Source organism: Stenotrophomonas sp. 704A1, assembly GCF_030549525.1.
Classification (GTDB): domain Bacteria; phylum Pseudomonadota; class Gammaproteobacteria; order Xanthomonadales; family Xanthomonadaceae; genus Stenotrophomonas; species Stenotrophomonas tuberculopleuritidis.
Genome location: NZ_CP130831.1, coordinates 1,407,250 through 1,632,511, shown reverse-complemented (window position 1 = coordinate 1,632,511; position 225,262 = coordinate 1,407,250). Strand labels below are relative to the sequence as shown.

207 protein-coding genes and 9 tRNA genes (2 of these 216 running past the window's edge) are annotated in these 225,262 nt (G+C 67.7%); 113 read left to right on the top strand and 103 right to left on the bottom strand.

Annotation, left to right across the window (positions count from 1 at the left end; genetic code table 11):
• The 6 genes from Q5Z10_RS07595 to lpdA form a co-directional block, all read left to right on the top strand.
• Positions 1-1,159, top strand: the 3' portion of a protein-coding gene (locus tag Q5Z10_RS07595; RefSeq protein WP_223656232.1) for a TolC family protein. 53 nt of this gene lie to the left of the window's left edge; 1,159 of the gene's 1,212 nt are visible here — the last part of the coding sequence; its start codon lies off the left edge, out of view; it ends in the stop codon at positions 1,157-1,159.
• A 34-nt stretch (positions 1,160-1,193) separates the two neighbouring features.
• Positions 1,194-1,745, top strand: coding sequence for a hypothetical protein (locus Q5Z10_RS07590; RefSeq protein ID WP_015912829.1), 552 nt, complete (start codon positions 1,194-1,196; stop codon positions 1,743-1,745).
• Positions 1,742-2,857, top strand: coding sequence for an efflux RND transporter periplasmic adaptor subunit (locus tag Q5Z10_RS07585; RefSeq protein WP_003821159.1), 1,116 nt, complete (start codon positions 1,742-1,744; stop codon positions 2,855-2,857). The genes Q5Z10_RS07590 and Q5Z10_RS07585 overlap by 4 nt, the downstream gene beginning before the upstream one ends.
• Positions 2,858-2,870: 13 nt before the next feature.
• Positions 2,871-6,017: an efflux RND transporter permease subunit gene (locus Q5Z10_RS07580; RefSeq protein ID WP_012614056.1), complete on the top strand. Its 3,147-nt coding sequence runs from the start codon at positions 2,871-2,873 to the stop codon at positions 6,015-6,017.
• A gap of 53 nt (positions 6,018-6,070) precedes the next feature.
• Entirely contained in the window at positions 6,071-6,469 is a 399-nt protein-coding gene (locus Q5Z10_RS07575; protein WP_015912828.1) for a hypothetical protein, read from the top strand.
• Between the two features lie 105 nt (positions 6,470-6,574).
• Positions 6,575-8,002 (top strand): dihydrolipoyl dehydrogenase, encoded by a 1,428-nt coding sequence (gene lpdA / locus Q5Z10_RS07570; protein ID WP_015912827.1) that lies wholly within the window; start codon positions 6,575-6,577, stop codon positions 8,000-8,002.
• Between the two features lie 109 nt (positions 8,003-8,111).
• On the opposite strand, the gene Q5Z10_RS21395 is transcribed toward lpdA, so the two are convergent.
• Positions 8,112-8,324, bottom strand: a complete 213-nt coding sequence (locus Q5Z10_RS21395) for an ArsR/SmtB family transcription factor (RefSeq protein ID WP_425355277.1) — start codon at positions 8,322-8,324, stop codon at positions 8,112-8,114.
• Positions 8,325-8,703: 379 nt separating this feature from the next.
• Here Q5Z10_RS21395 and Q5Z10_RS07560 point away from each other — a divergent pair, with 379 nt between their 5' ends.
• The 5 genes from Q5Z10_RS07560 to Q5Z10_RS07540 all read left to right on the top strand — a co-directional run bounded on the left by Q5Z10_RS07560 (position 8,704) and on the right by Q5Z10_RS07540 (position 13,008).
• Positions 8,704-11,199: a heavy metal translocating P-type ATPase gene (locus Q5Z10_RS07560; RefSeq protein WP_017511447.1), complete on the top strand. Its 2,496-nt coding sequence runs from the start codon at positions 8,704-8,706 to the stop codon at positions 11,197-11,199.
• Between the two features lie 15 nt (positions 11,200-11,214).
• Positions 11,215-11,694: a Cu(I)-responsive transcriptional regulator gene (gene cueR / locus Q5Z10_RS07555; protein ID WP_012614052.1), complete on the top strand. Its 480-nt coding sequence runs from the start codon at positions 11,215-11,217 to the stop codon at positions 11,692-11,694.
• Between the two features lie 15 nt (positions 11,695-11,709).
• Positions 11,710-12,048: an ISC system 2Fe-2S type ferredoxin gene (gene fdx, locus Q5Z10_RS07550; RefSeq protein WP_012614051.1), complete on the top strand. Its 339-nt coding sequence runs from the start codon at positions 11,710-11,712 to the stop codon at positions 12,046-12,048.
• A 223-nt stretch (positions 12,049-12,271) separates the two neighbouring features.
• Entirely contained in the window at positions 12,272-12,544 is a 273-nt protein-coding gene (locus tag Q5Z10_RS07545) for a glutaredoxin domain-containing protein (protein ID WP_012614050.1), read from the top strand.
• Positions 12,545-12,639: 95 nt separating this feature from the next.
• The gene (locus Q5Z10_RS07540; RefSeq protein WP_223656233.1) at positions 12,640-13,008 is read left to right on the top strand and encodes a MauE/DoxX family redox-associated membrane protein; all 369 of its coding nucleotides are present in this window, start codon (positions 12,640-12,642) and stop codon (positions 13,006-13,008) included.
• A 74-nt stretch (positions 13,009-13,082) separates the two neighbouring features.
• Here the strand turns inward: Q5Z10_RS07540 and Q5Z10_RS07535 are convergent, their stop codons facing one another.
• Together Q5Z10_RS07535 and Q5Z10_RS07530 are read right to left on the bottom strand one after the other, a co-directional pair.
• Positions 13,083-13,277 (bottom strand): heavy-metal-associated domain-containing protein, encoded by a 195-nt coding sequence (locus Q5Z10_RS07535; RefSeq protein ID WP_012614049.1) that lies wholly within the window; start codon positions 13,275-13,277, stop codon positions 13,083-13,085.
• Between the two features lie 100 nt (positions 13,278-13,377).
• Positions 13,378-13,596 carry an Lrp/AsnC ligand binding domain-containing protein gene (locus tag Q5Z10_RS07530; RefSeq protein ID WP_017511446.1) on the bottom strand — a complete coding sequence of 73 codons (219 nt, stop codon included), beginning with the start codon at positions 13,594-13,596 and terminating at the stop codon, positions 13,378-13,380.
• Between Q5Z10_RS07530 and Q5Z10_RS07525 the strand changes: the two genes are divergently transcribed.
• Complete coding sequence (locus Q5Z10_RS07525; protein WP_017511445.1) at positions 13,595-14,191, top strand: VOC family protein; 597 nt, start codon at positions 13,595-13,597, stop codon at positions 14,189-14,191. The two genes, Q5Z10_RS07530 and Q5Z10_RS07525, sit on opposite strands and share 2 nt — an antisense overlap.
• Before the next feature lie 320 nt (positions 14,192-14,511).
• Positions 14,512-15,405: a LysR family transcriptional regulator gene (locus Q5Z10_RS07520; protein ID WP_012614048.1), complete on the top strand. Its 894-nt coding sequence runs from the start codon at positions 14,512-14,514 to the stop codon at positions 15,403-15,405.
• Between the two features lie 26 nt (positions 15,406-15,431).
• Here Q5Z10_RS07520 and Q5Z10_RS07515 read toward each other — a convergent pair whose 3' ends face one another.
• Positions 15,432-15,725: a helix-turn-helix domain-containing protein gene (locus Q5Z10_RS07515; RefSeq protein ID WP_024082527.1), complete on the bottom strand. Its 294-nt coding sequence runs from the start codon at positions 15,723-15,725 to the stop codon at positions 15,432-15,434.
• Positions 15,726-15,829: 104 nt separating this feature from the next.
• Here Q5Z10_RS07515 and Q5Z10_RS07510 point away from each other — a divergent pair, with 104 nt between their 5' ends.
• A complete protein-coding gene (locus tag Q5Z10_RS07510) occupies positions 15,830-16,471 on the top strand; it encodes a substrate-binding domain-containing protein (RefSeq protein WP_012614047.1) in 642 nt (213 codons plus the stop codon).
• A gap of 66 nt (positions 16,472-16,537) precedes the next feature.
• Here Q5Z10_RS07510 and Q5Z10_RS07505 read toward each other — a convergent pair whose 3' ends face one another.
• A complete protein-coding gene (locus Q5Z10_RS07505) occupies positions 16,538-18,481 on the bottom strand; it encodes a tyrosine-type recombinase/integrase (protein ID WP_012614046.1) in 1,944 nt (647 codons plus the stop codon).
• Between the two features lie 226 nt (positions 18,482-18,707).
• Positions 18,708-18,783: transfer RNA gene (locus Q5Z10_RS07500), tRNA-Gly, on the bottom strand.
• 173 nt (positions 18,784-18,956) lie between these two features.
• On the opposite strand from Q5Z10_RS07500, the gene Q5Z10_RS07495 reads away from it, so the two are divergent.
• The gene (locus Q5Z10_RS07495; RefSeq protein WP_303638615.1) at positions 18,957-19,424 is read left to right on the top strand and encodes a hypothetical protein; all 468 of its coding nucleotides are present in this window, start codon (positions 18,957-18,959) and stop codon (positions 19,422-19,424) included.
• A gap of 2 nt (positions 19,425-19,426) precedes the next feature.
• Here the strand turns inward: Q5Z10_RS07495 and Q5Z10_RS07490 are convergent.
• The 3 genes from Q5Z10_RS07490 to Q5Z10_RS07480 form a co-directional block, all read right to left on the bottom strand.
• Positions 19,427-19,502 (bottom strand) — tRNA-Gly (locus Q5Z10_RS07490).
• 115 nt (positions 19,503-19,617) lie between these two features.
• Positions 19,618-20,724, bottom strand: a complete 1,107-nt coding sequence (locus Q5Z10_RS07485; protein ID WP_303638614.1) for an NAD(P)/FAD-dependent oxidoreductase — start codon at positions 20,722-20,724, stop codon at positions 19,618-19,620.
• A gap of 170 nt (positions 20,725-20,894) precedes the next feature.
• Entirely contained in the window at positions 20,895-22,106 is a 1,212-nt protein-coding gene (locus Q5Z10_RS07480; protein ID WP_303638613.1) for an NAD(P)/FAD-dependent oxidoreductase, read from the bottom strand.
• A 102-nt stretch (positions 22,107-22,208) separates the two neighbouring features.
• On the opposite strand from Q5Z10_RS07480, the gene Q5Z10_RS07475 reads away from it, so the two are divergent.
• A complete protein-coding gene (locus Q5Z10_RS07475) occupies positions 22,209-22,346 on the top strand; it encodes a hypothetical protein (protein WP_303638612.1) in 138 nt (45 codons plus the stop codon).
• Positions 22,347-22,390: 44 nt separating this feature from the next.
• Positions 22,391-22,951: an RrF2 family transcriptional regulator gene (locus Q5Z10_RS07470; protein ID WP_303638611.1), complete on the top strand. Its 561-nt coding sequence runs from the start codon at positions 22,391-22,393 to the stop codon at positions 22,949-22,951.
• Between the two features lie 62 nt (positions 22,952-23,013).
• Here Q5Z10_RS07470 and Q5Z10_RS07465 read toward each other — a convergent pair.
• The 13 genes from Q5Z10_RS07465 to Q5Z10_RS07405 form a co-directional block, all read right to left on the bottom strand.
• Positions 23,014-23,089 (bottom strand) — tRNA-Gly (locus tag Q5Z10_RS07465).
• A gap of 67 nt (positions 23,090-23,156) precedes the next feature.
• Positions 23,157-23,783 (bottom strand): CDP-diacylglycerol--glycerol-3-phosphate 3-phosphatidyltransferase, encoded by a 627-nt coding sequence (gene pgsA / locus Q5Z10_RS07460; RefSeq protein WP_303638610.1) that lies wholly within the window; start codon positions 23,781-23,783, stop codon positions 23,157-23,159.
• A 17-nt stretch (positions 23,784-23,800) separates the two neighbouring features.
• Positions 23,801-25,645 carry an excinuclease ABC subunit UvrC gene (uvrC, locus tag Q5Z10_RS07455; protein ID WP_303638609.1) on the bottom strand — a complete coding sequence of 615 codons (1,845 nt, stop codon included), beginning with the start codon at positions 25,643-25,645 and terminating at the stop codon, positions 23,801-23,803.
• Positions 25,642-27,054, bottom strand: a complete 1,413-nt coding sequence (locus Q5Z10_RS07450) for a hypothetical protein (protein ID WP_303638608.1) — start codon at positions 27,052-27,054, stop codon at positions 25,642-25,644. The genes uvrC and Q5Z10_RS07450 overlap by 4 nt, the downstream gene beginning before the upstream one ends.
• Positions 27,051-27,539 carry a low molecular weight protein-tyrosine-phosphatase gene (locus Q5Z10_RS07445; protein WP_303638607.1) on the bottom strand — a complete coding sequence of 163 codons (489 nt, stop codon included), beginning with the start codon at positions 27,537-27,539 and terminating at the stop codon, positions 27,051-27,053. The genes Q5Z10_RS07450 and Q5Z10_RS07445 overlap by 4 nt, the downstream gene beginning before the upstream one ends.
• Positions 27,536-28,309 carry a 3-deoxy-manno-octulosonate cytidylyltransferase gene (gene kdsB, locus Q5Z10_RS07440; RefSeq protein ID WP_303638606.1) on the bottom strand — a complete coding sequence of 258 codons (774 nt, stop codon included), beginning with the start codon at positions 28,307-28,309 and terminating at the stop codon, positions 27,536-27,538. The genes Q5Z10_RS07445 and kdsB overlap by 4 nt, the downstream gene beginning before the upstream one ends.
• A 74-nt stretch (positions 28,310-28,383) precedes the next feature.
• Entirely contained in the window at positions 28,384-29,403 is a 1,020-nt protein-coding gene (gene lpxK, locus Q5Z10_RS07435; RefSeq protein ID WP_303638605.1) for a tetraacyldisaccharide 4'-kinase, read from the bottom strand.
• A complete protein-coding gene (gene msbA / locus Q5Z10_RS07430; RefSeq protein ID WP_303638604.1) occupies positions 29,403-31,151 on the bottom strand; it encodes a lipid A export permease/ATP-binding protein MsbA in 1,749 nt (582 codons plus the stop codon). Before msbA ends, lpxK begins: the two co-directional genes overlap by 1 nt.
• Complete coding sequence (locus Q5Z10_RS07425; RefSeq protein ID WP_303638603.1) at positions 31,148-31,570, bottom strand: ExbD/TolR family protein; 423 nt, start codon at positions 31,568-31,570, stop codon at positions 31,148-31,150. Before Q5Z10_RS07425 ends, msbA begins: the two co-directional genes overlap by 4 nt.
• A gap of 3 nt (positions 31,571-31,573) precedes the next feature.
• On the bottom strand, positions 31,574-32,236 hold the full coding sequence (locus Q5Z10_RS07420) for a MotA/TolQ/ExbB proton channel family protein (RefSeq protein ID WP_303638602.1): 663 nt from the start codon (positions 32,234-32,236) through the stop codon (positions 31,574-31,576).
• A 3-nt stretch (positions 32,237-32,239) separates the two neighbouring features.
• Complete coding sequence (locus Q5Z10_RS07415) at positions 32,240-34,639, bottom strand: DNA internalization-related competence protein ComEC/Rec2 (protein ID WP_303638601.1); 2,400 nt, start codon at positions 34,637-34,639, stop codon at positions 32,240-32,242.
• A gap of 59 nt (positions 34,640-34,698) precedes the next feature.
• Positions 34,699-36,051 carry a sensor histidine kinase gene (locus tag Q5Z10_RS07410; protein ID WP_303638600.1) on the bottom strand — a complete coding sequence of 451 codons (1,353 nt, stop codon included), beginning with the start codon at positions 36,049-36,051 and terminating at the stop codon, positions 34,699-34,701.
• A 1-nt stretch (position 36,052) separates the two neighbouring features.
• A complete protein-coding gene (locus tag Q5Z10_RS07405) occupies positions 36,053-36,724 on the bottom strand; it encodes a response regulator (RefSeq protein ID WP_303638599.1) in 672 nt (223 codons plus the stop codon).
• A 146-nt stretch (positions 36,725-36,870) separates the two neighbouring features.
• Between Q5Z10_RS07405 and Q5Z10_RS07400 the strand changes: the two genes are divergently transcribed.
• A complete protein-coding gene (locus Q5Z10_RS07400; protein WP_303638598.1) occupies positions 36,871-37,638 on the top strand; it encodes a MipA/OmpV family protein in 768 nt (255 codons plus the stop codon).
• Positions 37,639-37,688: 50 nt separating this feature from the next.
• Positions 37,689-37,976, top strand: a complete 288-nt coding sequence (locus Q5Z10_RS07395; RefSeq protein ID WP_303638597.1) for a hypothetical protein — start codon at positions 37,689-37,691, stop codon at positions 37,974-37,976.
• Positions 37,977-37,982: 6 nt separating this feature from the next.
• On the opposite strand, the gene Q5Z10_RS07390 is transcribed toward Q5Z10_RS07395, so the two are convergent.
• Positions 37,983-38,123: a hypothetical protein gene (locus Q5Z10_RS07390; RefSeq protein WP_303638596.1), complete on the bottom strand. Its 141-nt coding sequence runs from the start codon at positions 38,121-38,123 to the stop codon at positions 37,983-37,985.
• Positions 38,124-38,271: 148 nt separating this feature from the next.
• Here Q5Z10_RS07390 and Q5Z10_RS07385 point away from each other — a divergent pair, with 148 nt between their 5' ends.
• The 5 genes from Q5Z10_RS07385 to Q5Z10_RS07365 all read left to right on the top strand — a co-directional run bounded on the left by Q5Z10_RS07385 (position 38,272) and on the right by Q5Z10_RS07365 (position 40,395).
• Positions 38,272-38,841 carry a TlpA family protein disulfide reductase gene (locus tag Q5Z10_RS07385; RefSeq protein WP_303638595.1) on the top strand — a complete coding sequence of 190 codons (570 nt, stop codon included), beginning with the start codon at positions 38,272-38,274 and terminating at the stop codon, positions 38,839-38,841.
• An 11-nt stretch (positions 38,842-38,852) separates the two neighbouring features.
• The gene (locus Q5Z10_RS07380; RefSeq protein ID WP_303638594.1) at positions 38,853-39,047 is read left to right on the top strand and encodes a hypothetical protein; all 195 of its coding nucleotides are present in this window, start codon (positions 38,853-38,855) and stop codon (positions 39,045-39,047) included.
• A 66-nt stretch (positions 39,048-39,113) separates the two neighbouring features.
• Positions 39,114-39,305 (top strand): hypothetical protein, encoded by a 192-nt coding sequence (locus Q5Z10_RS07375; RefSeq protein WP_303638593.1) that lies wholly within the window; start codon positions 39,114-39,116, stop codon positions 39,303-39,305.
• A 262-nt stretch (positions 39,306-39,567) separates the two neighbouring features.
• Positions 39,568-39,846 (top strand): hypothetical protein, encoded by a 279-nt coding sequence (locus Q5Z10_RS07370; RefSeq protein ID WP_303638592.1) that lies wholly within the window; start codon positions 39,568-39,570, stop codon positions 39,844-39,846.
• A 69-nt stretch (positions 39,847-39,915) separates the two neighbouring features.
• Positions 39,916-40,395: a hypothetical protein gene (locus Q5Z10_RS07365; RefSeq protein WP_303638591.1), complete on the top strand. Its 480-nt coding sequence runs from the start codon at positions 39,916-39,918 to the stop codon at positions 40,393-40,395.
• An 85-nt stretch (positions 40,396-40,480) separates the two neighbouring features.
• On the opposite strand, the gene Q5Z10_RS07360 is transcribed toward Q5Z10_RS07365, so the two are convergent.
• The 3 genes from Q5Z10_RS07360 to uvrB all read right to left on the bottom strand — a co-directional run bounded on the left by Q5Z10_RS07360 (position 40,481) and on the right by uvrB (position 42,860).
• A tRNA-Val gene (locus tag Q5Z10_RS07360) sits at positions 40,481-40,555 on the bottom strand.
• 96 nt (positions 40,556-40,651) lie between these two features.
• Positions 40,652-40,726 (bottom strand) — tRNA-Val (locus tag Q5Z10_RS07355).
• 106 nt (positions 40,727-40,832) lie between these two features.
• Positions 40,833-42,860: an excinuclease ABC subunit UvrB gene (uvrB, locus tag Q5Z10_RS07350; protein WP_303638590.1), complete on the bottom strand. Its 2,028-nt coding sequence runs from the start codon at positions 42,858-42,860 to the stop codon at positions 40,833-40,835.
• A gap of 128 nt (positions 42,861-42,988) precedes the next feature.
• Between uvrB and Q5Z10_RS07345 the strand changes: the two genes are divergently transcribed.
• Positions 42,989-43,522 carry a GspH/FimT family protein gene (locus tag Q5Z10_RS07345; protein ID WP_303638589.1) on the top strand — a complete coding sequence of 178 codons (534 nt, stop codon included), beginning with the start codon at positions 42,989-42,991 and terminating at the stop codon, positions 43,520-43,522.
• Between the two features lie 55 nt (positions 43,523-43,577).
• Here the strand turns inward: Q5Z10_RS07345 and Q5Z10_RS07340 are convergent.
• From Q5Z10_RS07340 to grxD, 11 genes are all read right to left on the bottom strand, one after another.
• Positions 43,578-43,654 (bottom strand) — tRNA-Asn (locus tag Q5Z10_RS07340).
• Positions 43,655-43,734: 80 nt separating this feature from the next.
• Positions 43,735-44,157: a type IV pilin protein gene (locus tag Q5Z10_RS07335; protein WP_303638588.1), complete on the bottom strand. Its 423-nt coding sequence runs from the start codon at positions 44,155-44,157 to the stop codon at positions 43,735-43,737.
• A gap of 38 nt (positions 44,158-44,195) precedes the next feature.
• Positions 44,196-48,014, bottom strand: a complete 3,819-nt coding sequence (locus Q5Z10_RS07330; RefSeq protein WP_303638587.1) for a pilus assembly protein — start codon at positions 48,012-48,014, stop codon at positions 44,196-44,198.
• Between the two features lie 11 nt (positions 48,015-48,025).
• Positions 48,026-48,544: a pilus assembly PilX family protein gene (locus tag Q5Z10_RS07325; protein ID WP_303638586.1), complete on the bottom strand. Its 519-nt coding sequence runs from the start codon at positions 48,542-48,544 to the stop codon at positions 48,026-48,028.
• Position 48,545: 1 nt separating this feature from the next.
• Positions 48,546-49,706, bottom strand: a complete 1,161-nt coding sequence (locus Q5Z10_RS07320; protein ID WP_303638585.1) for a PilW family protein — start codon at positions 49,704-49,706, stop codon at positions 48,546-48,548.
• 2 nt (positions 49,707-49,708) lie between these two features.
• Positions 49,709-50,179: a type IV pilus modification protein PilV gene (pilV, locus tag Q5Z10_RS07315; protein WP_303638584.1), complete on the bottom strand. Its 471-nt coding sequence runs from the start codon at positions 50,177-50,179 to the stop codon at positions 49,709-49,711.
• A complete protein-coding gene (locus Q5Z10_RS07310; RefSeq protein ID WP_303638583.1) occupies positions 50,176-50,691 on the bottom strand; it encodes a GspH/FimT family pseudopilin in 516 nt (171 codons plus the stop codon). The genes pilV and Q5Z10_RS07310 overlap by 4 nt, the downstream gene beginning before the upstream one ends.
• 160 nt (positions 50,692-50,851) lie before the next feature.
• Positions 50,852-52,240, bottom strand: coding sequence for a nucleotide 5'-monophosphate nucleosidase PpnN (gene ppnN / locus Q5Z10_RS07305; RefSeq protein ID WP_303638582.1), 1,389 nt, complete (start codon positions 52,238-52,240; stop codon positions 50,852-50,854).
• Between the two features lie 251 nt (positions 52,241-52,491).
• Positions 52,492-55,686, bottom strand: a complete 3,195-nt coding sequence (locus Q5Z10_RS07300) for a TonB-dependent receptor (RefSeq protein WP_303638581.1) — start codon at positions 55,684-55,686, stop codon at positions 52,492-52,494.
• A gap of 227 nt (positions 55,687-55,913) precedes the next feature.
• Positions 55,914-56,711, bottom strand: coding sequence for an SDR family NAD(P)-dependent oxidoreductase (locus tag Q5Z10_RS07295; RefSeq protein WP_303638580.1), 798 nt, complete (start codon positions 56,709-56,711; stop codon positions 55,914-55,916).
• Positions 56,708-57,028 carry a Grx4 family monothiol glutaredoxin gene (gene grxD / locus Q5Z10_RS07290; RefSeq protein ID WP_303638579.1) on the bottom strand — a complete coding sequence of 107 codons (321 nt, stop codon included), beginning with the start codon at positions 57,026-57,028 and terminating at the stop codon, positions 56,708-56,710. Before grxD ends, Q5Z10_RS07295 begins: the two co-directional genes overlap by 4 nt.
• Positions 57,029-57,147: 119 nt before the next feature.
• Here grxD and Q5Z10_RS07285 point away from each other — a divergent pair, with 119 nt between their 5' ends.
• The gene (locus tag Q5Z10_RS07285; RefSeq protein ID WP_303638578.1) at positions 57,148-57,726 is read left to right on the top strand and encodes a superoxide dismutase; all 579 of its coding nucleotides are present in this window, start codon (positions 57,148-57,150) and stop codon (positions 57,724-57,726) included.
• Positions 57,727-57,839: 113 nt separating this feature from the next.
• Here the strand turns inward: Q5Z10_RS07285 and Q5Z10_RS07280 are convergent, their stop codons facing one another.
• From Q5Z10_RS07280 to purE, 3 genes are all read right to left on the bottom strand, one after another.
• On the bottom strand, positions 57,840-58,181 hold the full coding sequence (locus Q5Z10_RS07280; protein WP_303638577.1) for a carboxymuconolactone decarboxylase family protein: 342 nt from the start codon (positions 58,179-58,181) through the stop codon (positions 57,840-57,842).
• 119 nt (positions 58,182-58,300) lie between these two features.
• Positions 58,301-59,449: a 5-(carboxyamino)imidazole ribonucleotide synthase gene (locus Q5Z10_RS07275; RefSeq protein ID WP_303638576.1), complete on the bottom strand. Its 1,149-nt coding sequence runs from the start codon at positions 59,447-59,449 to the stop codon at positions 58,301-58,303.
• Positions 59,446-59,949, bottom strand: a complete 504-nt coding sequence (purE, locus tag Q5Z10_RS07270) for a 5-(carboxyamino)imidazole ribonucleotide mutase (RefSeq protein WP_303638575.1) — start codon at positions 59,947-59,949, stop codon at positions 59,446-59,448. The genes Q5Z10_RS07275 and purE overlap by 4 nt, the downstream gene beginning before the upstream one ends.
• A gap of 58 nt (positions 59,950-60,007) precedes the next feature.
• Here purE and Q5Z10_RS07265 point away from each other — a divergent pair, with 58 nt between their 5' ends.
• From Q5Z10_RS07265 to Q5Z10_RS07250, 4 genes are all read left to right on the top strand, one after another.
• The gene (locus Q5Z10_RS07265) at positions 60,008-60,277 is read left to right on the top strand and encodes a Trm112 family protein (RefSeq protein ID WP_303638574.1); all 270 of its coding nucleotides are present in this window, start codon (positions 60,008-60,010) and stop codon (positions 60,275-60,277) included.
• The gene (gene nadC / locus Q5Z10_RS07260) at positions 60,274-61,155 is read left to right on the top strand and encodes a carboxylating nicotinate-nucleotide diphosphorylase (protein WP_303638573.1); all 882 of its coding nucleotides are present in this window, start codon (positions 60,274-60,276) and stop codon (positions 61,153-61,155) included. The genes Q5Z10_RS07265 and nadC overlap by 4 nt, the downstream gene beginning before the upstream one ends.
• Positions 61,156-61,268: 113 nt before the next feature.
• Positions 61,269-62,225 carry a DUF2272 domain-containing protein gene (locus Q5Z10_RS07255; RefSeq protein ID WP_303638572.1) on the top strand — a complete coding sequence of 319 codons (957 nt, stop codon included), beginning with the start codon at positions 61,269-61,271 and terminating at the stop codon, positions 62,223-62,225.
• A gap of 68 nt (positions 62,226-62,293) precedes the next feature.
• Positions 62,294-62,644, top strand: a complete 351-nt coding sequence (locus Q5Z10_RS07250; protein ID WP_303638571.1) for a DUF3301 domain-containing protein — start codon at positions 62,294-62,296, stop codon at positions 62,642-62,644.
• Between the two features lie 96 nt (positions 62,645-62,740).
• On the opposite strand, the gene Q5Z10_RS07245 is transcribed toward Q5Z10_RS07250, so the two are convergent.
• The 7 genes from Q5Z10_RS07245 to Q5Z10_RS07215 form a co-directional block, all read right to left on the bottom strand.
• Positions 62,741-63,196 (bottom strand): ClpXP protease specificity-enhancing factor, encoded by a 456-nt coding sequence (locus Q5Z10_RS07245; protein ID WP_303638570.1) that lies wholly within the window; start codon positions 63,194-63,196, stop codon positions 62,741-62,743.
• Between the two features lie 85 nt (positions 63,197-63,281).
• Positions 63,282-63,917, bottom strand: coding sequence for a glutathione S-transferase N-terminal domain-containing protein (locus tag Q5Z10_RS07240; protein ID WP_303638569.1), 636 nt, complete (start codon positions 63,915-63,917; stop codon positions 63,282-63,284).
• A gap of 134 nt (positions 63,918-64,051) precedes the next feature.
• Entirely contained in the window at positions 64,052-64,801 is a 750-nt protein-coding gene (locus Q5Z10_RS07235) for a cytochrome c1 (protein ID WP_303638568.1), read from the bottom strand.
• Entirely contained in the window at positions 64,794-66,053 is a 1,260-nt protein-coding gene (locus Q5Z10_RS07230; protein ID WP_303638567.1) for a cytochrome b, read from the bottom strand. The genes Q5Z10_RS07235 and Q5Z10_RS07230 overlap by 8 nt, the downstream gene beginning before the upstream one ends.
• Positions 66,053-66,673 (bottom strand): ubiquinol-cytochrome c reductase iron-sulfur subunit, encoded by a 621-nt coding sequence (gene petA / locus Q5Z10_RS07225; RefSeq protein WP_303638566.1) that lies wholly within the window; start codon positions 66,671-66,673, stop codon positions 66,053-66,055. Before petA ends, Q5Z10_RS07230 begins: the two co-directional genes overlap by 1 nt.
• A 330-nt stretch (positions 66,674-67,003) precedes the next feature.
• Positions 67,004-67,918: a lytic transglycosylase domain-containing protein gene (locus Q5Z10_RS07220; RefSeq protein WP_303638565.1), complete on the bottom strand. Its 915-nt coding sequence runs from the start codon at positions 67,916-67,918 to the stop codon at positions 67,004-67,006.
• Positions 67,919-67,964: 46 nt separating this feature from the next.
• On the bottom strand, positions 67,965-68,933 hold the full coding sequence (locus tag Q5Z10_RS07215; protein ID WP_303638564.1) for a helix-turn-helix transcriptional regulator: 969 nt from the start codon (positions 68,931-68,933) through the stop codon (positions 67,965-67,967).
• Between the two features lie 69 nt (positions 68,934-69,002).
• Between Q5Z10_RS07215 and Q5Z10_RS07210 the strand changes: the two genes are divergently transcribed.
• Entirely contained in the window at positions 69,003-69,623 is a 621-nt protein-coding gene (locus Q5Z10_RS07210) for a glutathione S-transferase family protein (protein WP_303638563.1), read from the top strand.
• A gap of 737 nt (positions 69,624-70,360) precedes the next feature.
• On the top strand, positions 70,361-71,779 hold the full coding sequence (gene miaB / locus Q5Z10_RS07205; RefSeq protein WP_303638562.1) for a tRNA (N6-isopentenyl adenosine(37)-C2)-methylthiotransferase MiaB: 1,419 nt from the start codon (positions 70,361-70,363) through the stop codon (positions 71,777-71,779).
• 27 nt (positions 71,780-71,806) lie between these two features.
• Here the strand turns inward: miaB and Q5Z10_RS07200 are convergent, their stop codons facing one another.
• Genes Q5Z10_RS07200 through Q5Z10_RS07190 form a run of 3 tightly spaced genes read right to left on the bottom strand, consistent with a single transcriptional unit; the run spans position 71,807 to position 74,816 of the window.
• Complete coding sequence (locus Q5Z10_RS07200; RefSeq protein ID WP_303638561.1) at positions 71,807-72,919, bottom strand: ABC transporter permease; 1,113 nt, start codon at positions 72,917-72,919, stop codon at positions 71,807-71,809.
• Positions 72,916-73,839, bottom strand: coding sequence for an ABC transporter ATP-binding protein (locus tag Q5Z10_RS07195; protein ID WP_303638560.1), 924 nt, complete (start codon positions 73,837-73,839; stop codon positions 72,916-72,918). Before Q5Z10_RS07195 ends, Q5Z10_RS07200 begins: the two co-directional genes overlap by 4 nt.
• A gap of 20 nt (positions 73,840-73,859) precedes the next feature.
• Positions 73,860-74,816, bottom strand: coding sequence for an HlyD family secretion protein (locus tag Q5Z10_RS07190; RefSeq protein WP_303638559.1), 957 nt, complete (start codon positions 74,814-74,816; stop codon positions 73,860-73,862).
• A gap of 465 nt (positions 74,817-75,281) precedes the next feature.
• Here Q5Z10_RS07190 and Q5Z10_RS07185 point away from each other — a divergent pair, with 465 nt between their 5' ends.
• The 7 genes from Q5Z10_RS07185 (at position 75,282) to Q5Z10_RS07155 (ending at position 81,244) form a co-directional block, all read left to right on the top strand.
• Positions 75,282-76,268, top strand: a complete 987-nt coding sequence (locus Q5Z10_RS07185; RefSeq protein WP_303638558.1) for a PhoH family protein — start codon at positions 75,282-75,284, stop codon at positions 76,266-76,268.
• On the top strand, positions 76,265-76,750 hold the full coding sequence (gene ybeY / locus Q5Z10_RS07180) for an rRNA maturation RNase YbeY (RefSeq protein ID WP_303638557.1): 486 nt from the start codon (positions 76,265-76,267) through the stop codon (positions 76,748-76,750). Before Q5Z10_RS07185 ends, ybeY begins: the two co-directional genes overlap by 4 nt.
• 51 nt (positions 76,751-76,801) lie before the next feature.
• Positions 76,802-77,395 (top strand): hypothetical protein, encoded by a 594-nt coding sequence (locus tag Q5Z10_RS07175; RefSeq protein ID WP_303638556.1) that lies wholly within the window; start codon positions 76,802-76,804, stop codon positions 77,393-77,395.
• A gap of 78 nt (positions 77,396-77,473) precedes the next feature.
• Positions 77,474-78,031, top strand: coding sequence for a hypothetical protein (locus Q5Z10_RS07170; RefSeq protein WP_303638555.1), 558 nt, complete (start codon positions 77,474-77,476; stop codon positions 78,029-78,031).
• 64 nt (positions 78,032-78,095) lie between these two features.
• A complete protein-coding gene (locus Q5Z10_RS07165) occupies positions 78,096-78,977 on the top strand; it encodes a CorC family transporter (protein ID WP_303638554.1) in 882 nt (293 codons plus the stop codon).
• Complete coding sequence (locus tag Q5Z10_RS07160; protein WP_303638553.1) at positions 78,974-80,215, top strand: lipoprotein N-acyltransferase Lnb domain-containing protein; 1,242 nt, start codon at positions 78,974-78,976, stop codon at positions 80,213-80,215. The genes Q5Z10_RS07165 and Q5Z10_RS07160 overlap by 4 nt, the downstream gene beginning before the upstream one ends.
• Positions 80,216-80,221: 6 nt before the next feature.
• Complete coding sequence (locus Q5Z10_RS07155) at positions 80,222-81,244, top strand: magnesium and cobalt transport protein CorA (protein WP_303638552.1); 1,023 nt, start codon at positions 80,222-80,224, stop codon at positions 81,242-81,244.
• Between the two features lie 81 nt (positions 81,245-81,325).
• On the opposite strand, the gene Q5Z10_RS07150 is transcribed toward Q5Z10_RS07155, so the two are convergent.
• From Q5Z10_RS07150 to Q5Z10_RS07115, 8 genes are all read right to left on the bottom strand, one after another.
• On the bottom strand, positions 81,326-82,690 hold the full coding sequence (locus Q5Z10_RS07150) for an NAD-dependent succinate-semialdehyde dehydrogenase (RefSeq protein WP_303638551.1): 1,365 nt from the start codon (positions 82,688-82,690) through the stop codon (positions 81,326-81,328).
• Positions 82,691-82,796: 106 nt separating this feature from the next.
• Positions 82,797-83,639, bottom strand: coding sequence for an ABC transporter permease subunit (locus Q5Z10_RS07145; protein WP_106550353.1), 843 nt, complete (start codon positions 83,637-83,639; stop codon positions 82,797-82,799).
• A complete protein-coding gene (locus tag Q5Z10_RS07140; RefSeq protein ID WP_303638550.1) occupies positions 83,636-84,568 on the bottom strand; it encodes an ABC transporter permease subunit in 933 nt (310 codons plus the stop codon). Before Q5Z10_RS07140 ends, Q5Z10_RS07145 begins: the two co-directional genes overlap by 4 nt.
• Positions 84,565-85,701, bottom strand: a complete 1,137-nt coding sequence (locus tag Q5Z10_RS07135; RefSeq protein ID WP_303638549.1) for an ABC transporter ATP-binding protein — start codon at positions 85,699-85,701, stop codon at positions 84,565-84,567. Before Q5Z10_RS07135 ends, Q5Z10_RS07140 begins: the two co-directional genes overlap by 4 nt.
• A 182-nt stretch (positions 85,702-85,883) precedes the next feature.
• Entirely contained in the window at positions 85,884-87,023 is a 1,140-nt protein-coding gene (locus tag Q5Z10_RS07130) for a M35 family metallo-endopeptidase (protein WP_303638548.1), read from the bottom strand.
• A 289-nt stretch (positions 87,024-87,312) separates the two neighbouring features.
• Positions 87,313-88,422: a polyamine ABC transporter substrate-binding protein gene (locus Q5Z10_RS07125; RefSeq protein WP_303638547.1), complete on the bottom strand. Its 1,110-nt coding sequence runs from the start codon at positions 88,420-88,422 to the stop codon at positions 87,313-87,315.
• Positions 88,423-88,513: 91 nt separating this feature from the next.
• Complete coding sequence (locus Q5Z10_RS07120; RefSeq protein WP_303638546.1) at positions 88,514-89,908, bottom strand: glutamine synthetase family protein; 1,395 nt, start codon at positions 89,906-89,908, stop codon at positions 88,514-88,516.
• A 2-nt stretch (positions 89,909-89,910) separates the two neighbouring features.
• Positions 89,911-90,666 (bottom strand): gamma-glutamyl-gamma-aminobutyrate hydrolase family protein, encoded by a 756-nt coding sequence (locus Q5Z10_RS07115; protein ID WP_303638545.1) that lies wholly within the window; start codon positions 90,664-90,666, stop codon positions 89,911-89,913.
• 160 nt (positions 90,667-90,826) lie between these two features.
• Between Q5Z10_RS07115 and Q5Z10_RS07110 the strand changes: the two genes are divergently transcribed.
• Together Q5Z10_RS07110 and Q5Z10_RS07105 are read left to right on the top strand one after the other, a co-directional pair.
• Positions 90,827-92,104: an NAD(P)/FAD-dependent oxidoreductase gene (locus Q5Z10_RS07110; protein ID WP_303638544.1), complete on the top strand. Its 1,278-nt coding sequence runs from the start codon at positions 90,827-90,829 to the stop codon at positions 92,102-92,104.
• A gap of 212 nt (positions 92,105-92,316) precedes the next feature.
• Complete coding sequence (locus Q5Z10_RS07105; protein ID WP_303638543.1) at positions 92,317-93,927, top strand: MASE1 domain-containing protein; 1,611 nt, start codon at positions 92,317-92,319, stop codon at positions 93,925-93,927.
• Positions 93,928-94,030: 103 nt separating this feature from the next.
• Here Q5Z10_RS07105 and Q5Z10_RS07100 read toward each other — a convergent pair whose 3' ends face one another.
• Positions 94,031-94,456 carry a hypothetical protein gene (locus Q5Z10_RS07100; RefSeq protein ID WP_303638542.1) on the bottom strand — a complete coding sequence of 142 codons (426 nt, stop codon included), beginning with the start codon at positions 94,454-94,456 and terminating at the stop codon, positions 94,031-94,033.
• A gap of 160 nt (positions 94,457-94,616) precedes the next feature.
• Here Q5Z10_RS07100 and Q5Z10_RS07095 point away from each other — a divergent pair, with 160 nt between their 5' ends.
• Both Q5Z10_RS07095 and Q5Z10_RS07090 read left to right on the top strand, forming a co-directional pair.
• Positions 94,617-95,960, top strand: coding sequence for a diguanylate cyclase (locus Q5Z10_RS07095; RefSeq protein ID WP_303639153.1), 1,344 nt, complete (start codon positions 94,617-94,619; stop codon positions 95,958-95,960).
• Between the two features lie 85 nt (positions 95,961-96,045).
• Positions 96,046-96,507 (top strand): bacteriohemerythrin, encoded by a 462-nt coding sequence (locus Q5Z10_RS07090; RefSeq protein ID WP_303638541.1) that lies wholly within the window; start codon positions 96,046-96,048, stop codon positions 96,505-96,507.
• Here Q5Z10_RS07090 and Q5Z10_RS07085 read toward each other — a convergent pair whose 3' ends face one another.
• Entirely contained in the window at positions 96,508-97,788 is a 1,281-nt protein-coding gene (locus Q5Z10_RS07085; protein ID WP_303638540.1) for an MFS transporter, read from the bottom strand.
• Between the two features lie 147 nt (positions 97,789-97,935).
• Here Q5Z10_RS07085 and Q5Z10_RS07080 point away from each other — a divergent pair, with 147 nt between their 5' ends.
• Positions 97,936-98,577 carry a hypothetical protein gene (locus Q5Z10_RS07080; protein WP_303638539.1) on the top strand — a complete coding sequence of 214 codons (642 nt, stop codon included), beginning with the start codon at positions 97,936-97,938 and terminating at the stop codon, positions 98,575-98,577.
• Positions 98,578-98,730: 153 nt separating this feature from the next.
• Here the strand turns inward: Q5Z10_RS07080 and Q5Z10_RS07075 are convergent, their stop codons facing one another.
• On the bottom strand, positions 98,731-100,227 hold the full coding sequence (locus Q5Z10_RS07075; RefSeq protein ID WP_303638538.1) for an aldehyde dehydrogenase: 1,497 nt from the start codon (positions 100,225-100,227) through the stop codon (positions 98,731-98,733).
• A gap of 203 nt (positions 100,228-100,430) precedes the next feature.
• On the opposite strand from Q5Z10_RS07075, the gene aptA reads away from it, so the two are divergent.
• From aptA to Q5Z10_RS07035, 8 genes are all read left to right on the top strand, one after another.
• On the top strand, positions 100,431-101,783 hold the full coding sequence (aptA, locus tag Q5Z10_RS07070) for an omega-aminotransferase AptA (protein ID WP_303638537.1): 1,353 nt from the start codon (positions 100,431-100,433) through the stop codon (positions 101,781-101,783).
• A 63-nt stretch (positions 101,784-101,846) separates the two neighbouring features.
• Positions 101,847-102,731, top strand: coding sequence for a ParB N-terminal domain-containing protein (locus Q5Z10_RS07065; protein ID WP_303638536.1), 885 nt, complete (start codon positions 101,847-101,849; stop codon positions 102,729-102,731).
• A 223-nt stretch (positions 102,732-102,954) separates the two neighbouring features.
• A complete protein-coding gene (locus tag Q5Z10_RS07060; protein ID WP_303638535.1) occupies positions 102,955-104,241 on the top strand; it encodes a DUF445 domain-containing protein in 1,287 nt (428 codons plus the stop codon).
• Between the two features lie 291 nt (positions 104,242-104,532).
• Positions 104,533-106,758 (top strand): TonB-dependent siderophore receptor, encoded by a 2,226-nt coding sequence (locus Q5Z10_RS07055; RefSeq protein WP_303638534.1) that lies wholly within the window; start codon positions 104,533-104,535, stop codon positions 106,756-106,758.
• Between the two features lie 107 nt (positions 106,759-106,865).
• Complete coding sequence (locus Q5Z10_RS07050) at positions 106,866-107,186, top strand: DUF3649 domain-containing protein (protein ID WP_303638533.1); 321 nt, start codon at positions 106,866-106,868, stop codon at positions 107,184-107,186.
• On the top strand, positions 107,183-108,802 hold the full coding sequence (locus tag Q5Z10_RS07045) for a PepSY-associated TM helix domain-containing protein (RefSeq protein WP_303638532.1): 1,620 nt from the start codon (positions 107,183-107,185) through the stop codon (positions 108,800-108,802). Before Q5Z10_RS07050 ends, Q5Z10_RS07045 begins: the two co-directional genes overlap by 4 nt.
• Positions 108,799-109,128, top strand: a complete 330-nt coding sequence (locus Q5Z10_RS07040; RefSeq protein ID WP_303638531.1) for a DUF3325 domain-containing protein — start codon at positions 108,799-108,801, stop codon at positions 109,126-109,128. Before Q5Z10_RS07045 ends, Q5Z10_RS07040 begins: the two co-directional genes overlap by 4 nt.
• A gap of 32 nt (positions 109,129-109,160) precedes the next feature.
• On the top strand, positions 109,161-109,634 hold the full coding sequence (locus tag Q5Z10_RS07035; protein ID WP_303638530.1) for a hypothetical protein: 474 nt from the start codon (positions 109,161-109,163) through the stop codon (positions 109,632-109,634).
• A gap of 108 nt (positions 109,635-109,742) precedes the next feature.
• Here the strand turns inward: Q5Z10_RS07035 and rlmKL are convergent, their stop codons facing one another.
• Entirely contained in the window at positions 109,743-111,881 is a 2,139-nt protein-coding gene (gene rlmKL, locus Q5Z10_RS07030; RefSeq protein ID WP_303638529.1) for a bifunctional 23S rRNA (guanine(2069)-N(7))-methyltransferase RlmK/23S rRNA (guanine(2445)-N(2))-methyltransferase RlmL, read from the bottom strand.
• Positions 111,882-112,025: 144 nt separating this feature from the next.
• Positions 112,026-112,553: an alpha/beta hydrolase gene (locus Q5Z10_RS07025; protein ID WP_303638528.1), complete on the bottom strand. Its 528-nt coding sequence runs from the start codon at positions 112,551-112,553 to the stop codon at positions 112,026-112,028.
• 72 nt (positions 112,554-112,625) lie between these two features.
• Here Q5Z10_RS07025 and Q5Z10_RS07020 point away from each other — a divergent pair, with 72 nt between their 5' ends.
• Positions 112,626-113,192 carry an N-acetylmuramoyl-L-alanine amidase gene (locus Q5Z10_RS07020; RefSeq protein WP_303638527.1) on the top strand — a complete coding sequence of 189 codons (567 nt, stop codon included), beginning with the start codon at positions 112,626-112,628 and terminating at the stop codon, positions 113,190-113,192.
• A gap of 145 nt (positions 113,193-113,337) precedes the next feature.
• Here the strand turns inward: Q5Z10_RS07020 and Q5Z10_RS07015 are convergent, their stop codons facing one another.
• The 3 genes from Q5Z10_RS07015 to Q5Z10_RS07005 all read right to left on the bottom strand — a co-directional run bounded on the left by Q5Z10_RS07015 (position 113,338) and on the right by Q5Z10_RS07005 (position 115,932).
• The gene (locus Q5Z10_RS07015) at positions 113,338-114,240 is read right to left on the bottom strand and encodes a sulfurtransferase (protein ID WP_303638526.1); all 903 of its coding nucleotides are present in this window, start codon (positions 114,238-114,240) and stop codon (positions 113,338-113,340) included.
• A complete protein-coding gene (locus Q5Z10_RS07010; protein ID WP_303638525.1) occupies positions 114,237-115,049 on the bottom strand; it encodes a CoA pyrophosphatase in 813 nt (270 codons plus the stop codon). The genes Q5Z10_RS07015 and Q5Z10_RS07010 overlap by 4 nt, the downstream gene beginning before the upstream one ends.
• A gap of 181 nt (positions 115,050-115,230) precedes the next feature.
• On the bottom strand, positions 115,231-115,932 hold the full coding sequence (locus Q5Z10_RS07005; protein WP_303638524.1) for an FKBP-type peptidyl-prolyl cis-trans isomerase: 702 nt from the start codon (positions 115,930-115,932) through the stop codon (positions 115,231-115,233).
• A gap of 166 nt (positions 115,933-116,098) precedes the next feature.
• Between Q5Z10_RS07005 and Q5Z10_RS07000 the strand changes: the two genes are divergently transcribed.
• The 16 genes from Q5Z10_RS07000 (at position 116,099) to rnt (ending at position 129,528) form a co-directional block, all read left to right on the top strand.
• On the top strand, positions 116,099-116,893 hold the full coding sequence (locus tag Q5Z10_RS07000) for an enoyl-CoA hydratase/isomerase family protein (protein ID WP_303638523.1): 795 nt from the start codon (positions 116,099-116,101) through the stop codon (positions 116,891-116,893).
• 5 nt (positions 116,894-116,898) lie between these two features.
• Positions 116,899-117,252 carry a hypothetical protein gene (locus Q5Z10_RS06995; protein ID WP_303638522.1) on the top strand — a complete coding sequence of 118 codons (354 nt, stop codon included), beginning with the start codon at positions 116,899-116,901 and terminating at the stop codon, positions 117,250-117,252.
• On the top strand, positions 117,252-117,938 hold the full coding sequence (nth, locus tag Q5Z10_RS06990; RefSeq protein ID WP_303638521.1) for an endonuclease III: 687 nt from the start codon (positions 117,252-117,254) through the stop codon (positions 117,936-117,938). Before Q5Z10_RS06995 ends, nth begins: the two co-directional genes overlap by 1 nt.
• A 213-nt stretch (positions 117,939-118,151) precedes the next feature.
• On the top strand, positions 118,152-119,363 hold the full coding sequence (locus Q5Z10_RS06985; protein WP_303638520.1) for an OprO/OprP family phosphate-selective porin: 1,212 nt from the start codon (positions 118,152-118,154) through the stop codon (positions 119,361-119,363).
• A 109-nt stretch (positions 119,364-119,472) separates the two neighbouring features.
• Complete coding sequence (locus tag Q5Z10_RS06980) at positions 119,473-119,616, top strand: hypothetical protein (RefSeq protein ID WP_303638519.1); 144 nt, start codon at positions 119,473-119,475, stop codon at positions 119,614-119,616.
• Positions 119,617-120,016: 400 nt separating this feature from the next.
• Positions 120,017-121,036: a phosphate ABC transporter substrate-binding protein PstS gene (gene pstS / locus Q5Z10_RS06975; protein ID WP_303639152.1), complete on the top strand. Its 1,020-nt coding sequence runs from the start codon at positions 120,017-120,019 to the stop codon at positions 121,034-121,036.
• Positions 121,037-121,423: 387 nt separating this feature from the next.
• Positions 121,424-122,512 (top strand): phosphate ABC transporter substrate-binding protein PstS, encoded by a 1,089-nt coding sequence (pstS, locus tag Q5Z10_RS06970; RefSeq protein WP_303638518.1) that lies wholly within the window; start codon positions 121,424-121,426, stop codon positions 122,510-122,512.
• 82 nt (positions 122,513-122,594) lie between these two features.
• On the top strand, positions 122,595-123,563 hold the full coding sequence (gene pstC, locus Q5Z10_RS06965) for a phosphate ABC transporter permease subunit PstC (protein ID WP_303638517.1): 969 nt from the start codon (positions 122,595-122,597) through the stop codon (positions 123,561-123,563).
• On the top strand, positions 123,563-124,426 hold the full coding sequence (pstA, locus tag Q5Z10_RS06960) for a phosphate ABC transporter permease PstA (RefSeq protein WP_303638516.1): 864 nt from the start codon (positions 123,563-123,565) through the stop codon (positions 124,424-124,426). Before pstC ends, pstA begins: the two co-directional genes overlap by 1 nt.
• 19 nt (positions 124,427-124,445) lie before the next feature.
• Positions 124,446-125,276, top strand: a complete 831-nt coding sequence (gene pstB / locus Q5Z10_RS06955) for a phosphate ABC transporter ATP-binding protein PstB (protein ID WP_303639151.1) — start codon at positions 124,446-124,448, stop codon at positions 125,274-125,276.
• A 97-nt stretch (positions 125,277-125,373) separates the two neighbouring features.
• A complete protein-coding gene (phoU, locus tag Q5Z10_RS06950) occupies positions 125,374-126,081 on the top strand; it encodes a phosphate signaling complex protein PhoU (protein ID WP_440138084.1) in 708 nt (235 codons plus the stop codon).
• A 191-nt stretch (positions 126,082-126,272) separates the two neighbouring features.
• On the top strand, positions 126,273-126,650 hold the full coding sequence (locus tag Q5Z10_RS06945) for an HvfA family oxazolone/thioamide-modified RiPP metallophore (RefSeq protein ID WP_303638514.1): 378 nt from the start codon (positions 126,273-126,275) through the stop codon (positions 126,648-126,650).
• Entirely contained in the window at positions 126,637-127,512 is an 876-nt protein-coding gene (locus Q5Z10_RS06940) for an HvfB family MNIO-type RiPP peptide maturase (protein ID WP_303638513.1), read from the top strand. Before Q5Z10_RS06945 ends, Q5Z10_RS06940 begins: the two co-directional genes overlap by 14 nt.
• Positions 127,505-128,260, top strand: coding sequence for an HvfC family RiPP maturation protein (locus Q5Z10_RS06935; RefSeq protein WP_303638512.1), 756 nt, complete (start codon positions 127,505-127,507; stop codon positions 128,258-128,260). Before Q5Z10_RS06940 ends, Q5Z10_RS06935 begins: the two co-directional genes overlap by 8 nt.
• 24 nt (positions 128,261-128,284) lie before the next feature.
• Complete coding sequence (locus Q5Z10_RS06930) at positions 128,285-128,797, top strand: HvfX family Cu-binding RiPP maturation protein (protein ID WP_303638511.1); 513 nt, start codon at positions 128,285-128,287, stop codon at positions 128,795-128,797.
• 80 nt (positions 128,798-128,877) lie between these two features.
• Positions 128,878-129,528: a ribonuclease T gene (rnt, locus tag Q5Z10_RS06925; RefSeq protein WP_442758943.1), complete on the top strand. Its 651-nt coding sequence runs from the start codon at positions 128,878-128,880 to the stop codon at positions 129,526-129,528.
• Positions 129,529-129,653: 125 nt separating this feature from the next.
• On the opposite strand, the gene Q5Z10_RS06920 is transcribed toward rnt, so the two are convergent.
• From Q5Z10_RS06920 to Q5Z10_RS06910, 3 genes are all read right to left on the bottom strand, one after another.
• The gene (locus Q5Z10_RS06920; protein WP_442758942.1) at positions 129,654-132,677 is read right to left on the bottom strand and encodes a two-component regulator propeller domain-containing protein; all 3,024 of its coding nucleotides are present in this window, start codon (positions 132,675-132,677) and stop codon (positions 129,654-129,656) included.
• Positions 132,678-132,872: 195 nt separating this feature from the next.
• On the bottom strand, positions 132,873-134,282 hold the full coding sequence (locus Q5Z10_RS06915) for an ATP-binding protein (RefSeq protein WP_303638510.1): 1,410 nt from the start codon (positions 134,280-134,282) through the stop codon (positions 132,873-132,875).
• Between the two features lie 6 nt (positions 134,283-134,288).
• Entirely contained in the window at positions 134,289-135,017 is a 729-nt protein-coding gene (locus Q5Z10_RS06910; protein ID WP_303638509.1) for a response regulator, read from the bottom strand.
• A 204-nt stretch (positions 135,018-135,221) separates the two neighbouring features.
• On the opposite strand from Q5Z10_RS06910, the gene Q5Z10_RS06905 reads away from it, so the two are divergent.
• Genes Q5Z10_RS06905 through Q5Z10_RS06895 form a run of 3 tightly spaced genes read left to right on the top strand, consistent with a single transcriptional unit; the run spans position 135,222 to position 139,851 of the window.
• Positions 135,222-136,460, top strand: coding sequence for an efflux RND transporter periplasmic adaptor subunit (locus tag Q5Z10_RS06905; protein WP_303638508.1), 1,239 nt, complete (start codon positions 135,222-135,224; stop codon positions 136,458-136,460).
• Positions 136,457-138,415 carry a MacB family efflux pump subunit gene (locus Q5Z10_RS06900; RefSeq protein ID WP_303638507.1) on the top strand — a complete coding sequence of 653 codons (1,959 nt, stop codon included), beginning with the start codon at positions 136,457-136,459 and terminating at the stop codon, positions 138,413-138,415. Before Q5Z10_RS06905 ends, Q5Z10_RS06900 begins: the two co-directional genes overlap by 4 nt.
• Positions 138,412-139,851 (top strand): efflux transporter outer membrane subunit, encoded by a 1,440-nt coding sequence (locus Q5Z10_RS06895; RefSeq protein ID WP_442758941.1) that lies wholly within the window; start codon positions 138,412-138,414, stop codon positions 139,849-139,851. Before Q5Z10_RS06900 ends, Q5Z10_RS06895 begins: the two co-directional genes overlap by 4 nt.
• A 124-nt stretch (positions 139,852-139,975) precedes the next feature.
• On the opposite strand, the gene rlmB is transcribed toward Q5Z10_RS06895, so the two are convergent.
• From rlmB to rnr, 3 genes are all read right to left on the bottom strand, one after another.
• Positions 139,976-140,719 (bottom strand): 23S rRNA (guanosine(2251)-2'-O)-methyltransferase RlmB, encoded by a 744-nt coding sequence (gene rlmB, locus Q5Z10_RS06890; protein WP_303638505.1) that lies wholly within the window; start codon positions 140,717-140,719, stop codon positions 139,976-139,978.
• Positions 140,720-141,128: 409 nt separating this feature from the next.
• Positions 141,129-141,614, bottom strand: a complete 486-nt coding sequence (locus tag Q5Z10_RS06885) for a GFA family protein (RefSeq protein ID WP_303638504.1) — start codon at positions 141,612-141,614, stop codon at positions 141,129-141,131.
• 90 nt (positions 141,615-141,704) lie between these two features.
• The gene (rnr, locus tag Q5Z10_RS06880) at positions 141,705-144,164 is read right to left on the bottom strand and encodes a ribonuclease R (protein WP_303638503.1); all 2,460 of its coding nucleotides are present in this window, start codon (positions 144,162-144,164) and stop codon (positions 141,705-141,707) included.
• Between the two features lie 128 nt (positions 144,165-144,292).
• Here rnr and Q5Z10_RS06875 point away from each other — a divergent pair.
• Together Q5Z10_RS06875 and Q5Z10_RS06870 are read left to right on the top strand one after the other, a co-directional pair.
• Positions 144,293-144,377 (top strand) — tRNA-Leu (locus tag Q5Z10_RS06875).
• Positions 144,378-144,525: 148 nt separating this feature from the next.
• Positions 144,526-144,612 (top strand) — tRNA-Leu (locus Q5Z10_RS06870).
• A 138-nt stretch (positions 144,613-144,750) separates the two neighbouring features.
• Here Q5Z10_RS06870 and Q5Z10_RS06865 read toward each other — a convergent pair.
• Positions 144,751-145,497, bottom strand: a complete 747-nt coding sequence (locus Q5Z10_RS06865; protein WP_303638502.1) for a sulfite exporter TauE/SafE family protein — start codon at positions 145,495-145,497, stop codon at positions 144,751-144,753.
• A gap of 97 nt (positions 145,498-145,594) precedes the next feature.
• Between Q5Z10_RS06865 and Q5Z10_RS06860 the strand changes: the two genes are divergently transcribed.
• Positions 145,595-146,494 (top strand): LysR family transcriptional regulator, encoded by a 900-nt coding sequence (locus Q5Z10_RS06860; protein ID WP_303638501.1) that lies wholly within the window; start codon positions 145,595-145,597, stop codon positions 146,492-146,494.
• A 50-nt stretch (positions 146,495-146,544) separates the two neighbouring features.
• A tRNA-Leu gene (locus Q5Z10_RS06855) sits at positions 146,545-146,631 on the top strand.
• 142 nt (positions 146,632-146,773) lie between these two features.
• Here the strand turns inward: Q5Z10_RS06855 and emrB are convergent.
• Genes emrB through emrR form a run of 4 tightly spaced genes read right to left on the bottom strand, consistent with a single transcriptional unit; the run spans position 146,774 to position 151,488 of the window.
• Positions 146,774-148,360, bottom strand: a complete 1,587-nt coding sequence (emrB, locus tag Q5Z10_RS06850; RefSeq protein WP_303638500.1) for a multidrug efflux MFS transporter permease subunit EmrB — start codon at positions 148,358-148,360, stop codon at positions 146,774-146,776.
• Positions 148,361-148,367: 7 nt separating this feature from the next.
• Complete coding sequence (gene emrA, locus Q5Z10_RS06845; RefSeq protein ID WP_303638499.1) at positions 148,368-149,546, bottom strand: multidrug efflux MFS transporter periplasmic adaptor subunit EmrA; 1,179 nt, start codon at positions 149,544-149,546, stop codon at positions 148,368-148,370.
• Between the two features lie 11 nt (positions 149,547-149,557).
• A complete protein-coding gene (gene emrC / locus Q5Z10_RS06840) occupies positions 149,558-151,048 on the bottom strand; it encodes a multidrug efflux transporter outer membrane subunit EmrC (RefSeq protein WP_303638498.1) in 1,491 nt (496 codons plus the stop codon).
• Positions 151,045-151,488 (bottom strand): multidrug efflux system transcriptional regulator EmrR, encoded by a 444-nt coding sequence (gene emrR, locus Q5Z10_RS06835; RefSeq protein ID WP_303638497.1) that lies wholly within the window; start codon positions 151,486-151,488, stop codon positions 151,045-151,047. Before emrR ends, emrC begins: the two co-directional genes overlap by 4 nt.
• Positions 151,489-151,633: 145 nt before the next feature.
• On the opposite strand from emrR, the gene Q5Z10_RS06830 reads away from it, so the two are divergent.
• Both Q5Z10_RS06830 and parC read left to right on the top strand, forming a co-directional pair.
• Positions 151,634-152,542 (top strand): helix-turn-helix domain-containing protein, encoded by a 909-nt coding sequence (locus tag Q5Z10_RS06830; protein WP_303638496.1) that lies wholly within the window; start codon positions 151,634-151,636, stop codon positions 152,540-152,542.
• A 59-nt stretch (positions 152,543-152,601) separates the two neighbouring features.
• Positions 152,602-154,845, top strand: coding sequence for a DNA topoisomerase IV subunit A (gene parC / locus Q5Z10_RS06825; protein ID WP_303638495.1), 2,244 nt, complete (start codon positions 152,602-152,604; stop codon positions 154,843-154,845).
• 220 nt (positions 154,846-155,065) lie between these two features.
• Here parC and bfr read toward each other — a convergent pair whose 3' ends face one another.
• Positions 155,066-155,554 (bottom strand): bacterioferritin, encoded by a 489-nt coding sequence (gene bfr / locus Q5Z10_RS06820; RefSeq protein ID WP_107230348.1) that lies wholly within the window; start codon positions 155,552-155,554, stop codon positions 155,066-155,068.
• Positions 155,555-155,705: 151 nt separating this feature from the next.
• Between bfr and Q5Z10_RS06815 the strand changes: the two genes are divergently transcribed.
• On the top strand, positions 155,706-158,039 hold the full coding sequence (locus tag Q5Z10_RS06815; protein WP_303638494.1) for a penicillin acylase family protein: 2,334 nt from the start codon (positions 155,706-155,708) through the stop codon (positions 158,037-158,039).
• A gap of 25 nt (positions 158,040-158,064) precedes the next feature.
• On the opposite strand, the gene Q5Z10_RS06810 is transcribed toward Q5Z10_RS06815, so the two are convergent.
• The 8 genes from Q5Z10_RS06810 to map all read right to left on the bottom strand — a co-directional run bounded on the left by Q5Z10_RS06810 (position 158,065) and on the right by map (position 168,521).
• Positions 158,065-159,453 carry a cation:proton antiporter gene (locus Q5Z10_RS06810; RefSeq protein ID WP_303638493.1) on the bottom strand — a complete coding sequence of 463 codons (1,389 nt, stop codon included), beginning with the start codon at positions 159,451-159,453 and terminating at the stop codon, positions 158,065-158,067.
• A gap of 106 nt (positions 159,454-159,559) precedes the next feature.
• On the bottom strand, positions 159,560-161,251 hold the full coding sequence (asnB, locus tag Q5Z10_RS06805) for an asparagine synthase B (protein ID WP_303638492.1): 1,692 nt from the start codon (positions 161,249-161,251) through the stop codon (positions 159,560-159,562).
• A 370-nt stretch (positions 161,252-161,621) separates the two neighbouring features.
• On the bottom strand, positions 161,622-162,749 hold the full coding sequence (dapE, locus tag Q5Z10_RS06800; RefSeq protein ID WP_303638491.1) for a succinyl-diaminopimelate desuccinylase: 1,128 nt from the start codon (positions 162,747-162,749) through the stop codon (positions 161,622-161,624).
• Positions 162,746-163,117, bottom strand: coding sequence for an arsenate reductase (locus Q5Z10_RS06795; RefSeq protein WP_303638490.1), 372 nt, complete (start codon positions 163,115-163,117; stop codon positions 162,746-162,748). The genes dapE and Q5Z10_RS06795 overlap by 4 nt, the downstream gene beginning before the upstream one ends.
• A gap of 31 nt (positions 163,118-163,148) precedes the next feature.
• Positions 163,149-164,015 carry a hypothetical protein gene (locus Q5Z10_RS06790; protein ID WP_303638489.1) on the bottom strand — a complete coding sequence of 289 codons (867 nt, stop codon included), beginning with the start codon at positions 164,013-164,015 and terminating at the stop codon, positions 163,149-163,151.
• Between the two features lie 2 nt (positions 164,016-164,017).
• Positions 164,018-165,106, bottom strand: coding sequence for a 2,3,4,5-tetrahydropyridine-2,6-dicarboxylate N-succinyltransferase (dapD, locus tag Q5Z10_RS06785; RefSeq protein ID WP_303638488.1), 1,089 nt, complete (start codon positions 165,104-165,106; stop codon positions 164,018-164,020).
• A complete protein-coding gene (locus Q5Z10_RS06780) occupies positions 165,106-167,733 on the bottom strand; it encodes a [protein-PII] uridylyltransferase (protein ID WP_303638487.1) in 2,628 nt (875 codons plus the stop codon). The genes dapD and Q5Z10_RS06780 overlap by 1 nt, the downstream gene beginning before the upstream one ends.
• Positions 167,734-167,735: 2 nt before the next feature.
• Positions 167,736-168,521 carry a type I methionyl aminopeptidase gene (gene map, locus Q5Z10_RS06775; RefSeq protein WP_303638486.1) on the bottom strand — a complete coding sequence of 262 codons (786 nt, stop codon included), beginning with the start codon at positions 168,519-168,521 and terminating at the stop codon, positions 167,736-167,738.
• Between the two features lie 230 nt (positions 168,522-168,751).
• Here map and Q5Z10_RS06770 point away from each other — a divergent pair, with 230 nt between their 5' ends.
• The 24 genes from Q5Z10_RS06770 to Q5Z10_RS06655 all read left to right on the top strand — a co-directional run bounded on the left by Q5Z10_RS06770 (position 168,752) and on the right by Q5Z10_RS06655 (position 196,944).
• Entirely contained in the window at positions 168,752-169,279 is a 528-nt protein-coding gene (locus Q5Z10_RS06770) for a Csu type fimbrial protein (RefSeq protein ID WP_303638485.1), read from the top strand.
• Between the two features lie 10 nt (positions 169,280-169,289).
• Complete coding sequence (locus Q5Z10_RS06765) at positions 169,290-170,024, top strand: fimbrial biogenesis chaperone (protein ID WP_303638484.1); 735 nt, start codon at positions 169,290-169,292, stop codon at positions 170,022-170,024.
• A complete protein-coding gene (locus Q5Z10_RS06760; protein WP_303638483.1) occupies positions 169,975-172,407 on the top strand; it encodes a fimbria/pilus outer membrane usher protein in 2,433 nt (810 codons plus the stop codon). Before Q5Z10_RS06765 ends, Q5Z10_RS06760 begins: the two co-directional genes overlap by 50 nt.
• Entirely contained in the window at positions 172,404-173,423 is a 1,020-nt protein-coding gene (locus tag Q5Z10_RS06755; protein WP_303638482.1) for a Csu type fimbrial protein, read from the top strand. Before Q5Z10_RS06760 ends, Q5Z10_RS06755 begins: the two co-directional genes overlap by 4 nt.
• A gap of 93 nt (positions 173,424-173,516) precedes the next feature.
• Positions 173,517-173,762, top strand: coding sequence for a hypothetical protein (locus tag Q5Z10_RS06750; protein WP_303638481.1), 246 nt, complete (start codon positions 173,517-173,519; stop codon positions 173,760-173,762).
• Positions 173,762-174,478 (top strand): fimbrial biogenesis chaperone, encoded by a 717-nt coding sequence (locus tag Q5Z10_RS06745; protein WP_303638480.1) that lies wholly within the window; start codon positions 173,762-173,764, stop codon positions 174,476-174,478. Before Q5Z10_RS06750 ends, Q5Z10_RS06745 begins: the two co-directional genes overlap by 1 nt.
• Positions 174,479-174,698: 220 nt before the next feature.
• On the top strand, positions 174,699-175,502 hold the full coding sequence (rpsB, locus tag Q5Z10_RS06740) for a 30S ribosomal protein S2 (protein ID WP_303638479.1): 804 nt from the start codon (positions 174,699-174,701) through the stop codon (positions 175,500-175,502).
• 125 nt (positions 175,503-175,627) lie between these two features.
• Positions 175,628-176,506: a translation elongation factor Ts gene (tsf, locus tag Q5Z10_RS06735; protein ID WP_303638478.1), complete on the top strand. Its 879-nt coding sequence runs from the start codon at positions 175,628-175,630 to the stop codon at positions 176,504-176,506.
• Positions 176,507-176,767: 261 nt separating this feature from the next.
• A complete protein-coding gene (locus Q5Z10_RS06730) occupies positions 176,768-178,306 on the top strand; it encodes a sensor domain-containing diguanylate cyclase (protein WP_303638477.1) in 1,539 nt (512 codons plus the stop codon).
• A 118-nt stretch (positions 178,307-178,424) separates the two neighbouring features.
• Entirely contained in the window at positions 178,425-179,153 is a 729-nt protein-coding gene (gene pyrH, locus Q5Z10_RS06725; RefSeq protein ID WP_303638476.1) for a UMP kinase, read from the top strand.
• Positions 179,154-179,250: 97 nt separating this feature from the next.
• Positions 179,251-179,805, top strand: coding sequence for a ribosome recycling factor (gene frr / locus Q5Z10_RS06720; RefSeq protein ID WP_303638475.1), 555 nt, complete (start codon positions 179,251-179,253; stop codon positions 179,803-179,805).
• A 5-nt stretch (positions 179,806-179,810) separates the two neighbouring features.
• On the top strand, positions 179,811-180,578 hold the full coding sequence (uppS, locus tag Q5Z10_RS06715; protein ID WP_303638474.1) for a polyprenyl diphosphate synthase: 768 nt from the start codon (positions 179,811-179,813) through the stop codon (positions 180,576-180,578).
• Positions 180,575-181,411, top strand: coding sequence for a phosphatidate cytidylyltransferase (locus Q5Z10_RS06710; RefSeq protein ID WP_303638473.1), 837 nt, complete (start codon positions 180,575-180,577; stop codon positions 181,409-181,411). The genes uppS and Q5Z10_RS06710 overlap by 4 nt, the downstream gene beginning before the upstream one ends.
• 2 nt (positions 181,412-181,413) lie before the next feature.
• The gene (locus Q5Z10_RS06705; protein ID WP_303638472.1) at positions 181,414-182,604 is read left to right on the top strand and encodes a 1-deoxy-D-xylulose-5-phosphate reductoisomerase; all 1,191 of its coding nucleotides are present in this window, start codon (positions 181,414-181,416) and stop codon (positions 182,602-182,604) included.
• 55 nt (positions 182,605-182,659) lie between these two features.
• Positions 182,660-184,018 (top strand): RIP metalloprotease RseP, encoded by a 1,359-nt coding sequence (rseP, locus tag Q5Z10_RS06700; protein ID WP_303638471.1) that lies wholly within the window; start codon positions 182,660-182,662, stop codon positions 184,016-184,018.
• Positions 184,019-184,092: 74 nt separating this feature from the next.
• The gene (bamA, locus tag Q5Z10_RS06695) at positions 184,093-186,456 is read left to right on the top strand and encodes an outer membrane protein assembly factor BamA (RefSeq protein ID WP_303638470.1); all 2,364 of its coding nucleotides are present in this window, start codon (positions 184,093-184,095) and stop codon (positions 186,454-186,456) included.
• 400 nt (positions 186,457-186,856) lie between these two features.
• Positions 186,857-187,879 (top strand): UDP-3-O-(3-hydroxymyristoyl)glucosamine N-acyltransferase, encoded by a 1,023-nt coding sequence (gene lpxD / locus Q5Z10_RS06690; RefSeq protein WP_303638469.1) that lies wholly within the window; start codon positions 186,857-186,859, stop codon positions 187,877-187,879.
• Entirely contained in the window at positions 187,876-188,331 is a 456-nt protein-coding gene (fabZ, locus tag Q5Z10_RS06685; protein WP_303638468.1) for a 3-hydroxyacyl-ACP dehydratase FabZ, read from the top strand. Before lpxD ends, fabZ begins: the two co-directional genes overlap by 4 nt.
• A gap of 19 nt (positions 188,332-188,350) precedes the next feature.
• A complete protein-coding gene (gene lpxA / locus Q5Z10_RS06680) occupies positions 188,351-189,142 on the top strand; it encodes an acyl-ACP--UDP-N-acetylglucosamine O-acyltransferase (RefSeq protein WP_303638467.1) in 792 nt (263 codons plus the stop codon).
• A gap of 53 nt (positions 189,143-189,195) precedes the next feature.
• Positions 189,196-190,398, top strand: a complete 1,203-nt coding sequence (gene lpxB / locus Q5Z10_RS06675; RefSeq protein ID WP_303639149.1) for a lipid-A-disaccharide synthase — start codon at positions 189,196-189,198, stop codon at positions 190,396-190,398.
• On the top strand, positions 190,395-191,066 hold the full coding sequence (gene rnhB / locus Q5Z10_RS06670) for a ribonuclease HII (RefSeq protein WP_303638466.1): 672 nt from the start codon (positions 190,395-190,397) through the stop codon (positions 191,064-191,066). Before lpxB ends, rnhB begins: the two co-directional genes overlap by 4 nt.
• A gap of 276 nt (positions 191,067-191,342) precedes the next feature.
• The gene (gene dnaE / locus Q5Z10_RS06665; protein WP_303638465.1) at positions 191,343-194,921 is read left to right on the top strand and encodes a DNA polymerase III subunit alpha; all 3,579 of its coding nucleotides are present in this window, start codon (positions 191,343-191,345) and stop codon (positions 194,919-194,921) included.
• Between the two features lie 70 nt (positions 194,922-194,991).
• Positions 194,992-195,855: a hypothetical protein gene (locus tag Q5Z10_RS06660; RefSeq protein ID WP_303638464.1), complete on the top strand. Its 864-nt coding sequence runs from the start codon at positions 194,992-194,994 to the stop codon at positions 195,853-195,855.
• Between the two features lie 129 nt (positions 195,856-195,984).
• Positions 195,985-196,944, top strand: a complete 960-nt coding sequence (locus Q5Z10_RS06655) for an acetyl-CoA carboxylase carboxyltransferase subunit alpha (RefSeq protein ID WP_303638463.1) — start codon at positions 195,985-195,987, stop codon at positions 196,942-196,944.
• Between the two features lie 55 nt (positions 196,945-196,999).
• Here the strand turns inward: Q5Z10_RS06655 and Q5Z10_RS06650 are convergent, their stop codons facing one another.
• On the bottom strand, positions 197,000-197,455 hold the full coding sequence (locus Q5Z10_RS06650) for a CopD family protein (protein WP_303638462.1): 456 nt from the start codon (positions 197,453-197,455) through the stop codon (positions 197,000-197,002).
• A 149-nt stretch (positions 197,456-197,604) separates the two neighbouring features.
• Between Q5Z10_RS06650 and Q5Z10_RS06645 the strand changes: the two genes are divergently transcribed.
• Positions 197,605-198,201, top strand: a complete 597-nt coding sequence (locus tag Q5Z10_RS06645) for a class I SAM-dependent DNA methyltransferase (RefSeq protein WP_303638461.1) — start codon at positions 197,605-197,607, stop codon at positions 198,199-198,201.
• Positions 198,202-198,287: 86 nt separating this feature from the next.
• A complete protein-coding gene (locus tag Q5Z10_RS06640) occupies positions 198,288-199,595 on the top strand; it encodes a polyhydroxyalkanoate depolymerase (protein ID WP_303638460.1) in 1,308 nt (435 codons plus the stop codon).
• 73 nt (positions 199,596-199,668) lie between these two features.
• Here Q5Z10_RS06640 and Q5Z10_RS06635 read toward each other — a convergent pair whose 3' ends face one another.
• On the bottom strand, positions 199,669-200,658 hold the full coding sequence (locus Q5Z10_RS06635) for a sensor domain-containing protein (RefSeq protein WP_303638459.1): 990 nt from the start codon (positions 200,656-200,658) through the stop codon (positions 199,669-199,671).
• The gene (locus tag Q5Z10_RS06630) at positions 200,655-201,020 is read right to left on the bottom strand and encodes a PadR family transcriptional regulator (protein WP_004150914.1); all 366 of its coding nucleotides are present in this window, start codon (positions 201,018-201,020) and stop codon (positions 200,655-200,657) included. The genes Q5Z10_RS06635 and Q5Z10_RS06630 overlap by 4 nt, the downstream gene beginning before the upstream one ends.
• Before the next feature lie 154 nt (positions 201,021-201,174).
• On the opposite strand from Q5Z10_RS06630, the gene Q5Z10_RS06625 reads away from it, so the two are divergent.
• Positions 201,175-201,630 carry a hypothetical protein gene (locus Q5Z10_RS06625; protein WP_303638458.1) on the top strand — a complete coding sequence of 152 codons (456 nt, stop codon included), beginning with the start codon at positions 201,175-201,177 and terminating at the stop codon, positions 201,628-201,630.
• Positions 201,631-201,711: 81 nt separating this feature from the next.
• A complete protein-coding gene (locus Q5Z10_RS06620) occupies positions 201,712-202,614 on the top strand; it encodes a peptidylprolyl isomerase (RefSeq protein WP_303638457.1) in 903 nt (300 codons plus the stop codon).
• A gap of 584 nt (positions 202,615-203,198) precedes the next feature.
• Here Q5Z10_RS06620 and Q5Z10_RS06615 read toward each other — a convergent pair.
• Positions 203,199-204,071 carry a DMT family transporter gene (locus Q5Z10_RS06615; RefSeq protein WP_303638456.1) on the bottom strand — a complete coding sequence of 291 codons (873 nt, stop codon included), beginning with the start codon at positions 204,069-204,071 and terminating at the stop codon, positions 203,199-203,201.
• A 116-nt stretch (positions 204,072-204,187) separates the two neighbouring features.
• On the opposite strand from Q5Z10_RS06615, the gene Q5Z10_RS06610 reads away from it, so the two are divergent.
• A complete protein-coding gene (locus Q5Z10_RS06610) occupies positions 204,188-205,132 on the top strand; it encodes a LysR substrate-binding domain-containing protein (RefSeq protein ID WP_303638455.1) in 945 nt (314 codons plus the stop codon).
• 70 nt (positions 205,133-205,202) lie between these two features.
• Positions 205,203-205,496, top strand: a complete 294-nt coding sequence (locus Q5Z10_RS06605) for a hypothetical protein (RefSeq protein ID WP_303638454.1) — start codon at positions 205,203-205,205, stop codon at positions 205,494-205,496.
• Between the two features lie 91 nt (positions 205,497-205,587).
• Here Q5Z10_RS06605 and Q5Z10_RS06600 read toward each other — a convergent pair whose 3' ends face one another.
• Together Q5Z10_RS06600 and Q5Z10_RS06595 are read right to left on the bottom strand one after the other, a co-directional pair.
• Positions 205,588-206,388 (bottom strand): DUF4349 domain-containing protein, encoded by an 801-nt coding sequence (locus Q5Z10_RS06600; protein WP_303638453.1) that lies wholly within the window; start codon positions 206,386-206,388, stop codon positions 205,588-205,590.
• The gene (locus tag Q5Z10_RS06595; RefSeq protein ID WP_303638452.1) at positions 206,385-206,741 is read right to left on the bottom strand and encodes a GFA family protein; all 357 of its coding nucleotides are present in this window, start codon (positions 206,739-206,741) and stop codon (positions 206,385-206,387) included. The genes Q5Z10_RS06600 and Q5Z10_RS06595 overlap by 4 nt, the downstream gene beginning before the upstream one ends.
• 113 nt (positions 206,742-206,854) lie before the next feature.
• Here Q5Z10_RS06595 and Q5Z10_RS06590 point away from each other — a divergent pair, with 113 nt between their 5' ends.
• On the top strand, positions 206,855-208,663 hold the full coding sequence (locus Q5Z10_RS06590; protein WP_303638451.1) for a DUF885 domain-containing protein: 1,809 nt from the start codon (positions 206,855-206,857) through the stop codon (positions 208,661-208,663).
• A 62-nt stretch (positions 208,664-208,725) separates the two neighbouring features.
• On the opposite strand, the gene Q5Z10_RS06585 is transcribed toward Q5Z10_RS06590, so the two are convergent.
• From Q5Z10_RS06585 to Q5Z10_RS06570, 4 genes are all read right to left on the bottom strand, one after another.
• The gene (locus Q5Z10_RS06585; protein ID WP_303638450.1) at positions 208,726-210,189 is read right to left on the bottom strand and encodes an FAD-dependent oxidoreductase; all 1,464 of its coding nucleotides are present in this window, start codon (positions 210,187-210,189) and stop codon (positions 208,726-208,728) included.
• Positions 210,186-210,608 carry a hypothetical protein gene (locus Q5Z10_RS06580; RefSeq protein ID WP_303638449.1) on the bottom strand — a complete coding sequence of 141 codons (423 nt, stop codon included), beginning with the start codon at positions 210,606-210,608 and terminating at the stop codon, positions 210,186-210,188. The genes Q5Z10_RS06585 and Q5Z10_RS06580 overlap by 4 nt, the downstream gene beginning before the upstream one ends.
• Positions 210,609-210,744: 136 nt before the next feature.
• Positions 210,745-212,577, bottom strand: a complete 1,833-nt coding sequence (smrA, locus tag Q5Z10_RS06575) for a multidrug efflux ABC transporter SmrA (protein ID WP_303638448.1) — start codon at positions 212,575-212,577, stop codon at positions 210,745-210,747.
• 91 nt (positions 212,578-212,668) lie between these two features.
• Complete coding sequence (locus Q5Z10_RS06570; RefSeq protein WP_303638447.1) at positions 212,669-214,231, bottom strand: serine hydrolase; 1,563 nt, start codon at positions 214,229-214,231, stop codon at positions 212,669-212,671.
• A gap of 110 nt (positions 214,232-214,341) precedes the next feature.
• Between Q5Z10_RS06570 and Q5Z10_RS06565 the strand changes: the two genes are divergently transcribed.
• From Q5Z10_RS06565 to Q5Z10_RS06555, 3 genes are read left to right on the top strand one after another with little or no spacing between them, the layout of a single operon-like run.
• On the top strand, positions 214,342-214,785 hold the full coding sequence (locus Q5Z10_RS06565; protein WP_303638446.1) for a VOC family protein: 444 nt from the start codon (positions 214,342-214,344) through the stop codon (positions 214,783-214,785).
• Positions 214,782-215,612 carry a DUF72 domain-containing protein gene (locus tag Q5Z10_RS06560; RefSeq protein WP_303638445.1) on the top strand — a complete coding sequence of 277 codons (831 nt, stop codon included), beginning with the start codon at positions 214,782-214,784 and terminating at the stop codon, positions 215,610-215,612. The genes Q5Z10_RS06565 and Q5Z10_RS06560 overlap by 4 nt, the downstream gene beginning before the upstream one ends.
• 59 nt (positions 215,613-215,671) lie before the next feature.
• Positions 215,672-216,619 carry a DMT family transporter gene (locus tag Q5Z10_RS06555; RefSeq protein ID WP_303638444.1) on the top strand — a complete coding sequence of 316 codons (948 nt, stop codon included), beginning with the start codon at positions 215,672-215,674 and terminating at the stop codon, positions 216,617-216,619.
• Between the two features lie 37 nt (positions 216,620-216,656).
• Here the strand turns inward: Q5Z10_RS06555 and Q5Z10_RS06550 are convergent, their stop codons facing one another.
• The 7 genes from Q5Z10_RS06550 to Q5Z10_RS06520 all read right to left on the bottom strand — a co-directional run.
• Complete coding sequence (locus Q5Z10_RS06550; RefSeq protein ID WP_303639148.1) at positions 216,657-217,817, bottom strand: AAA family ATPase; 1,161 nt, start codon at positions 217,815-217,817, stop codon at positions 216,657-216,659.
• Positions 217,818-217,895: 78 nt separating this feature from the next.
• On the bottom strand, positions 217,896-218,966 hold the full coding sequence (locus tag Q5Z10_RS06545) for a sensor domain-containing diguanylate cyclase (protein WP_303638443.1): 1,071 nt from the start codon (positions 218,964-218,966) through the stop codon (positions 217,896-217,898).
• Between the two features lie 68 nt (positions 218,967-219,034).
• Positions 219,035-219,757, bottom strand: coding sequence for a pseudouridine synthase (locus tag Q5Z10_RS06540; RefSeq protein ID WP_303638442.1), 723 nt, complete (start codon positions 219,755-219,757; stop codon positions 219,035-219,037).
• A gap of 33 nt (positions 219,758-219,790) precedes the next feature.
• Positions 219,791-221,455, bottom strand: coding sequence for a sensor domain-containing diguanylate cyclase (locus tag Q5Z10_RS06535; protein ID WP_303638441.1), 1,665 nt, complete (start codon positions 221,453-221,455; stop codon positions 219,791-219,793).
• Between the two features lie 140 nt (positions 221,456-221,595).
• Positions 221,596-223,011, bottom strand: a complete 1,416-nt coding sequence (locus Q5Z10_RS06530; RefSeq protein ID WP_303638440.1) for a putative bifunctional diguanylate cyclase/phosphodiesterase — start codon at positions 223,009-223,011, stop codon at positions 221,596-221,598.
• On the bottom strand, positions 222,935-223,936 hold the full coding sequence (locus Q5Z10_RS06525) for a PAS domain S-box protein (protein ID WP_303638439.1): 1,002 nt from the start codon (positions 223,934-223,936) through the stop codon (positions 222,935-222,937). Before Q5Z10_RS06525 ends, Q5Z10_RS06530 begins: the two co-directional genes overlap by 77 nt.
• A 270-nt stretch (positions 223,937-224,206) precedes the next feature.
• Positions 224,207-225,262, bottom strand: the 3' portion of a protein-coding gene (locus Q5Z10_RS06520; RefSeq protein WP_303638438.1) for a DEAD/DEAH box helicase. Its footprint extends 873 nt past the window's final position; the window shows 1,056 of its 1,929 coding nt (coding positions 874-1,929); its start codon lies off the right edge, out of view; it ends in the stop codon at positions 224,207-224,209.

Here is a 225,262-nt window from a genome sequence, read left to right as displayed (position 1 = left end):
AGAAGGCGCCTGGCAGCAGGCCGCCCAAGCACGCCAAGAGACGGCCGGCAGTTGGGTGGCAGGTCCGATGGCGCTGGAAGCCTCCACCAAAACTGATCGGTTCAACAACCGCAACGGACAGCGCGAATATGAAGTCGGGGTGGCTATTCCCCTTTGGATGCCTGGTGAGCGCGCCTCGTCGGCACGCTGGGCGGACGCGGAAAGCCTCGCGCTATCCAGCCGGATGCTGGCCGCCAAGCTACGCACGGCCGGACAGGTTCGCCAGGCATGGTGGGCATGGCAGCGTGCCCAGGCCGAATTGGTGGCGGCGCAGGATCGCACCCGCAGCGCGGACGAGTTGGCGCAAGATGTGGCTCGCCGGGTTCGCGCGGGCGACCTGGCGCAAGCCGACAGAAACCAGGCCGATGGCGCCTTGGCGTCGGCTCGTAGTGCCCTGGCCATTGCTCAGGCCGAAGAAATCACGCAGCGCGAGGCGTTGTTGGCACTGACCGGCATCGAGAGTATCCCGTCGCAGGCCGATTCCGCGCAGCCGGAGCAGTCAGGTGTCCGAGTTCAACCGGCATCGGCACAGCCGTCCGGCGCGTTGTTGGGTAACCACCCTGCGCTGCTGGAACTGCAGCACAAGGCGCTGGCGGCCCGCCGCTCTGCGGAACTGGTGTCCCATCAGAAGTACGCCAACCCCGAACTGACCCTGGCGACCACGCGGGATCGGGGCGGCTACGGCGAACGCTACAACCAGACGATCACGGTGGGTGTGCGCATTCCCTTCGGTACGGGTAGCCGTCATACCGAGCAATTGTCCAGCGCCAATGCGCAGGCACTGGAGGCTGAGTCGGCACTCGCGGCCCAGCGCACCCGGCTACTCTCGGAAATTCGAACTGCCCAATCGCGCGAACTGGCAACCAGCACCCAGATGCAGGCCGCTTCGGAGCGCCAGCGACTAGCCCAACAAACGCGCACCTTCTACCAAAAGTCGTTCGCGATGGGCGAGACGGACATGCCGACACGCCTTCGCATCGAGCAGGAGGCCACCGAGGCCGAGCGCGCGGCGCTGCTCGCCAAGGTGGAGCATGCCGCGGCCATCTCGTCCCTGTTGCAGGCACAAGGCACGCTGCCGCAGCCGACCGAGACTTTCACTGACATCTCCGGCACGCGCTGATCGGCGCGCGCTCAACCATCCTGGAACCTTAGAAATGTCGCAATCCTCTTTCTGGCGTGCAGCTGCCTTGTCCAGCCTCCTGCTTGGCAGTAGCGCAACGTGGGCCGGCGACGGCCATGACCATGGCGAAGCCGCTCCTGCCCCCGCAGCGGCCGCGCTTCCGCGCTTTGCCGCAGTTTCCGATGACTTCGAACTGGTGGGTGTGCTGAACGGCCAGCGTCTCACACTCTACCTCGACCATGCTGCCGACAACCGGCCGGTGACCGATGGCGAGCTGACCCTCGAGCTGGGTGGTCAACAGGTAAAGGTCAGCTCACACGGGGTTGGAGAGTTCGAGGCCGATCTGACTGAGCCGCTATCCGATGGCGAGACCTCAATCATGGCCACTATTACTGCGCAGGGCCAATCGGACCTGTTGACGGGCGTTCTCGATGTTCATAGCGAAGACGCCGAACACGAGCATGCCGTCGCATCCGGCCGTGTGGTCGTACTAGGTGGCGGTGCCGCAGTCCTCGGCGTCGGTGTCCTAGCGTGGGCGCTGCGCAGACGTACACGCACCAACGGTGCACTGCGAGGTGCAGCATGAAGCGCAACTTCCGTTTCCTAATGACGACGGCCATGGCGGCTGCATTGGCTCTGGCTGCTCCCGCGTTCGCTCACGACGGCCATGACCACGGCGACGAAGCGCCGGCTGCGTCTTCCAATGGCCCCCAGCGCCAGCCTGATGGCAGCGTGTTTCTTCCGAAACCGTCGCAACGTCAGATCGGTGTACGCACCCAGCTGATCAAGCAGGAGCCCTTGGCCCGCAGCCATGAACTGGCTGGCAAAGTAATCATGGACCCGACGACAGGCGGCAAGGTCCAGGCAATGGTAATGGGCCGGCTGGTGCCCGGGCCGGATGGTCTGCCGCAGATCGGCCAATCCGTGCGCAAGGGCCAGGTGCTGGCTTACATCGAACCGGCCAGCGGTGTGCTGGAGCGCTCAGGCCAGATGGCCCAGGTTGCCGAGCTGCGTGCGGGCCAAGCGCTCGCGCAGAAGCGCTTGGCCCGGCTGCGCGAGCTGTCGGAGACCGTGCCCCGCAAGGAGATCGAAGCAGCCGAAAGCGAAGTGAACAGCCTGACCGAACGCGCCCGCGCCTTGAGCGGGGGCCTCGCCGGCAGGGACGTACTGAAGGCCCCAGTCAGCGGCGTCATCGCATCCAGCCCCGCAGTTGCCGGGCAGGTCGTGGATGCGCGCGAACTGGTGTTTGAGGTGGTCGATCCGACCCAACTGCGCATCGAGGCGCTTGCCTACGATCCGGCAATGGCACAGAACCTGGCCGGTGCTGCACTCGCAGTAGGCGGTCAGAAGGTGCCGCTGAGCTTCGTCGGTGCCGCCAGCAGCCTGCGCGAGCAGGCCCTGCCCATGCTGTTCAAGGGCACCAGCGAAAGCCTCTCGCGCTTGGCGGTCGGTATGCCGGTGGTGGTCTTCGTGCAAGAGGCGACGACGGTACCTGGCTACCGCGTGCCTTCCGGTGCGCTGATGAAGAACCCTGCCAACCAGAACATCGTCTGGGTCAAAGACCAGGCCGAGCGCTTCGAGCCGCGTGTCGTGAACATCACTCCTTTGGATGGTGCATCCATCGCTGTCACTTCGGGCCTGGCGGACGGCGACCGCGTGGTTGTCGAGGGCGCGTCCCTGATCAATCAAGTTCGTTGAGGGGCACCATTCCATGTTCAAGTGGCTTCTCGAAAATAGCTTACGAAACCGGCTCCTGGTCATCATCGGGGCGCTGGTGCTGATGGCGTATGGCGCGTTCACCCTGACGCGCACGCCGGTAGATGTCTTTCCCGATCTCAACAAGCCGACCGTCACTCTCATGACGGAGGCTGGCGGCATGGCTGCCGAAGAAGTCGAGCAACTCATCACGTTCCCGCTCGAAACGGCCATGAACGGCCTGCCCAGCGTCGAAAGCGTGCGCTCGGTCTCCAGCGCCGGGCTTTCCTTCATCTACGTGACATTTGACTGGAAGACCGACATCTTCCGGGCGCGCCAGATGGTCTCCGAACGCCTGACGTCCATGGAGGAAGGGCTAGCCCCGGGCGTGACGCCCACTATGGGGCCAATCAGCTCAGTGATGGGCGAGATCATGCAGATTGCAATCCCCATCGGTGCCAAGCCCTCAGGGCAGAAGAACGCAGCCCCGCCGCTGTCGGCCATGGACACTCGCGAGTACGCGGACTGGGTGCTACGCCCCCGGCTGATGGCCATACCTGGTGTTGCCCAAGTCATCCCGATCGGAGGCGAGGTCCGTCAGTTCCAGGTCCAGCCCAACACCACGCGAATGTCAGAGCTGGGCGTGACTGCGTCCGATCTGGATGCGGCTCTCAAGGGCTTCTCCGCGAACACTTCCGGCGGCTTCCTGGAGATCAATGGCCGCGAGTACCTGATCCGCAACCTGGGCCGCACGTCCCGACTCGACGACCTGCGTAACCTGCCTCTCGCGGTGCGTGCGGGCCAACCCATCCTGCTCCACCAGGTCGCCGATGTTCAGTTTGCGCCAGCCATCAAGCGCGGCGATGCGGGCTTCGAGGGCCTGCCAGCCGTGATCCTGGGCATCCAAAAGCAGCCCACGGCCGATACGATTGCACTGACCCGCTCGATCGAGTCAGCGTTGGCGGACATGAAGGGCTCACTGCCGGCTGGCATGGCCGAGCCACAGGTGACCTTCCGACAAGCCAACTTCATCGAGGCGTCCATCAGCACGCTGCAAGGCAAGCTCATCGGCGCATCGGTCTTCGTGGCGGTGATCCTGTTCTTCTTCCTGGGCACTTTGCGCCCCCTGGTGATCGCGTTGACCGCGATTCCTGCCTCGATCTTCGTGACCGGGCTGGTGTTCCACTATTTCGGCCTATCAATCAACACCATGACGCTCGGTGGGCTGGCGATCGCCATCGGCGGTCTCGTGGACGATGCTGTGGTCGATGTGGAGAACATCATGCGGCGGCTCAAGGAGGACCGCACCCGCCACCCTGAGAACCGGCTGACGCCCCTGGTCATCGTTGCCAGGGCCTCGATGGAGGTTCGCTCGGCGATTCTCTACGCCACGATGATCATTGTGCTGGTGTTCCTGCCCCTGTTCGCGCTGCCGGGGATGGAGGGGCGCTTGTTCGTGCCGCTGGGCATCGCCTTCATCGTCTCCACGCTGGCCTCGCTGCTGGTCTCTGTGACGGTCACTCCGGTGCTTTCGTACTACCTGCTGCCCAAGATGAGGACGCTGGACCATGGCGACACTCGGCTTCTAGCCTGGTTGAAGACGCGCTATCAGGGCGGCCTGCAGCGGGTCTTGCAGCGGCCGCGTGCCGCCCTTGGCATGGCCGCTGTGGCTGTCACACTGGCTGTCGCCGCGGTGCCATTCTTCCCGACCACGTTCCTGCCCCCGTTCAATGAAGGAACGTTGCTGGTGGGCCTGCGCCTGAATCCCGGTGTGACGCTGGCCGAATCTTCGGCGCTTGCCCAGCAAGCCGAGCTGCTGGTCGCGCAGGTGCCAGAGGTGCAGCACGTGGGCCGGCGCAGCGGACGGGCCGAGCTGGACGAGCATGCCGAAGGCGTGCATGTCAGCGAGCTGGACGTGGGCCTGCTGCCCGCCTCGGAGCTAAAGCGCTCCATGGAGGAGATCACCGCCGACATCCGTTCGCGTCTGGCTCACTTGCCCGGCTCCATCGGCATTGGCCAGCCGATCTCGCACCGCATCGACCACATGTTGTCGGGGGTGCGCTCGCAGATCGCCATCAAGGTGTTCGGCGAGGACCTGGACGTCCTGCGCGGGCAGGCGGATCTGCTGCGCGCCAAGCTGGCCGGAATTCCGGGGCTTGCTGACCTGGAGATCGAAAAGCAGGTCCTAGCGCCGCAGATCAAAATCCGCGTGGATTATGCGGCGGCGGGACGCTACGGCGTGGCCGCACCGCAAATTCTGTCCACGCTGCAAAGCCTGGTCGAAGGCGAAAAGATCACCGAGGTCATCGAGGGCAACCGCCGCTTCGCGCTGGTGGTTCGCCTGCCCGAGCAGGCGCGGTCGATTGAGGGCTTGAGCCGCATCCTCATCGACACGCCCATGGGTCGGGTCCCGTTGTCGCGCCTTGCCACCATCGAAGACAGCGACGGCCCCAACCAGGTCAGCCGCGACGATGGCCGTCGACGCATAGTTTTGTCGGCCAACGCTCAGGGACGGCCGCTGTCCGAAGTAGTGGCCGACATACGCAGCGTCGTCCAAGAAGTGCGCTTGCCCGAAGGCTACTTCATCACGCTGGGCGGCCAGTTCCAGGCACAAGAGGAAGCCTCGCGACTGGTGGGCCTGCTGTCCATCGTCTCCCTGACGCTCATGTTCGTGGTGTTGTACACGCGCTACAAGTCGGTCGTCCTATCAGCGCTCATCATGGTGAACATTCCATTGGCCCTGGTCGGCGCCGTGTTGGGGCTGTGGCTGTCTGGCCAGCCGTTGTCCGTGGCCGCCCTGGTCGGCTTCATCACGCTCGCGGGTATTTCTGTGCGCAACGGCATCCTGAAGGTGAGCCACTACCTCAACCTCATGCGCATGGAGGGCGAGGACTTCGACCAGAAGATGATCGTGCGTGGCTCGCTCGAACGGCTTTCCCCGGTTCTGATGACCGCGCTGGTCACGGCCTTCGCGCTGGCCCCGCTGCTGTTCGAGGCGTCCCGACCCGGTACTGAGATCCTGCACCCCGTCGCGGTGGTGATCTTCTCGGGGCTGGTCAGCTCCACGCTGCTAGACACCTTCCTTACACCCGCCATGTTCTGGCTGTTCGGCCGCAAGCCTGCCGAACGCCTGCTGGACGACCGCGACGCGGAGGCATTCTGATGCAACGCCTTCTGTCACCCGATTTCAACCACCGTAACCCTATAGGAGCTTTCATGTCTGTTCGATTTCGTTCCCTCACGGCCGGCACCGCCCTCGCCCTGGCATCCGTCACCGCCTTCGCCGCAGGCGACCATGACCACGCGCATGACCACAAGCCGCTGCATGGTGGCGTCGTGACCGAAGTCCGGGACGTGGACTACGAGTTGGTCGTTCAGCCCGCAGCAGCGCAACTCTACCTGCGCGACCACGGCAAGCAGGTCAATGTAAGCAACACCAAAGCCAAGCTCACACTGTTGACCGGCTCACAAAAGCAGGAGGTGCAACTCACGCCTGCCGCGGACGGAAGCCGCCTCGAAGGCAGCGGGACCTTCGCCGCAGCCAAGGGCACGAAGGCCGTCGTCCAAGTCGAACGTGGGGGCAATACCGCGAGCGCCCGGTTCGTTCTGCCGTAGTGTTCAACGTGATCGTCAGGGAACGAGCTGTAATCTGGCGACCACCTGACAAAAGGCGCGACATAGGCGCTCACTATTTCCTCAAAAACTTTGGAGATGTAAATCATGGAAATGCATTTCGACGTCATTGTTATCGGTGCCGGCCCAGGCGGATACATCGCGGCCATTCGCGCTGCCCAATTAGGCATGAAGGTCGCTTGTGTAGATGCCTGGAAGAACAAGGACGGAAAGCCAGCACCTGGCGGCACCTGCAACAACATCGGTTGTATCCCTTCGAAAGCGCTACTGCAGTCGTCAGAGAACTTTGAACAAGCCAAGCACCACTTTGGCACGCACGGCATCTCCACGGGTGATCTGCGCATGGATGTGACCACGATGTTGGAACGTAAGAATCAGGTCGTGAAGTCCAGCAACGAAGGCATCCTTTATCTGTTCCGCAAAAACAAGGTCCAGTTTTTCAACGGCCTGGCGTCTTTCACCAGGACTGTCGATGGTGGCTTCGAGGTGAGCGTCGCCGCCGATGAGGCTGTTACCTTGGTGGGCAAGCAGATCATCGTTGCCACAGGCTCCAACGTGCGGCCACTCCCCAACCTACCGTTCGATGAGCGGGTCGTGCTCTCCAACGACGGCGCGCTGGACATCGCGGCCGTGCCCGATCGGTTGGCCGTCATCGGTGCCGGCGTGATCGGCCTGGAGCTGGGCTCCGTTTGGCGCCGCCTGGGGGCGGATGTCACGATCCTCGAAGGCTTGCCCAGCTTCCTGCCAATCGTCGACCAAGCCATCGCCAAGGAGGCGAAGAAGGCGTTCGACAAGCAAGGCCTGAAGATCGAACTAGGTGCGAAGGTTCGCGAAGTCAATGCAACCGAGGCTGGCGTGACTATTCACTACACCGACAGCCAGGGCCAGACGCAGTCCTTGCAGGCAGACAAAGTGATCGTGGCTATCGGCCGTGTGCCCAACACCGAAGGCCTGAATCCGGCCGCCGTGGGACTCCAACTGGATGAGCGCGGCGCCGTGCTGGTGGACGATGAATGCCGCACCAGTGTGCCCGGCATCTGGGCCATCGGTGACGTGGTGCGTGGCCCGATGTTGGCGCACAAGGCGGAAGAGGAAGGTGTCGCAGTGGCCGAGCGCATTGCCGGCCAGCACGGTCACGTCGATTTCAATACGATCCCCAACGTCATCTACACCAGCCCAGAGATTGCCTGGGTAGGCCGCACCGAGCAGCAGCTCAAAGAGCAGGGCACCGCCTATCGAATCGGTTCCTTCCCGTTCATGGCCAATGGCCGCGCGCGTGCGCTGGGCGACACGCCGGGCCTCGTCAAGGTGATCGCCGATCCTGCCACTGATGAGATACTCGGCGTGCATGTGGTCGGCCCGCAGGCCAGTGAACTGGTGGCCGAGGCCGTGATCGCCATGGCGTTCAAGGCCAGCAGCGAAGACATCGCCCGCATCTGCTTTGCCCATCCGACCCTCTCCGAGACGTTCAAAGAGGCCTCGCTGGCCGTGGACAAGCGCGCGCTCAACTTCTGATTGATCGGAAGCGGCATCCAAACCACCTCACCGAACGCAGCTGCGGGCGGTGGGGCGCATATCGCCATGGAACGTAGGCCACGCCGCAACGGCATGCTATGCCCAACAGTTACTCGTCGTTGTGGTCTTCCGCGATGTGGGTGGCCATATCCAGCAGCACCTGGTTCACGTGCTTGTCCGCCACCTCATAGAAGATCTGTTTGGCTTGGCGCACGCCCTTGACCAGGCGAGCACCGCGCAGCAGCCGCAGGTGGTGGCTCACCAGCGACTGCGAGAGTTCGAGGGTTTCAGCGATGTCCCCGACCGAGGAAGAGCCTTTCATGCAGCACAGCATGATTCTCAGCCGGGACGGGTCACCCAGGAGGCGGAATGTCTCAGCCAAGATGGTCACGTCATTCTGTGACAGCGATTCCAAATCGGCGCTGGGACCCTTCGGTGGGGTACTGAATGGCTTACTTGTATTCATTTTTAAAATATTTCCTAACCTCGAATGGCTGTTTTCGCCCTTCAGAATTAACAAGGCAGCGGCCGCTTAGGCGCGCGCAGCAAAGAACCAGTGCGAGCCTGGCAGGCAAGGCCTCCGTTCCCCGTGCACCGGGTCATTTCTGAAACCTGACAGCATCCGAAAAAGCGCTTGACCTTCCCACGATGGTAAACCCTAAGCTCCCTCCATGTCGAATTTCAACTATGGGAAGCACACCATGAGCATGGCAACAACGAGTAGTGCTGGCGCCCAAGCAGCGGCAATCAGCCTGCCCATCGAGGGCATGACCTGCGCAAGCTGTGTCGGCCGAGTCGAGGCCGCCCTTGCCAAGGTCGAGGGCGTGGCAAGCGTGTCTGTCAATCTCGCCACCGAGCGAGCGGACATTCGCCTGAACCGTCCTGTCGATCGCATGGCGCTGATCCAGGCGATCGAGAAGGTAGGGTACGACGTGCCTCAGGGCACCATCGAGCTGGCGATCGGAGGCATGACCTGCGCTTCGTGCGTGGGCCGCGTCGAGAAGGCGCTCAAGGCGGTGCCGGGCGTCACTGAGGCTGTGGTCAATCTGGCGACCGAGCGCGCTACCGTGCGTGGCGTAGCATCCGTGCAGGATCTGATTGCTGCTGTCGATAAGGTCGGCTACGAGGCCAGCCCGGTCGATACAGGCATGCAGGCCGACGAGGAAGCTGCCGAGAAAAAGGACGCCGAGCGCGCCGAACTCAAGCGCGACCTGACCCTGGCCGCCGTGCTGGCGCTGCCTGTGTTCGTGCTCGAAATGGGCTCGCACATGATTCCCGGCATGCACGAGTGGGTGGCTTCCACCATTGGCATCCAGCAGAGCTGGTATCTGCAGTTCGTGCTGACCCTGCTGGTGCTCGCCATTCCGGGCTGGCGCTTCTATGAGAAGGGCTTCCCGGCGCTGTTCCGCCTGGGTCCCGACATGAACTCGCTGGTCGCGGTCGGCACGGCCGCGGCCTTCGGTTATTCGATGGTCGCCACGTTCGCGCCCAGTCTGCTGCCGGCCGGCACGGTGAACGTGTACTACGAGGCGGCAGCCGTCATCGTGGCGCTGATCCTGCTGGGCCGCTTTCTTGAGGCACGGGCCAAGGGCCGCACCTCCGAGGCCATCAAGCGCCTGATCGGCCTGCAGGCCAAGGAGGCGCACGTGCTGCGCGACGGCCGCATCGTGGACATCCCGATCAACGACGTGGCGCAGGGCGACATCGTGGAAGTGCGCCCCGGCGAGCGCGTGCCGGTCGATGGTGAAGTGACCGAGGGCCGCAGCTTCGTGGACGAGTCGATGATCACCGGCGAGCCGATTCCCGTCGAAAAGGCGGAAGGCAGCACCGTGGTCGGCGGCACCGTCAACCAGAAGGGTGCGCTGACGCTGCGTGCCACCGCCGTGGGCGGTCAGACCATGCTGGCGCAGATCATCCGCATGGTCGAGCAGGCGCAAGGTTCCAAGCTGCCGATCCAGGCCGTGGTGGACAAGGTGACGCTGTGGTTCGTGCCCGCCGTCATGCTGGCCGCGGTGCTGACCTTCCTGGTCTGGCTGGTGTTCGGCCCGTCGCCCGCGCTGTCCTTCGCGCTGGTCAATGCCGTGGCGGTGCTGATCATTGCCTGCCCTTGCGCCATGGGTTTGGCGACGCCGACCTCCATCATGGTCGGCACGGGCCGGGGCGCCGAGATGGGCGTGCTGTTCCGCAAGGGTGAAGCCCTGCAACTGCTCAAGGACGCCAAGGTGGTGGCCGTGGACAAGACCGGCACGCTGACCGAGGGCCGCCCGGTCCTGACCGACCTGGAGATTGCCGACGGCTTTGACCGCAACCAGGTGCTGGCGAAGGTCGCCGCTGTCGAATCGCGCTCGGAGCATCCGATCGCACGCGCCATCGTCGAGTCGGCCGTGGAAGGTGGCATCGCGCTGCCGACGATGACAGACTTCGATTCGGTCACGGGCATGGGCGTGCGCGCCACCGTGGACGGCGCGCGTGTCGAGGTCGGTGCCGATCGCTTCATGCGTGAGCTGGGGTTGGACGTGGGCAGCTTCGCTCGCACGGCCGAGCGCCTGGGCAACGAGGGCAAGTCACCGCTGTACGCCGCGATCGACGGCCGGCTGGCCGCCATCATCGCGGTGGCCGATCCGATCAAGTCCAGCACGCCCGCGGCCATTGCCGCGTTGCACCAGCTCGGCCTGAAGGTGGCGATGATCACCGGCGACAACGCGCGTACCGCGCAGGCCATCGCCAAGCAACTGGGCATCGACGAGGTGGTGGCCGAAGTGCTGCCCGAGGGCAAGGTCGAAGCCGTGCGCCGGCTGAAAGCCAGCCACGGCCAGATCGCCTACGTGGGCGACGGCATCAACGACGCCCCGGCGCTGGCCGAGGCCGACGTGGGCCTGGCCATCGGCACCGGCACCGACGTGGCGGTGGAGTCGGCCGACGTAGTGCTGATGTCGGGCAACCTGCAGGGCGTGCCCAACGCCATCGCGCTGTCCAAGGCGACCATCGGCAACATCCGCCAGAACCTGTTCTGGGCGTTTGGCTACAACACGGCCCTGATCCCGGTGGCCGCTGGCGTCCTGTACCCCGCATACGGTGTGCTGTTGTCGCCGATCTTCGCGGCTGGCGCGATGGCGCTGTCCAGCGTGTTCGTGCTCGGCAACGCGCTGCGCCTGCGCCGCTTCCAGCCGCCGCTGGCGGCGGATACCGCTCATTGAGAAAGGAGGAACACCATGAACATCGGTGAAGCATCCAAGGCCTCGAAGGTCTCGGCCAAAATGATCCGCTACTACGAGCAAATCGGTCTGATCCCTCCGGCTGACCGCACCGATTCGGGCTACCGCGCCTATACCCAGGACGACGTTCACCGGTTGCATTTCATCCGGCGTTCGCGCGACCTCGGCTTCTCGGTGGCCGAGATCACGGACTTGCTGGGACTGTGGAATGACAAGTCGCGCCAGAGTGCTGATGTAAAGCGTCTGGCCCAGCAACACATCGACGAGTTGGACCGGCGCATCGAGAGCATGCTGGAGATGGCCGCGACGCTCAAGGCGCTGATCCGGTGTTGCGCCGGCGACGAACGGCCCGACTGCCCGATCCTGCACACGCTGGAGCAGCCCGATATCAGTGACAACAAGCCCGAAGCGCGCACTGGCGCAGTGCCGCGCCGCGCGCGAGCCAACGCAGCAGGAAAAAAGCCGTGTGCGCACTGAGCAGCCAGGAGAGATATGCCCAAAATCACCGTCTTGCCCCATCCTGAACTGGCGCCTGAGGGAGCCGAACTGAACGTGCCAGCAGGCACTTCGATCTGCGAGGCCCTGCTGGACAACGGCATCGAGATCGAGCATGCCTGCGACATGAGCTGTGCCTGCACGACCTGTCACTGCATCGTGCGCAAGGGGTTCGATTCTCTAAACGAAGTCGAGGAATGCGAGGACGATCTGCTCGACCGGGCCTGGGGACTGGAGGCGCAGTCGCGGCTGAGCTGCCAGGCCATCGTTGCGACCGAAGACCTGACCGTCGAGATCCCCAAGTACACGATCAACCATGCCAAGGAGAACCACTAGGAGCCTGCGTGCTGCCTCAGGCGCACCGGCCTGCGGCAGGGTTGCTCTGGCAGATGGAGGACTGACGGCATTGCCGCCAGATAACCAACCCGTGGGCCAGACCAACCCGCGAGCCAGGTGTCTACACTCCCTTTGCACGGTCGTCGGTTAGGCTGGAAAGGTCATCAACGTCCTTAAATCCGTGACGGCCGGCCCATGGAAAGTCCCACAGGAGAAGTCCTGCATGTCTGCGCCCAAGCTAGCCACGCTCTACCGAATGGTCATGCCCGGCCATACCTGCCCCTACGGGCTGAAGTCGCTCGATCTGCTCAACCGCAAGGGCTACGAGGTCGAGGACAAACACTTGGCAAGCCGCGAGCAGACGGATGCGTTCAAGAAGGAGCATGGCATCGAGACCACGCCCCAGGTCTTCATAAACGGGCGGCGCGTGGGCGGCTACGACGACCTACGCAAATTCTTCGGCATGTCCGTGAAGGACAAGAACGCCGTGACCTAGACCCCTGTGATCGCGCTGTTCGCCACGGCGGCCGCAATGGCGCTGGCGGCGAGCTGGGCGGCCTTCGGCCAAGTCTAGAGCATTCAGGCGGCAGAGTGGTTCGTGGCCTTTGCCATGTGCCTCCTGGCGCTGCAGAAGCTCAAGGACGTGGACGGCTTCGCGACGACCTGCTGGCCAAGCGCTGGGTTCGGTATGCCTATTTCTACCCGTTCGCGGAGGCCATCGCAGGCGTCCAGATGGTCGCGGGCGTGGGGATGTGGGTGTCGATTCCGTTGGCGCTGTTCATCGGGACCGTCGGGGCCGTGTCGGTTTTCAAGGCGGTCTATGTCGATCGCCGGGAACTCAAGTGCGCCTGCGTGGGCGGGGACAGCAACGTGCCGCTGGGCTTCGTGTCCCTGACCGAGAACCTGATGATGGTGGCGATGGCCCTGTGGCCAAGGTCGGCCTACCTTGGGATGCACTGAGCGCCGCGCCAGGTACGGCGCAGCGCACGTGCTCGCATCGGCCGTCCTGTGTGCATGCCGGCCACGATGCGGTGTTACTGCGCGCGCGGCGGGAAGCCAGCTTCGCTCAGGGCCGCGGCGATCTGCTCTTGCGAGGCCGAGGTCTGGACCTCGACACGGCGGGTCGGCGGGTCCGTGACGATCTTGGCGTTGGGGTCGATCATTTGGATCGTTTTCGTCACAGTGCGGGCGCAGCCGCCGCAGGTCATGTCTTCGAGATGGAATTGCATGGAAAACTCCTTTCGGGTTGGGGTGTTTGAAGTGTGCTCCTTGCCACCGTTGGAAGGTCAATCGCTATTTGCATCCCCGCCACACCAACCGGCCGAATGCTCATAGGGGCAAGGCCGTGGTGCTCTTTACGCGATCCAGCACGAAGCTGGTCTTGCAGTCCTGCACGCTGGGGTGCTTGAGCAGCGTGTCGAGCACGAAGCGGGAGTAGTGAGCCATGTCCATGACGACCACCCGCAGCAGATAGTCCATGTCGCCGGTCAGCGCATGGCACTCCACAACCTCTGGCCAGTTCTGGACAGACGCGCGGAACACGTCCATGGGATTGCGCTTGTGCGAGTCGGAGTACTGGGCCGACTTCTACACGAAGTTCTTCAACTTCCAAGAGATCCGCTACTTCGACATCAACGGCGAGTACACCGGCCTAGCCTCCAAGGCGATGAGCGCGCCGGACGGCCTGATCCGCATCCCGCTGAACGAGGAAGCACGCCAGGGCGGCGGCCAGATTGAGGAATTCTTGATGCAGTTCAGCGGCGAGGGCATCCAGCACATCGCCCTGCTGTGCGACAACCTACTCGATGCGCTCGACCGCGTGCAGATGGCCGGTATCCCGCTGCTGACCGCCCCCAACGACATCTATTACGCAAACTTGGAAAAGCGCCTGCCCGGCCATGGCCAGCCCGTACCCGAGTTGCAGGCGCGCGGCATTCTGCTCGACGGCACGACCGAAGGCGGCCAGCCCCGCCTGCTGCTGCAGATATTCTCCGAGCCGCTGCTTGGCCCGGTGTTCTTCGAGTTCATCGAGCGCAAGGGCAACTACCGCGAGGGCTTCGGCGAAGGAAACTTCGGTGCCTTGTTCGAGTCGATGGAACGCGACCAGATCAACCGTGGCTCGTTGGAAATCAACCCGGCCTGATTTGGGCCTTTCCATGAAGGCAGAGCGCCTTCAGTCCTACATCTCGCGAGCCCCTCTGTGGGCTCGCGCTACTTTGGCGTCAGTACTGCCTTAGCCGCTCAAGCATTGAGCGGGTTGGCTTCGGCGTCACGTTCCGAAACAGTTGCTACCGCCCTTGACTTGAGTTAATACATGAACATATGTATTCTTATTCAGATACACCGATGGCCTTTTTCCTCGCCCTGAAGAGGGACCCAGCACTACGTCGCCCCCTCTAAGCGCACTTCGGCAGCAATGCGCCGTGGCCAACCCAATGACCAGGATTGCTGAAGGACGTGCCCATGGAACTTCGTCATTTGCGCTGCTTCGTGGCTCTCGCCGAAGAGCTGCATTTCACCCGTGCTGCGGAGCGCTTGCACATCGAGCAGCCGCCGCTGTCCCGCACGATCAAGGAATTGGAAGACGAACTGGGGGTGCTGCTCTTTGACCGCGATCGGCGGGGAACGCGGTTGACGCCAGCGGGCACCACCTTCCTTCAGGACATTCGCAGGCTGTTCACCAACCTGGAGCAGGCACGAGAAAACGTCAGGGCGATCGCCGCAGGCCTAAGAGGCAGCGTGCGCATCGCCATCTCCGATGGCGCCATCGACCCGCGGCTGTCTGCACTTCTTGCCCTGTGCCGCCAGGAGGAGCCGGAGATCGAAATACGGCTCTCCGAGGTCACCCTGGCGGAACAGTTGCGGGGACTGCGATCCGGCGACTTCGCGATCGGTTTCGCACACACCGCGGACGTCGGCGACGGACTGGTGACGGAGCCCATCTGGCAGGACCCGCTGGTGGTGACCGTGCCGATCCGGCACCCGTTGCTGGCCCACAAGGAAGTGTCGCTACGTGAACTCGTGAGTTACCCGCTGGTGATGTGCGATCCGCAGCTTTGCGAGGGCTACTGCCGCGAATTGACCCGGCTGCTACATCCCCTGGAGCGCGAGTCCACCATCGTTGAGCATGTCTCGTCGCTGGACATGATGCTCACATTGGTCGGAGCTGGTTACGGCATCGGCTTCGCAACGGCGACCCGAATCGCGGCGTGTCAACGTCCCGACGTGGTGATCCGGCCGTTGGCGCTCGATTCGGCCGTCATCATCACCTACCTGCTTCGGCCCGAAGGCGGTAGCGGACTATCCGCACCCGTAGAGCGCTTCATCGAGCGTTTGCGTTCGCCAAAGAGCGATTAGCTACGACGCCTGCGCCACATCCGGCGTCACGCATCGCCCTGAAGGTAGAGGTTGCGCTCCGTGGCCGTCATCAGTTCGGCCGAGCTGATCTTGAGAGCCAGGGAAATTTTTAGAATGAGAGCGAGTGTCGGCATGTGCTCGCCGCGCTCAATCTTGCCCATGTGCGAGCGCGCGATCCCCGCCAAGCCCGCGAACTCATCCTGAGCAATCCCCTGAGCCAGGCGAGCGGCTCGCACCGCTTGCCCGAACGCCAACGCCGGTGCGGACTCATAGGTGGTTACTCCGGCGGGCCGTCCAGGCCGAATAGTGCGCTTCTGCATTCGCAGAAGCGTCATGGAATCACTGATCTTTAACCACGTTAAAGATATCTCTTGAGTATGATGTCGGCTGCTCTTTTCGATCCCGTTGCCTCTTGGGGGCATCCATGCACAACGCCATCAGACCGTCCCCGAATTTCACACTCGCCATAGCGCCAGGTGTGCCGTCTTCACGGCTGTCGGCGCTGCTTGCACTGCAGCGAGCGCACGAGCCGGGTGTCGCGATCGCCGTGCGTGAAGTTTCGGATCAAGAGCTGGTAACGGGCCTGCATGAGGGCCGCTACGACGCGGGGCTATCTCTTAGCAGTGCGGGGGATCACCTGACGAGTAGCCGGAGGCTGTGGTGCGAAAGCATGGCCGTCGCGATACCACCGCGGTTCCGTTTGGTTGATCAGGCGAAGCTCACCATCTCCGATCTTCAGGACTATCCAATCTATCGCTGGCAGGCGGAGGCTTGTCCCTTGCTGGACGAGAGGTTGGCCTCCCTGATGCCAGTGGACCAAGAGAACATCCTGCCTGCAACTTCATTCGAGATGATGGCGCTGTGGGTTTCAGCCGGCTACGGCATCGGCGTATGCGCGCAATCGCGCATCGAGCGTGCCCATCAATGGGGGGTAAGCATGCGACCGCTCGCCGATGGCCCCTATGAGATCGTGACGTACCTCCAACGGCCCCACGCGCAAGCAGATTCTGCTGCCAAGCGTTTCGAGCGCAGGGCGCTGCAGATCGCCGAGGCAGGCGCCCTGTAGCAGGCACTCCTATAGGCCGGAGCCGTCTCATCCCGGCCATAGGTTGCAGCATGGGACTAGACCGGACTAGACCCCTTCAAGCACCGCTGCGCTGTCCACCAGTCGGCGGACGCTCTGCCGCACGTCCTCGGGGATGGGCCGCGGGGCAACGGCCTCGGGCACATCCGCATGGTGCTGGTAGTCGCCCATGAGAACCCGGATGATTGCGGGCACGTTCGTTGGCGTGACCGCATCAATGGCCGCACGATCACCCAGGTCGGGGTGAGGCTGGGTCAGCATGCGGTACAGGTCCCACGAATCGGCGTGCGGGCATTGGTTCATGAGCACTTGGGCCAGCTTGTGCTTGAGCGGCACCAGTTGCCAGTCGGGAACCCGCTGCCCCCGGTTGCCCAGGCTGATCGACAGCAGCTTGCCCGCCTTCAGCTCGCGGTTGATCTGGTCCTTGGACTTCCCGGCCAGCTTGCCGAACAGCGGGACCGGCAGATTGTTCGGCGACTCGTAGATGGCCAGCATTTCCTCGCGCTCGCGCTGGATCGCGGAGACTTCCGGCTCCGGGGCATGCACCGGAGGCGGCGGCACCTGCGACAGCCGCTGGAACATGATTCCGCCGCTGTTGGGGGTCACGACGATAGGCGTGGCCACCACGGGCGGCACGCCGGGGACAACAGGCTCAGCAGTCGTGGAGACCGCGCCCACCACTTCCTCCACTTCCGCCATTGCCGGCACCCCGTCGATACGGATGGTCAGATGCGCGCTCGCGGCTTCGACTTCACCCTGTTCGAGCAGGTCAAGACGGTCTGCCCAGTCCTGCATCATGCGACGCCGAGGCTCCACGTACTTGGCGTGGTTGTAGGCCGAACTCACCTTGTTGGGGTCGGAGTGCGAAAGCTGAGCGTCCACCCAAATCTTCGGGTATCCGATCTCGTTGAGCGCGGTCGAGATGGTGCCGCGGATGCCGTGGCCGGTCAGGCGCCCCTCGTAGCCCATGAGCTGCACGGCCTTGTTGAGGGTGTTCTCGCTGATGCGCTTCTTGAGTTCGCTGCGATGCGACAGCAGGTACTTCTGCGCTGGACGCATCACGCCCAGGAGATAGCGCACGATCTCGATGGCCTGCAGGGACAGGGGCACGATGTAGGGCGGCACGTCCTGCGGCCGCTTGCCGGCCTTGCGCATTTCGTCCTGGAGTTGCTTGACGACCTGCGGCGGGATGATCCACAAGCCGCGGTCGAGGTCGAATTGCTCAGGCTCGGCCAGGCGCAACTCGCCCGTGCGCACCCCCGTCAGGAACAGCAGCCGGACGCCAAGCTGGGTCTGCCAGCCCCGGGGGTTGTAGCGCCGGAGCTTCTGAAGGAACTCGGGCAGCTCGGGCAGGTGCAGATAGGGGTTGTGGGCCACCGGGGGCTTGGGCTCGGCCACCACGTCCAGGTCCGCGGCCGGATTGACTTCCAGCCCTTCGGCGATGACCAGGGCATAGCGGAACATCTGGTTGAACCAGGTGCGGACCTTCTCGGCGGTGGTGAACGCCTTGCGTTTCTCGATCGCCGCCACGACGCCCACGAGCTGGGGCCGTCGAATGTCGTAGATCGACATCTTCCCCAGGGTAGGCAGCACGTCCTTGTTGAAGATGCGCAGGATCTGCGAAAGCGTGCTCTGACGGCCTTCCTTGAGTTCCTTGCGGCGATGCTCGACCCAAGCATCGAAGACGTTCTTGAAGGTGTATTCGCCCGCCAGCTTGGCCGCGTGCCGGCGCTGGTCGCGTTCGATTTGGGGATCAATGCCCTTGGCGAGCAGAACCTGAGCCTTGTCCCGCTCGGCGCGGGCCTCGCGCAGACTGAGGGCGGGATAGCCACCCAGGGACATGCGCTTTTGCTTGCCCAGCCAGTAGTATCGGAAGATCCACGACTTGCCGCCTGCGGCAGAGACCATCAGGCCCAGGCAGTCGTTATCGGAGAGGGTGTAGCGCTTGCCGGTGGTTCTTGCCTGCCGGACTGTCAGATCAGAGAGTGCCATTTCGAGGCTCCTAAGTTATGACTTAGGCCTAATGCTCGTCATGGTTCCCGCTCAGCCCCAGCAACTATCCGGTAGCCGTCCCAACCGTATTCTTGTGCCTCAATTGGTCACTCAAAAACGGTAGCTGTGGGTGGATTTCCGTGGCGCTCGCTGGAATGAAAAAAGGGGCCAAAGCCCCTCTTTTCAACGACTTACAGACGTCAGTAGAAGTCTGTAGATCACTATCTGGAGCGGGAAACGAGACTCGAACTCGCGACCTCAACCTTGGCAAGGTTGCGCTCTACCAACTGAGCTATTCCCGCAGATTCCCCGACCTGCGTCGAAGGAGCGCTATTGTGTCCAAATTCCTTCACGCCGTCAACAGTCTTCACGCAGCGCGATCCGGGCCCTGAGCGCTCGGTACCCTGCCCCGATCACCGCCAGCATGCGCTTCGCCACGCACACCACCGCCCGCAGCACGCAAGGAGCCCGACGCATGAGTGATCGCAGCATCCGCGGGTACTGCCTGGCGGCAGCCGTGATCTGGCTGGCGGTGATGGCCGCGCTGATTCATGCCGGCACGCAGACCGACTACTGGATGCAGCGCTGGCGCGAACCCGGCGACGTGCAGCCCTATCCCATCGGCGCGGTTGCGGTCTTTGCCCTTGTGAGCACGGTCGAAATCGCTGCTGTCACCTGGATCGTGCGCCCCTGGCGATGGCGCCGGCTCTGGCTGCGCCTGTTGATTGCTTTCGGGCTGCTGATGGCGTGGTCGCTACCGATGGCGATGGGCGCGATGCATCAATCGCCGGTCTACGGCACGCACCTGCTGTGGTTGCTGCTGCTGGATCTGAGCCTGTTCCTGGCCCTGTGGACGGTGTCGTCGATCACCCTCTGGCAGGCGCTTCGCAGCCGTGCGGAAACGCAAACGAAAAACGCCCCCTTGCGGGAGCGTTCTTCCTGATCTGGAGCGGGAAACGAGACTCGAACTCGCGACCTCAACCTTGGCAAGGTTGCGCTCTACCAACTGAGCTATTCCCGCAGATTCCGTCCGACCTGCGTCGAAGGAGCGCCATTGTGTCGATATTGCTGCACGGCGTCAACCGGATTTTTCACCCGCCCGGCGGGGCAGCGTTCAGCTGCCCGACCCGGCGCTCTCACGCGCGCACGCCGCGGCGGTGGAAGTAGATCTGCTCGGCGATGCGCCGCGTGGCGGCCGTGTGCACCAGCGCATTGAGCGGCCAATCGGCCTGCAGTTGATCCATCGCCCAGCGCAGCAGGCGCTTGCCGTGGAAGGCCGGGGCGGCCTGCCGCGCCACCCGTTCGGTGTCCGGTCCTCGGCCGCGCAGATGGCGGGCAATCGCCTCGCCGACCGCCCAGCCATGCCGCCACGAGGAATGGATGCCTCCGGCGGACAGTGGTGAGACGATGCCGGCCGCATCCCCTGTCAGGACCAGGCGGTGGCCGGTGATCGGGCCATCCGGCAGGCCGCAGGGCACCAGCCCGGCGCGGGTGGACGACGGCTGCAAGGACGGTGCGATGCCGACGACGTCGCGCACATGCGCGATGAAGCCATCGATGTCCGGCACCCGCGCCTGCATCGGATCATGGCGCAGGGCGAGCCCGACCTGCACACCCGTAGGATTCTGCGCGACCCACCCGATGTAGCCCGGTGCATAACGCTTGCTGACGAAGCAGTGCAGCGCATCCCCCTGTGGCAACTGCAGGCCATTGAACTCGCGCTCGACGCCATAAAGGGTGTCGCGCACCTGGCCCAGGCCGGTGCGCTGCGCCACGCGCGAACGCGCACCGTCGGCCCCGACCAGATAGGCGCATCGCCCTGTTCCTTCCACCTGCCAGCCATCACCCCTGCGATGGGCATCGGTGAACGACTGCTGCAGGCGAAGGTCGACACCGTTCGCGCGCAGTTCGCTGGCCAGCCAGCGCATCAGGTTCGGCGTATCGGTGGTGAGGAAGTAATAGCCAGGGGCGGCCAGCAGCACGCTGCGCAGGTTCGGCGCATACAGGCGCACGTTCGCGACGCGTTGCACGAGATGTTCAGGCATGCGCCCCAGCCAGGTCTGCTCCATCGCCTCCTTCACCACGATGCCGGTGGTGTGCAGGCGCTCGCCGGGGTCGGCCTTGCGTTCGAGCACGCAGACGCGCAGGCCGTACTGGGCGGCCGCCAGCGCGCAGGCGGCACCGGCGAAGCTGGCGCCGACGATGACCACGTCGTGCTCGTAGGCGGAGGGTGGATGAGGCATCGCGGCACACCTTGGCGGATCGGTAATGCAGCTTCAAACCCTCGCGTGGCGGGTCGATGGGGTGGCGGTGAAGTGGGGATGAAGCCGTCGGTGCCGGGGACCGGCACCGCATTGAGTGGGCTCCAGCAACAGCGCCGTTCCGGCACTGCTGCGGGTTTCGCCGCGTGCTGTCAGGCAACCACAATCCGAAGGGGATCAGCCGAGGCCAGGATCTCCGCGCGCTCACCGGTGGGCGGATAGATCCATTCGGTGTTGATGCGGGTCTTGAGCGCCTTGGCCTCGGCACCGGACAGCACCACCTGGCGATCCCAGCCTTCGGTGTAGACGGCGCCCCACGGCCCCAGATCCAGGCATGTCACGTACTTGGGCTGCGCGTACGGAATCATCGATTCCCCGATCAGGTCAGCGGCAGCGTTATGCCCGGCGGAGCGTCCCAGGTTCATCGCGTGCTGGCAGGACATCATCGCCACGTTGCCCTCGTCATCGGTCGCGGCATGTGCGCAGTCACCGGTGGCGAACACCGCGTCCACCCCCTTCGCCTTGAGGGTACGGTCCACATACAGCCGACCGACGGCATCGTGCTGGCCGGGAATCTGTGCAGCCAAGGCACTGGCGCGCGCGCCTGCAGTCCAGACGACGGTAGCCGCTTCGATGCGTTCGCCGTTGTCCAGCGTCACACCGTCGGCGTCCACGCGGGCTACGCCGGAGCCCAGGCGCCAGGACACACCGAGTTCGGTCAGGGCCTGGGTGATGAGCGGGCGCGGCCCCTCTCCCAGGTCCGGGCCCAGCGCATCGGCACGCTCGACCATGATGACGTTCACCGCCGCATCGGCACCGAGCACCTCGCGCAGGCGCGCCGGCATCTCCGCTGCGGTTTCGATGCCGGTGAAGCCTGCGCCTGCGATCACCACCGTATTGCGGGCAGCACTCTGCGGGCGGGCGGCAAGCGCTTCCACATGCGCCTGCAGGCGCGCTGCATCGGCGATCTGGTCGACATTGAACGCGTGCTGCTGCAGGCCGGGAATCGGCGGGCAGTTCAGGCGGCTGCCGGCCGCCAGCACCAGGCGATCGTAGTGCAGCGTCTGCACTGCGGCATCGGCGCCGGTGCCGGCCACCTGTACCTGCCGGCTGGCGACGTCGATGTGTTCGACGCGCCCGGCGAGATAGCGCACGCCGACCGCATCGAAGATGGCCTGCAGCGGCGCTTTCATGCGCTCCGGCCCCTTTTCGTACAGGCGTGGGCGGACATGCAGCTCCGGCGCCGGCGCGACCAGCACGATCTCCACGTCACGGCGCGCGGCCTGGTCGAGAAGACGGGCGGCGGCGAGCGCGCTCCACATGCCGGCAAAGCCGGCGCCGATGACAAGAATGCGTTGGGACACGGAAGAAATCCTTATGGGAATCGGGGGGCTCAGGCGCCCTGGTGCGCGGGCGCCATGGGCGGGGTGATGTGCTGCGCCTGCGCAGCACATAACGCGGATCATATGAGTCCGCGTTATACGGTGCAAGCGCAACAGGGCGCCGGCGTGCAGGCCAGCAGCCCTGCCCCGCAGCCGCATGACCACCACAACGCCAATGAAATCAAGGCCCTGCGCGACGCGCAGGCGGCTTGCGGCCGGTAACTCAGGCCCCTATAGTCCGCGTTATATTTTTCTGGACCGGTCCCATGGCCCACATCGGAACGGGCGTCGAGTACGCCCTGCACTGCCTGCTCTGGTTGCTCCCGCCGCTGGAGCAGCGACCCAGCAGTCGAGACCTGGCCGAACTGCAGGGGGTGCCGGCCGCCTTCATGGCGAAGATTTTTCCGAAACTGGAGAAGGCGGGAATCGTCGAGTCCACCGGCGGCATCCGCGGCGGTTACCAGTTGGCGCGTGCGCCCGAGGACATCAGCGTGTTGGATGTGGTCGATGCCGTGGAGGGGCAGAAGGCGCTGTTCGATTGCCAGGAAATCCGCGGGCGCTGTGCGCTGTTCGACGGCAGTCCGCCGCGATGGGCCAACCGTGGCGTGTGCGGTATCCACGCGGTGATGCTCAATGCGCAGAAGGCCATGCGCGAAGAACTGGCGCGTTCCAGCCTGGCGTCGATCGCCGAGGGCGTGCAGGGCAAAGGGCGCCCGGCGAGCTTCGAAGGCGATGTGCAGGACTGGTTTGCCGATCGTCAGGTGGCGCGCGAGGAAGCGCGCATCACCGGCATGCGCTCGCGGTCGTCGGCGCAGGACGATGATTGATCGTCGTGGAAACGTCCACGCATACGAAAAACGCTCCCTTGCGGGAGCGTTTTTCTTGAATCTGGAGCGGGAAACGAGACTCGAACTCGCGACCTCAACCTTGGCAAGGTTGCGCTCTACCAACTGAGCTATTCCCGCTTGGGAGGCGAAATTCTACCTGTTCCAGGAATGACGTCAAGCGGTTTTTTCAGGCCGCCCCCGGTTCTCAGTTGCCCAGCTTCTTCTGCCGCGAACGCTCGCGTGCGGCACGCTCGTCTGCGCGCAGGCTCGGCCAGGCGGCATGCAGATACTGCAGGCCCGACCACAGGGTCAGCACCGCGGCGATGGCCAGGGTCCAGTCGCCGATATGGAACACCGGCGGGCCCATCCAGATGTCCTCCACCGGCACGTTCGGCGCCACCGAATACAGCAGGCACAACAACGCGACCATCTGCGCGGTGGTTTTCACCTTGCCGATCATCGCCACCCGCACCTTGGCGCGCTGGCCCAGCTCGGCCATCCACTCGCGCAGCGCCGACACCGCGATCTCGCGGCCGACGATCACCGCCGCCCAGAACGCCATCCACGGCGTGGGGTGGCCCTGCACGATCAGGAACAATGCCACTGCCACCATCAGCTTGTCCGCAACCGGATCGAGGAAAGCGCCAAAGGCCGATTCCAGCTGGTAACGGCGGGCGATCCAGCCGTCGAGCCAGTCGGTGATCGCGGCCAGGCCGAAGATCGCCGCCGACGCGAAATTGGTCCAGGTGTAGGGCAGGTAGAACACCAGCACCAGCACCGGGATCATCACGATCCGCAACAAGGTCAGCCAGGTGGGCAGGGTCAACGTCATGCTGCTGGTTTCTCTCTCTACTCGGCCGGATCGGGCGTGGCCAACCCGTGCAGGTTAGCGTAGATGCGTGCCGCGAGGGCGTCATTGATGCCTTCCACCTTGGCAATTTCCGCTTCACCGGCGGCTTTCAGCCCGACCAGGCCGCCGAAATGCTTGAGCAGGCTGGCACGCCGGCGCGGGCCGATGCCTGGAATGTCTTCCAGCTTGCTGGTCATCCGTGCCTTCTGCCGGCGCCCGCGGTGGCCGGTGATGGCGAACCGGTGCGCCTCGTCGCGCACCTGCTGGATGAACTGCAGTGCCGGGTCGGCCGCGCCCGGGCGCAGCTCGCGACCATCGGGCATCACCAGCGCTTCGTGGCCGGCACGCCGCTCCACGCCCTTGGCCACGCCCACCAGCAGCACGCCCTCGACGCCGAGGTCGGCCAGCGCGGCCTGGGCCTGCGCCAGCTGGCCGGCGCCACCGTCGATCAGCAGCACATCCGGCAGCACACCCTGCTCTTCCACCGCACGACGGAAGCGGCGGTCGATCGCCTGGCGCATGGCGGCGTAGTCATCGCCCGGTTCGATGCCGCTGATGTTGAAGCGGCGGTACTGCGCACGCACCGGGCCGGCAGCATCGAACACCACGCACGAGGCCACCGTGGCCTCGCCCATCGTGTGGCTGATATCGAAGCATTCCACCCGCTTGACCGGCTCGGCCAGCCCGAGCATCGCGCGCAGGGCTTCGCTGCGCGCGTGCTGTGCGTTGCGGCTGTTGAGTTCGGTGGCCAGGGTCAACTGGGCATTGCGGCTGGCCAGCTCGACGTACCCTGCGCGTTCGCCGCGCACGTTCCATTTCAGCAGTACCTTGCGCTCGGCCGAGGCGGACAGCGCCGAGCCGATCAGGTCGGCGTCGGGAATCTCGCGGTCCAGCAGGATCTCGCGCGGCGGCTCGAATTCGATGTAGTACTGCGAGACGAATGCCGCCAGCACTTCATCCGCACTCTCCTCGCCATTGGTGCGCGGATAGAACGGGCGCGTGCCCAGGTTGCGGCCATCGCGGAACGCCAGCAGCATCACGCAGGCCTGCGAACCCTGCATGGCCACCGCCAGCACATCCAGGTCGGCGGCACGCCCATCCACGTACTGGCGGGTCTGCATGCTGCGCAGCGAGGTGATCAGGTCGCGCAGGCGCGCCGCCTGCTCGAATTCCAGTGCCTCGCTGGCAGCCTGCATCTGCTCGCCCAGCTCGCGGGTCAGCTCGTCGCTCTTGCCTTCCAGGAACAGCGCGGCACGGCGCACCGATTCGGCATACTCCGCCGGCGGCACCAGCTCGACGCAGGGCGCACTGCAGCGACCGATCTGGTACTGCAGGCAGGGCCGCGAACGGTTGCGGAACACGCTGTCTTCGCAGCTGCGCAGCTTGAACAGCTTGTGCATCAGGTTCAGCGTCTCGCGTACCGCAGTGACGCCTGGATACGGCCCGAAGTAGCGGCCAGGAATCGCACGCGGCCCACGGTGCAGCGCGATCCGCGGCCATTCTTCGCGGGTCAGCAGCACATGCGGATAGGTCTTGTCGTCGCGCAGGGACACGTTGTAGCGCGGCGACAGCGATTTGATCAGCTGGTTTTCCAGCAGCAGCGCTTCGGCTTCGGAGCGGGTGACCGTCACGTCCATGCGCACGATCTGCGACAGCATCGACATGATGCGCGCGTTCTTCGGGCTGCCATTGAAGTAGCTGCCCACCCGGTTGCGCAGCGCGCGCGCCTTGCCCACATACAGCAGGGTGTCATCGGCGGCGTACATGCGGTACACCCCGGGCGCGGTACTCAACTGGGCCGCGAAGGCCTTGCCATCGAAGGCCGGGACGGGAACTGCGGTCATTCGCTGATCGGCACTTCGCTGAGTACGCCGCTGTCCGGGTCGAAACGCAGTACGGCGTGGGCATCGGTCTCGGCGATCCAGACCGCGCTGGCACCGACGGCCAGCCCGGCCGGACCGTGCAACCGCCGCGGCAGTGGCTGGGTGGTCAGCTCGCCCCCGCCCAGACGCAGCGTGCGCAGGCGACCGTTGCCGGCATCGGCAATCCACAGCAACGGCGCATCCGGGCTCAGCGCGATGGCCTGCGGGAACTGCAGGCTGGCCTGCGCGCGCGGGCCATCGGCATCGCCGAAGCGCCACGGCCCCTGCCCGACCAGGGTCTGCACCAGATCGCCGCGCAGCTGCAGCGCGCGGATCGATGAGCCCAGCGCATCGGCCACGTACAGCACCTGCTGTACCACGGCCAGCGAGGTGGGCTGCGCGAACGCCGCCAGGTGGCCGCTGCCGTCGCGCTCATCCAGTGCACCGCTGCCGGCGCGCCACTGCAGGCTGCGCTGGCCGAGGTGATAGCTCCAGATACGGTTGTCACCGGCCATGGCGATATGCAGCTGGTTGTCGGCGATGGCCAGGCCGACCGGATGGTCCAGCGATACCTGCCGGGGCTGGGCCAGCGGCCCTTCGACCGGTGCACCGGGCCGGCCATTGCCGCACAGGGTATCGACCTGGCCGGTCAGCAGATTGACCCGGCGCACGGCATGGTTGCCGGTGTCGGCGACGTACAGCGCCTCGCGCTCCAGCGCCAGCGCCTGCGGCCGGTGGAACGCGGCTTCGGCGAGGGTGCCATCCATGAAGTCGGCGGTGCCCAGGCCGAACTGGCGCAGCACGCGGCCGCCGTGACTGCATTCCAGGATGCGGTGGTGGCCACTGTCGGCGATGTACAGGCGCTCCTGGCTCACCGCCAGCCCCAGAGGGAAGCGCAGCGCCTGCCGCGGCTCCGGGTGCAGTTCGTTGCCACCGCGCGCCGGGGCCGACGGCGTGCCTTCGCAGAGCGCGTTCAACGCCCGTTCCAGCTCCCCGGCAGCGCCCAGGCCGACCAGCCGCTGCTGCTCGCGCCCCTGCGCATCCAGCAGCACCAGGGTCGGCCAGGCGGTCACGCCGAAGCGGCGCCACCCGTCCCAGTCCGCATCCAGCAGCAGCGGCATGCTCAAGCCCTGCCGGCGCAACAGTTTCAGCGCGGCAGCGGCCTCACGCTCGAAGTCGAAACGCGGCACCTGCAGCACCAGGGGCTGCAGCTTGCCGGGGTGACGCGACAGCCATTGGCCGAACTCGGCCAGGCGTTGCGCGCTCCAGGCCGAGGCGGCATTGACGAACAGCAATGCCACCGGCCGACCGCGCAGTTCGGTCAGGGTGGAGGGCGTGGCGTTGAGCCACGTGGCGAACTCGGGCAGGTCCGGGACGGGCTGGACGTTCATGACCCGATTATGCCGGAGTCGGCGTCATGCAACAGGCGTGCCACCGCACGTTCTGCCGCTGCGTCGACCAGCGACCAGACCTGCTCGAAATGGTCCCGGCCGCCGGTATAGGGATCGGGGATGGCCTGACCGCCCTGCCCGCCCGACCACGGCAGGTACAGGGCCAGGCGTCCGCGCTGGGTCGCCGTGGCCAGACGGCCGGCATCACGCAGGTTGGCCTCGTCGGCGCACAGGATCCAGTCGAACCGTTCGAAATCGGCCGCCTGCAGCTGCCGCGCGCGCAGGCCGGCGATGTCCACGCCATGCCCGGCCGCGCAGGCGACGGCGCGCCGGTCCGGCGGCTGCCCCACGTGCCAGTCCCCGGTGCCAGCCGAGTCGATCTGCACGCGTCCGGCCAAGGCAGAGGCCTCCAGGCGCGCACGCAGCGCACCTTCGGCCATCGGCGAGCGGCAGATGTTGCCCAGGCAGACCAGCAGCAGCTTCATCGCGCGGCCATCGCCCGCAGCAGGGTCTCGGCGCGCTGCAGATCCTCCGGCGTATCGATGCCCGGCGGGAAGGCTTCGGGCGTGATCGCCACGCTGATCGGGAACCCGGCTTCAAGCACGCGCAGCTGCTCCAGCGATTCCACCCGCTCCAGCTGGCCCGGCGGCATTGCGGCGAACTGCTGCAGGAAGCCGGCGCGGTAGCCATAGATGCCGATGTGGCGCAGCCACTGGTGGCCGTCGGGCAGGTGATCGCGGCCCTGCGCGAAGCCATCGCGATGCCAGGCGATGGGGGCCCGGCTGAAGTACATGGCCTCGTTGCGCACGTTGCGCACCAGCTTGACCACGTTGGGGTCGAACAGCGTACGCGCATCCTCGACCGGCGTGGCCAGGGTCGACATCGGCGCCGTGCCGGCCAGCAGCGCCTCGGCCACCGCGCGGATGCCGGCGGCCGGTGCGAACGGTTCGTCGCCCTGCAGGTTGACCACCACGGTGTCGTCGGCCCAGCCGGCGCTGCGCGCGCATTCGGCCAGCCGATCGGTGCCCGATGCGTGGGACGCGGCCGTCATGGCCACGTTCACTTCGGCCAGGCCTGCCAGCGCATCGGCAATGCGCGGATCATCGGTGGCGACCCAGACCTCACGGGCACCGGCCTGCAGCGCGCGGCGCGCCACGTGCAGCACCAGCGGCTCCCCGCCCAGCAGGCGCAGCGGCTTGCCCGGCAGCCGCGATGCGGCATAGCGGGCCGGGATGGCAACAACGAATTCGGTCATGCGGGCGTACTCGGCAGGCGCGATACAGCAGGAATGCGGCCGGCGGCGTGGTTTTGCAAGCGCCGCGCGGCCGCTCAGTTCGGTCGCAGCTTGTCCAGGCGGTCGGTCAGCGCGACCCAGAACGCAGCAGGCATCTCTGCGCGCAGCGGCACCGCGTAATGCCAGTCGTTGCCGAACGCGCGGCACTTCACCGCGTCCTTCTCGGTCATCAGCACCGGCAGCTGGCTGCCGAACGCCAGGTCCTGCGGCTGGTAGGCCTGGTGGTCGGCGAACGCATGCGGCACCACGCCGATGCCGCGCGCGCGCAGCATGTCGAAGAAGCGCTGCGGGTGGGCGATGCCGGCCACGGCGTGCACGCGCTGGCCCTTGAAGTACGCCAGCGGGCGCGCACGGCCGCCGGCCAGTGGCTGCGCACTGTCGATGTGCAGGGCCATCGGCCACTGCCCGAATCCGCAGGCCTGGGCTGCACTGTCTTCGTCGGCCTGGCCGAGATTGACCACGCGGAAATCACATTCAGCGGCACGGCTGACCGGCTCGCGCAGCGGGCCGGCCGGAATCATCAGGCCGTTGCCGTAGCGACGCTGGGCATCGACCACTTCGATCTCGATATCGCGTGCCAGCCGGTAGTGCTGCAGGCCATCGTCGCAGACGATCACATCGCAGCCGGCCTCGATCAGCGCCTTGCCGGCCGCCACCCGATCGCGGTCCACCCTGACCGGCACGCCGGTCTTCCAGGCAATCAGCACCGGCTCGTCACCGCCCTTGGCGGTGGGCGTATCGGCCTTCACCCACAGCGGCGTGTCGGCATCCTCGCGGCCATAGCCCCGGCTGGCCACACCCGGTTTCCAGCCGGCAGCCCGCAGGCGCTCGACCAGGGCGATGGTGAGCGGGGTCTTGCCGGTGCCCCCGGCGGTGATGTTGCCGACCACGATGACCGGTACCGGCAGCGCATGGCGCTTGCGCCAGCCACGGCGGTACAGGCGCCGGCGCAGCGCGGTAACCCCGGCATACAGTGGCGCCAGCAGCCGCATCGGCCACGGAACCGGGCTGCCGTCATACCAGTACGGCGGTGTCTGGGTACCCTTGCCCGCCATCAGTCCTGCCTTTCGCGGAACTGCATGTTGTGCAGGTGCTGGTACAGGCCGCCCATCGCCAGAAGTTCCTGGTGGGTGCCACGTTCAACGATGCGGCCATGGTCCATCACCAGCACCTGGTCGGCATGTTCGATGGTGGACAGGCGGTGCGCGATCACCAGCGTGGTGCGCTCGGGCATCAGGCGCTGCAGGGCATCCTGCACCAGCCGTTCGGATTCGTTGTCCAGCGCGGCGGTGGCTTCGTCCAGGATCAGGATGGGGGCGTCGCGCAGGATCGCCCGCGCGATCGCCAGGCGCTGGCGCTGGCCACCGGACAGCAGCGCACCGTTCTCGCCCACCGGCGTCTGCAGCTGCTGCGGCATGCGCGCGATGAACTCCCAGGCATTGGCCGCTTCGGCCGCCGCGCGGATCTGTTCGTCGGTGGCGTCCATGCCATAGGCGATGTTGGCGGCAATGGTGTCATCGAACAGCATCACCTTCTGGCCGACGATGGCCACCTGCCGGCGCAGGTCGGCCAGCGGGTAGTCGTCCAGGGCGACGCCATCGAGCAGGATGCGGCCACCGTTGGGCTCGTAGAAGCGCGGCACCAGCCGGATCAGGCTGGTCTTGCCGCTGCCGGAACGGCCGACGATGGCGGTCACCGTGCCGGGCCGGGCCACGAAGCTGATGTCGTCCAGGGCGATGCCGCTGTCTTCGCGGTAACGCAGCATGACGTGCTCGAAGGCCAGCTCGCCGCGCACGCGCTGTACGCTGTGCCGGCCTTCGTCACGCTCGACCGGCATGTCGATGATGCCGAACAGGCGCTCGGCGGCGGCCACACCGCGCGAGATGGAGGTCTGCACGCTGGTCAGGCGGCGCAGCGAGGGAATGATGGCCATCATCGAGGTCATCAGCCCCATGAACTGGCCTGCGTTGAGCTTGCCGGCAAGGGCTTCGCGGGTCGATACCCATACGATCACCGCCAGCGCGAGCGCGGCCAGGAACTGCACCACGCTGGAGGCGGCGGCACGGGTGACTTCCACCTTCATGTTCAGCGCCAGCATGCGGTTGGCCAGGCGCGAGTAGCGCGAGATCTCGTGCTGCTGGGTGCCGTGAACCTTCACTTCCTGCTGCGCGGCCAGCGACTGCTCGGCGGTCTGCGCCATGGTGCCCATGCCGTCCTGGATACCGCGGCTGATGCGCCGGTAGCGCTTGCCCACGTAGGACACGATGCCGCCGATCAGCGGCACCACCAGCAGCATCGCGAGGGTGACCTTGACGCTCATCTGCAGCATCACCACCAGCATCGCAATGATGGTCAGGGTGTCGGCCACGATGGTCTTGAGCGCATCGGCGCTGGCCTGGGTGACCTGCTCGGTATCGAAGTTCAGGCGGCTGACCATCACCGGGGTGGCTTCGCTGTCGAAATGCGAGGACGGCAGGTGCAGGTACTTCTGCAGCACCTGCTCGCGCAGATCGCGCACCACGCTGCGGCCGGTGCGGGCCAGCGTGTAGTCACTGACCCAGGTCGCCAGGCTGCGCATCAGGAACAGGCCAAGAATGGTCAGCGGCAGCACCACCGCCGCACGCGGCTGCGGGTCGACGAAGCCCTCGTTGACCAGCGGCTCCATCAGCTTGGTGAAGTGGTAGCCGGCCAGCGCTTCGACCACCATGGCGATCACCGCGGCCACCATGAACACCCAATAGGCCCGGGTGTAGCCCAGCAGTCGTTTGTAGATCGGCCACACCGGCGCGTGATGGGAACTCATGGACGCACCTCTGGCGCTGTTGCAATGGCGATACGACGGAAGCCGAGCTGGCCCAGCGCATCCTGCGCGGTGACCACGGCCTGGTAGGGAGTGCGTGCGTCGGCGCGCAGCAGCACGGTCTGTTCGCGATCACTGCCGGCAACGGCGGCGATCGTCTGCTTGACCGATTCGACATCACTGCGCAGCACTTCCTGGTCATTGACGAAGTAGCGACCGTCCGCGTTGATCAGCACGCTCAGCGAGCGCGGCGGTTCATGGGTCTGCTGCTCGCTGGCGGTCGGCAGCTGCACCTGCAGGGTCGAGCGCGCGTCGAACGTGGTGGTGACCACGAAGAAGATGATCAGCACCAGGATGACGTCGATCAGCGGCACCAGGTCGATATGCGGTTCATCCTGGGACCGGTCGTTGCCGATACGCATCGATCAGGCCTTTGCCGTGGCGGCGGAGGCGGCGCGCGCGGCCGGTGCCGGGTTCATCACCCCCGGGCGACCATCCAGCGTGTCCAGCAGCGCACTGGCCTCCTGCTCCATCTCCACGACGTAGCCGTGGATGCGGCCCTTGAAGTAGCGATGGAACATCAGCGCCGGAATCGCCACGATCATGCCGGTGGCGGTGCACACCAGCGCCTTGCCGATGCCGCCGGCCAGCTGGTTCACGTCGCCCACGCCATGGTCGAGGATGCCGAGGAACATCTGGATCATGCCGACCACGGTACCGAGCAGGCCCAGCAGCGGGCCGGCCGAAGCGATCGTGCCCAGCGCATTGAGGAAGCGCTCCATGCGGTGCACCAGATGGCGACCGGTGTCTTCGATGCGCTCACGGATCTGGTCGCGCGGACGATTGCGCGCTTCCAGTGCGGCAGCCAGCAGTGCGCCCAGCGGCGAGTTGGAACGCAGGGTCTGCAGGTGCGCCGGGTCGAGCTTGCCGCGTGCGGCCCAGTTGCGCACTTCCTGGCCCAGCCCGGGCGGCAGCACCTCGTTACGCCGCAGGGACCAGAAACGCTCCAGGACGATCGCCAAAGCCAGTACGCCCAACAGCAGCAGCGGCACCATCGGCCAGCCACCGGCCTTGACCAGTTCCCACACGTTTCAACCCTCCGGCCCAGCGGCCGCTTGTTCGATCGGCGATAGGATAGCAGCCGACCGCGCCCGCCCAGCGGCATCCCACCATCCAGCCGCATGGATGCGCTGTTCACGCACCTGCAGCCCTTGCGCGCCAAGCCATACGCGGATCGCCCCGGCATCGGCGGTGGACAGCACTTCGGCCCCGACCGCGCGCCAGCGCTGGACCACGTCACGTTTCGGGTGGCCGAACCGGTTCTGGTGCCCGGCCGAGACCAGCGCCAGCCGCGGCGCCACCGCGCGCACCCAATCCGCCGTGGAGCTGCCGCCACTGCCGTGGTGCGGCACCAGCACCACGTCCGCGCGCAGCGCGGCGGCGCCCTGCTGCAGCAGCGCCTGCTCACCGTGCCGGCCGATGTCGCCGGGCAGCAGCGCCACCCCGTTGGCCGCGGCGATCCGCAGCACGCAGCTGGACTCGTTGCCATCGACGCGGTCATCCGGCGCAGGGTGCAGCACCTGGAAATCGACCCCGTCCCACTGCCAGCGCAGCCCGCGATGGCAGTGGCCGGCCCCGGCGATCATGGCGCCCGGCGGCGCCAGCACCTCCAGGCCCGGCAACCGGCGCTGCAACGCAGCCAGGTTGCCGCTGTGGTCCAGATGATCGTGGCTGATCAGCACCCGCCCGGGCGCCGCCTGTCCCAGCGCGCGCAGGGCCGGCACCAGCACCCGTTCGTCGCCCTGCCCGGCCATCGGCGGGCCGACGTCGTACCACAGCGCATGGCGGGCGGTCCGCACCAGCACGGCCGCGCCCTGGCCGACGTCATGCACCAGCAGTTCCACCTCCCCCTGCGCAGGCGCCGGGCGCGCCGGCCACAGCAGCGGCAGGCACAACAGTGTCCCCTCCAGCACACCGCCCGCGCCGCGCGGCAGCAGCCACCAGAACACCCCCAGCAGCGCCGCCGGCAACGCCCAGAGCGGGGCCTGCGCCAGCCACCACATCGCCTGCGGATGCTCGGCCAGCGGCTGCAGCAGCCGCCAGCTGAGGTCGAACAGCCACGCCGCCGCCCGCCAGGGGCCCTGCCCGGCACCGTCGCGCAGCGCCTGCAGCGCGGTGCCCAGCAGGGCCAGCGGCACCACCAGCAGGCTCCACCACGGAATGACCGGCAGGTTCAGCAACGGCCCCAGGCGGGCCGTGCCACCGAACAGGACCACGGCCAGCGGCAGCAGGGCGACGCTGGCCACGCCCTGCGACGCCACCGCGCCCCGCAGCAGCGCCACCGCGCCCCGCGGCCGCCCCTGCGGCAGGCACCAGAGCAGCCACAGCACGCCGCCGAAGCTGAGCCAGAACCCCGCCGACATGACCGACAGCGGCGCCGGCAGCAGCATCGCCAAGGCCGCCAGCGACAATCCCTGGGCCACCGTCACCGGTCGCCGCGCCGCCCGCGCCAGCGCCACCACGCCGATCATCAACGCGGTGCGCACGGTCGGCAGCTCGCTGCCGGCGATGACGGCGTAGCCGGCCGCGGCCAGCGCAGCCGCGCACGCTGCCGCCTGCGGGCGTGGCCAGTACCTGGCCAGGCCCGGCCACAGCCGCCAGAGTCCGGCGCACAGCAGCGCGGCAGCGCCGGCGACCAGGCCGACATGGAAGCCGGAAATGGCAATCAGGTGGGTCAGGCCCAGCGCACGCAGCTGCGCCCAGTCGGCATCCGACAGGGCGCGCGTATCCCCCAGCGCCAGCGCCTGGATGAAGCGCGCCGACGGGCGTGCGACCTGTGCGGCAATCGCCGCGCTGGTGCGCTGCCGCCACGCCGGAAGCCCGTGTGCACCGCGCAGTTCGCGTGCGCCGGCCGCCGCCCGTACGCGGCCGCTGCCGGCCAGTCCACGCAGCAGCGCATGCCGTTCGCCATCGGAGCCGCCCGGGTTGATGCGCGAGCGCGGTGGTCGCACCTGCAGCGCAAGCTGCCACTGGGCACCTGCCTGCACGCGGTGGCGCAGATCAGCGGCGCCATCGCCCGCAGCGGCGCGCCACGGGTCGTGCCAGCCGACCTGCAGCAACCGCCCCTGCAGCGCCGGCATTGCATCGCAACGCTGCACGTCCAGCAGGAACCGGGTATGGTCCGGTCCGGTTTCGGGCAGGTCGACCACCCGGCCGCGCACCACCACCTCCTGTGCCGCGGCGCCAGCCGGCAGCTGTGCCCGCAGCGCCCAGTGGCCGTGGCAGGCGGTCCAGGCCAGGCCGAACAGCAGCGCAGCGGGTCCGCGCCCGCGCCAGCGCAGCAACCATCCCGACGCCGCCAGGCCGGCCGCCGCGACGCAGGGCCATAGCGGCGGCAGCGCCGGCAACAGCACGCATGCCAGTGCGCCCGTGACCAGGCCGGCGGCACACGCCGGGCCCAGCATCGGCGGCGGTGTGCGCTCGGCAGGCATGGGCACAGACTGCCGCGCCGCCGCAGCCTGCCGCCATCAGGCAAGCGCGCACGCGACGGTCAGCCGCTGGAGCGACGCACGCTGCCGCGATGGAAGTTGACCCGGAAGCTGGCGCCGCCGCCGACCGCTTCACCGACGCTGACGGTACCGCCGTGGTGCTGCACGATTTCCTTTACCAGGTGCAGGCCGAGGCCGCTGCCGCTGCCGGCCGCACGCAGGCGGTGGAACGGTTCGAAGATCGCTTCGCGGTCGCCCACCGGCACGCCGGCGCCCTGGTCGCTGACTTCCAGCAGGCCGAAGGCATCCAGCCGCACGCAGATGGTGCCGCGTCCGCCACCGTGCACGATCGCGTTGTGCACCAGGTTGGCGATCACCCGGCCCAGCGCCAGCCCGTCGCCCTGGATCCACACCGGCGTTTCCGGTGCATCCACTTCGAAGCCGTAGCCGGCACCCACCACCAGCGGCGCCAGGTCGGCGGCGGCTTCACGCACGACGTGCGCCAGGTCCACGCGCTGCAGGGCGGCGATGTTGCGGTCCAGCCGCTGCAGGTCGAGCAGGTGCTCGGCGACGTTGCCCAGCCGCGCCACATCGGTGAGCAGCTGAGACTTCAGCTCGCCCTGCGGCAGCTGCGACAGCCGCGCCTGTACCACTGCGATCGGCACCCGCAGCTCGTGGGCGGCGTCGGCCAGGAACTTGTCGCGCGCCGCGTATCCCTGCTGCACCTTGTCGATGGCATCGTTGAATGCCTCGACCAGCGGCGCTACTTCAGTGGACACCAGCTGCGCATCCAGGCGTGCGCCGGGCTGGCCGATGTCCAGCTCCTTCGCCTGCTGCGCCGACCGGCGCACACCGCGCATGGCGCGATGGATCACCGTTGGCATCACCAGCAGGGTGACCACGATCAGCGGCAGGAAGAACCACAGGCCGATCAGGCGCAGCACCATCAACGCGCCATCGAGCAGGCCACCCTTGGGTGCGCCACCGACCATCACGGTGATGCGCCGGCCTTCCTCGTTGCGGATCATCACCCGCGCCACGTCCAGGTAGGGCGGCAGCAGCGAACCCAGTTCGGAGGCGCCGAGGGTGGGCAGCCGTGCCAGCAGGGGCGCATGGATGGCCGGCAGCGTCCCGCGCTGCAGCCAGGCGCCGCGATCGTCCACGGCGGCAAACCACAGGTTGCCGCCTGCACGGGCATCGAGCTTCTGCCAGCGCGCTTCGTCCAGCACCAGCGTTCCCTCCCGGCTGTGCACGGCATTGGCGACGTCCTCGGCCATGAACATGTCCATGCCCCAGGTGTCCTTGTCACCCCAGGTCAGGATCAGTGCGACGACGGCAAACAGCACCGTGAACGCCTGCGCCAAGAACAGGCGCCAGGCCAGGCCGAGGGTGATCGAACGGATCGGTCGTGCCATCTCAGGCCTCCGCCAGCAGGTAACCGACGCCGCGGATCACGTGGATCTCGACGCCCGCATCGGCCTGCTGCAAGGCCTTGCGCAGCTTGGAGATGTGCGCGTCCAGCGCATTGGACTGGATCTCATCGTCGAAGCCGTACACCGCCGCTTCCAGTGCCGAGCGCGTGACCGTGCGCCCCTGGCGCATCGCCAGCGCCTGCAGCACCAGCACCTGGCGTCGCGGCAGCGCGACCGGCTGCCCGTCCACCTGCGCCTGCAGCGATTCGAAATCGAACTCCAGCCGGCCCAGCCGCAGACGCGGTGTGACCATCGCCGACGGCCGCCGCGACACGGCACGGATGCGCGCCATCAGTTCCTCGATGGCCACCGGCTTGACCAGGTAGTCGTCCGCGCCGACATCCAGGCCCTCCACCTTGTCGCTCAGCGTGCCCTTGGCGGTGAGCATGATGACCGCCAGGTTCGGCCGCAGCGCACGCGCCGTGGCCACGAACCGGGCACCATCGCCGTCGGGCAGCTGGCGATCGAGCAGCAGCAGCTGGTGCACCGGCTCGCGCAGCGCCAGCGCTGCCTCGGCCAGCGTACCGACCGCGTCGGCAACCACGCCCTGGCGCTCGAGCCCGGATTGCAGGGCCCGCGAAAGATCGGGGTCATCTTCGACCAGGAGGATGCGCATCGGGGACTCGGCTGCCGGAAACGGAGCCGATCATAGTGCCTGCGGCGTGCACGTGGCGGCATCCGGGCGGATCCGCGCCGGCGCAATGTTCCGACAATGTTGTGGCGGCAGCATGCAGCGTCATCTCCTGCAATGCTGCTCCCCCGATGCCCTCACTGCCCCCTGTCCTGCTGCGCCCCCTGCTGTGCACCGTCGTTCTCTCCACGCCGTTGCTGGCCAGAGCGCAGGAACAGGCACCGGGCATCCAGGCCGGCATCACCTTCGGTGCGACCACCGGTGCCTATGCGCATTACGACGACAAGCCGTTGCTGCTGCCGGCGCTGGCCTGGCAGGGCAAGCGCTTCTTCGCCAGCCCCGGCTCGCTGGGCATGCATCTCTACAAGGCCGACGGCCTGCGCCTGTCGGCAGTGGTCACGCCCTACACCCTGCGTTTCAAGACCGACGATGTGAACGACCCGCAGCTGCGGCGCCTGCACAGCCGGCAGATGTCGGCGATGGCCGGCGTCACCGCCGAATACAGCGCCGACTGGGGCGCGCTTGCCGCCAGCGTCAAGCGCGAAGTGAGCGGACACGGCGGCGGTGTCGAATCGAGCCTGCACTACAGCTACCCGATCCAGGCCGGCCGCTTCACCTGGGTCCCGCGGGTGGGCGTGGTGCATTCCAGCGCGCGCCTGCTCGACTACTACTACGGCATCAGCGGCGAAGAAGCCCTGCGCTCCGGGCTGGCCGCCTACGCGCCCGGCAGTGCGACCTCGCCCAGCCTGCAGATCGCCGTCAGCACACCGCTGGGGCCCAAGTGGCGCGCCACCGGCGTGGTCGCCAACCAGTGGTTCGGTGACGCGGTCGAGGACAGCCCGATGGCACGCCGCAGCGGCCAGACATCCGCCTTCATCTCGCTGATGCGCGCGTTCTGATCGAACGCCGCACCGGCACCTGCCTCCGCCCCCACGGACAAGGATCCTGCATGGCCGCCGCCTCCCCTTCCGCCGATGCCCACGCGATCCTGCGCGCGCCCGACCTGGACAGCGCCGAACGCGCCTACCTGGGCCTGCTGCCCGACATGGACCATGTCGATGCACTGACACGGCGCGCACTGGGCCTGTCGCGCGCCGCCGACGCCGCACGCGGCTATGCCCTGTCGATGACCCTGGTCGGCCTGCGCCTGCAGGAGCTGGAGATGGGGGAGGCCTGCGCGGCCGAGCATCGGCAGGCGACGCTGCGCAGCCTGCGCCAGGCGTTCACTGCCGCCTGAGCAGGCTCAGCGGTAGGTCGCCCAGGCCAGCACCGCCGACAGCAGCGCTACCCACAGCACCGCCTTGAAGGTGCCCTCCAGCATGTTGCCGCCGAACAGCAGTTCGAGCAGCGGGTTGGGACGGGAAACGGGGGCATGGTCACTCATGTCGGCATCCTGGAGGTGGGTAGGCATCGCTGCGGACGGCCACGCCCAGCGTGCGGCGTGCGCGACCACGGCGCGATGATACAAAAGCTTAACAACCCTGCCGCCAATTCCGGTATGTTCGGTTCAACGCTGCGTTCAAGGATGATCGATGCTCAAGCGCGTGCTGTTTCCGGCAATCGTCCTGCTGATGACTGCCCTGGTCGTTGTCCTCGCCCTGCAGAACCGCCAGCTGCGCCAGATCAACGGCCAGATGGCCGCGCAGCTGCAGCAGACCCAGCTGGATGCCCATGGCCTGGCCGAGGGCGCCCGTCCCGACCCGCTGGCCCTGCGGACGACCCAGCAGACCCACGTCGATATCGGTGGCCCGCGCGCGGTTCCGCAGATCCTGTATTTCTTCTCCACCGCCTGCCGCTATTGCCTGGCCTCGCTGCCGCAGCTGCAGGAGATCGCTACCGCGCGTGGCAGCGCCGAACTGGTGGGCGTAGGCCTGCCACCGTATGACGCGCTTGCCGACTATGCCGGCAGGCATGCACTGCAGTTTCCCATTGCCATCGACCAGCAGGGCGAGGTTGCCAAACGCTACCGCGCCACCCTGACGCCGATGCTGATGGTGCTCGCTGCCGATGGCAGCATCCGCTACAAGCATGTCGGCCAGCTCGACGCAGAGACCGTGCAGGCCGTCGCCCATGCCATGAATCCGGGAAGCCACACCAACTGAAGGAGTTACGCATGATCGGGAAGAAAACGCTGCTCTCGTCTGTCGCCGGTGTCATCGTCGTTGCTGCCATGTCATTCGGTGTTGCGCAGGCCTTCGCGGCCCCGGTGAAGACCGGCTTCGCGCCCGGCTGTGTCGATACGCCCGGGTGCATGTACGGCGGCAATGGCCGCGCCGGTGGCACGCGCATCTGCTGCGTTGCCAACTGATTTCCGCTTCAACACCGCCCCGCATGCGGTGACCTCATGTTCCATCGCCACTCCAAGGAGATACACATGATCGGAAAGAAGAAGCTGTTCTCGTCCATCGCCGGCATCGTTGTCGTTGCCGCCATGTCCTTCGGCGTCGCCCAGGCCTTTGCCGCGCCGGCCAAGACCGGTTTTGCGCCCGGCTGCGTGGATACGCCCGGGTGCATGTTCGGCGGCCACGGCAGCAGCGGCACCCGCATCTGCTGCGATCCACTCTGAGCCACTGAAGACACTGCCTGCGCAGTGACCTGAGCCCCGGCTTCCCGGCCAACAGGGTCACTGCGGACGCAGCCGGGCCGGACCGTCTCGCGCAGGCGGTCCGGCCTTTTTTGTCGGACAGGACACGGACCGGCCCGCTGCCCGCCCCGATTCATCCTGGCTGGGCGGCCTTGGCACGCGCTTTTCCGCATTTCGTCGCATGCCGGTTTCGTTGCACCGGCCGCAGTGCAACGCTGGGCTCCCCTCTCCGGAGCACCGCGCCATGCCGATGCTTGCCCTGCTGCTGTTGCATGCCGTCCTGTCCAGCATCGGCAGCGGTGGCGTGGATGCGGGCCCGACGGTGCAGGCAGGACTGGCCACTGCCAGCAGCAATCGCCCCTGCCTGCAGCTGCGCCTGCGCCAGGACAGCGTGCTGCAATGGGAGTGTGGTGTGGATCCACGCAAGGGCGCCCCCACCCAAGCCCTGGGGATATCACACCGGGTGGAGGGCCGTTGGCAGCTGCGGCGGCGCATCAGTTTCAGCGCGTCGGGCGCGCACTGAGCAGCAGCCGCGATTCATCCGCAGCTGCGCGGTTGCTGACAGCATGGGGCACTGCCGAAAGGAAGCGCCATGAAGATCCGGATCATCACCGCCGCACTGCTGCTGCCTGCCATTGCGCTGCTGGCGGCCTGCTGTCCGTTCGGCAGCGAGATCCGGACCCGCCCGGTTCTTGTGCACCCGCAGATGTCAGTCGCCGCATCGCGCTCCCTGGTTGACGCCTGTGACCGCCAGGGCGCGCAGCTGCGCCGGCAGCTCGATGCAGCGTTCGTGTCGCGGACCCGGCAGGAATGCGCGCTGCCGCAGCCGTTCGCCGATTACCGCTTCGTCACTGCAACGGGCCGCACGGTGTCGCCAGAACGCGCCAGCGAGGCACGTGCCGCCCACGTGCAGCGGGTCTGCACGGCCGCGAAGGGAAAGGACAGCATGTTGGCCGCGCTGTGCCCTGACTGCCGCAGCCAGGCGGAGGACCGGGTGCGGCAGTGCCGGACGGACAAGGGCCTGGTCCGCAGCGAGCGGCCGGTGCGGATGTGCAGCATGATCCGCTTCTGAGCGCCGGGACCGCAAACAAAAAAGCCGACCCCACCGGGCCGGCCATTCTGTTTCCACCGCTGCACCGGCAATGCCGGGAGACCGGTGGTGGGCGGTACAGGGTTCGAACCTGTGACCCCTACCATGTCAAGGTAGTGCTCTACCGCTGAGCTAACCGCCCGGAATTCCATGCAGCCCGAAGGCTGGTGCTTCTACGTAAAAACCCGGCGCCAGGGCCGGGCTTTCTGTTCACGAACGCCCCGCTGAAGGGACTTCGTGGTGGGCGGTACAGGGTTCGAACCTGTGACCCCTACCATGTCAAGGTAGTGCTCTACCGCTGAGCTAACCGCCCGATTGTGCGTCTGCCGGTCCGCGATTGCGTCGGTGCAGGCCGCGTATATTACGGACGCTGACCGGGAAGCGCAATACTTTTGTGAAGAAAAGCCGCGCTGTCCCGTTCAGCCCAGGCTGGCTTCCTTCAGCTGCCGGATCTGGTCGCGGACACGGGCGGCATCCTCGAATTCCAGGTCCTTGGCGTGCTGGTACATCTGCTGCTCCAGCGCCTTGAGCCGGGCCGCCAGCTGCGCCGGACTGAGCGCGCGGTAGTCGGCGGCGTCTTCCGCCACGCCCCGGCCTTTGCCTTTGCCCTTGCCCTTGCGTGCTTCCTTCTCGGCGGCATCGGAGCGCGCACCCTCCAGCACATCGACGATCGGACGCGCCACCGAGCGCGGCACGATGCCGTGCTCCTGGTTGTACTCGACCTGCTTGGACCGACGGCGGTCGGTCTCGTCGATCGCCGCCTGCATCGAACGGGTGATCTTGTCGGCATAGAGGATCGCCTTGCCGCGGACGTTGCGGGCGGCACGGCCAATGGTCTGGATCAGCGAACCGGTCGATCGCAGGAAGCCTTCCTTGTCTGCGTCCAGGATCGCCACCAGCGATACCTCGGGCATGTCCAGGCCTTCGCGCAGCAGGTTGATGCCGACCAGCACATCGAACTTGCCCAGGCGCAGGTCACGGATGATCTCCACGCGCTCGACCGTATCCACATCCGAGTGCAGGTAGCGCACGCGGATGCCGTGCTCGGTGAGGTACTCGGTGAGGTTCTCGGCCATGCGCTTGGTCAGCGTGGTGACCAGCACGCGGTCACCGGCCTTGATCCGTTCATTGGCCTCGCTCATCAGGTCATCGACCTGGGTACCGACCGGGCGGATCTCCACCACCGGATCGATCAGGCCGGTCGGGCGCACCACCAGCTCGGTGATTTCTTCGCCCGCCTCGCGGTACTCGTATGGGCCCGGCGTCGCCGACACATAGATGCTGCGCGGGCAGCGTGCCTCCCACTCTTCGAAACGCAGCGGCCGGTTGTCCAGCGCCGACGGCAGGCGGAAACCGAATTCGACCAGGGTTTCCTTGCGCGACCGGTCGCCCTTGAACATGGCGCCGATCTGCGGAATGGTCACGTGCGATTCGTCGATCACCAGCAGCGCGTCCGGCGGCAGGTAGTCGAACAGGGTCGGTGGCGGCTCGCCGGCGTTCTTGCCGGTAAGGTGGCGCGAGTAGTTCTCGATGCCGTTGCAGAAGCCGACCTCGGCCATCATCTCGATGTCGAACTGGGTGCGCTGGGCCAGCCGCTGTGCTTCGACCAGCTTGTTCTGCGCGTACAGCTGCTCCAACCGTTCCTTCAGCTCGACCTTGATCGTCTCCACCGCGGCCAGCACCCGCTCGCGGGTGGTCGCATAGTGGGTCTTGGGATAGACCGTGAAGCGCATCAGGTTGCGCATCGTCTCGCCGGTGAGCGGATCGAACAGGGTGATCTTTTCCACCTCCCCATCGAACAGCTCGATGCGCAGGGCTTCGCTGTCCGATTCGGCGGGAAACACGTCGATCACCTCGCCGCGCACGCGGAACGTGCCGCGCTGCAGTTCGTACTCGTTGCGGGTGTACTGCAGCTGGGTCAGGTGGTTGATCAGGTCACGCTGGTCGATGCGCTCGCCCTTGGACAGGATCAGGCGCAGCGACAGGTAGTCCTCCGGTGCACCCAGGCCGTAGATGGCCGACACGGTCGCCACCACGATCGCATCCGGGCGCGACAGCAGGGTCTTGGTTGCCGCCAGCCGCATCTGCTCGATGTGCTCGTTGATCGAACTGTCCTTCTCGATGAAGGTGTCCGACGACGGCACGTACGCTTCGGGCTGGTAGTAATCGTAGTAGCTGACGAAGTACTCCACCGCGTTGTGCGGGAAGAACGCCTTGAACTCACCATACAGCTGCGCGGCCAGCGTCTTGTTCGGCGCCATGATCAGCGTCGGCTTCTGCACGTTCTGGATCACGTTGGCGATGGTGTAGGTCTTGCCCGAGCCGGTCACGCCCAGCAGGGTCTGCTTGGCGATGCCGGCCTCGAAGTTGCTGGTCAGCTTGGCAATGGCGCTGGGCTGGTCGCCCGCCGGCGAATACGGCGAGACGAGTTGAAAACTGTCGCTCATGGTGTTGCCAGGTCCCGGGGAGGTTGAGTATAGCGGCCGCTTTGGTGACGGCCTGTTGATGGAGGCGCCGGTCGATCAGCGGGCGTTGTACCGATGGCCATGGCGACGCTGCCGCGGGAGGCTGGGCCATGACCGTCCCACCCCGCCCCATCCGACTGCAACGCGGCCTGAATGTGCTGGAGATGCTGCTGATCCTGGCCATCCTGGCCATCCTGTCGGCGCTGGCACTGCCCGCGCTTCAGCCCCTGCTGCTGCAGCATCGGGCCGATGCACTGCGGCTGACCCTGCACGCCACCCTGGCCACCGCCCGCAGCCAGGCGCTGCATCGGCGCGAGCTGATCGGCCTGTGTGCCAGCGACGACGGCATGCACTGCGCACGGGACTGGAGCCGCGGCTGGATCCTCTACCGCAGCGGAAAGCGCCGCGGCCCGCCGTCTGGGCCGCAGAGCATCCTGCTGCACCACCGCGGACGAACCGACATCGCCGTGCGCGCCGAATCCAGCCAGGGCCGGCCGCAGCTGTATTACCAGCCGGACGGTCGCAGCCCCGGCGCCAATCTGACCCTGCGCATCTGTGCGGGGCCATGGCTGCACGCGAAACTGGTGGTGAGCAACAGTGGCCGGGCGCGCAGCCAGCGCATCCACACGCAGACACCGTGTTGAACCGCACGCAACGCAAAAAGCAGAAGCCGCGATTTCTCGCGGCTTCTGCAGTATCTGGCGCCCGAAGTTGGACTCGAACCAACGACCCCCTGATTAACAGTCAAGTGCTCTAACCGGCTGAGCTATTCGGGCGGGGAGGCGCATTGTACTGACCTCGAATGAGGAGTGCAACACTCTCCGGCGCCCTGCCCCCCATCACCGCAACGCCGGTCTTACCAGCACTCCGACAGTTCGCCACCGGCCGTCTTCACGTTGGCCTGGTTGATCGACAGGTCGCCGCACTTGTCCTTGACCTGGGCATTGGCGGCGGTCGCGGTCAGCGTGAACGTGGACTGCGTGGTCTCCATGCCCAGCGTGTAACCGACGGTCCCGCCTTCGCGCGGCGAATTGATCGTGTCTCCCCCGCCCGGGAAGGTGAAGCCCTCGTAGGTGTTGTTCACCGTGTGGAACCGCTCGGCCAGCTGTGCGTATTCGACCAGGTCCGCCTTGGCCTGGGCACGGCGCGACTTGCGCACGTGATCGGCATAGTTCGGGTAGGCGATGGTCGCCAGGATCGCAACCACCGCCACCACGATCATCAGCTCCACCAGGGTGAAGCCCTGCATCAGGCGCGGGCGAAGGACGGCGGACGGCATGGGGGCAGCTCCGGAGGAGGAAGGACGTCGGACAGCACTCACTGGATCTGCCTCCACGACTGGCGGCCGCAGGGATACGGCAGGTACATCGGATCCGCACCTGCCACGCTGACCTGCATCATGCAGGCATGCGCCGGCGGGTCCGGCGGCCCCGTGCTCGGATCGCTGTTTTCAGGCGGCGCCAGCCGGGGCACGACCGCCGCAGTCACGTCGCGTACCGGCGCATTGCCACCCGTGTCCAGTGCCACCGACGCGGTGCCGGCGCCGGCCGGCTCTCCGTCAGGCGAACCGAAGCGCACCTGCGACAGCGCCGATATGCCGCTGTTGGCCTGCAGGCCGAACAGCCAGTTGGAACCATCCACCGAACAGCCTTCGGTTTCACTGGGCACGTAGGTCGGCATGAAGACGATGCCCGACGTCACCAGCGGATTGCCCACCGCGCGCTCGCCGGCCGGCAACGTCACCGTCCAGCCACGGCTGTTGTTCGGCCGGGTACCGGCGGCCAGCGTGCGCCCGCCGGCCCCGGTCTCCACCGTGTACGGCTGCAGATCGGCTGCGGTCAGCGTGGTGGCCGGTTGATCGCTTCCGGTGTCGTTGACGCCGTACAGGGCCTGGGTCACGGTGCTCTGCTCGTCGCCATAGTAGGCGAAGCTGCCGGTACCGAAGATCAGCATCACGCCGCCCGACGCGCCTGCGGTGGCGGTCAGGCCGCCGGTGATCGGCTGCCGGTAGGTCAGGCCATCGGCAGCATCCTGGTGGGTGCTGGTGGTGAACAGCGGACGCGCCGGCGCGGTATCGCTGCGCAGGTCGAACTTCCAGACCGCGCCCTTCTTGTCGGCGCCGTACACGGTGTCGGCGAAGCCGTCGCGGACGCGCTGGTCCTGGTCGTCGCCACCCCAGCGGTCCACCACCACGATGTTGCCCAGGCCGTTGTTGCCGGCCGGCAGATTGGTGCCCGATTCGGTCGCTTCGATCATGCGGATGGTCGGCGAGGTACCCGCCACCAGGTCGACCACGAACAGCACGGCGCGGCCGTTGCGGCTCTCGAAGCCGTTGCCGAAGATCGCCTTGAAGCTGATCGAACCATCCGCCGCCCGGGTCGGCACGATCACCGGCTTGCCCAGCACGAAGCCGATGTTGTCGCGAACCGTCTCATCCAGGCCTTCGTTCAGGTCGCTGATCTCCCACAACAGGGTGCCGCTGGCGCCGAAGTTGGTGGGATCGGAGACATCGAGGGCGAACACACTGCGGCCGCCGGCCCCGGACGTCCCCACCAGCGTGGTGGTCCAGCCGTCACTGCCATAGGTGTCACCGACCACGGTCGGTCCATCGACGAAGTAACGGTGCTGGAAGCGCTGGGTGTTCTCGTTGTTGGGATCATACGGCAGCAGCAGGTCGCCCATGTGGCCGAGCGAGGTCGACGGGATATAGGCGAAGACTTCCTTGCCACCCTCGCTGTCCATGCTGCCGGCGGCCCCCATGCCACCATCGAAGGCATGCAGCATGCCGTCATTGGCGCCGGCGTACACCATGTAACGGCGGTCGTTACGCTTGGTCGCCAGGTAATCAGCGTAGCTGGTGCCCACAGCGCCCGGCAGGCGGCGGTAGCCGTAGTCATCGATCGGCGAGCTCAGCACCGGGCTGGAATTGATGATGTCGCCCAGCGCGGTGGTGCGGTCGCGCAGCTTGCCCTGGTTGCGCTTTTCCGCGCTGGCATTGCCGCGCAGATACGCCACCGCGCCCGCTGGCGTTTCCGCCAGATTGGTGATTTCGCTCTCCGAGCAGATCTTGATCGCCGGATACTTCGACGATGACAGGCTGCACAGCGCGGCCAGGCTGACGTTGTTGCCGGTGAACTCGGACAGTGCGCCGTTGTTCCAGAAGTGGATGTTGCGTGCCGCCGGCGCCGGCAGCTTGTTCGATGCCTCCCATGCCTCGGTGGAGACGACCTTGCGGGTGGTCGGGTCGACACTGAGCGCGTAGGCCCGCAGCAGGCTGTACCAGTCGGTGCCGTTGTTGGTGGCCTCGTAGAACGGCTCCACCGACAGCGAACCGGTACCGATGCGCGCGCCGGTCAGCGAGCGCGAACCGGAGGGCGTGTTGCCCTGGGCCACGTTGCTGATGATGCGGCGCATGGCCGCGGTGATCTCGGCAGGACGGGTCGCGTTGACCATCTCGCCCTTGGTGTACAGCACCGCATCCCACAGTTCATCGACCGCGGCCGGCTGCAGGTCCTTGGTGCTGGTCGGGAACGTCGGCGGAGTCGTGTACGGGTTGGGCTTGACCACCCAGGGGCGATCGGCCTCGGGCAGGTACTTGACGCCGAACTCCTCACCCAGCGTGCCCAGGGTCACGCCGTAGAAATTCATGTGCAGGTTCTTCTTGCAGTCCAGCGACGGGTCCGGGTTGGCACCATCGCACTCGGACGGCACCGGCACCGCGTTGGTCTCCAGCGTCGGCACCAGCGAGGAGTCGTAGAACGGCGCCACCAGCTCGCGCATCAGCGTCCTGTTGCCCGACTCGTTGATGTAGCCGTCGGTGAACAGCATGCCGGCATTCTTCTGGCACGACAGCAGCACCGGCGCATCGGCACCGGTGCGCTGGAATTCCTGGCCGAGGTACTGCGCAGCCGATCGGTTGGGCGTGCTGCCACTGGCCCGCATGTCCCGCATGATGTCCGTCAACAGCGCGCTCTTCTGCGCCTCGTCGGTCATGTCGAACATGGTGACGTTGCGACGGTTGTTGATGCGGAACCAGCCCACGCGCAGGTTGGTGGTGTCGTGCAGCGCGTTGGTGGCAGCACCGATCAGCGATTCGCGGCGGGTCCGGTAGAAGCTGAACCAGTTGGCGAAATTCTGCATCGCCGCGTTGTACTGCGCGGTCGAAGCGAAGTTGCCTTCGCGGATCTCGTACTTGTACAGCGTGCCGGGACGACCGTGGGTGGGGTTGTCGATCTTGACCCGGGCACTGTCCCTGTAGCCGTAGTCGGCTGGCAGCGTGGTCGGGTCGGCCAGATAGAAGGTGGCCGGATAGTAGCCGACGCCCGCCAGGCAGCGGTCTGGCGTCTGATTTCGGCCATTGGGATAGTTGTAGCTGGACGACGGCACGGTGATCGCGCGGGTCACACGACGGAAACCGGTCGGCGTGTCGGTCCTGTTGTCAGCAAGCTTGCCGGAGGTATTGCTGTCGGTGGCACCGCAACGACCGCTTTCGATCAGCGTCTCGATCGGAATGATCATGCTGCTGCGGAAGGCGAACCGCCATCCGTCGTTGTCACGACGCGTCGACTGCACGGTCAGGTTCTGGGTCGCGGTGGTGCGGGTGTTGTCGGTGCCCTCGGGACGCGGATCCAGCCTGGCTGCCCTCGGGTTGATTGCCATGTAGCTGGGACGATCGGCGATGCCGGTCTTCCAGTCCGGATATGTGTCGCGCGGATCGAAATAGGCGGTATTGACGTCCGGTGAGCGCGCGAAGCCATAGGCGTCCAGCGGCGGCAATGCCGGCACGTCACTGCGCCCGTACGAGGGCGTCAGGTAGTAGTAATTGAGGCCGGTTCCTTCATCGAAGCCATACGGCTTGCCGCCGCTGTTGTAGAAACCGACGATGCGGCCGCTGCTGGTGGAGGTGTTCCAGCGATAGACGCCGTCGCGGGTGTTGTTGAGCACCTCCCACAGCATCGAGCCGGAGTCGTCCAGCGCCATCAGGAACGCCGGCGGGGTCTGGGTCTGGATGTTCAGCGGGGCCTGGGCCAGCGTGCCATGCCCGGGCGCGGCCAGCAGGCTGTAGGCCAGCCAGCCACCGGCGGCGAGCAGGCCGACACTGCCGGCGGCCATCCAACGTGTTCTGCGCGAAGCCATGGCCTGCGTCCTCAAAGTTTGAATACGGTGTCGATCACCACGGCGGACGACTTGGCGTCCACGTCGTCGGTGGCGAACCCGGTGATCTGGTAGATGGGAGAGGTTTCGTCGAGGGGGGCGCCCATGGCCAGCGACGATTCGCCGACCACGCAGCTGTCGATCTGGCGCACGTTGACCGCCGGCGAGGCCTCGTCCTCGCGCCCTTCGGCCCAGTCGGCCGGATCGTAGCCATCGTCGCAGGCACGCGAGATGGTGTCGGACTGGACCAGGCTGTCTTCGCCCACTGACGTGCGGTTGGCGATCGCCTCGACCGAGCGCTCGGCGGCGCGCACGACGCCTTCACTGTTCTGGAAGGCACGGTTGGCGGCGCGGTAGTTGGACGCCATTTTCTCCTGCATGCCAGCGACCTGCATGCCGGCGATGCCGAGCAGCGCCAGCAGGATCAGCATGATCAGGGCGACATACAGCACCGCACCACGCTGCTGACGAGGCGCTGGGGCAGGACGGAAGGAGCGTGGGAAGGCGTTCATGTCAGTTCCCGAACAGTCGGTTGCGCAGTGCGATGGTGACTTCGTAACTGGTGCGATAGCGCCCGTCGTTGCTGTCCCCCGGCTGGAACGTCACGCCCAGCGCCGCAGGGCCATTGCTGGCCTTGACCGAAGAAGACGGATTGGGACTGCGCATCAGCAGGCCCACCTGCACCTGGCCGACGCGCAGCCATTGCGCCGCGCCGCTGGCGCTGGCATCGGTACTGACCTGGCTGGCGGTGCCCTGCTCGGTGAGGTTGCCGGCCGGCGGTGTGACCAGCCCGATATCGTCGGTGGTATCCAGCCCATACATCAGCTGCAGGCTCTCGACCCCTTCCACCAGTTCCTCGTTGATGGAGTAGTCGCCTGAATCGTCGGCCCGTGCACGACGCAGCCCCGGCTCGTTGGTATCGGGGTTGAGCCCGATGTAATAGACCATCGACTCGGCCCGGTACAGCATGGTCTGACCGGTCGGCTGCGCGGTGTAGCGCGACAGGTCCACGCCGGTGGCGGTGACCCGTGCGCCACTCAGGCCGCCGGCGAACACATCGGCATGCCCGCAGTCGGCCAGGCCGAACAGGGTCGGATCGCCCACGCCACCGCTGGTCAGGCGTGCAACGCTGTCGCTGTCCATGTCCAGCACCGAGTTGCCGCTGGAGGCATCGATCGCCGTCACCGGCACGCCCTCCGGGGCGAGGTAGCGCAGCACCAGCACGTCGCTGCCACCGGCCGGCGCCGGAACCAGTCCGGAGATCGAGGCCGGCAGGCCCTCGGGCACGGCCCAGTCGCCGCCCAGGGTCAACGTATCGGTGGGCGCGGTTCCCGGCGCCTCATAGCCCTGGATGGAAACGCCGAAATCCAACGGCGAGCCGTCACCCAGGGTGGCGCCCAGGTGGGAGACCGGATCGCCCTGGTTCTTGATCAGGTGGGCCTGGTCGTTGACGCAGCCCATGTGCCCGGCCATGCGGATGTCGCGCTGCAGGAAATCCAGCGCGAAGCGGCCGTTCTCCTGCACGCGGGAGGCGCCTTCGGACAGCCGCGACGCAGCCTGCGAGGCGGAAAACACCTGCACCACGCCCAGCAGCAGGATCAGGCTGATGGCCATGGCCACCATCAGCTCCACCAGGGACAGACCGGCCATGCCGGCGCGACGTGCGATGGGCATGGTCACAGCTCCGTAGCCAGGGCGAAGGTGGTGGCCTTGTCCGGGTCATCCGGATCCCAGCGCTGGTCGCCCCAGGTAATGGCGACGTTGACCACGCCTGCGACATAGGTGACCTCCGCGCCGGCATCATCACCCAGCGCCTTGACCACCCCGCACTGCCAACGGCTGATCTTCTGGGCGATGGTGACCGCACCGGTATCGCGGCTGCACACCGCCTCGGCGGTCATGCTGCCGGGCGCGAAGCTGGCCGAGGTGTACCAGCCGGCCTGGTAGCGGTTGCTGCGCATCTGCTCGGTCAGGTCGTAGGCCAGGGTGGTGGCCTGGGTGCGATAGTTCGCGCTCTGCACGAACCGCACGTTCATGGTCTGCAGCAGGGCGAAGCCCAGCAGGCCGAACGCCAGCACGATCATCGCGATCAGCACTTCCAGCAGGGTGAAGCCGCCAGCCTGGCGTGCACGGAGGGGACGCTTCATTCGCACGCTTCCTTGATGCTGCGGATCTGCCCGGAGGCGTTGACGGTGAGCGTGCGCCGGTTCATCGCGCCCTTGCTGCAGGTGTCCGGCTGCAGTTCGATCTGCTGGTCGGCGACGGCCACGCGGCGGCCGCGGCCGTCGAAGGCGATCTCGGCCGACGGGCCGCTGATCTGGAGTTTCGGATTGCCACCGACATAACGCAGTACGGTCTCGCCGGAGGACAGCTGGCCATCACGGTCGGCATCGGCGAAGGCCAGCATGCCCCCGGACCAGGTGCCATCGCAGGTGCTGCCATCGCTGCTGCCGCAGATGCCGCCACCGCGATTGCTGCGGACCGCCTCGCTGCGCGCGAGGTTGACCAGGCCGATGATCTCGTTGTTGATCGTGGTGACCCGGTTGGAACGGATCGTGCTCTGGAAGCTCGGATAGGCAAGCGTCGAGAGGATCGCGACCACGGCAATCGTGACCATCAACTCGACCAGCGTGAAGCCGTTGGACCGGCGCAGTGACATTGGACGCTCCCCAGCGTGTTGGTGGCCACGATGGCGCACCGGCCTGCCGCCGGCAAGCGGCGGCAGGATGAACGGTCAGACTGGGGCGACAGGCGTCAAAGGCTTGACGACCCACCCTGCCCCGGCCGGCCCGGCGCGGCCCCCGCCGCGCCGGCAGGCGTCAGGCCAGCACCTGGTAGCAGGGCTGGTACTCGCCGGAGATCTTCATCCGGCGCTGCTCGACGAAGGCGCGCAGCAGCGCATCCAGCGCCTGCATCATGTCCGGGTCGCCATGGATCTGGAACGGACCGGATTCCTCGATGCGGCGCATGCCCTCTTCCTTCACGTTGCCGGCGACGATGCCGGAGAAGGCGCGCCGCAGATCCGCCGCCAGCGCATGCGGGGCACGTCCGTGGTGCAGGTCCAGCGCGGCCATCGCCTCGTGGGTGGGCACGAACGGCTGCTGGTACTCCCACGGAATCTCGATGGACCAGTTGAAGAAGAACGAATCCTTCTGCGCCAGGCGGTGCTCGCGCACGCGCTTGATGCCGGCGGACATCTTCTTGGCCACCGCCACCGGGTCGCCGATGACGATCTCGTAGCGCTCGGCGGCCGCATCGCCCAGCGTCAGGCGGATGAAGCGGTCGATCTGCTCGAAGTACGGCGCGGCCACGGTCGGGCCGGTCAGGATCAGCGGGAACGGCAGGTCCTTGTTTTCCTCGCGCAGCAGGATGCCGAGCAGGTACAGGATCTCCTCGGCGGTACCGACGCCACCGGCGAACACGATGATGCCGTGACCGATGCGGACGAAGGCCTCCAGGCGCTTCTCGATGTCCGGCATGATCACCAGGTGGTTGACGATCGGGTTCGGCGACTCGGCGGCGATGATGCCCGGCTCGGTCAGGCCGATGTAGCGCGTCACGCTGCGGCGCTGCTTGGCGTGGGCAATGGTGGCCCCCTTCATCGGGCCCTTCATCGCGCCCGGGCCGCAGCCGGTGCAGATGTCCAGGCCGCGCAGGCCCAGCTCGTAGCCGACCTGCTTGGTGTACAGGTACTCGTCGCGCGAGATCGAGTGGCCGCCCCAGCACACCACCAGGTTCGGGTCGCCCGGGTTGAGGATGCGCGCATTGCGCAGCAGGCCGAACACTGCGTTGGTGATGCCCTCGGACGACTCCAGCTCGGCCGCGTAGGCCGGGCCCATCTCGATGGCCATGTAGGCCAGGTCACGCACCACCGCGAACAGCAGCTCGGCGACGCCGCGGATGATCTCGCCGTCGACGAAGGCCATCGCCGGGGCATTGACCAGGTCGATGCGCACGCCGCGATCCTGCTGCGCCACCTGGATGTCGAAATCGGGGTAGAGATCGCGCGCCGCGCGCGGATCGTCGGACGCGCTGCCGCTGGTCAGCACCGCCAGCGCGCAGCGGCGCAGCAGCTCGTGCATGCCACCGCCGGAGGCGTCGCGCAGGCGCGCCACTTCGGCCCGCGACAGCACATCCAGGCCACCGCGGGGGTAGATCCGCGCGTCCTGCACCGGCAGCGTCCGCGCTGCCTTTTCGTTCGTTGTCATATCCACTTTTCTGCTTCCTTTAAGGTGTCCGACTGTACTGCCGCCCCCTTAAAAAGCAAAACGGCCGGGAAGCCCGACCGTTGGATAGGTGCGTCCCGCGTTCACCGCTCCGGGACCGCATCGGCGGCATCTGCGCCGCGCACGTGTCCGGATGCTACGCCGATGCCCTGCCCCCTGCAAGGACTTTCGCCTGAACGAAAAACGGCCGGGTTTCCCCGGCCGTTTCCGTATGCAGCAACTACGTCAGTTCATCAGAACTGGTAGCGGAAGCCCAGCTGCAGCGACCACTGCGACACGCCCACGTCGAAGCCATCGGCGTCGGCGTTGGCGACGGTCGGGGTATCCGCACCGCGGTAGTTGTACACGTACTTGCCCTGGTACATGCCCTGCAGGGTGGCCACACGGCTGTCGGCGAAGAAGCCGTAGTCGTAGATGTTGCCCCACTTCTTGTTCAGCATGTTGCCAACGTTCTGGATATCCAGCCAGATCTCCGACTTGTGCCCCTTCATGAAGCCCGGCAGCTGCTGGCTGATGCGGATGTCGAAGGTGTTGATCCAGCCGGTACGGAACTGGTTGGCACCCGGCGTGCTGCCGGCGTACTTGGCCAGATCCGGGTTGGCGGCCAGCCAGGCGAAGAAGTCCTTTTCCATCTGCGCGTTGGCGGTGAACTGGCCATTGGCAGCCAGGGTACCGAACAGCACGTCGCCCGGGCCCTTCGGCACGTAGAACAGGTCGTTGGCCGAGCGGCCGTCGCCGTTGGCGTCGTTGACGTAGACGTAGCTGTACGGACGGCCGCTGCGGCCTTCGTACACCAGGCCGATCTTGGTTTCGTAGTCACCGAAGAACTTGTGCTTCCAGTTCAGCGAGCCCGACAGGCGGTCGCGGATCTGGTAGCGCGAGGTGTTCTCGACCGGGGTGTTGGCGTCGAACGCGTACTGGTAGTTCCAACCCGAGCTGGCGGTGGAGCTGGTCAGCGAGCCGACTTCGGTGGCATCGGTGTAGGTGTAACCGATGTTCCAGGACCAGTCGCTGGTATCGCTCCACGGCTTGGACAGCGACGCGGTGAACTGCGAAGTGCGGCCCTTGTCGGTGTTGTTGATCAGGTAGACGTTGTTGTAGGCGGTGTTGCGTGCCACGCGCGCGTCACCGTTGGCCCACGCACCGACCTTGTTCTGGGCGTAGTACATGTCACGGCCATCCGGACCCTGGTACTGCACCGGACCCAGGTTCAGGTTCTGGTAGAACAGGCCGTCCTTGACCTTGGTGACCAGCAGTTCGGCCGAAGCCACGATGCCGTACCACGGCGTTTCGTGGTCGAAGGCCAGATTGGCCTTGTAGATCGACGGCAGCTTGAAGTCGTTGCCGACGAAGTTGACGTTCTGCTGGTTTGAACCGGCACCCGGCGGAATCGGCTGGTTGTCCTTGTTGCCATTGAAGGCCAGGCCCGGGGTGTAGGCGTTGGAGCGCAGGCTGTAGACGCTGGTGTTGAAGCCGGTGGCCGAATAGCTGTTGCTGATCCACACCTGCGGCGAGTCACCCTGGAACAGGCCCACGCCACCACGCAGCTGGGTCGGACGCTCGGTGTCGAAGGTGTAGTTGAAGCCGAAGCGCGGCTGGATCAGGAACTTGCTTTCGAAGACCTTGCTGTTGTTGTAGCCGAAGAAGTTCGACGCAGCAGCGTTGTAGGCCGGCGACGGGCTGGTATCCGGACGGTCGGCACGCAGGCCCAGGGTCAGGGTCAGGTTGCTGTTGACGTACCAGGTGTCCTGCACGAACAGCGCAAGGTTGCTGTACTTGTAGTCAGCCGGAATCGAACCCGGGGTACGCTCCGGCGCGTAGTCGTAGGTGCTCCAGCGGCCGGCGGCGAAGTTGTCCAGGCCGTAGAAGGTGTAGGCGCCCCACGAGTTGGCACCGTAGTAGTTGTAGATGTCGTTGGTGTCGTACGAGGCACCGAACTTGACGTCGTGGTCACCCAGGGTCAGGGTGCCGGCGCCGTAGTAGTTCCACGCCTTGGTCTCGAGGATGTTGTCCTGCGAGTTGACTTCGGTACCCAGGTACAGCGAGTCACCCGACGGCGCAGCGGTGGTGCCGTCGAAGTAGATGCGCACGCTCGGTGCATTGGTGCTGACCGCACGGATCGCCGAGAACTCGCGGTACGAGGCCTTGAACTCGGTGGAGAAGTTGTCGGTCCAGTCGCTGAACAGCTGGGCGACGTAGCTCTCGTTGGTCTTGTCGTGCTGGTACCAGTACGAGTTGAGCGAGGCAGAGCTGGTGGTCATGCCGTTGATGCGCAGCTTGCTCTGGTCGATCTTGCTGTAGCGGATGTTGGCACGGTGGTTGTCGCTGATGTTCCAGTCCAGCTTCAGCGCGTACTCTTCCATCGAAGTGTCGCCGTTGCTTTCGATGCCACCGGCGTCGATGCCGTAGCCCTGCGCGATCTGCTGCGCACGGGTCACGTCAGCCAGGGTGAACTGGCCATTGGCCTTGCCCAGCGGGGTGGTCGCCAGGTCGGCACCCGGTGCGGACTGCTCGAACTTCTCGTAGTTGGCGAAGAAGAACAGCTTGTCCTTGACGATCGGACCACCGACGGTCATGCCGTAGGTCTTTTCCTTGGTGAAGCCATTGAACGGCTGGCCTTCCGGGTTGTCGCCGAACCAGTCGCCGTCACGGTAGGTGCCGTACACCGAGCCGTGGAATTCATTGGTACCGGACTTGGTCACCGCGTTGACGGTGGCACCGGCGGCGGCAGCGATGCTGACGTCGTAGTTGGACAGGTTGATGTCCAGCGCTTCGATGGCTTCCATCGCGACCGGCTGGCGGCGGGTCGGCATGTTGTTGCCTTCCAGGCCGAAGGTGTCGCTGGCCGACACGCCGTCGATGCTGATCGAGTTGAAGCGCGGGTTCTGGCCGCCGGCCGAGATCGAACCCGAGGCGCGATCGATGAAGGTCACGCGCGGATCCAGGCGCATCAGATCCTGGATGTTGCCGCCGATGGACGGCGCAACTTCGATCTGCTGCTGGCTGATGTTGGTGCCCGAGCCCATCTTGGTGGCGCTGAACACTTCCGAGCCGCCGCCGACAGCGGTGACCTGCACGGTGTCCAGGTTGGTCGCGGCGAGGTCGCCGGCCAGGGTGGCATTGATGGTGCCGGTCTGGTTCACGCCCAGGTAGACGCCATCTTCGGTCTTGGTGCCTTCACCGGGCTTGGTGATGGTGATCGAGTACGGACCACCCACGCGCAGGCCGCGCGCGTTGTAGCGGCCGGCCGCATCGGTGGTGGCACGCGAAACGGTGCCCGACTCGGTGTGGGTGATGGTGACTTCAGCACCGGCGACGGGCTGGCCTGCGCGGGACACGACCTGGCCGCCGACACCGGCGGAGGTGCTCTGGGCGAAGGCGGGAGCGGCGGCGAGCGCAGCCACGAGACCAAGGGTAAGCTTGGACATCCGGAGTGGGTGGGTCATTTTTCGGTAGCCTCGATGCGAGTTGGGCGATGGCGGAAAAAAAGCGCATCCAACCAGCCTTGCGGGCGGCTGACTGGACATTTATCTGGGGTTCCCTACCGTGAACGGCAGCTGCCGCAACGGTTAACACTAGATTAACACGCTACGCCTTCAATGTGACGGTTGTGCGACAAACGGCACCGGATCGCAACGCTATCGTGACGGAATCTTCATTCCGCTTTACGAGCGGCCTCACCCATCGATGGCGGATTGCCCGCATCGAGTATCTGCCCGCGCCATGCCTGTCCCGCGCTGGACAGCAGCGTCACCGCGGCGGCAGCGGCGGCTTCCGGACCGCGCGCGGCCGGGTCCTGGTCGATCGAATAGGCCCGCGCCCGCAGGGCGGTGCGCAGCGGCCCGGGGTACAGCCCGCTGACCCGGACCGGACTGCGGCCCAGTTCGTCGTGCAGGCTGGCGATCAATCCGCGCAGCCCGTGCTGGGCAACGCCATAGCCCCCCCAGTAGGCCTGCCCTACCCGCTCCGGGGCATCGACGGCGAATACCAGGGCGGCGTCTTCACGCTGCCGCAGCAGCGGCAGGCAGGCCTGTGCCAGCCACGCCGGGGCGGTCAGGGTCACGTGCAGGGCACGGGCGAAGCTGGCCGGGTCGGCCAGCTCGAAAGGCGTCAGGCCGGGGAAGTGCGCTGCACAGACCAGCAGGCCGTCCAGGCGGCCCAGTTCGCGGTCCAGCGCCTGCGCCAGCTCGGCATAGTCATCGGGGCCGGCGCCTTCCAGATCCAGCGGATACAGCAGCGGTTCGGGACCGACCGCCTGGACCTGTGCATAGACCCGGTCCAGGCGCCGCGGCTTGCGCCCCAGCAGGACCACGGTGGCCCCCGCCTCGGCGGCGGCAACGGCGGCCGCACTGCCCAGCCCACCGCCGGCGCCGGCGACGAGCACCACGCGGTCCCGCAACGGACGGCCATCCTGCGCCCCGTCTGACGGTGACGCCGATGGCCAGGCACTCATTGCTGGGTCGCCTCTTCGACGATGCGCTTGAGCTCGCCGGCTTCGAACAGTTCCATGACGATGTCGCAGCCACCGATCAGTTCGCCGTTGATGAACAGCTGCGGGAAGGTGGGCAGGTTGGAGAAGCGTGGCAGGTTGGCGCGGATTTCCGGTTCCTCCAGCACGTTGACGGTGCGCAGCGCGACGGCGCCGGCAGCCATCAGCGCCTGCACGGCGCGGCTGGAATAGCCGCACATCGGGTATTGCGGGGTGCCCTTCATGAACAGCACGAGCGGGTAACGATCCACCTCGGCCTGGATTTGCTGCATTACCGCCACACCTCACTCCTTGCTTCGCCGGACAAACCGACCGCGACGGTCGGCTAGACTGCCCACGGTAGCCGCCATTGTAAGCCGATGGTACCGGCTGCCGCCGCCCCCTGGCCACGAACCTGTCCATGCCCGTCGAACTGCCCGCCCTGCCCTACCTGCCCGCCTCCCTGCAGCCGCACCTGTCCACGCAGACCGTGGAACTGCACCACGGTCGCCACCATCGCGCCTACGTCGATGCGGTCAATGCCGCCATCGTCGGCACTGAATGGGAAGAAGCGTCACTGGAAGAGATCGTCCGCCATGCCCAGGGCACGGTGTTCGACGCCGCCGCCCAGGCCTGGAACCACGCCTTCTACTGGCAGTGCCTGCGTCCGCGCGGGGGCGGCGAGCCGCAGGGACGTCTCGGCGAACTGGTCAAGCGCCAGTTCGGCGACGGGCAGCGCCTGCGTGAGGAGTTCAACCGCGCCGCGCTGGGCCTGTTCGGCTCCGGCTGGGTGTGGCTGGTACAGCACCCGGGGGGCCAGCTGGGCGTGCAGACCACCCGCAACGCCGGGACGCCACTGACCGGCGACAGTACGCCGCTGCTGTGCTGCGACCTGTGGGAACACGCGTACTACACCGACTACCAGAACGACCGCGCGCGTTACCTGGAGGCGTTCTGGCAGCTGGTGAACTGGGAGTTCGCCGACAGCCAGCTGCGCTGAGGAGCCGCCGGGCATGGCCCGGCGCTACCCAACCCCGCATCGCTGCACCGCGCCGCGCCGGGCGGATCACCCAGCCCGGTAGCGCCGGGCCATGCCCGGCGACGCCATGGGCCTCACGCGTTCTCGTGCGCCGCCACTGCGTCCATCACCCGTGCCGAGTACACCAGCGCGGCGCCAGCATTGAGCGACACCGCCACGCCCAACGCTTCGGCGATTTCCTCGCGGCTGGCGCCGTGCTTCAGCGCGGCATCCACATGCACGGTGATGCAGCCATCGCAGCGCGTGGTGACCGCCACTGCCAGCGCGATCAGCTCGCGGGTACGGGCATCGAGGTGGTTGGTCTGCGCACCGGCATTGGCCAGGGTGGCGTAGCCCTTGAGGGTATCGGGTGAGAGCTTGCCGATCTCGCCGATGCGGCCCTTCAGTTCCGTGCGGTAATGGTTCCAGTCGAGCATGGCGGTGACTCCGTAGAAGGAAGCGCCACGCTACCATCGCCACGGGTGCGCCACTGCACGCATCGGCGCGCCACATCGTTGCACCCGCTCGTGCCGGCCACTGGCCGGCACGTTCCTGCTCAGCGGTTGCGCAGCGCGTGCACGGCCGGAGCCACCTGGGCCTGGCGGTCCAGCTCCAGACCGACCTGCTCCAGTGCGTCGGCCAGTGCGGCAGCCTCGTCGTCGCGCAGGGTGGCATGGCCGACCTTGCGGCCCTCACGCGGTTCCTTGCCGTAGTCGTGCCAGTGGCCGCTGGACTGCTGCAGCACCGGCGCCGGATCGGGCATCGCGCCCAGCCAGTTAAGCATGCACGCATGACCCAGCATGCGCGTGCTGCCCAGCGGCAACCCCAGCACCGCACGCAGATGGTTCTCGAACTGCGAGGTCTCGCTGCCTTCGATGGTCCAGTGCCCGGAGTTGTGCACCCGCGGCGCCATTTCATTGGCCAGCAGTTCGCCATCCCGGCAGAACAGTTCCAGCGCGAACACGCCGACGTACTGCAGGTGTTCGGCAACCCGGCGGGCATAGCCGATCGCGGCCTCGTGCTCGGCCACCGACAGCACCGCCGGGGCTACGCTGGCCGACAGCACGCCATCGACATGCCAGTTGCCGGTGACCGGCCAGGCCTGGAAGCTGCCGTCGCGCCCGCGCACCGCGACCACGCTGACCTCCCGCTGGAAGGCGACGAAGCCTTCCAGGATCAGCCCCGTGCGCTCGACCTGGGCGCCCAGTGCATCCCACGCGGCATCGATGTCGGCCTCGCTGCGCAGGCGGAACTGGCCCTTGCCGTCATAGCCGAGGCGGCGCGTCTTGAGGATGCACGGCAGGCCGAACGCGGCGGCCTTCGCCGCCAGCTCATCACGGCTGCGGATGTCGGCGAAGGCCGGCAGCGGGATGCCCAGCTGCTGGAACAGGGTCTTCTCGCTCAACCGGTCCTGCGCCACCGCCAGTGCCGACGGCGGCGGGTACACCGGTACGCGTTCGGCCAGCCACTGGGCGCTGTCGGCCGGCACGTTCTCGAAGTCGAAGGTGATCACGTCGACCCGGGCAGCGAAGTCCGCCAGCGCCTGGCGGTCATCGAAGGCGCCCACCGTCAGCGGCGCGAGCGGGCCACTGCAGGCATCGGCCGCCGGATCGTAGAGTTCGAAACGCAGCCCCAGCGGTGCCCCCGCCAGGACCATCATGCGGGCGAGCTGGCCGCCGCCGAGGATGCCGACGGTCAGGCTCATTGGCGCGGATCGTCGTGGGCCATCACCTCTTCGGTCTGGCGTGCACGGAAGCCGTCCAGCGCCTGGCCGATGGCCGGCTGGTCGCTGGCCAGCATCGCGGCCGCGAACAGCGCGGCGTTGGAAGCGCCGGCGTTGCCGATGGCGAAGGTGGCGACCGGGATGCCGGCCGGCATCTGCACGATCGACAGCAGCGAATCCATGCCGTTGAGGGCCTTGGACTGCACCGGCACACCGAGCACCGGCACCGCGGTCTTGGCCGCGATCATGCCCGGCAGGTGCGCGGCACCGCCGGCGCCGGCGATGATCGCGCGCAGGCCGCGCGGCCCCGCCTGCTCGGCATAGCTGAACAACACATCCGGCGTCCGATGCGCGGACACCACCTTCACTTCGAACGGAACACCCAGGGCTTCAAGCTTCTGGGCGGCGTGCTGCATGGTTTCCCAGTCGGAACGGGAACCCATGACGATGCCGACAAGCGGCGCGATCGGGTTGGGGGTCATTGGCCGTCACCTGCCTTAAAGACGTATTCTAGCCGTCTTCCACGCAAGACGAAGACCCATGGATCGCAAGCTGCTTGACCTGCTGGTATCGCCGGACACCCGCCAGCCCCTGTCCCTGCTGGATGGCAAGGGCCTGGAAGCCCTCAACAAGGCCATCGTCGCCGGCTCGGTGAGCAAGGCCGACGGCAACCCGCTGGCGCAGCCGCTGCGCGAGGCGCTGGTCACCCGCGACCGCAGGCAGGTGTTCCGGGTCGACGACGGCATTCCGGTGCTGCTGGCCGAGGAAGCCATCCCGACCGCGCAGATCGCCGACTTCCCGTCTTCATGAGCCGGCGGCCCACGGACGCGCTGCCGTCGGACAGGCTGCCGACGCCGGATCCGGCCGTTGTCGCCGCCGATGTCGCCCGCGCGCTGGCCGAGGATCTCGGCAGCGGCGATGTCACCGCCGCCCTGCTACCTGACCAGGCCGACAGCGCCTACCTGCTGTGCAAGCAGGATGCGGTGATCGCCGGCCGGCCGTGGTTCGATGCCACCCACCGCGCGCTCGACCCCGATGTGCGCATCGAGTGGCGCGTGGCTGAAGGCGATGCCGTCACTGCCGGCACCGTGCTGGCGTTGCTGCACGGGCGCAGCCGCAGCCTGGTCAGTGCCGAGCGCACCTCGCTGAATTTCCTGCAGACGCTGTCCGGCACCGCCACCACCACCGCGCGCTACGTGGCGGCAGTGGAAGGCACCGGCACGCGCATTCTCGATACCCGCAAGACCCTGCCCGGGCTGCGCCTGGCGCAGAAGTACGCGGTGCGCTGTGGCGGCGGCGACAACCACCGCTTCGGCCTGTACGACACCGTGATGCTGAAGGAAAACCACATCCGCGCCGCCGGCTCGCTGCCGGCCGCGGTGGCCGCGGCACGCCGGCAGTGGCCGCAGCTGCCGCTGGTGGTGGAAGTCGAAGACCTGGCACAGCTGCGGCAGGCACTGGACGCCGGCTGCGAGCGCATCCTGCTGGATGACTTCAGCGCGGAACTGCGCCGCGAGGCGGTGCGCATCGCCGCCGGCCGCATCCCGCTGGAAGTCTCCGGCAGCGTCGGCCTCGGTGGCCTGCGCGCGATCGCCGACGACGGGGTGGACTGCATCTCCATCGGCGGGCTGACCAAGCATGTGCAGGCGATCGACCTGTCGCTGAAGCTGGGGCCGCCGCCCGGCTGAGGCCCGGCGCTGGCGCAGGCATCGTCCCCATCGATTGCACCGCGCATGGCCGGATCCACCCGGCGTTCACGACAGCGCTGCGACGCTGCGCGCATCCCCCACAGGAGCCGCGCATGCGTCGGATGCTCTTGCCCGTCTGCCTGCTGCTGGCAGCGACGCCGTTGTCGGCCGCTGCCGCCGAAGCCTGCGATGTGCCACCCCGGTTCGGACTGAGCCCGTTGGCGGTAGCCATCCGCAATACCGCCTGCAACGAGCACCGCCTCTGGTACCGGCCTTTCATCGACCGTGATGGCCGCGCGGCAAGCCTCAGTGTCACCGAGGCCGAGGCCGACCACCTGGCCGACAACGGCCTGATCGCCTGGCAGCGCGTGACCACCTACTGGCGCGACAGCGGCACCCTGAACGCGCTGGGCAGCCAGCCCGGCGCCAGCAGCTGCCTGGCACCGCTGGGAACCCGTTACACCGACAGTGACTGCCGCGCCTTCCTGATCGACAACCCGTGGTCGGCAGCCTTCATTTCCTGGGTGATGACACGCGCCGGCGTACCCGGGTTCAACAGTTCGCCGCGCCATATCGACTACATCCGGGCCGCCTACCAGGCCGGCCCGGCCGGCGTGCCGTATCGCCTGGTCGATCCGGGCACGGCCAAGCCCGCCCCCGGCGACCTGCTGTGCTTCCTGCGTGACCGCAGCACCACGCTCAGCTACAGCGGGCTGGTGCAGGCGCTGGGCAATGGTTCGGTGGGCCACTGGAAGTCGCACTGCGAGGTCGTGGTGTCCGCCAACCTGGGCGGCGACCAGACGTTGTACCTGGTGGGCGGCAACGTGATGAACACCGTGGCGATGCGGATGCTGCCACTGGACCGCACCGGCCGGATCCAGCTGCCGTCGCGGCGCGAGCGTGACAGCACCGGCATCGACCCGACCTGCACGCCGGGCCGCGAGGACGAGTGCAGCTTCAACCGCCAGGACTGGGCCGCGCTGCTGCAGTTGAATGCCAGCGCGCCGGCGCTGGCGCCGCCCACGCCGGTGCCTGCGCCGCTGCCGGTGCAGCCGATGGGCAGTCGCTGAGCACTGCCGCTTGATCCGGGCGCCCATCGCCGCCATCTTTGCTGGATCGACCGCTGACGCCTGGAACCATGCCTACCTTGTTGCTTCTGCTGATTGCCGGCGGCATCGTCTACTTCTTCTGGAACGCGGCGCGCTCCGCAGCCGAACGGGCGGTCGAACTGGGCCGCAATGCCTGCCGCGCCGCCGATGTGCAATGGCTGGACCAGGCCGTGCACGCAACCGGCCTGCGCCTGAGCCGTGGCGAGGATGGGCGGCTCGGCTTCGAGCGCACCTTCAAGTTCGAATATTCCTACGACGGCATCGATCGCCATGTCGGCCGCATGGTGCTGCGCGGCGACCAGCTGGTCTCGTTCACGGGGCCGGGCGCAGCGCGGATCAGCCAGATCCGGGCCGATGTGGACGATGCCGAGGATGTCTAGGCCGCGGTGATCCGGCGTGCCGGGCGACGGCCGTCGCCCTGCAGGAGTGGATCGCCGGCCTGAAAAAAGCCGCCCCGGGGGGCGGCGTCGAAAACGTTACTTGACCACGCGCAGATTCGGGCGCCCCTTCGGCGGCGGGCCTGCAGGCGGGGTGTCTTCCGGCGGCGGCGCATCCTCATCGTGCAGCAGCTCGTCGCTGGTCGGCGCCGGTTCGCCACCGGGGATGTCATCCGGCAGCGCCATGCCCTGCCCGGTCTCGCGCGCATACACGGCCAGCACCGCACTGATCGGCACCTGGACCGGATAGCTGGCGCCGGAGAACCGGGCCGAGAAGCTCACTGACTCGTTGTCGATCACCAGGCGCACCACCGCGCGCTCGGCGATGTTGAGCACCACCCGGCCATCCTTGACCGCCGAAGGCGGGACCTGCACGCCGGGTACACCGGCGTCGACCAGGATGTGCGGAGTCAGCTGGTTGTCATTGATCCATTCCACCAGTGCGCGCAGCAGGTACGGGCGGTGGCTGGTCATGTGGAAGAAGTCTTCGGTCATGCGTGAAGTGTACGCGCCCGACGCCCCTGCCGGGGCGGATCGCCTGCACGCCGGTCGGCGTGCAGACGGGAAAGCGGCCGCCGGATCAGACCGGCAGGTCGCGCAGCTTCTTTTCCTGCTCGGTCAGGCTGCGGGCGAATCCGGGGTGGCGGAAGATCCGGTTGCCGTAGTCTTCGATCGCCTTGCTGTCCTTCGGCAGCGGCACGTCCAGCGACTGCAGCCGCCAGATGATCGGCGCCATCGCGCAGTCGGCCAGGCTCATTTCCGGGTTGAGGAAGAACTTGCTGGCCTTGAACAGCGGCAGCGAGGCGGTCAACAGCTCCTTCAGCCGCTTGCGCCCGGCCTCGGCCTGGGTCTTGTTGCCCAGCTGGATGGCCTGCACCTGCGGCACCCAGTCGTGCTCGATGCGCAGCATGGCCAGGCGGATGCGCGCGCGCGACAACGGATCGACCGGCATCAGCGGCGGGTGCGGATAGCGCTCGTCGAGGTACTCGCTGACCACCGAGGCGGCATACAGCACCAGCTCGCGTTCGACCAGGGTCGGCACCGAGTGGTACGGGTTGAGATCGATCAGGTCCTCGGGCGGATTCTGTGGGTCGACCGGGACGAAATCAAAGGTCACACCCTTGGCCGCCAGGACCAGGCGCACACGGTGGCACAGTACATCGTCGTTCGAGGAAAACAGCGTCAGTGTATTGCGCATGCGTACGCTCGCCGCCATCAAAGGCTCTCCTACGACAGGAGACCGCCTGCCGCATCGGCGCCGCCAGCACCGTGCCGGCGGTCGACTCCTCCCCGAGTGTGCAACCGACCATCACAAAAGCCAATAGGCCCGAAGCAATGGCCGGCCCTGGATCAGTGCACGTCCTTCCAGTATTCCTTCTTCAACAGGTAGAGCAGGAAGGTCAGCAGGGCCAGGAACAGGATCACCCACACGCCCAGCTGCTGCCGCTTGAGCGCCGCCGGCTCGCCGGCGTATTCGAGGAAGTTGGTGATGTCACGCACCGCCTGGTCGTACTGCGCTGCGTCCACCGAGCCCGGGCTGTCGATGCGCAGGCCAGTCACCGGCGGGTCCATGCCCGGCGCTTCGGCCTTGCCGTGCACCGCATGCTGCAGGCCCTGCATCTCCCACAGCGGGTTGGGCATCGAGGCGTTGGCGAACAGGGCGTTGTTCCAGCCCAGCGGCCGGCTGCTGTCCAGGTAGAACGACTTCAGGTAGGTGTAGATCCAGTCGCTGCCACGCACGCGCGAGATCAGGCTGAGATCCGGCGGCATCTTGCCGAACCATTTTTCCGCCTGTTCCTTCGGCATCGCCACCGGAACCGGATCACCGATCGCCGAGCCGGTGAAGTTGAGGTTGTTCATCACCTCTTCCTCGCTCAGGCCCAGGTCCTGGGCCATGCGCGAGTACCGCAGGTACTTCAGCGCATGGCAGCCGGAACAGTAGTTCATGTACAGCTGCGCGCCCCGCTGCAGCGACGCGCGGTCGCCAAGGTCGTTGCCAGCCTGCAGCAGCGTGGTGCCGCCCTCGGCGGCAGAGGCCAGCGCACTGCCGAGCATCAGCGCGGCCGCGCAGGCCAGCCGGACAATCCAGTGGTCAGTCATGCGTGGTCACCCGATCCGGTACCGGTTTGGTCCTGTCCAGCCTGGTCCATATCGGCATGGTGATGAAGAAGGCGAAATACAGGAAGGTCAGCACACGCCCGACATAGGTTTCATGTGCATCGGTGCCCGGGCCCGAGCCGATCACCCCCAGCCAGACGAAGCACACCGCGAACACGCCAAGCAGCACCCGCGACAGGATGCCGCGGTAGCGGTAGGACTTGACCCGCGCACGGTCCAGCCACGGCACCAGGAACAGGATCGCGATCGCCGAGAACATCACGATCACGCCGCCGAGCTTGTTCGGCACCACCCGCAGCATCGCGTAGTACGGCGTGTAGTACCACACCGGCTTGATGTGCTCGGGCGTGACCAGGCGGTTGGCCTCGGTGAAGTTGTCGTGTTCCAGGAACAGGCCGCCGAAGGCCGGCGCGAAGAAGATGATGAAGGCCGCGATGATCAGCAGGAAGCCGGCGCCGACCCCGTCCTTGAGCGTGAAGTACGGATGGAACGGGACGCCGTCGGCCGGTGCGTTCGGCGACCAGCGGTTGCCCTTTGGCCCCTTCTTGATCTCCACGCCATCGGGATTGTTGGAGCCCACTTCGTGCAGGGCCCCCAGGTGCAGTACCACCAGCAGCAGCAGCACCAGCGGCAGCGCGATCACATGCAGGGCGAAGAACCGGTTGAGCGTGGCATCGCTGGGCAGGTAGTCGCCCATGATCCACTCGGTCAGCCCGTTGCCGATCACCGGAATGGCACCAAACAGCGAGATGATCACCTTGGCCCCCCAGAACGACATCTGGCCCCACGGCAGCACGTAGCCCATGAAGGCTTCGGCCATCAGCACCAGGTAGATCAGCATGCCCAGGATCCACACCAGCTCGCGCGGTTTCTGGTAGCTGCCATACAGCAGCCCGCGGAACATGTGCAGGTAGACCACGATGAAGAACAGCGAGGCGCCGGTGGAGTGCATGTAGCGGATCAGCCAGCCCCACTCCACGTCCCGCATGATGTATTCGATGGAGGCGAATGCTTCGGCGGCATTCGTCTTGTAATGCATGGTGAGGAAGATGCCGGTGACGATCTGGTTGACCAGCACCAGCAGCGCCAGCGAACCGAAGTAGTACCAGATGTTGAAGTTCTTCGGCGCGTAGTACTCGCTGACGTGCTTGCGGTAGATCGGCATCAGCCCCGGTGCGCGGGCGTTGACCCAGTCGGCGACGCCGGTGGCGGTACGGCTGAGGATATTGGCCATCAGGCAGCCCCCTGCGGATCAACACCGATGATGACGGTGTTGTCGTCCTGGTAGTGGTGCGGTGGCACCAGCAGGTTGATCGGCGCCGGCACGTCCTTGAAGACGCGGCCGGACATGTCGAAGCGCGATTTGTGGCAGGGGCAGAAGTAGCCACCCTTCCATTGCGGATCGTAGGGCTCGGGACGGATCTCGGCGACCATTTCCGGCGAGCAGCCCAGATGCGTGCACAGCCCGACCAGCACCGAGATGTCCGGCTTGATCGAACGCAGCTCCGGGTTCTGCTTGAGCACGTATTCGGGCTGCTGGTCCTTCTCGCCGGACTCGGGGTCCTTGAGACGATCGTCCAGCCCGTGCAGCGCGTCGAGGATGGCCTTGGACCGCTTGACGATCCAGATCGGCTGGCCACGCCATTCCACGATCAGGCGCTGGCCTTCCTGCAGGGCGCTGATGTCGGCCACCACGGGTGCACCGGCAAGCTTGGCCCGCGCACTGGGATTCCAGGATTTGATGAAAGGAACTGCGGTGAATCCGACGCCGACGGCGCCCACCACGGCTGTGGTGGCAGAAAGAAAACGCCGACGTCCGGTGTTGACTGGATCGTGTACCCCATCGTTGGCCATCCGGCACTCCGATATTGATTAGGTAGCTTTAAGGCTGCCAGCGGATCCGGTGGGGGCCAGAGCCGCATTGAATCACGGTCGAGTGTAGCGGAACCGTCGCGCGCCACACAACGCATTGCAACAACTCTTTGTTTGTACCGCTTCGCTCGCCGGGCATGGCCCGGCGCTGCTGGTGGTGCCGCTTCGTTCGCCGGGCATGGCCCGGCGCTACTGGTGGTGCCGCTTCGCTCGCCGGGCATGGCCCGGCGCTACCGGTGGTGCCGCTTCGTTCGCCGGGCATGGCCCGCTGCTGCTGGTGGTGCCGCTTCGCTCGCCGGGCATGGCCCGGCGCTACTGGTGGCTGAGGGCGGTGCGGTAACGCTCGGCCAGCTGGCCGACCCGGCGCACGTAGTACTGGGTCTCACTATAGGGCGGTACGCCGCGATGGCGGTCGACCGCGCCTTCGCCGGCGTTGTATCCGGCAGCGGCCAGGGTCAGGTCGCCATTGAAACGTTTCAGCAGCCACGCAAGATACTGCACACCGCCGCGGATGTTCTGCCCGGCATCGTAGGCGTCGCTGACCCCGAAGCGTGCGGCGGTCGGCGGCATCAGCTGCATCAGTCCCTGGGCGCCGGCGCGGCTCAGCGCCGTCGGGTTGTAGGCCGACTCGGCGTGGATGATCGCGCGCACGATCGCCTCTTCCACGCCGAACTCGCGGGCGGCCGAGGCGATCTCGGTCTGGAAGGAGGTGGTGTTCAGGCGCACGCTGCCGAAATCGACGCGCGGATTGACGCCGCAGGCGTAACAGCGCTCCATGAAGCTGTAACGGATGGTCCGTACCGGGCCGAGGTTGGCGACCTGTGTGGGGCGGGCGCTGGTGTAGTGGCGAACCCCGTCCTGCATGTACGAATAGACCTGGCCGCTGACCATGCGTCCGCCGCGCGGTGTGGCCGGCGCGGGCACCGGCGTCGGTGCGACGGCAGGACTGGCCGCAGCGGCGGTCACCGCGACCGGATTGCGCTCGGCACGGGCCACGGCAGCGGCAGGCGTGGGCGTTGCCGGCAGCGGCGCGGCGGCTGCCGGCCGTGATGGCCGGCCGGCGCTGCGCGAATAGCTGATGGTGCTGCACTGGGCACCGGCCACCCGCTTGCTGACATAGCTGGTGACCCCGTCGGTGCCCAGGCACTTGTACAGGGTGCCGGCGCTGGCCGGCGCAGCGGTCAGCGCAGCGATGATGATCGCCGTTGTCCCCAGTCTCCCCTTCATGGGCGCGAGTGTCCCAGCTTCGCCGCAGCTTGCCAAGCGACGCGGCTCAGTCCGTGACCAGCGGCACAGCCAGCACCTGGCCGAGCCCGGCCAGCCGCTGCGCCAGTTCCTCGCGCAGCGCTGGCGGGGTGGTCCACAGCGCCAGCGGCAGCCGGTCCAGGCTGAGGATCTGCGCCAGCATCATGCCGCGGCTCTCCGCCCCCATCCGCAGCAGGCAGTGGCTGGCGCCATCGGCTTCCAGCACGCCGCACCAGGGCGGCACGCGGCCGGCCAGCTCGGCCTCCGAGCCGGCAAGGCGCAGCACGGCCTGCAGCGCGAACGGCGCCTGGCTGACCGCCTGCCGCACCATCACGTCCGGCGGCGCCGGGGTGCGCCGGTGCATGCCGGGGCCGCCCTGTGGATGAACCGCCCCCATGCGGTCCACCCGCAGGGTGCGCCAGTCCTGCCGCCCCAGGTCCCATGCCAGCAGGTACCAGCGGCGCCCGTAGTTGACCAGGTGCTGGGCCTCGACCTCGCGCTGGGTCAGCACGTCCTGCGCGCTGCGGTACTCGAAAGCCAGCCGCGTGGCCTGTCGGCAGTACTGGGCCAGGCGACCGAGCAGGCGCGCGTCGGTGGAAGGCTGATCCGACAGGGTGGCGGTCGCCGCATGCACTTCGCCGGCCTGCTGCCGGCGCCGGGTCGGCACCAGCGGGTCCAGTTTGGACAGCAGGCCGCGCGCGGTGTCGTCGATGCCGGAGACGGTGGCCGACGCCGCGCGCAGCGCGATCGCCAGGGTGGTCGCCTCCTCCTCGTCCAGCAGCATCGGCAGCACCGGCGCGCCGGCCCCCAGGCGGTAGCCGCCGCCCACGCCGGCCGACGCCTGGACCGGGTAGCCCAGTTCGCGCAGGCGCTCGACATCGCGACGGATGCTGCGCCGGTCCACGCCCATGCGCTCGGCCAGTTCGGCGCCGGACCAGTGGCGGCGCGCCTGCAGCAGGGCGATCAGGCGAAGCAGGCGATGGGCGGTATGGCGCATGGGGAATCGCGGACAGAAGTCGTCCGCGATAGTGCCCCAGCATGAGCCTCGATTCCAAGGAGCAGTGCCATGACCTCACGCCAGATCACCCTGTATCACGCTGCCCGTTCGCGCTCGAGCGGCGCGGTGGCCCTGCTTGAAGCCCTGGGTGCGGACTACCGCATGCAGGTGCTGGACCTGAAGGCCGGCGCCAACCTGGCCCCGGCCTACCTGGCCATCAACCCGATGGGCAAGGTGCCGGCCATCGTGCACAACGGCGCGCTGGTCACTGAACAGGTGGCGATCTACCTGTACCTGGCCGACCTGTACCCCGAAGCCGGGCTGGCGCCGCCGATCGGCGACGCACTGCGTGGCCCCTACCTGCGCTGGATGGCCTTCTACGGCGCCTGCTTCGAGCCTGCGATGATCGACCGCGCGATGCGGCGCGACCCGCCACCGCAGTCGATGTCGCCCTACAACGATGCCGATACCGTGCTGCAGGTGATCGAAGACCAGCTGGCACAGGGGCCGTACCTGCTGGGCGAGGTGATGAGCGCCGCCGACGTGCTGTGGGGCAATGCGCTGGCGTGGACCCGTGCGTTCGGCCTGGTCACCCCGGCAGCGGCGACTGCGGCCTACATCGACCGCATGAGCGCATTGACCGCCTTCGACCGCTCGCGGCAGATCGATGCGGAGCTGGTCGCGGCGTGAGCCATTGCGCCGGGCACGGCCCGGCGCACCCGGTGGATGCGGGTGGATGTCGGTAGCGCGGGGCCATGCCCCGCGAGCGCGCAGCGCGGTGCTTCCGGGATTCCGCCGGGCATGGCCCGGCGCTACCGGAGGATGCGGGTGGATGTCGGTAGCGCGGGGCCATGCCCCGCGAGCGCGCAGCGCGGCGCTTCCGGGATTCCGCCGGGCATGGCCCGGCGCTACCGGAGGATGCGGGTGGATGTCGGTAGCGCGGAGCCATGCGCCGCGAGCGCGCAGCGCGGTGCTTCCGGGATTCCGCCGGGCATGGCCCGGCGCTACCGGCGGATGCGGGTGGATGTCGGTAGCGCGGGGCCATGCCCCGCGAGCGCGCAGCGCGGCGCTTCCGGCATTCCGCCGGGCATGGCCCGGCGCTACCGGTGGATGCGGGTGGATTCCGGTAGCGCGGGGCCATGCCCCGCGAGCGCGCAGCGCGGCGCTTCCGGGATTCCGCCGGGCATGGCCCGGCGCTACCGGGGGCGGACCGGGCGCGAGGCGGGTGATGCCGGTAACGCGGTGCTTCCGGCATTCCGCCGGGCATGGCCCGGCGCTACCGGAGGGCGGACCGGACGCGAGGCGGGTGATGCCGGTGACGCGGCGCTTCCGGCATCCGCCGGGCATGGCCCGGCGCTACCGGGGCGGACCGGGCGCGATGCGGGTAGAATTCCCGGCTTTCCCGCCACCCGAATGGATTAAGCGCCATGACCGGGACGCCAGACGTCTTTCCGCCCGCCGCAGCGGGCGGTACCCCGCTCGTTGCCCTGCCCACTGGTCCGCGCAAGCCCGACCAGGTCAAGGGCAAGCTGTACATCAAGACCCACGGTTGCCAGATGAACGAGTACGACTCGGCCAAGATGGCCGATGTGCTCGCCGCCAGCGACGGCCTGGAGCTGACCGACCGCCCGGAAGACGCCGACGTCATCCTGGTCAACACCTGCTCGATCCGCGAGAAGGCGCAGGAAAAGGTGTTCAGCCAGCTGGGCGTGTGGAAGGGGCTGAAGAACCAGGGCCGTGAGGTCATCATCGGCGTCGGCGGCTGCGTGGCCTCGCAGGAAGGCGAGGCGATCATCAAGCGCGCCCCGTTCGTGGACCTGGTGTTCGGCCCGCAGACCCTGCACCGCCTGCCGGAGCTGATCCGTGCCCGCCGCGAACAGAAGCGGCCGCAGGTGGACATCAGCTTCCCGGAGATCGAGAAGTTCGACCGCCTGCCCGAGCCACGCGCCGAGGGCGCCTCGGCGTTCGTGTCGATCATGGAAGGCTGCTCGAAGTACTGCTCGTTCTGTGTGGTGCCCTACACCCGCGGCACCGAAGTCAGCCGCCCGTTCGAGGACGTGGTGGTGGAGGTGGCACAGCTGGCCGCCCAGGGCGTGCGAGAGATCAACCTGCTCGGCCAGAACGTCAATGCCTACCGCGGTCCGTATGGCGACGGCGAATTTGCCGACCTCGGCCTGCTGATCCGCACCATCGCCGAGATCGACGGCGTCGGCCGCATCCGCTTCACCACTTCGCACCCGCTGGAGTTCAGCGATTCGCTGATCGATGCATTCCGCGACGTGCCGCAGCTGGCCAATTTCCTGCACCTGCCGGTCCAGGCCGGCAGCGACCGCGTGCTGTCGGCGATGAAGCGCGGCTACACCGCGCTGGAATTCAAGTCGAAGATCCGCAAGCTGCGCGCGGTGCGTCCGGACATCTCGATCAGCTCGGACTTCATTGTCGGCTTCCCCGGCGAGACCGATGCCGACTTCGAGAAGACCATGAAGCTGATCGAGGACATCGGCTTCGACCACAGCTTCTCCTTCATCTATTCACGTCGCCCGGGCACCCCGGCCGCGGACCTGGAGGACACGATCAGCGATGCCGAGAAGCATGCGCGCCTGTCGCGCCTGCAGGCACGCATCAATGCGCATGCCGCCGGCATCTCCGAGAAGATGGTCGGCACCGTGCAGACCGTGCTGGTGGAAGGCCCCTCGCGCAAGAACCCGAACGAACTGACCGGCAAGACCGAGAACATGCGGTCGGTGAACTTCCCGGCGCCGGCGCGGCTGATCGGCCAGTTCGTGGATGTGGTGATCACTGAAGCACTGACCAATTCGCTCCGCGCGCGCGTGGTGGCGGAATAAGGCATGCCGGCCGTGGGTCGGCATGCCCTAATCCAATCGCTTGCGGAAACGCAGGATCGCCAGCGTCATCATCACCACGATGAAGGCCAGCAGTGCCAGTGCGTCGTGCCACAGCTCCCACAGCGAGGCGCCACGCAGCATGATGCCGCGCACCAGGCGCAGGAAATGGGTCAGCGGCAGCACTTCGGCCAGCCATTGCACCGGCCGCGGCATGCCCGCGAACGGGAACATGAAGCCCGACAGCAGGATCGACGGCAGGAACAGGAACAGGGTCATCTGCATCGCCTGGAACTGCGAGCGCGCGCGCGTGGAGATCAGCAGGCCCAGTGCCAGGTTGGCCAGCACCAGCAGCACCGCGGCCAGGTAGATATCGAGCAGACTGCCGCGGATCGGCACCTGGAACAGCCAGGTGCCCAGCACCAGCACCAGGGTCGTCTGCAGCAGGCCGATGGCCGCATAGGGCAGCACCTTGCCGACCATCAGTTCGCTGCGCGACACCGGCGTGGCGATCAGCAGTTCCATGTTGCCGCGCTCGCGTTCGCGCACCACGGCCACTGCCGTGAACATCACCAGGGTCATGGTCAGGATCACCCCGATCAGGCCCGGCACGATGTTCACCGCCGAACGCCGCTGCGGGTTGTAGAAGCTGGTCACACTGATTGCACCCCCGGCGATGCTGCCTTCGCGCAGCGGCCGGGTGTTGCTGGTCGGTCGCGTATCCAGCGGCACCTGCGCCAGCTGGATCGCCGCGCTCTGCACCACGGTGTCGCTGCCATCGACCAGCACCTGCACCGCCTCGCGTCCGTCGAAGCGACGACGTTCGAAGTCGGCCGGGACCACGATGCCGACACTGATCTCGCCGCGGCGCAGTGCCTGCATCAGCTGGTCGGGCGTATAGGCTTCGCTGCGCGGCGTGATCACCCCGGTGGCGACCATGTCCTGCACCAGCGCACGCGAGGCGGCACTGTTGGCCTGGTCGGCGACGCCGGCGTCGAGGTGGCGCAGGTTGAGATTGATCGCATAGCCAAACAGCAGCAGCTGCATCACCGGAATGCCGACGATCATCGCCAGCGTGATGCGGTCGCGGCGCAGCTGCCGCAGCTCCTTGAGCATGATCGCCCACAGGCGGCGCGGGTTCATGCTGCCGGCTCCCGGCCCCGCCCGCGGGTAGCGGCCACGAATACGTCTTCCAGGTTCGGCGCCACCGCGTCGATCCTGGCCCCGGGATCGGCAGCCGCCAACGCCCGCCGCAGTGCCGGCGTATCGGCCTGCCCTTCGCTGCACAGCACGCGCAGCTGGGTACCGATCTGCGCCACGCTCAGCACGCCGGGCAGTTCGGCCAGCGCGCGGCTGGCCTGGCGTGGCTGCGAGGAGGTGACCTGCAGCGTGCGCCCCTGCAGCCGTGCACACAGTTCGGCCGGCGTGCCATCGGCCACCAGCGCGCCGCGATCAAGAATGGCCAGCCGGTGGCAGCGCTCGGCCTCGTCCATGTAGTGGGTCGACACCAGCACGGTGGTGCCCGCGTCGGCCAGTTCGAACAGGGCCTCCCAGAAATCGCGGCGCGATTCCGGATCGACCGCGCTGGTCGGCTCGTCCAGGAACAGCAGCTCGGGGGCGTGCACCACAGCACCGGCCAGGGCCAGGCGCTGCTTCTGCCCACCGCTGAGCGTGCCAGCCAGCTGCGGCTGCCGATCCTGCAGCCGGTACTGCTGCAGCAGTGCATCGACGCGCTGCCGCGCCTGTGCGCGCGGCAGATCCTGGATGGCGGCGAGGAACTCCAGGTTCTCGCGCACCGAAAGGTCTTCATACAACGAGAAGCGCTGGGTCATGTAGCCGATGCGCCGGCGCAATGCCTCGGCCTGCTCCGGCACCGCCAGCCCCAGCACCTCGATCTGCCCGGCGCTGGGTTCCAGCAGGCCGCACAGCATGCGGATGGTGGTCGACTTGCCGGATCCATTCGGCCCCAGGAAGCCGTAGACCTGCCCGCGTGGCACGGTCAGGTCGACATTGTCCACGGCCAGCAGATCGCCGAAGCGGCGGGTCAGGCCCTGCGCATGCACCGCGATGTCCGCAGCGGTGTTCAGAAGCGCACCTGTACCGGCAGACCCGCGGGCAGTTTGCGCACGTCGTTGTTGCCGTCCACTTCGATCTCGGCCAGATAGCTCAGGCGTTCGACGTCTTCACCGGTCAGTGCGTAGTACGGCGTGAACGAGGGCTCGCTGCGGATCGCGCGCACGTGCCCGGTCAGCACCGTGCCGCCTCCTTCCAGCTGTATCTGCGCGGCCTGCCCGACCTTGACCTGCAGGCGCAGCGGCTGCGGCAGGTAGACCCGCGCATACGGGCGGTCGCCGACCAGCATCACGGCCAGCGGCGCGCCGACCGGCGCCTGGTCGCCCTGCCGGTACGGCAGGGCATCGATCACGCCGTCGCGCGGCGCACGCAACTGCAGCTTCTGCAGGTTCACGCCCTGCACCACCTGCTGCGCCTGCGCGGCATCGGCGGCGGCCTGGCCCTGGGCGATCTCCTGCGCCCGGCTGCCGTGCACCAGCTCCAGCCAGGCCTGCTCGGCGGCACGCACGCTGGCCTCGGCATTGCCGGCGGCGGCGCGCGCGCGGTCCAGTTCAGCGGCGGCAATCAAGCGCTGCTGTGCCAACGGCTGGACCCGGCGGTAATAGGCGCTTGCTTCGGCAGCCTGTGCGCGCAATGCGGCCAGTTGCGCCTGGGCCTGCGCGATCTGTTCCTGGCGTGGGCCGATCTTCAGTTCTTCCAGCTGCGCCTGCGCACGCACCGTGTCCGCCTGCGCGGCGGCGAACTGCGCGTCTCCGCGCGCCGGATCCAGCTGCATCAGCACGGCCCCGGCCTTGACCTGCTCGCCCTCGCGCACCTCCACCGTGGCGATCACTTCGGCCGCCGGTGCCGGCACCGTGATCCGGTCCCACTCCAGCGTGCCCAGCGCAGTGGGCGTTGACTGCCCACATCCCGCCAGCAGGCCGATGCCCGCCAGTCCGATTCCACGCATGCCGTTGCCGATGCCCATGCCACCCCTCCTGCGACGGCGCCACGGTGCCATGTGCCCCGTGTACCCTCAATGATTCCGATCCGCCCTGACGGTTTTTTCACCACGCGCGGGGAAGCCTTTGGCTGCAAGGCTCCGCACCACCTGTCCACAGGTTGATTGGGCATCATTCCACAACCGCTGTGGAAATCCGGCAGCAGGTGGCGGTGTTGCTCACCCGGCAACGAAACCTGCACGTCCATCATGATCAGCGCCCCGCCCGTGCCGCCATGGCGACGGCCGCCCATGACGGTTTTTTCACCACGGCCTCATGGGCCTTGTGGCACAAGCAGTGCGAAGGTCTATCCACAGGTTTCCGGGAGTCCCGTCCACACCGGGTGTGGAAAACGCTGTATCGACCGTCTGCTGGCCGTGCGCCCTGCGCGCGCGCTACCCTTGTCTTCCCTGAATACACTGCGGTGGAAGGCGTCCGCCCCACCCCGAGCAATGAAAAACATCGATCATCGAGACTTCACCCTGTCGCCGGAAGACAATGCGCGACTGGCCAACCTGTGCGGCCCCTTCGATGGCCACCTTCGCCAGATCGAGTTGAAGCTCGGTGTGGAGATCGCCAACCGTGGCTTCGTGTTCCGGGTCACCGGTCCGCAGGAAGCCAGCGCCGAAACGCAGAAGCTGATCGAGGCGCTGTACGCGGAAGCGGCGGAGACCCTCTTCGACAACCATGCCATCCATGTGCGCCTGGCGCAGGCCAACGTGGAACAGATCGCCGAGCGCTCCTACGAAGCGCAGGACGTTGCGATCAAGGTCAAGCGCGGCACCGTGCGCGGCCGCGGTGCCAACCAGGGCCGCTACCTGCACCAGATCGCCACCCACGACATCAACTTCGGCATCGGCCCGGCCGGCACCGGCAAGACGTTCCTGGCCGTGGCCAGCGCGGTGGAAGCGCTGAACGAATCGCGCGTGCAGCGGCTGATCCTGGTGCGCCCGGCGGTCGAGGCCGGCGAGAAGCTGGGCTTCCTGCCCGGCGACCTGAGCCAGAAGGTCGACCCGTATCTGCGCCCGCTGTACGACGCCCTGTATGAAATGATGGGCGTGGAAAAGGTGGTCAAGCTGCTGGAACGCAATGTCATCGAGATCGCACCGCTGGCCTACATGCGCGGGCGCACCCTCAACGATGCCTTCGTGATCCTGGACGAGGCCCAGAACACCACCATCGAACAGATGAAGATGTTCCTGACCCGCCTCGGCTTCGGCTCCACTGCGGTGGTGACCGGCGACCTGACCCAGACCGATCTGCCCAAGCACGTGAAGTCCGGCCTGCGCGATGCCATCGACGTCCTGCGCGATGTGGAAGGGGTCAGCTTCACCTTCTTCGAAGCCCGCGACGTGGTCCGTCATCCGCTGGTGGCGCGCATCGTCAGCGCGTACGATCGCCGCGACCTGCATCAGATCCAGCCTGGAGCAACACCATGACCCGTGGACCGGTGCGACTGGATGTCGCCGTCAGCTACGCCCTGCCCCGCACCGGCCTGCCGGCCGCGGTGAGTTTCCGCAAGTGGGTCGCCGCCGCGTTGAAGGGCCGCATCCGCGAGGCCGACCTGGCCATCCGCGTGGTCGATGCCAAGGAAGGCCAGTCGCTGAACCGGCATTACCGTGGCAAGGACTACGCCACCAACGTGCTCAGCTTCCCGGCCGACGTGCCCGAAGGCCTGCCCAAAGGGGTCAAGTTCCCGCTGCTGGGCGATCTGGTGATCTGCGCCCCGGTGGTGGCCCGCGAGGCCGATGAACAGGGCAAGGCGCTCAACGCCCACTACGCGCACCTGACCGTGCACGGCGTGCTGCACCTGCTCGGCTGGGACCACGAGGACGACAAGGAAGCTGAGGCGATGGAGCAGCTCGAGCGCGAGATCCTGGCCGAGCTCGGCATCGACGACCCGTACGCGGGCGAGCGCTGACGCCGCATCGGGCCCTGTCCCGGCACCGCACTCACGGAACCGGAGCACCGTATGATCCCTCCCGCACTTCTGCTTGCAGCGCTGCTGCAGTCCGGGGCCGGCCTGATGCCCGATCCTGGGCGGCCCTCACCGTTTCCGGTCAGCGACCGTGAGGCCGACATCAGCGCCAAGGTCGCCGAGCTGCGCGCTTTTTTCGGCAGCAGCGAGCAGGACACCCGCATCATCGTCGCCACCGCCCAGCAACGGGCGCTGATCGAACGCCTGGAAACCCGGCACGCGGCGCGGCTGGCAGGTCTCTGGGTGGACAATGATCCGGGCTGGCACACCGTGGTGCGGCTGACCGGCAACGCACCGGTGGCCGATGAAGTCCACGCCGGCGCCGACGGCCCGCAGCATGTGCACTACCGCACCGGCGCAGCGCTGACCGAAGCCACGATGACGCAGCGCATGCGCGCCCAGCGCGACTGGCTGCTCGAGCAGCTGCCGGACAGCACAGGCCATGGCCTGGACGTGAAGACCGGCGAACTGTATGTGCAGCTCGATGACACCGCCGGCAACCGCGCCACCGCCGCGGCGGTAGGTGGACACCTGGAGGCGCGGCTCGGTTTTCCGGTCAGATTCGAGTGGACGCCCGTCCGGCGCTGACCACGGCGATGGCTCGCCGGCGGCAGCGGGCGCCGCTACCATGCACAGCCTCCCTGCCGCTGATCGGACCCTGCCGCGATGTCACTGCTGCGTTTCCTGCCCGTGCTGCTGGCCGCTGCGCCGGCTGTCTCCGCCGCGCCGCTGGACCTGCCCGCGCTGATCGAATGCCGCCAGGGCGTGGCCGAGCATGCTGCACTGGCGCCACTGCTGGCCGACCCGCTGAAGGCCGTGGCCAACGGCCTGCAGCCGCTGCCGCAGTCCAACCAGTTCATGAGCGAGTATCGGCTGGCAAGCCCGGTGACCGTATTCGGCCAGCAGACCGACCGCGTGGCGGTGGCCGGGGCCAGCGTCATGGCGGTGCTGGACCAGGCCGATCCACGCCCGCTGGCCAAGCGGCTGGCGCTGGAAACCGGCTATGACCAGGACGGCAAGTTCATGGCCGGCCGCGAGCTGGTCAGCCGCGACGTGACCGACCCGACCAGCGGCGAGGCCCAGATCGAGTCGATCATCCTCAGCGTCTCCACCGTGGCCTCCCACCCCGGCAAGACCCTGGCCGGCTGCACCTACAGCCTGGACCTGCCCGAGGAGGAGGAGGCGGCCCCGGCCGCCCCCGCCCCGGCCACCGGCAGTCACTGACAGGCCCGCACATCCTGCTAGACTTGGGCCATCGCCCGGCCTGCCGGGTGCCTTTTTTCCAGAGATGTCAGAAGACGACAGTAGTAGCTCCCCAGCGGAGCACAGTGAAAAGAAGCGCGGCTGGCTTGAACGCCTGACGTCCGCGTTCTCCGGCGAACCCCACACCCGCGACGAGCTGGTTGCGGTCCTGCACACCGCGCAGGAAGAAGGGCTGATCGCCGCCGATACCCTGAAGATGATGGAAGGCGCCATTTCAGTGGCCGAGCTGACCGTGGGCGACGTGATGATCTCGCGCTCGCAGATGGTCTCGCTGCCGGTCGAAGCGCCCTTCCTGGAGCTGATGAGGCAGGTGGTCGAATCCGGCCACTCGCGCTTCCCGGTGCACGGCGAGAACAAGGACGACATCCTTGGCGTACTGCTGGCCAAGGACCTGCTGCGCGGCGTGGTCGCCGACAACGGGCCCGGCAACGTGCGCGAGCTGCTGCGCCCGGCGGTGCTGATCCCCGAAGCCAAGAAGCTCAACGTGCTGCTGAAGGAGTTCCGGCTGTCGCGCAACCACATGGCGATCGTGGTCGATGAGTACGGCGGCGTCGCCGGCCTGGTCACCATCGAGGACGTGCTGGAGCAGATCGTCGGCGAGATCGACGACGAGCACGACGAGGCCGAGGATCCCTCGGCACAGATCGCGATCCAGGCCGACGGCCAGTACGTGGTCGACGCGCTGACCCCGATCGGCGATTTCAATGAGCGTTTCGGCGCCAGCTTCTCCGATGAGGACTACGACACCATCGGCGGCCTGGTCACCGAAGCGGTGGGCCATCTGCCGGAAGTCGGCGATGAGCTGGCGCTGGACCGCTTCATGTTCCGCGTGGCCCGCGCCGATGCGCGCCGGGTCCAGGCCTTCCATGTGACGGTGCTGGCACCGGACGCGCAGGACGACGCTTGAAGCGCCGCGGCCTGATCCTCAGCCTGTGGCTGGTCCTGTGCGTGCTGGCCGCAGCCCTGCCGCTGGCCGCGTCCGCGCAGCCCGTCGCAGCGGTGCCGAGCGCTGCGGCCGCGGCGCCGGCGCCGCGGGTCGGGGTGGTGACGATGCAGCCGGGCACGGTGTTCTTCGAGCGCTTCGGCCACGATGCCATCGTGGTGCTCGACCCGGTCAGCGGCGAAGCGATCTCGTACAACTTCGGCTACTTCGATCCGTCCGAACAGGATTTCATCGGCCGCTTCGTGCGCGGCGACATGATGTATTACCTGGTGGCGCTGCCGCTGCAGCAGGACCTGTCGTACTACGACGAAACCGGCCGCGGCGCCAGCGTGCAGTGGCTGGACCTGCGCCCGGAGCAGGCACGTGCGCTGGCCGCCGACCTGGCAGAGCGCGCCAAGCCGGAGAACGCCCGCTACCACTACGACTACTACACCGCCAACTGCGCGACGATGGTGCGTGACACGCTGGACAAGGCACTGGGCGGCAGCCTGCAGTCGCAGCTGTCCGGGCGCTCGCGCGGCAACACCTACCGCAGTGAATCGGTGCGACTGGCCTCGCCGGCGCCGTGGATGTGGCTGGGCTTCGATATCGGCCTGGGCCCCTTCGCCGACCAGCCACTGTCGCGCTGGCAGGAAGCGTTCGTGCCGATGCGGCTGGCCGATGCCCTGCGCCAGGCGCGCAACAGTGACGGCCGGCCGCTGGTGCAGTCCGAGCAGGAACTGCTGCCGCACCGCATCGATCCCGAACCCCGGGAGTTCGCGCGCCGCTGGTGGCCGTGGCTGCTGTGCGGCCTGGTGATCGCCGCGGGTGTACTGGCACTGCGCAGCCGGCCACGCCTGCTGGCCGGGCTGGCACTGCCGCTGTGGCTGCTGTGTGCCATCGCCGGCGGCCTGCTGGTGTTCCTGTGGGGCTTCAGCACCCACTACGCCGCCTGGGCCAACCGCAACCTGCTGCTGCTGTCGCCGCTGGCGGTGCTGCTGCTGCCCGGCGCGATCGCGCTGCTGCGCCGGCGCGTGCCTGGGCGCATGTTCAGGGTCGTGCTGTGGCTGCTGGCGGTACAGGCGGTGGCCGCGCTGGTACTGCACTGGCTGAGCCTGCAGGCACAGTACAACGTGCAGTGGATCGTGCTGCTGCTGCCGGTCCACCTTGCGCTGGCCTGGGTGCTCGGGCGTCGTCCTCACTTGTCCGAAACACGGCACTGACGCACGATGGCGGGCATGTCATTGCCCGCCTCCGCTTCCACCCCGGCCTCGGCCAACCCGACCTGCGTCATCAACTGCGTCCACTACGATGACGACGGCAAACGCCACGACATCAGCCTGGACGCCATCAGCGATGTCATCGCCAGTGGCAACGGCTTCGTCTGGGTCGGCCTGTACGACCCCAACGACGATGTCCTGCTGAAACTGCAGGAGGAATTCTGCCTGCACGACCTCGCCATCGAGGATGCGCGCAACGCGCACCAGCGGCCCAAGGTCGAGACCTACGGCAATTCGCTGTTCGTGGTGGTGACCACCGCGCAGATGGTCGACGAGCGCATCCAGTACGGTGAAACCCATGCCTTCCTCGGCCCGCGCTTCCTTGTGACGGTGCGCCACGGCGCTTCGCTGTCGTACGCGCCGGTGCGTGCCCGGGTCGAGCGCGAGCCGCAGCTGCTGAAGATGGGCCCGTCGTACTGCCTGTACGCGGTGACCGACTTCGTGGTCGACAACTACCTGCCGATCGTGCACCGCTTCCGCGACACGCTGGATCTGCTGGAAAAGGACATCTTCGCCGACACCTACAAACGCAGCACGGTGGTGCGGCTGTACGAACTCAAGCGCGAACTGAACAAGATGCGCATGGCGGTGGCGCCGCTGCAGGACGTACTGGCGCAGATCCGGCGCTACCAGGGCGATCTGATCCCGGACGAGGTCAAGCTGTATGTGCGCGACGTGCACGACCACGCCGTGCGCATCAGCGATGTGATCGACACCCTGCGCGAGATGCTCGGCACTGCGCTGAGCGTGAACCTTTCGCTGGTGACCCTGGCACAGGGCGAGACGGTCAAGCGTCTCGGCGCCTGGGCCGCGCTGCTGGCGGCGCCGACTCTGATCACCAGCTGGTATGGCATGAACTTCAGCCACATGCCCGAACTGAGCGAGCCCTGGGCCTACCCGCTGATGATCGTCGGCGTGGGTGGGGTGTGCGTGGGGCTGTACCGGCTGTTCAAGCGCGCGAAGTGGTTGTAGCGCGTTCCTGCAGCGTCGCGCCCTGCTCGACGGATGCGGGCTGCACCAGCCGAGCATGGCGACTCTACAGAGGCTGGTGGATCAGGCCACGTAGACGGTCTTGATGTTCATGAACTCATGGATGCCGTGGTCGGCCAGCTCGCGGCCAAACCCTGACGCCTTGCTGCCGCCGAACGGGAGCCGCGCATCGCTCTTGACGATGGCATTGACGAAGGCCGCACCGCATTCCATGCGCTGGGCGAAGCGTTCGCCCCGCACCGGGTCGCGCGTCCACACGCTGCCGCCGAGGCCGAAGCGGCTGTCGTTGGCCACGCGCAGCGCCTCGTCCTCGTCCCTGACCCGGATCACCGCCGCCACCGGTCCGAACAGCTCCTCGTCGTAGGCCGGCATGCCCGGCGCCACCTGGTCCAGCACGGTGGCCGGATACCCCGCGTGCGTGCCGGCAACCGGCTCGCCGCCAAGCAGCACCCGGGCACCCTTGTCGACGCTGGCCTGCACCTGCTTGTGCAGTTCATCGCGCAGATCGGCCCGCGCCATCGGAGCCAGCGTGGTGCCGCGCGCGTTCGGATCGCCATACTGGCGTTCGGCGGCCGCATCGACGAACGCGCGGGTGAACGCATCGGCCACCGCTTCGACCACGATGAAGCGCTTGGCGGCGATGCAGGTCTGGCCACTGTTGTCGAAGCGTGACTTCACCGCTGCGGCGACAGCCGTGTCCAGGTCGGCATCGTCGAGCACCACGAACGCATCGCTGCCGCCCAGCTCCATCACCGACTTCTTCAACTGGCTTCCGGCGTTGGAGGCGATCGAGCGCCCTGCCCGCTCGCTGCCGGTCAGGGTCACCGCCTTCACCCGGTGGTCGCGCAGCACCTCGGCAGCCTGGTCATTGTCGATATGCAGCACATCGAACACGCCGTCGGGCAGCCCACCGGCGCGGCACACCGCCAGGATCAGGTCGGCGCACTGCGGCACGTTGCTGGCGTGCTTGAGCACGGCCACGTTGCCGGCCATGAATGCCGGGGCCAGGAAACGGAACACCTGCCAGATCGGGAAATTCCACGGCATCACCGCGAACACGCAGCCGATCGGCTCGTAGCGCACGTAGCTGCGCTGGGCCTCGGTGTCGATCAGCTGCGGCTTCAGATAGTCGGCCGCGTGGTCGGCGTAGAACTCGCAGGTCGCCGCGCACTTCTCGACCTCGGCCAGTGCCTCGGCCTTCAGCTTGCCCATCTCGCTGGTCATGGCCTGCTGCAGGTCATCGCGCCGCGCGCGCAGCTGCGTGGCGATCTGGCGCAGGATGGCGCCGCGCTCCTGCAGCGAGCACGCGGTCCAGCGCGGGAATGCCTCGGCCGCCGCCTGCAGGCGCTGCTCGATGTCGGCGCTGCTCATCAGTTCATGGCGGTAGGTCACCAGGCCGGTGGCCGGATTGACGATCTCGACGGTCATTGGGGGTCTCCATCCGATAGACCCCCATTGTGCGCCGGTGCCCGTGAGCCGGATGTTGCCGGGCGCCCGCCGGGTGGCCCGCGATGCAGGACCGCGGGCCGCCGGTTCAGCCGTTGTCCTGCCGCGCCAGCTGCAGGTCGCGCTGGCGCCGCTTCTCGGCGCGGGCGTTGATGTACCAGCCGATCACTGCGGCAATGGATACCGCCGACACCAGCAGGGTCGCCAATGCGTTGATCTTCGGGCTGATGCCCATGCGCACCGAGGCGAACACCTTCATTGGCAGCGTGGTCGAACCGGGCGTGGCAACGAAGCTGGCCACCACCACGTCATCCAGCGACAGGGTGAAGGCCAGCAGCCAGCCGGCCACCAGCGCCGGCGCGATGATCGGCAGGGTGATGCGGCCGAACACGGTCAGCCGGCTCGCGCCCAGGTCCATTGCCGCCTCTTCCAGGGACAGGTCCATTTCCTGCAGGCGCGAGGACACCACCACGGTGACGAAGCACAGGGTGAAGGTGACGTGGGCGATCCAGATCGTGGCCAGTCCGCGCGCCGGGAAACCGGGAATCGCGCCCATCGATGCAAGCAGCGCCATCAGCGAGAAGCCCAGGATCACATCGGGCATGACCAGCGGTGCGGTGACCAGCGCCCCGAACAGCGGCTTGCCACGGAAGCGCTTGAAGCGGGTCATCACCATCGCCGCCAGCGTGCCGAGCACGGTGGCCGTGCAGGCGGTCCAGAACGCGACCACCAGGCTGGTCCACATCGCATCCATCAGCGCGCGGTCGGCGAACAGATCGCTGTAGGCGCGGGTGGAGAACCCGGCCCAGACCATCGCCAACCGCGAGCTGTTGAACGAGTAGAACATCAGCAGCAGGATCGGCAGGTACAGGAAGGCGAAACCGAGCAGCAGCACGCCCAGCCCCAGCCCCTTGGCGGTACGCGGGCTCATGCCTGCTTCCCTTCCAGCAGGCGCTGCTGGGATCGGTTGAACAGCAGGATCGGTACCAGCAGCAACAGGATCATCGCCACCGCCATCGCCGAGGCACCGGGCCAGTTGCGGTTGTTGAAGAATTCATTCCACAGCTGGCGGCCGACCATCAGCGTTTCCGAGCCACCCAGCATTTCCGGAATCACGAATTCGCCGATCGCCGGGATCATCACCAGCATGCAGCCGGCGATGATGCCGGCCTTCGACAGCGGCAGGGTGATGCGCAGGAAGGCCTGCCAGGGTTTGGCGCCGAGATCGTACGCGGCCTCCAGCAGGCGATGATCGTGCTTGACCAGGTTGGCATACAGCGGCAGCACCATGAACGGCAGGTAGCAGTAGACGATGCCGATGTAGGCGGCGGTCGGGGTGTCGATCAGCTGCAGCCTGGGCAGCCCCATGCGGGTCATCAGCGATTGCAGGCCGGTGAACTGCAGGAACTGGTCGAGCAGGCCGTTGCGGTCCAGGATCGCCTTCCACGCATACACACGGATCAGGAACGAGGTCCACGACGGCAGCACCACCAGCATCATCGCCACGTTGCGCGCGGCCGGCGACAGGCGGGCGATGGCATAGGCCATCGGGTAGCCGATCAGCAGGGTGAGGAAGGTGGAGATGGCCGCGATCCTGATCGAGCTCAGGAAGGCCTGCGCATAGATCGAGTCGCGGAACAGCGCGAGGTAGTTCTCCAGGTTGAGCTTGAGCGAGAACGCGCCGTCCACGTACTGCAGCAGCCAGGTGTACGGCGGCGAGCCGACCCGGCTGTGCGAGAAGCTGATCATCAGCACGATCAGGAACGGCACCGCGAAGAACAGCAGCAGCCACAGGTAGGGAATGCCGATCACCGTGCCGCGCAGCCCCGGCAGCCAGCGCTTCAGGCCCGCCGCGCTCATGAGGTCAGCACCACGCCATCGTTGTCGCGCCAGTGCACCCAGACTTCGTCGCCCCAGGTCAGGCCATCGCTGGCCCAGCGCTGCGAGTTGGCGAAGTTGGCCAGCACCTTGGCGCCGCTGGGCAGGCGCACGTGGTAGACCGAATGGCTGCCGAAGTAGGCGATGTCCTCGATCACGCCCTGCGCCTTGTTGGTGTGACCCTCGGGCTCGTCCTTGCCGATCATCACCTTCTCCGGGCGCAGTGCGAATGCCACCGGCTGGCCCTCGTAGCAGGTGATGCCATGGGCGATGTAGACCGGCGCCGGAAACAGCGGCGAACGCACGGTCACGTATTCGGGCAGGTCTTCGTCGATCACACCATCGAACAGGTTGACCGAACCGATGAAGCCGGCGACGAAACGGTTGGCCGGCTGCTCGTAGACCTCATCGGGCTTGCCGACCTGCTGGATCCAACCGGCGTCCATCACCGCGATGCGGGTGGCCATGGTCATCGCCTCCTCCTGGTCATGGGTGACCATCACGCAGGTCACGCCCGACGATTCGATGATGCTGACCAGTTCCAGCTGCATCTGCGAGCGCAGCTTCTTGTCCAGCGCGCCCATCGGTTCGTCCAGCAGCAGCAGCTTGGGCCCCTTGGCCAGCGACCGCGCCAGCGCCACGCGCTGCTGCTGGCCACCGGACAGCTGGTGCGGCTTGCGCTTGCCGAGGTGGCCCATCTGCACCAGTTCCAGCATCTCGCCCACACGCCTGCCGATCGCGTCCTTGGCCATTCCGTCCTGTTTGAGGCCGAAGGCGATGTTCTGCTCGACCGTCATGTGCGGGAACAGGGCGTAGGACTGGAACATCATGTTGACCGGCCGCTGGTACGGCGGCAGCGCGTCCAGGCGCTGGCCATCCAGGGTAATGCTGCCGCGGGTGGGCGTCTCGAAGCCGCCCAGGCAGCGCAGCAGGGTCGATTTGCCGCTGCCAGAGCCACCGAGCAGCGCGAAGATCTCGCCCTTGCGCACGTCCAGGTTGACATCGTCGACAGCGACGAAGCCATCGAATTCCTTGCGCAGGTCGCGGATGGAGAGATAGCCGGGCACACCGCTCGTGTCGACGACGGTGGCTTCCGGCTGGGCTTCAACGGGCATGGGGGCTCCGGGAGCGGGCGGTGGACAGCGGGCGCCATTCTACCGGCCGGGGGCCGTAGGGGATATGACGGGCTGTGGCAGCAAGCCGTCAGGGCATCGCGCGCCGGCTCCCACCGCTACCGCCACTTACCCATGCCACGTGACAATTGTTACAAAATAACACTACCTTTCAGCTTGGCCGATCAGTCCTCGTTGCCATGATTGTCGGCGAAGTACTCATACCCGTACGCGTGCTCGGCCGCCAGATCGCGTGCCGTCCTGGCGACATAGCGGGCGTCCTCCGGGCTTGGAAACTGCTCGTCCAGGTCTGTGGTTGCAAGCGCGTACGCATCAGCGAAGTGAGTTACCTCATGGTAGATGGTCGCCGCCTTTGATCCAGAGGGCACATTGGGACCTACCGGGAGATCGAAAAAACGCGGGCAGTAATTCAAAACATAAGGAACTGCAGTAGAGATCCAGGCATTGGTGTCTCCAACCAGCTCTTCCGGGCAATCGCAAGAGGGTGGCTTGAGCAATGCGAACCGGGTAGCGATTCCCGAGACTGTCTTTCTGATACGGTCGTTGACCGGACTTTCGACATTGGGATCACCATGCTCACCAAACCACGACCTGTAGCGAGCAGTCTCATTGAAAGTCACAATGATGGATGATTCTCCGACCTCATATCCATAAAGCGACTCCAGATAGCTCCTCGAACTGCGAGCGACACCTGCCGCAGCGGTAATCCCCGCCGCAACGTCTTTCAAACGGTCTGGCGGGCAGGATGCTGATCGGGATGCCTCCTGCGGCGCGGTTTCTGCGCTCCGGCCTGCACGAGGCAGCGGGGCGACTATCAACATCGAAACGGGAGCGGTAGAAGCCTCCTTGCCGATCGCGGCCGCTCCTGCGGCCTCCGTACTGCCAAGAATCCGGTATCTGAGAACCGGGGCAGAAATCCTGTATGTCTGACCAGGACGAAGCTCATAGTTCCGGGAAAGATTGACCTGCCGTACAAGCCGCTGCCCTGGCGCCAGCGTCACTGTCTTCGCCCGAGCAGCGGCACTGAGGTGGGCAATGATTCCGCGATATGCCGCTGCGCTTCCATCCTGCGCAATGACAAGGAATGTATCATTCCACAGTCTTCCATCGTGCAGGACTCTGGGCAGCCCCCGCTCGGGAATACTGAGCGCCGCTGCTCCGGAATTGATATAGGTGACGTCGACCACGACGTCAGCCGTGGCGGTTCCAGCTGCCTCCTTCATCTGCACGGACAACTGCGCATTTGCGGGAGCAGCCCAGGCCAGAAACATGGTTACGGAACCGATCCAGGACAGGGCTTTCATTGCTCACTTCCTTGAGATGCATGGATAACGAGCATCCGTGGCATCACAAGGAAAATGCAAGCGATCGACGAACGAATACTGATCCGACCGCCATTTTCCCCACAGTCCGGGCGCCCTACCCTGCTCCAGGGAATTCTCGGCTGGGGAAAAGCGACTACTCCGCTTCAACCCGGGCCCGTCCCACTGCGCATTCCATCATCGGCTGCTTCTATCGCTGAAAGCCTCCGCAGCATGTGCCGCCGCCTGAAGGCGTGCCGACCAATGGTCGGCCCCCTCTGCCAGCCAGCCCTTACCTGCCGGTCTTCACCTCGGTCCACAGCCGGGTGTAGAGCTTGTCGGTCTCCGGCGTGTTGATCGAGTAGGTGAACATCTTCGCGGCCACGTCGGCCGGCGGATAGATGGTGGGATCGGTGCGGATCGCCTCGTCCACCAGCGGCGTCGCGGTCGGGACCGGGTTGCCGTAATGAATGAAATTGGTGTTGGCCGCGGCGACCTTCGGCTCCAGCAGGTAATTGATGAACTGGTAGGCCGCTTCCGGATGCTTGGCGTCCTTCGGGATCGCCAGCATGTCAAACCACTGCGGAGCACCTTCCTTCGGGATCGAATAGGCCACGTGCACGCCATTGCTGGCTTCTTCGGCGCGGTCGCGGGCCTGGATGATGTCACCCGACCAGCCGACCACCAGGCAGGTACCGCCGTTGGCCAGCGAACCCACGTACTGCGAGGAATGGAAGTTCTGCACGTACGGGCGGATCGACTTCAGCAGGTCGGCCGCCTTCTGCAGCTCGGCCGGGTCGGCGCTGTGCGGGTCCAGCCCCAGGTAGTGCAGCGCGATCGGAATCATGTCGGCCGGCGTGTCCAGGATGGTCACGCCGCAGTCCTTCATCTTGCTGATGTTCTCCGGCTTGAACACCAGGTCCCAGCTGTTGGCGATCTCGGCGCTGCCGCCGAAGCGCTCTTTCAGCATGTCCACGTTGTAGCCGATGCCGGTGGTGCCGATCATGTAGGGCACGCCGTACTGGTTGCCCGGGTCCTGGGTGGCGATGCGCTTCATCACCGCCGGGTCGAGGTTGGCCAGGTTGGGGATCTTCGACTTGTCCAGCGGCAGGAACACGCCGGCCTGGATCTGCCGGCCGAAGAAGTTCAGCGTCGGCACCACCACGTCGTAGCCGCTGTTGCCGGCCAGCAGCTTGGTCTCGACCATCTCATCGCTGTCGAACACATCGTAGGTCACCTTGATTCCGCTCTCCTTCTCGAAGTTGGGAATGGTGTCCTCGGCGATGTAGTCGCTGTAGTTGTAGACGTTCAGGACCTGGCTGTCCTGTCCGCCGCCGTTGCCGCCGCCACAGGCGGAAAGCATGGCGGAGGCCAGGCCGAGCGTGAGGATACGCAGCTTCATCGGGTGCTCCAGAATGCGGGAAGGGGGGCCGGCCGGGCCGGCGACGGGTGCAAGCCTACCCCCCGCCGACGGATTTTTCTATTCGCGCCCTTCACACGTTGAGCAGCAGGAACTCGCGTTCCCACGAGCTGATCACGCGGAAGAACGTCTCATATTCCTTGCGCTTGACCGAGATGTAGGCGCGGCAGAAACGCTCGCCGAGCAGCGCCTGCAGTTCGCTGCACTGTTCCAGCCCATCCAGCGCCTCACCCAGCGAACGCGGCAGGTCATAGCCCAGTTCCTTGGCGCTGCCGGTGACCGGCGCGTCCGGGGCCAGGCGCTCGCGGATGCCGAGCAGGCCGCAGGCCAGGGTCGCCGCCATCGCCAGGTAGGGATTGGCATCGGAACCGGCGAAGCGGCTTTCCACCCGCATGTTCTCCGGGGTATCCAGCGGCACGCGCAGGCCGCAGGTACGGTTGTCGAAGCCCCAGTGCACGTTGCTCGGCGAGACTTCGCCGAACACCAGGCGGCGGTAGGAATTCACGTTCGGCGCGAAGAACGCCATGGCCATCGGCACGTACTTCTGCAGGCCGGCCAGGTAGTGGGCGAACAGCGGGCTGAAATCCTCGCCGCCGTGTTCGCCGGAAAACACGTTCTGACCATCGCTGATGCGCACCAGGCTCTGGTGGATGTGCATCGCGCTGCCCGGCTCGTTCTCCATCGGCTTGGCCAGGAAGGTGGCGTACACGCCGTGGCGCATGGCCGATTCGCGCATGGTGCGCTTGAACAGGAAGACCTGGTCGGCCAGGTCCATGGCGTCGGCGTGGGTGAAGTTGACCTCCAGCTGCGCGGCACCGGACTCATGGATCAGCGTATCCACATCCAGCTTCATCGCGTCGCAGTAGTCGTACATCAGGTCGAGGATCGGATCGAACTCGTTGACCGCGTCGATCGAATACGACTGCCGCGCCGTTTCCGGGCGGCCGGAGCGGCCGGCCGGGGGCAGCAGCGGGAAATCCGGGTCGGTGTTCTTCTGCACCAGGAAGAACTCCAGCTCGGGCGCCACCACCGGCCGCAGGCCAAGCTCGGCATAGGCATCGAGCACCCGGCGCAGCACGTTGCGCGGCGCCAGTTCGTGCGGCTCGCCGCTCTTGGTGTAGCAGTCGTGGATGATCTGTGCGGTCGGGTCGGTGGCCCACGGCACCATGCGCACCGTGTCCGGATCGGGGCGCAGGATCATGTCCGAGTCCGACGGCGAGGTCAGGTCGTAGTAGTCGTCCGGGAATTCACCGGTGACGGTGGTGGCGAAGATGCCTTCGGGCAGGCGCGTGCCGTAATCATGCGAGAACTTGTCGGCCGGGATGATCTTGCCGCGGGCGTTGCCGGTGATGTCCGGCACCAGGCATTCGACCTCGGTGATGCGCCGTTCCTTCAGCCACCGCAGCAGGCTGCTTTCCTGCGGTGGGGCGGGCGTGGCCGTCTTGCGCGGGCGCGTTCGGGAACTCATGGTCAATCCAGTCGATGAAGGTGGTGCTGCCGGCAAGCTTGGCCGAACGCACGGAAAATAGCGTGATAGAACGGCGCATCCATGACACGCCACTCCGGGTGCCACTGTACGCCGAGCACGAAGCGATGGCGTCGGCTGCGCGCCGCCTCGACCAGCCCATCGTCGGCCCAGGCCTCGACCAGCAGGTCATCGGCCAGCCTTGCAATGCCCTGCCCGTGCACCGAATTGACCTGCGCGCGGGTGCCCCCGTGCCAGCCGGCCAGCCACCCGTCTTCGGCCAGGGTGAGCGCATGCGCCGGTCCATACTGTACGTCCACCGCCGCCGCCGGGTCCTCGCGATGGTCGGCCAGCCCGGCAACCGCGTGCACCTGCGGATGCAGGCTGCCGCCCAGGGCCACGTTCAGTTCCTGGAAGCCGCGGCAGATCGCCAGTACCGGCAGGTCGCGCGCCAGCGCCTCGTGCAGCAGCGCGAACGCGTTGGCATCGCGCGCCGGATCATGCGGGTTGCCCGGCCAGCTGCGCCCGCCTTCATAGTGCTGGGGTTCGATGTTGCTCACCGCACCGGTCAGCAGCAGCCCATCGAGTCCCTGCAGCCAGTCCGCCGATGGCAGCGGCGGCTGCAGGCTGGGCAGCAGCAGCGGCGTCACCTGCGCCGCCTCGGCCAGCGCGCGCACATACTTCTCGCCGGCCATCGCGAACCGGTGATGGCCGTGCACGGCAGTGTCGGTGGGCAGGCCCACCCAGGGCAGGCGGCGCATGGGGAACTCCTTCGCGTCCGGTCACGTTACCCGCCTGCCGCGGGCGACGGCAAGCCGCTGCCCTCACACCATGTGCGGCGCGGTTGCGCCAGACTAGTGGCGTGAAGCCCGACCGACCCGCCCCGTTCCGTTCCCCCCTCCTGCTGTGGCCAGGCCTGCGATGAGCACCGCCTTTCCGCCCAGCTGGTATGCCAGCAGCCTGCCCGAACCGGCAGCATTGCCGTCCCTGCGCGGTGATGTGCACGCCGACGTGGCCGTACTGGGCGCCGGCTACACCGGACTGACCGCAGCACTCGAACTGGCCACGCGCGGCTATCGTGTCGTGCTGCTGGAAGCGCAGCGGATCGGCTGGGGGGCGTCGGGACGCAACGGAGGCCAGGCACTGGTCGGCTACGGCTGCGAGGTGGACGAACTGGAACGGCAGCTGGGCCGCGACGACGCCCGCCATCTGTTCGCCTGGTCACGCGATGCAGTGCAGGCCATGCGCGCGCGCATCGACCGCCATCGCATCGACTGCCACTGGGTGCAAGGCCACGCCAGCGTGGCGATCCGTGCGCGCCACGAGCGCGACCTGCGCGCCGGCTGCGAACACCTGCAGCGCCACTACGACTACCCGATGCAGTGGTGGGATCGCGATGTCCTGCGTGCGCAGCTGGACAGCCCGCGATACCGGGCGGCGATGTTCGACCCGCTCAGCGCGCACCTGCATCCGCTGGCCTACGCGCGGGGGCTGGCCGATGCCGCGCGCGCAGCCGGGGTGGTCATCCACGAACAGTCGCCGGTGACCCGCATCCAACGCGGCGCGCAGGCGGGGCTGCGTACCGAACACGGCAGCGTGCACGCGCCGCAGCTGGTGGTGGCCGGCAACGCTCTGCTGCAGGGGCTGGTGCCCGAGCTGGAACGGCGCATCATGCCGGTGGGCACGTACATCGGCGCCAGCGCACCGCTGGGGGCCGAGCGCGCCCGCGCCCTGATCGGCAACAACATGGCGGTCTCCGATACCGCCTGGGCGCTGGACTATTTCCGGCTCAGCCACGACCACCGCCTGCTGTTCGGCGGCCGCGCCAGCTATTCGGCGCTACCGCCGCCGGGCCTGCACCGGGTGATGCAACGGCGCATGCACCAGGTGTTCCCGCAGCTGGGCGACGTGCCCCTGCAGCAGGTCTGGGGCGGCTACGTGGACATCACCCGCAACCGGGCGCCGCACTGGGGCCGCCTGGATGGAAATCTGTACTTCGCGCAGGGGTTCTCCGGCCACGGCGTGGCAGCGGCCGGGCTGGCCGGTGAAGTGATCGCCGCCGCCATTGCCGGGCAGAGCGAACGCCTGGACGTGTTCCAGCGGCTGCGGCATGCCCCCTTCCCGGGCGGGCGGCTGCTGCGCATGCCGCTGCTGGTGGCGGCCATGTCCTGGTACAAGCTGCGCGATGCGCTGTGGTGAGACCGTGATTCGACAGGGGGAACTACCGACCCGCAGGTGTTTCCGCGTCCTTTGCCGCATGTGAAGATCGACCCGGCACAAGGCGTGACGTAATTCTCACTTGATCAGCAGATCGCATCGGCAATTGCATTATCCAATTCATGCCGATACCGTCCCTCAGAACCGGGTCCCGCGGCGAATGGATGCTGACAGGGAACGTACTCGAGGGAGAAGTGCGATTGAACTGGTGGAATGAAGGCCTGCAGTTGAAGTTGCGTATCCGCCCGGCGGGGCTGGTCCTGGCGCTGCTGTATGCCGTCGCATGCTGGGCGTCACGCCAGTTGTCGCTCGACCAGTTCTATCTGCCCGCCGGCGTCCGCGTCGCCGCCGTACTGCTGTTCCCCCCGCGATGGTGGCCGTACCTGCTGCTTGGCGAATACGCCTACTTCGCGCAGATGCGCGTACCGATGATCGGGAAGTATGGGCTGGCCTGGATCGTGCTGGGTTCGGCACTGCTGATGCCCGCGGTGATGCTGATCGTGCACCTGCACCGCAGGATGATGGTGACCACCCGCAACGCATGGCTGATTTCGGTCGCCGCGGCTTCGGCGCTGGTGGTCACGGCGCTCAATCTGATGCTGGCACACCTGCTCTGGCCGACACCACCGGAGATGCCGGTGCTTGCCAGCATCGCGCGCCTGGTGGTCGGCGATTTCATCGGCATCCTCACCCTTGCACCGCTGGTGCTGCTGTGGACTCGACGGAGCAGCAACGCCCCCTGGACATCGGGCTTCGCCCCGCCTGCACTCGCCGCGCTGACGCTGATGGCGATGATCGGCCTGTATGCCGCGCAGCTGCCGCTGGACGAGGTCAACGCCAAGACGTCGATGCAGCTGCTGATGGCGCTGCCGGTGGTCGTGCTGACCTGCCTGTACGGCTGGCGGGGTGCGGCGATCGGCGTGCCGTCGCTCAACCTGATCATTGGTCTGACCACGCCCAGCCCCTACACCGGCGCATTCGACCCAGCCGCCTTCGCGGCCCAGCAGGTCATGGCGGTCACCGGCGCCGCACTGCTGGTGCTGGGATCGCGCATCACCCACTACTACCACCGCTCGCGCCTGGGCGAGGTGGGTGAAAGGGATGCACTCATGCATGCGCGCAACTCACTGGTGGCAAGCGAGCTTGAACTTCGCGAAAGGGCGCGGCACCTGCGGAAGCTGGGCGACGGCATCGACACCTCGCTCAGCGAGGTGGTGAACTGGCTCAATGCACAGGGCCACCCCACCATCGCCAACAGCCTCCTGCACATGGCCTCGGTCCATTCACGACAGTTCCGGGAGCAGACCAGCATGGTCTACCCCGCAGCGCTGGAACATCTGGGGCTGTATGTCGCCCTCCAGGCCGGCGGCGTCCGCGAAACCTGGGAGCTGAGCCATCGGGTGATGCGCCCTTGCCTGCTCGGTGACCCCTGCCAGCTCAGCGTCGGCCTGCAGCTGGCCGCCTACCGTGCCCTTACCGACGCCGTTTCACTGCTGATCCACTGTGAAGCCGGCCAGATCCGCATCCGTGTGCGCTGCGGCCAGACCGGAGGGCGCCGCGGCATCGTGATGACGGTGGCGCTGCTGGACTCGTTCCGCAGCCTGTCGCCGTCCACGGTCGCCGCCACGGTCGAGCGCCTGGCCGGGCGGACCATTGCCTATGGCGGAACGGTGCAGTGCCATCGCAACCGGATACGGATGGCGATGGTGGAGACCGGTGATGCCGCCGCGCTCGGCATGGCATCGTTCAACGCCATGGATCACGTGACGGCCTTCGGCCAGGGAAGCTCGCAGACCCAGGCCTGACACCGATGCGCGCCAGGCCCTGACCGGCCGCATGGGCGCCGCCGGCGTGGCGGCAACCGCAGCGGCGCAGGACCCGCCTGCACCGCTGCGCGTTGCCCCGTCCTTACGGCGTTTCCACCGCCCAGACGACGTCGCTGCCACTGCGGTAACGCACCAGCGAGAAATCACTGCCGCTGTAGATCTGCGAACGGCTGGCACCTGCCGGTATCTGCAGCTGCTGCTGGGGCAGCGACACCCGGGCCGCGTTGTTGCCTGCCGGCAGCACCCAGTACGTACCTCCGGCATTGCCGATGATCAACTGCACGTTTCCGAGCAAGTCGTTGACCTGCAGATAGGTGATTCCATCACGCTGGAATCCAAACAGCTGCCAGCTGGGATCCTGGCTCAGATTGATCGCGGCCGGGCTGGCCTGCCCCAATCCAGCCGTTGCCAGCGGCTTTCCATGGAAATCCGACGGACCGCCCGCGAATGCCGGGGCAGCGGCGAGAATCAGAAATGCAGTGGCCGCACCAAAACATGAAAATCGCACAGTGACCTCCAGGTCGAAGTTGACGTCGGGAACCTCCAGCAGATACTAACCGTTTCCGGTCCCGTCAATGGGCCAGGCCACGAACACGGACGTTTTCGTCCTAAAGTCGCGCCCGGAACTGCCGCTAACCGTGCCAAGACCTCTCGTGAGCCACCGCATCATGCCCGTCCTGTCGCAGGCCGCTCTGGATGGCGACCTGGCCGATCCCCTGCCCCAGCGGATCCTGCTGGTGGAAAACTCGCGCGCGTTCACCAGCATGCTGCGTGAAGCAATCGAGCAACGCCTGGAGCTGCCGGTGGTGGTCGCCTCCACCCTTGCCGAAGCTGATCGCCTGCTCAGCAGCGAGGATGGCTGGTTCCTGGTATTGACCGGGCTGGTGTTGGCCGATGGCGACCGCGACGCGGTGGTCGACTTCTTCCTCAAGCGCGACCTGCCCACGGTCGTGGTCAGCGGCGTGTACGACGAGGACCTGCGCAAGCGCGTGCTGCAGCAGCAGATCATCGACTACGTGCTGAAGAACACGCCCGGCAGCATCGACTACCTGGTCTGGCTGGTGCAGCGGCTGGAGCGCAACCGTCGCATCGCCGCGCTGGTCGTGGACGATTCGCCCTCGGCACGCGGCTACGCCGCGGCGCTGCTGCGCATGTACGGGCATGAAGTACATGAAGCGGCCGACGGCAACGAGGGCCTTGCCGCCATCGAAGCGCACCCGGCGATCCGGCTGGCGGTGGTCGACCAGGAAATGCCGGGCATGCAGGGCGTGGAATTCACCCGCCGCCTGCGCACCCTGCGCTCGCGCGACAAGGTGGCGGTGATCGGCATCTCCGGCAATACCGATGCCTCGCTGATCCCGCGCTTCCTGAAGAACGGCGCCAACGACTTCCTGCGCAAACCGTTCTCGCGCGAGGAGTTCTTCTGCCGGGTCTCGCAGAACGTGGACCAGCTGGAACTAATCGGCACCCTGCAGGACCTGGCCACCCGCGATTTCCTCACCGGCCTGCCCAACCGCCGCTGCTTCCTGGAACAGAGCCAGCGCCAGCTGCCGCAGCTGCAGCTGCATGGCCAGTGCGTGGCGGTGGCGATGATCGACATCGATCATTTCAAGCACATCAACGACACCCACGGCCACGAAGCCGGCGACGACGCATTGCGTGCGGTGGCCCGTGCGGTCGGCGACCACGCGCGGCACCAGGACCTGATCGCGCGCTTCGGTGGGGAGGAATTCTGCCTGCTGGTGCCGGACATGGAGCAGGACGAAGCGCTGCAGTACTTCGAGGAACTGCGCCAGCGCATCGCCGCGCTGGAAGTGGATATCGGTACTGCCACCCTGCGCATGACCGTCAGCATCGGCCTGTGCTGCCTGCGCCCGCAGCGTGACGCGCTGCACCGGCTGATATCCGAAGCGGACCGGCAGCTGTACCTGGCCAAGGCCGGTGGCCGCAACCGCGTCAGCTGCACCACGGTGGCCAGCCCGCTGCGCCCGCGCGAACCGGCGATGTCCTGACCCGCGCGCCTTGATCCAGATCAACGCCGCCTGCGGGCGGCGTCTCTACAGTCGGCCCCGACATCAGCATGAAGGGGAGCCGGGGATGGCACTACTGGTCTGGCAGGACGATCTGAACATCGGCATCGATGTGATCGACCAGCAACACCGCCGCATCATCGAAATGCTCAACCATCTGCATGTGGCGCAGAAGAGCATGCAGCGCGCGGCGGTGGGCGAAGTGATCGACGAAGTGGTGGACTACACCCTGTCGCACTTCGCGTTCGAAGAGGAGCTGATGGAGGAAGCGGGCTACCCGTTCTGTGCCGCGCACAAGCGCGTGCATGAAGTCTTCATCAAGCGCGTGGCCGAATACCGCCTGCGCTTCCAGGCCGGCGAGGACATCAGCGACGAGCTGCGCACCATGCTCTCGCGCTGGCTGTTCAACCACATCCGTGGCGATGACCAGGCCTATGCCGAACAGGTCAAGCAGCACCTGAACCAGTTTGCCCGCGAGCACCAGAGCGGCGGCTGGCTGGGACGCACGCTCAAGCGCTTCTTCGGCTGATCACTGCCGGCGGTACTGCAGGGCCAGCAGCGCACACAGGGTCACCACGGCAGTCAGGCACAGGTAATAGCCCACCGCCACCAGCCCGTAGCGTTCGGCCAGCCAAGTGGCCAGGTAGGGCGCCGGCGCTGCCCCCAGGATGCCGGCCAGGTTGAAGGACAGCGACGCACCGGTGTAGCGCACCTCCACCGGGTAGATCTCCGCCAGGAAGGTACCGCAGGGGCCGTAGGTCAGCCCCATCAGGAACAGGCCCAGGCACAGGAAGGCCAGCACCAGCCAGGGGCTGGCGGGCTGGAACAGCGGTGCGAACACCACCCCGAAGCCGATGATCAGCAGGCTGGCGATGGCCATCGTGCGGCGCGTCCCCCAGCGGTCGCCGTAGCGTGCCGACAACGGGATGCCCACTGCGAAGAACAGCATCGCCACCATCTGCATCAGCAGGAACTGCTCGCGGCTGTAGCCGAGCACCGCCGTGCCGTGGCCCAGGCTGAACACCGTCATCAGGTAGAACAGCACGAAGGTGGCGAACGCACCCAGCGTGCCCAGCAGCATCGGCAGCGGATGGTCACGCAGCACCGTCCACATCGGCAGCCGTACCGGCGCACGCCGCTGCAGTGCCTTCTGGAAATCGGGGGTCTCGTGGATGTTCAGCCGCACCCACAGTCCCAGCCCCACCAGCAGCGCACTGGCCACGAACGGAATGCGCCAGCCCCACTGCAGGAAATCGTCCTGGCCCATGGAACGGCCGAGCACCAGGAAGATGCCGGCCGACAGCAGGAAGCCTAGCGGCGCCCCCAGCTGCGGGAACATGCCGTACCAGGCACGCTTGCCCGGTGGCGCGTTCTCGGTGGCCAGCAGCACCGCCCCGCCCCATTCGCCGCCCAGCCCCAGGCCCTGGCCGAAACGGCACAGCGCCAACAGCGCCGGCGCCCACAGGCCGATCTGCGCATGGGTCGGAAGCAGGCCGATAGCGACTGTCGACAGCCCCATGGTCAGCAGCGCCGCGACCAGCGTGGCCTTGCGGCCGATGCGGTCGCCGAAGTGGCCGAACACCGCCGACCCCACCGGGCGCGCGATGAACGCCACCGCGAAGGTCGCCAGCGACTGCAGCAGGGCCGCCTGCTCGCTGCTGTCCGGGAAGAACAGGTGCGGAAATACCAGCACTGCCGCCGTGGCGTAGATGTAGAAGTCGAAGAACTCGATGGTGGTGCCGATCAGGCTGGCCGCCAGTACACGACGGGGGGAATTCACGGGTGGCGCGGCAGCAGCGATCGTCGACATCGGCAGTACGGATAACAGTAGATCGGCCGATTCTGCCACGGGGCGGTGGTCGCCCGGGGCGATGGTTTCAGCCGACACCGATGCCAACGAAACTTTTCGGGCCACCCGCCAGGCTGCGCCACCGGTCCCTGCATGGATGCTTTGCCGATGACTGCAGTTGCGTTGTCGTGGTCCGATTCGCCGAAGCTGCCGCGCATGGCGGCGTGGCTGGTGGTACTGCTGGTGCATGGGTTGATGGCACTGTGGCTGCTGGGCAGCGGCCGGATCGAACTACGTAGCGGCGAGCGCCCACGGATCTCGCTGCGTTGGCTGCCACCGGAACGGCCGACGCCGGTGCCTCAACCGCCTGCCTTGCCCTCCACACAGATGACGCGCCCGACCGCATCGGTGATGCCCCGACCTGCCCCGGTTGCGCAGGCAGGTAGCGCCCAGCCTGCCACGGAGGACGCGGCTGCGGTGGCGCCACTGATCCTGAGTCTGCCTGCGGGCAGCATCGACGGCGGTGACGGCATCAGCGCCGCAGGTATCGCTCCCCGCCTGATCGGTCGCCGCGACGTACACTCCGCGTTCGCACCGCGCCGCAGCTACTTCCGCATCCGCCGGCAGATGACCCCGGAGCAGATCGTGCATGGCGTGGCGCAGCTGCTGGGGCTGTGGCCGCCGGGATACATCGTCGACCCGTGCGAACTGGGCAAGCAGGACATGGAGTATTTCCAGAATGCCGTCGATGAAGCCGACCGGGATCTGCTGCGTGCGGCGGTACTGCAGGTGAGTGCCCGCTGCCGGTAGCTCGACAGCTGGATGCTTCATGTAGAGTCGAGCCATGCTCGACTGCTCTTCGCGAGACGCAGCCGAGCATGGCTCGGCTCTACAGAAGAACGAACGGCCGTCGAGCATGGCTCGACGCTACAAAGAGCAAACAGCCGTCGAGCATCCGCGTCGTTACAACTGAATCCAGGTCGCCTTGATCTCGCTGTACTTGTCGAACGCATGCAGCGATTTGTCACGGCCATTGCCGGACTGCTTGTAGCCACCGAACGGGGCGGTCATGTCACCACCGTCCCAGCCATTCACCCACACGCTGCCGGCGCGCAGCTGGCGTGCGACACGGTGGGCCCGGCCCAGGTCACGCGTCCACAGCCCTGCGGCCAATCCATAGCGGCTGTCATTGGCCACGCGCACCGCTTCGGCCTCGTCGTCGAAACCAAGCACGGCCAGCACCGGCCCGAACACTTCCTCGCGTGCCAACGCATGGTCCGGACGCACCTGGTCGAACACCGTGGGCTGCACGTAGCAGCCGCCGGCCTCCACCTCGGCGCGATGGCCGCCGAGCAGCAGCCGGGCGCCCTCGCTTTCGGCTCGTGCGATATCGGCCAGCACCTTGTCCACGTGCGCGGCGTCGACCAGCGCGCCCATCGGTGCATCGGCCTCCAGTGGATGCCGGGGCTGCATGCGCTGGCCATAGGCAATCACCTGGTGCACGAAGTCCTCACGGATCGAGCGCTGCACCAGCAGCCGCGAGCCGGCGGTGCAGACTTCGCCCTGGTTGAAGAAGATGCCCTGCGCCACGGCCTTGGCCGCTGCGTCCAGGTCCGGGGCATCGGCGAACACCACGTGCGGGCTCTTGCCTCCGCATTCCAGCCAGACCCGCTTGAGGTTGGACCGTCCTGCATACGCCAGCAGCTTGGCGCCGGTGGCGGTGGAACCGGTGAAGGCCAGCACGTCCACGTCCCTGTGCAGAGCCAAGGGCTCGCCCACGCGCGCGCCATGACCGGGCAGTACGTTCAGCACCCCGTCCGGCAGGCCCGCCTCGGCGGCCAATGCCGCCAGCCGCAGTGCAGTCAGGGGTGAGCGCTCGGACGGCTTGAGCAGCACCGAATTGCCCATCGCCAGTGCCGGCGCGATCTTCCAGCAGGCCATCAGCAACGGAAAATTCCACGGCACGATCGCCGCCACCACGCCGGCCGGCTCGCGCGTGACCAGCCCCAGTTCGTGCGGGCCGGTCGGCGCGATTTCGCCGTACAGCTTGTCCACCGCTTCGGCGGTCCAGGCCAGGCAGCGCACCACGCCGGGCAGGTCGATACGGCGTGCGTCGCGCACCGGCTTGCCCATGTCCAGGGTTTCCAGCAGGGCCAGCTCGTCAGCGTGCTTTTCCACCAACGCCGCCAAGGTCAACAACACCCGCTTGCGATGGGCCGGGCTGGCCTGTGACCAGTGGCCCGCATCGAAGGCACGCCGCGCCGCCTGCACCGCGCGCTCCACGTCCTGTGCATCGCAGTCGGCGACCGCCCCCAGCACGCGTCCATCAATCGGGCTGGTGCAATCGAAGCGGGCGCCGCTGGCAGCGTCGGTGTAGCGGCCATCAATGAAGGCCTGTCCGGGCATCGAAAGCTGCTGGGCCAGTGCCTGCCAGTGGCTGCGATCGGGGAAGTCGGCCATGTCGGGCTCCTCGGAACAGTTTCCCGGTTATAGCGGAGTGTCCGCGACCTGGCCGTGATCGAGCGCGCTGCGCGCCCGCCGGGCATGGCCCGGCGCTACCACACGGTCGAGGCCCGGACGGCAGCCGGACCATGCCCGGCGCAGGCAACCTCGGCATGACGCAGCTGCGCTACATTCTCCCCATCGGACCCGATGGAGCTGGCATGAAGCGTCCCGCGAGCGACCTGCACGATCTGGCTACCCAACGCCCGGAGTCACTGGAGGCGTACTGGATGCCGTTCACCGCCAACCGCCAGTACAAGGCAGCGCCGCGTGTGCTGGTGCGTGCCGAAGGCATGCACTACGAGGATGTCGACGGCCGCCAGATCCTTGATGGCACGGCCGGACTGTGGTGCTGCAACGCCGGCCACGCACGGCCGCACATCGTCGAGGCCATCGTTGACCAGGCGCGCACGCTCGACTACTCGCCGGCCTTCCAGATGGGCTCGCCGCCGGCATTCGCGCTGGCGCAGCGGCTGGCCGCATTGGCACCGACGCCACTGAACCATGTGTTCTTCACCAGCTCCGGCTCGGAGGCGGTGGATACCGCGATGAAGATCGTGCTGGCCTACCACCGCCAGCGCGGCGAGGGCCAGCGGACGCGTTTCATCAGCCGCGAGAAGGCCTACCACGGCGTCGGCTTCGGCGGCATGGCACTCGGCGGCTTGCCCAACAACCGCAGGGCGTTCGGCCTGCAATTGGGTGGCGTGGACTACCTGCGCCACACCCTGGACCTGCAGCGCAATGCGTTCAGCAGGGGCCTGCCACGCCAGGGCGCTGAACTGGCCGATGACCTGGAGCGGCTGATCGCGCTGCACGATGCCTCGACCATCGCGGCGGTGTTCGTCGAGCCCATCGCCGGGTCCGCCGGGGTGATCCTGCCGGCGCCAGGCTACCTGCAGCGCCTGCGCGAATTGTGCGACCAGCACGGCATCCTGCTGGTGTTCGACGAGGTGATCACCGGTTTCGGCCGGGTCGGCATGCCCTTCGCCGCGCAGCGCTTCGGGGTCACCCCGGACCTGCTGACCTTTGCCAAGGCCGTCAGCAACGGCGCGGTGCCGCTGGGCGGCGTGCTGGCCAGCGACGCCGTGCATGCCACGCTGATGCAGGCCCCGCCGCAGGCCATCGAACTGTTCCACGGCTATACCTATTCCGGCCACCCGCTGGCCTGTGCGGCCGCACTGGCCACGCTGGAGGTCTACGCCGAGGAACGCCTGTTCGAACGCGCCATCGAACTGGGCGACTACTGGCAGGAACGCCTGCACGCGTTGCAGGGCCTGCCCAACGTGATCGACATCCGCAACTTCGGCCTGGTCGGCGCGGTCGAGCTGGCGCCACGCAAGGATGCACCCGGCAGCCGCGGCTACGAGGTGTTCCGCCGCTGCTTCCACGACGGGCGCCTGCTGGTGCGCTGCACCGGCGACATCATCGCGCTGTCACCGCCGCTGATCGTGGACAAGGCACAGATCGACCAGATCACCGGCACCCTGGGCGAGATGATCCGGGCCACCGCCTGAGCCCGGGCCGGCGCTGGCGAGCGGGTACAATGGGCGGTTCCGCTCCTGCTCGTTGCCGTGCCCATGGATATCGTCGTCAAAGAAGAACTCAAGGCCTATATCGACCCGCTGACCGCGGACGAACATGACGCGCTGGAGCGCAGCATCCTGGCCGAAGGTTGCCGCGATGCGCTGGTGCTGTGGGGCGATGTGCTGGTCGATGGGCACAACCGCTTCGGCATCTGCCAGAAGCACGGCCTGCCGTTCAACACCGTGCAGAACACCCGCTTCCAGAGCATGGAAGACGTGCACCTGTGGATGATCGAGCAGCACCTGGGCCGGCGCAGCGTGTCCGACTTCCAGCGGGGCGTGCTGGCGCTGCGCAAGCGCGACATCCTGGCTGCCCGCAAGCAGGTCGAGCAGGCCCAGCTGCAGCGCGAGAGCGATGGCACGGCCGAGATGGCCGATGAGACCGGTGAAGACAGCCCGCCGTGGGAGCCGGCACCGAAGATCAGCCGCGCCGAGCTGGCCCGCGAAGCCAAATTGAGCACCAGCCAGGTCGGCATGATCGAGCGCATCCACGCCCAGGCCGCGGCCGAGGTGGTGGAAGCGGTCAAGGCCGGCGTGATCTCGATCAGCGCTGCCGCCGCCGTGGCCGACCTGCCGGAAGAGGAACAGCGCGCTGCCGCCGCCGGCGGCAAGGACGAGCTGAAGCAGGCCGCCAAGCGCGTGCGCGAATCCAAGCGCAAGCCGCGCGCGCCGAAGCCGGACGCCGGATCGCCGGAGATGGAGTTCGAAGAGGCCAGCGAGGACGAGATCGCCAGCCGCGATGCCGAGGTGCTGGCCGCGCTGGAACAGCTGGGCGAGGATGCCTCGGCCCTGCGTCGCCGCGTGGTCGCGCTGACCCGCGAGAACGACACGCTGCGCGCGCAGCTTGCGCAGCTGCGCAAGCAACTCGAGGCGCTGTAGCAGGTGGGTAGCGCCGGGCCATGCCCGGCGAGCGCAGCGGGCTCTGGAAAGCCGCCGGGCATGGCCCGGCGCTACCGGTGCATTGACCTCATCGGGCTCTGGAGCCGCCGGGCATGGCCCGGCGCTACCGATGCATTGACCTCATCGGGCTCTGGAAAGCCGCCGGGCATGGCCCGGCGCTACCGATGCATTGACCTCATGCCGAGGCGGGTAGACTGCGGCCATGACGTCTGCCATCGATCCGCGCCGCGCACAGCTGCGGCGCCTGAAAGCCATCGCCCTGGGCCTGCTGGTGTTGATGCTGGTCGGTTTCGCCGTCAGCCACTGGCAGGGCGAGCGCGGTGCCTGGGCCTGGGTATCGGCCTTCTGCGAGGCCGCCGCCGTCGGCGCACTGGCCGACTGGTTCGCGGTGGTCGCACTGTTCCGGCGCCCGATGGGCCTGCCGATACCGCATACCGCGATCATCCCGCGCAGCAAGGACCGTATCGGCGAGAGCCTGGCCCATTTCGTCCGCGACCAGTTCCTGGAACCGCAGGTGCTGCTGGCCAAGCTGCAGGTGTTCGATCCGGCCAGCCGGCTGGGCAGCTGGCTGGCCGATCCGGCGCGCTCGCGCATGCTGGCCGACATGGCGCGCGGCTGGGCGCTGCAGGCGCTGGATTTCTTCGATGAAGCGGCCGTGCGCCGCCAGCTGCACGGTTTCGTGGTGCAGCAGCTGCGGCAGTGGAACGCGGCGGCCACCGCCGGCGAACTGCTGGCCCTGCTGACCGCCGATGGCCGCCACCAGCGCGTGCTCGACGAAGGCCTGCAGCGGCTGGGGCAATGGCTGGAACAGCCTGAGGTGAAGGAACGCGCCTCGCAGCTGATCGTGCGCTACATCCAGCGCGAGTGGCCGACGCTGTCGAGCACGGTGAACTGGGTGAAGCCGATCGATGAGATTGGCGACAGCCTGGCCGAACGCCTGGCCCGGGCCGTGCTGGAGGAACTGCAGCAGGTGCTGGCCGAGCCCGAGCATCCGCTGCGCCAGGACTACGAACACTGGCTGGGCAACTACGTGCAGCGCCTGCGCGCGGACCCTGCGCTGGCCGAGCGCATCGAGCAGCTGAAACAGGACATGATCGACCACCCTGCCCTGCAGGACTACGTGCAGGGCCTGTGGGCGCGCATCCACGCCAGCCTGCGCGCCGACCTGCAGCGCGAGGACTCGGCGCTGGTTGGTCACCTGCAGCGCAGCCTGGCATCGCTGGGCGACAGCCTGCAGTCCGATCCCGCGCTGCGCGAGGCGCTCAACCAGCACCTGCTGGAAGGCGCACAGCGCCTGACCGGGCGCCTGCGCGAGGGGGTGACCACGCATATCGCGCAGACCGTGAAGAGCTGGGACGAACGCCATCTGGTCGAGCAGCTGGAACTGAGCGTGGGGCGCGACCTGCAGTTCATCCGCTTCAACGGCACCCTGGTGGGTGGGCTGATCGGCCTGCTGCTGCATGCAGCAACGGTGCTGTTCCGGTTCTGAGGCCTCGCCCGGCATCGGCTCCCGCACCACGACACCGGGATTCATCACACTTGATTAACGAAATGCGAATGCCTATCATTTACTGATCGGTTGTACGCTTAGCCAAGCGGGGCAAGGAAGCACGCGCCCACCCGCCCCTTCGCCCGTGTACATCCCCCGACTCCCGGGTCACCTGCCTGCGGCAGGTGGCGCACCGTCGATGGGAAACACGCTGGGCGGCGTGCGCGGAGCGCATGACGACCCTGGGTGCGTTTGCCATCGCCCGTTTTCGTCCTGCATGGAACTGCACCGATGGCATTGCCGCTGAATCCCCCGCGTCCCTCTCTCCTCGCCCTGGCCGTGACCGCATTGATGATCGCCCCGCTGGCCCACGCCGATGCACCTGCCGATGCGAGTGCCCGCACGCTGGATACGGTGAAGGTGACCGCCGATGGCGAGCTGCCCAACAGCTATACGGTCAAGAGCGCGCGCAGCGCCACCAAGCTGGACCTGTCGCTGCGCGAGACACCGCAGTCGGTCACCGTGATCACCCGGCAGCGGATGGATGACATGGGGCTGTTCTCGTTGTCGGACGTGATGGGCCAGGTGACCGGCGTCAGTGTGTCGGTCACCGACAGCGAGCGCATCAACTACATGTCGCGTGGCTACAGCATCACCAATTTCCAGATCGACGGCATGCTCAACACCTTCGGTGGGTCGATCAAGACCAACACCGACAACGTCATCTATGACCGCATCGAAGTGATCCGCGGTGCCACCGGCCTGACCACCGGTGCCGGCGATCCCTCCGGCACCATCAGCATGGTGCGCAAGCGCCCCACCGATACCTTCCAGATGGGCGCCAACCTGACCGTCGGCCGCTGGGGCAACCAGCGCCTGGAAGCCGACCTCGGTGGTCCGGTGGCCTGGGATGGCCGCATCCGCGCCCGCGTGGTCGCCGCCAAGCAGCAGAGCGATTCGTTCCGCGATGTCTACCAGCTCGACAAGGACGTGTTCTACGGCATCGTGCAGGCCGACCTGAGCGACAGCACGCTGTTCGAAGTGGGTTACGAATACCAGTCGCCGAAGACCACCGGCGTCACCTGGGGCGTGGTCCCCTACTGGGGCGCCGACGGCAAGCCGGCCAACCTGCCGCGCTCGACCAACCTGTCGGCATCGTGGAGCAGCTGGCCGATCGTGGAAAAGACCACCTTCGCCCGCCTCGAACAGCAGCTGGGCGCGCACTGGTCGGTGAAGGCCGCAGTCAGCCGCGCCAAGCGCAATACCGATGGCGCGGTGTGGTACGGCGCGCAGGGGTACCCGCGCCCGGATGGCACCGGGGTGGTCGCCTACATCGGCAACTTCGTGGAAAACAGCGTCATGGACGTGGTCGACGTCAACGCGACCGGCACGTTCGATCTGTTCGGCCATGAACAGGAAGTGGTGTTCGGCGTGGGCCAGTCCACCCGCAAGGGTGACTACCCGGCGGCGACGATCGACAGCTATCCGGCCAGCTACGCCGTTGTGCCGGACTGGCGCAACTGGAGCGGCGATGTCGCTCCCCTGCAGGTGAGCCGTCCCGGCTATCTCGGCTCGGAAGACGAGCTGCGCCAGCAGGCCGCCTATGTCGCTGCCCGCGTGCGCGTGGCCGATCCGCTGCTGGTGGTGGCCGGCGTGCGCTATGGCAGCTGGGAAACCAAGACCTGGCGCTACACCTACGATGCCAGCGGCAAGCGTACCGGCACCACCCGTACCGGCTACAAGCCGAAGGATCCCACCACGCCCTACTTCGGCGTGGTGTATGACATCAACAGCGTCTTCAGCGCCTACGCCAGCTACACCGACATCTTCGCTCCGCAGAACTACCGCGACCGCAACGGCACCTACCTGGAACCGGTGGTCGGCAAGATGTACGAAGGCGGCCTGAAGGCCGAGTTCTTCGGTGGCCTGCTCAACGCGTCGGCGGCGATCTTCGAAGGCGAGAAGGACAACGTGGCCGAGATCGATGACACGGTGCCGCCAAACTCACTGCCCGATGGCAGCCAGGCCTACCGCTCCACCGGCAAGGGCAACAAGGTGCACGGCTGGGAAATCGAAACCCAGGGCAGCATCGGCGACAACTGGAACCTGTCGGCCGGCTTCGCCCACACCGTCAGCCGCAACCAGGCCGGCGTGCTGCAGAACACCACCACCCCGCAGGACACGCTGCGGCTCAACGCCAGCTGGCGCCCGGGCGGCATCGACGGCCGCTTCTGGCTGGGCGGTGGCGCCACCTGGCAGAGCCGGATCTGGCGCATGAGTGCCCGTCCGGCAGCAGACCATGCCACCACCGGCCGTACCGAACAGGCACCGATCCAGCAGGACGCGTTCTACCTGCTGAACCTGGCCGGTGGCTACCGCTTCAACGAGAACTTCAGCGCGCAGTTGAACATCAACAACCTGCTGGACAAGAAGTACTACAACAACGTCGGTTTCTATAACGGCGTGTACTGGGGCGAGCCGCGCAACGTCACCCTGACGCTGCGCTGGAAGCTCTGACGATCCGATGGATGGCGCCGGTTCTGCGACCGGCGCCCGGCCACGGATGGCCACCCCCGGCGCACTGCGGTGCGCCGGTCCTCTTTCCCACTTCCTGCAGGACCGCCGTGGACCGCTCGCCCGCAACCGCCAGCCCCCGCCCCGCCACCTTCTTCGCCAACCCGCGCTGGGGCGTGCTGTCGCGCTCGCTGGCCGCGATCCTGGGCGGCTACGCACTTGCCTCGATGACCACCGTGTTCTGCGCGGTGGCCCTGCCCGGGGCGCGCGGCCAGACCGTGCTGACCGGCATGTTGCTGGCGATCCTGGTCGCTGCCTGCGCGGCATTGTGGGCATTCGCCACCCGCAGCGCGCTGCGCGCCTGGGTCGGCATCCTCGCCCCCACGTTGCTGATGGCCGGCATTTCGTACCTGCTGGGAGCCTGGGCATGAAGAACGGATTCCGCCAGTCGATGGCCTGGCTGCACACCTGGACCGGGCTGCTGGTCGGCTGGCTGCTGCTGCTGATCTTCATGGCGGGTACCGCCAGCTACTACCGCGAAGAGATCAGCCGCTGGATGCGCCCGGAACTGCCACGCAGCACGGTCAGCACCAACCAGGCCGCCCAGCGCGCCGCCGATTACCTGCTGGCCAACGCCGCGCAGGCCGAGCGCTGGTTCGTCACCCTGCCGCAGCCGCGCAATCCGGCCATGCAGCTGTTCTGGCAACTGCCACCGGAACTGGCCGACCCCAGCAAGGGACGCCGTGGCAGCTTCGGCAGTGCCACCCTGGACCCCAACACCGGGACCGAGCTGAAGGCGCGCGAGACGCGGGGCGGCGACTTCTTCTACCGGCTGCATTTCGACCTGCACTACATTCCGGTGCTGTGGGCGCGTTACCTGGTGGGCTTCTGTGCGATGTTCATGCTGGTGGCGATCATCACCGGCGTGATCACCCACAAGAAGATCTTCAAGGATTTCTTCACCTTCCGGAAGGACAAGGGCCTGCGCTCCTGGCTCGACTTCCACAACGTCAGCGCGGTGATGGCCCTGCCCTACCACGCGATGATCACCTACACCGGCATCGTCACGCTGATGATCATGTACCTGCCATGGGGCGTGAACGTGGCCTATGGCACCGACCAGGACGCGTTCTACGCCGAGGCCTTCGGCGGCCTGCCGGAAGTGACCGCCGCGGCGACGGGCACGGCCGCGCCGCAGCCGCTGCAGCAGCTGCTGGACAGCGCGCGCACGCACTGGCACGGCACCGAGGTGGCCGGTTTCACCGTTGCCAACCCGGGCGCGGCCAATGCGGTGATCGACATCCGCCAGCGCGATGGCAAACGATTGTCGATCGACACCCCGGCGCTGCGCTACGACATGGTCAGCGGTGAACTGCTGCAGGAAACGCCGCCGTCCGGGGGCGCCACCGCCACCCGCGGCGTGCTGTATGGCCTGCACCTGGCCCGCTTCGCCGACTGGGGCCTGCGCGCCCTGTTCTTCCTGTCCGGCCTGACCGGCTGCCTGATGGTGGCCAGCGGCGTGGTGCTGTGGGCGGTGAAAGAACGCCCGAAGCATGCCAAGCGTGGCCGCACCGGGTTCGGCCTGCGCCTGGTCGATGCGCTGAACATCGGCGCGGTAGCCGGCCTGCCGATCGCCTTTGCCGCCTATTTCTGGGGCAACCGCCTGCTGCCGCTGGGGCTGCCCGAACGTGCCGATGTCGAGGCCAACGTATTCTTCTACGCCTGGGGCGCGGCGCTGCTGGCCGCCTTCATCTGGCCCAGGCGGATGATGTGGGCCTGGCAGCTGTATCTGGGTGCGGCGATGTTCGCCCTGATCCCGGTGCTGAACGCGCTGACCACCCACGCCCACCTTGGCGTGACCCTGCCCGGCGGTGACTGGGCTCTGGCCGGCTTCGACCTGTCGATGATGGCGTTCGGCGCGATGCTGGCGCTGTGCGGCTGGCGCATGCAGCGCTGGACGCCACCGCTGTCTGCGGCCGAGAAAAAGAAGCGTGCGGCGGCGCCGCCCAGGACGGTGGCAGAAACCGCCGCGGAGGCCAGCGCATGATGCTGTTGGCGTTGACCCTGTCGTTCTCCGCGTTCACCGCGCTGTCGCTGGCGATGGAAAAGCACCAGCACGACCTGTACGGCAAGGCTGCAGCCACCCCGGCACGGCGCACGCAGTGGCGGGTGCTGGGCTGGGCCCTGCTGACAGTGGCGTTCGCGTTGTGCGTGGTCGACCACGGCTGGGCGATGGGCCCGGTGCTGTGGCTGGGCGTGATGACCATGGCCGGCGTGCTGCTGTCGTTCGGACTGTACCCCTACCGACCGAAATGGATCGCGCCGCTGGCGATCGCGCTGCCCGTGGCCGGGCTGCTGGTGGGGTTGCTGTAGCCGCAGGACCCCGGAGACAGCGGCATCCATGCATGGCGTGGATCTACACTGGCGGCATGGAGAGCGTGCTGCAACGGATGGCGGGAATCGGCTTCTTTTCCCGATTGGGCGAAACACTGCCGGTAACGGCCGGCGTCGTTGCCGTCCGGTCGCTGGCTGACGCCCTGCGGATCATCGATACCGATGATTTCGAATGGATGCCCACGTCACTCGATGATACGGATCCGTTTCACGGCGCCCTGCCCCGCCCCGCCGAACTGGCCGACGCCCGACGCGAACTCAACCGCACGCTGATGCGCGCGCTTTCGGCACGGGATCTGCCGGCACTGCGCTGCGGTGCGCATGACCTGCATCGGGTCGCGCGCGATGGGGCGATGTTCGCCTGCCGGCAACGCCTGCTGGAAATGCATCTGGGGCTGCCGGCGTACTGGGAGCCCGTGCTCGCGCTGTACGAACAGGGCCATTGGCCGCTGGCCCATGCACCGGGGCGCCTGCTGGTGCTTTAGGACCATCCACGCGTGGCGTGGATCTACCGGGGCCCCGCACGCCGGGCATCGCTCGGCGCTACCGTCCTGCGCGTGTCGGGGTAGCGCCGGGCCATGCCCGGCGAATCTTCACCCCACCCGCTTCAGTTCCCACGCGCGGTGGATGCGCGCGTTGCGCTCGAAGTCCGGGCCGATGGTGCGCGCGGTGATCTCGCGGCACTGGGCGAACTCGGCGATGGCGTTCTCTTCCAGCTTGAAGCGGCGGAAGTTGTTGGAGAAATACAGCACGCCGCCCGGCGCCAGCCGTGCCACGGCCGCACGCAGCAGCTTCAGCTGCTCGCGCTGCACGTCGAAGTCATCGGCGCGCGCGGAGTTGGAGAACGTCGGCGGGTCGCAGAAGATCACGTCGTACTGGCCATGGTCACCTTCCAGCCAGGCCATCGCATCGGCCTGCACCAGCAGGTGCTGGTTGCCGCCCTGCCCGTTCAGCGCCAGGTTGTCGTAGCACCACTGCAGGTAGGTGGCCGACAGATCGACGCTGGTGGTGCTGGCCGCACCGGCCACCGCCGCCTGCACGCTGGCCACGCCGGTGTAGCAGAACAGGTTGAGGAAGCGCTTGCCGCGCACCTGCTCGGCCATCATCCGGCGCAGCGGGCGGTGATCGAGGAACAGGCCGGTGTCCAGGTAGTCGAACAGATTCACCTGCAGCAGCGCATTGTTCTCGCGCACCACGATGAATTCGTCACGCTGCTCGAAACGGCCGTACTTGCTGCCGCCCTTGCCACGCTCGCGCGACTTCATCGACACCTGCTCCGGCGGCACGCCGAACACTTCACGCGCCGCCGCCAGCAGTTCGTTGCGGCGACGGCGCACGTCGTTCTCCGGAATCGCGGCCGGTGCGGCGTATTCCTGCACGTGCAGGAAGGTGCGGCGCTTGCCGCCGTCTTCCTCGTAGACGTCGATGGCCGCCGCGTATTCCGGCAGGTCGGCGTCATAGGCGCGGAAGCAGGTGATGTCCTCGCGCGCGCGCCAGCTCTTGAACTTCTTCAGGTTCTTGCGCAGGCGGTTGGCGACCATCTGCGCACCTTCGCTCAGCGCGCGCGGCTGCGCCGGATCACGCCCGGGCACGGCAATCGGGTCACAGACGATCAGCGCGCATTCCAGCGCACCGTTGAACATCTGGTACTTCTTGCCGGCACGCAGGCCGGTGGCGAAGGCCAGCTCGTCGTTGCCGCACAGCAGGCTGGCACGCCACTGCGGCACCGCCTTCTGCAGGGCATTGCCCAGCGCGCGGTACAGCGCCGGATCGGCGGCCAGTCGCTCGTCGTACGGCGGGTTGCAGACCACCGCACCGATCTCCTGCTCCGGGGTGGCCAGATCGGCCACGTCGGCGCGGGTGAAACGGATCGCATGGGCAACACCGGCAACCTCGGCGTTCTCGCGCGCCGCCTGGATCGCGGTCGGGTCGATATCGCTGCCGTGGATGACCGGCTTCAGTGCGGCCAGGCCGGCGGCCTCACGATCGCGTGCCTCGCTCATGATGGCCTTCCAAGCGACCTTGTCGAAGCCCAGCCAGCGGCTCGGCGGCAGGCTGCCATGGCGCATCAGGCCGGGGGCGACGTCGGCGGCCATCAGCGCGCCTTCGATCAGCAGCGTGCCGCTGCCGCACATCGGGTCCAGCAGGCCACCACCGGCGGCGTGCAGGCGCGGCCACTGCGCGCGCAGCAGCAGCGCGGCCGCCAGGTTTTCCTTCAGCGGTGCCTCGTGGGCGGCGCCGCGCCAGCCACGGCGATGCAGCGGGCCGCCACCGAGATCGATCGACAGCGAGGCACGGCCCTTGCGCAGCGACAGGTTGACGCGCACGTCCGGCAGGTCGGTGTTGACCGACGGCCGCTCCAGGCCCTCATCGCGCATGCGGTCGACGATGGCGTCCTTGATCCGCTGCGCGGCGAAGCGCGCATGGGTGATCCTGTCGCCGGACACGTGCGCATCCACCGCCAGGGTCATCTCCGGCCTGATGTGCTCGTGCCACGGCAGCGCACGCACGCCGTCGTACAGGGCCTGCTCGTCCGGGCACTCGAACTCGTCGATCGGCCACAGCACGCGGCTGGCCAGCCGCGACCACATCACGATCCGCAGCGCCTGCTCCAGTTCGCCCTCGGCGTTGACGCCGGCAATGGTGGCAGTGGCCTTTTCCAGGCCCAGGGCCGACAGTTCGTCGGCAAGCAGGTATTCCAGGCCCTTGGCGCAGGAGACAAAAAATTTCACGGGATCGGTTCGCAGGTGGTCAGGCGCGGCAACGGGCCGGGCCATTCGGAAGGGAGGGCCGCAGCCACGGCCGGCAAGCCCGCGCCGGGGGCGGCGGGGCTGCCATTGTAGTCAATGCGGGCGGGCGCGCCGTGCGCCCGGGCTTCACAGCTGGCGCAGCAGCTGCTCGAACGCCTGCGCGGAGGCGTCCACATGGCGTTCCAGGCGATGGCCATCGTCGACCAGCAGCAGCTGCGCCGAACGCGCCTGCGCCCAGGCAATCACCCCGGCGGCCGGGACCACCTCGTCATGCCAGGCCTGCACCACGGTGGTCGGCACCGCGGCGGCGTCCAGCGCCGGCATCGGCCCCATCGCGGTCGGCGGCACCATCAGGAACAGGCCGGCCACCGGCACCTGCAGCGACGCGATGGCCGAGATGTAGGCGCCCAGGCTGGACCCGGCCAGCACCACCGGCCCCTGCGTGGCGGCCGCCGCCGCGCGCTCGACCAGGCGCTGCAGGCGGCTGCGCACGTCGCCGACGCGGCTGACCTCGCGCATCGCATCCAGGTCGGTGTAGTCCGGGCGCTCGTGGCTCCAGCCCAGGCGCTGCGCCACGTCGGCCAGCGCGGTGACCTTGGTCGCCTCCGGGCCACTCTCGAAGCCGTGGGAAAGGATGCAGTGACCGCGGCTCATGCGCGCGCGCCCAGGCTGCGGATCGACAGCGGAAGAGAAGGCAGTTTCATCCGGCAATGCTAGCATCGCCGGATGCCCAACCCGCTCCTGCCCGGCCTGCTGCTGCAGCCGCTGCCGTACCACGACCGCCTGCCGCTGCGCGATCCGGCCAGCCTGGCGATGGTGGTGATCCACTGCACCGAACTGCCCGATCTGGCCACTGCGCGCGCCTATGGCGAGCGTGTGCTGTATGCCAGTGGCGCCGGCAACAGCGGTCACTTCTACATCGACCGCGACGGCAGCGTGGTGCAGTACGTGGCGCCGGAGCGCATCGCCCACCACGTGCGCGGCATGAACGCCGATACCGTGGGCATCGAACTGGTCAACCGCGGGCGCTACCCGCACTGGCTGGACAGCCGCCACCAGGCGATGGACGAGCCGTATCCGGATGCCCAGCTGCTGGCGCTGGAGCAGCTGCTGCAGGCGCTGGTGCTGCGCTACCCGTCACTGCAGCGGATTGCCGGTCACGACCAGCTGGATCTGGAACAGGTGCCGGCCACGGACGACCCGACGCTGACGGTGGCGCGCAAGCGTGACCCCGGGCCGCTGTTTCCGTGGGCGCGGATCCTGGCGAAGCTGCCGCTGCAGCCGCTGCCATGACGGCCGCCAGGCCTGCAGCCGGGGCGCGCCCCGGATGTGCAGTGGGTCCACGCCCTGCGTGGATGGAGCCCGCATCGATCGGACCGGGCGCGTGCAGGCAGCGTCGTGCGCTCCGGTCCCCTGCGTGCATTCCGGTTCCGCGCCGTCAGGCGCCGGTGGCGACCGGGCGGCTGCTGTCACTGACCCAGCCGCTCCAGGAGCCGGCGTAGACCCGCGCGCCGGACAGGCCGGCCGATTCCATCGCCAGCAGCAGGTGGCAGGCGGTCACGCCGGAGCCGCACATCAGCACCACCTGCTGGGGGTCGCGGTTGCCGATGATCCCCTGCAGTTCGGCGCGCAGTTCCTGTGCATCGCGCAGGCGGCCATCCAGCACGTTCAGCGCGAAGGGGCGGTTGACCGCGCCCGGCACGTGGCCGGCGACCGGATCCAGCGGCTCCACCTCGCCACGGAAGCGTTCACCCGCGCGTGCGTCCACCAGCCAGCCCGGCGCATGCTTCAGGCGCGCGGTGATCTCATCGGCATTGGCGATCTGCGCGCCATCAAAGCGGCCCGGATAGGCCGGCAACGCCGGAACCTCCGCCGCGCCGGTCGCCAGTGGCTGGCCGGCAGCCTGCCAGGCGGCGATGCCGCCATCGAGCACCGCCACCCGGCGGTGCCCGATCAGGCGCAGCAGCCACCACAGGCGCGCGGCGGCCATGCTGCCATCACTGCCGTCGTAGACCACGACCTGGGTATCGGGACCGATGCCCCAGGCACCCAGCTGCGCGGCAAATGCATCGCTGTCCGGCAACGGATGGCGGCCATGGCCGGTCCGCGACAGGTCCGACAGATCACGGTTGAGATCGGCATGCACCGCACCGGGCACATGGCCAGCCGCGTACTGGCTGGCGCCGGCCTGCGGGTCGGCCAGCGACGCCCGCGCATCGACCACCCGCACGGCGGTACTGGCGGTCGCGCGGGCGTCGACCACGCGCACGCCCGCGTCCAGGTGCGCAGCGAGCGTGGCCACGTCGACCAGGGTGGTCCAGGGGGGATCGATCGGCTTCATTGCACGTGCTCCAGGCGACGACGCAGGTTGTACAGGATGGCGGCGGTCGCGCCCCAGATGCGCTGGCCCGGCCAGCCGTACTCCAGGACGTGGCGGACGCGGCCGCGGTGGTTGATCTCGACCTGGCGCAGGTTGTCGGGGCTCATCAGGTAGTCCAGCGGCACCTCGAACACCTCGGCCACCTCGCTGGGCTGCGGCACCGGCACGAAATCCGGGTCGATCACCGCCACCACCGGAGTGACCCGATAGCCGGTGATGGTCACGAAGGGGTCCAGATACCCCAGCGCCTGCACCTGTGCCGGCGCCAGCGCGATCTCTTCCTGGCTCTCGCGCAGTGCGGCCGCCAGCGCATCGCGGTCGTCAGGCTCGGTGCGGCCGCCGGGAAATCCCACCTGGCCGCCATGCTGGCGCAGGGTTTCAGTGCGCCGGGTCAGGATCACCTGCGCACCGCCGGCGCGCGGCACGATGCCGGCCAGCACGGCCGCTTCCACCGGCGGTCCCGGCGGCAGCAGGTCATCCAGCTCGCTGCGGTTCCAGCCATCGCCGGCCGGCGGTTCGGCCAGCGGATGCAGCGCGCGCAGCAGGCGATGGGAGTCGGCCAGTGAACCGCGCAGGGACTGCTGCAGCTGCTCGCGCAGCGGCAGCACGCGGTGCAGGACATGGCTGCGTTCGCTGTCGCTCATCGACGACCACCGTGCGATCTCATCGATATGCCGCCCGCAGCCGCTGCACAGCCGATGGGGTTCCAGCTTGCAGACGCCGATGCAGGGACTTGCGACAACACGCGCCGTTTCTTCCGTAGTTTGCACCTGGCAACAGTAGCGCGAATGGGCTGAATTTGCCCGCGCTGACGGTGCGGCGTGGGGCATGTTGCACGTTGCATCACCGGCCGCGCGTTCGCCGGGCAGGGGCCGATGCTGCAGATCGTTCCCTGCGCAAACAGAAACGCGCCGGTGAAGGTCACCGGCGCGTCGGGTTTACTGCATCGATTTACTTGACGCTGATCAGCTTGATCTCGAACTGCACTGCCACGTTCGGCGGGAACGGGGTGCGCGGATCGGCACCATAGGCCTGGTCCGGCGGCAGGGTGACTTCCCACTTCGAGCCTGCCGGCATCTGCAGCAGGGTCTCGCGCATGGCCTTCATTTCAACTTCGCTGACCTTGATCGACGGGATCTGCTGGGCCGGGCGGGCTTCGCTCGGGCGCTGGCCGTACGGGAACGGGCCGGCCACTTCCAGCTGCACGGTGCTGGCCTGGGTCGGCTTGGCGCCCTTGCCGGCTTCGATCACGCGGTACTGGACGCCGCTCGGCAGGGACTGCACGCCGGCCTTGGCCTTGTTCGCCGCGATGAACTGATCGCTCTTGGTCTTGTTTTCGGCAGCAGCCTTTTCGTACTCGGCCTTGGCGGCCTGGGCACGGCCCTGCTCGCGCTTCTGGAACGCTTCAACGGCCGGCTTCAGCTGCTCGGCGGTGATTGCCGGCTGCTTCTTGGCGTAGGCGTCCTGCAGACCCTTCACCACCGAGTTGATGTCCAGCTGCTCACCGCGACCGGTCAGCTCCGCCAGGTTGTTGCCGTAGTCGTAACCGAAGTAGTAGCTCAGCTTGCCCTTTTCGGACGAGACGTCCTGGGCGAAGGCATTGCCCGTCAGGGCCAGGGCCGCGACGGCGACCGCGATAGAACGCAACTTCATCAAACAGTTCTCCAGGGGTGGTAACTCAGGGACGTTCTGCGCCGCCCTGAGGCGACGGGTTAGGATAACGGCCACAACGTGTAACCGCCACTCACCACGCAGGCTAAGACCCGTCTGCGTTTGCAGAGTTCAATCTCACTTTTTTTTAACGTTCCAGGAGTTTCCCGTGGCCGACGCCCCCGCCCCCCACCCGGTCGACGTCAGCGATGACGGCGCCATCCGCACCGTGACCGTGCAGCGCCCGGACAAGCTCAATGCCCTCAATGCGGCCACCCTGCAGGCGCTGGCCGAGGCGTTCAGCGACGCCGCCGCCGACCCGTCGGTGCGGGTGGTGGTGTTGACCGGCGCGGGCGCCAAGGCCTTCGTGGCCGGTGCCGACATCGCCGAGATGAACACGCTGAGCGCGGTTCAGGGACGTGATTTCTCGCTGCTGGGCCAGGCGCTGATGCGCCGGATCGAGCGCATGCCCAAGCCGGTGATCGCGCGCGTGAACGGTTTTGCACTGGGCGGTGGCCTGGAACTGGCCATGGCCTGCCACCTGCGCATCGCCGCCGATACCGCCAAGGTCGGCCAACCGGAAATCAACCTGGGGCTGATTCCCGGCTTTGGCGGCAGCCAGCGGCTGCTGCGCCTGTGCGGTCGCGCCGCGACCCTGGAGCTGTGCCTGCTGGGCGCGCCGATCGACGCTGCGCGCGCACTGGCGCTGGGCATCGTCAACGAGGTGGTGCCCGCGGCCGACCTCGATGGCCGGGTGCAGGCGCTGGCCCGGCAACTGGCGCAGGCCGCGCCACTGGCCCTGCGTGGCCTGCTCGATGCCGTGCATGTGGGCGGCGAATGCAGCCTGGAAGCCGGTCTGGAATACGAAAGCGCACAGTTCGGCCTGCTGTTCGCCACCGAAGACATGCGCGAGGGCACCACGGCCTTCCTGCAGCGGCGCCCGCCCGCGTTCCAGAACCGCTGACCGCCATGGCATCCCGACCCGATCCCGTGCAGCTGTTTGCCCGGATCCAGGCAGACGATCCCGATGGTGCCCTGCAGGCAGGGCTGATGGAGTACGTCCCCCGCGCAGGCGATGCGCAGCTGCTGGCCGGCCATCCGGAGCTGCCCCAGCGCATCACCGCGTTGCAGCAGCAGCTGCAGCGCGCATGGGATGCGCGCGAACGCTACCGCGCCCGTGCCGTGCGCCTGGCACGCCGCGAGGCCGAGCGCGACGCGCGCCGCACGCCGGCCCCGGCGCCGGATGTGAAGCCCGCCCTGCCCGCTGCCGCAGCCGCCATCCTTGCCCGGGCCAAGGCCCGCGCCAGCGGCAAGGAGCGGTAATGGCCACCGCGAAGAAGACCGCGCGCGCGCCGGCGCGGCGTGCCAGCACGATGCCGCGCGCCGACGTGGTGGAAATGTTCACCCGCCTGCGCGAACTCAACCCGCACCCGAAGACGGAACTGGAGTACAGCTCGCCGTTCGAGCTGCTGGTGGCCGTGGCGTTGTCGGCGCAGGCCACCGACGTCGGCGTCAACAAGGCCACCCGCCGCCTGTTTCCGGTGGCCAACACGCCGGCGAAGATCCTGGCGCTCGGCGAAGAGGGGTTGAAGAAGTACATCGCCACCATCGGCCTGTTCAACGCCAAGGCGAAGAACGTGATCGCCACCTGCGCGATCTTGCTGCAGGCACATGGCGGAGAGGTGCCACGCGACCGCGAGGCGCTCGAGGCACTGCCCGGGGTGGGCCGCAAGACCGCCAACGTGGTGCTCAACACCGCCTTCGGCGAGCCGGTGATGGCGGTGGACACGCATATCTTCCGCGTCGCCAACCGCACCGGGCTGGCGCCCGGGAAGAACGTGCGCGAGGTCGAGGACCGGCTGGTCAAGGTGATCCCGGCCGAATTCCTGCTCGATGCGCACCACTGGCTGATCCTCCACGGGCGGTACGTGTGCAAGGCGCGCAAGCCCGATTGCCCGGGATGCGTGATCGCCGACCTGTGCCGGTTCAAGGAAAAGACCGTGGCGTAGATCGTGCCGGCGAGCCGGACAGGGCCCCACGCACGGCGCGGATCTACTGCAACCGGCAAGCAATCGCAGCGTCACATGCAAGCGGTTACATCAGCGGGCCCTGCCGTGACGGGGCCTGCGGCGGATCGCGCTCGTGCGCGAACTGTCACATTTACGCAATCTTCACGATCTAGCCTGCGCGCATCTTCCCACCTGCCTGCAAGGCTCCTCTCCATGAAACTGCATCACCAACTCCTGACGGTCGCCGTGGCTGCTGCGCTGTACGTGCCGGCCGCCCACGCCGAAGTCGCCATCGATGTGATCGGCGGTTCGGAAATCACCTTCGAAGGCCTGGTCCAGGCCGACGGCAACTGGTTCGACAACGACCTGACCGACCTCAACGGCGGCGATGCAGGCAACGGCAAGGACAGCGAATTCGAACTGCGCCGCGCCGAGCTGGTGCTGAAGGGCAAGGGCCCGGGCAACGTGGAATGGGTGGTCGGCTATGACGCCAAGGCCGACAAGTTCCTCGACACCAACGTGAAGTACAAGCTGCTGGGCAACGCCAACCACTTCATCCAGGTCGGCCAGTTCAAGCAGCCCAACAGCCTGGAAGAACTGTCCAGCACCAAGAACAACGACTTCATCTCCAAGGCCGCGGTCACCAACACCTACGCCGTGGCCCGCCGCCTGGGCGGCGCCTACAGCTATGGCCAGGACAACTGGTCGATCACCGCCAGCGCCTTCGGCCGCGAACTGACCCGCAACCTGGCCCACGGCAGCGGCTACGGCGCGCGCGGTACCTTCGCCCCGATCAACGAGAAGGGCCAGGTCCTGCACTTCGGCCTGAGCTACGTCGACTACGACGCCGACGCCGACACCCTGCGCGTGCGTGCCCGCCCCAACGCCGACCTGGCCACCGCGCGCCTGGTCGACAGCGGCAACCTGACCGACACCGACCGCATCAGCACCATCGGCGCCGAAGCCATGTACTTCCAGGGCCCGTTCAAGGCCCAGGCCGAGTACTACTCCAGCAAGGCCAAGCGCTACGACCACGACAACTACACCAGCGACGGCTACTACGTCAGCGGCGTGTGGAATGTCACCGGCGAAACCTGGAGCTACAAGGGCGGCACCCCGGGCACCGGCCTGCCGAACAACCCGGCCAGCGGCCAGTGGCAGCTGGGCGTGCGCTACGACCACATGGACCTGAACGACGGCAACCTCACCGCCAACCCGGTGGCCGGTCGTCCGCCGATCGTCGATGGCGTGCTGGGCGGCAAGATGGACATCTGGACCGTCGGCGCCAACTGGTACTGGCGCTCGAACTTCAAGCTGATGCTCAACTACGTGATGGTCGACAGCAAGAAGTACAGCTCCTCGGCCCGCGGCTTCGTCAACGACGATCCGAACATCCTGGAAGCCCGCGCGCAGTTCTTCTGGTAAGCACTGCCGCAGCAGCACGATCGGAGGCACGGCTGACGCCGTGCCTTCTTTCGTTGTGGGCGGGCAGCGGCGGGCGATGATGCGCGCCCCGCTGATACGGATGTCCGCGATGCCTTCACGCCCTGCCCTGCGCCGCACCGGGCTGCTGTGCGACGGCCTGCTGTGCGGCAGCCTGCTGTGCTGCAGCGTGCTGTGCTGCAGCGTGCAGTGCTGCAGCCTGCTGGCCGCTGTGCCCTCGGCGGCGCACGCCTGAGACGATGCCGATGCAGTGCGTGCGGCCGCCTACCCGCAGCTGCCGCGCGGTGCCCGCGCAGCCCGGCCCCCCCCTGCTGGCCGTGGCGCAGTGGGACGCGCCGGCCGGCGAGGACGTCTGCGGCGGTGACCTCGACCTCCTGCTGCTGGACACCGCCAGCCGCCGCCCGCTGGCCTGGGTCCGCGTGGCCGCTGCGGTCAGCAGCGATGCCATGCGCTTTTCCGGGCTTGCGCTGGATACCGCGCGCTGGCAACTGGATGCCGAGACCCGCGCCGTTGGTGCCGCCATGACGCCTGTCATGTTTGCGTCATATGACAGACGCGGGCGTGTCACGGAACCGTTATGGAATGTGCACCGAAACGTCGGGCAGCCGCCCCTCGACCACCCCAGGAGCCTCTCCGTGATCCACGCCTTCAAGTCACGCGCTGCCGTCGCCATTCTGGCCGCGTCGTCCGTGTTTGCCGCCAACGCCGCCGATGTCACCGGCGCGGGCGCCTCGTTCATCTACCCGGTCATGTCCAAGTGGTCCGCGGACTACAGCACCGCCACCGGCAAGAAGGTCAACTACCAGTCGATTGGTTCCGGCGGTGGCATCGCGCAGATCAAGGCCGCGACCGTCGACTTCGGTTCGTCCGACGCACCGCTGAAGCCGGAAGAGCTGGCGGCTGCGGGCCTGGCCCAGTTCCCGTCGGTCATCGGCGGCGTGGTGCCGGTCATCAACGTGGCTGGCGTCGCCCCGGGCGCGCTGAAGCTGGATGGCCCGACCCTGGCCAACATCTTCCTCGGCAAGATCAAGACCTGGAACGACCCGGCCATCGCTGCCCTGAACAGCGGCCTGACCCTGCCCAACGCCAAGATCACCATCGTCCACCGTTCGGACGGTTCGGGCACCACCTTCAACTTCGTCAACTACCTGTCCAAGGTCAGCCCGGAGTGGAAGAGCAAGGTCGGTGAAGGCACCTCGGTGCAGTGGCCGGCCGGCATCGGCGGCAAGGGCAACGAAGGCGTCGCTGCCTATGTGAAGCAGATCAAGGGCGGCATCGGCTACGTCGAACTGTCCTACGCGCTGCAGAACAAGATGTCCTACGCGGCGATGAAGAATGCGGCCGGCAAGATCGTGCAGCCGTCGGACGCCTCGTTCTCGGCCGCTGCGGCCAGCGCTGACTGGGCCAACGCCCGCGACTTCTACCTGGTGATGACCAACGCCCCGGGCGCCGATGCCTGGCCGATCACCGCCACCAACTTCATCCTGGTGCGCAAGCAGCCGAAGAACGTGGCCGGTGCCAAGGCGACGCAGGAATTCTTCCGCTGGATCTACAAGAACGGCGACGCCCAGGCCAAGCAGCTGGACTACGTGCCGCTGCCGGACACGCTGGTGCGCCAGATCGAGACCTACTGGACCCAGAACCTGAAGTACTGAGCAAGGCGTTCCCCCGCAGGAACGGGGCCGGCGGGTCCTCTCTCCCCCGCCGGCCCCACCGGGCGCGAGATCCTCGAGATCTCGCGCTCTTCTTGTTTTCCGGGGGCGGTTGGGGGCCCGTGCAACGCCGTTGCGCCTGCGGCCCAACCCGGGCGGACCGCTCAGGGTCTGGCCCGGGGCACGCGGCAAGCCCGGCCTGCGGCGGTCCGGTGCGTGCGCAGATCCGGGCATCCGCGGGCCCCGCAGGAGGGCCGCCCGCACGGCGAAACCCTTGTCGGAACGTGATCCAGGACACCTCTGTCATGGACGTCATACGGCTGTAACAAAAACATCATTTCATAGCCGCATCCGCCGACACCGTCGGCTCTATCCCGCTATGGAGTGACCATGAAACTGCACTCGGCCGGCCTTGCCGCCCTTTCCCTGGCCATCGCCCTGGGCCTGTCGGCCTGCGGTGGCGACAAGCCGGCAGCGCAGCAGCCCACCGCCGACGGCGCCGCCGCCCCGGCCGCCGCCGGTGCCAAGGTCAGCGCTGAAGTTTCCGGCGCCGGCGCTTCCTTCATCTACCCGCTGGTGTCCAAGTGGTCGGCCGACTACAACGCGGCCACCGGCGCCAAGATCAACTACCAGTCGATCGGTTCGGGTGGCGGCATCGCCCAGATCAAGGCCGGCACCGTCGACTTCGGTTCGTCCGACAAGCCGTTGAGCAGCGAAGAGCTGGCCCAGGCCGGCCTGGCGCAGTTCCCGTCGGCCATCGGCGGCGTGGTTCCGGTGGTCAACATCGACGGCCTGGAAGCCGGCAAGCTGCGCCTGAGCGGCGCCCTGCTGGCCGACATCTTCCTGGGCAAGGTCAAGACCTGGAACGACCCGGCCATCGTCGCCGCCAATCCGGGCGTGACCCTGCCGGACGGCAAGATCACCCTGGTCCACCGTTCGGATGGTTCGGGCACCACCTTCAACTTCTCCAACTACCTGTCCAAGGTCAGCCCGGAGTGGAAGACCAAGGTCGGCGAAGGCACCTCGGTGCAGTGGCCGGACGGCGTGGGTGGCAAGGGCAATGAAGGCGTGGCGTCGTATGTGAAGCAGATCAAGGGTTCGATCGGCTACGTCGAGCTGGCCTATGCGCTGCAGAACGCGATGCCGTACACCTCGCTGCAGAACGCCGCCGGCACCTGGGTGCAGCCGAGCGCGGAAACCTTCGCCGCCGCGGCCGCCAGCGCCGACTGGGCCAGCGCCAAGGACTTCAACCTGGTCATCACCAACGCCCCGGGCGAGCAGGCGTGGCCGATCACCGCCACCAACTTCATGCTGATGCAGAAGCAGCCGAAGGATGCCAAGCGCAACCAGGATGCCCTGGCGTTCTTCAAGTGGGCCTTCGAAAGCGGCCAGGCCCAGGCCAACGAGCTGCACTACGTGCCGCTGCCGGCCGAGCTGGTCAAGCAGATCGAAGCCTACTGGGCGACCGAACTGAAGTGATGGACCCGACGGTGCCCGCCCTGCGCGGGCACCGTCTCCTGCACATCGTGCCGCCCCGCCCCTTCCTGGCCCTGCCGTCCCCATGAATGCCATCGCCCAGCCTGTAGCAGCCCCGTCCACGCGTGATACGCGTGATGCCCGCAACGACAAACTGTTCCGATGGGTGCTGGTCGGCACCGTCATTTTCGTCCTGATCGCGCTGGCCTGTGCCGCGCTGTCGATGCTGTGGGGCGGCCGTCATGCCCTGCAGATGCAAGGCCTCAGCTTCTTCTTCTCGTCCGACTGGAATCCGGTCGAGAACAAGTTCGGCGCGCTCGCTCCGATCTACGGCACCCTGGTCACCGCGCTGATCGCGATGGTCATCGCCGTGCCGGTCAGCTTCGGCATCGCCTTCTTCCTGACCGAAGTCGCCCCGCGCTGGCTGCGCGGCCCGGTCGGTACCGCCATCGAACTGCTGGCGGGCATCCCCTCGATCATCTACGGCATGTGGGGCCTGTTCGTGCTGGTGCCGGTGATGACCGAGTACGTAACCCCGTTCCTCAACGAAACCCTGGGCGAATGGCCGGTCATCGGCCCGCTGTTCCAGGGCCCGCCGCTGGGCATCGGCATGCTCACCGCCGGCTTCGTGCTGGCCATCATGGTCATCCCCTTCATCTCCTCGGTGATGCGCGAAGTGTTCCTGACCGTGCCGACCCGGCTGAAGGAATCGGCCTACGCGCTCGGTTCGACCAAGTGGGAAGTCAGCTGGGACATCGTGCTGCCCTACACCCGCTCGGCGGTGATCGGCGGTGTGTTCCTCGGCCTCGGCCGTGCGCTGGGCGAGACCATGGCCGTGGCCTTCGTGATCGGCAACAGCGTGCGGCTGTCGCCGTCGCTGCTGGAACCGGGCACCACCATCGCCGCGCTGATCGCCAACGACTTCGGTGAAGCCACCGAAACCTACCGCTCGGCGCTGCTGCTGCTCGGCTTCGTCCTCTTCATCGTCACCTTCGTGGTGCTCGCCATCGCCCGTCTGATGCTGATGCGCCTGTCCCGCAAGGAGGGCAACTGATGTCCAGCACCGCTGACTCCCTGTACCTGCGCCGTCGCATCGGCAACGTCGTTGCGATCACGCTGTCCTGCGCCACTGCCCTGTTCGGCCTGTTCTTCCTGGGCTGGATCCTGTTCACCCTGGCGGCCAAGGGCCTGGCCGGCATCAATCTGGATCTGTTCACCAAGATGACGCCGCCGCCGATGCAGGAAGGCGGCCTGGCCAACGCCTTCTTCGGCAGCGCGGTGATGTGCGCGCTGGCGATCGGCATCGGCACCCCGCTGGGCGTGCTGGCCGGCACCTGGCTGGCCGAGTACGGCAACGCCCGCAAGGCCGGCACCGTGGTCCGCTTCGTCAACGACATCCTGCTGTCGGCACCGTCGATCGTGCTGGGCCTGTTCGTCTACACCCTGTACGTGATGCAGACCGGTGGCAACTTCTCCGCCTTCGCCGGTGCGCTGTCGCTGGCCTTCATCGTGCTGCCGGTGGTGGTGCGCACCACCGACGAGATGCTGCGCCTGGTGCCTTCGCAGATGCGCGAGGCCGCGCTGTCGCTGGGCATCCCGCAGTGGAAGGTGATCGTGCAGGTGCTCTACCGCAGTGCCTCGGCCGGCATCATCACCGGCATCCTGCTGGCGCTGGCCCGCATCTCCGGTGAAACCGCGCCGCTGCTGTTCACCGCCTTCGGCAACCAGTACTGGAACAGCAACGTGTTCCAGCCGATGGCTTCGGTGCCGGTGGTGATGAACCAGTTCGCCGGCAGCCCGTATGAATCCTGGCAGGTACTGGCCTGGGCCGGTGCCCTGGTGCTGACTGTCTTCGTGTTGCTGGTCAGCCTTGCCGCCCGCGGCATCCTGCTGCGCAACCGCATCTCCCATGACTGACCTTTCCGTGGATACCGCCATGAACGACCTTTCCAACGCCGTGCCGATGCAGCGCATCGCCGTGCCGGCCTCGCACGAGAACCTGCACGCGCCGTCGCCGGTCAAGCTGGCTGCGCGTGGTCTGGACTTCTACTACGACAAGTTCCACGCCCTGAAGGGCATCAACCTGGAGATTCCGGAAAAGCGCGTGACCGCGCTGATCGGGCCCTCCGGTTGCGGCAAGTCGACCCTGCTGCGCATCTTCAACCGCATCTACGCGCTGTACCCGAAGCTGGAAGCACGCGGCGAAGTGCTGCTGGACGGCGAGAACATCCTGTCGCCGAAGTACCCGATGAACCGCCTGCGCAGCAAGGTGGGCATGGTGTTCCAGAAGCCGGTGCCGTTCCCGATGACCATCTTCGAGAACGTGGCCTATGGCATCCGCCACCACGAGAAGCTGTCCAAGGCCGACATGGCCGACCGCGTCGAGCAGGCGCTGCGCCAGGGCGCGCTGTGGGACGAGGTGAAGGACAAGCTCAACCAGAGCGCGCTGGGCCTGTCCGGCGGCCAGCAGCAGCGCCTGTGCATCGCCCGTGCCGTGGCCCTGCGCCCGTCGGTGCTGCTGCTGGACGAGCCGACCTCGGCGCTGGATCCGATCTCCACCAGCCGCATCGAGCAGCTGGTGGAAGAACTGAAGCACGAGTACACCATCGTGATCGTGACCCACAACATGCAGCAGGCCGCGCGCGTGTCCGACTACACCGCCTTCATGTACCTGGGCGACCTGATCGAGCATGACCGCACCGAAGTGATCTTCTCGCAGCCGTCCAAGCAGCAGACCGAAGACTACATCACCGGTCGCTTCGGCTGAAACGCCGGTCGAGAGACAGACAATGTCAGTCGGGCATCGCTCGACTCTACAGACAACGCCAGTCGAGCAGGGCTCGACTCTACAGAGTGGAATGACCATGAACCTTCCCAACGACCACATCGTCAAGAGCTACGACGAAGAGCAGCAGCGCCTGGTGGCCGAGATCGTGCGCATGGGCGAGATGGCCGTCGCCCAGCTCGAGGCGTCGATGGACGTCATCGAGAAGCGCGACGAGAACGCCGCCCATCGCATCATCGCCAACGACGAAGCGATCGACGCGCTGGAACAGCAGATCAGTCACGATGTGATGCGCCTGGCACTGCGCGGCCCGATGGCCCGCGACCTGCGCGAGATCCTGGCCGGCCTGCGCATCCCCGCCGACATCGAGCGCATCGGCGACTACGCGGCCAACGTTGCCAAGCGTTCGATCGCGCTGGGCAAGGTGCCGCCGCTGCCGCAGATCCAGGGCCTGCGCGCACTGGGCCGGTTGGCTGCACAGCAGGTCCGTCGTGCCATCGCGGCCTACCGCGACAACGACGCCGAAGCGGCGCTGGCGCTGCGCGAGGATGACGCCCGCCTGGATGCGCAGTACACCGCCCTGTTCCGCGAGCTGCTGACCTACATGATGGAAGACCCGCGCAACATCACCCCGTGCACGCACCTGCTGTTCATGGCCAAGAACCTGGAGCGGGTGGGCGACCACGCCACCAACATCGCCGAGAACGTGTGGTTCCTCGTGCACGGCGAACAGCCGCTGCCGCCGCGCGAGAAGCGCGACGAGACCTCCAGCACCGACCACGTCTGATACCGCACTGCAACATCGAAACCGGCTGCAGAGGGCCCCTGTCCACGCGACAGGGGCCTTTTTTGTCTGCCTGTGGCGCGGTGGCGGCAAACCTCACGAAAAATTGAGTTCTTGGCGAGGATTCCTTGAGTAGGATCGCTGCACCATCGTTTCACCCCGGGCACCTGCCCACCACCCAAGGAGTACGACCGATGAGCAGTTCCAACAAGACCCTGTCCCTGCTGACCGCCACCGCCCTGGCCGCAGGCCTGGGCGTGACTGCCAGTGCTTCGGCCCTGAGCATGACCGACCTTGCCCAGGGCTACCTGGTGGCTGGCCAGGCAGCGAAGGCAGCCGATGCCAAGCACGCCGAAGGCAAGTGTGGCGCCGACGGCAAGAGCGCTGAAGGCAAGTGCGGCGGTGACAAGGGCAAGGCGGCCGAGGGCAAGTGTGGTGAAGGCAAGTGCGGTGCCGACAAGGGCAAGGCAGCGGGCGGCGCTGCCACCGATGCCAAGGCAGGTGCCAAGGCCGGCGACAAGAAGGCGGCCGAAGGCAAGTGTGGCGAAGGCAAGTGCGGTGGCAAGCACTGAGGTACGCGCCAGCGTCGTCCACCCGCGGCTGCCGCTGCCTGCGGCGGCCGCCGGGTTGGGGCTGCGCCGGGCGCTGCTGCAACCGCTGCGCGATGCACCGGCCGGCGATTTCGATTTCCTCGAATGCGCGCCGGAAAACTGGATCGATGTGGGTGGCCCGGCCGGTGACGCGCTGGCCGAACTGGCGCAGCGCCATCCGCTGAGCTGCCACGGCCTGTCACTGTCGCTGGGGGGCAGCGCAGCGCTGGATACCCAGCTGCTCGAGCAGGTCGGCCGGTTCCTCGAGAAGCACCGCGTGCCGCTGTACAGCGAACACCTGAGCTACTGCAGTGACGACGGCCACCTGTACGACCTGCTGCCGATTCCGTTCACCGACGAAGCCGTGCGCCATACCGCGGCCCGCATCGCCCGCGTGCAGGACCTGCTGGGTCGCCGCATCGCAGTGGAGAACGTCTCCTACTACCTGGCACCGGAACCGGCGATGGACGAACTGGCCTTCACCAATGCCGTGCTCGCCGAAGCCGACTGCGACCTGCTGCTGGACGTCAACAATGTCTACGTCAACGCCTGCAATCACGGCTACGACGCCGACACCTTCATCGCCGGCCTGCCTGCGCAGCGCATCGTCTGCCTGCACGTGGCCGGACATCTGGACGAAGCCCCGGACCTGAAGATCGATACCCACGGCAGTGCGGTGATCGACCCGGTCTGGGAGCTGCTGGCGCGGACCTATGCACGCATCGGCGCGCGCCCGACCCTGCTCGAGCGCGACTTCAATTTCCCGCCCTATGCCGAACTGCAGGGCGAACTGCAGACCATCCGCCGCCTGCAGGCCAGCCACGCCGGGAGCGCCCATGGCTGATGCGCCCACCCCGCTGCGCGCACAGCAGCATGCCTTCACCGCGCACCTGCGCGATCCGCAGGCGGTGGCCGCACCGCCCGGCCTGGAGCCACGGCGGGTGGCGGTGTACCAGCGGCTGCTGTTCAACAACCTGCTCGGCCTGTTGAGCACGGGCTTCCCGGTCTGCGTGCGCCTGCTCGGCGGATCGGCCTGGAGCGACCTGGTGCGCCACTACTTCGCCAGCCATCGCTGCCAGACGCCGCTGTTCACCGGGCTGGCCGCCGAGTTCGTGCAATGGCTGCAGGCGCAGCCGCAGCTGCCACACCCCGCGCTGGCCGAGCTGGCCCACTACGAGTGGGTGGAGACCGCGCTGTATCAGTTGCAGGCCGAGCCGCTTCCGGCGCCCGGCGATGTCGATCCGCTGCGCGTGCCGCTGCAGCGCTCGCCGCTGGCGTGGCCGCTGCTGTATCACTGGCCGGTGCACCGGCTCGGTGCCGGGGATGCGCCGGCGCATCCGCCCAGCGAACCGACCGGCCTGCTGGTTCGCCGCCAGGCCGATGGCGAAGTGCGCTTCGCCACGCTCAGCCCATTGGCGGTGGACCTGCTGTCGCGCATCGGCGAGCAGCCTGGGCTGGACGGGCATGCCTACCTGCAGCACCTGGCCACTGCGCATGGCCTGGCCGAAGACGCACTGGCCGGCCCCGGTGCCGCGCTGCTGCAGCAGTTCCTGCAGGCCGGCGTGATCGGCCCGCTCACCTCCCCGCCCTGACCCCCGACCCGCGGAGATCCCCTGATGAACCTTCCGACCCTGACCGCCGCGCGCGGCCAGCTGGACCGTCTCGCCCCCTGGTTGGCGCCGCTCGGCCTGCGCCTGCTGCTGGCCTGGGAATACTTCGAATCCGGCCGCGAGAAACTGCACGGGCAGAACTGGTTCGCCGACCTGCAGGACGCGTTTCCGTTCCCGTTCGACCAGTTGCCGGCCACACTGAACTGGCAGCTGGCCACCTGGTTCGAACTGGTCGGCGCGGCCTGCCTGCTGCTCGGCTTCGGCACCCGTTTCGCCGCCGCCAGCCTGCTGGTGCTGACGCTGGTGGCCACCTATGCGGTGCATTGGCCGATGGAGTGGAACTCGCTGGCGGACCTGGCGATGGGCTATGCGATCAGCGACCAGGGCTTCGGCAACTTCAAGCTGCCGCTGCTGTTCATGGCGATGCTGCTGCCGCTGATGTTCAGCGGGGCCGGCAGGCTGAGCGTGGATGCGCTTCTGGCGCGGCCTGGACGGATCGCGCCCGCCGCCACCGCATGAGGGTCAACGCGGCGGCCCCGCGCGGGCCGCGGTCGATCCGGCTGGCCGGGCGCTCAGGGTCGCTCTGCTAGAATCCTCGCATGACCGACCCCACCCCCGCACCTGCCGCCGCCCCCGTTTCCGAAGTACCCCAGGCGCAGCGCGCGATGTCGCAACGCTTCCGCGGCTTCCTGCCGGTGGTGGTGGACGTGGAGACCGGCGGTTTCGACAGCCAGCGCAACGCGCTGCTGGAAATCGCCGCCGTACCGATCGAGATGGACGAGAACGGCCTGCTCTACCCCGGCCAGACCGCCAGCGCCCACGTGGTGCCGGCCGAGGGCCTGGAGATCGATCCGAAGTCGCTGGAAGTCACCGGCATCATCCTCGACCATCCGTTCCGGCTCGCCAAGGAAGAGAAGGCCGCGCTGGACCACATCTTCACCCCGGTGCGTGCGGCGATGAAGAAATACGGCTGCCAGCGCGCCATCCTGGTCGGCCACAACGCGCATTTCGATCTCGGCTTCGTCAACGCCGCCGTGGCCCGCACCGGGCACAAGCGCAACCCGTTCCATCCGTTCAGCGTGTTCGACACGGTGACCCTGGCCGGCATTGCCTACGGCCAGACCGTGCTGGCACGCGCGGCCAATGCGGCCGGGCTGGGCTGGGATGCCAACGAGGCGCACAGCGCGGTGTATGACACCGAGCAGACCGCACGGCTGTTCTGCACCATCGCCAACGCCTGGCCGCGGTAAAGCAGCTCTTTCTGTAGAGCCGAGCCATGCTCGGCTGCGCCTTCTGCCGCGCTGTGGCGCGATGGTCGAGCATGGCTCGACTCTACCGATTGCCGGCGGCACCTCCACGCCCTGCGCGGATGCAATCAACCGATGCTCGTGCGATCCCGGCCGTCGCTCTTCGCGCGGTACAGCGCGCGGTCGGCACGCTGGTAGAGCAGCGCCGGGGTGCGGTCGTCGGCGTCCAGCTCCACCAGGCCGGCACTGAAGGTCACCCGCAGTCCGGGCACGCCGGCCCAGTCCGGGTGGTCGTGGAACAGGCCGCGCAGGCGCGCGCACAGCTGTGCGGCCTCTTCCAGGCGGGTGTCATTGAGCAGCAGCGCGAACTCTTCGCCGCCGGTGCGCGCCGGCAGGTCCGAATCGCGGCAGGCGGCGGCGATCACCTGCGCCACTTCCACCAGCACCGCATCGCCGATGCTGTGGCTGTAGGTGTCGTTGACGTCCTTGAAGTGATCGATGTCCAGCACCACCAGGCACAGCGGATGCCCGCTGCGCTGGGCGCGGGCGAAGTCGCGGGCCAGTGCTTCGTCGAAGCCGCGGCGGTTGGCGAGCGTGGTCAGCGCGTCTTCGCGGGCCTGGCGCTCGAACGCTTCGGCCTGGCGGGCCAGGCGTTCGGCCAGTTCGGTCTTTTCCTGGTTCAGCGCCTGCAGGTGCACGGTCTGCGCCTGCAGGTCGAAGGTGGCTTCGTCCACGCGCCGCGCCAGGCGCAGGTTGCTGGCCTTGTACTGCTGCAGCAGGAAGCGGTACAGCGCCACCAGCGCGGCCAGCAGCAGCAGGCCGATCAATGCCTGCACGCTGCGTCGCTGCCACCAGAACGGCTCCACGGTGAAGCTCCACACCGCTTCCTGCTGGCCCCAGCTGCCGCCCGGGTGCGAGGCCGCCACATGCAGCGTGTAGTCCCCCGGCGGCAGGCCGACGAATTCCACGCTGCGCTGCGGGCCACGCTCCACCCAGCTGCTGTCCAGGCCATCGAGCCGGGTGCGGTAGCGGATGCGGTCGGACATCAGGTAGCTCAGGCCGACATAGCTCACCGCCAGCCGGCGACCGCCCGGGACCAGGTTGCGTTCGGGGCCTTCCCAATGCACCGGTGCACCGTCGACCTGCACGTTCTCGATCGCCGCCGGCGGTGCCGGGCGTTCGCGGAAACGCTGCAGCCGCTGTGGATCGACCGTGCTCAGGCCACCGGCGGTGACCACCCAGAAGCTGCCGTCCTGGCGCAGGATCGCCGAGGGCCCGGAACTGCCGTTGGCCTGCGCGTTGGCCATGCCATCGATCTCGTTGTAGCGCTCCACCGTCACCCGTGGCGCGCGGCCATCGGCCACGGCGTTGAGGGTGGCCATGTCGGTGCGCAGCACGCCGCGGTTGCTGCTGATCCAGACGTTGCCCAAGCGGTCGGGCACCAGCTGGAACACCGCGTCCACCGGCATGCCCTGCTCCAGGCCGACACGGGCCAGGCGCCCGTCCTGCCAGCGGTACAGGCCACGGTCGCTGCTGATCCACATCGCGTCGCCGATCTGGTGGAAGCCGAACACGCTGCGGCCCCCGCCCAGCGGCGCCAGGTCGATCGACTGCACGTGGTCGCCGCGCAGCACCCGTATGCCCTCGATGGTGCCGATCCACAGGTTGCCCTGGTGGTCGTGCTCGAGCGCGGTGATCAGCCCTCCCGGCATCCCCGGCAGCGTGGAAACCCGTACCGAATCGCCTTCGATGCGGATCACGCCCTTCTGCGTGCCGGCCCAGACCACGCCGGAAGCATCGACGCTGATCGCGCGGATGTTGCCGCCCGGCAGGCCCTCCGCGGCCGCATAGTTGCGGCGCAGGCGGCCGTCCGGGTATAGCCGGAAGATGCCGTCGCCGAAGGTGCCCACCCACAGGTCGCCGCCCGGGTCCTGGGCAAGGCTCAGTACCGACGGCGCCTTGCCCCCGCGGTTGTGCAGCGGCATCGCGCGGAAGCGGCCATCCGCGGTCTGCTGGTCCAGGCCGCTGGCGCTGCCCACCCACAGCTGGCGGTCGCGGTCTTCGAACACCGTGCGCACGTAGTCGCCGCTGAGCCCGTCGCGCTCGGTGTAGCTGCTGAACAGGGTTTCGCGCAGGCGGTACAGGCCGCCGTTGGCACCGACCCAGATGCTGCCTTCGGCATCCTCGCGCAGGCTGACCACGCGGCCGCCGGGCAGGTTCAGTCCAGCCGGCAGGCGTTCCAGGCCGTGCGACGAGATGCGCAGCAGGCCCTGGTTTTCGGTGCCCAGCCAGACATCGCCATGCCGGTCCTGCAGCATGGCGGTCAGGTGCAGCTGGCCCGGAAGGCGGTGCACCAGCACCAGGCGGTCGTCCTCGACCCGGTACAGGCGTTCGCCGGCGACGATCCACAACGCACCGTCGGGTGCGCGGTAGGGCCATGACAGCCCCTTGTCCACGCCCCATGCGGCCGGTGCGCGCTTGAGCACGCCATCGTTGTCACGCAGCACCAGGCCGTCGAGCGTGCCGATCCAGACCCGGTCCTGGGCATCGACCACCATCTTGGTGAAGCTCATCGCCATCGGCAGTGCCGGCGGTGGCGGCTGGTAGACGATGCCCTTGTCCGCGGTCAGGTAGCCGATGCCCTTGCCCTCGTACAGCAGCCACAGGCGTCCCTGGCTGTCCATCTGCATCGACTGGATCAGCACCTGCGGGGTATCGGGCTGGTGCTCCCAGACCTGCCATTGGCCGTCACTGCCGCGATGGCTGACATTGCCGCGCGAATCGCTGATCCACAGGCCGCCCTGGTGGTCGACCAGCAGCGCGCCGATGCCGTTGTCACGCAGGCCCGGCCGGGTGCTGCGGTCGAATACGGTGAAATCCAGGCCGTTGTAGCGCACCAGGCCTTCCCAGGTGGCGAACCACAGGTGGCCTTCCGGGGTCTGCGCGATGTCGCGCAGCGAGTTGTGCGGCAGGCCGTTGCGCGAGGTCCACACGTCAATGGCGTAGTCGCGCAGCGGCGGTGCCCCGCCCTGCGCGGCCAGCGGCGCGGCCAGCGCCAGCAACAGCCACAGCACGCCCAGCCGCAGCAGCCGGCCGAGGTTCCTTCCGAAATGGCGCCCCGCCCGGCACCTGCCCGCCCCCGGCCCGCCCATCAGCGCAGCAGCAGCGACCAGATGCGGTTGCCGGCGGGGGCAACAGGCGCGGACAGGGGCAGCCGGGCCGCGCGGGGCGGCATGCCGGCAGGAACAGGCAGGCTCATCGGACGAAGGATGGGGACGTGCGCAGATGATAGGGCAAACCCCACCAGCGGCGTCACCGCGCCGGTGCTGCCCGCTGCCAGCGGTCCCTCAACCGGCGCGCCCCGGTGCCGCCACCTCGGCGCTGGCCGGCCACTGCACCACGGCTTCCAGCCCCCCCTGCGGGCGGTTGCGCAGCCACAGCCGGCCCCCGTCCTTCTCGGCCAGGGCACGCGCGATGGTCAACCCGAGGCCAGCCCCCCCGGTCTCGCGCGAGCGCGAGGTCTCCACCCGCACAAACGGATCGAACACCGCCTCCAGCTGATCGTCGGCCAGGCCCGGGCCGTCGTCGGCGATCACCACGGTGATCGTGCCATCGCCCCGCTCGACCCGTACCCGGGCGCGCTGCGCGTACATCACCGCGTTGTCCACCAGGTTGGAGAACAACCGGTGCATGGCCAGCGGCCGCAGCATCAGCAGCGCGCCGCTGCCGCCTTCGAAGGCGACGTCGGCGCCATCTTCGGCCGAGTCCTCGACAATGCTTTCCAGCAGCGAATCCAGGTCCAGCGCCGCACGTTGTTCGGCACTCTCGGCGCTGCGCGCCAGCTCCAGCCCCTCGCGCACCAGCGCCTGCATTGCCGCCAGGTCGCCGATCAGGCGTTCGCGCAGTGCCTCGTCGGTGACGTTCTCCAGGCGCAGGCGCAGCCGGGTCAGCGGCGTCTGCAGGTCATGGGTGATCGCTGCCAGCATCTGCGTACGTTCCGCCAGGTGCCGCTGCAGGCGCTGCTGCATGGCATTGAAGGCCTCCGCCGCACGCTGCACTTCACGCGGCCCGCGCAGCGGCAGCGGCGCACGCTGCAGGTCATCGCCGAGGTCCTCGGCGGCCGCGGCCAGCTCCTGCAGCGGTGCGCTGGCCATGCGCGCCACCACGTAGGCCAGCACCGCGATGGCCAGCACCAGCAGGGTCAGGAACAGCGGGTCCACCGCCAGAATGCCGTTGTGGGCGATCGCCGGCGAATCCAGTGCCAGCTTCAGCAGCGTGCCGTCGTTGAGCACCACGTCCACCGCCCGGCACTTGGGTGGAATGAAGGTGGGATCGCGCTCGCGTGGTGGCTTGCGATGGCCCGGCGGCGGCGGCGGCAGCAGGTCCTGCAGCTTGGGAATGCACGAACGGAACGAGGCGAAATGCACGTGCGCGCGCGACACCGGGCCCGGCCGGTCCTCCAGCACTTCCATCAGCGCCTTGTCGACACGCCCGATGCGCGCGCCCGGCTGCAACGCACGCACGCTCGGGCCGCCCACTTCCAGCAGCCGCTCGCGCAGCTCGGGGTTGCCGTCGAGCAGGTTGATGTAGCCCTGCAGGCGATCAGCGATGCGGTTGAGGTTCTGCCGCTCGAACTCCTGCTGGCGCTTGGAACTGGCCAGCATGGTCGCGCCGATCGCGGCCACGCTCATGCCCAGCAGCAGGATCACGAACAGCCGTCCCACCATCGAGGACAGGAAGTGGCGCAGGCGCTTCATCGCGGCTTATTCCAGGTTGACCGCCGAGGCCAGCACGTAGCCCTCGTTGCGCACGGTCTTGATCAGGCCATCGGGACCGCCGTCATCGGCCAGCTTGTTGCGCAGCCGGCTGACCTGCAGGTCGATCGCCCGGTCCTGCGCTTCATAGTTGCGGCCGCTGCTGAGCGCCACCAGCTGCTCGCGCGACAGCACCTTGTTGGCATGGGCGATGAACACCCGCAGCAGCCGGAACTCGGCGCCGGACAGCACCACCACGCGGCCGTCCGGATCCACCAGATGGCGGTGTTCCAGGTCGAAGATCCAGCGCGAGAAGCGCGCGCGGCGCACCGCCAGCGGCTCCAGGTTGGCCGGCAGCGCCTCGGTCCGGCGCAGCACGTTGCGGATCCGCGCCAGCAGCTCGCGTGGCTCGAAGGGCTTGGCCAGGTAATCGTCGGCGCCCATTTCCAGGCCCAGCACGCGGTCGATCGGCTCGGCGCGCGCGGTCAGCATGATCACCGGCGTGTTCGAGCGCGCGCGCAGGTCGCGGCACAGGGTCAGGCCATCCTCGCGCGGCAGGTTGAGGTCCAGCACGATCAGGTCCACGTGTTCGCGCTCCAGCAGCTGGCGCATGCTGGCGCCATCGGCCGCGGTGCTGACCTGGTAGCCGGCGCGGCCGAGCTGTTCGGCCAGCAGGGTGCGGATATCGTTGTCGTCGTCGACGATCAGCAAGCGATGCATCGGGTTTTCAGTCTCCATTTCGCGATCATCCCGTGTCGGCAGCTGAACCGCATCCAGGCCAATACGTACCACTGTATCCACGCCTGCGCCGGATACCTGCCGACACGCAGTCTCGCAGACAGTGTTACACAGGGACATACCCCGAGGATTGAGTGCGCCGACGCCCGATCTTCACAATGCCTGCCAACGCCGCCGACGCGGCCCCCAGAGTGAAGCCTCCACGTGATCTCCCGCCTGTTGCCCGCGACCCGCAAGGGCCGCCTGATGCTGCTCGCCCTGCTTGTCCTGATCGCCGCCGTGGGCGCCTGGTGGCTTCTGCGCAAGCCGGCGGCACCGGCCCTGGCCACCACCCCGGTCAGCCGCGGCGACATCGAACAGACGGTCGAAGCCACCGGCGTGATCGATGCCTACAAGCTGGTCAGCGTCGGCGCGCAGGCCTCGGGCCAGATCAAATCGCTGAAGGTGCAGCTGGGTGATACGGTGAAGGAAGGCGACCTGATCGCCGAGATCGATGCCACCACCCAGCAGAACCAGGTGCTCAACGCGCAGGCCTCGCTGGACCAGGTCACCGCACAGCGCGCGGTGCAGCTGGCCACGCTGCGCCAGGCCGAGCTGGAGTTCGCCCGCCAGCAGCAGATGCTGGCCGCCGAGGCCACGTCGCGCCAGGAGTACGACGCCGCCGAAGCGCAGCTGAAGACCGCCCGCGCCCAGCTGCAGTCCTACGAAGCGCAGATCAAGGGCCGCGAAACCGAGCTGGGCACCGCCCGCGCCAACCTGGCCTACACCCGCATCGTGGCGCCGATGGACGGCACCGTGGTCGCGGTGGTGGCCGAAGAAGGCCGCACGGTGAATGCCAACCAGACCGCGCCGACCATCGTCATGCTGGCGCGGCTGGACGTGGTCACCGTCAACGCCGAGGTGTCCGAAGCCGACGTGGTCAAGATCAAGGCCGGCATGCCGGTGTACTTCACCACCCTGGGCGACCCCGACCGCAGGTACCACGCCACGCTGCGCCAGATCAATCCGGCGCCGGCCTCGATCGCCAGCGAGAGTTCGTCCAGTTCCAGCAGCTCGTCCAGTTCCAGTTCCAGCAGCGCGGTCTACTACAACGCGCTGTTCGACGTGGAGAATCCGGATGGCACCCTGCGCATCGACATGACCGCGCAGGTCTCGGTGCTGCTGAAACAGGCCAAGGGCGTGCTGATGGTGCCGGCGGTGGCGCTGGGGCCGAAGGCCCGCGATGGCGGCCGCATCGTGCGCGTGGTCGATAACCGGGGCCAGCCGCAGCCGCGCAGGGTCAAGGTCGGCATCAACAACGGCGCCAACGTCGAGATCCTGTCCGGCCTGGCGGAAGGCGAGCGCGTGGTGGTCGGCGAAGGCGGCGCTGCCGCCGCCAGCGGTGGCGGCCGTGGCGGCATGCAGATGCGGGTCGGCGGCCCGGGCATGGGCCCACGCCGATGAGCACGACGGTGCCGTTGCTGCGCCTGCGCGACCTGCGCCGTGAATTCCCGGCCGGCGAGGACGTCATCGCCGTGCTGCGCGACGTCAACCTGGATATCCACGCCGGCGAGATGGTGGCCATCGTCGGCCAGTCCGGGTCGGGCAAGTCCACGCTGATGAACATCCTCGGCTGCCTGGACCGTCCAACCCGCGGCAGTTACCAGGTGGCCGGCCGTGAGACAGGGAAGATGGCGCCCGACGAACTGGCCGAGCTGCGCCGCGAGCACTTCGGTTTCATCTTCCAGCGCTACCACCTGCTGGGCGACCTGGACGCGCGCGGCAATGTGGCCGTGCCGGCGGTCTATGCCGGCAGCCCCGGCGCGGTGCGCACCGCGCGTGCCGAGCAGCTGCTGCAGCGGCTGGGCCTGGCCGACCGCCTGCACCACAAGCCCGGCCAGCTGTCCGGTGGCCAGCAGCAGCGCGTATCGATCGCGCGTGCGTTGATGAACGGTGGCGAGGTGATCCTGGCCGACGAACCGACCGGTGCGCTGGACACGAAATCCGGCGAGGAAGTGATGGCCATCCTTGGCGAGCTGCACGCCGAGGGCCACACCATCATCATCGTCACCCATGACATGAGCGTGGCCGAGCACGCGCAGCGCATCATCGAGATCCGCGACGGCGAGATCATCGCCGACCGGACCAACCCGAACGCGCCCAGCTACCGTGCCCGGCGCGAACCCAGTGCAGGCGTGGCCCACGGCAGCAGCTGGCAAGCAGCACGTGACCGCTTCACCGAGGCGTTCCGCATGGCCCTGCTGGCGATGAACGCCCATCGCCTGCGCACCTTCCTGACCATGCTCGGCATCATCATCGGCATCGCCTCGGTGGTATCGGTGGTGGCGCTGGGCAACGGCTCGCAGCAGCAGATCCTGCAGAACATCAGCGCGCTGGGCACCAACACCATCGATGTCTACCCCGGCCGCGGGTTTGGCGACATGCGTTCGGCGCGGGTGCAGACCCTCAAGGCCAGCGACGCCGACGCCCTGTCACGGCAGAGCTACGTGGACAGCGCCACGCCCAGCGTGTCCAGTTCGGCCACCGCGCGTTACCGCAACCAATCGGCCACCGCGCAGATCAGCGGTGTCGGCGAGCAGTACTTCCGGGTCAAGGGTGTCAGCCTGCTCAGTGGCAGCTTCTTCGACACCGATGCGGTGAAGGGCCTGGCCCAGGTCGCGGTGATCGACGAGAACACGCGCACCCAGTTCTTCCCCGACAGCGACCCGATCGGCCAGGTGATCCTGCTCGGCAACGTGCCGGTGCGGGTGGTCGGCGTGGCCAAGAAGCAGAGCTTCGGTTTCGGCGGCAGCACCAGCCTGGGCGTGTTCGTGCCCTACACCACGGTGATGTCGCGCATGCTCGGGCAGCGCCACGTTTCCAGCATCACCGTGCGGGTCAACGATGAAACACCGATGGACGCGGCGCAGGAAGCGGTCACCCGCCTGCTGACCATGCGCCATGGCACCGAGGACTTCTTCCTCAGCAACAGCGCCGAGATCCGCGACACCATCGAACAGACCACCCGCACCATGACCCTGCTGATCGGCGCCATCGCGGCCATCGCGCTGCTGGTCGGCGGCATCGGCGTGATGAACATCATGCTGGTGTCAGTCACCGAGCGTACCCGCGAGATCGGCGTGCGCATGGCCGTGGGCGCCCGGCAGAGCGACATCCGCCGGCAGTTCCTGATCGAAGCCGTGCTGGTCTGCCTGCTCGGCGGCCTGCTGGGGATCGGCCTGGCGCTGTTGATGGGTGTGCTGATCGGCCGCTTCGCCAGTGACTTCCAGATGGTGTTCTCCACCGCTTCCATCATTGCCGCCTTCGCCTGCTCGACCCTGATCGGCGTTGCATTCGGTTTCCTGCCGGCGCGGAGCGCTGCCCAGCTCGACCCGGTGGAGGCCCTGGCCCGCGAATGAAGACCATGATGCCCCTCTGTTCTCCCCGCCGCTCGCGGCTGCTGCTGGCCGGCGCCGTGCTGCTGGCCCTGTCCGCCTGTGCCTCGACCGGGCGCTACCCGGTCCAGGCGCCGGAGGTTGCCGCCACCTATGGCCGCGGTGACGCGCGCCTCAACACGCCCGCCGACGACCCGCGCAGCAGCCTCGACACCCCTGCCCGCGACATCCGCCAGGACACCTGGTGGACCGGTTTCGGCGATGAACGTCTGGACCGCCTGGTCGCACGCGCACTGGCCGCCAACAGCGACCTCGGCGCCGCCGGCCTGGCCGTGCAGCGCGCCCGCCTGCAGGCCGGGCTGGCCAGCAACGCGCTGTGGCCGCAGCCGTCCTCTTCGGGCGTGAGCGGCAGCGGCAGCCGCGCCACCGACCAGGCCGACGACTGGCGCCGCAGCTACTCCACCGGCGTGTCGCTGGGGTGGGAGATCGACCTGTGGGGGCGCCTGCGCACCCAGCGCGACATCGCCCGCTGGGAGGCCGAGGCCAGCGAGGAGGACCGGCAGAACACCGCGCTGCTGGTGATCGGCGACGTCGTCAGCCAGTACTGGGCGCTGGCCTACCTCAACCAGTCGATCGCCACCGGCCAGGCCAACCTGGAGCGGCTGGAGCGCACCCGCGACCTGGTGCAGGCGCGCTTCGATGCCGGCGCGGTGTCGCGGCTGGAAGTGCGCCAGGCCCTGCAGAACCTGCAATCGCAGCGCTCGGCGCAGAGTGCGCTGGAACAGCAGCGGGTGGAAGTGCGCAACGCACTGACCGTGCTGCTGGACGGCACCCCCTGGCCGCAGCAGGACGAACCGCAAAACCTGCTGGACGCGCGCAGCCCGGCCATCAGCGAAGGCCTGCCGGCCGACCTGCTCGGTCGCCGCCCCGACCTGCGCGCCGCCGAGCTGCGCCTGCGCAACAGCCTGAAGACAATCCGGGTCACCGCAACCCAGTACTACCCTGCGTTGAGCCTGACCGGCAGCCTCGGTTCCAGTGCGACCTCGCTGGGCGATGTGCTGCGCAACCCGGTGGCGACACTGGGCGCGGGCCTGTCGCTGCCGTTCCTCAACCTGCAGCGCGCGCAGCTGGACACGGACATCGCCGGTACCGCCTACCAGATCGCCGCGACCAACTTCCGCAAGACGCTGTACACCGCGCTTTCCGAAGTGGACAACGCGCTGTCGGCACGCGAGCAGCTGACCCGCCAGGTCGCCGCCTCGCAGGCCTCGTACGATGAAGCGGTGGAAGTGGAGCGCGCGCAGGAAGTGCGCTACCGCGTGGGTGCCACCGACCTGCGCACCTGGCTGGAAGCGCAGCAGACCCGTCGCGACGCGGAACTGTCACTGGCCCGGGTGCGGCAGAGCCAGCTGAACAACGACGTGACCCTGTTCAAGGCGCTGGGCGGCAGCGCGGGGTAAAGCACTCCCCGCGATGCGTGGATCTTCGGTAGCGCCGGGCCATGCCCGGCGAGCGCGGGGCGCGGCGCGCCACGCGTGGCCACGGGTAAACCGCCGGGCATGGCCCGGCGCTACCCGCTGCCGATCAGCCGCGCTGGCGCACGGCCTCGAACAGGCTGACGCCGGCGGCGACGGAGACGTTCAGGCTCTCGATCTCGCCCGGCATCGGAATCTTGACCAGGCCATCGCAGTTCTCGCGGGTCAGCCGGCGCAGGCCGTCGGCTTCGCCGCCCAGCACCAGGGCGATGTTGCCCTTCAGGTCCAGCTGGTAGAGCGACGCGGTGGCTTCGCCGGCCAGGCCGTAGATCCACACGCCCTGCTTCTGCAGGTCCTTCAGGCAGCGCGACAGGTTGGTCACCGCCACCACCGGGATCAGATCGGCGGCACCGGCCGAGGTCTTGCGCACGGTGGCGTTCACCGTGGCCGACTTGTCCTTGGGAATGATCACGGCGGTGGCCCCGGCCGCAGCGGCCGAGCGCAGGCAGGCGCCCAGGTTGTGCGGATCCTGCACTTCATCCAGCACCAGCAGCAGCGCCTTGCCGTCGGCCGCGGTGACCAGCCCTTCCAGCTCGTTCTCGCTGTAGGTGCGGGCGGCGGCATAGCGCGCGGCCACCCCCTGGTGGCGTACCGAACCGCCGACACCGTCCAGCGCCTGGCTGTTGACCTTGCGCACGTCGATGCCCTTACGGCGGGCGTTTTCCTCGATTTCGACCAGGCGCGGGTTCTTCGCTCCGGCCTCGACCAGCACTTCGCGGACGTTCTCGGCGTCGTTCTCGATGGAGGAGGCGACGGCGTTGACGCCGACGATCCACTGGCTGTTCTTGCTCATGCGGGCGGGACCGGAAAGGGGGTGGCTATGGTAGAGCATCGCGGGCAGCCGCGCTCCGCGCCCGGCCCTTGCGGTAGCGCCGGGCCATGCCCGGCGGCGGTTGATCCACCCGTCCCCTGCCGCGCTGCGCGCTCGCCGGGCGTGGCCCGGCGGCGGTTGATCTACCGTTTTCCTGCCGCGCTGCGCGCTCGCCGGGCATGGCCCGGCGCTACCACCGCCCAACCTTCCGGTAGCGCCGGGGCATGCCCGGCGGCGGTTGATCTACCGTTTTCCTGCCGCGCTGCGCGCTCGCCGGGCATGGCCCGGCGCTACCACCACCCAACCTTCCGGTAGCGCCGGGCCATGCCCGGCGGCGGTTGATCCACCCGCTCCCCTGCCGCGCTGCGCGCGCGCCGGGCGTGGCCCGGCGCTAGCCTCGCGTGCGTGGCGGCCAGTGCGGGGTGTCGTGGTCGGGATGCTGGTGGGAGACGATCGTGGCCAGGAACTCCAGCGCATCCACGTCATCTTCCGTGCGCCGTGCCGGCAGTCGCGCCAGCGCGTCGACGAAGGGCAGCTTGCGCTCGACGCCATACTGGAGCGTGGGCGGCAGGCGCTCGGGCTGATCGAACGCGCCGGCCGCCACGGCCGTGCCATCGGGGGCCTCATAGGTCAGCGGCGTGCCGCAGTCGGCGCAGAAACCCCGTCGTACCGCGTTGGATGACTGGAAGTAGCGCGGCTGGCCGCGGGTCCAGCTGAACTGCACGCCGCGCACCGACACCAGCGGTGCGTAATACGCACCGAAGGCCTTCTGGCACATCCGGCAGTGGCAGATCGAGCTGTCGGTCAGCTCGCCGCGCGCCTGGAAGCGGATCGCGCCGCACTGGCAGCCACCGCTGTATTCGGGTTGGCCCTGCATGGTGCGTTCCTCCGAAGTGTCGTGCCAACCGGGGTTGGCACTGCCGGGCCGGGGATGCCGGCCAGTGGCCGGCACCACCACGGCCGTCGCTCAATACGGCTTCTTGCTGCGCTTGGCGGGCTTGCCGCGCGCGGGCAGTGGGGCCGGGCTCTCGACCTCCTCTTCGCCCTTGTGCTCGACCAGGCGGAAATCGATCTTGCGCTCCTCCATGCTGGCCTTCAATACCAGGATGCGCACGCGATCGCCCAGCCGGTAGCTGCCGCCACGGCGTTCGCCGGTCAGCGTCTTGCGGGTGGCATCGAACGAGTAATAGTCCTGCGGCAACTGGGTGACGTGCACCAGGCCCTGCACCTTCGACTCGTCCAGCTCGACGAACAGGCCGAAACTGGTCACGCCACTGATCACGCCGTCGAACTGGCCGCCCACGTGCTTTTCCATCCACGCGGCACGGTAGCGCTCATCGACCTCGCGTTCGGCTTCGTCGGCGCGACGCTCCCGCTCGGAGCACTGCAGTGCCAGCGCGGCCATCTCGCGGGCGTTGTAGGTGAACGCATCCAGCGGCTTGCCCGACAGCGCGTGCTTGATCGCCCGATGCACCAGCAGGTCGGGATAGCGGCGGATCGGCGAGGTGAAGTGCGCGTACGCCTCCAGCGCCAGGCCGAAATGACCGTTGTTGTCCGGGCTGTACACCGCCAGGCTCTGGCTGCGCAGCAGCACCGATTCCAGCAGCGTCGCGTCGGGACGATCGCGGATCTTCTTCAGCAGCTTGGTGTAATCACCCGGGCGCACCTTCGACCACGGCGGCAGGCTCAGCTTGAACTCCTTGAGGAACTCCAGCAGGTCCGCGAACTTGGTCTCCGGCGGCTTTTCATGCACCCGGTACGGTGCCGGCACGCGGCGCGACAACAGGTACTTCGCGGCTTCCACGTTGGCGGCGATCATGCACTCCTCGATCAGCTTGTGCGCATCGTTGCGCACCAGCATGCCGGCCTGGGTGACCTCACCGCGGTTGTCGAGCACGAAGCGCACTTCGCTGCTCTCGAATTCAATGGCGCCACGCTTGGCCCGCGCCTTGGCCAGCACCTTGTACAGCTGGTGCAGGCGCTGCACCTGCGGCAGCAGGTCGCCGATGAAGGCCTTGGCGCCGGCATCGTCCTCGCCCACCGCCTGCCACACCTGGGTGTAGGTCAGGCGTGCGTGCGAGTTCATCACCGCTTCGTAGAAGCGCGAGTGGGTCACCACGCCGTCGCGGTCGATCTGCATGTCGCAGACGAAGCACATGCGGTCGACCTTCGGCATCAACGAGCAGATGCCGTTGGACAGCGTCTCCGGCAGCATCGGCACCACGAAGCCGGGGAAATAGACCGACGTCGCGCGCTTCTGCGCTTCCTCGTCCAGCGGGGTGCCCGGCCGCACATAGTTGGAGACATCGGCGATGGCGACCACCAGGCGGAAGCCATCGGCATTCGGCTCGCAGTACACCGCGTCGTCGAAATCCTTGGCGTCTTCGCCATCGATGGTGACCAGCGGCGTACTGCGCAGATCGACGCGGCCACCGATCATCGCCGGCTCCACCACCAGCGGTACCGCGGCGGCTTCGTCCAGCACCGCCTGCGGGAACTCGAACGGCAGCTCGTGACCGTGGATGGCGGTCTCCACCACCAGCGAGGCGGTCAGCTTGTCGCCCAGCACGGCGATGATGCGGCCGATCGGCGGGCGCCGGCTGTCCGGCGCCTGGGTCAGTTCGCAGACCACCAGCTGGCCATCGCGGGCACCACCGGTCTGGTCGGGCGGCACCTGCACGTTGCGCTGGATGCGCTTGTCATCAGGCACCACGTAATTGATGCCCATCTCGACGCTGAAGCGACCGATCAGGCGGGTCATGCCACGCTCGAGCACGCGCGCGATGCTGCCTTCGCGGCGACCGCGGTGGTCGATGCCGGTCACGCGCGCCAGCACCTTGTCACCGTGCATGACCTTGCGCATTTCGTAGGGCGGCAGGAACAGATCGTCGCCGCCCTCGACCGGGCGCAGGAAGCCGAACCCTTCCGGGTTGGCGATCACCACGCCGGTGACCAGGTTCAGGGTCTGGATCGGCGCGAAGCCGCCGCGACGGTTCTGCACCAGCTGGCCGTCGCGGACCATCGCGCCGAGCCGGCGTGACAAGGCCTCGGCGCGGTCCGGTGCGGTCAGGCCCAGGCGCGCGCCCAGTTCCTCAGCGGTCTGCGGGCCTTCGCAACGCTCCAGCAGGGCCAGGATCGCCTCGCGGCTGGCAATGGGTTGTTCGTACTTCTCGGCCTCGCGCGACGCATAGGGGTCGTCGATCACCTTGCCGGCCGGCGGCAGCTTGCGGCCGGGCGCAGGACCGGGCGCATCGGCGCTGCGGCGGCCGCGGCCGCGTGGCGGCGCACCGCCGTCGGCCAGTTCGGGGAGCCAGCCCGGCAATGGCTTGCCCGGCTTGGTGGTGCGGGCGGTGCCCGGCGCTGCGCCCTTCTTCGGGGCTGGACTGCGGGACTTGCTCCCGCCCTTGCTTGGTTTTTTGGTAGTCATCGCCCTCCATGGTAGCCGCTGCGCGCGTGCAGAACGGGTCAGGAACACGGTTGGAGGCATCGCATTGGAAATCTTCGGAAAGTCGTTGACAGCCTGCCAATTCATCTTCACAATTGCGCCTCTGGAACGCCCAGGTGGCGGAATTGGTAGACGCACTAGTTTCAGGTACTAGCGGGTAAAACCGTGGAGGTTCGAGTCCTCTCCTGGGCACCAACGAAAAAACTCCTCGCTCCGGCGGGGATTTTTTTTGCCTGTTCGCCGGCGGCAGGCAGGCACCGCCCGTCGTCGCGCGGGTCGTCACCGACGTGGTGCGCGGGTGTTGACACATCCTTCACTGCACCGCATAATTCTCCTCCTCGACGCCCAGGTGGCGGAATTGGTAGACGCACTAGCTTCAGGTGCTAGCGGGGGCAACTTCGTGGAGGTTCGAGTCCTCTCCTGGGCACCATGTCGAGAAAGAAAAACACCCGCGAAAGCGGGTTTTTTCTTGCCTGCGATTTGGCCTTTGCAGAGTCGAGCCATGCTCGACTGATCCTCACAGCAGTAGAGCATGGCTCGACTCTACAAGAGCCGGCCGCGAACGTAATCAGAACAGCGGGCGCAGCGCCAGCTCCAGCCCGAGCAGCAGCAGGAAACCGAGGAAGCACGCGCGGAACACCCGGGCACTGATGCGCTGGCGGATCACCTGCCCCAGCCACATGCCGGCCAGCGCTGGCACCACCGCCAGAGCACTCAGGCCAAGCTGCTGTACGCCGAACGCCCCCTGCAACGCCAGCCCGGCGGTCAATGAGATCGTCGACACGGTGAATGCCAGGCCCAGTGCCTGCACCAGCTCGTCGCGCTGCAGGCCCAGCGACTGCAGGTACGGCACCGCCGGCATCACGAACACGCCGGTGGCGCCGGTGACCACCCCGGATACCGCCCCGACCAGCGGGCCCAGCCAGCGCTCGCGGCGCGCCGGCACATGAAACACCGGCGCCACCAGCGCATACGCCGCATAGACCACCAGCGCGACGCCCAGCGCCGTGCGCGAGGCATCACGGTCCACCCGTACCAGCAGTGCAGCCGCGCCCAGCGTCACCACCACCACCGCCAGCATCATCGGCCACAAGCGGCGCAGGATCCGTCCCAGCGACGGCCCGCACAGCAGTTGCCAGGCATTGGTCACGAAGGTGGGGATGAACAGCATCGAGGCGGCCGCCACCGGCGACAGCGCCCCGCCCAGCAGGCCCATGGCCACGGTCGGCAGGCCCATGCCGGTCACGCCCTTGACCACTCCGGCCAGCAGGAACACCGCCACCAGCAGCGCATGGAAGTACATCGTCTCGTTCATGCCGCCATTGGATCGGGCCGTCGCACGGCGCACAATGCGGTCTTCCCGGCCGAGCCTTCGGACCCGCCGAAGGCGGGGTGCCACGCGGAGCACTGACATGCGGATGGACATCGCCGATCTGCGCCTGTTCCTGGCGGTCGCCGAAGCAGGCAGCATCACCGCCGGTGCCGCGCGGGCGAACCTGGCCCTGGGTTCGGCCAGTGAACGGCTGCGCGCGATCGAAGCCGACGCCGGCAGCGCATTGTTGAACCGGCACCCGCGCGGGGTCAGCCTGACCGAAGCCGGCGCGGCCCTCGCCCACCATGCGCGGCTGATCCTGCAGCAGCAGGCGCAGCTGCGCGGCGAGCTGGAAGCCTTCGCCCAGGGCGCGCGCGGCACCCTGCACCTGTATGCCAACACGGCCGCACTCACCAACTACCTGCCGGCCCGGCTTGCGCCCTGGCTGGCACTGCGCCCACGCCTGCATGTGGAACTGCATGAGCGCACCAGTGACGATATCGTGCGCGCCCTCGGCGCAGGCCAGGCCGAAGCCGGCATCATCAGCGATGCGGTGCCGGCCGAAGGCCTGCAGCGGCATGTAGTGGCCGAAGATCCATTGGTGATGCTGCTGCCTGCTGGCCATCGCCTGGCCGCACGGCGTTCGCTCGCGTTCGTCGAGGTGCTGGGCGAAGCCTTCGTCGCACTGGCCGACGGCAATGCGCTGCAGACCTATGTGCACGAGCGCGCCGACGAGGCCGGCCGCCGGCTGGACGTCCGCATCCGCATGAAAACCTTCGACGGCCTGAGCACCATGGTGGGCCATGGCATCGGCGTCGGCGTCGTGCCACGCACCATCGCGCGCCAGCATCGGCGCAGCACGCATACGGTGGCGGTGCCGCTGGCCGACGCGTGGGCACAGCGCCGGCTGTGCGTGTGTTTTTCCAGCTGGATGCAGCTGTCACCGGCGATGCGCAGCCTGCTTCAGCACCTGGGCGTGCAGCCGCAGAAAAAAGTGTGAAAGGTTGTTGACACATGAAAAGCCTTGCTGCAAAATTCTCCTCCTGAGTCGCCCAGGTGGCGGAATTGGTAGACGCACTAGCTTCAGGTGCTAGCGGGGGCAACTTCGTGGAGGTTCGAGTCCTCTCCTGGGCACCATGACTCAGCAAATGATCAAACCCGCGCAAGCGGGTTTTTTCATGCCCGGCGATCGCCGGCACCACGCCTGACGCGCGCGCAGCGCGGCACAAAAAAACCCCGCCTTCCGGCGGGGTTTCTGCGTTTCAACGGCAACGACCGATCAATGTCCACCCGCCGATGCCGCGCCCGCACCTGCGCCGAACGGCGGCTTGGCCAGCCACAGGAACGTGATGATCGCCAGGAACACCCAGCCCAGCAGGAAGAAGATGTCGTTGAAGCCCATCTGCGATGCCTGGTGGTTGATCATGGTGTTGAGCACGGCCGCGCCCTGCTGCAGGTTGCCCTGCCCCATCGCCGCCACCTGGTCCTGCATGCCCGGCTGGTAGGCCGAAATGTGTTCGGTCAGGTCGGCATGGTGGACCTGGGTGCGGCGCGCCCACAGCCAGGTCGTCAGCGACGCAGCGAAGCTGCCGCCCAACGTGCGCAGGAAGGTGGCCAGGCCCGACCCTGCGGCAATCTCGCGCCCATCCAGGTCCGACAGCAGGATCTGCAGCACCGGCATGAAGAACAGCGCCACGCCGATGCCCATGATCAGCTGCACGCCGGCCACATGGGCAAAGTCCACCTGCAGGTTGAAGCCTGAACGCAGGAAGCTGGTGAAGGACAGGAACACGAACGCGAAGGAAGCAATCAGGCGCATGTCGAACCGCGAGGCGTACTTGCCCACGAACGGCGTCATGATCACCGGCAGGATGCCGATCGGCGCCGTGGCCAGGCCCGCCCAGATCGCGGTGTACCCCATGTCACGCTGCAGCCACTGTGGAATCAGCAGCGACACGCTGAAGAACGCCGCATAGGCCACCACCATCGCCAGCGTGCCGGCGCGGAAGTTGCGGTGCCGGAACAGCTTCAGGTCGACGATCGGATCCTTGTCGGTCAGTTCCCAGATCAGGAACACCGTCAGTGCCACCACCGCCACGCAGGCCAGCACCACGATCTTCATCGACGAGAACCAGTCTTCGTCGTTGCCCAGGTCGAGCACCAGCTGCAGCGCGCCGACACCGATCACCAGGGTGACCAGGCCGACGTAATCCATCTTCGGCTTCTCGATGTGCTCGGGACGCCCCTTCAACTGGTTGCCCACCACCAGCGCGGCGAACACGCCCAGCGGCACGTTGATCAGGAAGATCCACTCCCAGCTGTAGTTGTCGGTGATCCAGCCACCGAGGATCGGCCCGCAGATCGGTGCCACCACGGTGATCATCGCCAGCAGCGCCAGTGCCTGCCCGCGTTTCTCGCGGGGATAGATCGAGACCAGCAGCGACTGCGTGATCGGGTACATCGGACCGGCCACGAACCCCTGCAGCGCACGCGACACCACCAGCATGCCCATGCTCTGGGCCAGGCCACACAGCAGCGAGGTGATCACGAAGGCCAGCGTGGCCCAGATGAACAGCTTGCGCTCACCGAAGCGGCGGCTGAGCCAGCCGGTCAGCGGCAGTGCGATGGCGGTGCTGACCGCGAACGAGGTGATGACCCAGGTCGCCTGCTGCGAACTGGCGCCGAGATTGCCGGCGATGGTGGGCAGCGAAACGTTGGCGATGGTGGTGTCGAGCACCTGCATGAACGAGGCCATCGCCAGACCCACGGTGCACAGGGCCACGCTGGGCGGCAGGAACCCGGTGGCCGCACCCGGCGCCGCCGGTGCGCCCGGGCCTCCGGGCACGGCTGGAGCTTGTGCGGACATGGCGACCTCAGCCCGCCTTGGTCTGCTGCGGCAGGTTGCCCTGGATGATCGTATGGATCACGTCATCGGCATCATGCAGCTGCTTGGCGTAGACGTCGGTGTCGAACACCGTGCCCTTGGCCGCCGCGCTCGGCAGCACTTCGCCCTTCTGGTCACGCAGGCTGACTTCGGCCTTCATCGACAGGCCGATGCGCAGCGGATGTTCGGCCAGCTGCTTGGCATCGATGGCGATGCGCACCGGCACGCGCTGCACGATCTTGATCCAGTTGCCGCTGGCGTTCTGCGCCGGCAGCAGCGAGAACGCCGAACCGGTACCCAGGCCCAGGCTGTCGATGCGGCCCTTGTACTTCACGTCGCCGGCATACAGGTCCGACTTCAGCTCCACTTCCTGGCCCAGGCGCATGTGCCGCAGCTGGGTTTCCTTGAAGTTGGCTTCCACCCACATCTGTTCGGTCGGCACCACCGCCATCAGGGCATTGCCCGGCTGCACGCGCTGGCCGACCTGCACCGAGCGACGGGCAACATAGCCGGTGACCGGCGCAACGATGCCGGCGCGGGCGTTGTTGAGGAACGCCTGGCGCAGCTGCGCGGCGGCGGCCTGCACGTCCGGCTGGGTGGCGATCACGGTGTCATCGACCAGCGCGCGGTTGCGCTCGACGGTCTCGCGCGAACCGGCCACGGCCGCTTCGGCCGCCGCCAGCTCATCGCGCGCATGGGCCAGTTCTTCGTTGGAAATGGCACCGGTGGTGGCCAGGTCCCGGCGGCGGGCGAAGTCTTCGCGCACGCGCTTGAGGGTCACCTGACGGGCGTTCAGCTCGGCCTGCGCGCCTTCCACGCTGCGGTACAGGCCCCGGGTCTGGCGCACGGTCCTGGCCAGGTTGGCTTCGGCCTGCTGCAGCGCCACCGAGGTATCGGCCGGGTCCAGCTGCACCAGCAGCTGGCCGCGCTCCACGCGCATGCCGTCATCGGCGTTGATGGCGACCACGGTGCCGGCCACCAGCGGAGTGATCTGCACCAGGTTGCCCTGCACGTAGGCATCGTCGGTCTCTTCGAACCAACGGCCGAACATGAAGTACCACAGCGCCAGTGCCGCCAGCAGCAGCACGACGATCACGATCAGTCCGCGCAGCAGCGTGCCGCGACGGTTGGGGGCGGCCGGGGCCGCGGTGTCTTGGGTCTGGCTCATGGCAGGAATCTTCAGGAATGCGAGGAATCGGAATGGGAGGCAAGCGGTGCGCGGTCAGCGTCGGCGGGCTGGAAGCCTCCGCCCAGCGCCTTGCTCAGGCGCACCGAGGTCTGCACCTGCTGCGACTGCAGGCCGGCCAGCTGCTGCTGCGACTGCAGCAGGGTGGACTGTGCGCTGAGCACGTCCAGGTAACTGCCGATGCCGGCGCGGTAGCGCTGCTCGGCGATGTCGAATGCCGCGCGGGCGGTGTCCACCGCCTGCTGCTGCGACTGCGCCTGCTGGGCCAGCGAACGCACCGCGTTGACCTGGTCGGCCACGTCGCGCAGCGCATCGAGCACGGCCTGGTTGTAGTTGGCCACGGCCAGGTCGTACTGCGCATCGGTGCTGGCCAGGTTGGCGCGCAGCTTGCCGCCTTCGAAGATCGGCAGGCTCAGCGCCGGGCCGATGTAGGCGAAGGTGGAGCTGCTCTGCAGCAGGTCGCCCACATTCGGCGCGACCACGCCGGCCAGCGCGGTCAGGTTGAGGCTGGGATAGAACTTCGTTCTGGCGACCTTGATCTGCTTGTCGGCCGCTTCCACCCGCCAGCGCGCGGCAACGATGTCGGGACGACGGCCGAGCAGCTCGCTGGGAACCACGCCGGGCAGCTGCAGGGCCATCGGGTTCAACGGTTGCGGGCGCTCGATCGACAGGCCCCGGTCCGGCCCCTTGCCGACCAGCGCTGCCAGCGCGGTGCGGGCGGCATCGATACGCTGCTGCGCGGCCAGCAGCTGCTGCTGCGCGGCCGGCACCCGGGCTTCGGCCTGGCGCACCTGCAGCTCGCTGTCGATGCCGGCACTGCGGCGCTGGCGGGTCAGCTGCAGCGACTTCTGCGACCGCGCCAGTTCCTCCTCGGCGACATCGTTGAGCTGCCAGGCATAGGCCAGGTCGGCATAGGCCTGGGCGATGCCGGTGGACAGGTTCAGGCGTGCGGCCTGGGCATCCACGGTGGCGGCATGGGCGCCGTCGACGGCCGCTTCCCAGGCCGCGCGCTTGCCACCCCACAGATCCACGCCGTAGCTGAAATCAAATGCGACCTGGCTGCTGCCGGCGTAGTGACCGCCCTCTTCACCCAGCATCGATTCGGGCAGGCGCAGGCCGGTGTAGCCACCGGACACCGACAGGCTGGGCAGGCGGTCGGCACGCGCGGTACCGACCTGTGCCTGCGCCTGGCGCAGGCGGGCGTCGGCGGCATCCAGGCTGGGATGGCCGGCCAGGCCTTCGGCGATCAGCGCGTCCAGCTGCGGATCGCCCAGCGCCTTCCACCAGTCCTGCGCGGGGAAGCCGGCCGCGCTCAGGTCGCTGTCGGCCAGGGTGCGTTCACTGTGCAGGCTGTCCACGTCGAGCACGTGGCCCTGCGGGTTCAGGCCGCGGCTGCTGGCGCAGGCGGCCAGCGCCAGGGCCAGCGCCGACAGCAGCAGCGCGCGCCCGGACCGGCGGAGAGTGGGATACGGGATCGGGTTCATGGGGTCGTCAGGGAATCGCGGATTCGGGTCAGGAGGGACAGCAGCAGCGTGCGTTCGTCGGCACTGAGGTCACGCAGGGCGTAATCCATCACCGCGTCGCCGCGCAGTTTCAGCCGCGCCCACAGCGCGCGGCCGTCATCGGTCAATACGATCTGCAGCGCACGCCGGTCCTGGGCATGCGCCTCGCGGCGCACGCAGCCGAGCGCCTCCAGCTTGTCCAGCAGCCGGGTGACCGCGCTGGGCACCTGGTCGATGGCCTGGGCCAGCTCGTTGGCCGTGCAGGGGGCCATGTTCGACAACACCTTCAGCCCGATGTAGTGGGTGAAGCCGATGCCGAGGTCTTCCTCGGCCATGGACGCATCGAGCTGGCGGACCAGGCCGTCGCGCACCTGGCGCAGCAGCAGGCCGAAGCTGGGGGGAGTGGTTGCGGGACAGATCATGGGGGAGCATTCTCTTCCAAAAAAAATATTTCTCAATGGAAATATTCGATCTGGCATCGAATGCTGTGTTGCAGCAGCGGGCTGAATCAGTGAAGGCGCTCACCTTAATGGCCCGCTCAGCTGGCCCGATAGTACAATTAAGCCAATGGATGACACATTTCAGCCAGCGGACACGATGAACACGGCAGAAATTCCCGCCCCCCAGCGCTTGCTCAGGGACGACGCACTGGACTGGTTCGAGCGCAATGACGGCCCGCCCGTGGTCGCTTTCCGCTTCGACAGCCCGTTGGGCCTGGTCCGCGAAGTGGACTGGCATCACCACCAGCGCGCGCAGCTGATCTATGTCGAACGCGGCCTGCTGACCACCCGCACCTCACATGGCACCTGGTCACTGGCGCCGGGTTCGGCCGGCTGGATGCCGCCGCTGGAGCCGCATACCGTCGCCCTCGACGGTCCGCTGCGCGGCTGGGGCATGGCACTGGCCGCGCCCGCCTGTGCCACCCTGCCCGCCGACCCTTCGGTGCTGGGCCTGTCCCGGCTGGCGCAGGCGCTGGCCGAGCGCATCTGCGAATGGCCTCTGGGCTATGACACCACGCCCGAACGCCAGCACATCATCGAGGTGCTGCTGGACGAGATCCGCACGGCGCCGCGCCAGCGCATGCACCTGCCGATGCCACGCGACCGCCGGCTGCTGAAGATCGCCTCGCAGCTGCTGGCCGACCCCGCCGACGAACGCAGCCTGGCGCAGTGGGCGCACTGGGCGGGGTTGTCGCCGCGCAGCCTGACCCGCCACTTCCGCGATGAGACCACCCTGAGTTTCGCGCAATGGCGGCAGCAGGCGCGGCTGGCCGAGGCGCTGCGCCAGCTCAGCGAGGGCCGCAGCGTGGCCGATATCGCCCACGCACTGGGCTTCAGCAGCGCCAGTGCCTTCGTCACCGTGTTCCGCCGCCACTTCGGATTGCCGCCCGGGCGCTACCTGGCGCGGGCCGGGCACGGCCTCGAACCGGGGCTGGATCCGGCGCGCGGCTTGGCATCCCCCGCCGCATCCGGATAATCACAGGATTGAGAGCGGCGACCGCCGTCACCGCCTCCCGACATAGGTAACAACGCCGCATGACCGATCTTGCCCGCCCCGTGTTCCACGGTTTCGAACAACTGCCGCTGCGCGAATACGCCGAACGCGCCTACCTCGACTACTCGATGTACGTGGTCCTGGATCGTGCCCTGCCGTTCATCGGTGACGGGCTGAAGCCGGTGCAGCGCCGCATCATCTACTCGATGAGCGAGCTGGGCCTGAACGCGGCGTCCAAGCCGAAGAAGTCCGCGCGCACCGTCGGTGACGTCATCGGTAAATACCATCCGCACGGCGACAGCGCGTGCTACGAGGCGCTGGTGCTGATGGCGCAGCCGTTCTCGTACCGCTATCCGCTGATCGAAGGCCAGGGCAACTTCGGTTCCAGCGACGATCCGAAGTCGTTCGCGGCGATGCGTTACACCGAATCCAAGCTGACCCCGATCGCCGAAGTGCTGCTGGGCGAACTGGGCCAGGGCACCACCGACTGGGCGCCGAACTTCGACGGCACCCTGCAGGAACCGACCTGGATGCCGGCACGGCTGCCGCACCTGCTGCTGAACGGCACCACCGGCATCGCCGTGGGCATGGCCACCGACGTGCCGCCGCACAACCTCAACGAGATCGTCAGCGCGCTGCTGCACCTGCTGGACGATCCGGACGCCAGCGTGCGCGACCTGTGCGAGCACGTGAAGGGCCCGGACTATCCGTCCAACGCCGAGATCATCACCCCCGCCGCCGACCTGCGCACCCTGTACGAAACCGGCAACGGCAGCGTGCGTGCGCGTGCCACCTTCACCCGGGAAGCGCACAACGTGGTGGTCACCGCGCTGCCGTTCCAGGTGTCGCCGTCGAAGGTGATCGAGCAGATCGCCGCGCAGATGCGCGCCAAGAAGCTGCCGTGGCTGGAGGACATCCGCGATGAATCCGACCACGCCAACCCGGTGCGCGTGGTGCTGGTGCCGCGTTCCAACCGTGTCGACGCCGACCAGCTGATGGGCCACCTGTTCGCGACCACGGACATGGAGCGCAGCTACCGCGTCAACCTCAACGTGATCGGGCTGGACGGCCGTCCGCAGGTGAAGAACCTGAAGATGCTGCTCAGCGAATGGCTGGCGTTCCGCAGCAGCACCGTCACCCGCCGCCTGCAGCACCGCCTGCAGAAGGTCGAGCGCCGCCTGCATCTGTTGGAAGGCCTGCTGGTGGCGTTCCTCAACCTGGACGAGGTGATCCACATCATCCGTACCGAGGACGAGCCGAAGGCGGCGCTGATCGCGCGCTTCGGCCTGTCCGAAGAGCAGGCCGAGTACATCCTGGAGACCAAGCTGAAGCAGCTGGCCCGCCTGGAAGAAATGAAGATCCGCGGCGAGGAGGACGAGCTGGCCAAGGAGCGCGAGAAGATCCTCGGCATCCTCGACAGCAAGGCCAAGCTGAAGAAGCTGATCCGCGACGAACTGCAGGCCGATGCAAAGAAGTTCGGCGACGCGCGCCGTTCGCCGCTGGTGCAGCGCCGGGCCGCGCAGGCCATCGACGAGACCGAGCTGGTGCCGAGCGAGCCGATGACCGTCGTGCTGTCGGAGAAGGGCTGGATCCGCGCGGCCAAGGGCCACGACATCGATGCGTCCACCCTGTCCTACCGTGAGGGCGATGCCCTGCAGGGTTCGGTGCGCGCGCGCAGCACCCAGCAGGTCGCCTTCCTGGACAGCGAAGGCCGCGCCTACTCGACGCCGGTGCATACGCTGCCCTCGGCACGTGGCAATGGTGAGCCGCTGACCGGCCGCTTCTCGCCGGCCGCCGGCACCCGCTTCGTCACCCTGGCCAGCGCCGAGCCCGATACGCGCTTCGTGCTGGCCTCCAGCCACGGCTACGGCTTCGTCACCCGCTTCGAGAACCTGATCGGCCGCAACAAGGCGGGCAAGGCGATGCTGAACCTGTCGAGCGGGTCGTCGGTGCTGACCCCGTCGGTGGTGGCCAACGTGGCCAGCGACCGCATCGTGGCGGTGACCAGCTCGGGCAACCTGCTGGCGATCGCCGCCAACGACCTGCCGGAACTGGACAAGGGCAAGGGCAACAAGATCATCGAGATCCCCAAGGCCAAGCTGGCCACCGAACGGGTGGTCGCGATCGTGGCGATCAGCCCGGGCCAGACCCTGCAGGTCCGCAGTGGCCAGCGCACCATGGGCCTGAAGTTCAACGAGCTGGACGCCTACCTCGGCGCCCGCGCCACCCGCGGCCACCTGCTGCCGCGCGGCTGGCAGAAGGTGGAAGGGCTGTCGGTGGAATGAGGCAGCGCCTCACGGTAGCGCCGGGCCATGCCCGGCGGCACAAAAAAGCCGGGGCATTCCCCGGCTTTTTCGTTTGTCGGCTGGCGGGCGCTGGAGCGGCTGGCTGGCGAAGGCTGGCTGGCGATGCTCCGATGCTGGCGGGCGACAGAACGTTGTAGGGTCGAGCCCTGCTCGACCCGGGTCCAACAGCAGCCGGGCATCGCCCGGCACCGCCACCGGCTCAGTGCGCCGGGGCGCCGTTGCCGTCGATCTTGCTCAGCTGGTACAGCTCCAGGCCGATGCGCTTGATCAGGCCCAGCTGCTGTTCCAGCCACCAGGCGTGGTCTTCCTCGGTGTCCTTCAACTGCGCCAGCAGGATGTCGCGGCTCACGTAGTCGCCGTTCTCCTCGCACAGCTTCATGCCGGCGGCGAGGTTGTTGCGCACCGCGTATTCGGTGTCCAGGTCCTTCTGCAGCATCTCCTCCACGGTCCTGCCCGGCTCGGTCGCATGCGGGCGCATGTCCGGGTCGCCGCCGAGGAACAGGATCCGGCGCAGCAGCGCATCGGCGTGCTGGGTTTCCTCTTCCATTTCATGGTTCAGGCGTTCGTACAGCGCGAACAGGCCCTGGTCCTCGTAGCGACGGGAATGGATGAAGTACTGGTCGCGGGCGGCGAGTTCGCCACGCAGCAGTTCCTTCAGGCAGGCGATGACGTCCGGGTTGCCTTTCATGGGGGGGGCTCCTGTGAATCGATGGTGCCCATGGTGCCCGATCCGGAAATGCGGTGATCTAATCGGAATCAGTCGCAGTTGCACCCGCAGCACGGGTGCCACCGGCAGTGGCTAGAATCGGGCACTTCCCCTGCTGGCAAGGATCCGGACGATGCGTCGCTGGCTGTTGCGGTTGCTGTGGTGCGTGCTGGCGCTGCTGGCGCTGGCGGGGCTGTCGGTGTGGCTGCTGCTGCGCGGCAGCCTGGCGGACCTGGACGGCGAACAGGCCCTGCCCGGCCTGGCGGCGGCGGTCACCGTCGAGCGCGATGGCGTGGGCGTGGTGACCATCACCGCCGCCAGCAAGGCCGATGCGCTGCGCGCGCTGGGCCATGTGCATGCGCAGGAACGCTACTTCGAAATGGACCTGATGCGGCGCAGCGCGGCCGGCGAACTGTCGGCACTGTTCGGCCCGAAGGCGATCGACGCCGACAAGCGGATGCGCGTGCATCGCCTGCGCGCGCGCACCGAGGCGCACCTGCAGGAGGCCCTGGGCAGCGACCCGGCCGCCGTCCGTGCCTACGTCGAGGGGATCAACCAGGGCCTGGCCCGCCTGCCGGTACGGCCCTGGCCCTACCTGCTGCTGCGCCAGGCACCGCAGCCCTGGCAGCCCAGCGACAGTGTCCTGGCCGGACTGGCCATGTATGCCGACCTGCAGGACCCGGACAACCGCTCCGAACTGGCGCTGGCGCGCATCCGCGCCGTGGTCCCTCCCGCGCTGCATGCGCTGCTGGTCCACGACGGCAGCCAGTGGGATGCGCCATTGCTGGGCCCACCGCGTGGCGATGCGCTGCTCCCGGACGCCAGCCAGCTCGATCTGCGCACGCTGACCCCTGCAGCGGCCGGTGCCGGCGTGCAGGACCGTGATGCGGTGGGCAGCAACAACTTCGCCGTGGCCGGGCCGCTGACCGCCGATGGCCGCGCGATCATCGCCGACGACATGCACCTGGGCCTGCGCGCGCCGGGCCTGTGGTTCCGCGTCCGCCTGCGCTATCCCGATCCGCAGGCGGCCGATGGCCAGGTCGACATCACCGGCTTCTCGCTGCCCGGCGTGCCTGCGGTGATCGTCGGCAGCAACGGGCACGTGGCCTGGGGCTTCACCAACAGCTACATCGACACCGCCGATTTCCGCACCGAAGCGGCCAACGCCGCGGTCACCGTGTACCAGGAACGCATCGCCGTGGCCGGCCAGCCCGACGTGCTGTTCCCGGTGCGCGAAACCGCCTGGGGGCCGATCCTGCATGTGCACGCAGACGGCAGCGGTGATGCGCTGCGCTGGGTCGCGCAGCTGCCCGGCGCGGTGCGCATGGACTTCGCCGACATGGCACGCGCCGCCGACCTCGACCAGGCCCTGCAGATCGCCGACCATGCCGGCATTCCGGCGCAGAACCTGGTCATCGGCGATCGCAGCGGGCGCATCGCCTGGCGCCTGGTCGGCGCGCGCCCGGACCGTGGTCCGGGCTGCGCACCGCTGGGGTTCAACAGCAACCGCAGCAGCCCGGACTGCGCACCGTGGCCGATCCGGAGCGATGCTGCGCCCAGCCTGCTCGATCCACCACAGCATCGGCTGTGGACGGCCAACAGCCGCGTACTCGACGATGCCGGGCTGGCCACGGTCGGCAACGGGGGGTATGACCTGGGCGCGCGCGGCAGGCAGATCCGCGATCTGCTGGGCGCGCAGGAGCGCTTCGATGAACACGATCTGCTGGCCATCCAGCTGGATGACCGCGCGCTGTTCCTGCAGCGCTGGTGGGTGCTGCTGCAGCAGGTCAGCGAACACAGCGACGACCCGGCGCTGAAGCGGCTGGCGGCGGCCAGCCGGCACTGGGAGGCGCGCGCGTCGACCGATTCGGTGAGCTACCGCGTGGTGCGCGCGTTCCGCGGCCAGGTCCTCGATGTGCTGTCCGGCGCCCTGCTCGCACCGGCCCGCGCCGCACTGGGCAATGACTACCTGGAGCCGCGCCTGGCGCAGCTGGAAGGGGTGGTCTGGCCGCTGCTGCAGCAACGGCCGGCACACCTGCTGCCGCCGGCATACCACAGCTGGGATGCGTTGCTGGTCGATGCTGCGCGCCACGCCGAGGCCGAACTGTCGGTGCAGGGTCCGCTCGCGCAGCGCAACTGGGGCGAGCGCAACACGGCAGCGATCTGCCATCCGCTCGCGCGCGCCCTGCCCGCCTTCGCCCGCCGCTGGTTGTGCATGCCCGCCGACCCGCTGCCCGGTGACCGCGACATGCCGCGGGTACAGACTCCGAATTTCGGTGCGTCACAACGCATGGTGGTATCACCGGGCCACGAAGCCGACGGCATCGTGCACATGCCCGGCGGGCAGAGCGGCCATCCGCTGTCGCCGTACTGGGGCGCCGGCCACGAAGACTGGGTGTACGGCCGCCCCACCCCGTTCCTGCCGGGCAAGGCGCAGCATGTGATGACGCTGGTCCCAGCGCGCTGACGCCCTGTTCAACGGTAGCGCCGGGTCAGGCCTTGCGCCGCTCGATCAGGTTCAGCAGCGGGCCGGTCATGGCCGTGGTGACCAGCGCCATGATCACCAGCACGGCGAACAGGCGGTCACCGAGCAGGCCCAGTTCATAGCCCAGGTTGAGCACGATCAGCTCCATCAGGCCGCGGGTGTTCATCAACGCGCCCAGACGCCAGGCGTCGCGACGCGGCATGCCGGTGCTGCGCGCGGCACTGAAGGTACCCAGCAGCTTGCCGGCGGTCGCCACCGCGATCACCACCCCGCACAGCATGATGTCGCCCACCTGCAGCGCATCGGCACGCAGGCGCAGGCCGGTCATGGCAAAGAACAGCGGCAGCAGCAGGGTCACGGCAAGGGGTTCGACCCTGGCCACCACCAGGTCGCGCAGTTGTGGGTTGGCGGACACCGCAACGCCGGCAGCGAACGCGCCGAACAGTGCATGGATGCCCAGCACTTCGGTCACCAGCGCGCTGGCCAGCGACAGCAGCAGGATGCCCAGCAGCCAGCGGCCCTCGCGCCCCGGAGCACACTGCTGGCGCGCGAACCATGGCTTCACCACGCCCAGCATCACCGCGATGAACAGCACCACGCAGGCCAGGTTGATGCTGGCCGACAGCCAGCCGCTGGCCTGCGCAGCGGCCACGATCAGGGCCAGCATGCACCACGCGGTGGCGTCGCCCAGCGCCGCACAGGCAATGGCGGTCTGTCCCAGCGGCGTCTGGGTGATGCCGCGGTCCGCCAGGATCCGCAGCAACACCGGGAAGGCGGTGATGCTCATGGAAATGCCGACGAACAACGCGAAGGCCATGAAGCCGACGCCCTGCGGCCCGTGTTCGGGGAACAGCCAGATCGCCAGCGCCACGCCCATCACGAACGGCACGGCGATACCGGCATGGCTGACCGTGAAGGCCAGTCTGCGGCGACCGCGCAGGGCCGCAAGATCGAGTTCGGCGCCCGCCACCAGCAGGAACATCAGGACCCCGAGCTGGCTGAGCATGCCCAGCGGCCCGAGCGAGCTGGCCGGGAACAGCGCCCCGTGCAGCGGGGGCAGCAGGCTGCCAAGCACCAGCGGGCCCATCATCAGGCCCGCGGCCATTTCGCCGATCACCGCCGGCTGGCCGAAGCGCCGGAGCAGTGCCCCCGCGCCCTTGGCGACCAGCAGCAGCACCAGCAGCTGCAGCAGGAACAGGCCCAGCGGCGAGGCCAGGTGGTGCGCCCAATCGCTGCCGACCACGGCTTCGGCCCTGCGCGCTGCCGCCGGCATGCCCGGCCCGGCATAGCGCGCCAGCAGCAACCCGGCCAGCAACGGCACGCCGGCCCAGGCCAGGTAGCGCCATCCCCACTTCATCGGCGACCCGGTGCCTCCGCTGCGTACGTCCATGAACATTCCCCAATGCACAGGGGGGAAATGATACGTCCTTGCCGGCGCGGCGGTTGCGCGTCCGCCGGGCATGGCCCGGCGCTACCGGTGTCGGGCGGCCAGGGACTGCGGATCAGGCCAGCGCCTGCTCGTGCACCCCGGCAATGGCCCGGCCGGAAGGATCGGCGGCCGCGGCGAAGCTGGCATCCCAGGCGATCGCCGCCGGCGAGGAACAGGCGATCGACTTGCCGCCCGGCACGGTTTCCGCCGCCGCGTGGCTGGGGAAGAACTGCTCGAACAGGTGGCGGTAGTAGTACGCCTCCTTGGTCTGCGGCGGGTTGTGCGGGAAGCGCTTGTCGGCCGCTGCCAGCACGCGGTCACTCACCTGTGCTTCGGCGTGTGCCTTCAGTCCATCGATCCAGCCATAGCCGACGCCATCGCTGAACTGCTCCTTCTGCCGCCACAGGATGCTGTCGGGCAGGTAGCCCTCGAAGGCCTCGCGCAGCACCGCCTTCTCGATGCGCCGGCCACCAAAGCCGGCGCCGACCATCTTGTGGGCAGCATCGAAACGCATCGCCACGTCCAGGAACTCGCGATCCAGGAACGGCACACGGGGCTCCACGCCCCAGGCCATCATCGACTTGTTGGCGCGCAGGCAGTCATAGTTGTGCAGCGCATCGAGCTTGCGCACCAGTTCCTGGTGGAATTCGCGCGCATCCGGGGCCTTGTGGAAGTACAGGTAGCCGCCGAAGATCTCGTCGCTGCCCTCGCCGGACAGCACCATCTTCACCCCCATTGCCTTGATCCGCCGCGCCAGCAGGAACATCGGCGTGGATGCGCGGATGGTGGTGACGTCATAGGTCTCGATGTGGCGGATCACTTCCGGCAGCACGTCCAGGCCTTCCTCGAAGGTGTATTCGAAGCCGTGGTGGACGGTGCCCAGCGCTTCGGCGGCGACCGCAGCGGCGGCCAGGTCCGGCGACCCCTTCAGACCGATCGCGAACGAGTGCAGGCGCGGCCACCAGGCTTCGCTCTGGCCACCGTCCTCGATGCGACGGCGTGCGTAACGGGCAGCCACCGCGGCCACCAGCGACGAATCGAGGCCGCCGGACAGCAGCACGCCATACGGCACATCGCTCATCAGCTGGCGCTCGACCGCCTGTTCGAAGGCCTGCCGCAGTTCGGCCAGATCGGCCTGGCGGCCCTGCACATCGGCGTAGTCGCGCCAGGGTTGCCGGTAGTAGCGCACCAGTTCGCCGGTGGCGCTGTCGTAGTAGTGGCCCGGCGGGAACTGGGCGACGTCGGCGCACGAATCGACCAGCGCCTTCATTTCCGACGCAACCCGCAGGCGCCCCTGCGCATCGTGGCCCCAGTACAGCGGCACCACCCCGATCGGATCGCGCGCCACCAGCACGCGGCCGGCGTCACGGTCCCACAGCGCGAAGGCGAAGATGCCGTTGAGCTGTTCCAGCCACTGCGCGGGCGCACCGCCCTGGCGGTACAACGCGTTGATCACTTCGCAGTCCGAGCCGGTCTGGAACGCGTAGGCCTGGCCGAGGCCGGCCTTGAGCTGCTGGTGGTTGTAGATCTCGCCGTTGACCGCCAGCGCCAGCCCGCCGTCCTCGGACAGCAACGGCTGCGAGCCGCCGGCCGGGTCGACGATCGCCAGCCGCTCGTGCACCAGCAGCGCGCCCTCGTCCAGGTATACCCCGCTCCAGTCGGGGCCGCGGTGGCGCTGGCGCTGCGACAGTTCCAGCGCATGGCGGCGCAGGGAGGGAAGGTCGTCGCCGGCCTGCAGGCCGAAGATTCCGAAGATCGAACACATGGGTGGCGCTCCTGTAGTGGGGGATTACACGGGGGGAAGGTGTTCGACCGGCCATCCAGGCCCGGGAGGGCAGCGCCCGGGCACAAAAAAACCCGCATCGGCCGATGCGGGTTTTCTGGTGTCCGGGCGTGTGGTGCTGTCTATCTACCCAGGGCGCAGTCCCGCATCGGCCGCGCACGATTATTCGCACGCAGATTATTGCGGTTGGACGTGTTGACGGCGGTGGCCAGGCGGATCGACATGGCACCGACCGTAACGCGGTTTCCGGTGCCACGCAACAGTTGCGTTGGCAACCACAGGTGCCGTGCCGCCCGGCATGGCCCGGCGCTACCGGTCGGGGGGAACGCCAGGCCATGCCCGGCGTCATGCCTCACGCCAGCAGGCGTTCCAGCAGCCGCTGGTACAGCCCCGGCAGTGCTTCCAGCTCATCCACGCGCACGTTCTCGTCCACCTGGTGGATGCTGGCGTTGACCGGCCCGACTTCGATGCACTGGGCACCCAGCGGTGCGATGAAGCGCGCATCGGAGGTACCGCCACCGGTGCTTTCCTCCGGTGCATGGCCGACGTGCTCGGCCAGCACGGCGCGTGCTGCGGCGCGCAGCACGCCTTCCGGGGTGTAGAACGGCTCGCCGCTGCGATGCCACTTCAACGTGTACTGCAGGCCGTGCCGGTCGAGCAGCGCGGTGATCTCCGCCTCCAGCGCCGCCGCATCCCAGTGCGGGTTGTAGCGCAGGTTGAAGTCCACCTCCAGCTCGCCGGGGATCACGTTGTTGGCCCCGGTGCCGGCATGGATGTTGGAGATCTGCAGGCTGGTCGCGGGGAAGCTCTCGTAGCCCTCGTCCCAGCGCCGTGCGCTCAGCTCGGCCAGCGCCGGCGCCGCCTGGTGGATCGGGTTGCGCGCCTTGTCCGGGTAGGCCACATGGCCCTGCACACCCTGCACCCGCAGCTTCGCAGAGAGGCTGCCGCGACGGCCGACGCGCAGCAGGTCACCCAGCGTCGCGGTCGACGACGGCTCGCCGGTGATGCACCAGTCGATGCGCTGGCCGCGCTCGGCGAACAGCCGCGCCACGTGGCGCACGCCATCGATGGCATCGCCCTCTTCATCGCTGGTCAGCAGCACCGCCAGCGTACCGGCATGGTGCGGATGTGCAGCCACGAACTGCTCGGCTGCGATCACGAATGCGGCCACGCTGCCCTTCATGTCGGCGCTGCCGCGGCCATACAGCACGCCATCGCGGACCTGCGCGTCAAACGGATCGCTCTGCCAGGCCTCGCGCGGGCCCGGCGGCACGACATCGGTATGGCCAAGCAGGACCAGCACCGGCGCACCGCTGCCATGGGTGGCCCACAGATTGTCGACCTGGCCCAGCCGCAGGTGTTCGCACTGGAACCCCGCCTGCTGCAGCCGCGCGGCCAGCAGCGCCTGGCAGCCGGCGTCGTCCGGCGTCACCGAGGGCCGCGCGATCAGCTCGCACGCCAGGTCAAGGACCGCGCTCATGCGTCGCCCACGCCGAAGCGGGCCTTGAAGCCGTTGTCACTGAAGCCCTGGCTGACCGTGCCGTCGGCGGTGACCACCAGCGGGCGCTTGATCAGCTGCGGGTACTCGCGCAGCAGCAGCTTCCATTCGGCCTCGGAATCGGCGGCCTTGCGGTTGTCGGGCAGCTGCCGCCAGGTGGTGGACGACCTGTTGACCATCGCGCCCAGGCCGCCCAGCTGCGCGGCCCATTCCAGCAGGGTTTCCGGAGTGGGTTTGTTGTCGCGGTAGTCGACGAAGGTGTAGGGCACGCCGAAGCGGTCCAGCCACTTGGTCGCCTTCTTGCAGGTATCGCAGTTCTTCAAACCGTAGACAGTGGTGCTCATGGCCATCTGTGATGCTGGAAAACAGAGGGCCAGAATCTCACAACAGGCGCTCGGACACGACCCGGAACGGTACGCGTGGCAGCCGGAAGGCCAGCCCCTCGCGCAGCGCCACGCCCATCGACTGCAGGCGCGGGCAATGCAGTTCACCGGCCAGCCGCAGGGGCTGCAGGGTGTCCACGTCCACCGGCAACGCGATGCGGGTGCTGGCCCAGCGGCGGTCACAGGTGCGGGCAATGGCCTCGTCCTGGCAGGTGAGCAGACGCAGCAGGGCCTGGTGGCCACCGAAGGCCGCCGTCCACGCCGCGTCCTCCCAGCCCGCAGCGGCCTGCCACTGCAGGTGCAGCGCAGGCGCACTGCCCTGCCCGCCTTCGATCAGGGTGTACCCATCGCCATCGGCGCGCACCCCGTGCTCGAAGTGCGCGGACAGGTGCGGCTGCATGGCATCGCTGAAGGCGCGCGCGCCGGCCACGAAGGCCAGCTGGTCCATCACGTTGCGGTCGAACAGCACCACCGGTGTCCCGTCCGGTTCGTCGTCACGACGCAGGTACCAGCGCCAGTTGCTCTGCCGTGGCGACGGCATCAAGGAACGCAGCTGACCCGCCAGCGCCGGCCCGAAGTGGCCGTGCCGGTAGCTGAGGATGGTGTAAGGCGTGCGCCCGGCATGGACGACGTAGTGATGCCCCGGCGGCGGTGGCGGCGCATGCTGCACGTCCACCCACCAGCTCGCGTAGACCACGTCGCGCACATCGCTGACCAGCGCGGGCATCGGCCAACGCCGCGACAATGCACGGCGCAGCCGGCTCCAGCGCGGTGCGTGCAGCAGGCGCGGCAGCATCCGTCCGAACGGGGTGTCGGACGGATGCCGGTAGATCGCGGACTGCGCCAGGTCCTCCGGCGCCGCCACCTTCAGTCGGCCAGGCCGCGCAGCAGGTCGTTGACGCTGGTCTTGCTGCGGGTTTTGGCATCAACCTGCTTGACGATCACCGCGCAGTACAGCGAGTGGGTGCCGTCCTTGCTCGGCAGCGAGCCGGACACCACCACGCTGTACGGCGGGATGTAGCCGTAGCTGATCTCGCCGGTGGCGCGGTTGTAGATGCGGGTGCTCTGGCTGAGGAACACACCCATGCCGATCACGCTGTGGTGGCCGACCACCACGCCTTCCACCACTTCCGAACGCGCACCGATGAAGCAGTGGTCTTCAATGATCGTCGGGCTGGCCTGCAGCGGCTCCAGCACGCCGCCGATGCCGGCACCGCCGGACAGATGGCAGTGCTGGCCGATCTGCGCGCAGGAACCCACGGTGGCCCAGGTATCGACCATGGTGCCTTCGCCGACGTAGGCGCCGATGTTGGTGAAGCTCGGCATCAGCACCACATCCTTGCCGAAATAGGTGCCGCGACGGGCGATCGCACCCGGCACCACGCGCACGCCGCCACGGCGGAACTTCGCTTCGTCGTAGCCGGCAAAACGCGATTCGACCTTGTCCCAGAACGGCGCCGGACGCGCATCGACCACCGCCATGTCGTTGACGCGGAAGTACAGCAGCACGGCCTTCTTCAGCCACTCGTTGACCTTCCAGCCACCGTGACCGTCCGGTTCGGCAACGCGGAATTCGCCGCTTTCCAGGCCATCGATCACCCGGTTGACCAGCGGCCGGGTCGAGCCTTCCAGTTCGTGCAGGGTCAGCGTGGCGCGGCGTTCGAAGGCGCTTTCGATGCCGAACTTGAGCTCGGCAACGCCCGGAGCGGCCGGCTTGCGCAGCGACTTGCGCGCAATGTTCTCGGCGCGCGCGGTTTCAGCGCTCTTGGCCGGTGCCTTCTTCGGCGCACCCCCCTTCTTCGCCGGCGCCTTCACCGCCGCGGCTTTCTTCGGCGCAGCGGCTTGACCCGCCTTCGGCTGTGGTGAAGCCTTCTTCGCAGCCGGTGCGGCGACAGGTTTCTTGGCCGCTGCGCTCTTGGTGGTCGCGGCGGTCTTCTTGGCGGGCTTGGTGGCCATCAGGCGGGGTCTCCGGCGTTTCGATCAGGGTCCAGGCAGGCCAGCATCGCGTCATGCAGCTGCTGCCGGGCAGGTTCAGTCAGGGGGAGGTCGTGTTCGTCACTGATCACGAAGGTGTCTTCGGCGCGTTCGCCGAAGGTGGCAATGCGCGCATCATGCACGCGCAGGCCCTGGTTGCGCAGCACGAACGCCACGTCGGCCAGCAGGCCGGGACGGTCGGGAGCGACCAGGGCGAAACGGGTCGCACCGGGTTCGTCGCGGAACTCGATGCGTGGGGCGAAGCGGAAATGGCGCAGCTGCCGTGGCACCACCCGCCGTGACGGGCGCAGGCGCGACAGATCACCACTGAGCGCCTCGCGCAGCGCCGCCTCCAGGTTGGCGCTGCTGCCATCGGCGAAGCTGTCGGCCGGGTTCACTTCGAAGGTATCGAAAATGGTGTCGGCAGGACCATCCAGCACCCGCGCGCGATGGATGGCGTAGCCCTTGCGGTCCAGCGTCATCACGATCGCGGCGAACAGGCCGTCGCGGTCGGGCGAATGCACGAACACCTCCAGCGCCGGGTCGTCCACGCTGATGCGGCGCACCTTCACCAGGGTCTGCCCCTGCTTGACCGGCACCAGCGCCGCGGCCTGCCAGGCCAGCTGTTCCGGACGCAGGCGGATGAAGCTCTCATCGGGCATCACCGCGAACTGGCGATCGATGGTGGCATCGTCGTAGCCCTGCTCGCGGACCAGCGCACGCACGCTGTCGCGCGCTTCAGCCACCCGTTCGGCGGCCGGCACCGGATGCTCCAGGCCTTCGCGCAGCGCACGCCGGGTGGCGAAATACAGATCGGCCAGCAACCGGTCCTTCCAGGCATTCCACAGCTTGGGGCTGGTGCCGGCGATGTCGGCGCAGGTCAGCAGGTACAGATAGTCCAGGCGGTCGCGGCTGCCAACCAGGCTGGCGAAGCGATGGATCACCTCCGGATCGGCAATGTCCTGCTTCTGTGCGGTCACTGACATCCGCAGGTGCTGCTCGACCAGCCAGGCCACCAGCTCGGTATCCGACCCGCTCAACGCATGCGCCTGGCAGAACGCGCGTGCATCGACGGCGCCCAGTTCCGAATGATCGCCGCCGCGGCCCTTGGCGATGTCATGGAACAGGCCCGCCAGCAGCAGCAGTTCGGGCTTGCGCAGGCGCGGCCATACTTCGTGGGCGATTGAAAAACGCTCGTCGGCGCGGCTGCTGGCGAACAGGCCGATGTTGCGCAGGACCATCAGCGTGTGCTGGTCGACGGTGTAGACATGGAACAGGTCGAACTGCATGCGCCCGCTGACCTGGGCGAACGCGGGAATCCATTGCCCGAGCACGCCCAGCCGCGCCATGCGCGAAAGCGTGTCGACCGGGCGCTGGCCGCGCAGCAGTGCCAGGAACTGCTCGCGCGCATCGGGGTCGGCCTGGTCATAGGCGGGAAGCAGCGGCAGCGACTCGGCCAGCGCGCGTGCGGTCAACGAATGCAGGCCGCGGATCTGCGGGTTGTTGGCCCAGCTGGCGAACAGCGCGAACACCCGGCCGATATCCGCACGCGGCCAGTCCGCGTCGTTGGCCGCCAGGTAGCCCCGCCGCGTGGCAAAGCCGACGGTCAGCGGCTCCGGCTGCGCTTCGCCGTCGAACTGTTCTTCGAAGCGCTGCAGCAGGCGGTCGCTGATCCGCCGTACCACCGAGGCGGCACGGTAGAACCCCTGCATCATCTTCTCGACGCCCAGGCTCTCGGCGTCGTCTTCGAAGCCCAGGCGCGCGGCCAGGGTCTTCTGGTAATCGAAACGCAGGCGCTCTTCCGGGCGCCGCGCCACCAGGTGCAGGCCGAAGCGCAGCCGTGCCAGCACCGCGCGTTCGCGCTTCAGCGCGGCAGCCTCGTCGGCGCCCAGGTGGCCCAGCCCGACCAGTGCCTCCAGGTCGCGCACGCCGAACGCACGCAGCGCCATCCAGCCCAGCGTGTTCAGATCGCGCAGGCCGCCGGGGCCATCCTTCAGGTCCGGCTCCAGGTTGTCGGCGGTATCGCCGAAGCGCTGGTGGCGGTTGCGCAGCTCTTCCAGCTTGGCCAGGAAGAACGCACGCGGCGGCCACAGCGCGCGGTCGTCCACCGCGTCGCGCAGCGCGCGCCGCGCCACCTCGTCGGCCAGCAGCGGGCGCGCTTCGATCAGCGCGGTCAGCACGGTCTGGTCGGCAGCCGCCTCGCGGCACTGCGGCGCCGAGCGCACCGCGTGGCTGACCGCCAGCCCGCAGTCCCACAGCAGCGCGAACAGGCGTGCAAGCGCGGCTTCGTGGGCCAGTTGTGCCGCCGGTTCGCCGAACACCAGCAGATCGATGTCCGAACGCGGGAACAGTTCGCCCCGGCCGTAGCCGCCCACCGCGAACAGCGACAGGCCGCTGTCGGCCGGCAGGCAGCGCTGCCACGCCAGCCGGATCAGGTGATCGGCGGCACGCGCGCGCAGCGCCAGCAGGCGCTCGATGTTGTCGCCCTGGTCGAAGCGGCGGTACAGCCGCGCGTCGGCCTGCTGCAGCGCCTGGCGTGCGGCAGCGGCCCAGTCCGGATCGTTGAGCGATGCCGCCGGCGCGTCCAGCAGCGAACCCGCCGGCAGCATCTTCAGGCGACCTGCGACTCGCCGGGTGACAGGGTCAGCACATCGACGCCGGTCTCGGTGACCGCGACCATGTGCTCCCACTGCGCCGACAGCTTGCGGTCCTTGGTCACCACGGTCCAGCCGTCCGGCAGCACCTTGTTGTAGCGGGTACCCTCGTTGATCATCGGCTCGATGGTGAAGGTCATGCCCGGCTGCAGCACCAGCCCCTGGCCCGGGCGGCCGTAATGCACCACCTGCGGTTCGTCGTGGTAGACCTTGCCGATACCGTGGCCGCAGTACTCGCGCACCACGCTGAAACGCTCGCCTTCGGCGTAGCTCTGGATGGCATGGCCGATGTCGCCCAGGGTGGCGCCCGGCCGCACGGCGCGGATGCCGCGCCACATGGCTTCGTAGGTGGTTTCCACCAGGCGGCGCGCCATCACCGACGGCGTGCCGACGAAGAACATGCGGCTGGTGTCGCCGTGCCAGCCGTCCTTGATGACGGTGACGTCGATATTGACGATGTCGCCATCCTTGAGCACCTTCCCTTCGCTGGGAATGCCGTGGCAGATGACATTGTTGACCGACGTGCACACGGTCTTCGGGAAGCCGCGGTAGCCGACGTTGGCCGGAATGGCGCCCTGCACGTTCACGATGTGGTCGTGGCAGATGCGGTCCAGTTCCTCGGTGGTGACACCGGGCTTGACGTGGGGGGTGACGATGTCGAGCACTTCGCTGGCCAGCCGGCCGGCGACGCGCATCATCTCGATTTCCTGCGGGGTTTTCAGATTCACGCTCATGGCGGCCATTATCGCCGATCCGGCCGCAATCTGAACGAACGCCAGCCAACTCGCGATCGCGCCCATGCACGGTTCCGGCAAGGAAGGTGAAAGCGTGATGGCCCGCACCCTTTCGATTCCCTCTTTCTCACGAAATACAGACACTTGCGCTGCCTAAGCTGGGGTCACCGACGCAAAAGCGGCGCTGAATGCGCTGTCTTCGCTCTGTTCAACGGACCTTCGGGTCAGGGAGGTTGTCCATGCGATCCGCCGTTCGTTCCCCGCTGGCCTGGGCCCTGGCCCTGCTGGTGGCAGGCCCCGCCGCCGCCGCCGACACCGTCACCTTCAATGTGCTGCTGACCATCAACAAGGCCTGCACGATCACCGCGGCGTCGGCCACCAACGTCAACTTCGGCAATGCCGATTCCAGCTCGACCACGCCGCTGAACGCGCAGGGCACGGTCACCGCCCAGTGCAGCGTCACCACGCCCTACACCATCGCGCTCAATGCCGGCCTCAACCCGACCACGGCCGGCGACGTCACCACCCGGCGCATGCGCAATACCGATTCGGCGGTGACCGCCAACAACTTCGTCGGCTACCAGCTCTACCAGGACTCCGGACACAACACGGTCTGGGGCGCGACCACCGGCACCAACACGGTGGCCGGCACCGGCACCGGCGCCAACCAGGTCTACCAGGTCTACGGGCAGGTGGCCAACCCCAGCGTCAACAACGCCGCACCCGGTTCCTACCAGGACACCATCACCGCCACCATCACCTACTGAGGGCGTGCCGATGCCACTGCCCCCTGTGCGCCGGTTGCTGCGGCTGGCGTTGAGCGCGTTCGCGCTGCTGCCGGCCGTCTGCCTGGCGGCCAGCCTGCAGGTTTCGCCGACCCAGTTCGAGCTGCGCCCCGGGCAGAACGCCGAGGCGCTGTGGATCAGCAACAGCGGTACCGAGCCGGTGCAGGTGCAGGTCCGCATCTACCGCTGGCAACAGGTCGACGGCCGCGACCAGCTGGAACCCAGCGATGCGCTGCTGCCCAGCCCGCCGATGCAGTCGCTGGCCGCCGGCCAGCGCCAGCTGATACGGCTGGTCCGTACCGACCCGGGCGCAGCGGCCGGGCAGCAGGCGTTCCGGGTGATCGTCGATGAGATACCGGCCTACGACCCGGCACGGCAGGGCATGCAGTTCGTGCTGCGCTACTCGATTCCCCTGTTCGTGCAGCCCGACGGCGAGGCACCGGCGCCGCAGCTGCAGGCGCGGCTGCTCGCGGCAGATGCCGGCCCGGCCACGCTGGAAGTGCACAACCGTGGCAACGGCCAGGCCCAGATCGCCGACCTCGCCGTTGCCATCGGCGGGCGCAGCACCCCCCTGCTGCCGGGCCTGGTCGGCTATGTGCTGCCCGGCCAGACCATGCGCTGGGCCCTGCCGCAGGCGCCGGCAGGTCTGGCCAGCGGCACCTTCAGCGCGAGGATCAATGGTGGGTCGCAGCTTACGCCCCTGCCTGCAACGCCGCCGGCTCGCTGAGGCCTGCGTGCTGGCCTGCTGCACCGGTCTGGCTTCCGTCTCCGCGCACGCGGCCGGCCGTGCGCTGAGCGCGCCGGGCGCCGATATCGCCGCCGAGGCATCGCTGCCGGCGCCGACCCCGCTGACCGCACCGCAGGCACTGTACCTGGAGACCACGCTGAACCAGGCGCGGCGTGGCCTGCTGCTGTTCCATGAACTGGGCGGGCGTCTGCAGGCGCCGGCGGCGACCCTGCGCCAGCTCGGCTTCCCGGTGCAGGGCGACGCGCCGGTCTACCTGGACCAGATCGCACAGCTGGTGGTGCACTACGACGCCAGCCTGCAGGTACTGGACCTGCAGGTGCCGCTGCAGCAGCTGCAGCTGCCGGTCACGCAGCTGGGCAGGACCGCGGAAGCCGACGCCGTCGCCCAGGCATCGCCCGGCATGGCGCTCAACTACGACCTCTACGCCAGCCACAGCGACGGCCTGGGCAATGTCAGCCTCAACAGTGACCTGCGCGTGTTCGGCTTCGGCAACGGCAGCCTGCGCAACACGGCGCTGATGCGCAGCTACCAGCTGCCCGGCGAAGGCTGGCGGCAGGAGTCGGTACGGCTGGACACCAGCTGGCGGCTGGACCTGCCCGATCAGGCCCTGAGCCTGACCGTGGGCGATTTCTACAGTGGCTTCCTGGAGTGGACGCGCCCGGCGCGCATGGCCGGCGTGCAGATCGGCCGCAACTATGGCCTGCAGCCGTATCGCGTCCTGACACCGACGCCGGCGTTCCTTGGCGAAGCGGTGGTGCCGTCCAGCGTGGAGCTGTACATCGACGGCCTGCGCCAGTACAGCGGGCAGGTCCCGGTGGGGCCGTTCCAGCTGGCGGCGCAACCCGGCATCAGCGGCACCGGCAGCGCCCAGGTCGTGGTCACCGATGCCTTCGGCCGCATGCAGACCCTGGATTTCGCCTTCTACGGCACCCAGCAGCTGCTCGCCGCCGGCCTGTCGGACTGGTCGGCCGGCATTGGCCGCCTGCGCCGTGACTATGGCATCCGCTCGTTCCGCTACGACGCCGATACCGTGGCCAGCGCCACCCTGCGCCGCGGCGTGAGCAACCGCTTCACCGCCGAAGCCCACGCCGAAGGTGGCGGCGGCATCGTCAACGCCGGCCTCGGTGGCGCCTGGCTGCTTGGCCAGGCCGGCGTGCTCAGTGCCAACTGGAGCGAAAGCCGCGACGGTCCGCGCAGCGGGCGCCAGTACGGGCTGGGCTACAACTGGAACAACCGCCGCTTCAACGTCAATCTCGCCAGCCGCCGCACCCACGGCGACTACCGCGACCTCGGCAGCCTGCAGGACAGCGTGCCGCCACGGGTCAGCGAGCAGGCCTCGTTCGGCGTCGACCTGCAGCAGCTGGGGTCGTTCAGCATCAGCTACCTGCGCCTGGACCAGCCGCAGCCGCTGCTCGACGCCCCACAACCGGCGCCGCCGCAGGCACTGCCGTTCAGCCGCAGCCGCTACCTCAGCCTGTTCTGGTCGCGCGCCTTCGGCCGCTGGAACGCCTACCTGTCTGCCACCCAGGACATCGACCAGCGCCGCAATCGCAGTGTCTACCTGTCGCTGGGGACCCGCCTGGGCGAAGACCGCCAGGCCAGCGTGTCGGCCCAGCGCAATGGCGACCGCCACTACGCCAGCGCCGAGGTGATGCGGCCGGTGCCCGGCGACGGTGGCCGCGGCGGCCCGGGCTGGCGGCTGCAGGCCCGCGATGATGGTGGCGGACTGGCCGAAATCGGCGCGCTGGGCACCCATGGCCGCTACTCGGCCGGCGTCTCGCGCGACAGTGGCCAGACCTTCGCCTATGCCAATGCCAGCGGCAGCCTGGTCTGGATGGCCGGCAGCGTGTTCGCCGCCCGCGAGGTCCCGGATGCGTTCGCGGTGGTGTCCACCGGACGCCCCGGCGTGCCGGTCCTGCTTGAGAACCGGCCGATCGGCGTGACCGATGCCAAGGGCCTGCTGCTGGTCACCCCGCTGCTGTCGTGGCAGCGCAACCGCCTGACCATCGACACCCTGGGCCTGCCGGCCGACCTGCGCGCCGACCAGGTCGAGACCCTGGCCACGCCGCGCCAGGGCGCAGGCATGCGCGTGGACTTCGCCCTGCGCCAGTCGCGCGGCGCGTTGGCCACCCTGCTCGACGCCCAGGGCCAACCGCTGCCGCTGGGTGCCCGGGTGCAGGGCGACGGGGTGACGCCGACCGTGGTGGGCCACGATGGCCAGGCATGGCTGGAGTTCAGCGCCGATGCGGCCACGCTGCTGATCGACAGCGAACAGGGCCGCTGCCGGGTGCAGGTACAACGGCCGGAGGCGGGCGTGCGACGGCTTGCACCGGTGCGCTGCCTGCCGGAGCCGCAGCCATGACCCGCGTGCTCGGCCTGCTGCTGGCGCTGTGGCTGGGCAGCCTCGCACTGCCGGCCCACGCTGCCACCAGCTGCTCGCTGACCAGCCCCACGCTGTCGTTCGGCCCGGTGTCCAACGGCCAGGTCGATACCACCACCACCTTCACCATCAACTGCACCACCGGTGCGGTCGCGCTGCTGGCCAATGTCCGGGTGACCTTCTGCGTGGGCCTGCCGGCCGGTACCGGCGGCACCACCATCACCCCCTCGCGCACGTTCGCCAATACCTTCGGCGACCGCCTCAACTATCAGATCTACAGCAATTCCACCCGTACCACCGTGATCGGCAGCAGCAGCGCCAGCAGCCCGGCGTGGGCCATGTACCAGATGCAGTACTCGGTTCCCGCACTGGGCGGCTCCGGCGCCGGCACGGTCACCCTGTATGGCCGCTACCCCGCCAACCAGGTGCTGTCGGCGGGCACGTTCACCAGCACCCTGCCCGCCACCTTCCAGTACGCCTACAACGAGCCGGTGCTGGGCACCCCGGCCTACCCGGCCAGCTGCACGACCACACCGCCCGCCGTGACCGGCAATTCGGGCCTGGTCACGGCGACGATGTCGGTGGTTGCCAACGCCACGGTCAACCCCGCCTGCGGCACCTATGTGACTGCACCGATGGATTTCGGCATCAGTACCGGCGCGGTGACCGCCAACATCGACCGCACCGCCGTGTTCAGCCTGACCTGCGTCAACCGCAGCCCCTTCCAGATAGGACTGAACAACGGCAGCAATGCCGATGGCAGCGGCAACCGGCGCATGCGCATCGGCAGCACCGGCGCCACCGTCCCGTACGAGCTGTACCAGAACGCCGCGCGCACCGTGCGCTGGGGCAACGTGCTCAACACCAGCACCGTGCCCGGCACCGGCACCGGATCGGCGCAGACCCTGACCATCTACGGACGGGTCGCCCCCACCAGCGCAACGCTCACGCCACCCGGCGCCTACACCGACACCGTCACGGTCACCATCACCTACTGAGCGCGCCTACTGAGCGGCCGGCCTGCGCCCGGGCGCTCTTCAGATCGGACCGCAGCGGCCGATACCGCCAGCGTCTCCTTCCACCGGCCTACGATGCACCTGCGTTCCTTCCTCGCGCTGGCCTGCGCCGCGTCATCGTGCATCGCCTCCGCGCAGGCGGCCGATGCGCCCGCGCAGGCCGGCCTGGCCATCACCCTGCAGATCACCGACGCGCGCGCCGGGCCACCGCCCCAGCAGCGCAGCGATGCCGCTGAAACGGTGCCGCCGCAGGTCCAGGCGTTGTCGCCGGCACTGTCCGCGGACGAGGCCGCACAGCGCACGGTGACGGTGACCTACTGATGCTGCGCCGGCTCTTTCTCGCGCTTGCGCTGGCGCTGCCGGCGCACACCGTAGCGGCGCTGGAACTGTCCAGTACCCAGCTGCGGCTGCCGGCCACCCGGGCCGATGGCGAGCTGTGGCTGCGCAATCCGGAGGCCACGGCCTGGAGCGGTGAGGCGCGGCTGTACCGTTGGGAGCAGCAGGGCGCGGAGGAACGCTTGCTGCCCGCAGACGGGGTCGCGCTCAGCCCGGGCCGGCTGCAGATCGGCGCCGGGCAGCGGCAACGGCTGCGGGTGGTGCGGTTGCGCCCGGCGCCCGTCGCCACGCAGCAGGCCTACCGGCTGGTGATCAGCCCGACGCCCGGCGCGCAGGCCGCATCCGCCATCCGCTACTCGCTGCCGGTGTTCCTTGATCCGCCTGCGCCGCTGGCCGCCGCCCTGCAGGTGCAGCTGCAGGCGCAGGCCGGGCAGCCGCCCCGGTTGTGGCTCTACAATGCCGGCAATGGCCATGCGCAGCTGGCCGATCTGGTGTTCATCGATGCCGGGGGGCAGCGCCACCCGGTGATTGCCGGCCTGGCCGGTTACGTGCTGCCGGGCCGGCAGCGCCTGTGGCCCTTGCCGGCGCGCGCCGGCGGTTACGCCGGTGGCCGCTTCCGGGCCCGGCTGCAGGGCAGCGCCGAGACCGCGCTGCCCCCGCTGGACCCGGCCATTGCGGCGAGCGCGCCCGGCGGGCTATAATCCGCCGGATGTCCTGCCGCCCCAGTGCGCGGGATACCGTCCACACCGGACGTCACCGGTGAATCCACACCTGCTGCCCCCATCCGTGCCGGGGTGCTCCGCAAGGAGTTCGGCCACGGAGGCAACAGGGAAGCCCAACCCCGGAACCTTCCGCGCTTCCACGCGTCCCGCATACCTATCCCGCGGGCGGAATCGCCGGTTCCCCATCAGGAGTATTGCAATGCCCCAGGTCACCATGCGTCAGATGCTGGAAGCCGGCGTCCACTTCGGCCACCAGACCCGCTACTGGAACCCGAAGATGGCGCCGTACATCTTCGGCGCCCGCGGCAAGATCCACATCATCAACCTGGAAAAGACCGTCCCGCTGTTCAACGATGCGATGAACTTCATCTCGTCGATTGCCCAGAAGCGCGGCACCGTCCTGTTCCTGGGCACCAAGCGCAGCGCCCGCGAAACCATCCGCGAAGAAGCCGAGCGTTGCGGCATGCCGTTCATGAACCAGCGTTGGCTGGGCGGCACCCTGACCAACTTCCGTACCGTCAAGCAGTCGGTTGCCCGCCTGAAGGAACTGGAAGCCGGTGAGACCGACGGCACCTTCGAGAAGCTGGTCAAGCACGAAGTGCTGGGCCTGCGTCGCGAGCGCGACAAGCTGGAAGCCTCGCTGGGCGGCATCAAGGACATGAACCGCCTGCCGGACGCGATCTTCGTGATCGACATCGGCCATGAAGACATCGCCATCAAGGAAGCCAAGAAGCTCGGCATCCCGGTGATCGCCGTGGTCGACACCAACTACAACCCGGAGCTGGTGGATTACGCGATCCCGGGCAACGACGACGCCATCCGCGCCGTGCAGCTGTACTCGCGCGCTGCCGCCGACGCCGTGCTGGAAGGCAAGGCTGCTGCTCCGCACGCCGCCACCGTCCGTGAGGAAGAGTTCGCCGACGCTCCGGCCGAAGACGCCAAGCCGGCCCGCCGCGCTCCGGCCAAGAAGGCTGCTGCCGACAAGGGCGAAGCCCAGGCCTGATCCAGGCCCCGGTGGGCGCCTGGCGCCCACCTTTCCTGTCCGCTGCCGATGGCGCGACGACAGGAGACTGTCACACGGGCCGGCCACCATGCCGGCCCAACCCCTTTCTTTCGTGAGGTAATCCCGTGGAAATCACTGCTTCCCTGGTCAAGGAACTGCGCGAGCGCACTGGCGCCGGCATGATGGAATGCAAGAAGGCACTCACCGAGGCCGGCGGCAACATCGACGCCGCCGCTGAAGCCCTGCGCAAGTCCGGTGCCGCCAAGGCCGACAAGAAGGCTGACCGCGTGGCCGCCGAAGGCCGCCTGGGCCTGGCCCAGGACGGCGGCAAGGCCGTGCTGGTCGAGATCAACTCGGAAACCGACTTCGTCGCCAACGACATCAACTTCAAGAACTTCGTTGATTCGGTCGCCGCTGCCGCCCTGGCATCGGGCGCCGCCGACGTCGAAACGCTGAAGGCGGCCAAGCTGGCCAGCGGCGAAACCGTCGAAGAAGCCCGCGCCACCTCGATCCAGAAGCTGGGTGAAAACATCCAGATCCGTCGCCTGGTCAAGCTGGACACCACCGGCAACATCGGCTCCTACGTCCACACCAACGGCAAGGTTGGCGTGCTGGTCGACCTGATCGGCGGCGACGTCGAACTGGCCCGCGGCCTGGCGATGCACGTGGCTGCGCTGAAGCCGCCGCACAACAAGGCGGCCGACGTGCCGGCCGAGTACATCGCCAAGGAAAAGGAAATCGAGCTGGCCAAGATGTCCGACAAGGACAAGGCCAAGCCGGCTGAAATCCTGGAAAAGATCATGGCTGGCAAGATCAACAAGATCGTCAGCGAAGTGACCCTGTACGGCCAGAGCTACGTGCTGGACGGCGACAAGACCGTCGAGCAGGTGGTCAAGGCCGCCGGCGCCGATGTGGCGGGCTTCCAGCTGCTGATCGTCGGCGAAGGCATCGAGAAGGTGGTGGAAGACTACGCCGCCGAAGTCGCCAAGGCGATGCAGGTCTGATCGCAGCCTTGCGGCCGTGAAGCGACCAGAAGGAGCCGCGGGAAACCGCGGCTCTTTTTTTGTCCGCGTCACCGGCACCTGCGTCGCAGGAGGGTGCGCACACCGGCGCCGGGCGCGGCCCGACGCGGCCGGTCTTTGCGTTGTGCGCGAATCAGGCCGATACTCGGCGCAGGGAAGCTGCAGTCACATAACAGGAACGAAAGTCGCAGACTGTGATGCATTCCTAGGTATTCTTGTCCTAATGGAATTGAACGACCCGACATGCCTCCCGAGCTGACAGCTGCCCTGGCGCTCTGCCGCAACCTTCCCTCGCCGCCCGGTATTGCCCTGCGCATCATCGAACTGGCCCAGGATCCGGAAGCGGACATCGCAACTGCTGCCGACATCATCGCCATCGACATGGCGTTGAGCGCCCGCATGCTGCGCATCGCCAACTCGCCGCTGTATGCCAGCCGGCGCCGGATCGAGAATCTCGGCCAGGCACTGACCATGCTCGGCCTCAATGCGACGATCAGCCTGGCATTGGGCTTCACCGTCACCCAGGGCCTGACCGGCAGCGGCGGTGCCGACCACGACCTGCGCCAGCGGGCCTGGAAGCGCAGCATCCTCAGCGCGCTGGCCGCCAGCCAGCTCGGCCAGGCACGCAACCTGCGCCGGCTGGAGGAACTGATGCTGGCCGGCCTGCTGCAGGACATGGGCGTGCTGTGCCTGGCCCAGGCCGAGTCCGAACGCTACCTGCCGCTGCTGCGCGAAGCGCGCGACAACCCCGACCTGGTCGCCCGCGAACGCGAGGCGCTGGGATGCAGCCACGCCGAGGTCGGCGCCTGGGTGGCCGAAGAATGGGGCCTGCCCCGCTACCTGGTGGACAGCATCCGCCACAGCGAAGACCAGGACGCCGCCGAAACCCCGTTCCAGACCTGCGTGCAGCTGTCCGGCGCGGTCGCCGACATCTGGCTGGACGAGGATGCCGACGCCGCCCGCGAGCGCGCCCTGCAGCAGGTCCACGACCGGCTGGAGATGGACAGCGCGCGCTTCGACCAGGTCCTGGCCCGTATCAGCGCGGCGCTGCCGGACATCGCCAGCCTGTTCGAGAACGGGCTGAACTCGCCCGCGCGCGTGCGTGAGCTGATCGACCACGCCCAGGAACTGGCTACGCTGCGCAACCTGCGCGAGCTGCAGGACGCCGACCAGGCCCGCCGCCGCGCCGACGAATTCGAGGCCCGGGCCAAGCGCCTGGCCGACCAGGCCCACCGCGACGCCCTGACCGGCGTGCTCAACCGTCGCCAGCTGGAGGCCGTGCTCGAGCAGGAGTTCCTGCGCGCCGGCCGCCACGGCTGGCCGTTGTCGGTGGTCTTCATCGACCTGGACGATTTCAAGAAGATCAACGATGCGCACGGCCACCTGACCGGCGATGAAGTGCTGCGCGCCTTCGCCGGCAAGCTGCAGGGCCAGCTGCGCAACAGCGACACCGTGGCCCGCTTCGGTGGCGAGGAGTTCGTCGCGCTGCTGCCCAATACCAGCGAATCGGTGGCATTGGACGTGATCCGCCGGGTGCTGGCCAACATCGTGGCCACCCCGATGGCGGAGCTGGAAAGCGGCCCGCTGTTCGTCACCTTCTCGGCCGGCGTCGCCACCCAGGGCGGCTACGAACGCTTTGCCGGCGTGCAGGACCTGCTGCGGGCGGCCGATGACGTGCTGTACCGCTCCAAGAACCTGGGGCGCAACCGGGTCATCGCACGCTCCCCCGGCGAACTGGGGCATGATGAGCTGTCGGCCACTGCGGGGGCCGAGCTGGGCTGAACCCGTCGCCCCGGATGAACGGGGCGACCGCCGTACTGCGCCGCAGCGCACAAAAGACTTTGGCCGCGCGCCGCTTGCGCGTAGAATCGCCCGCGATTTCCACGCACCCGAGGTCCCCATGTCCAAGCTCGCCTATCGCCGCATCCTGTTGAAACTTTCCGGGGAGGCGCTGATGGGAGATGAGGACTACGGCATCGACCCCAAGATCATCAACCGCCTGGCCCGTGAAGTCGTCGAGGCCCAGCAGGCCGGCGCCGAAGTGGCACTGGTCATCGGCGGCGGCAACATCTTCCGCGGTGCTGGCCTGGCCGCCGGCGGCATGGACCGGGTCACCGGCGACCAGATGGGCATGCTGGCCACGGTCATCAACGCCCTGGCCATGCAGGACGCGCTGGAGAAGGTCGGCGCCAAGGCCCGCGTGATGAGCGCGATCAAGATCAACGACGTGTGCGAGGACTACATCCGCCGCCGCGCCATCCGCCACCTGGAAAAGGGCCGCCTGGTGATCTTCGCCGCCGGCGTCGGCAGCCCGTTCTTCACCACCGATTCCGGTGCCGCCCTGCGCGCCATCGAAATCGGCGCCGACCTGCTGCTCAAGGCCACCAAGGTCGATGGCGTGTACGACAAGGATCCGAACAAGTTCAGCGACGCGGTGCGCTTTGACAGCCTGAGCTACGACGAAGTGATCCGCCGTGGCCTGGAAGTGATGGATACCGCCGCCTTCGCCCTTGCGCGCGACAGCGACCTGCCGATGCGCGTGTTCGACATGGGCCAGCCCGGCGAACTGCTGAAGATCCTGCACGGCGAGAACATCGGCACCCTGGTCCAGGGCCGCGACCCGGCCTGAGCCTGAGCGCAGGGCGACCTCCGGGCCGATTCAGGCCCGGCAGCGTCCCGTATTCGCCTATAATCGCCCGATTCCAGTTACATCCAGGACCCGGGCGATGCTCAACGACATCAAGAACAACGCGCAGACGCGCATGGCCAAGAGCATCGATGCTCTTAAGCACACCCTCACCTCGATCCGCACCGGCCGCGCCACGCCGGCCCTGCTGGACCGCGTCACGGTCAATGCTTACGGCAACGCCAGCACCCCGCTGAACCAGGTCGCGTCGATCTCCAACGCCGACGCCCACTCGCTGCTGGTCACGCCCTTCGACAAGAGCATGATCAAGGAGATCGAGAAGGGCCTGTACAACATCGAGCTGACCCCGAACACCATCGGCACCTCGATCCGCGTCAACCTGCCGCCGCCGACCGAAGAGCGCCGCAAGGAACTGACCAAGCAGGTGCAGAAGGAAGGCGAAGGCGCCAAGATCGCGATCCGCAACATCCGCCAGGACGCGAACAAGGAAATCGCCAAGCTGCTGAAGGACAAGGCGATCAGCGAGGACGACAAGAAGCGCGGCGAAGACGACATCCAGAAGTTGACCGATGCCAACATCAAGGACGTCGACAAAGTCGTTGCCGACAAGGAAAAGGAACTGATGTCGGTCTGAAGTCGATGCCTTCAGTCCCGCCTCCCCTGCCGGCCGCCCTGCCCCACCACGTTGCGATCATCATGGATGGCAACGGCCGGTGGGCGCAGCAGCGCCGTCGCCCGCGCGTGATCGGCCATCGCGCCGGCGCGCGTGCGGTCAACCGCACCATCGAGCGCTGCCTGGAACTGGGCATTCCGGCGCTGACCCTGTTCGCGTTCTCCAGCGAGAACTGGGGCCGCCCGCAGGAAGAAGTCGATGCCCTGATGAAGCTGTTCCTCGGTGCGCTCGACCGCGAGGTGGACGAGCTGCATCGACGTGGCGTGCGCGTGCGTTTCATCGGCGAGCGCGAACGCTTTGGTGCCTCGCTGGTCAGCCGCATGCAGCTGGCCGAGCAGCGCACCGCCGACAACACCACCCTGACGCTGTCGATCGCCGCCAGTTACGGTGGCCGCCAGGACATCGCGCGCGCCGCGCGTGCGCTGGCCGCCGAAGTGGCCGCCGGCCGCCTGCTGCCCGAGCAGATCGACGAATCGCTGCTGGGACGACAGGTGGCCCTGGCCGACCTGCCGCCGCCGGACCTGTTCATCCGCACCGGCGGCGATACCCGCATCAGCAACTTCCTGCTGTGGCAACTGGCCTATACCGAGCTGTGGTTCACCGAAACGCTGTGGCCGGACTTCGATGCTGCGCAGCTGCAGCTGGCGCTGGATGCCTATGCCAGCCGTGAGCGCCGCTTCGGCCTGACCAGCGCCCAGATCGCCGCCCTGGCCACCGAGACCTCCAGCCCATGACCAAGACCCGAGTCCTCGCCGCGCTGATCATGGCGCCGGTCGCCATCGCCGCGATCCTGCTGCTGCCCACGCAATGGCTGGCCGCAGCGGCCGCCGCCGTGCTGCTCATCGGCCTGTGGGAATGGCTGAAGCTGGCCGACGTCGAAGACACCCTGGCGCGCACCGTGCTGCTGGTGCTGAACCTGGTGCTGATGGTGCTGCTGGTATGGGCCGACGCCGGCACCCTGGTGCTGTTCCAGATCGCGACCCTGGTCGGCGTGGCCTGGTGGCTGGGCGCGCTGGTCTGGCTGCGCTTCTTCAATTTCGGCGCACAGCCGGGCAGCCCGGCACGCATCCTCAAGCTGCTCGCCGGCACCCTGGCGATCGTGCCCGCATGGGCCGCGCTGGTGCTGATCCATGCCGGCGGTGATCCGCCAGGCCACCAGGGCCACCTGTGGCTGCTGGCCGCGCTGGCGCTGGTCTGGGCCGCCGATTCGGGCGCCTATTTCGCCGGCCGCCGGTTCGGCAGGCACAAGCTGGCACCGCGCATCAGCCCCAACAAGACCTGGGAAGGCCTGGTCGGCGGCCTGATCGCCGGCGTGGCCGTGGCCGTGGGCCTGGGCTGGCTGGCCGGCATCGATGCCGGCCACCTGCCCGGCCTGCTCGTCACCTCGGTGGCGGCGGTGTTCGCTTCGGTGCTGGGCGACCTGTTTGAAAGCCTGATCAAGCGCCATGCCGGCGCCAAGGATTCGGGCAATCTGATCCCCGGCCACGGCGGCGTGCTCGACCGCGTCGACGGCGTGCTGGCGGCCATCCCGGTGTTCGCACTGGGCAAGGAAATCTTCGGGTTCTGACCATGCATGCTGCTGCAGACCTGCGCCGGGTCGCCGTGTTCGGCGCTACCGGTTCGATTGGTGCCTCCACGCTTGACGTGATCGCCCGCCACCCGCTGCGCTACCAGGCCACGGTGCTCGCGGCCGGCCGCCAGGTGCAGGCGCTGCTGGCGCTGTGCCGCCAGCATCGGCCCGCGCACGCGGTGATCGCCGATGAAGACCTGTACGCCGAGCTGCGCGACGGCCTGCGCGCGGCCGGCCTGGCCACGCAGGCCCACGCCGGCCACGCGGCGCTGGACCAGCTGGCCGCCAGCGACGCCTGCGACACGGTGGTGGCCGCGATCGTCGGCGCGGCCGGCCTGTCGTCCACGCTAGCCGCAGCTGCGGCCGGCAAGCGCATCCTGCTGGCCAACAAGGAATCGCTGGTCCTTGCCGGCGAGCTGCTGACCCGCACCGCCGAGCGCGCCGGCGCCGAGATCATTCCGATCGACAGCGAGCACAGCGCGATCTTCCAGTGCCTGCGCTCGCGTGATGCCAGCCTCGATGGCGCCGGCGTCCGCCGCATCCTGCTGACCGCCTCCGGCGGCCCGTTCCGCGGCCGCAGCCGCGCCGAGCTGGAACAGGTCACCCCGGCCCAGGCCGTGGCCCATCCCAAGTGGTCGATGGGGCCGAAGATCTCGGTCGATTCGGCGACATTGATGAACAAGGGCCTGGAAGTGATCGAGGCCCACCACCTGTTCGGGGTCCCCGGCGAGCGCATCGAGGTGCTCGTGCATCCGCAGAGCCTGGTGCATTCGCTGGTCGAATTCGTCGACGGCTCGACCCTGGCCCAGATGGGCCTGCCGGACATGCGCACCACCCTCGCGGTGGGCCTGGGCTGGCCGCAGCGCATCGAATCGGGCGTCGCCGGACTGGACCTGCTGGCCCAGGGCCGGCTCGATTTCGAGGCGCCGGACACCGATGCCTTCCCCTGCCTGGCCCTGGCCTGGCAGGCCATGCACGCTGGTGGCACCGCACCGGCGGTGCTGAACGCTGCCAACGAAGAGGCCGTTTCAGCCTTTCTTCAGGGCCGGATCGGTTTCCTGACCATCCCGGCGCTGGTTGCTAACGCTCTTTCAACACTGCCGACCGAGCCAGCCGATACACTGGAGCGGCTGTTGTCCGCAGACCAGCGCGCCCGCCAGCTGACCCTGAACGCCATCGACGCCGCCTGACCACACGCCCTGACCCGTATGACGCCGCCGCCCCTGTCCGCCACTGTGAGCCTGCATGACTGACTTCATCGGATCGGTCTGGTGGATGATCGTGAGCCTGGGGCTGCTGGTCACCTTCCACGAGTTCGGCCATTACTGGGTCGGCCGCATGTGCGGGGTCAAGGTGCTGCGCTTCTCGGTCGGCTTCGGTCGCCCGCTGTGGTCGCGCCGCGACCGCCACGGCACCGAGTTCGCCATTGCCGCCATTCCCCTGGGCGGCTATGTGAAATTCCTCGACGAGCGCGAAGTGGAGGTCCACCCGCACGAGCGTGGCCAGGCCTTCAACCACAAGACCGTGTGGCAGCGCATCGCGATCGTCGCCGCCGGCCCGGTCGCCAACCTGCTGCTGTGCATCCTGCTGCTGTGGGCGATGTTCGTGATCGGCAAGCAGGACTACTCGGCAACCGTCGGCCGCGCCACCGGCATGGCGGCCAGCGCCGGCCTTGGCAGCGGCGACCGCCTGCTGCGCGTGGATGACCGCGATGTGATCACCCTCGGCGAGGCCAGCATGGCCCTCACCGCCGCGGCCATGGACCGGCGCGATGTGACCCTGCAGGTGCTCGACCTGGCCGACCAGGTGCATTCGCGCACCCTGCCGCTGTCGCAGCTGCCGAGCGGATTCGATGAACGGCGGGTGCCGATCCTGGCCGGCCTGTACTGGCGGGCCTGGCTGCAGCCGCCGCTGGTGGACACCATCGTGAAGGGATCGGCGGCCGAGGGCCACCTGCAGCGCGGCGACCTGATCGTGGCGATCGACGGCCAGCGCATCGACAGCGTCGAGCAGGCGATCAGCGAAGTCAGCAGCCTCGGTCGTCGCGGCGGCCCGGCCATGGTCGAGGTGCTGCGCGGCGGCGAGCGCCTGGCGCTGGAGATCACCCCGCGCCAGGGCAAGGACGGCAAGGGCCAGCCCACCTGGCAGATCGGCGCCGGCTTCGCCGAACGCTACAGCCCGGCCTATGACACCCTGCTCAAGTACGGCCCGCTGCAGGCGGTGACCGTGGCGGTGCGCGAAACCGGCCGGATGGCCGCCGATTCGCTGGCCATGATGGGCCGCATCGTCACCGGCAAAGCCTCGCTGCAGAACGTTTCCGGCCCGGTCACCATTGCCCGGGTCGCCAATATTTCGGCCAAGCGCGGCGTCGACTGGTTCATCCAGTTCCTCGCCCTGCTGTCGCTGAGCCTGTGCATCATCAACCTGCTGCCGATCCCCATCTTGGACGGCGGCCACCTGCTGTATTACCTTATCGAGTTGGTCAAGGGCAGCCCGCTGAGCGAGCGTGCCATCGCCGCCGGCCAATACATCGGCCTGGCGTTGCTGGCCGGGCTGATGGGGTTGGCGTTCTACAACGACATCCTCGGCCTGGTCCCGCGATGAACTTTTCCACGTTGTTGCCGTCTACAGCGTCGGCATCCCGCACCAATGAAATCGACCTTCCTACCGGACGTGACATGACGCGACTCCCCAATCGCCGCCTGCTGGCCCTCGCCCTCGCCGCCGTCACCGGCGCTCCCGCCCTGGCCCAGGCAGCCGAGCCCTTCACTGTCAGCGACATCCGCGTCGACGGCCTGCAGCGCATCAGCTCGGGTACGGTGTTCACCTACCTGCCGGTCGAGCGTGGCGAGACCGTCACCGACAGCAAGGTCGGCGAAACCATCCGCGCCCTGTACAAGACCGGCTTCTTCGAAGACGTCCAGCTCGACCGCCAGGGCAGCATCCTGGTGGTGACCGTGAAGGAACGCCCGGCGATCAACAAGCTGACCGTCACCGGCAACAAGGACATCAAGTCCGACCAGCTGCTGAAGGGCCTGTCCGACATCGGCCTGACCGAGGGCGGCACCTTCGACCGCCTGAGCCTGGACCGGGTGACCCAGGAACTGCGCCGCCAGTACAACGACCGCGGCAAGTACACCGTCGACATCACCCCCACGGTCAGCCCGCTGGACCGCAACCGGGTGGACATCGCCATCGCGATCAAGGAAGGCAAGGCGGCCAAGATCCGCCACGTCAACCTGGTCGGCACCGAGAAGTTCGACAGCCAGGACATCCTGGACATCTGGGAGTCGAAGGAACACAACTGGGCGTCGTGGTACCGCCGTGACGACCAGTACTCGAAGGAAAAGCTGTCCGGCGACCTGGAAAAGCTCAATTCCTGGTACCTGGACCGCGGCTACGTCGATTTCAGCATCGATTCCACCCAGGTGTCGATCAGCCCCGACAAGCGCGACATGTTCATCACCGCCGGCGTGACCGAGGGTGACCAGTACAAGATCTCCGAGATCAAGGTCAGCGGCGACACGATCCTGCCGCAGGAAGACGTCGAGCGCATGGTCGTGCAGAAGTCCGGCGACACGTTCTCGCGTGCGCTGCTGGAATTCAGCTCCGACTCGATCACCAATTCGCTGTCCAACATCGGCTACGCCTTCGCCAAGGTGAACCCGATTCCGACCACCAACCGTGCCGAGCAGACCGTGGCGGTCAACATGCAGGTCGTGCCGGGCCCGCGCGTCAGCGTTCGCCGCATCATCTTCAAGGGCAACACCCGCACCTCCGACGAAGTGATGCGTCGCGAAATGCGCCAGTTCGAGAACAGCTGGTACTCGCAGGCCGCCATCGACCGTTCCAAGATCCGCCTGCAGCGCCTGGGCTACTTCGAGTCCGTGGACGTGGAAACCCCGGCGGTCAGCGGCAGCAACGACCAGGTCGACGTGGTCTACAACGTCAAGGAAACCACCTCCGGCAGCTTCGTGTTCGGCCTGGGCTACTCGCAGTCCTACGGCATGACCACCTCGGTGCAGCTGTCGCAGAACAACTTCCTCGGCGGCGGCAACCGCGTGTCGGTCGAAGCCTCGCGCAGCAGCTACCTGCAGCGCTACGGCTTCAGCTACACCAACCCGTACTTCACCGACGACGGTGTCTCGCTGGGCTACAACCTGTCCTGGCGCGAACTGGACTACTCCGACTTCAACACCGCGCAGTACAACAGCACCAATGGTTCGGCGCAGGTGGTGTTCGGCGTGCCGCTGACCGAGACCGATACCGTCTCGCTGATGTTCGGCATCGACAGCAACCAGATCACCACCTACCCGGGTGCGACGCCGCAGTCGATCATCGATTACATCAACGTGATCGGCCGCCGCACGTTCCACTCCTGGCGTACCGAACTGGGCTGGGCCCGTGACTCGCGCAACGACTACTTCATGCCGACCCGCGGTACCTACCAGCGTGTGGGCCTGGAGACCACCCTGCCGGGTTCGACCGTCGAGTACTACAAGCTGAACTACCAGATCTCCAAGTACTGGCCGATCATTCCCTCGCTGGTGATCAACACCCGTGCGGAAATCGGCTACGGCGACAGCTACGGCAACGACAAGACCGCGATGGTGCCGGACAAGGACGGCAACCTGCGTTCGGTCACCGCCTCGGGCCTGCCGTTCTACGAGAACTTCTACGCCGGCGGCACCAACTCGGTGCGCGGCTTCGAGGACAACACCCTCGGCCCGCGTGAAGTCACCACCGGTTACCCCGACGGCCAGCCGCTGGGTGGTTCGCTGAAGACCGTCGGTTCGGTCGAAGCCTATTTCCCGCGCCTGTTCGACAGCCCGTCGGCGCGCGTGTCGGCCTTCGTCGATTTCGGCAACGTCTACAACGGTACCGACAACTTCAAGGCCAACGAGCTGCGCGTGTCCACCGGTGTGGCCCTGCTGTGGCGCGCCCCGGTCGGCCCGATCTCGATCAGCTATGCGTTCCCGCTGAAGAAGAAGGACGGCGACGAGATCGAACGCCTGCAGTTCACCTTCGGCGGGCAGTTCTGACGAACCGCGTCGCGGTTCGCCAGAACTGCACACGCATTCCACCTATCCCCCGCGCCGTCGGCGCGCCCCCCTTGACAGAAGGGGGGCTCTCCACCAGACGGGTTGCGAAGCGCCGGGCTCTGCCCGGCGTTTTCGTTTTCGTTGCCGCGTTCACACGCGGTGAGCCGAGCATGGCTCGACTCTACAGAGGCTTCGAATGCTGGCCGCCTGCAGGGACGTGTCGAGAGGCGGCGGGTGGCCCTGGGCAGGACCGTTGGCGCCAGGGATGGCGCCATCGAGCACCATGGAGGGGCTTTTGCGTGTCCTGACCAGGGCCACCCGCCGCCTCCCCCACGTATCAGCCAGGCGCCTGCTTCTGCTCCCGCATGACCGGAATGGCGTCACACGTTAAACTCCCGCCGTGAATACTCCTACCTACACCGCCCAGCAACTCGCCGACCAGTTCGGCCTGCAGGTCCATGGCGATCCGACCACGGCCATCCATGGCGTGGCCACCCTCGCCCATGCCGGTGCCGGCCAGCTGACCTTCCTTGCCAATCCGCGCTACCGCGCCCAGCTGGCCGACAGCCACGCCGGCATCGTGGTGCTGCGCGCCGAGGATGCCGACGCAGCTCCCGGCACCGCGCTGGTGGCCAAGGACCCCTACACCACCTTCGCCAAGATCGGCGCGCTGTTCGACATCGCCCCGACCCGCCCGCCGGGCATCCACCCCAGCGCGGTGATCGACCCGCAGGCCCAGGTCGCCGCCAGCGCCCACATCGGCCCGTTCGTCACCATCGGTGCGCGCAGCGTGGTCGGCGAGAACTGCATCATCGGCGCCGGCAGCATCATCGGCGAGGACTGCACCCTCGACAGCGGCTGCGAACTGATCGCACGCGTCACCCTGGTCACCCGCGTCAAGCTGGGCAAGCGCGTGCGCATCCACCCCGGTGCCGTGCTCGGCGCCGATGGCTTCGGCCTGGCGATGGACGCCGGCAAGTGGATCAAGGTGCCGCAGCTGGGGGGCGTGCGCATCGGCGACGACTGCGAGATCGGCGCCAACACCTGCGTCGACCGCGGCGCGCTGGAAGACACCGTGCTGGCCGAAGACGTCCGCCTGGACAACCTGGTGCAGATCGCGCACAACGTGCAGATCGGCGCCCACTCGGCCATCGCCGGCTGCACCGGCATTGCCGGCAGTGCCAAGATCGGCCGTTACTGCCTGCTGGGCGGCGCGGTCGGCGTGGTCGGCCACCTCGAAATCTGCGACAAGGTCGTGATCACCGGCAAGTCGGTGGTCCGCAACTCCATCACCGAGCCGGGCGAATATTCCTCCGGCACCCCACTGACCGACAACCGCACGTGGCGCAAGAATGCCGCGCGCTTCAAGCAGCTGGATGCACTGGCCCGTCGCATCCTGTCTGTGAGCAAGGAGAAAGAATGAGCCAGCCCCAGACCCTGCCGGACATGGCGCAGATCCAGACGCTGCTTCCGCACCGCTACCCGTTCCTGCTCGTGGACAAGGTGGTGTCGATCGACTACGAAAAGCGCACCATCGTCGCGACCAAGAACGTCAGCATCAACGAACCGTTCTTCCAGGGCCACTTCCCGGGCCAGCCGATCATGCCCGGTGTGCTGATCATCGAAGCGATGGCCCAGGCCGGTGGCGTGCTGACCCAGCTGACCCTGGGCCGCGACGCCCAGTCCAAGCTGTTCTACATGGTCAAGGTCGACAAGGCCCGGTTCACCCGGCAGGTGGTGCCGGGCGACGTGCTGGAAATGCACGTGGAAATCAAGCGCGTGATCCGCAACATGGCCGTGTACGACTGCGTGGCCAAGGTCGACGGCGACGTCGTCGCCTGCGCCGAGGTGCTGTGCGCCGGCACCCGCGAATGACCCTGGCCGGAGGAGCAAGATGAGCGACAACGCCGCATTGATCCACCCCACCGCCGTGATCGATCCGTCGGCCCGCCTGGCTGACGACGTCCGCGTGGGCGCGTTCACCATCATCGGGCCGGACGTCGAGATCGGCGCCGGCACCGAGATCGGCTCACACTGCAGCATCCATGGCCCGACCCGGATCGGCCGCGACAACCGCTTCATCGGCCACGTCGCGGTGGGCGGCGAGCCGCAGGACAAGAAGTTCGCCGGCGAACGCACCGAACTGGTGATCGGCGACCGCAACGTGTTCCGCGAATTCGTCACCCTCAACCGCGGCACCGGCGGTGGCGGCGGCATCACCACCATCGGCGATGACAACTGGATGCTGGCCTACACGCATGTGGCGCACGACTGCCACGTCGGCAACTTCTGCGTGTTCTCCAACAACACCACGCTGGCCGGGCATGTGACCGTGGGCGACTACGTGATCATCAGCGGCTTTGCCGGTGCCCACCAGTTCTGCCGCATCGGTGCGCACGCGTTCCTCGGCATGGGGGCGCTGACCAATGGCGATGTGCCACCGTTCACCATGGTCGGCACCGATTCGCTGGGCCGCCCGCGCGGCATCAACAGCGAAGGGCTGAAGCGCCGCGGCTTCGATGCCGAACGCATCGCCGCCATCAAGCGCGCCTACCGCACGCTGTACGTGGCCGGCCTGCCGCTGGCCGAGGCCAAGACCCAGCTGGCCGAGCAGGCGCGCGCCAGCGACGACGTGAAGTCCATGCTCGACTTCATCGAGCACACCGAGAGGCACCTGCTGCGATGAGCAGCACGACCGGCCAGGCGTCGGCCGGCGCCGATGTGATCGCGCTGGCCTCGATGGCCGGCAGCGTCCCCGCGCAGCGCGTGCTCAGCGAGCGCCCGCTGCGGATCGCGCTGGTGGCCGGCGAGGCTTCCGGCGATCTGCTCGGTGCAGGCCTGGTGCGCGAACTGAAGGCGCGCTTCCCGCATGCCGAGTTCGCCGGCATCGGCGGCGACGCGATGCGCAGTGCCGGCTGCCAGACCTGGCACGATGCCAGCGAACTGGCGGTGATGGGCCTGACCGAAGTCTTGCGCCACCTGCCGCGCCTGCTCACGCTGCGTTCGGCGTTCCGCCAGCGCGCGCTGGAATGGCAGCCGGACGTGTTCATCGGCATCGATGCCCCGGACTTCAACCTGGGCATCGAGCGCTGGCTGAAGCAGCGCGGCGTGCGCACCGTGCACTACGTCAGCCCGTCGGTATGGGCGTGGCGCGAGAAGCGTGCGGAGAAGATCGGCAGCAGTGCCGACCTGGTGCTGTGCCTGTTCCCGATGGAACCGCCGATCTACGCCCGGCACGGCATCGACGCACGCTTCGTCGGCCACCCGATGGCCGATGAGATCCCGCTGCACGTCGACCGCGAAGCGGCCCGGATCGACCTCGGCCTGCCGGCCTCGGCCAAGGTGCTGGCGGTGTTGCCGGGCAGCCGCCTGGGCGAGATCTCCCGGCTTGGCGAAGCGTTCTTCGAGGCCGCCTGGCAGGTGTCCGAGCGCATTCCCGGCCTGCACGTGGTGGTGCCCGCGGCCAACGCGGCCTGCCGCCGCCTGATCGAGGAACAGCTGTCACGGTCGGCGCTGCCGGTGGCCTACTCGCACGTGCTCGATGGGCAGGCGCGCACCGCGATGATCGCCGCCGACGTGGTGGTGCTGGCCTCCGGCACCGCGACCCTGGAGGCGATGCTGGTGAAACGGCCGATGGTGGTCGGATACCGCGTGGCCGAACTGACCTACCGGCTGGTCAAGGCGCTGGGGCTGATCAAGGTCGACCGCTTCGCCCTGCCCAACATCCTTGCCGGCCAGGATCTGGCGCCGGAACTGATGCAGCACGACTGCAGCCCGGAAAAGCTCGCCGCCGCGATCCAGCAGTGGTTCGATCATCCGCAGCGGGTGGCCGACCTGCAGGGCACCTATGAGCGCCTGCATGAGCGCCTGCGCCGCAATGCCTCGGCCCGTGCCGCCGACGCCGTCGGCGAACTGCTGATGCGCAGCCAGGAGCGCGCATGAGCCGGCGCGATGCGGCCGCCGCCAGCCTGGCCCTGTTCGACGCGGCCACGGTGATCGATCCCGGCCGCCGCATCGCCGGCGTGGACGAAGCCGGTCGCGGCCCGCTGGCCGGCCCGGTGGCCGTGGCCGCGGTGGTGTTCTGCCCGCAGCGGCCGCGGCTGAACGGCCTGGACGACTCCAAGCAGCTGACCGCGGCACGCCGCGATCAGCTGTTCGATCGCATCCTCGACCGCGCCCTGGCCTGGCACGTGGTGCTGGTGGACGTGGAAACGATCGACCGCCTGAACATCTACCAGGCCACCCTGCAGGGCATGCGCGAGGTGGTGGCGGCGGTGGCGCAGGTCGCCGGCTTCGCCCGCATCGACGGCAACGTGGTGCCCAAGGGCCTGGCGCTGCCGGCGCAGGCCCTGGTCGGCGGCGATGGCATCGACCGCGCGATCATGGCCGCCTCGATCCTGGCCAAGGTCTCGCGCGACCGCTACATGCAGGACGTGCACGCGCGCCACCCGCACTATGGATTCGACCAGCACAAGGGCTACGGCACCCCGGCCCACCTGGCGGCGCTGCGCGAGCACGGCCCCTGCGCCGAACACCGGCGCAGCTTCGCCCCGGTGCGCGCGTGCCTGGAAGTGCCGCAGGTTGTGGCCGCCGACATCGCGATGGCCTGAATCGCCTGAACGGCGGCTGCGACCCATCTGGGGAAGAGTCCCCCTGAGTCAGGGGGACGCGCCAAGGGCGCGGGGGTCTGGAAGCATGGTGAGACGGGGCCCGCGGTTCGCCTGCGAACCGTGGGAAGCGATAGCGCGAATGCGATATCGCGTACCGTCAAGCCTTGTCGCCTCCCCCTGCCCTCGCTACCCTGACCGGGCATTCCAGCGCCTCCCCGACCCCGGCGACGAACCCTCGTCTGCACCCGGGGCCCGCGCGCTCCAACCTGGTCCGGCATGTCCAACTCCCGCTTCGTACATCTCCACGTCCATACCGAGTTCTCGCTGGCGGACTCGACCATCCGCGTGCCGGCCAAGCCGGACCAGGCCGACCCGAAGAAGGCCAAGCAGGCCAACCTGCTGTCGCGCTCGGTCGAGCTCGGCCTGCCGGCGCTGGCGGTCACCGATCTCAACAACCTGTTCGCCCTGGTCAAGTTCTACAAGGCGGCCGAAGGCGTAGGCATCAAGCCCATCGCCGGCGCCGACGTGATGATCGCCGAGGAAGGCCAGGACCCGTGGCGGATGACCCTGCTGTGTCGGGACCGCGAGGGCTACCTGAGCCTGTCACGGCTGCTGACCCGCGCATGGATGGAAGGCCATCGCGCCGAGGGCGGCGTGGCCATCCACCCGGACTGGCTGAAGGCGGGCAATGCCAACCTGTTCGCGCTGGCCGGCCGGCAGAGCCTGGCCGGGCGCCTGGCACTGGACGGCAAGCACGAGCTGGCCGAGCAGCAGCTGGCCGACTGGCAGCGCGTGTTCGGCGACGGCCTGCACCTGGAACTGACCCGCACCGGCCGCGACGGCGAGGAAGCGTTCAACCAGTTCGCGCTGATGGCCGCCGGCCAGCGCGGGCTGCCGGTGATCGCCAGCAACGACGTGCGCTTCCTGTCGCCGTCCGATTTCAGCGCGCACGAAGCGCGCGTGTGCATCTCCACCGGCCGCGTGCTGGATGATCCCAAGCGCCCGCGCGAGTACAGCGACCAGCAGTACCTGAAGTCGGCCGAAGAGATGTGCGCGCTGTTCGCCGATATTCCCGATGCGATCGACAACACGCTGGCGCTGGCCGAGCGCTGCAACATCGAGATGCGGCTGGGCACCTACTTCCTGCCCGACTATCCGGTGCCCGACGACGAGACGCTGGACAGCTGGATCCGCAGCGAATCGCGCAAGGGCCTGGCCGCCCGCCTGGAGAAGAATCCGGTCGCTGCCGGCATGACCGCGCAGGACTACAGCGACCGCCTGGAGTTCGAGCTCGACACCATCATCAAGATGGGGTTCCCCGGCTACTTCCTGATCGTGGCCGACTTCATCCAGTGGGGCAAGGCGCAGGGCATCCCGATCGGCCCGGGCCGTGGTTCCGGTGCCGGCTCGCTGGTGGCCTGGGCGCTGCAGATCACCGATCTGGACCCGCTGCCGTACAACCTGCTGTTCGAGCGCTTCCTCAACCCGGAACGCGTGTCGATGCCCGACTTCGACATCGACTTCTGCATGGACCGGCGCGACGAGGTCATCGACTACGTCGCCCGCAAGTACGGCCGCGAGCGGGTCAGCCAGATCATCACCTACGGCACCATGGCGGCCAAGGCGGTGGTACGCGACTCCGGTCGCGTGCTGGGCTTCCCGTATGGCCTGGTCGATGGCGTGGCCAAGCTGATTCCCAACATCCTCGGCATTTCGCTGAAGGATGCGATGGGCGAAGGCAAGGACAGCGAGATGGCCTCGCCCGAGCTGATCCAGCGCTACCAGAGCGAGGACGACGTCCGCGATCTGATCGATCTGGCGCGGCAGCTGGAGGACCTGACCCGCAACGCCGGCAAGCACGCCGGCGGCGTGGTCATCGCGCCGGAACCCCTGAGCGAGTTCTGCCCGCTGTTTGCCGAACACGATGAAGACGGGCGCGGCAAGAACCCGGTCACCCAGTTCGACAAGAACGACGTGGAAGAAGTGGGCCTGGTGAAGTTCGACTTCCTCGGCCTGCGTACCCTGACCATCATCGACTGGGCGGTGAAGGCGATCAACCAGCGCCATGCGCGCGCCGGCATTCCGCCGGTGGACATCACCCAGCTGCCGCTGGACGATGCGCCGACCTACAAGGACATCTTCGCCTCGGGCAATACCGGTGCGGTGTTCCAGTTCGAATCGTCGGGCATGCGCCGCCTGCTGAAGGATGCCAAGCCCGACCGGTTCGAGGACCTGATCGCGCTGGTGTCACTGTACCGCCCCGGCCCGATGGACCTGATTCCGTCCTTCGTCGACCGCAAGCACGGCCGCGAGGACGTGGAGTATCCGGACCCGCGCACCGAGCGCATCCTGCGCGACACCTACGGCATCATGGTGTACCAGGAGCAGGTGATGCAGATGGCGCAGATCGTCGGCGGCTACTCGCTGGGCGGCGCCGACCTGCTGCGCCGCGCGATGGGCAAGAAGGTGCCGGCCGAGATGGCCAAGCACCGCGAGATCTTCCGCGAAGGTGCGGCCAAGGGCGGCGTCGACGGCCCCAAGGCCGACGAGATCTTCGACCTGATGGAGAAGTTCGCCGGCTACGGCTTCAACAAGTCGCACGCCGCCGCCTATGCGCTGGTCAGCTACCAGACCGCCTGGCTCAAGCGCCATTACCCGGCCGAGTTCATGGCCGCCACGCTGTCGTCGGACATGGACAACACCGACAAGGTGGTCGGCTTCCTCGACGAAGTGCGCAACCTCGGCCTGACCGTGCTGCCGCCGAAGGTGAACCAGTCCGCCTTCATGTTCGAAGCGGCAACGCCGGACACCATCCAGTACGGCCTGGGCGCGATCAAGGGCGTCGGCCAGGGCGCCTGCGAGGCGGTGGTCGAAGAACGCCTGCGCGGCGGCGACTACACCGACCTGCTCGATTTCTGCACCCGCATCGGCTCGGCCAAGCTCAACCGGCGCACGCTGGAAGCGATGATCAACTGTGGCGCGCTGGACGAACTGGGCCACAACCGCGCCTCGCTGATGCTGCAGCTGCCGGAAGTGATCAAGGCCACCGAGCAGATGGCACGCGAGCGCGCCTCCGGCCAGAATTCGCTGTTCGGCGGTCCCGAGCCGGGCGTGCAGGCGATCCACCTGGAACTGCCGGAAACCGACGAATGGCCGTTGCTACAGCGCCTGAACGGCGAGCGCGACACGCTGGGCTTCTACCTCAGTGGACATCCCTTCGACCCGTGGCGCGACGACGTGCGCGACCTGGTCGGCAACGACCTGGGGGCGGTGGAGAAGATCTGGAGCGCCAACAGCAACGGCGGCGGGGGTGAGAAGCGCTGGCGGCCGGAAGTGCAGACCGTGCTGGCCGGCCAGGTGGTGGGCGTGCGCCGCAAGGGCGAAAGCCAGATCTTCATCCAGCTCGAGGACGGCCGTGGCCGCGTCGAGTGCAGCGCGTTCTCCGATGCCATGGCCGAGTTCGGCCACCTGATGACCAAGGACCGCATCCTGGTGGTCAAGGGCGGGCTGCGCGAGGACGAATTCAACGGTGGCTATGCGCTGCGCATCCGCCAGTGCTGGGACTTCGACGAAGTCTGCGCCAACTACGCCACGCGCCTGTCGCTGCGGCTGGATCTGCGCCAGCAGCGCCCGGTGTGGGAGCGCATCGATGCCCTGCTCGACCGCCATCGCCCGGGGCGCACGCCGCTGCGGCTGGACCTGCTGCTGAAGGGCCCGCAGGGCGGCATCGCCGGCATGCTCGATGTATCCGGGCAGAGCGCGGTGCGCATCGACTCCAAGCTGATGGAGGCACTGCGCGCCGACCCGGCCGTGCGCACGCTGAAGGTGCGCTACAGCCCGCCGTGGGCCAATTGAGACCGGCCCTCCTTCCGGTTGCTGTCTGTTCCCGCTTCCCCGCTGCATACGTCAAGGACGATTGCCTGTCATGAAGAATCTGCTGTTCCCGCTGTTGGCCACCCTGGCGCTGGCCGCCTGTTCGTCCAAGGTCGATTTCGAGATCGACAACCCCACCGACACGCCGCTGGCCATCAGCATCGATGGCAAGGACATGCCGGTGGCTGCGAAGGCTTCCCGTCCGGTCAGCCTTGCACCCGGCGAACACCGCCTGCACACCGATGCCCTGGGTGATGTGCGTTTCATCGTGTATGCCGACAGCCGCGGCGGCCTGATCAATCCCACCTTGAGCGAGTACATCACCGCACGCGAGATCTACGTCACCGGTGAGGACAAGCTGAAGAACTTCGGAGTCAGCGGCCTGGGCATCGACGTGGGCGGGGTGGAATTCAAGGGACCGTTCGACAAGTTCCATGGCCTGTTCATCGACAAGACCTGGAACTTCGGCGTGCGCGAGCCGTTCCCCGAAGAGCAGGTGGTTGCGCACGTGGACTCGACCGGCGGCCGGATCAGCACCAAGATCTTTACCGCGCCGGAGTTCATTACCTACATCGAGGCCGGCATGGGCAAACCCGGCGCCTACAAGCGCGAGCAGCCGGCCGGTTACGTGGCCCCCCGCTACACGCTGCAACCGGCGCCGGCGCTGCCCGCGCTGGACCCGGCCTTCGAGGCCCATGCCGGCCAGGTGCGCGACATCTATGCCCGCTGGCTGAAGGCCACCACGGCCAGCGAGCAGAAGGCCCTGCGCAAAGAGGACGTGCAGGCACAGATGGCCTTCACCCGGGCCACCATGACCCTGGGCGCCAAGCTGCCGGTCGCCGCCAACCAGGCCTACAACGACTTCGTGACCATCCGCAGCACCGAAATGGCCCGCAGCGCGCTGGTCCTGCCCTGAACCGGCGGCCGGCGGCCCGACTGGCGCCGCCGGCCCTCACTGCGCTACCGTCGCCTTCCAGACGAAGGCGTACGGGCCGTTCCTGCGCATTCGGCTAGAATTCCCCTCTTCTTTACACGACGGCTTCCGATGAATCCGAACTACCTCGACTTCGAGCAACCCATCGCCGACCTGGAAGCCAAGATCCAGGAACTGCGCAACGCCAGTGCCGGGCCGGCGGTCAATGTCGAGGCCGAAGTGCATGCGCTGCAGGACAAGCTGCGCGTGCGTACCGCGCAGATCTTCCGCAACCTGACCTCCTGGCAGGTGCTGCAGCTGGCCCGCCACCCGTCGCGCCCCTACACCGCCGACTACATCCGCATCATCTGCGATGAGTTCCAGGAACTGGCCGGCGACCGCGCCTTCGCCGACGACAAGGCGATCATGGGCGGGCTGGCCCGCATCAACGGCCGCGCCGTGATGGTGATCGGTCACCAGAAGGGCCGCGACACCAAGGAAAAGATCAAGCGCAACTTCGGCATGCCCAAGCCGGAGGGCTACCGCAAGGCGCTGCGCCTGATGAAGATGGCCGAGCGCTTCGGCCTGCCGGTGCTGACCCTGATCGATACCGCCGGCGCCTGGCCGGGCATCGATGCCGAATCGCGCGGCCAGTCCGAAGCGATCGCCCGCAACCTGATCGAGATGGCCGAGCTGAAGGTGCCGGTGATCTGCACCGTGATCGGCGAAGGTGGCTCCGGCGGTGCGCTGGCGCTGGGCGTGGGCGACCGCACCGTGATGCTGGAATATGCGGTGTACTCGACCATCACCCCGGAAGGCTGCGCCTCGATCCTGTGGAAGGACGCCGGCAAGGCCAAGGATGCCGCCGAGCAGCTGGGGCTGACCGCGCCGCGCCTGAAGAGCCTGGGCCTGGTCGACAAGGTCGTGCGCGAGCCGACCGGTGGTGCCCACCGCAACCCGACCCAGATGGCCAAGCGCCTGAAGGCCGTGCTGCTGAACGAGCTGGATGCGCTGGACACCCTGTCCACCGAGGAACTGCTGGAGCAGCGCTACAAGCGCCTGCGCAGCTACGGCACCTACGAAGCCGCGTAAGCGGCCGCGAACCGGGACCGCATCCACGCATGGCGTGGATGCGCGGGAGGCCTGGTCAGAACGGCTTGGCCAGCACCAGCCACACGATCGGAATGAACGCCAGCAGCGGCAGTTCGTTGATCCAGCGCAGCGCGCGCCCGGACGGCAGCGCCCTGCCCTTGGCCACGCCCTTGAGCAGGCGCCCCATCCAGCTGAAATACACCAGCAGCAGCACCACCAGCCCCAGCTTCGCATGCAGCCAGCCGGCGCCGCCCGGCGCGACCATGGTCGGGAAATCGGGAATGACCTTGTAGCCCAGCCACAGCACCAGGCCGAGCAGGAACGCCAGGCCGAACATCGAATGACCGAACCGGTACAGGCGCAGGCCCATCAGCTGCAGGCGCTCCCCCACCGCCGGCTGCCCGGCCGTCTCGGACAGGTTCACCAGGATGCGCGGCAGATAGAACACCGTGGCCATCCACGCCACCACGAACACGATGTGGAAGGTCTTGACCCAGTAGTAACTCTGCATGCGCTCGCTCCGGCGGCTGGCGTAGGTTGGCGGCCATTCTCGCATGCCGTGGCCAAGCCTCCGCACGCACCGGCGCCGCGTCACATCGACGCATGGCGCGCCGCAACACCTTACGATAGGCGCCGTTTTCCCCGATCGCGCACCGCCCCATGGACAAGACCTACGACGCCGCCTACTTCCAGCGCTGGTACCGCCATGCCGACGTCGGCGGCAGCGCCCGCCTGGCGCGCAAGGTTGCCTTGGCCGTGGCCAGCGCCGAGTACTACCTGGAGCGGCCGATCCGCAGCGTGCTGGACATCGGCTGCGGCGAAGGTGCCTGGCGCGCACCGTTGCTGAAGCTGCGTCCGAAGGTCGAATACCTTGGCTTCGACAGCAGCGAGTACGCTGTGCGCCGCTACGGACGGACCCGCAACCTGCACCTGGCCCGCTTCGGCGACTTTGCCTGGCTGCGGCCGTGCGCCCCGGTCGACCTGCTGGTCTGCTCGGATGTGATGCACTACGTGCCCCAGCGCGAACTGCGCGCCGGGCTGGCCGGGCTGGCCGAACTGACCGGCGGCGTCGCCTTCCTCGAGACCTTTGCCGCCGAGGACGCCTTCGAGGGCGACCAGGACGGCTTCCAGTCGCGCCCGGCACGCTGGTACCAGCGTGAGCTGCGCCGTCAGGGCCTGCAGGCGGTCGGCTCGCACCTGTGGCTGGGCCCCGCGCTGGCCGGCGAGGCCGCCGCGCTGGAGCAGGCCGCCCGCTGAATGCGGGGGCGGCGGGCACTTAACGTCCGGGACGATCGGATGCGCTATGCTGCGCGGCAACATAAGACCATACATATTCGGTCGGCATGCTCTATCAACTGCACGAACTGACCCGCAACCTGCTCGCCCCCTGGGTGCACCAGGCCCAGGCCAACGCCAGGTTCTTCGCCAACCAGGGCCACTGGTGGTCGCAGATGCCGGGCGCTGATCGCCTGGCGGCGGTCAATGAGCTGTTCCACCGCATCGGCAAGGATTACGAGAAGCCCGAATGGGGCATCAACGAAATCGACGTCGAAGGCGAGCGCGTGCCGATCGTGGTGCACGAGGAAGTGAGCAAGCCGTTCTGCAAGCTGCTGCGCTTCAAGCGCCACAGCAATGAAGCCGATCAGCTGCACACCATGCTCAACCAGCCGTTCGTGCTGGTGGTGGCACCGTTGTCCGGCCACCACGCCACGCTGCTGCGCGATACCGTGCGCACCCTGCTGCGCGACCACCGCGTGTATGTGACCGACTGGGTCGATGCGCGCATGGTACCGGCCAGCGAAGGCGAATTCGGCCTGGACGACTACATCGCCTACATCCAGGAATTCATCCGCCATCTCGGCGTCGAGCGCCTGCATGTGGTGAGCGTGTGCCAGCCGACGGTGCCGGTGCTGGCGGCGGTTTCGCTGATGGCCAGCCGTGGCGAGCCGACCCCGCGCACGCTGGTGATGATGGGCGGCCCGATCGATGCGCGCTGCAGCCCGACCGCAGTCAACAATCTGGCCACGCAGAATCCGCTGTCGTGGTTCGAGAACAACGTCATCCACACCGTGCCGGCCAGCTATCCCGGCGCCGGTCGCCGCGTGTACCCGGGCTTCCTGCAGCACGCCGGTTTCCTGTCGATGAATCCCAGCCGCCACTTCAGTTCGCACTGGGATTTCTATACCGACCTGGTCAAGGGCGACCTGGAAGACGCCGACGCGCACCGTCGCTTCTACGACGAGTACAACGCCGTGCTGGACATGCCGGCCAAGTACTACCTGGATACCATTTCCGTGGTGTTCCAGGACTTCCTGCTGCCGCGTGGCGAGTGGGTGGTCAATGGCGAGAAGGTGGATCCCTCGGCGATCCGCGATACCGCGCTGCTGAGCATCGAAGGCGAGCTGGACGACATCGCCGGGCTCGGCCAGACCGAAGCGGCGCAGGCGCTGTGTACCGGCATCAGCGCTGACCGCCGCGAGCATTTCATCGTCGAAGGCGCCGGCCACTACGGCATCTTCAGCGGCCGTCGCTGGCGCGAAGTGGTGTACCCGAAGGTGCGCGACTTCTTCGCCGCGCACGCCGAAGCACCGGCGGCGAAGGCCTCGAAGAAGAAGAGCAACGTCACCCCGCTGCGCCGAAAGGCGGGGTAATGCCGGCCGCTGGCCGGCAGGTTCCTGGTAGATGCCAACCCGGGTTGGCACCTGCCACCGCGTGGCGTCCGGCTTACAGCCGCACCAGCAGGTTCTTGGCGATCAGGCCATGCAGCTTGCCGATGCCGCGTGCCAGATGCAGGGTCAGCACCAGCAACAGCGCCCCCACTGCGGCCACCGCGATCGCCACCAGCGGCGAGGCCGCCATCGGCAGCACGTTCACGTCATTGATGTACACGCCGGGGATGTCACCACTGAAGATCGCCGCGACCGGCGCCCAGATCAGGCTCAGTGACAGCGACAGCAACGTCACCGCGATGGTGAAGTAGATGACGCCCAACGGCAGCATCAGCACGAAGTACAGCAGGGTCAGCCAGGTACGGCCATCGGTGAACATGTCGCCGATGCGCTGCAGCCAGCTGCGGCTGCGATCGGTGTAGCGCGGACGACGCGGCATGCGCTCGCCGAGCAGCGCTTCCACCAGCCGCCCTTCCAGCAGCGCCAGCCCGCGCACCGAGCCGAAGAACAGCACGGTCAGCGGGATGCCGATGATCAGGATCAGCAGGCCCAGCGACAGTGACAGGCCGGTCACCACCCAGGTGAAGAAGAAGATGCCGGTGGCCAGCGACAGCAGCATGTAGAACAGCGCGCCATAGGTATGCGGATCGGTCACCACGCCGAAGAAACGCGCCAGCAGCGAGCGCTGCACCGGAGCCGGTGGCGGCGCAGCGGGCTCGACACCACTGGCTTCGGCCGCCGCACGCAGCACCGGCGCGGTATCCGCGCGCGGCGTGCGCAGCGCGCGGTTCACCGTCACTTCGGTCTCGCGGTAGATCTCGGCCACTTCGTCCGGCGCACCGTAGCTGCCGGCGACGTCGGCGATCACCTCGGCCTCGCTGCGGCCGGGCTGCGCCGCCAGTTCCGAGCGCAGGTACTCCTCGGCGTCGTACAGCGCGTCCTGCACCATCGCCGGATCGGCGCCGTCCAGCGCCGCGCGCAGCTGCGCCAGGTACTGCGGGATGGTGGTCGGCAGGGCACGGCCTGCCAGGCTCGGGTCGTTCATTGCGGTACCCCCTCCAACACGGAATCGACGGAATCGCGGGTGGCCTGCCAGGCCTGGCGCCACTGCGCCAGCACCTCGCGGCCACGTTCATTGATGCGGTAGTAGCGCCGCGGCGGCCCGCTGCTGGACGGCTCCACATGGCTTTCCAGCAGGCCGGCGCCTTCCAGGTTGCGCAGTACCGGGTACAGCGCGCTCTGCTTGCCGCTCAGCACGCCTTCGCCGACACGCTCCAGCTCCTTGGCGATCAGGTAGCCGTACAGCGGCTCGCCGGCCCGGGCCAGCACCGCCAGCAGGGCCAGCGACACCGTTCCGGCGCTGAGTTCCTTCTGGAATTTCTTCAGGTGGACGTCGTCTTCGGACATGCCCGGCCCTCCACTACGTTGAAGTCCACAGTAGTGCGAAGTTCGGTATAGCGAATGTGTCGTTAGTCACTCTGCCGGTTGGTGCCCGATGCACCGGACGGCGCCCCGTTCATCTGTCAGAATCGCCAGCCCCTGACGGAACCTTAACCTGGTCATGAAGACATCCATCGCCCTTCTTCCCCTTCTCCTGCTGACTGCAGTGGCCGCTCCCGTGCACGCCATGACCGGGTGCGACTTCGTCGACGGCACGCATGAGTCGATCGCCTTTGCGCTGCTTGCCCTGGATGCACGGCAGCGCGGCGAAGAAGGACACGCCGTGCTGGCGCGTGCCGTGCCGGAGAAGAGCGATCCTGCATGGCACGCGGCGATGGCACGCGAAACGGTGGCGGAGGTGTTCAGTGATCTGCGCCCGATCGAGCCAGCGGTGTACTCGGTGTACCGGGGAATGGTCTGCTATCACGCGGCGCAGCGTCCTGCCGCGAACGTCGTGGTCGACTACGCAGCGATCCATCCCGCGTTGGCGGCCTGCGAATCCAGGCCCACACCGCGTGAGCAAGGGCAATGCGCCGGCGAAGCACTCGACAACTACTTCGATGGCACGGCGAAATGATGCTGTGCCCATTTTCGGGCACATGACATCGTGCTCGTCTCTCGCGCAGAATCGAAGCCTCGTTCATGTTCCGGGGTCCCCATGCCGCACCGTCGTCGCCTTGCCCTGACCGCCCTCGCCCTGTCCTGCCTGCTGCCCGCCGTGGCCGGCGCGGCCACCGCGTACCGCAGCCCGCAGCAGATTCTTGAGGCGTCGACGGCCAGCGACTGGCGCACCCCGGACCCGGCCAACCTGCTGTACATGGATCTGCCGGCCGGGCGGGTGATCATCGAGCTGGCGCCGCAGTTCGCCCCGCGCCATGTCGCCAACATCCGGACCTTCGCCCACGAGCACTTCTGGGACGGCACCAGCATCTACCGTTCGCAGGACAACTTCGTGGTGCAGTTCGGTGATGCCGACGCTGATGACGCGGCCAAGGCCAAGCCGTTCGGCAGTGCCGCGCGCAAGCTGCCGGCCGAATTCGAACGCGCCAGCGCCGGCCTGAAGGTCAGCGTGCTGCCGGATCGCGATGGCTGGGCGGCACAGACCGGTTTCGTCGATGGCTTCCCGGTCGGCCAGGACCCGCAGGCCGGCAAGGCCTGGCTGGCGCACTGCTACGGCATGCTCGGCGCCGGCCGCAGCAACGAGGAAGACAGCAGCATCGGCGCCGAACTCTATGTGGTGACCGGCCAGTCGCCGCGCCAGCTGGACCGCAACATCACCTTGGTCGGCCGCGTGCTGAAGGGCATGGAGCTGCTCAGCGCGATCCCGCGCGGACCCGCGCCGATGGGCTTCTATGCAGACCCGACGCTGCGCACGCCGATCGTGTCGATCCGCCGCGCCAGCGACGTGCCGGCGGCCGAACGCACACCGATCCAGGTGCTGCGCACCGATTCGAAGACCTTTGCCGATACGGTGGAAGCGCGGCGCAACCGCGTGGATGATTTCTACAAGCGCCCGGCCGGGCATATCGACCTGTGCAATATTCCGGTGCCGGTGCGGTAGCGCCGGGCCATGCCCGGCGGGTGCTGCGGCGGGTTCCGTACGTGGCGCATGCTGAAGGTGCTTCACTGTTCATGGGCGTTACTTTTCTTTGTACGCAAAGAAAAGTAACCAAAAGAAACGTTCCGCCAGCCGCGAGCCGATGCTGCGCACCGGTGCCCTGTGCTCCTCGGCCCGTCGAGGGACGGCGCGGGAACTCGCTGCGCTCAGACACCCGCGCCTCTTCGCCCTCGCCGGACCTGCGGTGCTCGGCTCGCTCAAGGCGGACTGGAAGGTCAAGATCAACCGCAAAAGCATCCACGCATGGCGTGGATCTACTGGGTGCAGCTGTGGCCTTTGATCTGGATCCGCCTTGAGCGAGCCGAGCATCGCAGGGGAATCAGGGGCGAAGAGGTGCCGATGTCTGAGCGTAGCGAGTCCGGCACCGTCCCCTGATTCACCGAGAAGCGCAGGGGACCGACGTGCGAAGCACGGCGGCTCGCGACCTGGCGGCGCGTTTCTTTTGGTTACTTTTCTTTTCGCGCGCAAAGAAAAGCGACGCCCATGAACAATGAAGCGCCTTCAGCACGCGCCACGTGCAAAACACCTCAGCCCTTCTGACTCACCGCCACGCTGCCCAGAATCAACGCGCCCGCAATCAACATCTGCAGCGTCACCGGCTCGCCCAGGAACAGCCACGCAAACGCGGCACCGAACAGCGGAATCAGGTAGGTGACCGTCGAGGCGCGTGACGGCCCGATGCGTCCGATCAGGCGGTAGAACATCAGGAATGCCAGACCGGTGCACAGCACACCCAGCGCGATCGCCGCGCCCCAGGCCTTGAACGGAATCGCCGCCTGCGGCCAGTGGCTGACCGCCATCGGCAGCATCCACAACGAGGCGCACGACAGCGTGGCCGCCGCCGCGGCGGCCGAGGGCAGGCCGGTCATGTGCCGCTTCACCAGGTTCACGCCCAGCCCGTACAGCAGCGAAGCCGCCGCACCGGCCAGCACCGCGGTGCCGATGCTCAGGCCCGAGACCTTGGCCGTGGCCAGCACCACCACGCCGGCGAAGCCGACCAGCAGCGCCCCGGCGCGGCGCACGCCGATCTTCTCGCCGAAGAACAGGAACGCGATCAGCGCGGCGAACAGCACGGTCATCGCATTGCAGATCGCGCCGATCGCGGCCGGCGCCCGTTCGGCGGCATAGGCGAACAGCACGAACGGCAGCGCCGAGTTGATCAGGCCGATCGGTGCCAGCCACAGCCAGCGCCGCGGCGGGAACTGTGCCCGCGCGTGCCACAGGAACGGCAGCAGCACCAGCGCGCCCAGCACCAGCCGCACCTCGACCAGCGCGAACGGACCGAACGAAGGCACTGCCACCCGCATGAACAGGAACGAGCAGCCCCAGATGGCGCCCAGCAGCGTCAGTTCCAGCGGTGTGCGCCAGTCGCGCTCGGCCGCCTGTGGGACCGCATTCATGCCCTGCCTCCGTCCATCGTCGCACCCTCGTGCTGGAGCCACAGGATCGGCCGCAGACGCCCGCCGCACAAGCGCGTAGTATCGCTGCCAGCCACAAATAGGGTTTGAGGCTGGACATGCTGCTACGCCCTTCACTGCTCCCCGCACTGGCCGTGTTCGCGGTCGCCGCGCGCCACCAGAATTTCGCCCAGGCCGCGCAGGAACTGCACCTGACCGCCAGCGCGGTCAGCCACCACGTCCGTCGCCTCGAGGAGGTCCTGGCCACGCGCCTGTTCCTGCGCCACGCGCGCGGGGTGCGCCTGACCGCCGAAGGTCGCCAGCTGGCCGACGCTGCCAGCGCGGCGTTCACCGATGTCGCTGCGGTGGCCCATCACCTGCAGCCGGACGCGGACAGCGTGCCGCTGCGGATCACCACGCTGCGCTCGCTGTCCTACTGCTGGCTGCTGCCCCGGCTGCCGCGCTTCACCCAGGCGCATCCGCACATCCGCGTGGAACTGCATACCGGCAGTGGCCTGGACCGCTACGACGACAACGGGCCCGAAGTCGGCATCCGCTACGGGCTGGGCCAGTGGCCCGGACTGCATGCGCAGCACCTGATGGACGACAACCTGTTCCCGGTGGCCTCGCCTGCCCTGCCCGGGGTGGAAGCCCTGCAGGATCCGGCCCGCATCGCCGACCTGCCGCTGCTGACCGACCTGTCCCCGCAGGGCTGGCGCGACTGGTTCCGGCATGCCGGCGTGCGCCCGCCGTCCCCGTTGCCGCCCATGCACACCTTCGCCGACAGCACCGATGCGATGCGCGCGGCGGTATACGGCATGGGCGCGGTACTGGCGCGCACCCACATCGCGCAGCCGTACCTGCAGCGCTACGAAGTGGTGCGCCTGCCCGGGCCGGCGTTGAAGGCACGTTATGCGTATTACGTGGTGCATGCCGAAGGGCAGCCGCCCAGCCCCGCCGCGCGCCTGTTCATCGACTGGCTGCTGGGCCAGGCGCAGGACGAGCGCACGCCCGTGCCGGCACTGCCCGCCAGCCTGCTGGGACGCCCCGCTACGCACGGCTGACTGCGCCCTCACCCGACCTTTGCCCCGCACTGGCTAGGCTGCAGGCCAACCCCACTGACCTGTATCTGCCATGGCCCTGCTGCGACTGCGAATTACCGGAAGCGAAGACGATGCCCGCGCGATCAGCGATCTGCTGCTCGGCCTGGAAGGCATTGAACATGTCGAGGAGACCGACGACCTGATGCCGCACATGGACGATGACGATTCCAGCTCGGCCGGGCTGTCCGATGACATCGGCCCGGGCATCCATGAGCTGGAAGTGGAAGTGGGCAATGACAGCACCGCGCAGAAGGTGCGCGATGCGGTACAGGAGCTGGCGCTGGAACTGGATGTGTTCGTCGAGTACGAGACCGACGAAGGCTGAGCGCTCGCCGGGCATGGCCCGGCGCCATCCATTCCGCCACGTCATCCGGTAGCGCCGGGCCAAGCCCGGCGAACACAGGGCGCGGTGTCGATCAGGCCTTGCGACGGCGGCGACGCAACCACGCCCGGACGCCCCAGGCCACGGCCAGTGCCAGCACGCCGACCGGCAGCAACGCTGCAACAGCACGGATCAGGAACGCCACGCTGGTGCTGAGGATGCTGCCCGATTCGCTCAATGCCTCCCCGATCTCGCTGCGGCTGCGCTGGCCCGAGGTGGTATCGAAGTGCAGCGTGACCAGCTGGGTATCGATACGGCGGCGTTGCTGCGCCGAATCCTTGTTGGCCTGTTCGACCCCGGCTTCGATTTCCGAAAGCCGCGTAGTGATTGCCATCAGGTCCTCGATCTTCAGGTCCTTGCGATCCTGGTAGGACAGCAGGCGCGCATGCTCCTTTTCAAGGCGCGCCTTGGTCAGCGCGGTATCGGCCACCTGCTGGGCAAGGTCTTCGGCACGCGTGTTGCGCGACTGCAGCTTGCCGCCTTCGCCAGCCATCGCGATCAACGGCTCCACGCCCTTGGGCGCCATGCGCACCTTCACCTCGCCGCGAGGCTGTTCGCCACTGCTCTGCTCGACCTGCAGCACCGCGCAATCGCCGAACTTCGCGCTCTGGCAGGCCTGTGCCACCTGCTGGATGCGTGCTGCGATCTGCGCCGCTTCCAGCTGCACCTGCACGTCGTGTTCGTAGGCCAGGAATGCACCTTCCGGAGACGCCACGCCCGCCTCGGCGGCCGCAGCGCCATCGGCTGACATCTCGCCATGCTTGGCGCAGGCCGCCAGCGCCAGCAGCAGGGCCGGTGCCGCGACCACGCGCAGCCACGCGCGCGGCGAGGTCATCGCGAGGCTCCATCGAAGGCGGTGACCGACAGGCCACCCAGATCCACCTGCGGCAGGCAGCGCACGTTGATCGCCACCATCGGCAGGCCGCTGCGCGGGTCCACCGCTTCGCTGTACGGTGCTGTGCCGCATTCGCGGCAATGATGGTGATCGATGTGGTGGGTATTGAACTGATAGGTCGCCACGTCGGCAGGGTCGGTGCCCAGCTGGAACGCCTCGCGCGGAGCGAACCACAGCAGGCTGCCGCGGCGACGGCACATCGAGCAGTTGCAGTCGATGACCTCGCTGATCGGTGCCTCGGCCTGTACGGTGAATGCGATCCTGCCGCAATGGCAGCTTCCTTGATATTGCATGTCCTGCGCTCCGCTGGAGGGTCCTTGTCTGCGCCCATGGTAATCCTATGGCACGGGGACAAAGCAGTCCCGGCGGCCTATGCTCGGGCATTGACCCCAGTACAGGAACGCCGATGCGCCCGCATCTCCTCGCCCTCGCCCTGGTCGCCGCCCTCGCCGGCTGCCAGCCGGCCGACGCCCCGACCCCCGGCTCCACCGCCGCCACCGGCCAGCAGGCCGCCGACGCCGCGGTCGATGCCGCCTTCGCCGACCTGTCCAAGCGCGCACTGGACACCTGGATGCAGCTGTCCCCGGTCAGCGCCACCCAGATCGGCGACCACCGCTACGACAGCGAGATCGACGATCTGAGCGCCGCCGGCCAGCAGAAGACCCTGGCCGCCTACAAGGCGCTGCTGGGCGAGCTGGACAAGATCGAGGTGGCCAAGCTCGGCCGCGAGAACCAGGTGGACGCGGCGATCCTGCGCAACCAGCTGCAGTCGGAAATCTGGAATGCCGAGATCATGCAGTCTGGCAAGTGGGACCCGCAGCTGTACAACGGCCTGGCCGGCAGCGCGATCTACGGCCTGATGGCGCGTGAGTTCGCCCCGCTGCCCGAGCGCCTGAAGGCCGCGACCGCGCGCATGGAGAAGCTGCCGGCGATCTTCGCCCAGGCCCGCGAGAACCTGGACCCGGCCCGCGTGCCGAAGATCCACGCCGAGACGGTGGCCAAGCAGAACAAGGGCATCCTCAGCATCGTCGATACCTTCATCACCCCGCACATCGGCGAACTGCCGCAGGCCGACCAGCAGCGCCTGCAGGCGGCCATTGATGGCCTGAAGAAGGCCGTGGACGAGCAGCAGACCTGGCTGGACAAGACCCTGGTGCCGAATGCCAAGGGCGATTTCCGCATCGGTGCGGAAAAGTACGACCAGAAGCTGAAGTTCGCGCTGAACTCGTCGCTGTCGCGCCAGGAGATCGGCGAGCGTGCACGCGCCGAACTCAAGCGCGTGCGCGAAGACATGTATGGCATCGCGCAGACCGTGCTGAAGGACAAGCCGGGCGCACCGGAGATGCCGGCGCAGCCGACCGACGAGCAGCAGCAGAAGGCGATCGAGGCCGCGCTGGAACTGGCGTACGCCGACAAGCCGGCGCGTGACAAGGTGGTCGACGATGCCAAGGCGGCGCTGGAGCAGTCCACCGCGTTCGTGCGCGAGCACGATCTGATGACCCTGCCCGATGCACCGGTGGACATCATCCTGATGCCCGAATTCCAGCGCGGCGTGGCCGTGGCCTACTGCGATTCGCCGGGCCCGCTGGACAAGAACCTGAAGACCTTCTACGCCGTCTCGCCGATTCCGGACGACTGGAACGACAAGCAGGTCGACTCGTTCCTGCGTGAGTACAACTCGCGCATGATCCACCTGCTGAGCATCCACGAAGGCACCCCGGGCCACTACCTGGAAGGCTGGCACTCGGCCAAGTTCCCGTCGACCCTGCGTGCGGTGCTGCGTTCGGGCCTGTTCGCCGAAGGCTGGGCGGTCTACACCGAGCGCATGATGCAGGAGCAGGGGTACCTCAACAATGACCCGTTGTTCCACCTGGTGCAGCTGAAGTTCTACCTGCGCACGATCTCCAACGCGATCCTGGACCAGGGCGTGCACGTGGACAACTGGACCCGCGAACAGGCGATGCACCTGATGACCCACGACGCGTTCCAGCAGGAAAGCGAAGCCTCGGGCAAGTGGGTGCGCGCGCAGCTGACCTCGGCGCAGCTGCCGACCTACTTCGTCGGTGCGCAGGAACACTTCGACACCCGCAAGGCGATGCAGGACAAGCTGGGCGACAAGTTCAACCTGAAGGCCTACCACGACCAGATGCTGTCCTACGGCGCGCCGCCGGTGCGCTTCGCGCGCCAGCTGATGCTGGACCAGCCGATCGAGTGATTGATCGGGTGTGAGCTGGAAATGGAACGGCCCGGGGAAACCCGGGCCGTTTTCTTGTACGTTCACACCGCGTATGGGAGTGGAACTCTACTCAGACTTGTGCGCTGCTTCTGGTCATCACCACTTAAATGGACCATCTGAAGGCCGGGAATAGTTTTTCTGTCGATCCCGAAACGAACAGCAACATATGCCGCATCGACTGCCATCCCAATGCCATTTATTTCGTAGTGCACCCGGTACTGATCAGAAGGCCTATTCTGGACACCCTCAACTGACGCATTCCATTTGATATCCAGAGCGACACGATCATGCGACTGACTCTTCGCCTCTAATGTCTTGAAAATGTGGGAAATCAGATGAACCAGAAACCGATTGAGAAGATAAGCTTTATCGAAGTAGTCGTACTTGACCAATAGCGTCACCTTTTGAACGCCGCCTCGCTTCTGACGCCTCAAAGTTCCGAGAACTGCACTTCTCACCATGCTGTTTTTGGCAAGACTGCTGGCGACCTCGCTACACAAGTTATCTACGCTCTCCCAAACAGCCGGATTCCATCTCCAGGTCGCCATTAGTCGCCCCTGCAATTCGATGGTACGCAACCGTTCGCCGACGCCTTCCAAAAATGCCTTGACGACAGGACAAGACTCTAGACGTCGTAGAGTCTGCAGAGGGTGTGCGTCGGGAGTAAGCGCGCGCAGCACATCCTGTAATGCACCATCACCACCGCCAACGACGACCACATCTCGGCCAGCGTCCGCATGCTTACGCAAGCTATCATTCTTCCAGAACGGAGTTCCTCGAAACGACGCTCCGCGGATCACTTTCGATCCATCATGTTCAGGCAGTGAACAGTTCTCTGCTCCCATACCTGCGGCAAGAATGATGTAAGCCGGTTTGATCGAACCCGCAGACGGTCTGGTGCGATGCCATGTCATTCCGGCAAGATCAAGCTCACCCGCACTTGAGAATCCCGCTTTAATAAAGTCCTTCACACGTTTCTGAAGCGAACGATCCAGGCGTGTTGCAAGGTGTAAATGAGCATGGTCCCCCAACGCCTTGTCAAACCACCGTTGGACTTCCTTTGCAAAATCGGCTGCGCTGACGGGGTCAAATGACGTGAGGGGTGGGCAGCCCGAAAATTTCGGCCAGCAAGTTGCATCTACTGGCGGGTACACCTGGCTTCGACTGAACTTCCAAGGCCATTCGTACATGAACGGTCCAACGAAGCGCGAATGCACGCCAACCTGCTTTGATAACGGAAATCTGCTCTGCTCAAGCACAACAACCTTCTTCCCTGCTTCGGCCGCTGTCACTGCAACGGCAAGGCCGGCTACGCCCCCACCCACCACGAGCAATGAACTGAAATCTGGATCCATTGAGATGATGTCACCAACCAGGAGACGCCCTCGCACAACCTGGTCCCTCAAGCTGACATGATACTGACCACTGGAGACGTCAAATACGTTCGGGGCGACCTTGCTCGCAAGCAGGCCCAGACAGTCCACGACACTTATCTCAGCGCTCATGGCAGTTCCTCAAATGCGCGATCAACGAGCGTATGAAAGTCCTCTTCAGGAAGGCAGAACAAGGAGGGGTGCGCAAGAACCTGAGCCAGCCCCTTTCCAGAGCTCATCAAATCCAGTCCGGTTTCGTCCTGCACTCTGGAAAGAGGATCCAGTTCGACACCCGGAGTCGACTGAGATTCTTGAGCCTTCAGCAGCCACTGGTCGCCCCGCCGGCTAACGAGTCCGAGCGAACTCAATATGTTCAATTGTCGCTCTACATGATCGCGGAACCATGGGCTGTCACCAGCCTCACGAACACCGTTTGGCCTGTACTTCACGCCTTCAAGTTCTGCATCAGGCTGCTGCGCATAGCGCAACAATTCGACAACCAACTGATCGAAAGAGAGTCCGTCCCTTTCATAGCCTCTCAGCAACGCCATTACGAAAGTACTAGTACTACGCGTAAAAGGTCTGGCCATTCACGTCCTCATCCGTGAGTCGAATCAACTTGACTGCCGACGATTAATCATCGACTACATTCAGTATCGGCCGGTTCCCACTGTTCTACACAGGAAACTATTGATCGGCGGCGACAAAGCCTCCCGTCTGCCGCGCCCACAGGCGTGCATACAGGCCACCGGCATCGATCAGCTCGGCATGGGTGCCGGTCTCGACGATCCGCCCCTGGTCCATCACCACCAGCCGGTCCATCCGCGCGATGGTCGACAACCGGTGCGCGATCGCGATCACTGTCTTGCCGCCCATCAGTTCGTCCAGGCTGTCCTGGATCGCCGCTTCCACTTCCGAATCCAGCGCCGAGGTTGCCTCGTCCAGCACCAGGATCGGCGCATCCTTCAGCAGCACGCGGGCAATGGCGATGCGCTGGCGCTGGCCGCCGGACAGCTTCACGCCGCGCTCGCCGACATGCGCGTCGTAGCCACGACGGCCCTGCCCGTCCACCAGCGTATCGATGAAAGCGGCCGCGCGCGCCTTGGTCACCGCCGCATGCAGTTGCGCTTCGGTGGCATCGGGACGGCCGTACAGCAGGTTGTCGCGGATCGAACGGTGCAGCAGCGAGGTGTCCTGGGTCACCACGCCGATCTGCTGGCGCAGACTTTCCTGGGTGACATGGGCGATGTCCTGGCCATCGATCAGGATGCGGCCGCTTTCCAGGTCGTACAGCCGCAGCAGCACGTTGACCAGGGTCGACTTGCCGGCACCGGACGGGCCGACCAGGCCGATCTTCTCGCCCGGCTTCACCACCAGGTCGAGGCCGGCGATCACGCCGCCCTTCTTGCCGTAATGGAAGTGGATGTCCTGGAAGTGCACGCCGCCCTGGGTCACCCGCAGCGGGGTGGCGTCCTCGCGGTCCTGCACGGTCAACGGCTGGGCGATGGTGGTGATGCCATCCTGCACCGTGCCGATGTCTTCGAAGATGCCGTTGATGGTCCACATGATCCAGCCGGACATGTTGTGGATGCGGATCACCAGGCCGGTGGCCAGGGTGATCGCACCGACCGTGATGTGCCCGCCATTCCACAGCCACAGGGCCAGGCCGCAGGTGCCGGCAATCAGGAACCCGTTGACGATGGCGATGGTCAGGTCCATGCCGGTGGTGACCCGGGTCTGCGCGCGGTGCTTGACCGCCAGTTCCTGGATCGATTCGGCCACGTAGGCCTGCTCGCGGCCACCATGGGCGAACAGCTTCAGCGTGGGAATGTTGGTATAGCCGTCCACGATCCGGCCCATCGCCTTGGACCGTGCTTCCGAGGCGATCCAGGCCCGTTCCTTCGCGCGCGGCACGAAGTAGATCAGGATCACCACATAGGCCAGCAGCCACAGGATCAGCGGCACCATCAGCCGCCAGTCGGCCTGTGCGAACAGGTACAGCGCGGTGCCGGTGTAGACCACGATGTACCAGAGCGAATCGACCATCTGCACGGCCGACTCGCGCAGTGACGTACCGGTCTGCATGACCCGGTTGGCGACGCTGCCGGCAAAATCGTTCTGGAAGAAGTTCAGGCTCTGCCGCACCACGTAGTTGTGCATCAGCCAGCGCGAACGGTTGCTCAGCCCCGGCACGATGGCCTGGTTGACCAGCAGGTTGTGCAGGCCGACCAGGATCGGCCGCGCGATGACGGTGATGAACAGCATCCAGCCCAGCTCGTTGGCGTGGCGCTGGAAGAAGCCGGCACCGGGCTGTTCGGCGACCATGTCGACGATGCGGCCCAGGTAATCGAACATCGCCACTTCCACCAGCGCCAGCAGCAGGCCGGCGATCAGCGTGGCCAGCAGCACTGGCCACACCGGCCGCAGGTAGTGCAGGTAGAACGGCAGCACCTTCTGTGGCGGCATGCGGCCGTCCACGGGCGGGAACACCGGAATCAGGGATTCAAACCAACGGAACATCACATTCCCTCGCCAGATCAGCGCGGGGAGTATCCCATGCCCGGCGTGTATCCCGCGCTGCGCGCTCGCCGGGCATGGCCCGGCGCTCCCCTCACGGACTGACCGGGGTGAACAGCAGGTCCTGGAAATCGAAGCTGAAATCGGTCAGGTCGGAGATCGCCTGCATGCGCACCTCGCGTACCTTGCCGTCCGGGTCGAGGCTGAAATTGACGAACGCGTCGGCGTTGAGCGAACGGTCATCCCAGCGCACGATGAACGTGTCGTGCTGCCAGTGCTCCAGGCGGCCGTTCAGCTGCGCGGTCTTCATGAAGCGCAGGCGCAGGCCCTTGCCCCCGGCACTGATCTGCATGTCGCCATACCAGCGGTCACGGAAGGTGCCGGTGTAGCTGGCCAGTGCCAGCGACGGCTTGCTGCCCTTGTCGCGCGCGCTCTGGTGCTTGGCCCAGGCCTCGTCGGCCTTGTCCTGGCCCTTGGCCACGGCCTTGGCATAGGCGTCCACCCAGTCGTGCTTCTCGCCGCCCAGATAGGCATCGAGCACGCTCAGGGTGATCGCGTTGAACGCCGCGCCCACTTCCTGGTTGGTCAGCACCACCACGCCCAGCTTCTCGCCCGGCACCAGGGTCAGCCGCGAAACCATGCCCGGCCAGCCACCGGTGTGCCAGACCAGCTTCTGGCCACGGTAATCGCTCAGGCTCCAGCCTTCGCCGTAACCGGCAAAGTTGGCCCGCGCCGGTGCCAGCTCCGGCACGCTCGGCGCCGGGATCGACTGCGGGGTGATCATCCGCCACATCTGCTGCTGGCTCTTGTCGGTGAACAGCGCGGTGCCATCGGCCAGCTTGCCCTCAGCCAGCTGCACCTGCATCCAGCGCGCCATGTCGTGCGCGCTGGAATAGATGCCACCGGCGCCGGCATTGTTGGACCAGGTCAGCGGAGCAACGGTGCGCAGGTCCTTGAAATCGTACTTGGCGTGGCCGACCGCAGCCTTGTCGCCCGGCTTCAGGTGATCGGCGTTGTAGCGCGTGCCGGCCATGCCCACCTTGTCGAAGATGCGGGTCTGCAGGAACTGCTGGTAGCTCATGCCCGAGACCTGCTCGATCACCTGCTGGGCCACGGCATACAGGATGTTGTCGTAGGCATAGCGCTCGCGGAAACCGCCCTTCAGCGGCACCTGGCCCAGCCGCTGCACCACTTCGGCATTGCTGTAGGAGGTGGTCGGCCAGAACAGCAGGTCACCCGCGCCCAGGCCCAGGCCACTGCGGTGCGACAGCAGGTCACGCAGGGTCATCTGCCCGGTCACGAACGGGTCGGACATGCGGAACGACGGCAGATGGTCGATCACCTTGTCGTCCATCTTCAGCTTGCCGTCCTCGGCCAGCAGATTCAGCGAGGTTGCGGTGAAGGCCTTGGTGTTGGAAGCGATGGCGAACAGTGTATCGGCCTGCACCGGTTCCGGCTTGCCCTGCTCGCGCACGCCCCAGCCGCGTTCCAGCACCACCTCGCCATCCTTGACCACCGCCACGGCGATGCCGGGCACGTCGAACTGCGCGCGCACGCGCTCGACCGTCGCATCCAGGTCCTGCAGCTGCGCCGGGGTGGCAGCGCTCGCCATGGTCGTGCACGCCAGCAGCACGGCTCCTCCAATCCAGGTTTTCATCCAGCACGATCTCCGAACAGGGGTGGCGGCCATGTGCAGGCCGTCACCAGGGTTTCGCGCGATGGTAACGGCCACGGGCGCAGCCTGCCCTGTGCCATAGGAGGGGTGTCATGGATGCAGAAGGCCAGACCAGCAGCGGCTCCACCATCATTCCGTGCCTGCGCTACCGCGACGCCCTCGCCGCCATCGACTGGCTGCAGCGTGCGTTCGGCTTCCACGCGCAGGCGGTGTACGCCGACGGCGATACCGTACATCACGCACAACTGGTGTTCGGCCACGGCATGATCATGCTCGGTTCGACCAGCAACGGCGGCGAATGGGCCAGGCTGGCGGTCATGCCTGACGAGGTCGACGGACGGCAGACGCAGAGCGCCTGCGTGATCGTCAATGACGTCGACACGCACTACGCGCGTGCCAGGGCGGCCGGCGCGCGCATCGTCATCGACATCGCCGACCAGGCGTACGGTGGCCGTGGCTACGCCTGTGCCGACCCGGAAGGCTACCTGTGGTGGTTCGGCAGCTACGACCCGTGGCGCGCGGAACACAGCGCATGACGGCACGGGCGGCGGCGGCGCCGATCCGCTGCGGCATCGGCGGCTGGGTGTTCCCCGCGTGGCGCGGCGGCGTGTTCTACCCGGCCGGGCTGGTCCAGCGCGAGGAGCTGGCCCACGCCAGCCGCGCGCTGCGCTGCATCGAGATCAATGGCACGTTCTACCGCACGCCGACGCCGGCGCAGTGCGCGCAATGGGCCGCGCAGACCCCTGCCGGCTTCCGTTTCTCGATGAAAGCGCCGCGCTATCTGGTGCAGCGCCGCGACCTGTCCTCCAGCGTCGAGGCGGCCGCGCCGTTCCTGCAGGCGGCCGCGGCGCTGGCCGACCGGCTGGGCCCGCTGCTGTGGCAGTTCGATCCCCACCATCCGGCCGACGCAGCGGCCCTCGATGCGTTCATGGCGCAGCTGCCGGACCGCTGGGACGGCGTGCCGCTGCAGCACGCACTGGAAGTGCGCAATGCCACGGTGCAGGGGCCGGCCCTGGTCGAGGCCGCGCGCCGGCATGGCGTCGCGCTGGTGATCGAGGACAGCGACGAGGCGCCGCTGCACGGTGATCTCAGCGCCGGCTTCGTGTACGCGCGGATCAAGCGCAGCCAGGCCCGCTTGAACGAAGGCCTGCCGGCAAGCGTGCAGCAGCGGTGGGCGGACCGTGCCCGGTGCTGGGCCAGCGGTACGCCGGTGACGGACCTGCCCTGCCTGGCCGCGCCGGCCGAAGCGGCCCCGCGTGAGGTCTACCTGCTGTGCATCGGTGCCGGCAAGGTCCGCAACCCGGCGGCCGCGATGGCATTGCAGCGCCGCTGCGACGCGCCCGGCGCCCCCGTTCGGCGATAACCCCGCGGTCAGGGCATCGCGGCATCCCGCACGGCGCACGCTTGCCTCACAATACGCCGATGAGCACACCCGACACCCGCAAAGCGCTGTGGCAGATCCATTTCTGCGTCCTGTTGTGGGGCGTTACCGCCATCCTCGGCAAGCTGATCACCCTGCCGGCGCTGCCGCTGGTGTGGTGGCGCATGCTGCTGGTGGTGGCGATGCTGGCGCTGTTGCCGCGGGTCTGGCGCGGGCTGCGCACCCTGCCGCTGCGGCTGGCAGCCGGTTACGCCGGCATCGGCGCGCTGGTCGCCCTGCACTGGCTGACCTTCTACGGCGCGGTGAAGCTGGCCAATGCTTCGGTGGCGGCCACCTGCATCGCGCTGGCGCCGGTGTTCACCTCGATCATCGAACCGTGGGTGGCCAAGCGCCCGTTCCAGCTGCGCGAACTGGCCTTCGGCCTGGCCGTGCTGCCGGGTGTGGCGCTGGTGGTGGGCGGCGTGCCGGACGGCATGCGCCTGGGCATTGTGATCGGCGCGCTGTCGGCGCTGCTGGTGGCGGTGTTCGGCTCGCTCAACAAGCGCATGGTCAGCCACGCCGATCCGCTGACGGTCACCGCGCTGGAGCTGGGCGCCGGTACCCTCACCCTCACCCTGCTCGCGCCGCTGATGCCCTACCTGCTGCCGGCGCTGGCCAGCCCGCTGTGGATCATTCCCGACCTGCACGATGGCATCCTGCTGCTGGTTCTGGCCGGTGCCTGCACCCTGCTGCCGTTCGCGCTGGCACTGGTGGCGCTGCGCCATCTCAGTGCCTACACCGTGCAGCTGGTGACCAACCTGGAACCGGTCTACGCCGTGGTCCTGGCCGTGCTGCTGCTGCGTGAGCAGCATGAAGTCACTCCGTGGTTCTACCTGGGCGTGGCGATCATCGTGGGCGCGGTGTTCCTGCACCCGCTGCTCAACCGCCGCACGCGCGTGCAGCACCCGGAGATTCTCGGCACCGCCGAAGCGCGCAACATCGCCGACTGAGTGCCGGCGGGCCGTGGCGGTGCGCAGGCGGCCGCTCTCAGCGCTGCGGCCAGTGCCATGCCGGTGCATCCAGCAGGCCCTGGCCGCTCAGCAGGGTCCGCCCGTGCTCCTTGTAGAGATGCAGCGCGTGGCACCCGTCTGCCTGGGCCAGCGCGGCGATCAGGCGGCTGGCATGTGACACCACCCAGACCTGGCTGCGTGCGCTGGCGGCGATGATCAGGCGTGCCAGCGCCGGCAGCAGGTCCGGGTGCAGGCTGGTCTCCGGCTCGTTGAGCACCAGCAGCGGTGGCGGCCGCGGGGTATGCAGCGCGGCGGCCAGCAACAGGAAGCGCAGCGTTCCATCGGACAGTTCGCTCATCGCCAGCGGGCGCAGCAGCCCGGGCTGATGGAAGCGGAGCAGCAGCCGGCCCTCGGCTTCCACGTAGCTGACCGTAGCGCCTGGGAACGCATCATCGACGCAGGCCGCCAGCGCCTGCGGATCGCCGATCTCCAGGATGGTCACCCACGCTGCGGCCAGGTCACGTCCATCGTGATGCAGCACCGGCGTGCGCGTGGCCATCGCCGGTTGCCGTGCCGGCGCGTCGGCATCGCTGCGGAAATGGTCGTAGAAACGCCAGCGCCGGATGTACTCGCGCAGCGCGATCGCTTCGGGCATGCGCTGTGGATCGCCCACCTGGGTGAACAGGCTGTCGAACACCGACAGATGATCATCCACCACGTCCCAGCCGCGGGCATGCCGCTGCCGCACCAGCGCACCGCGACGATCGACCAGCAGCGTCGCGCTGCGCAGGAACGGTCCGGCCCAGATCGCCTCGGCCTTGATCTGCGGATCCAGCGCGAACGCCGAACGGCTGGGGGGTGGATAGCCAAGATCGATGGCATAGCCGAAATCGCCGGTGCTGAAGCCCAGCCTGAGCCCTACCGGGGCCTGCCGCGGCCCGCCCTGCAGCGGCAACTCGCCGGCCTGTACGCGCCTGTCCAGCTGTTCCGGGCCGGCCCACAGCGCCGACCCCAGCCCGCCTTCCCGCGCCAGCACGGCAGCGACGCCGCCCTGCGCGGTTTCCGCCAGCAGGCGCAGCGCGCGGTACAGGCTGGACTTGCCGCTGCCGTTGTCACCGGTGACCACATTGAGCTGCTGCAGCGGCAGTACCAGCCCATGCAATGAACGGTAATGGGCGACGGCCAGGGTCTGCAGCATGGTCGGGATCCGCGAAGGCAGGACGTCCATGGTCGTCCGTCGCGGTCGCACCTGCTGCGACCAGGCCACCGCCGAAGGCTACCCGGCAACCTCGACCCGGTTGCGGCCGCCGCCCTTGGCCCGGTACAGCGCCGCGTCGGCCCGCGCCAGGGTCTGCTCGGGCGTCTCCCCCGCCTGATGCTGGGCAACACCGATGCTCACCGTCACCGGGAAGCCGAACGGCAGGTTGGAGACCGCCACGCGCAGGAATTCGCACTGCAGCTCGGCCGTCCGCAGCTCTGCCTCCGGCATCAGCACCACGAACTCCTCGCCACCATAGCGGGCGGCCATGCCGCGCCCGGCAAAATGCGAGCGCAGCATCACCCCCAGCTCGGCCAGCACCCGGTCGCCGGTCGCATGGCCCTGGAAATCGTTGATGTGCTTGAAGTGGTCGATATCCACCAGCGCAACGCAGGTCTGGCGGGGCGGCCCGTCGGTGGCCGCCACGGCCTCCTGCAGCGCGGCGGCCAGCGCGCGCCGGTTGGGCAGCCCGGTCAATGCATCGGTGCGGCTCTGCTCGGCCAGGTCGGCATTCTGCGCCAGCAGCACATCGTGGTAGTCCGACAGCAACCGCTCGTAATCCTCGCGCTCAAGCATGTGCCGCTGGATGTCCAGTGCGAAGCGCCGCAGCTCCATCACCAGCATCACCTGCCTGGACAGCGCGGCCAGCGCCTCGGCCTTGTCGGCGGCCAGGTGCTGCGGCCGCGCATCGAACACGCAGAGCGTGCCCAGTGGCAGGCCGTCGCTGCTGATCAGCGGCGCGCCGGCGTAGAAGCGCACGTACGGATCACCGGTGACGACCGGGTTGTCGTGGAAGCGCGCATCCTGCAATGCGTCCTCCACCACCATGATCTGCTGCGGCTGCAGGATCGCGTGGCCGCACATCGATTCGCTGCGCAGGGTCTCGGCGGCATCGATGCCCTGTATCGACTTGAACCACTGCCGCTCGACGTCGATGAGGGTCACGGCGGCCATCGTCGTGCCACACACCGCCTTGGCGATGGCGACCAGATCGTCGAAGGACCGCTCCCGTTCCGAATCAAGGATGCGGTAGCGGTACAGCGCTTCCAGGCGGAGCGCTTCGTTGGCGGGCTTGTCGGGCTTGATCATGCAGCGTCATGTTCCGGCAGGTCGCCGCAGAGTCTAGCCGAAGCCGGCCGCCGTCCCGGCGCCTGCTGCTACCAGTCCTGCTGCTGCGGCAACAGCCCGTGCAGTTCCTGCTCGGTCAGGTTGCGCCACTGCCCCGGCTTCAGCGCACCGATCTTGATGTTGTCGATGCGCACGCGGCGCAGCTGGGTCACGCGGTAGCCGAACTCGGCGGCCATCAAGCGGATCTGCCGGTTCAGGCCCTGCTGCAGGGTGATGCGGAAACCGAACTTGGCGATCCGCGAGGTCCGGCACGGCAGCGTCATCTGGTCGTGGATGCGCACGCCGCGGGCCATGCCACGCAGGAACTCGTCGGTGACCGGCTTGTTCACCGCCACCAGGTATTCCTTCTGGTGGCCGTTCTCGGCCCGCAGGATCTGGTTGACGATGTCGCCGTTGCTGGTCATCAGGATCAGGCCTTCGGAGTCCTTGTCCAGGCGGCCGATCGGGAAGATGCGCTGCTCGTGGCCGACGAAATCGACGATGTTGCCCTTGACCGAGGTTTCGGTGGTGCAGGTAACCCCGACCGGCTTGTTCAGCACGATATAGACGTGGCGGCGGGCACCGGGCCTGCGTGCGGTGCGTACGCGCAGCGGCTGGCCGTCGACCAGCACCGTGTCGTCCTCGCCGACCACGGCGCCGGTACCGGCGGGCTGGCCATTGACGGTGACCCTGCGGGCGGCGATCAGGCGATCGGCCTCGCGGCGGGAGCAGAAGCCGGTCTCGGCGATATGTTTGTTGAGTCGGGTGGTCATCGCCCCATTATCCGGCATTGCCGCCTCCCCGGCTCATGCGGCGGCCGATGGATCGTCGGTTTCGCCGTCGAACACCCGGTTGCGGCCACTGCGCTTGGCCACGTACATGGCATGGTCGGCGCGCCGCAGCAGGGCGGCCAGGTCGTCCCCGTCCGGCCGCCACTGCGCCATGCCGATGCTGGCCGTCACTTCCAGGCCGGGCACCTGCAGGTCGCGGCAGCTGTCGGTGATGCGCTGGCGCAGGCGCTCGAGCCGCTCCGCGGCGATCCCGCGCGGCATGCCCGGCAACAGCAGCAGGAACTCCTCGCCGCCCATCCGCACTACCTGGTCCTGGCTGCGCACTGCCGCGCGCAGGGCGCGCGCGACCGCCACCAGCACCTGGTCGCCGACCTCATGGCCATGGCGGTCGTTGATGTCCTTGAACAGATCGATGTCGAGGAAGCCGATCACCAGTGCGCCGCCGTCACGCTGCACCCGCTGCAGGTGCTGGCCCAGCTGGTGCAGGCCGGCACGCCGGTTGGGCAGTCCGGTCAGCATGTCGGTCTCGGCCAGCTGGCGCATCTCGTCGCGCTGCTGGCGCAGCCGCCCCAGGCGCAGGTTGAGCGCGTAGGCAGCCATCATCAGCAGCCAGGTCACCGCCAGCTGCAGCGCTTCCACCCGGTACTCCATCAGCCAGCGCGCGCTGGCCGCATCGGCGCTGATCAGCACCAGCATCGGCGCCAGCGCGGCCAGCCCGGCCAGCGACCAGACATCGCCGCGCCAGCGCGCCCAGATGCCCATCGCCAGTGACAGCGCGCAGCCCAGCACGAAGGTGCCCTCCAGCAGCTGGGCCACCACGCCCAGGCCGCTGCGCGGCAGCCACGGCACCAGCGCCGCCAACGCCAGCAGCCCCCACAGCACCACCTGCTGCCCCAGCCGCGACCGCGGCAGCACCCGGTCGCCACCGTTCAGGCGCCACAGCGCCGGCAGCACCAGCGCCTGGGTGGCGGCGGTCAGCGCCAGCAGCCACCAGGCGCCGCGTTCGCCGACCCGCAGCCACGGCTCCGGGTATCCGCCGAGCCCGCCGAGGATGGCCTGCCACAGCACCAGTACCAGGGTGGAACCGATGTAGATCAGGAAGCTGCGATCGCGGGTAGTCAGGTAGGCCATCAGCGCCGACAGGGCCAGGGCGATCGCCACCGCGATGCAGGCCGCTCGCACCAGCAGCCGGGCGGTATCGTTCTGCTGCACCGGGCTGGGCGCACCCAGCCGCAGGGTCGGTACCCAGCGCGCCTTCAGCGGCACCTGCCAGGACACCCGGAACGGTTCGTGGCTGCCCGCCTTGGGCACCGCAACCATGCCGATACCGGCGCGGAAGCGTGAATCGCGGGTCCGCGCGTCCTGCATGTTGCCGCAGATCTCGCGGTCGCCATGCTGCAGGCGGACTTCTCCGGCGAATACATTGAAGACGTCCAGCGCCTGCGGCTCGCCGGACCAGCCGGCGGCCGGCGCCTGCACCGTCACCTGCTGGCGCGGCCCGGCCAGCATCTCCGGCGTACAGGCGCGATGGGGGGTGGGCTCTGCGGTGGCGGCACCGACCAGCAGGTAGTCACGCCCGGCCTCGACACTGCGCGCGTGGCCCAGCCACGGCAGCGCCAACCACACCAGCAGCACGACCAGCACCGCCCCTGATTCGAACCGCACCTGCCTGCCGACCACGCCGCGTCCCGTTCCTGCTTACGTCCGCGCCCATTGCGCGTCGCCCCTGCCGGCATTATCGCAGTGCAACGGGCCGGCGATGTGTAGGCCAGGGGGCCGGCGGCCGCAACAGGCCAGGCCGGCCGCATCCTCAATGGCGTTCAGCCGGCTGCCGGCGAGCCCGGGCCCGCCACCAGGCGCACCGGCCGCAGGTCGGCCAGGGTCAGCCGCTCCAGCGGCTGCGGGCGCTCGATGGCATACCCCTGCAGCCCCTGCACGCCCAGGGCGGTCAGTGCCTCGGCCACGTCGGCGGTCTCCACCCATTCGGCCACCACCTCCATCTGCAGCTCCCGGCCCAGCTCGCTGATCGCGCGCACGCTGGCACGACTGACCGGATCGGTGTCCATGTCGCGCACGAAGGCCCCGTCGATCTTGAGCATGTCCGCCGGCAGCTGGCGCAGGTAGCCGAACGACGACAGCCCCGAACCGAAGTCGTCCAGCGCCATGCGGCAACCGCGCGCCTTGACCGCATCGATGAACGCACGGGCCTGGCTCAGGTTGCTGATCGCCGCGGTCTCGGTGATCTCGAAGCACAGCTTGGAGGCCAGCGCCCGGTTGCGCTCCAGCAGGTCGCAGACAAAGGCCAGGAACCCCGGCTCGGCGATGGACTGGGCCGACACGTTGACGTTGCACAGGCCGAGCTGGCGCACATGCGCCGGGCACACCTGCAGGTGGCGGAACAGCAGGCCCAGCACATGCCGATCCAGTACCACCGCCATGCCATAGCGCTCCACCGCGGGCATGAACTGCCCGGGCAGGTGCAGCGCGCCGTCGGTATCGCGCATGCGCACCAGCACTTCGTAATGCAGGTAGGTCGGATCGCCGACCCTGGCGATGCGCTGCGCATACAGCAGCATGCGGTTCTCGGCCATCGCCCGGCTGACCCGCTGCAGCCGCTCGGCCTCCAGCCGCCGTTCGTCCAGCGCCAGGCGGTTCTCATTGAAGCAGTGCACGCGGTTGCGGCCGGCCTGCTTGGCCGCATAGCACGCGCTGTCAGCCGCACTCATCAGCCAGTTCACATCCGGCGCCTCGGCGGTCACCTCGACCACTCCGACGCTGCAGCTCAGCTGCGGGCTGCCTTCGCTGATCGGGAAGGTGGCCTGGCCGAGGTTGCGGATCAACCGCTGCAGCACGCGCTTGGCTTCATCCTGGTTGGCGCGGGCCAGGAACACCGCGAATTCGTCCGCACCCAGGCGGCCGACCCAGTCGCCGTCGCGCACCGCGCCGACCAGGTACTCGGCGAAGCTGCGCAGCATCTGGTCGCCCGCAGCATGCCCGAAGCTGTCGTTGACCAGCTTGAAATGATCCAGGTTGATGTACCCGAGCGCGTGCGTGCCGCCCTCGCCCCGCACCTGCAGCAGCGCATTTTCCAGCAGCCGCTCGATCTCGCGGCGGTTGATCAGCCCGGTGAGCGGATCGTGGCTGGCGTGGTGTTCGATCTCACGCGCCAGCGCGTGGTTCTGGCTCACATCCTCGACGATGGCGAACACCGAAAGACCGTCGCTGGCGCTGCGCACGCCGGTGCCGCTCCAGCGCCCCCCACACCAGGCTGCCATCGCGGCGGCGGAAGCGCAGTTCGCCGGGACGCAGCTGCCGTTCCCAGTCGATCCGGCCCACCTCGTCCAGCACCAGCTCGCCCTCCATCAGCAGCTCGGCCAGTGTCATCTGCAGCATCACATCGCGGCGATGGTCGAGAATGTCGGCCATCGCCTGGTTGGCCTCCACCACCCGGCCGCTGGCATCGAGCTTGAGCATGCCGACGTTGGCCTGGTAGAAGGCGGCGCGGAAACGGCTTTCATGTTCGGTGAGGTCCTTGCCCACGCGCCGCGCCAGTCCCACCGCCACCAGGCTGATCAGCAGCACCGACAGGCCGCCGACCGTGAGGGTGGCGATGCGCACCGCGCGCGCCATGCGCAGCAGTGCCTGCGAAAACGCCTGCGCCTGCGCCCGCAGGTCGCGGTCGATATCGCGCAGGCGTTGCAGGTAACCGTCGCGGGACGCGTCATCCAGGGGACCCGCGCCATGCCGCCGCCGCAGTTCGTCGGCCAGCGCCTGCAGCGCCAGCAGGTCACCATCGGTCTGCCGCCACAGCCAGGTCGCCTCGCGGAACGCGCCGATGTCGCGCGCGTGGCGGAAGGAGAAGATCAGCCGCGGAATATCGGCGCGGGCATTGCCCCCACGCAGGAAGCCGGCCCGGGCCTGCGCCTCGTCCGGTTCGGGTTGTTCGAGGGCCAGCCGGGCCTGCAGGTCGCCCAACGGCACCTGCAGTGCCCGCTGCGCATCCTCGAGGTCCTGCAGGTGGCCGCGGGCCAGGTACCGGCTCAGGGCCGCCGTGGCGTCCTGCTGCCCGCGTGACCAGTAGCCCTGGCCCGCAATCCAGGCGGTCGAGGCCGCCTGCAGTTCCTGGATCAGGACCGACAGCCCGACCAGTCCGATCGCCATGCCTGTCAACAACGCAAACCGCAGTCCCAGCCCGCGGGTCATCGGCACCCGCCGACGGTGTTGGTCCCTGCCACGTCTACCCATCCTGGATCCCCCCGAATGTGATGCGGTGACAATCTCCTGTGGAACCCGGTCAGCCTAGGGCCGGGGATGTGTGGGCCATGCGAAGCCTGCGCCGCCCCGCCGGCGGCCGGGACCGCCTCCATCGGCGGCCCCACAACGGACAACGCCAGCCCGGAGGCTGGCGTTGCTCAAGCAGTTGCGCCGGTATCAGTAGCTGCGCGGACCGCGCGGCTTGAAACCATCACGACGCGGCGGGCGGCTGTCACGATCACCGCCGGGACCACCGGGGCCACCGCGGCGCGGACCACCCGGACCACCGGGGCCACCCGGACCGCGCTTGTCGAAGCGCGGCTTGAACGGACGCGGGGCCGGATTGATGTCCTCGCCCGCGGCCAGCGGACGCATCTGCAACTGCTGGCCGGAGACCCACACCTTCTGCAGGTGGGTCAGCACGTCCGACGGCATCTGCGCCGGCAGGTCGAGCAGCGAGAAGTCCTCGTGGATGTCGATGCGGCCGATGAAGCGGCTTTCCAGGCCGGCCTCGTTGGCGATGGCGCCGACGATGTTGGCCGGCTTCACGCCGTGCTGGTGGCCGACCGAGATGCGGTAGGTCTCCATGCCCTGCTCCGGCGCGCCACGCGGCGGCACGTCACGGCGCGGGCGCTGCTCGAAGCCGCCCTCGGCATCGTCACGGCGCGGGCCACGCTCGAAACGCGGACCGCGCTCGGTGCGCTCGCCACGTTCCGGACGCTCGAAGCGCTCGCGCGGCGCGCGCTCTTCACGCGGGGCGCGCACCGGCGGCTGCAGCAGGAACGGGGTGTCGCCCTGCAGCATCTTGGCCAGCGCCGCAGCCACGTCGATGGCCGGCACGTTGTGCTCGCCCTCGAAACGCTCCAGCAGCTGGCGGTAGAAGTCCAGGCCGCCCTGGCCGAGGGTCTCGGTGATGCGCGAGGTGAACTTGTTGATGCGGTTGTCGTTGACCGCTTCCACGCTCGGCAGCTGCATCTCCTCGATCGGCTGGCGGGTGGCGCGCTCGATCTGGCGCAGCATGCCCTTCTCGCGCGGGGTGGCGAACAGGATCGCCTCGCCGCTGCGGCCGGCACGGCCGGTACGGCCGATGCGGTGCACGTAGCTTTCGGTGTCGTACGGGATGTCGTAGTTCAGCACGTGGCTGATGCGCTCCACGTCCAGACCACGGGCGGCCACGTCGGTGGCGACCAGGATGTCCAGCTTGCCTTCCTTCAGCATGGCGATGGTGCGCTC

Coding starts and splice junctions, on each gene's coding strand:
- Q5Z10_RS07590 (WP_015912829.1), top strand. CDS start 1,194: ATGTCGCAATCCTCTTTCTGGCGTGCAGCTGCCTTGTCCAGCCTCCTG.
- Q5Z10_RS07585 (WP_003821159.1), top strand. CDS start 1,742: ATGAAGCGCAACTTCCGTTTCCTAATGACGACGGCCATGGCGGCTGCA.
- Q5Z10_RS07580 (WP_012614056.1), top strand. CDS start 2,871: ATGTTCAAGTGGCTTCTCGAAAATAGCTTACGAAACCGGCTCCTGGTC.
- Q5Z10_RS07575 (WP_015912828.1), top strand. CDS start 6,071: ATGTCTGTTCGATTTCGTTCCCTCACGGCCGGCACCGCCCTCGCCCTG.
- lpdA (WP_015912827.1), top strand. CDS start 6,575: ATGGAAATGCATTTCGACGTCATTGTTATCGGTGCCGGCCCAGGCGGA.
- Q5Z10_RS21395 (WP_425355277.1), bottom strand. CDS start 8,324: ATGAAAGGCTCTTCCTCGGTCGGGGACATCGCTGAAACCCTCGAACTC.
- Q5Z10_RS07560 (WP_017511447.1), top strand. CDS start 8,704: ATGAGCATGGCAACAACGAGTAGTGCTGGCGCCCAAGCAGCGGCAATC.
- cueR (WP_012614052.1), top strand. CDS start 11,215: ATGAACATCGGTGAAGCATCCAAGGCCTCGAAGGTCTCGGCCAAAATG.
- fdx (WP_012614051.1), top strand. CDS start 11,710: ATGCCCAAAATCACCGTCTTGCCCCATCCTGAACTGGCGCCTGAGGGA.
- Q5Z10_RS07545 (WP_012614050.1), top strand. CDS start 12,272: ATGTCTGCGCCCAAGCTAGCCACGCTCTACCGAATGGTCATGCCCGGC.
- Q5Z10_RS07535 (WP_012614049.1), bottom strand. CDS start 13,277: ATGCAATTCCATCTCGAAGACATGACCTGCGGCGGCTGCGCCCGCACT.
- Q5Z10_RS07525 (WP_017511445.1), top strand. CDS start 13,595: ATGGGATTGCGCTTGTGCGAGTCGGAGTACTGGGCCGACTTCTACACG.
- Q5Z10_RS07530 (WP_017511446.1), bottom strand. CDS start 13,596: ATGGACGTGTTCCGCGCGTCTGTCCAGAACTGGCCAGAGGTTGTGGAG.
- Q5Z10_RS07520 (WP_012614048.1), top strand. CDS start 14,512: ATGGAACTTCGTCATTTGCGCTGCTTCGTGGCTCTCGCCGAAGAGCTG.
- Q5Z10_RS07515 (WP_024082527.1), bottom strand. CDS start 15,725: ATGCAGAAGCGCACTATTCGGCCTGGACGGCCCGCCGGAGTAACCACC.
- Q5Z10_RS07510 (WP_012614047.1), top strand. CDS start 15,830: ATGCACAACGCCATCAGACCGTCCCCGAATTTCACACTCGCCATAGCG.
- Q5Z10_RS07505 (WP_012614046.1), bottom strand. CDS start 18,481: ATGGCACTCTCTGATCTGACAGTCCGGCAGGCAAGAACCACCGGCAAG.
- Q5Z10_RS07495 (WP_303638615.1), top strand. CDS start 18,957: ATGAGTGATCGCAGCATCCGCGGGTACTGCCTGGCGGCAGCCGTGATC.
- Q5Z10_RS07485 (WP_303638614.1), bottom strand. CDS start 20,724: ATGCCTCATCCACCCTCCGCCTACGAGCACGACGTGGTCATCGTCGGC.
- Q5Z10_RS07475 (WP_303638612.1), top strand. CDS start 22,209: ATGAGTCCGCGTTATACGGTGCAAGCGCAACAGGGCGCCGGCGTGCAG.
- Q5Z10_RS07470 (WP_303638611.1), top strand. CDS start 22,391: ATGGCCCACATCGGAACGGGCGTCGAGTACGCCCTGCACTGCCTGCTC.
- pgsA (WP_303638610.1), bottom strand. CDS start 23,783: ATGACGTTGACCCTGCCCACCTGGCTGACCTTGTTGCGGATCGTGATG.
- uvrC (WP_303638609.1), bottom strand. CDS start 25,645: ATGACCGCAGTTCCCGTCCCGGCCTTCGATGGCAAGGCCTTCGCGGCC.
- Q5Z10_RS07450 (WP_303638608.1), bottom strand. CDS start 27,054: ATGAACGTCCAGCCCGTCCCGGACCTGCCCGAGTTCGCCACGTGGCTC.
- Q5Z10_RS07445 (WP_303638607.1), bottom strand. CDS start 27,539: ATGAAGCTGCTGCTGGTCTGCCTGGGCAACATCTGCCGCTCGCCGATG.
- kdsB (WP_303638606.1), bottom strand. CDS start 28,309: ATGACCGAATTCGTTGTTGCCATCCCGGCCCGCTATGCCGCATCGCGG.
- lpxK (WP_303638605.1), bottom strand. CDS start 29,403: ATGGCGGGCAAGGGTACCCAGACACCGCCGTACTGGTATGACGGCAGC.
- msbA (WP_303638604.1), bottom strand. CDS start 31,151: ATGAGTTCCCATCACGCGCCGGTGTGGCCGATCTACAAACGACTGCTG.
- Q5Z10_RS07425 (WP_303638603.1), bottom strand. CDS start 31,570: ATGCGTATCGGCAACGACCGGTCCCAGGATGAACCGCATATCGACCTG.
- Q5Z10_RS07415 (WP_303638601.1), bottom strand. CDS start 34,639: ATGCCTGCCGAGCGCACACCGCCGCCGATGCTGGGCCCGGCGTGTGCC.
- Q5Z10_RS07410 (WP_303638600.1), bottom strand. CDS start 36,051: ATGGCACGACCGATCCGTTCGATCACCCTCGGCCTGGCCTGGCGCCTG.
- Q5Z10_RS07405 (WP_303638599.1), bottom strand. CDS start 36,724: ATGCGCATCCTCCTGGTCGAAGATGACCCCGATCTTTCGCGGGCCCTG.
- Q5Z10_RS07400 (WP_303638598.1), top strand. CDS start 36,871: ATGCCCTCACTGCCCCCTGTCCTGCTGCGCCCCCTGCTGTGCACCGTC.
- Q5Z10_RS07395 (WP_303638597.1), top strand. CDS start 37,689: ATGGCCGCCGCCTCCCCTTCCGCCGATGCCCACGCGATCCTGCGCGCG.
- Q5Z10_RS07390 (WP_303638596.1), bottom strand. CDS start 38,123: ATGAGTGACCATGCCCCCGTTTCCCGTCCCAACCCGCTGCTCGAACTG.
- Q5Z10_RS07385 (WP_303638595.1), top strand. CDS start 38,272: ATGCTCAAGCGCGTGCTGTTTCCGGCAATCGTCCTGCTGATGACTGCC.
- Q5Z10_RS07380 (WP_303638594.1), top strand. CDS start 38,853: ATGATCGGGAAGAAAACGCTGCTCTCGTCTGTCGCCGGTGTCATCGTC.
- Q5Z10_RS07375 (WP_303638593.1), top strand. CDS start 39,114: ATGATCGGAAAGAAGAAGCTGTTCTCGTCCATCGCCGGCATCGTTGTC.
- Q5Z10_RS07370 (WP_303638592.1), top strand. CDS start 39,568: ATGCCGATGCTTGCCCTGCTGCTGTTGCATGCCGTCCTGTCCAGCATC.
- Q5Z10_RS07365 (WP_303638591.1), top strand. CDS start 39,916: ATGAAGATCCGGATCATCACCGCCGCACTGCTGCTGCCTGCCATTGCG.
- uvrB (WP_303638590.1), bottom strand. CDS start 42,860: ATGAGCGACAGTTTTCAACTCGTCTCGCCGTATTCGCCGGCGGGCGAC.
- Q5Z10_RS07345 (WP_303638589.1), top strand. CDS start 42,989: ATGACCGTCCCACCCCGCCCCATCCGACTGCAACGCGGCCTGAATGTG.
- Q5Z10_RS07335 (WP_303638588.1), bottom strand. CDS start 44,157: ATGCCGTCCGCCGTCCTTCGCCCGCGCCTGATGCAGGGCTTCACCCTG.
- Q5Z10_RS07330 (WP_303638587.1), bottom strand. CDS start 48,014: ATGGCTTCGCGCAGAACACGTTGGATGGCCGCCGGCAGTGTCGGCCTG.
- Q5Z10_RS07325 (WP_303638586.1), bottom strand. CDS start 48,544: ATGAACGCCTTCCCACGCTCCTTCCGTCCTGCCCCAGCGCCTCGTCAG.
- Q5Z10_RS07320 (WP_303638585.1), bottom strand. CDS start 49,706: ATGCCCATCGCACGTCGCGCCGGCATGGCCGGTCTGTCCCTGGTGGAG.
- pilV (WP_303638584.1), bottom strand. CDS start 50,179: ATGAAGCGTCCCCTCCGTGCACGCCAGGCTGGCGGCTTCACCCTGCTG.
- Q5Z10_RS07310 (WP_303638583.1), bottom strand. CDS start 50,691: ATGTCACTGCGCCGGTCCAACGGCTTCACGCTGGTCGAGTTGATGGTC.
- ppnN (WP_303638582.1), bottom strand. CDS start 52,240: ATGACAACGAACGAAAAGGCAGCGCGGACGCTGCCGGTGCAGGACGCG.
- Q5Z10_RS07300 (WP_303638581.1), bottom strand. CDS start 55,686: ATGTCCAAGCTTACCCTTGGTCTCGTGGCTGCGCTCGCCGCCGCTCCC.
- Q5Z10_RS07295 (WP_303638580.1), bottom strand. CDS start 56,711: ATGAGTGCCTGGCCATCGGCGTCACCGTCAGACGGGGCGCAGGATGGC.
- Q5Z10_RS07285 (WP_303638578.1), top strand. CDS start 57,148: ATGCCCGTCGAACTGCCCGCCCTGCCCTACCTGCCCGCCTCCCTGCAG.
- Q5Z10_RS07280 (WP_303638577.1), bottom strand. CDS start 58,181: ATGCTCGACTGGAACCATTACCGCACGGAACTGAAGGGCCGCATCGGC.
- Q5Z10_RS07275 (WP_303638576.1), bottom strand. CDS start 59,449: ATGAGCCTGACCGTCGGCATCCTCGGCGGCGGCCAGCTCGCCCGCATG.
- purE (WP_303638575.1), bottom strand. CDS start 59,949: ATGACCCCCAACCCGATCGCGCCGCTTGTCGGCATCGTCATGGGTTCC.
- Q5Z10_RS07265 (WP_303638574.1), top strand. CDS start 60,008: ATGGATCGCAAGCTGCTTGACCTGCTGGTATCGCCGGACACCCGCCAG.
- nadC (WP_303638573.1), top strand. CDS start 60,274: ATGAGCCGGCGGCCCACGGACGCGCTGCCGTCGGACAGGCTGCCGACG.
- Q5Z10_RS07255 (WP_303638572.1), top strand. CDS start 61,269: ATGCGTCGGATGCTCTTGCCCGTCTGCCTGCTGCTGGCAGCGACGCCG.
- Q5Z10_RS07250 (WP_303638571.1), top strand. CDS start 62,294: ATGCCTACCTTGTTGCTTCTGCTGATTGCCGGCGGCATCGTCTACTTC.
- Q5Z10_RS07245 (WP_303638570.1), bottom strand. CDS start 63,196: ATGACCGAAGACTTCTTCCACATGACCAGCCACCGCCCGTACCTGCTG.
- Q5Z10_RS07240 (WP_303638569.1), bottom strand. CDS start 63,917: ATGGCGGCGAGCGTACGCATGCGCAATACACTGACGCTGTTTTCCTCG.
- Q5Z10_RS07235 (WP_303638568.1), bottom strand. CDS start 64,801: ATGACTGACCACTGGATTGTCCGGCTGGCCTGCGCGGCCGCGCTGATG.
- Q5Z10_RS07230 (WP_303638567.1), bottom strand. CDS start 66,053: ATGGCCAATATCCTCAGCCGTACCGCCACCGGCGTCGCCGACTGGGTC.
- petA (WP_303638566.1), bottom strand. CDS start 66,673: ATGGCCAACGATGGGGTACACGATCCAGTCAACACCGGACGTCGGCGT.
- Q5Z10_RS07220 (WP_303638565.1), bottom strand. CDS start 67,918: ATGAAGGGGAGACTGGGGACAACGGCGATCATCATCGCTGCGCTGACC.
- Q5Z10_RS07215 (WP_303638564.1), bottom strand. CDS start 68,933: ATGCGCCATACCGCCCATCGCCTGCTTCGCCTGATCGCCCTGCTGCAG.
- Q5Z10_RS07210 (WP_303638563.1), top strand. CDS start 69,003: ATGACCTCACGCCAGATCACCCTGTATCACGCTGCCCGTTCGCGCTCG.
- miaB (WP_303638562.1), top strand. CDS start 70,361: ATGACCGGGACGCCAGACGTCTTTCCGCCCGCCGCAGCGGGCGGTACC.
- Q5Z10_RS07200 (WP_303638561.1), bottom strand. CDS start 72,919: ATGAACCCGCGCCGCCTGTGGGCGATCATGCTCAAGGAGCTGCGGCAG.
- Q5Z10_RS07190 (WP_303638559.1), bottom strand. CDS start 74,816: ATGGGCATCGGCAACGGCATGCGTGGAATCGGACTGGCGGGCATCGGC.
- Q5Z10_RS07185 (WP_303638558.1), top strand. CDS start 75,282: ATGAAAAACATCGATCATCGAGACTTCACCCTGTCGCCGGAAGACAAT.
- ybeY (WP_303638557.1), top strand. CDS start 76,265: ATGACCCGTGGACCGGTGCGACTGGATGTCGCCGTCAGCTACGCCCTG.
- Q5Z10_RS07175 (WP_303638556.1), top strand. CDS start 76,802: ATGATCCCTCCCGCACTTCTGCTTGCAGCGCTGCTGCAGTCCGGGGCC.
- Q5Z10_RS07170 (WP_303638555.1), top strand. CDS start 77,474: ATGTCACTGCTGCGTTTCCTGCCCGTGCTGCTGGCCGCTGCGCCGGCT.
- Q5Z10_RS07165 (WP_303638554.1), top strand. CDS start 78,096: ATGTCAGAAGACGACAGTAGTAGCTCCCCAGCGGAGCACAGTGAAAAG.
- Q5Z10_RS07155 (WP_303638552.1), top strand. CDS start 80,222: ATGGCGGGCATGTCATTGCCCGCCTCCGCTTCCACCCCGGCCTCGGCC.
- Q5Z10_RS07150 (WP_303638551.1), bottom strand. CDS start 82,690: ATGACCGTCGAGATCGTCAATCCGGCCACCGGCCTGGTGACCTACCGC.
- Q5Z10_RS07145 (WP_106550353.1), bottom strand. CDS start 83,639: ATGAGCCCGCGTACCGCCAAGGGGCTGGGGCTGGGCGTGCTGCTGCTC.
- Q5Z10_RS07140 (WP_303638550.1), bottom strand. CDS start 84,568: ATGAGCGCGGCGGGCCTGAAGCGCTGGCTGCCGGGGCTGCGCGGCACG.
- Q5Z10_RS07135 (WP_303638549.1), bottom strand. CDS start 85,701: ATGCCCGTTGAAGCCCAGCCGGAAGCCACCGTCGTCGACACGAGCGGT.
- Q5Z10_RS07130 (WP_303638548.1), bottom strand. CDS start 87,023: ATGAAAGCCCTGTCCTGGATCGGTTCCGTAACCATGTTTCTGGCCTGG.
- Q5Z10_RS07125 (WP_303638547.1), bottom strand. CDS start 88,422: ATGAAGCTGCGTATCCTCACGCTCGGCCTGGCCTCCGCCATGCTTTCC.
- Q5Z10_RS07120 (WP_303638546.1), bottom strand. CDS start 89,908: ATGAGTTCCCGAACGCGCCCGCGCAAGACGGCCACGCCCGCCCCACCG.
- Q5Z10_RS07115 (WP_303638545.1), bottom strand. CDS start 90,666: ATGCGCCGCCTGCCCTGGGTGGGCCTGCCCACCGACACTGCCGTGCAC.
- Q5Z10_RS07110 (WP_303638544.1), top strand. CDS start 90,827: ATGAGCACCGCCTTTCCGCCCAGCTGGTATGCCAGCAGCCTGCCCGAA.
- Q5Z10_RS07095 (WP_303639153.1), top strand. CDS start 94,617: ATGCCCGTCCTGTCGCAGGCCGCTCTGGATGGCGACCTGGCCGATCCC.
- Q5Z10_RS07090 (WP_303638541.1), top strand. CDS start 96,046: ATGGCACTACTGGTCTGGCAGGACGATCTGAACATCGGCATCGATGTG.
- Q5Z10_RS07085 (WP_303638540.1), bottom strand. CDS start 97,788: ATGTCGACGATCGCTGCTGCCGCGCCACCCGTGAATTCCCCCCGTCGT.
- Q5Z10_RS07080 (WP_303638539.1), top strand. CDS start 97,936: ATGACTGCAGTTGCGTTGTCGTGGTCCGATTCGCCGAAGCTGCCGCGC.
- Q5Z10_RS07075 (WP_303638538.1), bottom strand. CDS start 100,227: ATGGCCGACTTCCCCGATCGCAGCCACTGGCAGGCACTGGCCCAGCAG.
- aptA (WP_303638537.1), top strand. CDS start 100,431: ATGAAGCGTCCCGCGAGCGACCTGCACGATCTGGCTACCCAACGCCCG.
- Q5Z10_RS07065 (WP_303638536.1), top strand. CDS start 101,847: ATGGATATCGTCGTCAAAGAAGAACTCAAGGCCTATATCGACCCGCTG.
- Q5Z10_RS07060 (WP_303638535.1), top strand. CDS start 102,955: ATGACGTCTGCCATCGATCCGCGCCGCGCACAGCTGCGGCGCCTGAAA.
- Q5Z10_RS07055 (WP_303638534.1), top strand. CDS start 104,533: ATGGCATTGCCGCTGAATCCCCCGCGTCCCTCTCTCCTCGCCCTGGCC.
- Q5Z10_RS07045 (WP_303638532.1), top strand. CDS start 107,183: ATGAAGAACGGATTCCGCCAGTCGATGGCCTGGCTGCACACCTGGACC.
- Q5Z10_RS07040 (WP_303638531.1), top strand. CDS start 108,799: ATGATGCTGTTGGCGTTGACCCTGTCGTTCTCCGCGTTCACCGCGCTG.
- Q5Z10_RS07035 (WP_303638530.1), top strand. CDS start 109,161: ATGGCGTGGATCTACACTGGCGGCATGGAGAGCGTGCTGCAACGGATG.
- Q5Z10_RS07025 (WP_303638528.1), bottom strand. CDS start 112,553: ATGAGCCGCGGTCACTGCATCCTTTCCCACGGCTTCGAGAGTGGCCCG.
- Q5Z10_RS07020 (WP_303638527.1), top strand. CDS start 112,626: ATGCCCAACCCGCTCCTGCCCGGCCTGCTGCTGCAGCCGCTGCCGTAC.
- Q5Z10_RS07015 (WP_303638526.1), bottom strand. CDS start 114,240: ATGAAGCCGATCGATCCCCCCTGGACCACCCTGGTCGACGTGGCCACG.
- Q5Z10_RS07005 (WP_303638524.1), bottom strand. CDS start 115,932: ATGAAGTTGCGTTCTATCGCGGTCGCCGTCGCGGCCCTGGCCCTGACG.
- Q5Z10_RS06995 (WP_303638522.1), top strand. CDS start 116,899: ATGGCATCCCGACCCGATCCCGTGCAGCTGTTTGCCCGGATCCAGGCA.
- nth (WP_303638521.1), top strand. CDS start 117,252: ATGGCCACCGCGAAGAAGACCGCGCGCGCGCCGGCGCGGCGTGCCAGC.
- Q5Z10_RS06985 (WP_303638520.1), top strand. CDS start 118,152: ATGAAACTGCATCACCAACTCCTGACGGTCGCCGTGGCTGCTGCGCTG.
- Q5Z10_RS06980 (WP_303638519.1), top strand. CDS start 119,473: ATGCCTTCACGCCCTGCCCTGCGCCGCACCGGGCTGCTGTGCGACGGC.
- pstS (WP_303638518.1), top strand. CDS start 121,424: ATGAAACTGCACTCGGCCGGCCTTGCCGCCCTTTCCCTGGCCATCGCC.
- pstC (WP_303638517.1), top strand. CDS start 122,595: ATGAATGCCATCGCCCAGCCTGTAGCAGCCCCGTCCACGCGTGATACG.
- pstA (WP_303638516.1), top strand. CDS start 123,563: ATGTCCAGCACCGCTGACTCCCTGTACCTGCGCCGTCGCATCGGCAAC.
- pstB (WP_303639151.1), top strand. CDS start 124,446: ATGAACGACCTTTCCAACGCCGTGCCGATGCAGCGCATCGCCGTGCCG.
- phoU (WP_440138084.1), top strand. CDS start 125,374: ATGAACCTTCCCAACGACCACATCGTCAAGAGCTACGACGAAGAGCAG.
- Q5Z10_RS06945 (WP_303638514.1), top strand. CDS start 126,273: ATGAGCAGTTCCAACAAGACCCTGTCCCTGCTGACCGCCACCGCCCTG.
- Q5Z10_RS06935 (WP_303638512.1), top strand. CDS start 127,505: ATGGCTGATGCGCCCACCCCGCTGCGCGCACAGCAGCATGCCTTCACC.
- Q5Z10_RS06930 (WP_303638511.1), top strand. CDS start 128,285: ATGAACCTTCCGACCCTGACCGCCGCGCGCGGCCAGCTGGACCGTCTC.
- rnt (WP_442758943.1), top strand. CDS start 128,878: ATGACCGACCCCACCCCCGCACCTGCCGCCGCCCCCGTTTCCGAAGTA.
- Q5Z10_RS06920 (WP_442758942.1), bottom strand. CDS start 132,677: ATGGGCGGGCCGGGGGCGGGCAGGTGCCGGGCGGGGCGCCATTTCGGA.
- Q5Z10_RS06915 (WP_303638510.1), bottom strand. CDS start 134,282: ATGAAGCGCCTGCGCCACTTCCTGTCCTCGATGGTGGGACGGCTGTTC.
- Q5Z10_RS06910 (WP_303638509.1), bottom strand. CDS start 135,017: ATGGAGACTGAAAACCCGATGCATCGCTTGCTGATCGTCGACGACGAC.
- Q5Z10_RS06900 (WP_303638507.1), top strand. CDS start 136,457: ATGAGCACGACGGTGCCGTTGCTGCGCCTGCGCGACCTGCGCCGTGAA.
- Q5Z10_RS06895 (WP_442758941.1), top strand. CDS start 138,412: ATGAAGACCATGATGCCCCTCTGTTCTCCCCGCCGCTCGCGGCTGCTG.
- rlmB (WP_303638505.1), bottom strand. CDS start 140,719: ATGAGCAAGAACAGCCAGTGGATCGTCGGCGTCAACGCCGTCGCCTCC.
- Q5Z10_RS06885 (WP_303638504.1), bottom strand. CDS start 141,614: ATGCAGGGCCAACCCGAATACAGCGGTGGCTGCCAGTGCGGCGCGATC.
- rnr (WP_303638503.1), bottom strand. CDS start 144,164: ATGACTACCAAAAAACCAAGCAAGGGCGGGAGCAAGTCCCGCAGTCCA.
- Q5Z10_RS06865 (WP_303638502.1), bottom strand. CDS start 145,497: ATGAACGAGACGATGTACTTCCATGCGCTGCTGGTGGCGGTGTTCCTG.
- Q5Z10_RS06860 (WP_303638501.1), top strand. CDS start 145,595: ATGCGGATGGACATCGCCGATCTGCGCCTGTTCCTGGCGGTCGCCGAA.
- emrB (WP_303638500.1), bottom strand. CDS start 148,360: ATGTCCGCACAAGCTCCAGCCGTGCCCGGAGGCCCGGGCGCACCGGCG.
- emrA (WP_303638499.1), bottom strand. CDS start 149,546: ATGAGCCAGACCCAAGACACCGCGGCCCCGGCCGCCCCCAACCGTCGC.
- emrC (WP_303638498.1), bottom strand. CDS start 151,048: ATGAACCCGATCCCGTATCCCACTCTCCGCCGGTCCGGGCGCGCGCTG.
- emrR (WP_303638497.1), bottom strand. CDS start 151,488: ATGATCTGTCCCGCAACCACTCCCCCCAGCTTCGGCCTGCTGCTGCGC.
- Q5Z10_RS06830 (WP_303638496.1), top strand. CDS start 151,634: ATGGATGACACATTTCAGCCAGCGGACACGATGAACACGGCAGAAATT.
- parC (WP_303638495.1), top strand. CDS start 152,602: ATGACCGATCTTGCCCGCCCCGTGTTCCACGGTTTCGAACAACTGCCG.
- bfr (WP_107230348.1), bottom strand. CDS start 155,554: ATGAAAGGCAACCCGGACGTCATCGCCTGCCTGAAGGAACTGCTGCGT.
- Q5Z10_RS06815 (WP_303638494.1), top strand. CDS start 155,706: ATGCGTCGCTGGCTGTTGCGGTTGCTGTGGTGCGTGCTGGCGCTGCTG.
- Q5Z10_RS06810 (WP_303638493.1), bottom strand. CDS start 159,453: ATGTTCATGGACGTACGCAGCGGAGGCACCGGGTCGCCGATGAAGTGG.
- asnB (WP_303638492.1), bottom strand. CDS start 161,251: ATGTGTTCGATCTTCGGAATCTTCGGCCTGCAGGCCGGCGACGACCTT.
- dapE (WP_303638491.1), bottom strand. CDS start 162,749: ATGAGCGCGGTCCTTGACCTGGCGTGCGAGCTGATCGCGCGGCCCTCG.
- Q5Z10_RS06795 (WP_303638490.1), bottom strand. CDS start 163,117: ATGGCCATGAGCACCACTGTCTACGGTTTGAAGAACTGCGATACCTGC.
- dapD (WP_303638488.1), bottom strand. CDS start 165,106: ATGGCCACCAAGCCCGCCAAGAAGACCGCCGCGACCACCAAGAGCGCA.
- Q5Z10_RS06780 (WP_303638487.1), bottom strand. CDS start 167,733: ATGCTGCCGGCGGGTTCGCTGCTGGACGCGCCGGCGGCATCGCTCAAC.
- map (WP_303638486.1), bottom strand. CDS start 168,521: ATGGCCGCCATGAGCGTGAATCTGAAAACCCCGCAGGAAATCGAGATG.
- Q5Z10_RS06770 (WP_303638485.1), top strand. CDS start 168,752: ATGCGATCCGCCGTTCGTTCCCCGCTGGCCTGGGCCCTGGCCCTGCTG.
- Q5Z10_RS06765 (WP_303638484.1), top strand. CDS start 169,290: ATGCCACTGCCCCCTGTGCGCCGGTTGCTGCGGCTGGCGTTGAGCGCG.
- Q5Z10_RS06760 (WP_303638483.1), top strand. CDS start 169,975: ATGGTGGGTCGCAGCTTACGCCCCTGCCTGCAACGCCGCCGGCTCGCT.
- Q5Z10_RS06755 (WP_303638482.1), top strand. CDS start 172,404: ATGACCCGCGTGCTCGGCCTGCTGCTGGCGCTGTGGCTGGGCAGCCTC.
- Q5Z10_RS06750 (WP_303638481.1), top strand. CDS start 173,517: ATGCACCTGCGTTCCTTCCTCGCGCTGGCCTGCGCCGCGTCATCGTGC.
- Q5Z10_RS06745 (WP_303638480.1), top strand. CDS start 173,762: ATGCTGCGCCGGCTCTTTCTCGCGCTTGCGCTGGCGCTGCCGGCGCAC.
- rpsB (WP_303638479.1), top strand. CDS start 174,699: ATGCCCCAGGTCACCATGCGTCAGATGCTGGAAGCCGGCGTCCACTTC.
- Q5Z10_RS06730 (WP_303638477.1), top strand. CDS start 176,768: ATGCCTCCCGAGCTGACAGCTGCCCTGGCGCTCTGCCGCAACCTTCCC.
- pyrH (WP_303638476.1), top strand. CDS start 178,425: ATGTCCAAGCTCGCCTATCGCCGCATCCTGTTGAAACTTTCCGGGGAG.
- frr (WP_303638475.1), top strand. CDS start 179,251: ATGCTCAACGACATCAAGAACAACGCGCAGACGCGCATGGCCAAGAGC.
- uppS (WP_303638474.1), top strand. CDS start 179,811: ATGCCTTCAGTCCCGCCTCCCCTGCCGGCCGCCCTGCCCCACCACGTT.
- Q5Z10_RS06710 (WP_303638473.1), top strand. CDS start 180,575: ATGACCAAGACCCGAGTCCTCGCCGCGCTGATCATGGCGCCGGTCGCC.
- Q5Z10_RS06705 (WP_303638472.1), top strand. CDS start 181,414: ATGCATGCTGCTGCAGACCTGCGCCGGGTCGCCGTGTTCGGCGCTACC.
- rseP (WP_303638471.1), top strand. CDS start 182,660: ATGACTGACTTCATCGGATCGGTCTGGTGGATGATCGTGAGCCTGGGG.
- bamA (WP_303638470.1), top strand. CDS start 184,093: ATGACGCGACTCCCCAATCGCCGCCTGCTGGCCCTCGCCCTCGCCGCC.
- fabZ (WP_303638468.1), top strand. CDS start 187,876: ATGAGCCAGCCCCAGACCCTGCCGGACATGGCGCAGATCCAGACGCTG.
- lpxA (WP_303638467.1), top strand. CDS start 188,351: ATGAGCGACAACGCCGCATTGATCCACCCCACCGCCGTGATCGATCCG.
- lpxB (WP_303639149.1), top strand. CDS start 189,196: ATGGCCGGCAGCGTCCCCGCGCAGCGCGTGCTCAGCGAGCGCCCGCTG.
- rnhB (WP_303638466.1), top strand. CDS start 190,395: ATGAGCCGGCGCGATGCGGCCGCCGCCAGCCTGGCCCTGTTCGACGCG.
- dnaE (WP_303638465.1), top strand. CDS start 191,343: ATGTCCAACTCCCGCTTCGTACATCTCCACGTCCATACCGAGTTCTCG.
- Q5Z10_RS06660 (WP_303638464.1), top strand. CDS start 194,992: ATGAAGAATCTGCTGTTCCCGCTGTTGGCCACCCTGGCGCTGGCCGCC.
- Q5Z10_RS06655 (WP_303638463.1), top strand. CDS start 195,985: ATGAATCCGAACTACCTCGACTTCGAGCAACCCATCGCCGACCTGGAA.
- Q5Z10_RS06650 (WP_303638462.1), bottom strand. CDS start 197,455: ATGCAGAGTTACTACTGGGTCAAGACCTTCCACATCGTGTTCGTGGTG.
- Q5Z10_RS06645 (WP_303638461.1), top strand. CDS start 197,605: ATGGACAAGACCTACGACGCCGCCTACTTCCAGCGCTGGTACCGCCAT.
- Q5Z10_RS06640 (WP_303638460.1), top strand. CDS start 198,288: ATGCTCTATCAACTGCACGAACTGACCCGCAACCTGCTCGCCCCCTGG.
- Q5Z10_RS06635 (WP_303638459.1), bottom strand. CDS start 200,658: ATGAACGACCCGAGCCTGGCAGGCCGTGCCCTGCCGACCACCATCCCG.
- Q5Z10_RS06630 (WP_004150914.1), bottom strand. CDS start 201,020: ATGTCCGAAGACGACGTCCACCTGAAGAAATTCCAGAAGGAACTCAGC.
- Q5Z10_RS06625 (WP_303638458.1), top strand. CDS start 201,175: ATGAAGACATCCATCGCCCTTCTTCCCCTTCTCCTGCTGACTGCAGTG.
- Q5Z10_RS06620 (WP_303638457.1), top strand. CDS start 201,712: ATGCCGCACCGTCGTCGCCTTGCCCTGACCGCCCTCGCCCTGTCCTGC.
- Q5Z10_RS06615 (WP_303638456.1), bottom strand. CDS start 204,071: ATGAATGCGGTCCCACAGGCGGCCGAGCGCGACTGGCGCACACCGCTG.
- Q5Z10_RS06610 (WP_303638455.1), top strand. CDS start 204,188: ATGCTGCTACGCCCTTCACTGCTCCCCGCACTGGCCGTGTTCGCGGTC.
- Q5Z10_RS06605 (WP_303638454.1), top strand. CDS start 205,203: ATGGCCCTGCTGCGACTGCGAATTACCGGAAGCGAAGACGATGCCCGC.
- Q5Z10_RS06600 (WP_303638453.1), bottom strand. CDS start 206,388: ATGACCTCGCCGCGCGCGTGGCTGCGCGTGGTCGCGGCACCGGCCCTG.
- Q5Z10_RS06595 (WP_303638452.1), bottom strand. CDS start 206,741: ATGCAATATCAAGGAAGCTGCCATTGCGGCAGGATCGCATTCACCGTA.
- Q5Z10_RS06590 (WP_303638451.1), top strand. CDS start 206,855: ATGCGCCCGCATCTCCTCGCCCTCGCCCTGGTCGCCGCCCTCGCCGGC.
- Q5Z10_RS06585 (WP_303638450.1), bottom strand. CDS start 210,189: ATGAGCGCTGAGATAAGTGTCGTGGACTGTCTGGGCCTGCTTGCGAGC.
- Q5Z10_RS06580 (WP_303638449.1), bottom strand. CDS start 210,608: ATGGCGTTGCTGAGAGGCTATGAAAGGGACGGACTCTCTTTCGATCAG.
- smrA (WP_303638448.1), bottom strand. CDS start 212,577: ATGTTCCGTTGGTTTGAATCCCTGATTCCGGTGTTCCCGCCCGTGGAC.
- Q5Z10_RS06570 (WP_303638447.1), bottom strand. CDS start 214,231: ATGAAAACCTGGATTGGAGGAGCCGTGCTGCTGGCGTGCACGACCATG.
- Q5Z10_RS06565 (WP_303638446.1), top strand. CDS start 214,342: ATGGATGCAGAAGGCCAGACCAGCAGCGGCTCCACCATCATTCCGTGC.
- Q5Z10_RS06560 (WP_303638445.1), top strand. CDS start 214,782: ATGACGGCACGGGCGGCGGCGGCGCCGATCCGCTGCGGCATCGGCGGC.
- Q5Z10_RS06555 (WP_303638444.1), top strand. CDS start 215,672: ATGAGCACACCCGACACCCGCAAAGCGCTGTGGCAGATCCATTTCTGC.
- Q5Z10_RS06550 (WP_303639148.1), bottom strand. CDS start 217,817: ATGCTGCAGACCCTGGCCGTCGCCCATTACCGTTCATTGCATGGGCTG.
- Q5Z10_RS06545 (WP_303638443.1), bottom strand. CDS start 218,966: ATGATCAAGCCCGACAAGCCCGCCAACGAAGCGCTCCGCCTGGAAGCG.
- Q5Z10_RS06540 (WP_303638442.1), bottom strand. CDS start 219,757: ATGACCACCCGACTCAACAAACATATCGCCGAGACCGGCTTCTGCTCC.
- Q5Z10_RS06525 (WP_303638439.1), bottom strand. CDS start 223,936: ATGGCGATCGGACTGGTCGGGCTGTCGGTCCTGATCCAGGAACTGCAG.